Raw genomic sequence first — 230,686 nt, forward strand, 5'->3', positions numbered from 1 at the left:
GCACGCCATTCTGAGGTTTCAATACCCAGTGGTTTTCGTCCGGATAGATAAGCAGTTCGGCAGGAACGCCACGCATCACGGCTGCATCGAAGGCGGCCATTGCCTGGTTGGCAAGGATGCGGAAGTCCTTCTCTCCGTGGATGCAGAGGATAGGGGTGTCCCATTTGTCGACGAAGAGATGCGGGGAGTTGGCAAAAGTGCGTTGTGCCGTAGCGTTGTTCTTTTCCCAATAAGCGCCGCCCATATCCCAGTTGGCAAACCATTTCTCTTCCGTTTCCAGATATTGCATTTCCATGTTGAAGATACCGTCGTGTGCGATGAATGCCTTGAAGCGTTTGTCATGGTGTCCGGCAAGCCAATATACGGAGAAGCCTCCGAAGCTGGCGCCTACGCAACCCAGGCGGTCTTTGTCGACGAAAGGTTCCTTGGCCATTTCGTCAATGGCAGTGAAGTAGTCCTTCATGCACTGGCCGCCATAATCACCGCTGATGGCTTCGTTCCACTCTACACCGAAGCCCGGAAGACCACGACGGTTGGGAGCTACGATGATATAGTCGTTTGCCGCCATAATCTGGAAATTCCAACGGTAGCTCCAGAACTGGCTGACGGGACTCTGAGGACCGCCTTCACAGAAGAGGAGGGTGGGGTACTTCTTGTTGGGGTCGAATTGTGGAGGATAAATTACCCAGGTCAGCATCTGCTTGCCGTCGGTGGTCTTCATCCAGCGGGCTTCCACTTTACCCATTTCCAGCTGGTCGTAAATCTGCTTGTTTTCTGTGGTCAGTTGCACTGCTTCTGCAAAAGCGTCGCCGTTGCGTGCACTGTTTACGGCATAGATTTCGTCGCCCATGCTCATGGAGTGGCGTTTGGCGATAATCTTGTCTCCGCAAAGGGCGAGTGAAGCATAGTCGTGCATGCCGTCGGTGAGCTGGGTAAGCTTGTCGTTTCCGGCAAGGTCGATGTTGTAAATCTGTGTCTCGCCATGCCATACACCGATGAAGTAGATGCTCTGGGAATCTTTGTTCCACAAGAAGGCGTCCACGTTCGATTCGAAAGCTTTGCTTACAAAACGTTTCTCACCGGTCTCGAGGTTCATGATAAACAAGCGGTTCAAGTCGGCTTCGTAGCCGTCACGTTCCATGCTCTGCCAGGCGATGTATTTGCCGTCGGGAGAGTATTGGGGATTCGTATCATATCCCTTGTTTTCTTCCGTGATGTTTTTGGTTTCCTTGGAGGCAAGGTCGTAGATATAAATGTCGGAGTTGGTGGAAATGGCATACGCCAGTCCGGTTTTCTTACGGCATGTATAGGCCACTTTATCAGAAGACGGGCTCCATGCCAGCTGCTCGATACCGCCCCAGGGCTTCATCGGGCTTTCGTATGGCTCTCCCTCAAGAATATCGGTGACATTGCTGATGGCATTGCCGTCGAAATCAGCAACAAACGGATGGGGAGCAGTAGTCACCCATTCGTCCCAATGCTTGTACATCAGGTCGGTAACGATAATGCCGGTGGCTTTAGGAAGGTCCGGATGTTTGTCTGCCGTACTCTTTACGGTCTTTACCTGGGCAATGAAAAGGAGTTTCTTGCCGTCGGGCGAGAAAGAGAACCCTTCGATGTCTCCCTCGTATTGGGTCAGCTGCTTGCGTCCGCTGCCGTCGGGATTCATTTCCCATACCTGGCTGCTGCCGCTTTCGTTGCAAAGGAAGGCAAGCTTCTTGCCGTCCTTAAACCACGTGGGCTGTCCTTCTTGCCAGGCGTCATGCGTTATCTGGGTATTGTCACTACCGTCGGCATTCATGACGAAGACTTCGCTGTTACTCTTGTTCTGGGGCACGCTGTAATAAGATACCGTGTAGGCAATCTGCTTTTCGTCGGGGGATACGGCCACACTGCCGATGCGTCCCATCGCCCAGAGTGCCTCGGGTGTCATACGCTTTCCTTCAATCTTGATGTCCGACCGCTGGATGAGCGTTGCTGCGTCCTGCTGCTGTCCGGCATCTTTTGTGCCTCCGCAAGAGGCCAATGTCATGGCTGCTGACATAAGTAGTAGATTTACTTGTTTCATATATGTTTTTTGTTTCGGTTATTTCAATGCAAAGATACTAAATTTTCCTTCCTTGCCAATTTCCACGTTTGATATATAGCCAGCAGAAAATGAGAATAAAGCTGGAATAAACCATTTCCGAGGTCCAGCAGATGGCCACGTCGAGTTGCAGAATCAGAATAATGTAGGTGATATAGGCTGTGTAGATGACCAGCGTAGCCATCTCCAACCCCCATGCCGTACGCGTGTTGCCGGTTCCGGAAACTGCCTGGAAATAGACATTGGCAGGAACCAGGAACAGATAGGTGGAGCACATCACCCAGAGCGAATGTACGGCAGCGTCCTGCAGGTCGGGTATGTCGGTATAAATTCCCAGAATCAGCTTGGGGAACACCGCGAAAAGCAATGCCAGCGGAAGTACGAAGACGTAGGCTATGCGTACGTGCTGCCGGATGGTGCCTGCCACGCAATCGGAGTGGCCTGCACCGATGAGGTTGCTGACCAGTGACCCGCAGGTAGAGGCAAATGCCATGAGTACCATGAACAGTATGCCGGACACGTTGCGGACAATGTTGGTCACTGCCAGCGAGCGCTCTCCCAGATGCTCCACATAAAGGAAGAAAAGGAACCAGGTGGAGAGGGAGAAGAAATTCTGTATCATGGTCCAGAAAGAGACGTTCAGCATCCGTTTCAATACGTCCAGCCGGAACTTAGGAATACGATCCAGCCCGTACTTGCGGCAGTCGATGCGGCTGCGGGTATAGAGGATGAAGAATAACAGCGAAACCAGCTCGGCCAGTGAGGAGCCGATGGCGGCTCCGGCAATGCCGAGCGCCGGGAAACCGAATTTACCGAAAATCAGGATATAGTTGAATACGACATTGCTCAACACCATGACGATGGAGTTCAGTGTCAGTGTCTTGGTCTGGGTGGTTCCCAAGAAAAAGGCACGGAACATGACTGCGCTGAACGAGAAGAAGGCACCGAATACACGCCAATGCAGGTAGCTGGTGGCTGCTTCGTAGATATGTTCCGAAGCGACGATGCGTTTCAGGATAATCGGTGAGAAACAATAGGATAGCAGGAACATGACTGCCGCCATTCCGACTTGGAAATAGATGCCCTGATAGAACAAGTCACCGATTTCCTTATACTGCTGTTCGCCGTTACGCCGGGCAATGAGTATCTGTGCCCCGATGCTGAAACCGAAGGCAACCATGAAGATGACCATGTAGAAGACACCGGCGATGGCAGATGCTCCCAGCTCGACTTCGCCCACACGCCCGAGGAAGGCAGTGTCCGTCATACCTATCAGTTGCTCCATAAGGAGGCTGATTAGGATGGGGTAGGCTATAAGCCAGATCTGTTTGTAGGTGTATTTAGTCTGCATAATTTAGAGTCTGTGAGTTTTTTCATTGGCGTAAGGATAAGAAAGCCGGGCAAATGTCATTGTCCGGCTTTCTGCAAAAGAATATCTTGAACGGTAGTCTTACTACTTTTTGTTCTGTCTCTCTTTCATCATCTGTTCCTGCTGTTTCTGCATAGCTTCCAGACGGGCGGCGAAACCGGTTTTCTTCATCTTCTTCGGGTCTTTCTTGTTGGCTTCCAACTGGGCAAGAAGGGCTTCCTCATTGGTTGTCTTGCGCATGATGAGCGTTGTTACCACACTGATTAACGTAGAGATGAAGTAGTAATAGTTCAATCCCGAAGGATAATCGTTCAATATGAAGAGGAACATGATAGGCATCAGGTATGACATCCACTTCATGGCAGCCATCTGCGGATTGGCACCCGTATCCTGCTGCTGCATCATGTACTTCGTGTTCAATATGTTGGTAACCGTCATCAGCAGGCAGAACAAGCTGAGGTGGCTGCCCAGGAACGGGATATGGAACGGGAAGTTGATGAATGCATCATAAGTGGAAAGGTCATCTGCCCACAAGAAGCTCTGTTGGCGGAGTTCAATGGCACTCGGCACGAACATGAACAAGGCCATCAGGATAGGGAACTGTATCAGCATCGGCAGACATCCGCCCATCGGGCTGACTCCGTACTGGCTGTAGAGGCCCATCACTTCCTGCTGCTTCTTCATGGCATCTTCCTGCTTGGGGTACTTCTTGTTTATCTCGTCGATTTTCGGTTTCAGTACGCGCATCTTGGCAGAAGACATGTAGGTCTTCCATGTAGCCGGGAATACCACTGCCTTTACAATCAGCGTCATGAACAACAGTACGATACCCATGCTCAAACCCCAACTGGACAACCAGTCGAAGATGTTGATGGTGAACCATTTGTTTATCCAACGGATGAGCGGCCAGCCCAGATAGACCAGACGGTTCAGCTCCCACTTCTCGTCACGCCCCTTGTCGAGTGCGGTCAGAGTCTTGTAGTGATTGGGGCCGAAGTAGAAGAACAGCTGGGTAGGTTCCTTGCCGGTAGGATCGAACTTCGTGCTCATCTCTGCAGAATAGTCCTTGATGTAGCCGCTGCCTTGAGTCTCCATCTTGGAACTCAGCTTGGTCTTTTCAAAGTCGGCATCTGCCAAAAATACTGAAGAGAAGAACTGGTTCTTGAAAGCAATCCAGTCCAGGCGTTCTGGAACTTCCTTTTCATCGTTCTTGTTGGCAGACAGATAATCGGTACCCTCTCCGGTGATTTTGTAAGTCAGTTCAGCCAGACGGTTCTCGTAGGTGTAACCCTTCTCTATTTGACGGGCACGCTGAGACCACTCGATGTCCACATAATTGTTGGTAGCCGCCAACTTGCCTTCCATATTGACTGCCTGGATAGTAAAGTCTATCAGGTATGTGTCATTGTGCATGCGATATGTAAAGTCGATATAGCTGTTGCTGTCTGCCGACAAACGCATGGTGACGGTACTGTCCGTACGGTTTACTGCGGTGAAATAATAGTCTTCCGTCTGGATAGTCTCTTTCTTGTTGTAAAAGAGGAAATTCATGGAAGCGTCGTTGCCGCTGAACAGTGTGACGGGAGTCGTTTTGTCTTGTCCCATGTATTCCTTCAGCGTGGCCGAAGCTATGCGTCCGCCTTTTGTATCTACGGTTATTTCTGCCAGGTTGTTCTGGATGGTTACCTGCGAGTTGGTTCCTTGACGGGCGTCGAAGAAGAGGGCAGTGGAGTCAACGCTTGCTTCCGCTCCGCTTTCGTTGGCCAGGGCTGCTTCCGCCTTGGCTTTCAAGTCGGCTTCGCGCTGTTGCACCTGGGCTATGGAGTCGTAGTAACGTTGCTGTGCTTCCAACTGCTCCTGGCTGGGACGGCTCAGAAAGCTGAAACCTACTAACAATATCGCTATCAGAACAAGACCTGTGATGGTATTTTTATCCATTCTTTGTTGATTACAGATTACTAATTACAAATTATTTCTTTTCGTTTTCATTTTCGATGGCGGCCTTCACGAATGCTACGAACAGCGGGTGCGGATGCAATACCGTACTGCTGTATTCGGGATGGAACTGGGTACCGACAAACCACTTCAATGCGGGTATTTCGACAATTTCTACCAGATCCGATTCGGGGTTTATACCCACACACTTCATACCTGCTGCTTCGTAGGCCTCCTTGAAGCTGTTGTTGAATTCATAGCGGTGGCGGTGACGCTCCTGGATATGCTCGGTACCGTATGCCTCGTATGCCTTGCTGTCTTTCTGCAGAACACATTCATAGGCACCCAGACGCATGGTCCCACCCATATTGGTGATGGATTTCTGCTCTTCCATGATGTCGATAACATTGTGCGGTGTCTTTTCATCCATCTCACGTGAGTTGGCATCGGCGTAACCCAGTACATTACGGGCAAATTCAATGGCGATGCACTGCATACCCAGACAGATACCGAAGGTGGGGATGTTGTGTGTACGCGCATATTTGATGGCTACGAACTTGCCGGCAACGCCGCGTTCGCCGAAGCCCGGACCGATAAGTACGCCTGCCATGCCTTTCAGGGCTTCTGCCACATTCTCGTCTGTCAGCTTTTCACTGTTCACGAAGTCTACCGACACCTTGCGGTCATTGTAAGTTCCTGCTTGTGAAAGGGCCTCGCGGATGGACTTGTAGGCATCCTGCAAGTCATATTTGCCCACCAATGCGATGTGCAGCGGGGCAGTCTCTTCGGCTTTGTGACGGCGTTCGAGGAAAGCACGCCACGGTCCCAGCCCCGGAGTGTCGCCCACGGGAAGCCCCATCTTCTTCAGAATGGTGGCGTCCAGCCCTTGGGACTGCATCAGGATGGGCACCTCGTAGATGGTAGGCGCATCAATGCTCTGCACTACGGCATTCTCGTCTACGTTGCAGAAGAGGGCCACCTTCTTGCGCAGGTTGTTGCTGAGTTCGTGCTCGGTACGCAGCACTAGTACATCCGGTTGAATTCCCACACTTTGCAGTTCCTTTACGGAGTGCTGGGTGGGCTTGGTCTTCAGTTCACCGGCAGCTGCCAGGTAGGGGACATAAGTAAGGTGCACGCACAAGGCGTCTTTTCCCAATTCCCACTTCAGCTGACGGATGCTTTCCAGATAGGGCAGAGACTCGATGTCGCCCACTGTACCGCCAATCTCGGTAATAACAAAATCGAATTTGTATTTGTTTCCCAACAGTTTTACATTACGCTTGATTTCGTCTGTAATATGGGGAATAACCTGGATTGTTTTTCCCAGATAGTCACCCCGGCGCTCTTTGTCGATGACACTTTTGTAGATGCGTCCGGTCGTGATATTGTTGGCCTTGGTGGTCTGGATGCCCAGGAAGCGTTCGTAATGACCCAAATCGAGGTCGGCTTCATGGCCATCCACGGTTACGTAGCATTCGCCGTGTTCATAAGGGTTCAGTGTACCCGGGTCGATGTTGATATACGGGTCAAACTTCTGGATGGTTACCTTGTAACCTCTTGCTTGCAGCAATTTACCGATGGAGGATGAGATGATACCTTTACCTAGTGAAGAGGCAACACCACCGGTGACGAAAATATACTTTGTTTCTCCCACAACTATATTATTTTATTAATTGTTTAATCTAATTCCAAGAGCCTATACGGCTTGTCGTTCAGGGTGCATACTGCTCCCGTCAATACACGTGGAACTTAAAAAGCGCAAAATTATAAAAAAAAGAGGAAGTAGAGAAAGTTTCTGTGAAACAATTATTAAAAAATACGATTTCATCGAAGAAACTCTCTCTAGCCTTTTTCTTCATGGCTTTTCTATGTTTTCTAAACATTTTAAGCTAAATTTGCGCTCGAAACATAGACTTAAGGGCATTATGAAGAATAGACACATTGCATTTTGGTTAATTGCTACGATGATCTCTTCGTCGGTGATGGCACAGAATACGCTGGATACCGCCTCGAAGAACAGTGGACAGGAAACAACTGCCAAAGCCGACACCTTGCCGGATATAATGAAAGAATACATGATTCTGAAATTGAAACCGGAAGGTACGGGGTACAAGCTGGATACTGTTTCCATATTATATGAAAGGTATTTCGGAGTGCTGGATTATCTGAATGACCCCACGACCCCGGAACGTTATATACCTTCCGATCCGAACTACTATAGGTTGTTCCTCCCCCTTACCTATTATTATGCTCCCATGAGACGCCTTTCCAAGGTGGACTGGCATTTCCAGATGCCCGATACGGTGCCTGCCATGACGCGCGAGATGCTGCCGTTCGACACACTGACTTTCACCTCGAAGGACCGCGCCAACAAGCTGGTGGACCGTACGCTGCTGAACACGTATGTAGATTGTCCCAATCTGGTTGTAATGACCGAGAAGGAGGTGATGAAAGGGAAGATATTCAAGGATAATATAGAGAAGGAAGTTTCTTCCAAACCGTCCGTCGTGAAACTGTTTGCACAAGAGAATATGGTGGGAGTGAAGGAGGAAGCCGACGTAATTATCCACAAGCCCAACTGGTGGGTGACCGGTGGAAACGGTTCGTTGCAGATTACACAGAACTATATCTCCGACAACTGGTACAAGGGAGGCGAGAGCACTAACGCCGTGCTTGCCAACCTGCAATTGTTTGCCAACTATAATGACCGTGAGAAGGTGCAGTGGGAAAATCTGCTCGATGCCAAGCTAGGCTTCAGCTCGGCACCTTCCGACGAGTTTCATAATTATCTGGTAAGTACCGACCAACTCCGGCTGTACAGTAAACTGGGTATTCAGGCTGCATCCAAGTGGTATTATACCATCACGACTGAGTTTAAGACCCAGTTCTGCAATGGCTACAAGGCCAACAGTGAAGAGCTGGTTTCCGCTTTCTTTGCTCCGGCAGATTGGTCGAGCAGTATCGGTATGGACTACAAGTTGAAAAAGCAGAAATTCAGCTTGTCCGTTTTCATAGCTCCGCTGACGTACATGCTGCGTTATGTAGGGAATAAGGGGGTGAATGAAGTGAGTTTCGGTCTTGAGGAGGGCAAGTGCGTGAAGCATAACTTCGGTTCGCAGATACAGCCTACACTTTCGTGGACCATCATTCCTTCCATTACGCTGGATTCCCGCCTAGACTTCCAGACCAGTTATGAGTGGACACGTATCGAATGGGAAAACACGGTGAACTTTGTGCTGAACCGCTATCTTTCCACCAAGCTTTATGTGCACGCCCGCTATGACGACAGTGCCAAGCCGACGGAAGGGGACAGCTATTTCCAGGTAAAAGAATTACTCAGTTTCGGTATCAATTATAAATGGTAAATAAACAAATGGTCTGTTCGGAGTGAACAGATTATCTGTTTTGGTTAGTCAGACGGTCTGTTTTCCCTTGACAGACCGTCTGTTTTTTGTCTTTTTGTAGTTTGTGGCAGGTGAAAAAACATAAAAACATAGAAAAAGCACGTTTACGAACACAGAAAATGCATAGGAAAGGTTTGCAGTTCACAAATAATGCGTAAATTTGCCGCGATTTGTAATGCACACTTTGCAAAATGGCGAATACTATAAAACATCAAGGTATTGTGGAAAACATAAACGGTTCTCATCTCCAAGTGAGAATCATCCAGACTTCAGCGTGCGCTTCGTGTAGTGTCAAGGGACATTGTACCTCTGCGGATACGAAAGAGAAACTTGTCGATGTGGCCGATGCCAATGCCGCATCCTACCAGCCCGGTGACCGTGTATGGGTGACGGGCGAACTTTCAATGGGAGTGATGGCAGTTCTGTTTGCCTTTATATTTCCTTTCCTTATTCTGATAATCTCACTATTTGTCTTTATGGCTATCTGGAATGACGAGCTGCGTTCCGCGCTTTGTTCGCTAGCACTTCTTGTACCTTATTATTATATATTGTGGCTGAACAAGTCGCGGATGGGTAAGAAGTTCTCATTCTCCGTACGACCGATGAACTAACTAATAATAAAACAAATAATTAATAAACAACTAATTTATGAATGTAATTCTGATTGCAGTGATTTCATTGGGAGTTATAGCGCTGGTATCGGCCGCTATTCTTTACGTGGCTTCCAAGAAATTCGCCGTGTATGAAGATCCGCGGATTGCCCAGGTAGCAGAGGTGCTTCCCCAGGCAAATTGCGGTGGATGTGGTTACCCCGGTTGTAGCGGATTTGCAGATGCTTGCGTAAAGGCAGGTTCGCTGGATGGTAAACTTTGTCCGGTGGGTGGACAGCCCGTCATGACAAAGATTGCCGAGATTTTGGGCTTGGATGCCGCTGCTGCCGAACCTATGGTTGCGGTGGTGAGATGTAATGGAACTTGTGCCAACCGTTCTCGTGTGAACCAATACGATGGCGCCAAGAGTTGTGCCATTGCGGCTTCTCTCTATGGTGGTGAAACGGGTTGCAGTTATGGCTGTCTGGGATGCGGCGACTGTGTGGCTGCCTGCCAGTTCGATGCTATCCACATGAATCCGGAGACCGGACTTCCCGAAGTGGATGAGGAAAAGTGTACGGCTTGTGGAGCTTGTGCCAAGGCTTGTCCGAAATCTATTATTGAAATCCGTCCTCAAGGCAAGAAATCACGTCGTGTTTACGTACAGTGTGTAAACAAGGACAAGGGGGCCGTAGCACGCAAGGCTTGTACCGTGGCATGTATCGGTTGTGGCAAGTGTGTGAAGGTTTGTCCGTTCGAGGCTATCACGCTGGAAAACAATCTGGCTTACGTTGACCCCAATAAGTGTAAATCCTGTCGCAAGTGCGAGGAAGCTTGTCCGCAAAACACAATCATTGCCCTCAACTTCCCGCCGCGCAAACCGAAGGCTGACGATGCAGCTCCCCAAGTAAAGGTTGCAGCTCCTAAAGCTGAGGTTGAGACTCCCAAAGCAGAGGTTTAGACTTCCCAAGTTGAGGTATGAATTAATAAAGTAAATAAACGACTAAAAATACAGAATTGTATGTTGAAGACATTTTCAATTGGTGGAGTCCATCCACACGAAAATAAACTTTCAGCACATCAGCCTATCATCAAGGCAGAGATTCCGGCCAAGGCCGCTATCTTGCTGGGACAGCACATCGGTGCTCCTGCCAAGCCTATCGTTGCCAAAGGTGATGTTGTGAAAGTGGGTACAAAGATTGCCGAGCCCGGCGGTTTTGTATCAGCAGCCATTCATTCGTCTGTCAGCGGGAAAGTCGCTAAGATTGACACGATTGTCGATGCCAGCGGTTACGCCAAGCCTGCTATATTCATTGACGTAGAAGGGGATGAATGGGAAGAATCCATTGACCGTTCCGAAACGTTGGTGAAGGAATGCAGTCTGACTTCCGAGGAAATCGTGAAGAAAATCGCCGATGCCGGTATTGTAGGTCTGGGTGGTGCATGCTTTCCTACGCAGGTCAAGTTGTGCCCTCCTCCTGCATTCAAGGCAGAGTGTGTCATCATCAACGCCGTAGAGTGCGAACCGTATCTGACTGCCGACCATCAGCTGATGCTGGAACATGCGGAAGAAATTATGGTAGGTGTATCCATTTTGATGAAGGCGGTAAAGGTGAACAAGGCATTCATCGGCATTGAGAACAATAAGCCCGATGCCATCCAGCTGATGACGAAAGTCGCTTCCAGCTATGCAGGTATCGAGGTGGTACCCTTGAAGGTACAATATCCGCAGGGTGGTGAAAAGCAGTTGATTGATGCTGTCATCAGTCGCCAGGTTGCAGCCGGTGCGCTGCCTATCTCCACGGGAGCTGTGGTGCAGAATGTGGGTACCGCATTTGCCGTTTACCAGGCCGTACAGAAGAACAAACCTCTGTTTGAGCGTGTCATTACCGTGACGGGCAAGTCGCTGGCAAAGCCGTCCAATTTCCTGGCACGTATCGGTACGCCGATGAAGCAGCTGATTGAAGCTTGCGGCGGCCTGCCCGAAGATACGGGCAAGATTATCGGCGGTGGCCCGATGATGGGTAAAGCTCTGGTGAATACGGATGTACCGACTGCCAAAGGCAGCTCCGGTATTCTGATTATGAACGAGAAGGAAGCCAAGCGCGGCGAGGTACAGCCTTGTATCCGTTGTGCCAAGTGCGTGGGAGCCTGCCCGATGGGGTTGGAGCCGTATCTGCTGGCTACCGTTTCGGCCCACGGAGATTTTGAAAGAGTAGAGAAAGAAGACATTATGTCGTGTATAGAATGCGGTTCATGCCAGTTCACTTGTCCTTCCAACCGTCCGATGCTGGATTATATCCGCTTGGGTAAGGGTAAGGTAGGAGCGATGATCCGTGCACGTCAAGCTAAAAAATAACGAAGTATGAATAAATTAATCGTATCCCTTTCGCCCCACGTTCACGGCGGTGACAGCGTGAAGAAGAATATGTACGGTGTGCTTATCGCATTGATTCCGGCATTCCTCGTTTCGCTTTACTTTTTCGGACTGGGTGCGCTGATTGTTACGGCCACTTCCGTAGCAGCCTGCTTGTTCTTTGAATGGGCCATCGGCAAATTCCTCATGAAAAAAGAGACCACAACCATCACCGACGGCTCTGCCATCATTACCGGTGTGTTGCTGGCCTTTAACCTGCCTTCCAACCTGCCCATCTGGATAATCATCCTCGGCGCCTTGTTTGCCATCGGGGTAGGCAAGATGTCCTTCGGAGGTTTGGGTTGCAATCCCTTTAACCCTGCACTGGCAGGACGTGTGTTCCTGTTGCTTTCATTCCCCGTGCAGATGACGACATGGCCGGCTGTAGGCCAGTTGACAGCCTATACGGATGCCACGACGGCTGCTACGCCGCTGGCTATTATGAAAGGTGTCATCAATGGTGCTCCGGGCATGTCCCTGAGCGACCTTCCGGGAGCTTTCGACCTTCTGATAGGTAATAATGGAGGATGTCTCGGTGAGGTGAGTGCCTTGGCGCTGCTGCTTGGTTTGTTCTACATGTTGTGGAAGAAAATCATCACCTGGCACATTCCGGTATCTATTCTGGTGACGGTATTCGTGTTCTCTGGTATCATGTATCTGGTCAATCCGGAACTTTATGTATCCCCGGTCGTACAGTTGTTGTCCGGTGGTCTGATGCTGGGTGCTGTCTTTATGGCTACGGACTACGTGACTTCTCCGATGAGCCACAAAGGTATGCTAATTTATGGTGTTTGCATCGGCCTGCTGACTGTCATCATCCGTCTGTTCGGTGCATATCCGGAGGGTATGTCGTTTGCCATTCTGATTATGAATGCGTTCACTCCGCTCATCAACACCTATGTTAAACCTAAACGCTTTGGGGAGGTAGCGAAGAAGAAATGAAAAAGTTAGAATCATCCTTGAAGAATATGTTGCTGGTACTTACGGGCGTTACCGCAATCTCCGTAGCGTTGCTGGCTTATGTAAACGAATTGACGAAGGAGCCCATTGCGCAGGCCAATGCAAAGACCTTGAGCGATGCCGTAAGTGCGGTGGTTCCGGGCTTCGACAATGACCCCATCGCCGAGAAGAAGATGCAGGAAGTAAACGGAGTACAGTATTCTGTATATCCTGCCACCAAAGGCGGAGAATATATCGGAGCTGCTGTGGAAGCTGTTGCCATGGGTTTTGGCGGTGAGCTGAAAGTGTTGGTCGGTTTCGATGCCGAAGGCAAAATCATCGACTACTCCTTGTTGTCGCATGTGGAAACTCCGGGGTTGGGCTCCAAAGCTGCCGACTGGTTCAAGAAAGGCAATAAAGGTGACATCACCGGCATGAATCCGGGTGAAGCGGCATTGACAGTGAGCAAGGACGGTGGTAAAGTAGATGCCATTACAGCGTCTACCATCACTTCACGTGCTTTTTTGAATGCAGTGAATGCGGCTTATGCTGCCTATGCCGGTCAGGAAACTGCCGACGGCACTACCGGCGCTACTCAAAAGAATGTTGAACAACCTGCTGATTCCGCAGCTCCCGAAGCTGTGGATACACTCAGCGCTAAATAAGAAAGGAGTAGAAGATATGAATAATTTTAAAGTTATGATGAACGGGATTATCAAAGAGAATCCTACGTTTGTACTCCTGCTGGGTATGTGTCCTACACTGGGTACCACTTCCTCTGCTATCAACGGTATGGGTATGGGACTGGCTACAATGTTCGTGCTGATATGTTCCAATGTGGTGATTTCTGCCATCAAGAATCTGATTCCCGATATGGTGCGTATTCCTTCATTCATTGTGGTCATAGCATCATTTGTGACACTGTTGCAGATGATAATGCAAGCCTACGTTCCTGCATTGTACGCCACGCTGGGCTTGTTCATTCCGCTGATTGTTGTAAACTGTATCGTATTGGGACGTGCCGAGGCATTTGCTGCCAAAAACAATCCGGTGGCTTCCTTGTTCGACGGTCTGGGCATGGGCTTGGGCTTTACCATTGCACTGACATTGCTGGGTGCCGTGCGTGAGTTCCTGGGAACCGGCAAGATATTCAACTTGAGTATCCTTCCTGAAGAATACGGCATGTTGGTATTTGTCCTTGCTCCGGGTGCATTCATCGCATTGGGCTATCTCATTGCTTTAATCAACAGTATGAAGAAGGCTTGATAATGGATGATTGATAATGGTTCATTATCGATTGTCATTTTTCAATTAATAAATTAAAGAAATGGAATATATATTGATATTTATCTCGGCAATCTTTGTAAACAACATCGTATTGTCGCAATTCTTGGGAATTTGCCCGTTCTTGGGAGTTTCCAAGAAAGTGGAGACTGCATTGGGCATGTCGGCAGCGGTGGCATTCGTGCTCACCATCGCCACCATCGTGACATTCCTTATTCAGAAGTATGTGCTCGACGCTTTTGATTTGGGCTATTTGCAGACTATTACCTTTATCCTGGTGATTGCCGCATTGGTGCAGATGGTAGAGATTATCCTGAAGAAAGTTTCTCCTTCTCTGTATCAGGCCTTGGGCGTGTTCCTGCCGTTGATTACTACCAACTGCTGTATTCTCGGTGTGGCCATCCTTGTTATCCAAAAAGATTATGATTTGCTGACGGGAGTGGTTTATGCATTCTCCACGGCACTTGGTTTCGGCTTGGCACTGACACTGTTTGCAGGCCTGCGCGAGCAAATGAGCCTGGTTAGTGTGCCGAAAGGTATGCAGGGCACTCCGATAGCTTTGATTACGGCCGGACTGCTGGCAATGGCATTCATGGGCTTTTCGGGGGTTGTGAAGATTTAAAGAAGAAAAACCGGAAATAAAGTGAAGGGGGGATAAGCTAAAATTTATCCCCCCTTTTTCTGTTTTTATTAATTTATTTCCTTACATTTGTGGCGTATTGATAACCTAAAAGCTAAATTGTCTATATTTAATATGAAAGAGAAAATTTTAGTTACGGGTGGAACCGGTTACATTGGTTCTCACACGGTGGTGGAACTTCAAAACGCAGGTTATGAAGTTGTTATTATTGATAATTTGTCAAACTCCAGCGCAGATGTTGTAGATAACATAGAGAAGGTATCGGGTATCCGTCCTGCATTCGAGAAATTGGATTGCTTGGATTATGCCGGTCTTGACGCTGTGTTTACCAAATATAAAGGCATTAAAGCCATCATTCACTTTGCAGCCAGCAAGGCCGTAGGTGAGTCTGTCCAAAAACCGTTGCTTTACTATCGTAATAACCTGGTTTCACTGATTAACCTGCTGGAACTGATGCCGAAGCATGGAGTGGAGGGTATCGTATTCTCTTCTTCCTGCACAGTTTACGGCCAGCCGGACGAGCTTCCGGTAACGGAAAAGGCACCTATCAAGAAAGCTGAGTCTCCGTATGGAAACACGAAGCAAATCAATGAAGAGATTGTACGTGATACGGTTGCTTCCGGTGCTCCGATAAACGCCATCTTGTTGCGTTACTTCAACCCGATAGGTGCACACCCCACAGCATTGCTGGGAGAATTGCCTAACGGTGTACCGCAGAACTTGATTCCTTATCTTACCCAGACCGCTATCGGCATCCGTGAGAAACTGAGCGTGTTTGGTGACGATTATGATACTCCCGACGGTTCTTGTATCCGCGACTTCATCAATGTAGTCGATTTGGCCAAAGCACACGTAGTGGCTATCCGCCGTATCTTGGAGAACAAGCAGAAGGAGAAAGTGGAAGTATTCAATATCGGTACAGGTCGTGGACTTTCCGTATTGGAACTGATTAATGCTTTCGAAAAGGCTACCGGTGTAAAACTGAACTATCAGATAGTAGGTCGGCGTGCCGGTGATATTGAGAAGGTATGGGCAAACCCGGAATTGGCAAACAATGAACTGGGTTGGAAGGCAGAAACAAGTATTGAAGATACTTTACTTTCTGCATGGAAATGGCAGTTGAAGCTTCGTGAACGAGGTATTCAATGACAAACTTTGAATTTGTGTTTTTTAACAAATAAGCAATAAACAAATGCCTCCCCGCATTTGTTTATAATGTGCAAATCAGCCTGAAGCTGTTTATGTATATGTGAATATCCGTAACTAGTACGTATGCCTCCCCGGCATAGACAGGTAAGATTGCATAGTAGTTTTGTCGTGTTTTATTTTGTGTTTGTGTTGTGAATAAGCCTTGTCGAGAGACAAGGCTTATTTTTTTTGTATATTATATACGGAATCTTTATTGCCAATTCTGTGGTTTTTCATAAGATGGGTGGGCAATTCCTTTTCTTGCCAATTGTTAACTGACGTTATCATGTCTGTAGCAATTTGTTCCAATTGTAGTATTAATCGTTCAAAATAGTATTTTTTGTTCAAAAAATGCTATACACGGTAACAACTACATGCAAATTGTTTATACATTTGCGTTGTTGTTTATGTAACTATTGGGATGAACAAACCGTTGCTGACAAACGTTAATAGGTACGAGTACTTATATAGCTGACGAAAGACGCGACTTGGCTGATTTGTTTTAGAGGATACACGCGACTTACAACTTAGTATTGGGAAAAATAATTAAGGAAATATAGAATAAAAAAGATTGCTTATGTCACAGATTGTTGGACATATCTCACAGGTAATCGGACCTGTAGTAGACGTCTATTTCGAAGGAACGGAGGCAGAGATGATGTTGCCGAGTATTCACGACGCACTGGAAATAAAAAGGTCGAACGGAAAAAGACTGATTGTAGAGGTACAGCAACACATTGGTGAAAACACGGTGCGTACTGTTGCTATGGACAGTACGGACGGCCTGCAGAGAGGTATGAAAGTGCATCCGCTGGGAGGCCCCATCACCATGCCGATAGGTACACAAATCAAAGGCCGCCTGATGAACGTAGTGGGCGACTCTATCGACGGCATGAAGGAACTGGACCGTACCGGTGCTTATCCCATCCATCGCGAACCCCCTAAGTTTGAAGATTTGACTACCGTACAAGAGGTACTTTATACAGGCATCAAGGTTATCGACTTGCTGGAACCCTATAGCAAGGGCGGTAAAATCGGTCTGTTTGGTGGCGCCGGTGTAGGCAAGACAGTGCTTATCCAGGAACTCATCAATAATATTGCGAAGAAGCAGCACGGCTTCTCTGTGTTTGCCGGTGTAGGAGAACGTACACGTGAAGGCAACGACCTGCTGAGAGAAATGATTGAATCCGGTGTTATCCGTTACGGAGAAGAATTCAAGAAGAGCATGGAGGAGGGCCATTGGGATTTGTCCAAAGTAGATTATGACGAAGTGGCCAAATCACAAGTGTCTTTGATATTCGGTCAGATGAACGAACCTCCCGGTGCGCGTCAGTCCGTGGCATTGTCAGGGTTGACGGTAGCCGAGTCCTTCCGTGACATGGGAGCGGAGACGGACGGTCCGCGTGACATTCTGTTCTTCATTGATAATATCTTCCGTTTCACTCAAGCCGGTTCCGAGGTTTCGGCCTTGCTGGGCCGTATGCCTTCTGCCGTGGGTTATCAGCCGACACTGGCAACGGAAATGGGTGCCATGCAGGAGCGTATTACCTCTACGAGAAATGGTTCCATCACTTCCGTGCAGGCTGTATATGTGCCTGCCGATGACTTGACTGATCCGGCGCCTGCTACAACATTTACCCACCTCGATGCCACCACGGTGTTGAGCCGTAAGATTACCGAACTTGGTATTTATCCTGCTGTAGACCCGTTGGAATCCACTTCACGCATTCTTGACCCACACATCGTGGGGGTGGAACACTACGAAGTGGCACAACGTGTGAAACAAATATTGCAGCGCAACAAGGAATTGCAAGACATTATCTCCATCCTCGGTATGGAGGAGCTCTCTGATGCCGACCGTACGTTGGTGAACCGTGCGCGTCGTGTGCAGCGCTTCCTTTCACAGCCATTTGCCGTTGCCGAGCAGTTTACGGGTGTCCCCGGTACAATGGTTTCCATTGAGGATACTATCAAAGGCTTCAAGATGATTCTTGACGGAGAGGTGGACTACCTGCCCGAACCAGCTTTCTTGAATGTGGGAACCATTGAAGAAGCTATTGAGAAGGGTAAGAAACTACTGGAACAGGCAGGGGAAAAAACGATTAAAAATTAAAACTCTGGGAGCTTTGATAATGAAGAAGTTGCATTTGAATATTGTTTCACCGGAGAAGGAACTCTTCAACGGGGAAGTGGAAAGTGTTACATTGCCGGGCACTATGGGCTCTTTTTCTATCCTGCCGCAGCATGCACCGATTGTGTCATCGTTGGGAACGGGGACATTGGTTTACGCAACGGACGGTGAGGAACATGAGCTGGATATTCAAAGCGGATTCGTAGAGATGAGTAACGGAAGGGTTGCCGTCTGTATAGAACAGCAATAGGCAATTAAAAATAAGAAATTGAAGATTAAAGGTTGTTGGCGTGACTATTACTAAGAGAAACTACTTATTGCATACAGCGCTCTTGACGGTATTGATAGGAATTGTAGGCGGATGGACGTACTTTTCGATAAATCCGCATCACTATTTCGGCGGTTATCCGCTGATTCCGCTTTTCTTCTTTGTTTTCGGAATATTCATGATTAATATGACCGAAAGCTGCCGTCACCGGATGCCGGGACGAATGTTGCAGATTTATCTGCTGATGCGTGTGATGAGAATGCTGGTTTCCATGATTGTGATGCTGGTTTATTGCGTTGCAGTACGTGAGGAAGCCAGGGCGTTTCTGTTGACGTTTATAGCCAACTATCTGATATATTTGATTTATGATTCCTGGTTCTTCTTCACTTTCGAGGCGAACAAGAAACAGAAAAAGAAAAGTAACAATGAAAAGATTGCGTAACATACTGACTGTAGTTCTGTTGGCATTGGGCATGTTGCTACCCGCCACGGTGCGGGCTGAGAATACGGTGGACGTGAAGGAGATTGTCTTCGGGCATATCGGCGATTCTTACGAATGGCACATCACGACGTGGGGCGAAACTCACGTTACGATTCCCTTGCCGGTAATAGTGCATAGCTCTACCACCGGATGGCATGTCTTTCTATCCTCACGTCTGGAGGAGAACGGTGGAAGTTATGAAGGCTTTTCCATCGCTCCCGCAGGAAGCAAGTACGAAGGCAAGCTGGTGGAGCATGATGCCACCGGAAACGAAATACGCCCGTTGGATATCTCCATCACGAAGGTGACACTGGCTTTGCTCATCAACAGTGCATTGCTGCTTGTCATCATTTTAAGTGTGGCGCACTGGTATCGCAAGCACCCGCAGGGAAGTGCCGCTCCCGGTGGTTTCATCGGGTTTATGGAGATGTTTATCATGATGGTGAACGATGATATTATAAAGAGCTGTGTCGGTCCGAAGTACCGTAAATTCGCACCTTACTTGCTGACGGCCTTCTTCTTTATTTTCATCAATAACATTATGGGGCTGATTCCTTTCTTTCCCGGAGGGGCCAACGTGACGGGAAATATAGCCATTACGATGGTATTGGCCATCTGCACTTTCTTGGCTGTGAATATCTTTGGAACCAAGACCTATTGGAAAGATATCTTCTGGCCGGATGTGCCCTGGTGGCTGAAGGTGCCGGTCCCCATGATGCCGTTTATCGAGTTCTTCGGTATTTTTACCAAACCGTTTGCTTTGATGATACGTCTTTTTGCCAATATGCTGGCAGGACACATGGCAATGCTGGTGCTTACCTGCCTGATATTCATCTCGGCCAGTATGGGACCTGCTTTGAACGGAACGCTTACCGTGGCCTCGGTGCTGTTCAATATCTTTATGAATGCACTTGAATTGTTGGTTGCCTTTATCCAGGCATATGTGTTCACCATGCTGTCAGCCGTGTTCATCGGTCTGGCGCAGGAAGAGCATAAGGAGAAGGCGGTGAAATGATACGATTATTGGGAATATAAATATTAATAAAAATAACCATTTAAAAACTGAAAGTTATGTTACTATCTGTATTATTGCAAGCTGCTGCGGCAGGTGTGGGAGTTAGTAAACTGGGTGCAGCCATTGGTGCTGGTCTGGCTGTTATTGGTGCTGGTGTAGGTATCGGTAAAATCGGCGGTTCTGCCATGGAGGCCATTGCCCGTCAGCCGGAAGCATCCGGAGATATCCGTATGAACATGATTATTGCCGCTGCCTTGATTGAAGGTGTTGCTTTGTTGGCAGTAGTTGTGTGTTTATTGGTGTTCTTTTTATAATGTACAATCTACCATTTACCATTTACAATTTGTCCGTGCAGCATCACCGCGCAGCCAAATTGTAAATCGTAAATTGTCAAATCGTAAATAAAATTATGTCATTGTTATTACCCGATAGTGGTCTGCTGTTCTGGATGCTTCTTTCATTCGGTGTGGTGTTTGTGGTGCTTGCCAAGTACGGTTTTCCCGTTATCACCAAGATGGTGGAAGGTCGCAAGACCTACATCGACCAGTCTTTGGAAGTGGCACGCGAAGCAAATGCCCAGCTCTCCAAACTGAAAGAGGAGAGTGAAGCGTTGATTGCTGCTGCCAACAAAGAACAAGGACGCATTCTGCGGGAGGCGATGCATGAGCGTGACAAGATTATCGTCGAAGCACGCAAGCAGGCGGAAGCCGCCGCGCAGAAGGAGCTGGACGAAGTTAAAAAGCAGATACAGCAAGAGAAGGAAGAGGCCATCCGCGATATTCGCCGCCAGGTGGCAGTCTTGTCCGTAGATATAGCTGAGAAAATTATCCGCAAGAATCTGGACGAGAAACATGAGCAGATGGAGATGATAGACCGGATGCTGGATGAAGTGCTGGCCGCAAGTAGAAACAATTAATTCTCAAAGAAATGGATATAGGAATCGTTTCGATGCGTTATGCGAAAGCATTGATGGAATATGCCAAGAGTATGGGGGTAGAAGATACTCTGTACAAGGAGTTTTGTATGCTTGCCCGTAGCTTCAGGAAACATCCGGATTTGTGCATGGCATTGGAAAACCCCATCCTGACGATACGTGAGAAGTTCGCACTTATCTGTACCGCTGCTGTGGGGGATGCTCCTGCGGGCCGTGAGTTTGCGCGTTTCATGACCTTGGTGTTGAAGAACCGGCGGGAAAACTTTCTCCAGTACATCTGCCTGAGTTTTCTGGATTTGTACCGGAAAGACAAGCATATCGGTGTAGGAAAGCTGATAACAGCCGTTCCCGTCAGCCAGGAAGTGCGGGAGCGTATCCATAACAGTGCTTCCACCCTGCTGCATGCCAGCATGGAGCTGCAGACTGAAGTGGATCCCTCCATTGAAGGTGGTTTTATCTTCGACATCAACGACTTCCGTCTGGATGCCAGTATTGCTACGCAGCTTAAGAAAGTGAAACAGCAGTTTATTGATAAGAATAGAAGGATCGTATGATTTACGATTTGACAATTTACAATTTACTATTTAATAGTCTTGTGATGCGTAAGTTGTAGAGGTCAAAACGGTATATGATTCGGGTTCTTTCAAATAGTAAATAGTAAATCGTAAAATAGTAAATACTAAGATGTTGTCTGAAAATATAAAAGTAAGCGAAGTCTCCGATATTCTCCGCAAGCAACTGGAAGGGATTGACACCCGCGTACAGTTGGACGAGATTGGCACGGTACTGCAAGTCAGTGACGGTGTAGCCCGTATCTATGGGTTGCGCAATGCCGAAGCCAACGAGTTGTTGGAGTTCGACAACGGCATCAAGGCCATTGTGATGAACCTCGAAGAGGATAATGTGGGTGCTGTGTTGCTTGGCCCTACGGATAAAATCAAGGAAGGCTTCATTGTAAAGCGTACCAAGCGTATTGCTTCCATCATGGTGGGAGAGGGTATGCTGGGCCGTGTAATAGACCCTCTGGGTGCGCCGCTTGATGGCAAAGGACTGATAGGCGGAGAACTTTATGAAATGCCGTTGGAACGTAAGGCACCGGGAGTCATCTTCCGCCAGCCGGTGAATCAGCCGCTTCAGACCGGTCTGAAGGCTGTGGACGCCATGATACCTATTGGTCGCGGACAGCGTGAGCTGATTATCGGTGACCGCCAGACCGGTAAGACAGCCATTGCCATCGATACCATCATCAACCAGCGTGCCAATTTTGAAGCAGGTGATCCGGTATATTGCATTTATGTAGCCATTGGCCAGAAAGGTTCTACCGTAGCTTCTATTGTGAATACCCTGCACCAGTACGGTGCGATGGACTATACCATTGTGGTGGCTGCTACGGCGGGAGACCCGGCTGCATTGCAGTATTACGCTCCCTTTGCAGGGGCTGCCATCGGAGAGTATTTCCGTGATACCGGCCGTCATGCGCTGGTGGTCTATGACGACTTGTCCAAGCAGGCGGTGGCCTATCGTGAAGTGTCTCTGATTCTGCGCCGTCCGTCAGGACGTGAGGCCTATCCGGGTGATATTTTCTACCTGCACTCCCGTTTGCTGGAACGTGCGGCGAAGATTATCAGCCAGGAGGAAGTGGCACGCGAGATGAACGACCTGCCGGATAGTCTGAAAGGCAAGGTGAAAGGTGGTGGTTCGCTGACTGCATTGCCCATTATCGAAACTCAGGCAGGAGACGTGTCCGCCTATATCCCAACGAATGTGATTTCAATCACTGACGGGCAGATATTCCTTGATACGAATCTCTTCAACCAGGGTAACCGTCCGGCCATTGACGTGGGTATCTCCGTGAGCCGTGTGGGTGGCAATGCCCAAGTCAAGGCGATGAAGAAGGTGGCAGGTACATTGAAGATTGACCAGGCACAGTACCGTGAGCTGGAAGCATTTACCAAGTTCAGTGGTGATATGGACCCCGTGACGGCATTGACCATCGACAAGGGACAGAAGAATACGCGCCTGCTGGTACAGCCCCAATACAGTCCGATGCCGGTAGAAAAGCAGATTGCCATTCTTTATTGCGGCACACACGGCTTGTTGAGGGATATTCCTTTGGACAAGGTCAGCGAGTTTGAACGCAACTTCCTTGAGTCTCTTGAGATGAACTATCGCATGGAGGTACTCGACGTTTTAAAGACAGGTGTCATCAACGACGATGTCTGCAAAAAGATTGAGGAGACGGCAGAGGCGGTTGCAAGGCAATTCATGTAATGTACAATTAGACAATTTACAATTTACAATTTAGCTGCGCCATAACCCGCATGGCAAATTGTACATTGTACATTGTAAATCGTAAATAGATATATGGCTTCACTGAAAGAGGTAAAAAATAGAATAAGCTCCGTCAAGAGTACACGCCAGATAACATCGGCGATGAAGATGGTGGCATCTGCCAAACTGCACAAGGCGCAGGGGCGGATTGAGAATATGCTGCCTTATCAACGGAAGCTGAATGAGATTCTGACGAACTTTCTGCGTACGGATGCTTCCTTCGAGTCGCCCTATACCGAGAAAAGGCCCGTGACGAGGGTAGCGGTCGTGGCGTTTTCGTCCAATAGTTCCTTGTGCGGTGCATTCAACTCGAATGTGGCGAAGATGCTGGAACGGACTTTGGAAGGTTACCAGTCGCTGGGCAAGGAGAATATTCTGATATATCCCGTTGGGAGAAAGGTGGAGGAAGCTGTCAAGAAAATGGGATATGTGCCGCAAGGCAGCTATCAGTTGATGGCAGACAAGCCTTCGTACGTTGAAGCGTATGAGCTGGCGGAGAAGCTGATGCATGAGTTTGTGGAAAAGCAAATTGACCATGTGGAGCTGATTTACCACCACTTCAAATCGATGGGTTCGCAGGTGCTGCTTCGCGAGAATTATCTGCCCATTGACCTGACGCAAGTGGCGCAGGAGGCGGCAGAAGATGTACCGGAAGATGCCCGCAGTTTCAATAATGATTACATTGTGGAACCTTCCGTCGGCGAGTTGATAGCGGAACTTCTGCCAAAAGTGTTGAGTCAGAAGATATTTACCGTGCTTCTCGATTCCAATACTTCGGAACATGCTGCCCGTATGCTTGCCATGCAGACGGCGACAGACAATGCCAATGAGCTGATTCAGGATTTGACGAAACAGTATAACAAGAGCCGTCAGCAGGCCATTACGAATGAGCTGCTCGATATTATCGGCGGTAGCTTGAAATAGTCCGGATTGCCCCGTAAAGGGCTTTCTCAGGATGGGTACAAATAAATGGAATAATAGGACAAGGATAACGAAATAACCGCTATCTTTGTCCTATTATCATATATGGCTACTGATGAAATCCGTATCATTCTGAGAGAGAGCGGATTGGTTGAATAATAAACATATCCATGGAGAATAATCCCGAAATAGCGCTTGCATGGCAATTCATTGAAAACACAGGCACTCATCTTTTTTTGACCGGCAAGGCAGGTACCGGTAAGACAACTTTCCTGCGAAGACTGAAGGCAGAGAGTCCGAAACGGATGATTGTACTTGCGCCGACGGGAATTGCCGCTATCAATGCAGGCGGTGTCACCATCCACTCCTTTTTTCAAGTACCTTTCGCTCCTTATGTGCCCGAAAGCTCATTCAGCGCGGATGGCAAAGCATCTTACCGTTTCCGTTACGGGAAAGAGAAAATCAACATTATACGCAGTATAGATTTATTGGTCATCGATGAAATCAGTATGGTCCGTGCCGACTTGCTCGATTCGGTGGATGCCGTCTTGAGGCGGTTCCGCGACCGGAACAAACCTTTTGGCGGCGTGCAGTTGCTGATGATTGGCGACCTTCAGCAGCTTGCTCCCGTAGTGAAAGACGATGAGTGGCAGATGCTGCGCAAATACTATGACACGCCCTATTTCTTTTCCAGCCAGGCCTTGAAGCAGACGGAATATTGCACCATAGAGCTAAAGAAAGTCTATCGGCAGAACGATGGGACTTTTCTTGAATTACTGAACCGCATTCGCGAAAACCGTTGTGACGGACAAGTGCTGGAAGCCTTGAACCGCCGGTATATTCCCAATTTCGTACCTGATAAAGAAGAAGGATACATCCGCCTGGTGACCCACAATTATCAGGCCCAACGGATTAATGACCATGAGCTGGAACAACTTCCGGGACGCTCGTATGCCTTTCGCGCCAAGATTGACGGAAAGTTTCCCGAATATTCCTATCCTACGGATGAGGTGCTGGAACTGAAACGCGGTGCCCAGGTAATGTTTGTGAAGAACGACACCTCCGGCGAACACCATTACTACAATGGCATGATTGGAGAGGTGACAGCCGTGTCGGCAGATGGAATTGAAGTGCGCAGCAAGGGAAGCGACGCTACCTTCTTACTTCAGGAGGAAGAGTGGACGAATGCCAAGTATGTGCTTGATGAGGAAACCAAGGAGATTACAGAAGATATTGAAGGAACATTCCGGCAGTATCCGTTGAAACTGGCTTGGGCAATTACCATCCACAAAAGCCAGGGACTGACGTTTGAACGTGCCGTGATTGATGCCAGCGCCTCCTTTGCGCATGGGCAGACGTATGTGGCCCTGAGCCGCTGCAAGACATTGGAGGGAGTGGTGCTCAGTGCCCCGCTTTCTGCAAGAGCCATAATCAATGACAATGCAGTGGAAACCTTCACGATGGAGGCACGGAGAAACGAGCCGGACGAGAAACGCTTCCGTTCCTTGCAGCAGACCTATTTCCTGGAACTGCTGTCGGGCTTGTTCGATTTCCAGCCCATGGAGCAGGCTTTGCGGCGGTATGTGCGGCTGATAGACGAGCACTTGTACAAGCTCTTTCCCAAGCAACTCGCAGCCTGCAAGGAGGAAGTGGAACGTTTTCACGACAAAGTGACGAAAGTGGCCCAGAAGTTCGGTATCCAGTATACCCGTCTGATTGATACTGCGCAGGACTATGCAGCCGACCCGACTTTGCAGGGGCGCATACACTCTGCCGCCACTTATTTTCAAGAGCAGTTGCAACCGCTGGATGCGGTGATGGCGAGTACGGTAACTTCCGACAATAAAGAGTTGAAGAAGAAGCTCCGGGATGCCATGGAGGAACTGGAGGCAATGTTTGACTTGAAGACTGATTTGCTGGATTATGTACTGGAGAATGGTTTCCATGTGGCAGGATACTTGAAGCAGAAAGCACTGCTTTCCATTGACGATTCGGCTTCGCAGAAGGGTAAAGGCAAAGGGAGAAGTGCTGCTGCCAAAGAAGGGCAGGGAAGCAGTAAGCAGGCTGATAAAGAGAAACGTCCGCGTGAGCGGAAACGCGATGCTGCAGCTGTTGAAGTACCCACGGATGTGTTGCATCCGGAACTTTACAACCGCTTGGTGGCATGGCGCAATGCAGAAGCTTCCGCATTAGGGTTGCCCGTATATACCGTCATTCAGCAGAAGGCAATTCTGGGTATCAGCAATCTGCTTCCTTCGGATAAGGCCATGCTTGTACGCATTCCGTATTTCGGAAAGAAAGGGGTGGAGAAATATGGAGATGTGATTCTGGAGATGGTACGTGTGTATCGCAAAGAGAAAGGACTGGCAGAGCCGGAGTTGCTGTAGTCGAATCTGCTGCCATCCGAACTTGCATTATTTACTATCCGAACATCAGCTTTATTCCTTCCTTCAGCGTATGCGGTCGATATCCCAGTTCCCGGCGTGCCTTTTCTATACTCAGCCCGCTGAAACGGGGACGTGGCGTCTTTTCATTCATCTCCTTCGTAGTGACGGGACGGATGAGCGAGCGATTCAGTCCCAATACGTCCGCTACCCGATAAGCGATGTCTGCAATGGTCAGGCACTCGCTGCCACAGAGATGATAGATACCGTTTTGCGGATGACTTATCAGCTTCTCCACTCCTTGCGACACGTCTCCCACGAAGGTGGGCGTACGCCATTGGTCGGACACGACGAACACTTCCTCATTGCTCCTTAATCTGTTTGCCACCAGTTGAAGCACATTGCCATGCTGTCCGGGCAGGGAGGCACCGTACACCACCACTACACGCACGATGGCATAATCCTTGCAAACGGCAGCGATACGTTTCTCACCTTCCAGTTTGGTGTAGCCGTAATAATTAACGGGAGCGGGAATATCCTCCTCTGTATAGGGTCGGTCCGTATCACCACCGAAAACGAAGTCGGTGGAAAGATGGATAAAACGGCTGCCTCCCGTCTCACAGCATTCTGCCAGGTGCTCTACGGCAGTGATGTTGACGGCATCCGCTTCTGCATGGTGCGTTTCGCAATAATCGGGGACGGAGAGAGCGGAGGTATTGATTACAACATCCGGCTGTACTTCCTGGAAAAGCTTTTCCACCGCCTGGCGGTTGCATATATCCGTGCGGATAAAGCGATAGTTGCCCGAATGGGGACAGATGTCGTCGTGCAGGGAACAGCCCGTTGTCTGATAAGACAAGTTGCGGGACAAATCATCCAGGATGCGCCTGCCGGTAAAACCGTTGGCACCTATCACCAGTATTTTCTTTCTTGCCATTGACTTTGGTTGTTAAATGGTGTGGGCATCAATAGGGCACATGCCTGCCTTGCTGTACCTCGATGCGTATGCCAAAGGCTCCGTTGGCTGATTTCAGCTCGAACGCCCCTTTGAAATTGTTCTTTTCCCAAGGCAGTGCGGAAGGGTTGGGCACTTTCCAGCCGTCCTTGTCATATTCGCCGTACGTATGGATGCGCATGCCGTTCTTCAAAGTGAAACTTCCCATTTGCAGGTTGTCAGTAGAGCCCCAGAAGCCCGTCAGTCCGAAGGGATTCGAACTGAAATACCGGGAGTTGCTGAGTGAGAATATGTTCGAAAGGCCTTGTGAATAAGTCACGTTCGGGTTCAACCGGAAGATGCGGCTGTAGTCCTTGCTGGCATCCGGTATCTCCAAAGTGAATTTGGGAAGAGTGGGGGCAGACAGATTCATCAGCCCCATATCCAGCAGGAAGCCGTCGTAATTCTTCACGCCCGGCAGAAGCTCCTTTTCAGACGGAGACATGCCTTCGGGAGACGCTTCGCCATGTACTGCAGTACGTACCGTATCGGCAGGCATCTCGCTCTGTGCGCTGACGGATGACATGCCTGCAAGTAAAATGATGATGCAGAAGAAGATTCGTTTCATAGTTCTTTGTTCACAATTTCAGTTGCTGTCTGCCGCATAGGGGCGGACTGAACAAAGATACTCGTTTCCCTCTATTTCCGGAAATATCTTTGTATTATTTCTATTTCTTTATACGAATGGTAGGGGCGAAGACGGGCGAAGTCACCCATTTCATTTTGGTGGGGTCGTAGCTCCGTTCCAGGCCTCCGTTGAGGTCGAGCCAGTCCGTCACTTTCAGTTCCAGTACCATGCCATAACCGCTTTGCGGATACATCGGGTTCATATATCCATGAAAGGAGTTGCTTCTCCCGTAGCCCGAATACTGGCCGAAGGCATGCAGGCGCATGTAGGGATTGATGCGGTAGGATACGGAGGCATTGTAACCTACGTCCCATTGGGTACCCCGGGGGGCATCCCTTTTGGCATACCGGGCGCCGGCAATGGAGGAGGGGGTAGAGATGGAATAGTGGGCGGCATACACTCCGCCGCTCAGTTCCCAATGTCCGTCGGGACTGTAATAAGTAATTCCTGCGCCAGCCTGCATGATGGAGCCCATTGCAGGATAGGTGTTATGGCTGCCGTACATCGTCAGTACGACTTCCGGCGAGAGCAGGAAATCGGCGAAACGCTGGAAGTCCCATTCAAAGATGTTCTTCTGAAAGTGTATCTTCTTCATGTCCGTCCAGGGCAGGGGCTCCACATAGTCGGAGGGAGGGAGATGGAGATTTATCTCTTCCTGCTGTTCGCCCTGCAGACTTTGTTGGGGCTGGCTTTCATCAAGGCCCGTACGCTTGTTCTCTTTTGGAGAAAAGGGAATCTGCTCTTTCTTTACGGGAGGCCGGTTCTTTATTGTGTCTTCCGGAATCTCGCTCTGTGCATAGGCGCAGAGTGAGGAACAGATAAAAGTAATGAATAATAACTTTTTCATAAATAGTAGTTTAGTTTTAGTTTAGTTTACTATTAGTTTATATCCTATTCCCCGCACATTGACGATACGGATGCGCTCGTCTCCGGCCAGTTTATGCCGCAGTTTGGTGATGAACACATGCAGGCTGCGGGAGTTGAAGAAGCTGTCGTCTCCCCAGAGGTCGAGCAATACATTCTGGGTGTTGACCACCTGGTTGCGGTTCTCGCAAAGACGTTTCAGTATCTCGGACTCGCGGTGGGAGAGTTCCACTTCCGTATCCGCGTTAGGTGAAGTCGGGGTGCTGCCTGCAAAAGCAAGTCGTTGAGTGACGGAATTGAAACGGTAGTCACCGATTTCAAAAACGGTAGTTTCTTTGGGCTTTTCTTCTGTAAAGGAGAAAGCTTTGCCTACCAGGGCCTTTATGCGGATAATGAGTTCCTGCATTCCAAAAGGCTTTTTCAGGTAGTCGTTGGCACCCAGCTCAAACCCTTCCACCACATCGTTGATGGCGGAGCGGGCGGTAAGGAACAGTACCGGGGTCTGTTTGTCGGTCTGCCGGATGCGGCGCACCATTTCAAAGCCGTCCATGCGGGGCATCATCACGTCTGCCACCAGCACGTCGGGGCGGAGGTCGAAGAACTTGCGCAATCCCTCTTCACCGTCTGCTGCGGTGTGGATGATGAAGTTCTGCCCTTCCAATGTGTCCTTGATAATCATGGCGAGGGTCTGTTCGTCCTCAACCAGAAGTACGGTTATCTTTTCCATAATTGTCGCTTTTGTTACAAGTAATGTAAAGCTCCTTAACAAGTAATGTAAAGTACCCTAACAAATAATGTTATCATATCCTTATCGTAAAGGTACTTCCTTTTCCCAACTCACTCTTTACCGATACGCTGCCACCATGCTTCTCTATCATGGTCTTCACATAGAACAATCCCAGCCCATAGCCTTTCACATCGTGCAGATTACCCGTGGGTACGCGGTAGAATTTGTCGAAGATGTGCTTCTGCTTCTCGGGAGCAATACCGATTCCGTGGTCGCTGACAGAGATTTCGGTCTGTTCATTCTGCCCTTCGACGGTTACCTTGCGGCAATGGATGGCCACTTCGGCCTCTCCGTGCGAATATTTGATGGCGTTGTCTATCAGGTTGCTGATGATGTTGCTGAAATGCGTACGGTCGGCAAGTACGCTCAAATCTTCCGGTTCGATGTCCACCGATATGTGGACGGAGCTTTCCGCTTTCAGCTTGTGTTGTTCGATGAGCGTTTCCAGAATATCACGTATTGCAAACTCCTCCGGGTGCAGGCGGAAAGTCCTGCGGCGTTCCATACTCATGGAAAGTATCTGTTCAACCAGTCCACTGAGGCGCTGAAGTTGTTCCTGGCAGATACGCAGGTATTTGTCGCGCTGGGTCTTTTCCTCCGCTTGGTTGAAGTTGAGCAGAGCGTCGTTGGCGGCATATGCTACGGCGATGGGGGTTTTCAGTTCGTGGGTGATGTTGTTGGTGAAATCGCTCTTCATCTCTTCCAGTGTCTTCTGTTTCAGGATGGTGCGTATCAAGAACCAGAAGGAGAAAGCGAGTACGATCAGAATAACGAATGATGTGGTGAGAATGCCCGACATCTGTCGCAAGACCAACATGCCGGCCGGTTCCATGATGAGACGGTAGCTTTGATTTGTATTGATGTCGAAAGAATAATTATATTCCACGGCTTTTGAGGTAGGCACATAGCCGGGGGTACCGATGTTTACCAATGTATCTATATAGAGAATGGTAGAGTCCCATTTGCTGCCTTTGTGAAGATGTAGCAGCCTATGGGGAAGATTGATGTTACGGTCGTGCAGGAATGAAGTCAGCAGGCTGTCATAAAGCACTACGTCGGGGTCGGAAATGATGTCCAGTCCCGAATGCAGTCCGCGCTGGAAGTAGGTGGCGAGTTCCAGCATACTGTTTTGGTCGCGCAAAATCACATCCAGTCTCTCTTTGGCACTCAATGCGGATTGGGGAGAGCTGTCTGAGTCCCTGACTGCTTCTTCCAGAGGCTCTCGGGCAGAATCGGCAGACATCCAACGGACTTTATCCGTTTCCCTGTACTGGTCGATGAAAAGCACACTGTCCTCTTTGGTGAGCAAAGGAACGTTCTTCCTGACACTGACTTCCACGCGGGTTGAATCGTTCGGGTGGGTCACGTAAACACTGTCTCCTTTGGGCATGAAGGTTTCGTGCAGGGTAGCGTTGTCCAAAGAATCTTCACGGGAGATGGTGGTACTGCTACGGACAAATGATTTTCCGTCATCGCTGTATCCGGCTGATACGCTGACTTCACCGTGGTTGATGTCGTCCTGCTTCATTTTATCCACGCGTATCATCATTTCGTTATAGTCGCTCATGCGCATGGCTTCGGTGATGTCCCTTTCCATTTCACTGTGCATGGTATGGTAGAGCCCCGTCAGCCAGTAGGCTTGGTAGGCGAAGATACCGGCCAGGGAGACGATGACAAGTATGGCAATATATTTGAATGGCAGTTTCATGTTTGTTTCCGGTTACTTTTATACATACAAAGGTAAGATTAATATTGTGAAACCTATCATCCGATAAGACTAAATAACACTCCCGATAACACTGGATAACACTTGGTAAGCCGCTGATAACACAAGTTTCTGCTGATTCTGCCGTACTTTGCAGACGAAGATTTGCAGAAGAAGAATATAAACATAAATAAAAAGAAGAACATGAAACGATTCTATTTACTCCCTATTGTATGCTGTGCTTTGAGCATCAGCCTTTCGGCACAAGAGAACAACGGTACTGCAACCACCTCCGGTGCGGACGACAACCGCATCCTCAGCGCCGACAGCCTTATCACGACCGATGCCCGTCTGGACAGTCTTTATCAGACCTTGCCGGAAGTGATGATTACCGGTGAACGCCCCATCGTTAAGGCAGCGCAAGGCAAGCTGGTGTACGACCTGCCCCGCCTTATCCGGAACCTCCCTGTAGACAATGCCTACGATGCCGTGAAAGAGCTTCCCGGCGTCATCGAGATGAATGGCGGGCTGCAGTTGGCAGGCCAGGGAGTCACCGTTATCCTGGACGGCAAAGTAACCACCCTCAGCACAGAGCAGCTCTATTCCTTGCTGCGCAGCATCCCTGCCAGCCGCATAGAGAAGGCGGAAGTGATGTACAACGCCCCTGCACGCTACCAGGTGCGTGGCGCACTGATCAATATCACCCTGAAACAATCGGCAGGCGGCCCCGGCTCCTGGCAAGGCGAACTCTATGCCAAGTATCGCCAGAAGCATAACGAAGGCTTTGAGGAACGCGCCAGCCTGCTCTTCAGCAAAAATAAATTCTCAGCAGATTTTCTTTACTCGCACAGCCATGGCCGGGGCTACTCTACTACCGACAAAGAGGCTGTGCACACCCTGGCAGACGGCTCGGTTCACCCCATGACAACAGATGAGGTGGGCCGTGGCCGCAGCCATACCCATAATTTCAGGGTAGGGGCGGACTATAACATCGCCAAGGACCATCAGCTGAGTTTCGTCTATAACGGTGGCTATTCCACCTCCCACAACTGGAAGGGCGTGACGGGCACGCAGGTGTCCACAACTCATGGCAATAGCACCGACTGGCTGCACAACGGCCGTCTGGACTATCGTACCCCTTTCGGCCTCAAAGCCGGTGCCGAACTGACCTACTACCGTTCCCCGTCCGACCAGTTGCTGCATAGCCGCATGCAGGACGAGGAACTTGACTTCTACACCGAAGATTGCCAACGCATCAACCGATGGAAATTCTTTCTGGCCCAGGAGCATAGTCTGGGAAAAGGTTGGGATTTGAATTACGGAGCCATCTATACTACCAGCATCGACAACAGCTACCAATATTATTACGACCCCGAAACCGGCGAACAACTGACCTCCTCAGATGCCTTAAGCAATATGAAGTCCCGCCGCCGCGAACAGACCTGGAATATCTATGCAGGTTTCAGCAAGAGTTTCGGCGACAAACTCGCTTTGGACGCTTCCCTGGCTGTGGAGCATTACAAGACTCCCGTCTGGAACCAGTGGGACTGGTATCCCATCGTCAACTTGAACTATATGCCGGCACCGGGACATATCCTTCAGCTCTCTCTGAGCAGCGACAAGGACTATCCCGACTACTGGGCGGTGCAGGATGCCGTCTCTTACATCGGCGGTGGATACTCTGAGCTGCATGGTAATCCGTTGCTGAAACCGGCACAAGAGTATGAGCTGAAAATGACCTATATTTTGAAGAGCAAATACATCTTCAGCGCCTGGTTCAACCACACCAAGGACTACTCTGTACAGACACTCTACCAATCCTCCGAACGTCTGGTTGAAATCTACAAGACACTCAATTTTGATTATCAGCAACAAGCAGGAATACAAGCCTCTATCCCATTTAAGGTGAAGGATTGGTTGAATTCTCGCCTTACCCTCATAGGCTTGTGGTACCGCGAAAAGGATGGTGATTTCTGGGATATTCCTTTCGACAGAAAGCAATGCTATGGCATTGCCCAGATGAGCAATACTTTTACTCTCTCCACCAAACCCGACTTGAAGCTGACGGTGACCGGCTTTGTGCATAGTAAAGCCATTCAGGGCATTTACAACCTGCCTACGTCGGGCAATGTGAATATTGCCCTGCGCTACGGCTTTGCCAAGAACAAAGCCATCCTCAACCTCTACTGCAACGATATTTTTGAGACGGGACAGATTTCTCCCCGCATCCGTTTCAAGACGCAGAATGTGACGAATCATTACTCATGCTTCCGCGAATTCGGCGTATCGTTTACCTATAAATTCGGAGGATATAAGGAGAAGCAACGGGAGGCGGTGGATACGTCGCGGTTCAAATAAAAAGTAATTATTCGCTGAATAGTTACAATAAAAAAGGTCGATGTTAAATATGAATAAAAGGGATTACGATATTTTCGTAATTCCTTTTATTCTTAGTATCATTGTTCATTGTTAATCAAAATCGATAAAGGATATGAACTGCAGGAAGGTAGTAAGCGCTGTATTTCTGTTATTAGTAAGCGTTTGTATGCAGGCGCAAGGTACTTGTGTCATTGAAGGAAAAGTAAAGAATGTGAAGCAAGGAGTCTGCCTGAATCTATTTCGGATGGAAGGAGACGTGGGAAACAGTATTGCAACAGATACCCTTCAGGGAGACAGTTTTCGTTTTGAAATACCTATCTCTAAAACAGATACAGAACGTTTGAGTTTGATGATTCGTGACGGTAATCTGTATAGTATGGGATTGTCCCTTTGGGCTAAGGAAGGTTCCCATATCCGCTTGACGGGCGAGGATATGAACATCTACACCTGGCAGGTGGAAAGTGAAATGCCGCAACAGAAGATATGGCAGCTTTTTGTAAACGATTCACGGGATTTATGGAACCATAATCAGGAGAATAGAATGGAGCACATGCGATTGATGCGCAAATATCCCCGGAAACCGGATGATAAGGAGGTATTGGCAAAGGTCGTTGCTCTACGTGACAGCTTGGAGAAAGTAGAAAATGATTTGGATATCCGCATAGATTCCAATGTTATAGCCCGCATGAAGCAGTTGCCGATAGAGGAGGTATGGATGGATAAACTGAAAAGTCTGGCGATAGGGGTGAGGTACACCAAGGGATATCCCTATCGCAAAGAAGTAGAGGAGTTATATGCCAGACTTACCGATGAACAGCGCGAGACACCGGAAGCTCTGGATATCCGGGCATATCTATTTCCTGCCCAGACGGTTGCTACCCAAGAGCAAGCTGCGGATGGTGACTTGTTTGACTTGCAAGGAAACGTACACCGCTTGTCCGATTTCAAGGGGAAAGCGGTGCTGATAGATTTCTGGAGCCGTGGTTGCGGTCCTTGCCTCAAGGCTTTGCCGGAGATGAAGGAAATCAGCCAAAAGTATAAAGACCGTTTGGAGGTAGTAAGTATAAGCATTGATGACAAAACAAATTGGGAGATAGCTTCGCGCCATCATGCCATCAGTTGGTGGAACTTGAATGACTTGAAAGGCAATCACGGATTGTATGCCAAGTATAGCGCAGGCTCCATTCCCCGCTATGTGTTTTTATCTCCGGAGGGAGAGGTTGTAGAGATGTGGTCCGGTTACGGGAAAGGCAGTTTGTTGGAGAAACTGGGAAAACTGATGGAATGATAATCAAATTATTCCCGTTCTCTAATGAAACTTTCATACAATGCGACAGGACCGTAATGCCAATATTTGGTGTTTTCCTTTTCAAGCAATTGAACAGACTGACTTTGGAGGGTAGCAATAAATATAGGTTATTGTCTGTAATTTTTCTATTCATAGTATACCTCCTCTGCTTTAATATAATTGAGATAGGTTAGTGCCTCTATTGTAACACTCCGTATCTGTCAAACAACTCCATTACCTCCCTTCCCTGCATAGAGTTCTTCTTTTTATACTGCTCTATGCAGAACGAGATGAAATAAGTAACATCCAATTCAGATTTATTCATAAGATGAACCATGTTTTTGTCTCTTGCAAATGTAATAAAAGTATTTCTACCTTGATGTGGTTTGCTACAAAAAATGTACTTTTGCAACTTTCAAAACATTAAAGTTGTTATTTAAAGAAAAGACTCTGTATGAAATCGGACATTGAAATAGCCCGCAGCATAGAGCTGAAGAAGATAAAGCAGGTTGCCGAAAGTGTGGATATCCCGCGTGACGAGGTAGAGAACTATGGACGATACATAGCCAAGATTCCCACTCATCTGATTGATGAAGAGAAGGTGAAGAAAAGTAATCTGATACTGGTGACGGCAATTACTGCGACAAAGGCGGGTATCGGTAAAACAACCGTATCCATCGGTCTGGCACTGGGACTGAACAAGATAGGCAAAAAGGCAATTGTCGCTCTGCGCGAACCCTCTTTGGGTCCTTGTTTCGGCATGAAAGGCGGTGCTGCCGGCGGAGGATATGCCCAGGTGCTTCCCATGGAGAAGATAAACCTGCACTTTACGGGCGACTTTCACGCCATTACTTCGGCACACAACATGATTTCCGCATTACTCGACAATTATTTGTACCAACATCAGGCGGACGGCTTCGGACTGAAAGAAATCATCTGGCGGCGTGTACTCGATGTAAACGACCGTTCCTTGCGCAGTATTGTCACCGGATTGGGTCCGAGCACTAACGGCATTACCGAGGAGTCGGGCTTCGACATTACTCCGGCTTCTGAAATTATGGCCATTCTTTGCTTGGCAACAGACCTTGATGACCTCCGCCGTCGCATCGAGAACATTATCTTGGGATTTCGTTTTGATGGTACTCCATTCACTGTGAAAGAGTTAGGAGTAGCCGGTGCCATTACTGTTCTGCTGAAAGATGCCATCAATCCCAACTTGGTGCAGACTACCGAAGGTACTGCCGCTTTTGTTCATGGAGGACCGTTCGCAAATATTGCCCATGGTTGCAACTCCATTCTTGCCACAAAAATGGCCATGACATTCGGCGATTATGTAGTGACGGAAGCCGGCTTCGGGGCTGACCTGGGTGCGGAGAAGTTCTACAACATCAAGTGCCGCAAGAGCGGCCTACAACCCAAGTTGACGATAATCGTTGCTACCGCACAAGGATTGAAGATGCATGGCGGCGTCAGTCTGGACCGCATCAAGGAACCCAATATGGAAGGACTGAAAGAGGGCTTCGGCAATCTGGACAAGCATGTACGCAATTTGCGTTCATTCGGTCAGCAGGTCATCGTGGCATTCAACCGTTTTGCCAGTGATACGGACGAGGAGGTGGAAGCTATCCGCCGCCATTGCGAAGAAAAGCTCGAGGTAGGTTTTGCCGTGAACAACGCCTTTGCCAAAGGAGGAGAGGGAGCCGTTGACCTTGCCAATCTGGTAGTAGATACTATTGAGAACAAACCATCCGAGCCGCTGACCTTCACTTACGAGGAGAACGATTGCGTGGAACGCAAAATCGAAAAGGTAGCCTGCAACCTCTACGGAGCAAGTGTAGTGACTTACAGTCTCCATTCCCGCAAGGTTATCAAACTGATAGAGCAGATGGGTATCAGCCATTACCCCGTCTGTATCGCCAAGACGCAGTACTCCTTCTCTGCCGATCCGAAGATATATGGTGCGGTCAATAACTTTGAATTCCATATCAAGGATATTGTAGTCAACAACGGTGCGGAAATGATTGTAGCCATCGCCGGTGAAATTCTTCGTATGCCGGGATTACCAAAGAAACCACAAGCCGAACACATTGATATTGTGGATGGAAATATAGAAGGGCTGAGCTAAACGCGCGGAGCGCGTTTAGAATTAAAAAGCAAGAATAAAGGCTGCGCAGTTCAAAGCGAACATCGCGCAGCCTTTAATTTTAATTCTTAATTGCTGTTTGCTTATCAATAAGCAAACAGAGGATATTCTTTCATCTTTGCATTGACGCGTGCACGTACCTCTGCGATGACTTGTTCGTTGTCTACGTTGGACAGAACGGTTTCAATCATCTCGGCAATTTCGAGCATCAGGTCTTCCTTGGCACCACGGGTTGTGATGGCAGGAGTACCCAAACGGATGCCGGAAGTCTGGAAAGCCGAGCGGCTGTCAAACGGAACCATGTTTTTGTTTACGGTGATGTCGGCAGATACCAACGCTTTCTCGGCAACCTTACCGGTCAAATCGGGATATTTGCTGCGCAGGTCCACCAGCATGGAGTGGTTGTCCGTACCGCCGGAAACAATAGTGAAGCCACGGTCCATCAAGGCTTGTGCCAGGACAGCGGCATTTTTCTTCACCTGCTTGGCATATTCTTTCCATTCCGGTTGCAGGATTTCGCCGAAGGCAACGGCTTTGGCTGCGATGACATGTTCCAGCGGACCACCTTGGATACCGGGGAATACGGCTGAATCCAGCAACTGGGACATCATCTTGATTTCTCCCTTCGGAGTTTTCTTGCCCCAGGGATTGGGGAAGTCCTTACCCATCATGATAACGCCACCACGAGGACCACGCAGAGTCTTGTGAGTAGTAGAGGTCACTATGTGGGCGTATTTCACGGGGTTATCCAGTTCACCGGCTGCAATCAGTCCGGCAGGATGAGCCATGTCAATCATCAGGATGGCACCTATCTTGTCCGCGATTTCGCGCATGCGCTTGTAGTCCCATTCGCGGGAATAAGCAGAACCGCCGCCGATAATCATTTTGGGTTTCTCGCGCAGGGCAACTTCTTCCATCTGGTCATAGTCCACGCGTCCGGTTTCCCGGTTCAGATTGTATTCGCAGGGAGTATAGATAATACCGGAAGTGTTGACCAGGGAGCCATGGGAGAGGTGACCACCGTGTGCAAGGTTCAGTCCCATGAATTTGTCGCCCGGGTTGAGCACGGCGAGGAATACGGCTGCATTAGCTTGTGCACCGGAGTGCGGCTGTACGTTGGCCCATTCTGCGCCGAAGATTTGTTTCAGGCGGTCGATGGCAATCTGTTCACTCTGATCCACTACCTCACAGCCACCATAGTAACGCTTGCCGGGGTATCCTTCAGCATACTTGTTGGTAAGGCAGGAGCCCATTGCCTGCATAACTTGGTCACTTACAAAGTTCTCTGATGCAATCAGTTCAATGCCTTTGAGCTGACGTTGGTGTTCTTTTTCGATAAGTTCGAAAATTAAATCATCTCTTTTCATTCTGCTTATTAGATAAGTTTGGTAAATCTGTGTTCTCTTATTAAGCGCACAAATTTACGGGAAATAAATGAATAAATTGAAAGAAAAGGAAGAAATTTACTGTCAAAAGAACACTCCGAAAGAAAAACTCAGCACATTGTCCCTGCGGTGAAAACGGATTTCGTTTTTCGTATTTTCGTCTGCGGCGTTGTTGTCGGCCGGAATATCGTATGTCACACTTTTGGAGATGTTGTGCAGCCCCATGTCGTAACGGAAGTCGAAAAAGACGCGTGAGATGGTGACGGATACGCCGACCGTGAAGCTGAGATTGAGCGGACGCAGCCTTTCACGGATATTCACCTGGTCGAAATTCTCGAAGTCGATGTCGCTTTTCCGGTCCCATATATAGCGCACTTTGGGTCCGCCAAAGACGGCAAGGCTGTACGGTCCCTCCTTGACGAAGTTGTATCCGTAGATGACGGGGATGTCTATACTGTGGATGGACGATGTAATGGAGGCTTCCTCCGGCAGGGCTCCTGATGCGGCGTTTTCGGGCAGAGGTTTCTCGAAGGTGATGTTGCACCGGTTGATGTTGTAGGATATTTCCGGTTGCAGAAAGTGGCGGTCGAAGTTTATCCGCATGAAAAGGGAACCGAAATATCCTATCTTGTAATTGTTCTGCACTTCGTCGATGGGCACTCCGTTGACGCTGAACTGGGACACAAGGAACAGGGAAGAGGTGAAACCGCCTTTGAAACCGAAATTGACCGGAGTTTCCTTGCGGTGTCCGGAATGCTCTTCATCGGCAGTACCGGGCACAATCGGAGTCTGTCCCCACATCATGGTGGGGAAGGCCAACAGATATAAGCCCATCAGGATTCGTCGCAGCTCCATCTCTTAAAACCTTTATCGCATTATTACTTCTTTTTCTCCACCGTCCATCCGAACTTGCCTATCTTTTCCCCCAGCTCATAATATCCGCCGTGCACATAAACCAGCGGATTCGTTTCCGCCAGTTCCAGTTTGCCGGTTTCAGGGTTCAGATTACGGGTATCGGCACGGACATTTACCACATCTGCTATAAACATGTCGTGCGAACCGAGAGCCATAATCTCCTTTACCCGGCATTCTATGCAAAGCGGTGATTCCTCGATAAGAGGCGCGCTGACTACGGTGCTTTTCCCGGGTGTCAGATGCATTTCCTCGAATTTGTTGTAGTCCTTTCCGGAGCGTACGCCACACCAGTCCGTGGCACGGGCCATGTCTTTCGTGGTGAGGTTGATGACGAATTCCATATTCCGCTTGATGATGTCGTAGGAGTGGCGTTCGGGGCGTACGGAGATGTAGCACATGGGCGGGTTCGTACAAATCGTCCCCGTCCATGCGATAGTCAGAATGTTATATTCCTCCGGAGTGCTTCCGCAGCTCACCAGTACGGCGGGCAGCGGATAAATCATGGTTCCGGGTTTCCAGTCTTCTTTCATATAATCTCAATATCTTCTCTGGTCTGCTCCTTTTCGCAGTAGTGGCATTTGATGACGCAATTGTCCTTATCCACGACATGAAACAACGTAGGCATAGGCTCATTGTTCGTGATGCACTTCGGGTTGGCGCATTTCACGATTCCGCGCAGTTCGTCGGGCAGGCGGACTTCGCGTTTCTCCACCACTTCGTAGTCGCGGATAATGTTCAGTTTTACATTGGGAGCCACCACGGCGATACGGTTTATCTCTTCGTCGCAGAAGAACTTGTCGGCAATCTTGATAATGCCTTTCGTGCCCAGCTTCTTGCTCTTGAGGTTGAAGCCGATGGTGATATTGTTGCTCATGTGTTCCAGTCCGAGCAGGGAGACTACGGTAAACAGTCTCTCGGAGGGTATATGGTCTATTACAGTGCCGTTTTCCAGAGCAGCAACCTGCAATTCCTGTTTCTTTTCGCTTAACATCTTGAAATATTAGTTATTAGACGATTCTACTGAATTACTCCTTTACTCTTTTTTCACCTCATCCAGTGTGATGCCCAGTACATCGCACAGAATAGCTTCACGGGCATACAGTCCGTTTTGTGCCTGCTGGAAATAGTATGCCTTGGGATTGTCGTCCACATCATAGGCTATTTCGTTGACACGGGGCAGCGGATGCAGAATGCGCAGGTTGGGACGGGTATGTTCCAGCATCTTGTTGCGCAGGATGTAGACATTCTTCACCCGCTCGTACTCCATAAGGTCGGTGAAGCGCTCGCGCTGCACACGGGTCATGTAGAGGATGTCGGCGTCTGCGATGATTTCTTCCGTAAAGTCCGTATGTTCCACGTACTTGATGTTGTGCTCGCGGCAGTAGATTTTGTATTCTTCGGGCATCCGCAACTCGTCGGGAGCGATGAAGTGGAAAGTGGGGTTGAAGTGGCGCATGGCCATCAGCAGGGAGTGGACGGTACGGCCGTACTTCAAGTCGCCGACCAGAAAAATGTTCAGGTTCTCCAGTGTACCTTGTGTCTTGTAGATGGAATAGAGATCGAGCATGGTCTGTGAGGGGTGCTGGTTGGCACCGTCTCCTGCATTCACAATGGGCACGGTGGTGACTTCACTGGCATAGCGTGCGGCTCCTTCGAGGTGGTGGCGCATCACGATGATGTCGGCATAGTTGCTCACCATCTTGATGGTGTCTTTCAGCGTCTCGCCCTTGGATGAGCTGGTGGCCTTTGGGTCGCTGAACCCGATGACACGTGCTCCAAGCCGGTTGGCGGCAGTCTCGAAACTGAGGCGTGTACGGGTGGAAGGCTCGAAAAATAAGGTGGCAACTACTTTCCCGTCCAATATATGCCGATTGGGATGGGCTTCAAATTCTTTCGCCATCTCGAGCATATAGAGGATTTTTTCCCGGCTATGCTCGGCAATGGTGACTAAACTTCTGTTTTCCATATCGTTGAATTCATTTATACTTTTCGAGAGTGTAAAGTTACGGAAAATATGCGGGCTACGGAAATATGCGGGGAAGTTTTTTTGCGAAATATGGGCTGTTTTTCAAACCGTGCGGCATTTGTTTTGCAAAATCTACAAAGGGTATGAATCGGCAACAGCAGCACTTTTTTTTGTAGTTGCTGTTGTTAGATATATAATTATAGGTATAAATGGCATCTGCGTTTTATGTATCAGTATTGTATTGCAGCTGTTTAAGTGCAGAAAAACTAAAAAAAACATCAATGGAAATCCTGTTTCTTAAGCAAAAATCGCCCAAAAACGAGCAAAAACACGCATGAAAAACACGAGTTTTCTAATGTGAAATACTGATTATTTGTCGAAAAAGATACGGGAAAGCATAGGTGCGTTTAATATATTTCCGTACCTTTGCCCTATTATTGAACTTTGATTTTAGCAACTGAAACATGATAAGGAAAGTCGTCAAAATCCTATGGATTTTCATCGCACTGATTTCGCTGGTGTGTGTCTTTATATTCTTTTCCATAGCCAAGGGCTGGATAGGCTATATGCCTCCGGTGGAAGACCTGGAAAATCCAAATTACAAATTTGCCACAGAAGTCTTTTCCGAGGACGGAAAAGTATTGGGTACTTATTCCTATAGTAAGGAAAACCGCGTGTTTGTGGGATACAATGATTTGTCGCCCAATATCATTAACGCCTTGATAGCTACGGAAGATGTACGTTTTGCCGAACATTCGGGCATTGATGCCTACGCCCTGACGCGTGCCATAGTGAAGCGCGGTATCCTGATGCAGAAGAATGCCGGCGGTGGCAGTACCATCACCCAGCAGCTTTCCAAGCAGCTTTATTCCCCCAGTGCTGACAATGTGATGGAACGTCTGTTCCAGAAGCCTATCGAATGGGTGATTGCCGTAAAGCTGGAACGTTACTATACAAAAGAGGAAATCCTCACCATGTATCTCAACAAGTTCGATTTCCTGAACAATGCGGTAGGCATCAAGACTGCTGCCTTTACCTACTTCGGTTGCGAACCGAAAGATTTGAAGATTGAGGAAGCGGCTACGTTGGTGGGCATGTGCAAGAATCCGTCTCTCTATAATCCGGTGCGCTACAATGAACGTTCCCGCGGACGGCGCAATGTGGTGCTCGACCAGATGCGGAAAGCGGGATATATTACGGAAGCCGAGCGCGACTCCCTCCAGGCGTTGCCTCTGAAACTGAAATACAACCGTGTGGACCACAAGGAAGGGCTGGCCACTTATTTCCGCGAATACCTGCGCGGCGTGCTCACTGCCAAGAAGCCCGACAAGGCTGATTACCGCGGCTGGCAAATGCAGAAATACTACGAGGATTCACTCGACTGGGAGAACAACCCGCTCTTTGGATGGTGCGAAAAGAATACCAAGAAAGACGGTACCAAATACAACCTCTACACCGACGGGCTGAAAATCTATACCACGCTCGACTCGCGTATGCAGCAGTATGCCGAGGATGCCGTGACAGAGCATCTGAAGGAACTGCAAGGTTACTTCTTCAAGGAAAAGAAAGGAGCCAAGAAAGCTCCCTACACCTTCCGTCTGACCCAGGAGCAGGTGGACGAGATTCTGGGACGTGCCATGAGGTTGTCCGACCGCTACCGCCTCATGAAAAAAGCCGGAGCCACCGAAGCTGAAATAAAGAAAGCCTTCGACACCCCGGAGGAGATGTCCGTATTCAGTTGGGAAGGGGAGAAAGACACCATTATGACCCCGATGGATTCCATCCGTTACTACAAGTTCTTCCTGCGTGCCGGTTTCATGTCCATGGACCCGCGCAACGGACACGTCAAGGCATACGTAGGCGGACCGAACTACCATTACTTCCAGTACGATATGGCCATGGTGGGACGCCGCCAGGTAGGTTCTACCATCAAGCCTTTCCTTTATACACTGGCTATGGAGAACGGTTTTTCTCCCTGCGACGAAGTGCGCCACGTGGAATACACGCTGATTGATGAAAACGGAAAACCGTGGACGCCGCGTAATGCCAACAAAAAGCTGATTGGCGACATGGTGACCGTGAAGTGGGGGCTGGCAAACTCGGACAACTGGATTACGGCCTATCTCATGAGCAAGCTGAACCCCTATAACCTGAAACGCTTGATACATACTTTCGGTGTCCGCAACCGCGACATAGTACCTTCCGTTTCACTCTGTCTGGGCCCGTGCGAGATTTCCGTCGGCGAGATGGTAAGTGCCTATACCGCATTCCCCAACAAGGGTATCCGGGTAGCTCCGCTGTTCGTGACCCGCATCGAGGACAATGATGGAAACGTGCTGGCAACCTTTGCTCCCGAAATGCAGGAAGTCATCAGTGTATCCAGCGCTTACAAGATGCTGGTCATGCTGCGTGCCGTTGTCAACGAAGGTACCGGAGGCCGTGTGCGCCGTCTAGGTGTGAAAGCCGACATGGGCGGCAAGACCGGAACGACGAACTACAATGCCGACGGCTGGTTTATGGGCTTCACGCCTTCGCTTGTGTCCGGTTGCTGGGTGGGCGGTGAGGACCGCGACATCCACTTCGATACGATGCTTCACGGACAAGGTGCTTCCATGGCATTGCCTATCTGGACAAAATACATGGTGAAAGTGCTCGGTGACAAATCGCTGGGATATGATGAAAATGAAACATTCCAGTTGCCCGAAGGCTATGACCCGTGCAAGGATGATATAAATCTGGAAGGAGACACCCATATAGAAGAACCGATAGAGGGACTCGACGAACTGTTTAATTAGTTGAAAGGTGAAAATTGAAAGTGGATTATACGATTAGTATTGGGAGCAACGAGCAGCGGAGGGAGAACATGGAACTGGCTCGCAGACGCTTGACGGAACTTTTTCCCGGAATACGTTTCTCGGAAGAGGAGGAGACGGCACCTTTGTTCTTTCACCGTCCGAATCTGTTCTCCAATCAGGTGGCATGCTTCGCTTCCGATAATCCGGCAGAGGAAGTCACTGCCTGCCTGAAAGCCATCGAACGGGAAGCCGGAAGGAAGCCCGAGGAGAAGGAACAGGAAATTGTACGGCTGGATATAGACTTGTTGTCTTGTGACGGGACTGTCTATAAGCCAAAAGATTTGAAACGTGATTATATCCTGCGAGGATTGAAACAACTGTTATAATTAATAAAGAATATAAGGAGATGTGTCGATAGTATATGAACACTTTCGGACACCCCCTCATTTTAAAAGACGAAGATTGAAAATGAAATTTTTAGGAATCATACCTGCCCGTTACGCATCTACGCGTTTTCCGGCCAAACCATTGGCAGTGTTGGGCGGAAAAACCGTGATACAGCGAGTATACGAGCAAGTGGCAGGAATCTTGGACGATGCATACGTGGCTACGGACGATGAGCGTATTGAAGTCGCAGTAAAAGCATTCGGAGGAAAGGTGGTAATGACTTCCACCGAACATAAAAGCGGCACCGACCGCTGTCAGGAAGCTTGTACAAAAATAGGAGGACAGTTTGATGTCGTGGTGAATATCCAGGGGGATGAGCCTTTCATCCAGCCTTCGCAGTTACAAGCCGTCAAAGCATGTTTCGACGATCCGGCCACCCAGATAGCCACTCTGGTGAAACCCTTTACGGTAGATAATGGTTTCGAGGCACTGGAAAATGTGAACTCTCCGAAGGTTGTGCTCAACAAAAACAGGAATGCCCTCTATTTTAGCCGTTCCATCATTCCCTACCAGCGCAATGCGGCGAAGGAAGACTGGCTGAAGAACCATACGTATTATAAGCATATCGGCCTTTATGCCTATCGCGTAGAGGTACTGAAAGAGATAACCGCCCTTCCGCAGTCATCCCTCGAGATTGCCGAATCATTGGAACAGCTTCGTTGGCTGGAAAACGGATATACCATCAAGGTAGGTGTCACGGATGTGGAAACTATCGGCATAGATACTCCTCAAGATTTGGAACGGGCAGAAGAATTTCTTAAAAGCCATGGGCTGTAAACTAGAAAGCCCATGCTGAACCGAAGTGACCAACCCCGGATTCTTGAACCGGAACAACTGGTGGTGCAAAGGCCGGAACGTATCAAGTTGCCTAATGGCGTGCCATTGAGCGTGCTCAATGCCGGTGACAATGAAGTGACACGTATCGATCTCCTCATGGCAGGCGGCCGATGGCAACAGAAACAGCCCTTGCAGGCGTTGTTTACGAACCGCATGCTTCGCGAGGGCACCCGACGCTACGATGCCGCCCGGATAGCGGAAAAGCTGGACTATTATGGAGCCTGGCTGGAATTGTCCAGTGCATCCGAGTATGCCTATGTCACCCTTTATTCTCTGAATAAATACCTTCCCCAAACGCTTGATGTATTGGAATCTATCGTCAAAGAGCCGGTATTTCCCGAGAAAGAGCTGGGAGTGATTGTAGACAATAATATCCAGCAGTTTCTTGTCAACTCTTCCAAGGTGGACTTCCTGGCGCACCGCGGATTGGTGAAGGCTCTGTACGGCGGGCAGCATCCCGGCGGACGTCTGGTGCAGGAAGAGGATTATCAGCGCATCACTCCTGCTGTGCTACGCGAGTTTTATGACCGTTATTATCATTCTAATAATTGCAGCATCTACCTCTCGGGCAAGGTAACCGACGATTGCATCCGCCGGATAGAGTCCTTGTTTGGCTGCGAGGCTTTCGGTACGGATTTCCGCAAACCGGAGAAGACAGAATTCCATCCGGTTACCGCTTCCGGAAAACGTATCTTCATCGAACGTCCGGATGCCCTGCAAAGTGCCGTCCGTATGGGCATGCTTTCCCTGGACCGTAATCATCCGGACTACTTGAAGGCCCGCGTGCTGGTCACACTGTTCGGGGGCTACTTTGGCAGTCGCCTGATGTCCAATATCCGGGAAGATAAAGGATACACGTACGGTATCTCCGCAGCCATCATGCCCTATCCGGGGCAGGGAGTGCTGGCGGTCAGTGCCGAAGCCGCCAACGAATTTGTGGAGCCTCTTATCGGTGAGGTCTATCATGAAATAGACCGCCTTCAGAACGAGCTGGTTTCCGATGGAGAGCTTTCCATGGTAAAGAACTATATGTTGGGAGACATGTGCCGTAGTTATGAATCTGCATTCTCGCTGGCGGATGCCTGGATTTTTGTGCAGGTATCGGGTTTGCAGGATACTTACTTTGCCGAAGCATTGGATGCTGTCAAGGAAGTTACCCCGCAAGAAATCCGTGAACTTGCAGGGCGTTATTTATGCAAAGAGAAATTAAAAGAAATAGTGTGCGGCAAAAAAATGTCATAAAAAGCGGGAGTTATCGCATCATTTTACCGGATAAATCCTACCTTTGTCAATTATCAACTATCAATTATCAACTATCAATTATCAACTATCAATTAATGAAATATCTATATACTGCACTCATTCTGGCTTTCTTATGTCAAGGCGGAGCCATTGCCCAGGAAAAAAAAGGCGGCTTTTTCGATAAAGTGAAAAGTACATTCTCTTCGGAGATAAAGATAGGTACCTACACGTTCAAAGACAACGGGGCCGTCTATACCGGTGAAATAAAAGGCCGCAAGCCCAATGGAAAGGGAAAGACCGTTTTTAAGAACGGTGACGTCTACGAGGGTGAGTATGTGAAGGGCAAGCGTGAAGGCTACGGTACATATATGTTTCCCGACGGTGAAAAGTATGAGGGACAATGGTTTCAAGACCAGCAGCATGGCAGGGGTATCTACTATTTTATGAATAACAACCGTTATGACGGCATGTGGTTTCAGGATTACCAGCATGGGAAAGGAACCATGTATTATTACAATGGTGATATTTATGAGGGCGACTGGGTGAATGACAAACGCGAAGGCCAGGGAACGTATACCTGGAAGAACGGTTCCAAGTATGTAGGCTCGTGGAAGAATGACAAGAAAGACGGCAAAGGAACATTGACCTGGAATGACGGTTCCAAATATGATGGGGAATGGAAAAATGATGTCCGGGACGGTAAAGGAACTTTTGAATATGCCAACGGTGACAAATACGTAGGTGACTGGAAGGACGACATGCAGCATGGCAAAGGTATTTACTTTTTCCATACCGGCGACCGTTACGAAGGTTCTTATGTTCAAGGTGAGCGTACCGGAGAGGGCATTTACTACCATGCCAGCGGCAACAAGTATGTGGGCAGTTTCAAGGACGGAAAGCAGGAAGGCCACGGCACATTTACGTGGGCAAGCGGCGCCGTTTACGAGGGTAATTGGAAAGACAACCAACGTGACGGATACGGTACTTACAAATGGAATGTAGGTGACTCTTACGAAGGTGAATGGAAAGACAATAAGTTCAACGGCCAGGGTACCCTGATTCAGACCGATGGAACCAAATATAAAGGCGGTTTTGTGAACGGTATGGAAGAAGGGAGCGGCATCCAGGAAGACAAGAACGGAAATCGTTATGAAGGCTTTTTCAAACAAGGAAAGAAACACGGCCCGTTTGTGGAAACGGACAAGAACGGGAAAGTGATACGGAAGGGAACGTACAAAATGGGAAGGTTGGAAAATTAAAGAAATAGAATTAAAAATTAAAGGCTGCGCAATATTCGTCTGAACTGCGCAGCCTTTAATTTTTTATTATTTAATTATCTAAACTCGTGTTTAGATAATGTATTGTGAACTGATTGATTCATTGTTCATCACCCGCTTGATGGTTTCGGCGAACATATCGGCAATGCTCAACTGTTTAACCTTGTCACATTTTTTAGAGTAGGGGATACTATCGGTAAATACCATCTCCGTCAGTGCAGATTCTTGTACACGGAAAGAAGCCGGGTCGGACATTACGCAGTGGCTGGCAATGGCACGGACAGATTTGGCTCCGGCTTCCAACATGATGTTGGCAGCCTTGGTAATGGTTCCTGCTGTATCTACAATATCATCTACCAATACTACATTCTTGTCTTTTACATCACCGATGATTTGCATGGTGGCAACCACGTTTGCTTTTTCACGTGTCTTGTTGCACAGCACCAGGGGTACACCGAGATATTTGGAGAATGTACTGGCACGCTTTGAACCGCCGACATCCGGGGTAGCGATTACCAAGTCTTCCAGCTTCAAGGATTCAATATAGGGGAGGAACACTGCTGATGCATACAAATGATCCACCGGAATGTTGAAGAAACCCTGAATCTGGTCTGCATGAAGGTCCATCGTAATCAAACGGTCGATGCCTGCAACAGAAAGCAGGTCGGCCACCAGCTTGGCGCCGATGGAAACACGGGGTTTGTCTTTTCTGTCCTGACGTGCCCAACCGAAATAGGGGATAACGGCTACAACGCTTTTTGCCGATGCTCTTTTAGCGGCATCGATCATCAGCAGAAGTTCCATCAGATTGTCAGAATTAGGGAAGGTTGATTGAACCAGGAATACATGCGAGCCACGGATAGATTCCTCATAAGAGACTGCAAACTCACCATCCGCAAAATGGGTGATGTTCATCTTTCCCAGAGGGCAATCAAGGCTAGCGCAGATTTTCTCTGCAAGGTATCTCGAATTTGTTCCAGAGAATACCATAAAGGGTGCTTTTTCGCTCATTTGTGTAATAGATGTTACCTATTTGTTAATTTGCATGCAAAGGTATGAATTTCCCGTTACATAAAACAAGAGTTATTGTATAAAAATTATTTTTCTTTCTCGGATTTATTCGTAGCTTTGCTTTATGAAACGACTTTCTTCCATATGCTTTGCGGGATTGCTGTGCCTTTGTACAGCAATGGTTTCGTGTGTAGGAACGGCACCCATGAAGGAAGTGCGCCTTATCGACTCTCTAAACCAGGTGGCTTATGCTTATCGTTATAAAAACCTGGATTCATCCTGCTATGCGGCATCAAGGGCCTACCGTGAAGTCAGCCTCTATAAACAAGGAAAAGCGGAAGCATCCAATAATCTGGGCTTTTGTGCTTTTATGCGTATGGATTTTGAGCAGGCCGAAAAATTTCATATGGATGTCTATAATCTGACCAAGAATGAGCTGGAACTCCTTATTGCCGACATCGGCTTGATGAAAATTTATCAGCGGACGGCGTTGAACAAGGAGTTCTACGATTATCGCAACAGTGCCTTGCGCCGTATGAAAAGGATAGCGGAGGATGACAATCTGTTTGTGGACCGACACGAGCAAATACGTTTGAATTATGCCCGTTCCGAATTTTATATCGTATCTGCTGTTTATTATTATTATCTGCAACAACGTCCCGAGGCAGTGGCTTCTATCAATGAAGTAACTGATAATCAAAAATTGTTGGCAGATACCAACCAGTTATTGTACTATCATTACATTAAGGGATCCGCTGCCTTGTGTGAAGGCGAGACGCCGGACGAACAAAGGCTGCGAGAGTTTGACGAACTATATACCACGTGGCGGTTGGCATCCCGTAAAGGGTATCTCTACTTTGAAGGGAACGGAGTGCAGGGGCTTGCCAACCTGATGGCCTCACCGGAGAATTACGAGTTTTTCCAGGACCGCCGTTCCCATGCCCTGACACGGTTTGGAGTATCGGTAGACTCTCTATTGCCAATGCGTCTAGGGCAGTTGGCTCTGCAGAAGTTCAGTCAATATAAAGATTTGTATCAGATAGCAGGCGCATATGTGTCCATTGGCAAATACCTGAATGCCCACAGTCACTATACAGAAGCTCTTGACACGTTAAAACTTGCTCTGGAATGTGTAAATGACCATCACCGCCTTTTCTATGACTGCCACGATAGTTTGGACTGGCTGAAAGCATTTGACCGTCGAGATACGATTTGCGCTGAGAAGGCATGGATGGAGCAGAAACTGAAAACCGTACCTGAGTGGATTTCACGTATTCGTGAACAGTTGAGCGTTTCGTATGCAGGACTCGGGATGAAAGAAAAATCAGACTATAACCGCAATATTTACCTGGATATCCTTGAAGATACACGTCAGGATAAAGAGCTGGAAAGCCGCTATCAGGCATTGGAAAAAGAGGCCGGACAGCTCAACGTTGTGTTGTCACTGGTCATTGTGGGCTTCGTGCTTGTATCGCTCTTCTTCTGGTTTTTCAACAAGCGTTCCAAAGACCGGAACAGAGTACATCTCCACCGTTTGCAACTGATGCTGGACATCTGTCAGAAGATAACGGCATCCATTCCGGCAGATGCACAGACTGAGGAGGAAATCATCGACTCTATCCGGACGGCTGTCTGCCCGGAATTGGAAAAGCTGTTTGGAGTGAAGGACATCCGCATAGACAACGGGCAATTAGTGTTCCCGCGTCGGATGAGCAAGGATGAGCAGGCGATGGTACGGGTGATAACTCCCTATATCCAATGGGCGATAGACAACGGCATGACGTCCATCTCCCTTGGCGACGAACGCCGCAGACTGGAAAAGCAACGCTACATTTACGAGCAGCACATCGCAGGGAACAAACGGCAAAATCTGATAAAGAAAGCATGTATGGCTATTGTCAACGGAATTCACCCGTACATAGACCGTATCATCAACGAAGTACAGAAACTGACTCAAAAAGGATTCATCAAAGAGGAGCGGATAAAGGAGGAGAAATACCAGTATATCGACGAGTTGGTTACTACCATCAACGAATACAATGATATTCTTGCCCTTTGGATAAAGATGAAGCAAGGAAGCCTTAGCCTGAACATAGAGACGTTCGAATTGAATGAACTTTTCGAGCTGCTCAGGAAAGGAAGCCGTACATTCGAGATGAAGAGACAGTCGTTGGAGGTGCAGCCTACGGATATCAGGGTAAAGGCAGACAAGGCCCTTACATTGTTTATGATAAATACACTGGCGGAGAATGCCCGTAAATATACCCCTCAGGGCGGTATGGTGAAAGTATATGCACGGCAGGAGGAGGATTATGTGGAAATCTCGGTAGAGGATAATGGTTGTGGATTGTCACCGGAAGATGTAGCCCGCATCGTGGGAGAAAAAGTATATGACTCAAAAGCCATCGGTATGAGTGACGCTCCCGACAAGGAGGAATTGAGGAAGAACAAAGGAAGTGGCTTTGGACTGATGAATTGTAAGGGCATCATTGAAAAATATCGCAAGACGAATGATTTGTTCAAGGTCTGTCTGTTTAATGTGGAGAGCGGGCTGGGAAAAGGCAGCCGTTTTTATTTCCGTCTGCCTGCCGGTATCCGTAAGTCCGTGTCGGTGTTGCTCGTCGTGTTGTCTTTGTGCATGTCATCCTGCCGGCATGCTGTGGAACAGCCTGCTTCCGGAGAGGTGTTGCCGGATTCTTTGGCACTGCTTGCACAGAATGAATACGAAGCTTTGCTGGACGAAGCCTCCGATTATGCCAATGAAGCTTATTACTGCAATGTAGACGGAGAATACGAACTGGCTTTACAATACATAGATTCGGCAATGTATTGCCTGAACGAACATTACAAGCAATACGCCCATCCTATACGTCGCTATATGACGCTGACGGGAGACGGGGCGCCTGCGGAACTGGATTGGTGGAACCAGATGTTCAATTCGGATTTCCATGTAATTCTGGATATCAGGAATGAAGCGGCAGTCTCATTTCTTGCATTGAAGCAATGGGATGACTATAGTTATAATAATGCTGCCTACACTACCTTATACAAACTGTTGGGAGAAGACCAATCCTTGGAAGAATATTGCCGGCAGCTGGAGCGTTCCACCAACAACAAGATGGTGGGCATTTTGCTGGCGGTGATTTTGCTGTTCGTATTGCTGTTGGGATATTACATACTCTACTTCCGTAAACGTCTGGTGAACCGCTGGAATCTGGAGCAAGTACTGGAAATTAATGGAAAGGTGTTCAATGCCTCCTTGTTGCCGGTTTCGGATACGGAGGAAATGTTGCAGCGTGAGGAGGATACATTGAAGGAAATCCCGCGGCAGATTGTAGGTTCCGCTTTTGATGCAGTGAACGAACTTTTGAGTATCGACCGGTTAAGCATAGCTGTATACAACGAGACTACACATAAGCTGGAATACACTTCCAATCCAGTGGAAGATACCGCCGTGGACGAGTTGCCTATCTGGAGGAAATATATGGAGAATTGCTTTGAGCAGCAAGTGTACATATCGGAAAAGGGTATACAAGCATTGCCGCTTGTTGTGGATGCGGGAAATATGTGTCGTTGCATAGGTGTGCTGTGTCTGGAACGCAGGGAAGGTACGGAGCAGGAGACCGACCATTTGCTTTTGGAACTGATAGCCCGTTATGTCTCCATTGTAATCTTCAATGCAGTGGTTAAGTTGGCTACGAAATACCGGGACATCGAAGTGGCTCAAGATGAAGCCCGGCGAGCTTCCTGGGAAGACAGTTTGCTGCATGTACAGAACATGGTGCTGGATAATTGTCTCTCGACCATCAAGCATGAAACGATTTATTATCCGAACAAGATAAAGCAGCTGATAGGGAAACTGCGGTCCGGCAAACAGACAGAAGCGGAGGAGCGGGAAACGGTGGTTGCCATCAGCGAATTGATAGAGTATTACAAAGGTATCTTTACGACACTCAGTTCATGCGCTTCCCGCCAGTTGGAAGAGGTGACTTTCAGGCGTGCGACAATATCTGTGCCGGAACTTATGGCTACTGCCGGGAAATATTTCCGCAAAGTGTATAAGGGAAACAAGGCGCATATTGATTTTAAGATACAACCGTTGGAAGGACGGATTACCGGCGACTGGAACCAGTTGCGTTTCCTGCTTGAAAACCTGATAGACGAGGCTTGCTCCGTAACTCTGGATGGAGCTGTCTGTCTGTCGGCCCGGGAAGATGGGGAATTTATACGTTTTCTGTTTACAGATATGCGTAGGGAAAAGACCCGTGAAGAATTGAACCAATTGTTCTATCCCGACTTGTCTCGCATGACGGCCGGTGAGAAAGGAGAACTGTATGGTACGGAATATCTGGTGTGCAAGCAGATTATCCGCGACCATGACGAGTTTGCCGGACACCGGGGATGCCGTATCAATGCCGAACCGGGAAAGGAAGGAGGTTTTACAATATATTTTACGCTACCGAAAAAATGAAATATGGAAGACAAAAAATTTAAAGTAATCATCGTTGAGGATGTCAAGTTGGAGCTGAAAGGGACGGAAGAGATTTTCCGCCATGAAATTCCCAATGCGGAGGTAATAGGTACTGCTATGACTGAGCAGGAGTTCTGGACATTGATTGAAGCCGGCGTGCCGGATCTTGTTCTGCTAGACTTAGGATTAGGAGGTTCGACCACAATCGGGGTGGACATCTGCCGGAATATCTTCAAGCGTTATCCGGGAGTACATGTGCTGATATTCACGGGAGAAATATTGAATGAGAAGTTATGGGTGGACGTACTTGAAGCCGGTGCCGACGGCATTATCCTGAAAACCGGAGAGTTACTGACCAAAACCGATGTGCAGGCAGTGATGGACGGCAAGAAGCTGGTCTTTAACTATCCGATACTGGAGAAAATAGTGGAACGCTTCAAGAAATCTGTCCTGAATGATACAAAACGTCAGGAAGCAATCATAAGCTATGATATTGATGAGTATGACGAGCGTTTCCTCCGTCATTTGGCACTGGGCTATACCAAAGAAATGATTGCCAATCTTAGGGGAATGCCTTTTGGAGTCAAGTCGCTGGAGAAACGACAGAATGACTTGATTGGCCGTCTTTTCCCGCCTAGTGAACGGGTGGGGGTGAATGCCACTCGTCTGGTGGTGCGTGCATTGGAACTCCGAATTCTGAATATAGACAATCTGGAAGCCGACGATGAGTAAACTCCGGATGCCACATCCCGCTACGATGTTCTTCCTGCTGACGCTGGCAGTCATCCTCCTTTCATGGATATTCGATGTCTATGGCCTGAGCGTGCTGCAACCGCAGACTGGAGAAGAAATACGGGTGCAGAGCCTGCTGAGTCCGGAGGGCATACGCTGGCTGCTGCGCCATGTCATAACCAATTTTACGGGATTCGCTCCGTTAGGGCTGGTGATTGTGGCTATGTTCGGAATAGGGGTGGCACAGCATTCGGGTTTCATCGATGCATGTATTCGCAGGGGGGTACGACGTCCACGTGATCCTTGGCGCATTATCCTGCTGGTCATTGTCTTAGGACTGTTGTCCAATATAGTGGGAGATGCAGGATATATCATTCTGTTGCCGATAGCTGCGACTTTGTTCCAGTCCGTCGGTCTGCACCCCATTGGAGGTATAATTACAGCTTATGTTTCAGTCTCTTGTGGCTATAGCGCTAATGTGTTTTTGAGTACATTAGACCCCATGATTGCCTCTGTAACGCAAGAAGCGGCTGATAGGATGAATATTGCTCCGGGGCAGACTGGACCGCTGTGCAATTATTATTTTCTCTTTGTTTCCACGTTCCTGCTTGCATTTATCATTTATCATATTACCCGCAGGAGCTTGTTGCCGCACTTGGGAATGTATGCAGGGGATATTCATTTTAATGGCTACAAACAACTGTCCCGCAAGGAACGGAGAGCTATGTTGGGAGCTGTATTTGCAGGCTTGCTGTATATTGCCATTATTCTGTGGGCTACATTCTCTTCATGGGGGATATTGCGGAGTGTCAATGGTGGGTTGATTCGTTCTCCGTTTATAGTCGGTATTCTGTTTTTGCTTTCGTTTGGAATAGGTTTGATGGGGATGGTCTATGGTTTTGCCTCCGGCCGATACCGTACGGACGGTGATGTGATAGAAGGGCTTACGCAGCCGATGAAACTGCTGGGCGTTTATTTTGTGATAGCTTTCTTTGCCTCACAGATGTTTGCTTGTTTTGAATATTCCCACTTAGACAAGTGCATTGCCATTTTAGGCGCCAATCTGTTATCTTCCGCTTCTTTGAGCAGCTTATGGATATTGATTCTCTTCATTCTTTTTACGGCGCTGGTCAATCTCTTTATGGTATCTGCCACAGCTAAATGGGCTTTTATGTCTTTCATTTTTGTTCCGGTACTGGCAAGTATGGGCATTTCGCCGGATATGACCCAATGTGCGTTCCGTATAGGTGACAGTGCAACAAATGCCATAACACCTTTTATATTCTACATGCCACTTGTTTTGACCTATATGCAGCAATATGATAGGCAATCCACTTATGGTTCACTGCTGAAGTATACTTGGAGATATTCTTTAGTCATTCTGTTGGCATGGACCGCCTTATTTGTACTTTGGTACATCAGCGGTTTGCCATTAGGACTGTAATGTCATAACCAATGAACAACCCGCTTTCGATAACCCCGGTAATGGCTTTCAGTTTCTGTTCCAAATCAGGAACAATGTTGCTGAGATGAATGTCAAGAATGAAATTACCGTTTTCGGTAAATACCGGGCCGTCTTTTCCTTCTGCAAGGCGTAGGCTGATTTTTGAAGCTCCCAATAAGCGTATCTCGTTTTCCACATGGGAGAGAGCATGTGGAAACACTTCCACCGGTATGGGGTATTTGCTCCCCAGTTTGCTGACAAGCTTACTCTCATCGATAATGATGTAAGTCTTGCCACTGCTTTTAATGAGGAGTTTCTCCTTAAACATGGCTCCGCCACGTCCTTTGATGAGGTTGTTCTGCGGATCCACTTCGTCTGCACCGTCGAATGTCCAATCCGGACGCTTATTCCACAGAGTAGTTTGCGGCAGGCCAAGCTGTATACATGCCATCGAAATTTCGGCAGATGCCGGAATGATTTCTATATGCAAAGATTCTTGTTTAACTCGCTAAGCTAATGCAAACAAAGTGAGATAAACGGTAGAGCCGGAGCCTGCTCCTATGGCATCACTGTCTTTGGCCAGTCCGGCAATTTCCTGGGCTGCCAATTCCTTATTCGCTTTATTGCTGATTTTATTTGACCATTGCAATTCTTGTATCAACTGATTTTCCCATTCCATCACTTTAAAGTTTAGTTGTTATTACTCTTTCATTCATTTTCGGGTCAATGCTACTTTCCCTGCTTGAATATTCATCCATATTTTTACTTTTTATAATTAGTAACATTGATAATTTGCAAAATGTTTTAATACATCTGTATATAAATACCGTGTATCTTGTTTGTAAAGGTAACTAATCATTACTTTTTATATAGCAAATGAGCCTTTTGTACATAGGTAACGAAAAAAGGTGGTACAAAAATTTGCAATATTCGCAAAAAAGCGTACCTTTGCACCGCAATTAAGGCTGGTTCCGTAGCTCAGCTGGATAGAGCAACGCCCTTCTAAGGCGTGGGTCTTGCGTTCGAATCGCAACGGAATCACAACGAAAAACCGCAAATAGCTAATAAAAAGCTTTTGCGGTTTTCTTGTTTTAGAATTAGAAAATGTCCGCATAGGTTGTAATGGGAAACAAATTGGAGTATTTGGTTTACATTGCAGGCAAGATTTATTTGCGATACCTGGAGAAAAAATTATCAATCCAACGGACTAGATATACTATAATAACTCCGGCTATGACCATACTGATAATACGTACCAACATAATTTATAGAATTAAAGATTTGTTTTTATAGAATAATAATGTGCAAAGATAATTGATTGGTGGAGAAACAAAAACTCTGGAAAGGATATAAAGATAGGAGTTAACGCATATTTTCACGGATATAATCCTCTATTGTAAAATCACTCTTATATCTAGATATTTCCGGATTCTTCTCTACAGTCGTAATGCAACGTTTTTCTTTACCAAGTACCAACCGGTTTAGGAAGCTCAGGATGTCACGACGATTATCCTTCATAGGAGAATAGGATAGGGAATGTCCTATACCTTCCGCTATATAGAAATAGTATGCTGTCTCTTTTTCTTTCAGTTGCATACAGATAAAGTTTGAGCCCCATAGCCCCATTTCCTCTTCTATTACTGCCTTAGTAAAAGGAACCGTGCTGTCGGCATCACCATAGAACAACATAAGAGGACAAGGGGACATTATCCATTTTGGAATACCATTGGCACAGATTGCTCCAGAAAAGGAAATGACCCCTGCATAATTGAAATTGGCAGGTAATCTGTCCGCAAAGGCCGTTTGATTGCAAATCTCATACTCTGCTTGAAGGGCAGTTATCGCACCTGCACTTGAACCGCAAGCTATAATTTGTGCAGGATTTATTTGCCATTCTACACTATGCTCAATTATATGATTTGTAGCATCACCAAAATCTTCTACAGCACAAGTGATTGCTTGTTGCAGGGCAGAAGAGAATCCTTGCAAGTCCGAATACTCCGATTTATCTATATCCTTTAATTGGGTGCGGTAATCTGTTGATACTACCACATAACCGGCTCGTGCAAAAAAATGAACCCAATTATATACTTTAATGTACTAATTTTAATTCTATCTATTTATATCTTATTTCAATAAGGGAAATCTTTTGGGTTTCCCTATTTTTTATGCCCATTTTCAAGTGAATCAAAGAATTTTGTTAAAGAATCCTAAGTAGATAACACTTGAGATTGGATTTGGGTATAATTCGCCAAAGTAGTTTTCATGGTAGTAAAAACCAAGTGTTCCAAGTATCGTACTGGAAGCACTTGGTTAATGTTTAAATGAGCAATATTAATTTGTCTTAAATAAAGGTCAAATGCCCAAGTTGAATTGAGGTATTTGACCATAAAGATAAATGTTTCATAATAATTGTTATATCAACCTTGATTTGTAAGGGCACTCTGATATATAATTTTGATAGTTCATAAAAGGACTATCAAAAAGTATATGAGAAATAAAACTATACTAATTATTAAACTATTAGAGATAGTCCTATTAGAGATAGTCCTAATAGTTTTAGGAATGTTCCATGAAATACTTGAAATATTGGAACATCTTAATGCCCTGTAATATACAGGAGATATGTAACAAGAACCCGACTCTGCAAAATCGGGTTTATTTTTTATGTAACATTTTATCTTTAAATATGTATATGATAATTATACTCAATTGTTTTATTTAAGTGCCTAATTTTTAGATACTTATTTTTATATGTTATGATTTTTTATTATATTTATATAATAAAAATAACATGTCAATTGGAAACAGAAATAATCAATATTGTAGAAATAATAAAGAAGAATAAACAAATGCGAGAAGTAAAGTCATTTATTGATTTGATGAAATCCTTTTATGGTGAAAAATCATGTAGAGAATTTCTTGAAGATATTAAATGGCATGGAGAACCGATTTGCCCACACTGTAATTGTCAAACGAAAGAGCATTATAAGTTAAAGTCTAATGGAGAATTTAAAGGACTATATAAATGTAAACGATGTAAGAAAAGATTTACGGTTACTATTGGTACTATGTTTGAAGGTAGTCATGTATCATTAAAGAAATGGTTCTATGCATTGTATATATTCTTAGTCCATAAGAAAGGAATAAGTAGCATACAATTATCTAAAGATATAGATGTAACACAGAAAACAGCTTGGTTTATGTTGGAACGGATAAGACATTATTTGAAAGACAAGCTTGTAGTTCAATTTAATGATATGACACAAGTTGATTAAACCTATGTAGGTGGTAAGAATAAAGGTAGAGTAAAGAATGCACAAGGAAGAAGCCTTAAAGTTAAGACTCCCGTAGTAGGTCTATTATCTAATGGAATGGCATATACAGCCGTTGTTCCAAATACTGGTGGAAAGGTTTTGAAAACGATAATCAATACTTTAGTCAAGGAAGGTTCTACCGTTATAACAGATGGATGGAAAGGTTATACTGGAATATCGAAAAATTATATTCATAAAGTAGTTGAACATAGTACTGGCGAATATGTAAAAGACGGATTCCATACCAATAGTATTGAGGGATTTTGGTCACACTTGAAACGTGGAATATTAGGAATATATCATAAGGTAAGTCCAAAGCATTTGGATAAATACTGTGATGAATTTGCATTTAGATATAATACGAGAGGACTAACAGATGTTCAAAGATTTATTTATTTTACGATGTCAGCCTATAAAAGATTAAAGTATCAAAGTTTGATTTACCCATAAGAATGGGTAAATTTGAATTGAAAATAGAAAAAGAGCAGTTCACGAAGTAGCATTTTTGCTAAATAGTTCCTATATTTGCATTGTCCCAAGTGGACAGACATAGTTTAGGAAGCGTTTAGCTTATTCCTTGTTAATGAATCTGGACAATTCACCTGCACTGAGGAATATGAAAGAATGCTCCCTTTGGTTTGCATATATAGCATTGATGTGTTGATATACAGCCAAAGGCGTGAGCTGTTTTCATTTTTCGGTGCAGAGGTAGTCCAGAACCCATTGACGGAATTTGATAACAGTCTTGCGCCTTCCCTATTTTAGAAAATGCTTTCTTTGAGACTGGGGGAGCGCAAAGTGATTGTGTATGAGAACAGTCTTCTGCAATGATTGTCATTTGTCGGATGATATTCCAAAATTAGTTGCTGATGAATTGTTGGGTATTCAGCAATTAGATATGTTAAAGGCTCGTTATAAGCAAATGAGAAAGTGCTATGACTTCTCGTATGCAGAATGGCAAAAAGAGTTTTCCGATGATTTGAAGCCTTTTAATGGATATACAGATACTACCTCTGTTTGTATTCCCATTTTGAATCCATTGTTTAGAAAAGATTTTGCGGATAAAGGTGCAATAGGTTTGGATTTGCCGACTTGGTTTAATGTTCAAGTCGATAATGTCCGAATTATGCTTATTGCGCAAGACCCGTTACGTGATGCAAAATGGTATGAAGAATGCCATGATGCAATAGTGTCAAGTCCATTTGGGTTACATGATGCAACCCATAGGAAAAGTGGAAGTGGAGGTAAAATGGCCGACTTGTTGATTAATGGTCTGATTAAGAAAAGGTTTGCAATATACTTGACTGATGCGAATAAGTATTTTGTACATGATAGAGAAATGTCTAAGACTTTTGCTGAAAATAGATTAAAGACATATACTGATATATTGCAAAAAGAATTAGACTTAGTGAGACCAAATCTTTGTGTTTGTTTAGGTAAGAAAGCGAAAGAAGTTTTGGATAAATGTATGGTAAATGTCAAATCAATAATGTTGCCGCATTTGTCGGGAACTGCACGAGGTGCAATAGTCAAAAGGTTTCCAATATTAGAAGACATTAAAGCAACAGCCGAAAATGTTGCAAATGTATATGTAGATGAAATTGTTGAATCATTAAAATAGTAGAATTATGGGTTGTATAACATTCGTATTGTTAGTATTGAATATCATTGCATTAGTTGCAATAGATATTATGTTTTGGGCTGAAAGTGCAGCTTCGGGACTTGCTGGAGTATTTGGTATTATAGCATTCTTTATAGGATATGCTTTGAGTGTGGAAGTAACGATTGCTCCAAGAGATTTTTGGGTAAATTCTGCATTTGGCATCTTTATAAAGAAACTTGGTGTAGCCAATATGACAGCTTTTGCAGTGTGGTTTATCGGAAATTTGATAATTGGGTAGAAACATTAAAATGAGAAGATATGAACAATAATGAAAATTCAGTTTTAGAGTATTTGAAAGCAAACAATGAAGTACTGTTTGATAAAATCGTGAATGCTTTGCGTAAAGGAAAGCAAGTTAATTTTACGGATATTAATCAAAGTGATATTATCATTTTGAGTCCGCAGAAAGCATTTGAATATGCGGGAGAAGAAGGCGATAAGTATTTTAAAGTTTGGATGGTAGGGAGTACTATTGCTTGGTGTACTTGGGCTAATTCAATGGTTGATAGCGATTTCCGTTGGAATGCTAAGGCGAGAAATGAAAACAAAAGAGATAATAAGGACATTTTGGGTAATGAGCCTTATATTTCTGCCTATTTGAAGTCTAATTCTGCCATTGAACAATGTTCAGTAGTTTATATGTTCCCGTTTGAAGCCTTTTCCAAAAAGAAAGTAGAAGTTGTGAAGAAGGTGGAAGAAAAAGAAAGTAAAACAGAAAAGTCTGTAAAAAAGACGACAAGTGAACCAAATAGTAAAAAGGTTGAAGATATTATTGATAGCCTTTCATGGCTAACTGAATGTATTTCTAAGAAATTTGCACCAAGTCCCACAATGCCCGGATTTGGTATGATTACAAGAGCTTGGGATAAGCAGCAACTTATTGGGGAACGTGCTGAATTTGATACTAAATTGATGAGGTTGAAATGTTTGGATGAGCATAATAAGATGATACCGTATTTTGAGAAGAAAGCACAAGAGTGGGATGAGAAAAAAGCTGGAGTGTTTGAAAAGATAGCGAAAGTGTTAAAAAAATAATAAGTAGTATAACAGTAAAAGCCAACCGACTTATAATTAAGTGGTTGGCTTTTGATTTTAGAAAACATCCATAAAGATGGATTGTTTTCTGGTGGTCTTTTATTGCGATTTTTGGTCGTTTAATTTAGTTTCTCTATATTTGTATTGAAAATTAATGCTTTAGATTTTTTAGACGAATGATAGAGCATTAAGAGTATTAACAAATCTAAAAGAATACCATTATGGACGATTTAAATCGTTTAAAGACCTTATTGGAAAAAGTATTTAGTAAGTGTTTAAAGCAGGTGTATTATTACATTTATATGCCTGATTTTAGAGGAGACATGCAAGTCTTGATGAAAGAAAGACCATGTACTTCTAATATGATACGTAATTCTTTAAAGGAAATGGATATACCTGTTAAAGAATTAGGTAATAATGGAATATGTATTTTTATAGCTTAATTGAAAATTTGCAATTAAGAATAGCCGCACCTAAGTTTGAATTTGGGTGCGGCTTTTATTTTTGTGTGATTGGTGCATTAAAGTATATAATTGGGAAAATGAAAATAAGAAATGTAATCGGGATTATCTCTTCTCCCGCCTTTGAAACCTCCCCCAAATGCAAAAAGAATGACGGGCTTTGATTGTGTCCCTTGTATTTGATCAATCATTACATACTTGTCCAGTTTCAGAGTATCAGCCTTTTTGATGGCAAAAGTATAGGTTTGCTTGTCAATATGTTGTGCATGCACAACAGTAGCTATACTCAATAATGAGCATGCCATCAAGATAAAAATAAAGCGTTTTCCCATATTCAGTTTATTCTATTAATGTTGCGTGGATTATCTGACCTACAAAGATAGAATAAAACTATAACTAAAAAGGGGAAAGATGACATTTAGACATAAAAAAAGGCTATCTATCCCAGACAGCCAATCTTTTTTATTAACCTTAAATCTAATACTATGAAAAACACAGTACAAAGATACGTACTTGCAGGAGATATCCAAATTTTAGTGGGTAATCAGTGGATATTATAACATGGTTTAGTAGAATATTATTTCTGTTAACCATTAACATAAATAATGTTCGATTTAACAAAAGCAAGAATTAATATTCCTCACCAATGATTGCAAACTTTAATCATATCGACGGTAAATCCACCATTGGCGGATATAAATTTTCCTTTTCTTTTAAGAAATTCTATAAGGGTATCTACATCCATATTGTCGGCAGAGCAAGTGAAGAAACGCTGCCGCTCTCCGAATTTTTGGATAATGGCTTCTCTCAATGATAACTCAGTATAACTATTACCTTCCATCATGTGGAAGATTTCATGTGCATGTAATTGTTCCATAATCTTTTTTGTTGCAAAGATAATATGATATTCAAAGTATAAGTGTAACATATGTGACAAAGCCCCAAAAACACATCCAGATATTTGCTTTTACGTAAAATAACACTTGTTACGACTATACTAAAAACCTCAAAAAAAGTAAAAAGGTTTTGCTTCTATACCATTGTAAACTAACTTTGGGAATCAACTTTTAAATGAATTAAAGCATATGAAAAAATTAATCTTATCTATTGCACTATGTTGTGCAGCTACGAATTTCTTTGCGCAGAATGCTGACCCTGCCCAGTTGGTCAACGATGGTAAGGCTGCTCTTGAAGCTAAGAATTACCAGGAAGCTTACACAAAATTTAGTACTTATCTAACACAAACAAACAACCAAGACTCCGTAATTGCATATAACTGTGGCGTTTGTGCCGATAAGATAAAGAAACCTGCCGAAGCTTTGAAGTATTTTGATATTGCTGTACAGAAAAAGTACAACTTGGCAAATGCTTATATAGGTAAAGCCGGTGCTTTGAAAGATTTGAAGAAAAATGATGAGTATGTTGCCACTTTAAAGGAAGGGCTGGAAGCAAATCCCGGTAACAAAACATTGACTAAATTGTATGCTACTTATTACGTAAATCAAGGTATCATGGCGCAGAAAGCCAAAAAGATGGATGCAGCCGAAGAAGCTTTTAAACAAGCCATAGCTATCCAAGCAGATAATGTAAATGCACTTAACAGTCTGGGTTCTTTGTATTATAGTAAGGGTGCCAATACCATGAAAACAGATGTAGAAAAAGCAAAAGTTGAATTCAAGGAAGCCAAAGAATATTTGGATAAACTTATTCCATTGCTCTCTGCAAACAAACCAGCTCAAAAGAAGATGATGGATAATGCAAAAACGATGTTGAACTTCATCGACAGTCAATTGAAATAAAAGACTCTCCTATATAAAAAAGAGGCAGATATCAATTCAGATATCTGCCTCTTTTTTAATGTTATAAAATGATTATTTAGTTCTTCTCAGTACAACAGCTGTACGTGCCGGTATGTAAAGCTTCAGCCACTCCTTCTTGTCTTTTTTATAAAGCGGATCGTGGATGGTAAAATGTTTGATGGTATCATCCGTTAAACCATTACCGCCATAATCTGGATTATCAGTATTCAAAATAACTTCATAAGTTCCGGCAGGAACCAAGAAACCATAATCAGTAAAAGACTGCTTGGGGTTGAAGTTGAATACAAAAATCAAGTCCTTGCGCATATAGGCCAATACCTGGTCACCGTCATTATGCCATATTTCTTGGACCGGAGTAGCTTGGAAGTTCTTTATGCTTTTTACAACTCCCAACATGGCAGCATCAAAGTCACCCATATAATGATATGCCAGATTCTTGTTGTCCACCAAATCCCATTGACGGCGGGCATATTTACATGACCAACCGTTACCTTCACGGGGGAAGTCAATCCATTCCGGATGTCCGAATTCATTGCCCATAAAGTTAAGATAACCGCCGTTGATAGTAGTCGCAGTCAGTAAACGTATCATTTTATGGAGAGAAATGCCGCGATTTACGGTATAGTTTTCGTCTCCTTTCTGCATGTGCCAGTACATATCCGCATCAATCAAGCGGAAAATGATGGTTTTGTCACCCACCAAAGCTTGGTCATGGCTTTCCGCATAGGAGATGGTCTTTTCATCTTTGCGGCGGTTGGTCACTTCCCAGAACATGCTGGATGGCTTCCAGTCCTCATCTATTTTCTCCTTGATTGTCTTAATCCAATAATCGGGAATATTCATGGCCATACGGTAATCAAATCCGTAGCCGCCATCTTCATATTTTGCCGCCAGTCCGGGCATTCCCGATACTTCTTCGGCAATAGTAATGGCTTTGGCATTGACTTGATGGATAAGCCTGTTGGCAAGTGTCAGATAACAAATGGCATTGTCGTCTTGATGTCCGTTGAAGTAATCTCCGTAATTACAGAATGCTTCTCCCAAACCATGGCTATAATATAGCATGGAAGTCACTCCGTCAAAGCGGAAGCCGTCGAAATGATATTCTTCCAACCAAAATTTACAGTTAGAAAGCAGGAAATGAATAACTTCGTTCTTGCCGTAATCAAAGCAAAGTGAATCCCAAGCCGGGTGTTCCCGACGTCCACCGGGATAGAAATATTGATTAGGATCACCGGCAAAGTTACCCAAGCCTTCCACTTCATTCTTCACAGCGTGTGAATGGACAATATCCATGATAACCGCAATCCCCATGCTATGGGCTGTATCAATCAGTTCTTTCAGTTCTTCCGGAGTACCAAAGCGGGAAGAAGCGGCAAAGAAACTGGAAACATGGTATCCGAAGCTACCATAATAGGGATGTTCCTGGATAGCCATAATCTGTATGCAGTTGTAGCCTTCTTGGGCGATACGTGGAAGAATCTTTTCTTGAAATTCCTTATAGCTACCGACCTTTTCCTCCTGCTGAGACATACCGATATGGCATTCATATATCAACAAAGGATCTGTAGACGGCTTGAAAACCCGCTTCTTCATTTTATAGGGTTTCTCCGGAACCCAAACTTGGGCACTGAATATTTTAGTCTGTTCGTCTTGTACGACACGTGTAGCCCATGCAGGAATGCGCTCACCGCAACCGCCGTCCCAATGTACCATCAGCTTGTACAAGTCACCGTGTTTCACAGCATCAGCAGGAAGCTTGATTTCCCAATTGCCGTTTGCCTTGCGTTTCAGGCTGTATTTCTTTTCTTCCTTCCAACCGTTAAAAGTTCCGACTATAAAGATTTGGGTTGCGTTAGGCGCCCATTCGCGGAAAACCCAGCCGTCGTCAGTACGATGCAGACCGAAATAGAGGTATCCGGATGCGAAATCAGATAAGGTTAACTTTCCTTTATTGGTCAGTTCTAGTTCTTTGTCTATGGCATGTTGATGACGTCCGTTGATGGCATCGGCAAAAGGTTCCAGCCATGGGTCATTCTTGATTAAATTCAATGTTTCCATATAGAGGATGAGTTTTGGATATTTGATAAATTTACGCTTTAACTTTCACAATTACTTTTTTTACACCGTCAGGAGTAATACCCGGAGCATGCCCGTCCCGAGGGAAAAAGATAGCAAACATTCCGGGCTTCACTGCAATATAGCTCTCTGCCAGTCCTTCAAAAAAAGTGATGTCTTTTTCCGCATTGTAAGGAGCATCAACCGGAAGGCAGTCTTGGGCGGCGGTATAACCTATTATCTCCGTACCGGACAAAGGTATTTGAATGTCAATATAGTCTTTATGAGTTTCCAGTTTGGCATTCTCTTTTTCTTTTGGATTTGTCTGAGCCACATTGACCAACAAGTCCTTTCCTTTCAGTTCGGTCTTGCCGATTTCCAAAGAGTGCAAATCATGTGATTTTAAAAAATCAATGGCCTGCTCAAACAGAGGATGCAGCAAAGTATATTTTTCTATGTTTTCAAGTCTGTCTACAACCATAATTCAAATGTTTTAAGTTAGTTATATAGGTAAATTATTCAAAGTCGTCTATGGTGTAATTCACAAAATCAGAAAAACGCTTCATCTGCTTGAAGATGTCGTCTGTACGATCCAAAAAGTCTGGAGCAAGAAAGAAGCTGTCCGGCTGGCAGCAGGCAACCGTATACTCTTTACACTGAAGGTATTTCAGATAGGGATAGTCCTTTGGAAATCCTTTTGGAGCTGTTTTTAGAAAATTCTCTCCGATGATGGGGAAGTATTGCTTGAAAGCGGGATCTTCCACTATGCTACGAAATTCATCCATATTATCGTATACTGCTTGTCGCAGAGCTCTTAACAAGGGCGAGGGAGGACAATAACTTCCACCGGCCAACAGGCAGTTTCCCGGTTCCAGATGCACGTAATAGCCACAATGGTCGGATTTCTTTCCTTTCGCATTGATATATCCTCCCAGATGTGTCTTGTAGGGAGTTTTATCTTCGGAAAAGCGTGTATCACGATAAATACGGTATGTACAGTCCTTTGCTTCTATGCCACGGATGCTTTCATCAAACAAAGAGATACGGGAGATAATTACTGTAAGCAAGTTTTCAAACTCGCTGCGGGCTACTTCATACTGTTCCCGGTGAGAATTGAACCATTCACGATTGTTGTTTGCAGACAGTTCTTTCAAAAATTGAAATATAACAGGGATATTCATATCATATTCTTTCCTTATTATCTGCCAAATTTACGGATAATATTTCTAACATGCTACAAAGAAGGGTAAAAAAAGCATCGGCTCTGGTAAACCGATGCTCCTTACACATTTATCAATCAAACAGACGCTTCTGTTTTTGATGTACTTACTTATCACAAGCGGGTACGTCTCTTTTAATTAATCTTATATCTAATACTATGAAAAACACATTTATATAACACAACAAATCGAGATTTTGTTCATGCAGATGAGGATAACTTTAGCATAAAAAATGGGTGGGTCATTTTATTCTGCATCCAGTTTGCACTATCTTTGCAAGAAAAAATGTAGAATATGGCCGAATATAAATTTGATGAAGATAGCGTTAAAGCGCTGATAGATTGGGCAAAGAGCACATCTTTCCCTCAAAGTGTAACATTGTCTGATGCTGAGAACATAGTGGATGTGAAACGTTTTGTGCAAGCTAACCTCAGTGATATAGATGCACATTATCCTGATGATTTTTATAATCCTGCCATCACGCGGCTATATCGACTGAAGGAATATATGGAAGAGAACCAATAAAGACTTGGCACTGATTATGCGGAAAGCCGCGAAGCGATTAAGAAATCCGTGTTGTTCTGCATAATTAGTGCCAAACCTAATAAATCACCTGAGTTGTGCCCCCATTATAGCTTTATCTTAAGTATCTTTCCTCCATATCCTTCGACGGCCACATTAGTAGCCTTATAGGGAAGCAGACTTATGTTTTCTTCTTTTCCGCTGAGCAGCTCCGTAGCTTTGTACTGATCCATCTGCGGTATTTGCAGGAAGTCAAAAGCATGAGAAGGAATATTTATGGCAAGGTCTGCCGAGATATGGTCGAAGTTCACGACAAACAGCAGCAGGTCCCTCTCAAATTTGCGCAGGAATGTATATTGCTTATGTTCATTAAAGCGCCATCCGTTGACATTGGCATACATCAAATCGAAGAAAGCTCCTTGAGAGATGGCCTTTTCTTCATTGCAAAGAGTCAGCAACCGTTTATAAATGCTGTATAGGTGTTTCTGGTCCTCCGTCAGCATCTTGCCGTCGAACTTGCCGTCATTGCGCCAACGGCGGATGGTATCTACACTCCAATAGTCAAAGATGGTTGTACGTCCGTCCCGGCCGCTGAAACCTTCGCTATCCATGCCCAGCTCACCAAACTCCTGACCGAAATAAATCATCATCGGATTGGTGTTCATGCAGGCTGACACAATGAGTGCCGGAATCGCCTTGCGCGGGTTACTGGTAAAAAAGTCGGAAGCGATACGTTGCTCGTCATGGTTTTCCAGAAAGTTCAACATGCGTTTTTCTATGCCTCCCAGACTTTGCCAAGAGCGGGTGATGGCAGTTGCCGATTCATACCCGCAAGTAACAGCTCGCAAGGTATCATAAAGTCCTACTTTGTCGTATAAATAATCAAACTTGCCACGGAACAAGTAATTCTTGTATTCTCCCGGGTTGTAGACTTCGGCTATAAACAGCAGGGAGGGATATTGCTCCTTGACCTGCGGAATTGCCCATTCCCAGAACTCTACGGGAACCATCTCGGCCATATCGCAACGGAAACCGTCTATGTTCTTTCCCGCCCAGAACAGCATGATATCCAGCATCTTGGTCCATGTATCGGGAATGGGGTCGAAATGGCAAGTCCCGCCGTTCTGATAATCCACTCCATAATTCAACTTTATAGTTTCGTACCAATCGGTAATGTTTGGATATGCGTCAAAACGGTTGTTTCCGGTAGCTTTTGCCGGAAATTCCCTATAAGGTTCGGTGGCTGCACCTTTCATGTCAAATTGGCCATGCAGTTCCGATTTCGGGATATAATAGAAGTTATTATATGGGCTGAACGCATAGTTGGTATCATCGTTTGAACCCAGTTGTGAAGTGCCATCCGGCTGGGCATCCGAGTGATATTGACGAGCTACGTGGTTGGGAACAAAATCTATGATGACCTTCAGACCGCTACGGTGAGTGCGCTGCACCAGATTCTCAAACTCTTTCATACGCTCCGGTACGTCCTTGGCGAGATCCGGGTCGACATCATAGTAGTCCTTGATGGCATAGGGAGATCCGGCTTTACCTTTCACAATGGCCGGATGGTCGGGTTGGATATTGTGACGGCGGTAGTCAGTTTGCGTAGCATGCTCAATGATGCCCGTGTACCATATATGTGTAGCGCCAAGCTTCTTGATTTCTCCCAACGCCTTGGCTGTAAAGTCAGCCATCTTGCCGCATCCATTTTCGGTGATGCTGCCATTATTGATGCAGTGGTTATTGTTGTTTCCGAATAGTCGGGTGAACACTTGATAAATAATCAATTTGTTTTCGTCGTTCATTTCTTTGTTTTCTATGTTATAGAATGGTTATTTTATTCTTTCCAAATGCTGCCTTTGTCTATGAACAGGCGTTCCAATATATCATTGGTCGTATTATATCCCTGCATGAATATCTCCTCCGCCTTTTCCAGCTCTGTATTGCTGTATCCCTCCAAGTTATAAGGTTCTATCAGTAAATCAGCCTTCTCGCGTTCAGGAAAAGAGTTGGAGCGAAACATAAAGTTATAGGAACGTAAGGCAATACTCACAATGTTCATTTTATACTTGGTTGCCATCAAAGGGCTGACATTCACGGCAATCACTTTTTCGCATATACGGCGGAGGGTAGAGACAGGCAGGTTCATCAGCAGGCCTCCGTCCACGTAATGGGTGCCGTCTATATTGACCGGGGCAAACAATACCGGCATGCAACACGAAGCTGCTACGCGTTCGGCGATGTCCCCTTTATGGAAATGTACCAGACGTCCGTGGTCCAGGTCAGTAGCTGTAATAATCAGAGGGATTTGCAGTTCTTCCAGTTTCTTGGATTTCAGATTGCTTTTCAGGAAATCGATGAACTCTCCCAATTCAAATAATCCGACTTTGGGAATCACCAGTTTGGTCAGGTCCTGAAACTTGTGCCCGGCAAAGTAGTCAAGAACTTTATGCGGTTCATTGCCGTCGGCGTAGAATACCCCGGCCAAGGCTCCGGCACTGACTCCGGAAAGTATATTGGGCTTGATGTCATGTTCCAATAAAGATTGCATGGCACCCAAATGGGCAAAGCCTTTGATGAAACCGCCGCTCAAGGCAAAACCTATCGGATATTTTTTAGTGAACCAGTTGTTCGTTGCTACCTCCATGTTGAAAATATAATATATTGTTCGGCACGAAATTAATGATTTTATCGTAGGGAGAAAGGAAAATAGCGGAAAAAAGTTCAAAGTATTAAGAGAAAAGTCTTCTCTATTAAGGAGAAAGTTTTTCTTGGTTAGGGAAAAAGTTTTTATCAGTTAAGAAAAAACTTAGTTTATGGTTTGCGGATGTCTATCCCAAGTCTTGGGATAGACATCCGCAAACTGGGGATATGTATCCGCAGTTTGCGAACAAAGTTTTAGGATTAAGGGATACTGTTTGAGAATATACGCTTAATTTTTTGCGATTGCTTTCAGCAGTACATATCCTCCGAACCACTGAATCAGCATACCCGGAATGCCCATACGGAAATCTTGCACAGCCAGAAAGAAATTACCGCACAGAGCCCATTCAAAGGCCGTACCGATAATTTGATAGGAGAGAACCACGCCCAGCAATGCCAATAAAGAGATATTCTTGGCATAGCGTGCAGCAAGAGCGGCGGCTCCGGCCAGCAGACCGGACTTTATAAGTATGGCCGGCAACACGGCTGCTGCAGGCATGGCAAAAAGCAGATGATTGATGACCGGCGACAGGATAGCCGTCAGCAGACCTACCTTGAAACCATATTTATAAGCAGCTATCAGTGTGAAGAAATAGATGGGAAGCAACGTCGGACCGCCTGCCGGGACCAGATGGCAGAGTTGCGGCAAGGCGATGTTTCCTGCCACGAACAGCAGGGCGAATAGATAGGTCTTTACGTTGCCGAAAGGCAGGGAATAAAGTTTTGCAGATGTTTCCATTTGTATAATATTATGCATTAATTGATAAATCTATTTTTAATATGACTGTTTAAGACAGAAAAGGTTTAGTCAAATCTTCACCAATTCATATTTCATGGTTCCCAATCCGATTTTCTCGGCATGGCGCAACCCGGCAAGCCAGTCCGTGTCGGGGTGCATCAAGTGGAATTTGTCGCACCCGCACAAGTCATCGTGCTCGTGTGCCGTGGCGAGGCAATTGTTGCCGTGCAGTATCGGGGCTTGGATGACCATATCTGCACATGCCTTGTCCAGTGCAACCGGGTCTGCCGAAGCCAGGATGCCGAGGTCGGGCACGATGGCGGCATCGTTGTGGTTCCAGCAGTCGCATTCGGGAGATACGTTCATGATGAAGCTGATGTGGAAATGGGGCTTGCCCATAACGACAGCCAAGGCATATTCGGCAATCTTGTAGTTCAGGCGTTCGGAAGTATCTTCGGCACCCATCACGGCACCGTCGTGCTGGCAGAGAGCTACGCACTGTCCGCAACCTACGCATTTGGTGTAGTCTATTTCTGCCTTGCGGCTTGCATTGAGGTGCACGGCGTCGTGTGCGCAGTGTTTCACGCAGATGTTGCAGCCTATGCAGTTTTCTACGTCAATCTTGGGTTGCGAGGCGCAGTGCAGTTCCAGCTTTCCGCCTACGCTGGCACATCCCATACCCAGATTCTTCAAGGCGCCGCCGAAACCGGCTTGTTCGTGTCCCTTGAAGTGGTTCATACTGATTACAATATCGGCGTCGGCTATCGCTGTACCGATTTTGGGTGCCGGACAATATTCCCCGTTCAGAGGGATTTCGCGGTAGTCCGTTCCTTTCAGCCCGTCGCCGATAATGACCTGGCACTGGGCCGAGATAGGGTTAAAGCCATTCTCCATCGCACTTTGCAAGTGGTCTACGGCATTGGCACGACGACCGGAATACAGCGTGTTGCAGTCCGTCAAGAAAGGTTTGGCTCCCAGGCTGCGAAGCAGGGTTGCCATTCGAGCTGCATAATTGGGACGTAAGTATGCCAGGTTACCGGGTTCGCCGAAATGGATTTTAATGGCAGCAAAGCTATCTTTCAAAGGAAGTTGCTCGATGCCTGCCCTTCTCAGCAAGCGTTCCATTTTATCCAAAAGATTGGATGTAGGGGAGGTACGCAAGTCAGAGTAGTATACTTTTGCTTTTTCCATGTGTTTTTACCTATTTATTGTGATAGTATCTGCAAAAATAACAGATTATTTCATATTAATAGGTATATGGCTAAAAAAAGTAGGGATTTTAGACGTCATTGATTCACTGTTCAAGAAAGACGATGCCAGGAACATTTTGGGCATACGCTACTAAGGAGCAGGCTTGTCAGAACGCATTGTCCGTTGGTGCCAAACACATGATGTATCGGAGGCTGACAGATAATGCGTTTAGGGTAAACAGATAATGCGTTTCGACGAGCTCTTATTCCGATAAAGGAAAGTGCCATAACGGACCGTTTCCGTGTCCTATATCCATGTTTTTCCCCTGATTTATCGCAATACTGATATACTCTTTAGCCTTGCGGACCGCTTCATCGGGTTTGCTGCCACCGGCAAGAAATGTAGCTATGGCAGAGGAAAGGGTACACCCCGTGCCGTGCAGGTTACGGCTCTCTATTTTGGGGTTGGAATAGAGGATGCATCCGGATGGCAGGACGTCAGCCCCGGCAGAAGGTTGCCGGCAATAAAGCACGTCGCACATGTCATTGCCCTCCAGATGTCCGCCTTTGACGAGGACAGCGGTGTTGTATCTGCAGGATAATTCCCGTGCCGCTTGCTGCATCTCTACAGTGCCGGCAATGGTTTGCCCCCACAGCAGGCTTGCTTCATTCAGGTTGGGAGTAATGAGGGTGCATAGCGGAAACAGTTCCGCCTTAATGACTTGTATAGTTTCTTCGGTCATCAGTCGCCGTCCACTGGTCGATATCATGACGGGGTCATAGACTATACACTCCGGAGTATAAGTCTGAAGACAATCGACAATGGCGGTCACAATACTGGCATCATGTACCATACCTATCTTGACGGCATCCGGCCTTAAATCATCCATAACAGAGGTGATTTGTGCTTTAACCATATCCGCAGGTATCGGATAAACCGATTGTACTCCCAGTGTGTTTTGTGCAGTAACAGCCGTGATGACGGAAGCGGCATAACCTTCCAAAGCGGAAATGGTCTTTATGTCTGCTTGTATGCCTGCACCGCCCGAACAGTCGGAACCGGCAATGGAAAGGATAATAGGGGGAAGCATGAGATAATTAAAAATTAAAAATTAAAGAAGGGGGGAGGAGAGCTGTTTCAGGTGGAGGAAGTGGGGGATGAAATCTTCCTTCGCTTGCTGCCAGATGTCTCCTAGCAGGACGGCACCTCCGAAACCTAAAGCGGCTATTTCCGGAAGATGCTCCAGGCTGATGCCACCCAATGCCATGACGTTGGAGTCGATAATACCAGCTTTCTGTGCCTTCTTCAAGGTATCGCAGGAGTAAGCGGAAGAGTAGCCTTCTTTGGATATACTGTCATAAATGGGACTGAGGAACACATAGTTACAATCTGATTTATGTTTCAACACTTCTTCAAGAGAGTGGCAGGAACAACTGATGTGTCCCTTATATCCGGACGGTATCTGCGGATTGCGCCCGTTCAGATGAATTCCTTTCAGACCGAAAACGGATGCCAGCTGGAATTGCTCATGCGTGACAATGCGCGGCATATATTCCATCGGTAGTTGTTGAAGAAAATTCCCCATCTCCTCTGCCGAAGCTCCCGGCTTGCGCAGGTGGAGTATTTCCAAACCGTTTTGGAATAAGGAGGTAACTGCCGCTGCTTCTCCTTCAAAGAATTGCGGCGTGGTAATGACTATCAGCTTCATATCTTTATGGATGTTTGTCTATAATGAGAAAATATACGACTGCATGGTCCTTAAATCAATCGTCCATAGCTTTCCAACCAAGGGTTCACCGTAGCCGCAAATCAGTTTCAATACTTCATTGGCTTCTACGCTACCCACAATGGCAGGGGTTACGCCGATAACCGATTTGTCCGGAGACGGCATGAGCAGTGTCCCTTCTTCATCCGGATAGAGGTCACGGTAGTTTTTCGCACCTTCACCGTAGCAGAAAACGGATACTTGGCCTTCAAAGCCTTGAATGGCACCATAAACGTAGGGCTTGCCCCAAGCGTTGCATACGTCATTCAGCAAGTAGCGGGTAGCGAAGTTGTCGCACCCGTCTACCACTATATCGTAGTTCCTTACCAGTTCCCCGGCATTCTTCTTGTCCAGACGGAAGGGGTATACTTCCACGTTTACATCGCTGTTCAAACCCTGCACTCTACGGGCGCCACATAGAGGTTTAGGCTGCCCAAGGTCAGCTTCAGCATACAGAACCTGACGTTGAAGATTACTGATGCTGACTTGGTCATCGTCCACCAATCCCAGCGTTCCGACTCCTGCTCCCGCCAGATAGAGGGCAATGGGAGAACCTAATCCTCCCACACCGACTATCAACACCTTGGCATTACGCAGTTTCTCTTGTCCGGCTTCGCCTATTTCGGGAAGGGACGTTTGTCTGGCATATCGGTTCATTTGTTCATTGTTATTAAGGTTCTGTATTCGGTCACTCATCTCTTGAAAGCCTTCAAATCAAAACTCGCATCCCAATCTTTCCACACCGGTTCGCGCCCCAGGCGTTTCAACGCTTTGTCCACTTCCACAGCCTTGCGCTCGTCGCTGACATGAAACTGTTCCAGCGTTTGCGGATAGCTGTAATATCCTCCCGGCTCGGTCTTGCTTTCGGCGCTCATGGTTGTCACACCGAGTGTTGCCATATGGTCGCGTATATCGGCAGGCTCGCGGGTGGAGTAGGAGATGTCCACATCATGATCAAAGATACGCATGGCAAAAGTGACTTGTGCCAGTTCGCGGTCGCTCATGATGACATTGGGCTGGAAGCCGCCATTCTCCGAAGGACGCATACGGGGGAAGTTGACGCTGTATTTCGTCTGCCAATAATGTTTTTGGAGATAGCGCAGGTGATAAGCCATCATGGTGATGTCTGTTCGCCATTCTTTCTCCAGACCGATGAGCACTCCCATGCCGATGGAGTGGACGCCTGCCTGCCCCATGCGGTCGAAACCGTTGACACGCCATTCAAATTTGGACTTCATGCCGCGGGGGTGGTAGATGTTGTAATTCGCTTTGTGATAGGTTTCCTGAAAACAAATCACACCGTTCATGCCGTGCTCTTTCAGCTCTGCATACTCTTCCGCCTTTAAGGGCATCACTTCTATTTTCAGATTGCTGAAGTAGGGTTTTGCCAGGTCCAGTGCGCGGGCTATGTAGGGCACGCCTGCTTTGGCCGGATTTTCTCCCGTCACCAACAGCAAATTCTCGAAAGGTGCCAGCTTCTTGATGGCCTTGTACTCGTTCACGATTTCTTCTTCCGTCAGTATGGTACGCGGCATGGGGTTGCTGATGTGGAAACCGCAATACACGCAAGAGTTGGTGCAGGAATTCGTGATGTAAAGAGGCACGAACATGGAGATGGTCTTCCCGAATCGTGCCTCGGTGTATTTCTTGCTCAATCGTGCCATCGTCTCCAGATAGGGGGCAGCGGCGGGTGAGATGAGGGCCATGAAGTCCTCTACATTACAATGTTCTTTGGAGAGGGCACGGCGTACATCCGCATCTGTCTTGGCATGGATGCGTGCCGTGGTTTCCTCCCAGGATATATGTTCTAATTCGTCTGAAAACATAGTGCTCTATCAATTCCCATTTATTTCTTTTTTAATTCTCTCGACAACCGCATCGCACAGAAGTTCGGTCCGCACATCGTGCAATACTCCCCATCCACATGCTTCCCTGCATGAAAATAGCTGAACGCACGTTCCGGGTCGAGCGACAAGTCAAACTGGTCTTTCCAGCGGAATTCATAACGTGCTTTGCTCAGTGCATTGTCACGCACTTGTGCTCCGGGATGCCCTTTTGCCAGGTCGGCAGCATGGGCGGCTATCTTATAGGTGATGACACCTACACGCACATCCTCCTTATCGGGCAGCGCCAGATGCTCTTTTGGGGTGACATAACAGAGCATGGCCGTACCCAGCCAACCTATCTGTGCCGCGCCGATGGCAGACGTAATATGGTCGTAACCCGGTGCGATGTCCGTCACGATGGGGCCGAGCGTATAGAAAGGCGCATCGTGGCATTTTTCTATCTGGCGCTCCATATTCTCCTTAATCTTGTGCATGGGCACGTGGCCGGGACCTTCGATGAAAGCCTGCACATTCTTGTCCCAAGCACGCAGCACAAGCTCGCCCATCGTGTCGAGTTCTGCAAACTGCGCTTCATCGTTGGCATCGTGCGTAGACCCCGGACGCAGTCCGTCTCCCAAAGAGATGGCCACATCATACTGTGCCAGAATATCGCAAATGTCATCAAAGTGTTCGTAAAGGAAACTCTCGCGGTCGTGCACCAGGCACCATTTGCTCATGATGCTGCCACCACGGCTCACGATACCGCACAGCCTTTTCTCGGCCAGATGCACATTATGGCGGCGTATACCGGCATGGATGGTGAAGTAGTCCACTCCCTGCTCGCATTGTTCAATCAAGGTGTCGCGGTAGATTTCCCAGGTGAGGTCCTCCACCTTGCCGTTCACTTTCTCCAATGCCTGGTAGATGGGGACAGTACCTACCGGAACGGGACAGTTACGGATAATCCATTCGCGCGTTTCGTGGATATTCTCCCCGGTGGAGAGGTCCATCAGCGTGTCGCCTCCCCATTTACAACTCCACAAAGCCTTTTCCACCTCTTCTTCAATGCCGGAGGTGGTGGCGGAGTTTCCGATATTGGTATTTATCTTCACCAGGAAGTTACGTCCTATAATCATCGGCTCTGCTTCGGGATGGTTGATGTTGGCAGGAAGCAGGGCACGTCCGGCGGCAATCTCCCGGCGTACAAATTCCGGTGTGATGTGTGTCTCTATTCCCAGCTTCGCGCAGTTCATGTTCTCGCGAATCGCCACATACTCCATTTCAGGCGTGATGATGCCTTGCTTAGCATAGTACATCTGTGTGCAGCATTTTCCTTGAAGGGCACGGTAGGGCAGGGTGATGTGCTCAAAGCGCAGAGAATCGAGTGACCTGTCGTCGCGGCGCATGCGTCCGTACTCCGACGTTATTTCGGGAAGCTGCTCCACATCGCCGCGTTTCAGTATCCACGGTTCGCGCAGGCGGGGCAGCCCTTTCTTTAAATCCACTTCGACGGCAGGGTCGCTGAACGGTCCGCTGGTATCATACACATACACTTCTGGGTTCGGAGTAATCACCTTTTCTCCATCTATGAAGTTCGTACTGGGCACTTGTTCCACTTTGCGCATAGCTACGCGCAATTCGGGAAACAAGGTACCCGGCAAATATACTTTCTCAGAACGGGGGAATTTTATCTTCTGCTTCATTGCATTGTCAGTTTTATAGGTTCAAAAAAGCCGTCAGCGGTGAGCTGGCTTCCGCAACAAAATTATCGGTTTGTGCGCCCAGACCTGCTTCGTATGCCATGCGTCCTGCCTCTACAGCCTGCTTGAACGCTACCGCCATGGCCACGGGGTCGCCCGCCACTGCAATGGCAGTATTCACCAGGCAAGCCGACGCGCCCATTTCCATAGCCTCTGCCGCATGGCTCGGGGCGCCGATACCGGCATCCACCACTACGGGGATATTGGCTTGCTCAATGATTATCCTCAAGAAATCCCTTGTCTGCAGTCCTTTGTTTGTGCCGATAGGAGCACCCAGCGGCATGACGGTGGCGGCACCTGCCTCTTCCAGTCTCTTGCACAGTGTGGGGTCTGCCTGACAATAGGGCAGTACTACGAAGCCCAATTTGACCAGTTCCTCCGTGGCTTTCAACGTCTCCACAGAATCCGGCAACAGATAGCGGGGATCGGGGTGTATCTCCAGTTTCAGCCAGTTCGTGCCAAAAGCCTCACGCGCCATCTGTGCGGCAAAAACAGCTTCTTCGGCATTGCGCACGCCGGAGGTATTGGGCAGAAGCTGAATGCCGGGATGTTGTATATGCACCAGCATATCATCTTCCTTATTGTCCAGTTCAATTCGTTTCATTGCCACCGTCACCATTTCCGTGCCGGATGCCAAGATGGATTGTTCCATCACTTCGTCGGAATGGAACTTTCCGGTTCCTAAAAACAGGCGGGAGTTGAACTCACGTCCCGCAATCACTAATTTTTCCATGTCAGTAGTGTTATATTAATTTTTCGTTCTTTACTTTTTCCCCTGCTTCTTCATTCTTTATTAAAGAAATGATTCTCCGCATCTCGTCTGCCGGACTATCGGCATGCAGCACCGTGCCGGATAGGGCAATTCCGCTGACTCCCGTCTGCATAATGGCGGGAATGTCTGCAATGGTAATTCCTCCGATGGCAACCATGGGCAGGCATACGTTCTCCTCCCGCATCCGGTTGACGATGGCGGCATAGCCTTCCAATCCTAATATCGGGCTTAGGTTCTTCTTGGTGGTGGTGTAGCGGAAAGGGCCGCAGCCTATGTAGTCGGCACCAGCTTTGTAGTGTTGCTGTACATCCTCAAAAGTATTGGCGGTACCGCCTATAATGTACTCCGCGCCCAGAATCCGGCGTGCGTCGGCTATGGGCATGTCTTTCTTTCCAAGATGTACGCCGTCGGCACGCAGCTTCTTTACCAGTTCCACATGGTCGTCAATGATGAAGGTCGCACCGTATTGTCGGCAAAGGGCCTGCACCTCTAAGGCTACGGGTTCTATCGTTTCCACCGGGGTGTCTTTCATGCGCAGTTGCACCCAGCGGCAACCGCCCTCAAGAGCCATGCGTGCAGCATCCAGGTACGAATATCGCTCCGTATAGTGCGTGATGAACTGCATTCCTCCGTTTTTCAGCCTCTCGTCCTTCATCTTCCTCACCCTCCGCAAGCCGCTTTGATAATGATGATGGACATGTATTCCCTCAGGGCGCATTTTGTCCATTCCGTGCGAAATACAATATGGTTGTCTACGGCCACGGCAATGCCTTGCACCGGTAGGGCAAGTTCCTCGATAAGTTGTGAAAGGGTAGTGGCGCCGGTTTTCACTTCCTTGTTGTTGACCAATACTTTCATTTTTCTGTTCATTAAGAAATAAAACAATGGAAGTAAATACAAAGAAGCGTCTTTACGGCAAGTTTAGTGAAGAAAAAAATATCCAATTCCTACGGCAGTACTAACTGCATCAGGTTCGAGGGTATAATCTCAGCCCGTCAGGGCACCCCTTTGTCTTTACGGCAACAAAGGTAAGGGAAAATCGGAAATAAAAAACAAAAGGAAGCTTTTTTTCTGCCTGTCTCTGACTTTTCTTTTCCTTACCATCTCCGTACCTATACAGACGTAGCAGATAGAGAAGAGATTACAAGAGGAAAGTAAAGCTCTTTAAAAAGAAAGGCTGCCTCTCCGAAGAAAGACAGCCTTGAAGATATACTATACACAAAGAATTATGCAATCCCGTGAGCCGTTGCTTCCGGTGCAATTTTCTTGATAAGACCTTGCAGTACTGCACCAGGACCGCACTCTGTGAAGTCCGTAGCACCATCGGCAACCATGTTCTTCACTGTTTGCGTCCAACGTACCGATGCTGTCAGCTGAGCCACCAGATTCTTCTTGATTTCTGCCGGGTCAGTATGAGGCATAGCGTCTACATTCTGATATACGGGGCACTTCGGAGCATGGATTTCTGTTGCATTGATGGCTGCTTCCAGTTCCACTTTGGCAGGGTCCATCAATGGAGAGTGGAATGCACCGCCTACCTTCAACGGTAAGGCGCGCTTGGCACCTGCAGCCTTCATCAGTTCGCAAGCCTTGTTGATACCTTCTATGGAACCGGAAATTACAATCTGTCCCGGGCAATTATAGTTGGCTGCCACGCAAACTTCACCTTCGGCACTTACCTGGGCGCAGATTTCCTCAACCTTTTCATCCGGCAGGGCAATTATGGCTGCCATAGTGGAGGGCTGTGCTTCGCAAGCCTTTTGCATAGCCATGGCACGGGCATACACCAGTTTCAGACCATCTTCAAAGCTCAGTGCACCGGCAGCAACCAAAGCGGAGAACTCGCCCAGTGAGTGACCGGCGGTCATCTCCGGCTTAAAGTCATCGCCCATGCAGAGGGCGGAAATAACGGAATGAAGGAATACGGCAGGTTGGGTAACTTTAGTCTGGCGCAGGTCTTCATCTGTACCGTTGAACATAATATCAGTAATACGATACCCGAGGATATCATTTGCTTTCTCAAAAAGTTCCTTGGCTAATGCCGAATTTTCGTACAGGTCCTTTCCCATGCCAACGAATTGGGCACCTTGACCCGGAAATACAAATGCTTTCATATTTACTCGTTTTTTAGTGTTTAAATAAAAAGTGCTGCAAAGGTAGAGGTTTTTCTGATATTCACCGCACAAACGGATGTTTTTTGTGCAATACCCTTACTTTAAGGAGGAAGCTAAAATACAATATGTATGCTTGGGTCTTCTGTGATATCCGGATACTGAAATACTTATAAATGAAACACTTCCTCCTTATTGTACTTCCTACAATTAGACCTCTTGTGTATTCTTGTAAATTACATATTGTATTCCATACGATAACAACTGAAAATGATATTGTATAAAGTAAGATATGTATTCAGTTGAAAAATAATGCTTTATAACATTGTAAAAATATTCTTTTCCTTTGTCGCAAATTAGAAAAACCTATTTATATTTGCAGCGCTTAACGAGATATATTATGCAAAACATAGAACAAAAAACGCCGTTGGCAAACAATCATATCTCTGTGGACTGTGTAGTGATTGGTTTTGACGGAGAACAGCTAAAGGTTCTGCTGATTAAGCGTGCAGGAGAGGAAGAAGGAGAAATCTTTCATGATATGAAGCTTCCCGGAAGTCTGATTTATATGGATGAGGACTTAGATGAAGCTGCCAAACGGGTGTTGAATGAATTAACGGGCCTGAAGAACGTCAATCTGATGCAATTTAAGGCATTCGGTTCAAAAAACCGTACGAAGGACCCCAAAGATGTGCATTGGCTGGAACGTGCCATGCAGTCCAGGGTGGAACGTATTGTCACCATAGCCTATCTTTCCCTGGTGAAGATAGACCGCGCATTGAACCGTGATTTGGACGATTATCAAGCCAGTTGGGTAGCCATGCCGGATATAAAGGCTCTGGCATTCGACCACAACCTGATTATCAAGGAAGCCATTACCTATGTCCGCCAGTACGTCGAGTTCAATCCGTCTTCACTGTTCGACTTATTGCCGCGTAAGTTCACCGCATCCCAGCTTCGCACTTTGTACGAGCTGGTGTATGACAAGCAGTACGACGTACGCAATTTCCATAAAAAGATAGCCCTGATGGAATATGTCGTTCCTCTGGAAGAAAAACAGCAAGGCGTGGCCCACCGGGCGGCACGTTACTACCGTTTTGACAAAAAGATATACAATAAAATCCGACGGTAGCCGGATTTTGAATTCTTCATATCACTTTCATTCTTTAATATTGATAGAAATGTATTTATTAGGTTATGACATCGGCAGCTCGTCTGTAAAAGCGAGTCTGGTAAATGCGGAAAGCGGCAAATGTGTATCGTCTGCCTTCTTCCCCAAGACTGAAGCGGAAATTATCGCAGTGAAGCCCGGCTGGGCAGAGCAAGACCCCGGAAATTGGTGGGAAAATTTGAAACTGGCCACACAAGCTGTATTGGCAGAATCCGGAGTAAACGCAGAAGACATCAAGGCGATTGGTATCTCTTATCAGATGCATGGCTTGGTATGTGTAGATAAAAACCAGCAGGTGTTGCGTCCTGCCATTATCTGGTGCGACTCCAGAGCCGTGCCCTACGGACAAAAGGCTTTCGAAACATTGGGAGAGGAGACTTGCCTTTCACATCTGCTGAATTCTCCGGGCAACTTCACGGCCTCCAAACTGGCTTGGATTAAGGAGAATGAGCCTTCCGTTTACGAAAAGATTCATAAGATAATGCTGCCGGGCGACTATATCGCCATGAAGTTGAGCGGTACCATCTGTACCACGGTGTCCGGTTTGTCCGAAGGGATGTTCTGGGATTTCAAGAACAACCGGGTTGCTGATTTTCTGATGGAGTATTATGGATTCGACTCCTCTCTGATTGCCGACATCAAACCGACTTTCTCCGAGCAGGGACGCGTCAATGCTGCTGCAGCCGCAGAGCTGGGTCTGAAAGAAGGTACGCCTATCACTTACCGTGCTGGCGACCAGCCCAACAATGCCCTTTCCCTGAATGTATTCAATCCGGGTGAAATAGCTTCCACCGCCGGAACATCCGGCGTGGTATACGGCGTGAACGGTGAGGTGAACTACGACCCCAAGTCACGTGTCAACACCTTTGCACACGTCAACCATACTGCCGGGCAAACCCGTCTGGGTGTTCTGCTGTGCATCAATGGTACGGGCATCCTCAATTCATGGGTAAAACGTACCGTTGCTCCCGAAGGCATCTCCTACAGCGATATGAATCTGCTGGCAGCACAAGCTCCCATCGGCAGTGCCGGCATCAGCATCCTGCCCTTCGGGAACGGTGCGGAGCGTATGCTGGAGAACAAGGAAATAGGCTGCTCCATTCATGGCATCAACTTCAACCAGCACGGCAAGCAGCATATCGTCCGTGCAGCGCAGGAAGGCATCGTTTTCTCCTTCAAATATGGAATCGACATCATGGAACAAATGGGCATTCCCGTGCAGAAAATTCATGCCGGCAAGGCTAATATGTTCCTCAGCCCGCTGTTCCGCGAGACATTGGCCGGTGTGACGGGAGCTGTCATCGAACTGTATGATACCGACGGCTCTGTAGGTGCCGCCAAAGGCGCCGGAATCGGTGCGGGCATATACAAGGACAGCAACGAAGCATTTGCCACGCTTGAGAAGCTCGAGGTGATAGAGCCGAAAGTGGCAGACCGCCAGGCTTATGCCGACGCATATGCGCGCTGGAAACACTGTCTGGAAGAAGCAATGAGATAATGTATGATTGATTCATGGCATCTTGATATGAACAAATTTTTGCAACTTATTTAAATCAAATAATTAATCCTTTAAAACAAAATTAAGATTATGGCAACAAAAGAGTATTTTCCCGGAATAGGAAAGATTAAATTCGAAGGTAAAGAGAGCAAGAACCCGATGGCATTCCGTTACTACGATGCCGATAAAGTAATCATGGGCAAGAAAATGAGTGAATGGCTGAAGTTCGCCATGGCATGGTGGCACACTCTTTGCGCAGAAGGCGGCGACCAGTTCGGTGGCGGAACAAAGAAATTCCCCTGGAACGGTGAGGCTGACAAGGTTCAGGCTGCCAAGAACAAAATGGACGCCGGCTTTGAATTTATGCAGAAAATGGGTATCGAATACTACTGCTTCCACGATGTAGACCTTTGCGAAGAAGCCGAGACCATTGAAGAATACGAAGCCAACCTGAAGGAAATCGTAGCGTATGCCAAGCAGAAACAAGCTGAAACCGGCATCAAGCTGTTGTGGGGTACCGCCAACGTATTCGGCCATGCTCGCTATATGAATGGCGCAGCCACTAACCCCGATTTTGATGTAGTGGCACGTGCCGCCGTTCAAATCAAGAACGCCATCGACGCTACTATCGAGCTGGGAGGTTCAAACTATGTATTCTGGGGCGGTCGCGAAGGCTACATGTCTTTGCTGAATACAGACCAGAAACGTGAGAAAGAGCACCTCGCACAGATGTTGACCATCGCCCGCGACTATGCCCGTGCCCGCGGATTCAAAGGTACCTTCCTGATTGAACCGAAACCGATGGAACCTACCAAACACCAGTATGATGTAGACACCGAAACCGTTATCGGCTTCTTGAAGGCTCACAATCTGGACAAGGATTTCAAGGTGAACATCGAAGTGAACCACGCTACTTTGGCGGGTCACACCTTCGAGCACGAACTCGCAGTAGCCGTAGACAACGGTATGCTCGGCTCCATCGACGCCAACCGTGGTGACTACCAGAACGGCTGGGATACAGACCAGTTCCCCATCGACAACTTCGAACTGACCCAGGCCATGATGCAAATCATCCGTAACGGAGGTTTTGGCAATGGCGGTACAAACTTCGATGCCAAGACCCGTCGTAACTCCACCGACCTGGAAGACATTTTCATTGCCCACATCGCCGGTATGGACGTGATGGCACGTGCACTGGAAAGTGCAGCCAAACTGCTTGAAGAGTCTCCTTACAAAAAGATGCTGGCCGACCGCTATGCTTCCTTCGACAGTGGTAAAGGCAAGGAATTTGAAGATGGCAAACTGACGCTGGAGGATTTGGTAGCTTACGCAAAAGCCAACGGTGAGCCGAAACAGACCAGCGGCAAGCAGGAATTGTATGAGGCAATCGTGAATATGTACTGCTAATAATGATCAATGTTTAGTGATTAGTGGTTAATAGGTTGCGCATGAAGTGTTTCAATATTAATCATTAATCGCTAATCATTAATCGCTAATCATTAACCATTAATCATTAATATCATGAATTATACAGAAAAAGGCAGTAAACTCTACCTCTTCTCTATTGTGTTGGTAGCCGTCATTGGAGGATTGCTTTTCGGTTACGATACAGCAGTCATATCCGGTGCCGATAAAGGGCTTCAGGCATTCTTTATGGGTGCCCCCGATTTTGTCTACACAGATACGATTCACGGCATTACCTCTTCCAGTGCACTTATCGGATGTATCATCGGTAGTGCTCTTTCGGGATTCTTCGCATCCAATCTGGGACGTAAGAATTCTCTTTTCATAGCCGGCGTCTTGTTCTTTCTGTCGGCATTAGGCTCCTACTACCCGGAATTCCTTTTCTTCGACTATGGTGTTCCTTCCTATTCCTTGCTCGTGGCATTCAACTTCTACCGTGTATTGGGAGGAATCGGCGTTGGTTTGGCATCCGCCATCTGCCCGATGTATATTGCGGAAATTGCGCCGAGCAACATTCGCGGGACTCTGGTATCATGGAACCAGTTTGCCATTATCTTCGGCCAGTTAGTGGTTTACTTCGTGAATTTCCTTATTTTGGGCGAGAATTCAAATCCGGTGATAAAGGCCATTGAAGGAGTCAACCAGATTCTGAATCCCGAAGCGGCAGCATGGACCACAGAGATAGGATGGCGTCTGATGTTTGTCAGTGAGGCTGTTCCTGCAGGAGTCTTTGCGTTGCTCGTACTGTTTGTTCCCGAAACGCCACGCTATCTTGCCATGAGTGGCAAGGATGATAAGGCACTCCAGGTGTTAAGCCGTATCAACGGCTTGGCTCAGGCAAAGGTTATTCTGTCTCAAATCAAAGCCACGGCAGAGGAAAAGACGGAAAAGCTTTTCACTTATGGCTGGATGGTTATCTTTATCGGTATCATGCTGAGTGTATTCCAGCAAGCGGTAGGTATCAACGCCGTACTCTATTTCGCACCGCGTATCTTCGAAACGATGGGAATGGGCAACCCGATGGTTCAAACCGTCATCATGGGTATCATCAATATTCTGTTCACGTTGCTGGCTGTCTTTACAGTCGAGAAATGGGGACGTAAACCGCTGCTCATCTCGGGGTCTATCGGCATGGCGATAGGTGCTTTCGGAGTAGCTCTTTGCAACGTTGTGGCAGGGCTTCCTCCCATGTTGGCTGTTGTCAGCATCATGGTCTACAGTGCTTCGTTCATGTTCAGCTGGGGCCCCATCTGCTGGGTACTGATTGCTGAAATCTTCCCGAATACCATTCGTGGCGCTGCAGTAGCCATTGCCGTAGCCTTCCAATGGATATTCAATTTCATTGTATCTTCCACCTTCGTACCTATGTACAATATGAGTTTGGGAGATATGGGAGACAAGTTCGGGCACATGTTTGCTTATGGCTTATACGGAATCATCTGTGTGGTGGCCGCTCTGTTTGTCTGGAAGCTTGTTCCCGAAACGAAAGGCAAGACACTGGAAGACATGACCAGACTGTGGAAGAATAGAAAAAATAATAGATAAGAACGTTATTGAAACTGTTCATATAAAATGAGAAAGAGGAGGCTTGATGAACGCCTCCTCTTCTTGTTATCATCCCATATATTCTCTCTTATCTGTCCAAGATGAGAAAGAAAAATCTTCAAAAGGAAAGATAACATGTAAAGATAAACTGTACCTTTGCACTGTTTTTAATCAGGAATAGCAAGAAAGTTATGGATTCAATGAAAATCAATAAGGTACAGATACGCAATCTGCAGATTGAAGATTATGACCAGTTGGCACAATCGTTTACGCGTGTTTATTCAGACGGAAGCGATGTGTTCTGGACACACAAACAAATAGAAAAGCTGATACGAATCTTTCCCGAGGGGCAGATTGTGACGGTGGTTGACGAGAAAATCGTGGGCTGTGCACTTTCCATCATAGTGAACTACGATGATGTGAAGAACGACCACACCTACGCTCAGGTTACGGGCAAGGAGACTTTCAATACCCACAATCCGAAGGGTAACATCCTTTATGGCATCGAAGTCTTTATTCATCCCCAATACCGCGGCCTGCGTCTGGCACGCCGCATGTATGAATACCGCAAGGAACTTTGCGAAACATTGAACTTGAAGGCAATCATGTTTGGCGGACGTATCCCCAACTACTATAAATATGCTGACCAACTCCGTCCTAAGGAGTACATAGACAAGGTGAAGCAAAAGGAAATCTTCGACCCGGTGCTGACCTTTCAGCTCTCCAACGACTTCCACGTGCGCAAGGTGATGCGCAACTATCTTCCCAATGATGAGGAGTCCAAGCACTATGCCTGCCTGCTGCAATGGGACAATATCTACTATCAGGCTCCCACACAAGACTATGTAAGCCCCAAAACTACCGTCCGTGTCGGCTTGGTGCAATGGCAGATGCGTACCTACAAGACACTGGATGACCTCTTTGAACAAGTGGAGTTCTTTGTGGATGCCGTGAGCGACTATAAGAGTGACTTTGTCCTTTTCCCCGAATACTTCAATGCACCGCTGATGGCAAAATTCAACAATGAGGGCGAATCGCAGGCCATCCGTGGACTGGCGGCCTATACCGAGGAAATCAGGGAGCGTTTCGTCAAGCTCGCTATCAGTTATAACATCAATATCATTACGGGCAGTATGCCGCTTATCAAGGAGGACGGATTGCTATACAACGTAGGATTCCTCTGCCGGCGTGACGGAAGCTATGAAATGTATGAGAAGATACACGTCACTCCCGACGAAATAAAGTCTTGGGGATTGAGTGGAGGCAAGTCCATCCAGACGTTCGACACGGACTGTGCGAAGATAGGCGTGCTGATATGCTACGATGTCGAGTTCCCCGAACTGAGCCGCATCATGGCGGACCAAGGCATGCAGATACTCTTTGTGCCTTTCCTTACCGATACACAGAATGCTTACAGCCGCGTAAAGGTATGCGCCCATGCCCGTGCCATCGAAAACGAGTGCTTCGTCGTGATAGCCGGCAGTGTAGGTAATCTTCCCCGTGTGCACAACATGGACATTCAGTATGCCCAGTCCGGTGTATTCACTCCCTGCGATTTTGCTTTCCCCACAGACGGCAAGCGTGCGGAAGCCACTCCGAATACCGAAATGATTCTTGTATCGGATGTGGATCTGGATTTGCTGAACGAGCTGCATACCTACGGCAGTGTACGTAACTTGAAAGACCGGAGAGGCGATTTGTACGAGGTGAAGATGAAAAAATAACCTTTCCACGCCGGGTTTTTCATCGTACCCGATGCCACACTTCAGTAACTTAAATGCCACACTTTACCGCCTCAAGTGCCACATTTCGTAGTCCGAAACCTATGGCATTCCGGATGATAAAATGTGGCATTTAAGTTACTGAAGTGTGGCATTTCGGATAGTAATTCCATAGTTTATTCGTGTCTTTACACAACTTTTACTCTAAAAACTGAAACAATGGTCAAAAAAGCTTTCTCCGCTTCCGAAATACCTCTTTGCATCAATGTGCTGCGATTACTTAACTACCGTCTGGCCTCCGGTGAACTGATTCTGTCCGACTGGCTTACGGTGAAACAGATTGCTTTTAATATAAGCCTTTCCATTACTCCTAGGCGCGTGTAGAGGAGGAAACCCGTATTCTCCGCACCCGGCAGGAAGTCATCATCAGGCAATTCTCCATCCTGGGCTTCCTGAAAACTGACATAAAGGTCAATTCTGTCACTTATGAACGTGTCCGCTATTACTTCGTAGACTTCATCCTCTATTTTGCCTTCCACGCCACTATGCAGCAGAAGAAGAGCAAGGAAGAATAGCTGAAGCCTGCCTACACCATAAATCAATGAGGCAGCCGCCCAAGTCTATGAAGAGCGCCGCCAATATTATAGTGATGGGGGACTGACCGGAGATGTGAAGCCTGAATGCTCAAAATCCGCCATGCAATTACAGCATCAAAAAACGCCTTTCTTGCCTATGTGGACGAAATCCTGCCCCAAAAGAAAGAAAGAACCCGAAAACCTGATGTATTACTTTCTCTCTTTCGATGAGACATTGGATTGTTTCGGAGTGGTGAATCATTTCCTTAATTATTCTATCTTGAATTATAGTTACATCAGCGGCAGTTGAAGTCTATTCGCAGATGATGCTGCTATTATTTTTTTCAATGTGATATTTTATTATTCTTTCCCATGCTGTTTTGCACGCTTATTGCTGATTGCAGCAATGACATTCGCAGAATTCTACATACCGTTTGTTGAACTCAGCAAAATAGCCCTCTTATTTGTAGTTTTCAGGTCGCTTGTTTGAACTAAATTTACGTTTTGCCGTTTTTTGCTTAGAACCCCGTGGGTTTTAGTGCTTTTCTTAGAAAGGTCACATCAAGCGGATATTACTTCCACACATCCATTGAACTGACGCCAAATAAAACATTTTATCGCACTAAGCCAGCTTTTTCTACCTAAAAAGTCTCTTGTATCTAAGTTTTTTGTAAATTTGCACTCTTAAAATAAAGAAGATGGCTTTTGATGTACCAAAAAACATGCTGGTCAAGAGTATTCTTCAATCGTAAATTGTCAAATAGTAAATATCAAGATGGGTAAGAAGTTTGCCGAATATTCGAAGCTTGACCTTTCCGAAGTGAACGGAAAAGTGTTGGAGAAATGGGACGAAAACCAGGTTTTCGCCAAGAGTATGACAGAACGTGAAGGTTGTCCTTCTTTCGTGTTTTTCGAAGGACCTCCTTCGGCCAATGGTATGCCGGGTATTCACCACGTAATGGCTCGCTCCATTAAGGACATTTTCTGCCGTTACAAAACGATGAAGGGATTTCAGGTAAAGCGTAAGGCCGGATGGGATACTCATGGATTACCCGTGGAACTGGGTGTGGAAAAGGCGCTTGGCATTACGAAAGAGGATATTGGCAGGACTATTTCTGTGGCAGAATACAATGCTGCCTGCCGCAAGGACGTCATGAAGTTCACCAAAGAGTGGGAAGACCTGACGCACAAGATGGGCTACTGGGTGGATATGAAGAACCCCTATATAACTTACGACAACCGCTACATCGAAACGTTGTGGTGGCTGTTGAAGCAACTCTACAAGAAAGGACTGCTTTATAAAGGATATACCATACAACCGTATTCTCCCGCTGCCGGTACAGGACTCAGTTCGCACGAGCTGAACCAGCCCGGATGCTATCGTGACGTAAAAGATACGACCGTAGTGGGGCAGTTCAAGATAAAGAACCCGAAGCCGGAAATGGCAGAGTGGGGGACTCCTTACTTCCTGGCATGGACTACCACTCCGTGGACATTGCCCAGCAATACCGCACTCTGTGTAGGGCCTAAGATTGACTATGTAGCCGTGCAGACCTACAACAGCTATAGTGGCGAGAAGATGACCGTCGTTCTGGCAAAAGCATTGCTCTATGCACACTTCAATAAAAAAGCGGAAGGCATTGCATTAGAGGATTATAAACCGGGAGACAAGCTGATACCTTTCAAGATTGTAGGTGAATACAAGGGACCGGACTTGGTAGGTATGGAGTACGAGCAACTCATCCCGTGGGTAAAGCCGATAGATGTGGCCGAAGACGGCAGTTGGACTGCCAGCGATAAAGGTTTCCGTGTAATCGCGGGTGATTATGTAACGACCGAAGACGGTACGGGTATCGTACACATCGCCCCGACCTTTGGTGCGGACGATGCCTTTGTGGCCCGTGCTGCAGGCATACCTTCCCTGTTCATGATAAACAAGAAAGGTGAAACTCGCCCGATGGTGGATCTCACCGGTAAGTTCTATTTGATAGATGAACTGGATGAGGATTTCGTAAAGGCATGTGTCAACGTGGACTTGTATAAGGAGTATCAGGGCAAGTGGGTAAAGAATGCTTATGACCCTCAATTCACCGTAGACGGCAAGTATAATGAGCAGGCTGCGCAAGCTGCCGAATCATTGGATATCGAAATCTGCATGATGATGAAAGCCGCTCATCAGGCATTCAAGATAGAAAAGCATGTACACAACTATCCGCACTGCTGGCGTACGGACAAACCCGTATTGTACTATCCGCTGGATAGCTGGTTTATCCGCAGCACCGCTTGTAAGGAACGTATGATAGAGTTGAACAAGACCATCAACTGGAAGCCGGAAAGCACCGGTACGGGACGTTTCGGTAAGTGGCTGGAAAACCTGAATGACTGGAATCTCAGCCGTTCACGCTACTGGGGCACTCCGCTGCCTATCTGGCGTACAGAGGACAATAGCGAGGAAAAATGTATCGAGTCTGTAGAAGAACTTTACAACGAAATAGAGAAATCCGTAGCTGCCGGTCTGATGCAGTCCAACCCCTACAAGGACAAAGGCTTCCAGCCGGGTATATATACCGAAGAGAATTACGACAAGATAGACTTGCACCGTCCTTACGTAGACGATGTTATCCTTGTTTCCAAAGACGGCAAGCCGATGAAGCGTGAAACGGACTTGATTGACGTATGGTTTGACTCCGGTGCCATGCCTTATGCACAGATACACTATCCGTTCGAAAACAAGGAACTGCTGGACAGCCATCAGGTATATCCTGCCGATTTCATTGCCGAAGGAGTGGACCAGACACGCGGCTGGTTCTTCACGCTGCACGCCATCGCCACGATGGTGTTCGACAGCACCGCTTATAAGGCTGTTATCTCCAACGGTCTGGTGCTCGACAAGAACGGAAACAAGATGTCCAAGCGTCTGGGCAATGCCGTAGACCCCTTCTCGACCATCGAGAAATACGGTTCCGACCCGTTGCGCTGGTACATGATCACCAACTCTTCTCCGTGGGACAATCTTAAGTTCGACGTGGATGGAGTGGAAGAGGTGCGCCGCAAGTTCTTCGGAACACTCTATAACACCTATTCATTCTTCGCCCTCTATGCCAATGTAGACGAATTTGAATACAAGGAAGCCGACGTGCCCATGGCAGAACGCCCTGAGATAGACCGTTGGATTCTCTCCGTACTGAATACGCTGGTGAAGAACGTGGATACCTGCTACAATGAATACGAGCCCACGAAAGCAGGACGTCTCATTTCTGAGTTTGTGAACGACAATCTCTCCAATTGGTACGTTCGTCTGAACCGTAAACGCTTCTGGGGTGGCGGTATGACGCAGGACAAGCTCTCTGCATTCCAGACACTCTATACCTGCTTGGAAACTGTAGCCAAGCTGATGGCGCCCATTGCTCCGTTCTATGCCGACATGCTGTACACAGACCTGATTGCAGCTACGGGACGCGACAACGTGGTTTCCGTACACCTTGCCAAGTTCCCCGAATATAAGGAGGAAATGATAGACAAGGAATTGGAAACCCGCATGCAGATGGCACAAGACGTCACTTCTATGGTATTGGCACTGCGCCGCAAGGTGAACATCAAAGTCCGCCAACCGCTTCAGTGCATCATGATACCGGTAGTGGATGAAGAACAGCGTGCACACATCGAGGCTGTGAAAGCACTTATCATGAACGAGGTGAATGTGAAAGAAATCAAGTTTGTGGACGGTGCTGCCGGTGTACTGGTAAAAAAAGTGAAATGCGACTTCAAGAAGTTGGGACCGAAATTCGGAAAACAGATGAAAGCTGTGGCTGCTGCCGTGGCCGGAATGTCTCAGGAGGCTATCGCTGAACTGGAGAAGAACGGTTCCTATACGTTCGTCCTGAACGGTACGGAAGCTGTGATTGAAACTGCCGATGTGGAAATCTTCAGCGAGGACATCCCGGGCTGGCTGGTTGCCAACGAAGGTAAACTAACCGTAGCTTTGGAAGTTACCGTAACCGAAGAGTTGCGTCGTGAAGGTGTTGCGCGCGAGTTGGTGAACCGTATTCAGAATATCCGCAAGTCAAGCGGTTTTGAGATAACCGATAAAATAAAGATTACATTATCAAAAAATCCTCAAACAGATGATGCAGTAAACGAATATAAAGACTATATTTGTAACCAAGTTTTAGGAACTTCACTGACGCTGACAGACAACGTAGAAAATGGTGCAGAACTAAACTTCGACGATTTCTCGCTGTACGTGAGCGTAGTGAAAGAATAATTAAATACTAACCTGATTAACACGTAAAAGTTATGGCAGAAAAGACAAGATACTCAGATGCTGAATTGGAAGAATTCCGCGCTATCATTCTGGAGAAGTTAGAGTTAGCACAACGTGACTATGAATTGTTAAAGGCTAGCCTGACGGGTGCAGACGGCAATGACACCGACGATACATCTCCTACGTACAAAGTGCTGGAAGAAGGTGCCAACACCTTATCCAAGGAAGAAACCACACGTCTGGCCCAACGCCAGTTAAAGTTCATCCAAGGATTGCAGGCTGCTTTGGTGCGCATTGAGAACAAAACATATGGCATTTGCCGCGAAACCGGCAAACTGATACCGGCAGAGCGCCTTCGTGCAGTGCCCCATGCCACTTTGAGCATCGAAGCTAAAAACAACGGCAAGAAATAAAAATGGGTAAATTCTTTACGAAAGGACGGATAGCCTTACTCATTATATTCTCGGTATTAATTATAGACCAGATTATCAAGATTTGGATTAAGACTCACATGTACTGGCACGAGAGCATCCGAATCACAGATTGGTTCTACATCTACTTTACTGAGAATAGTGGCATGGCTTTCGGTATGGAAATATTCGCCAAACTGTTTCTCACCTTGTTCCGTATTGTTGCGGTAACGGTGATAGGTTGGTTTCTGCATAAATTCGTGAAGCTGGGAATGAAGACGGGATTCATCGTCTGTGTGTCTTTAGTCCTGACGGGAGCTTTGGGTAACATTATTGACAGCGTCTTTTACGGTGTACTGTTTAATGAAAGCACTCATTCGCAGATAGCTTCTTTCCTGCCTGAAGGGGGAGGATATGCTTCCTGGTTTCACGGCAAAGTGGTAGATATGTTCTATTTTCCTATCATAGATACAAACTGGCCCACATGGATGCCGTTCGTCGGTGGTGAACACTTTATTTTTTTCAGCCCGATATTCAATTTTGCAGATGCAGCAATCAGCTGTGGTATGATTGCATTGCTGTTGTTCTATAATAAGGATTTCAATGATGCCTATCACGCAGCCATAAAGAAATCATGAAAGGAATAAATCGAATTCAATGGTGTAGTGTAGTCCTTCTGGCATTCAGTCTGACGGCTTGTAAGGTGAAAAGACCTGAGACCGTCCTTCCGGATGCCAAGATGGAAAACGTGCTTTACGATTATCACATAGCCAAAGCTATGGGTGAAGAAGTACCGTATAACGAAAGCTATAAGCGGGTTCTTTACATTGAATCGGTTTTCAAGAAATATGGCATCACTCAGGCCGATTTCGACTCTTCTATGGTCTGGTTTGCCCGTAATCCGGAGGTACTTACCAAAATCTACGAGAAAGTGAATGTACGCTTAAAAGCCGAAAGAGACGGTATCAACCACTTGATTGCCCTGCGTGACAACAAGCCGAAAGAATCACTTCCCGGAGACAGTATCGACGTGTGGATATGGCAGCATATCTATCAGTTGACGGGCATGCCCCTGGACAACAAGATAACGTTTACGTTGCCTTCAGACACCAATTTCCACGACCGTGACACGTTGCGCTGGAGCGCACGCTTCCGTTTTCACAACGGTGCACCGGACAGCATACATGCTCCGTTGATGGCGATGCAGGTTCTTTATGAGAAGAATGACAGTGTCATCAGTGCCATTCGGAAAGTACAAGGCACAGGTGTGGAAACGCTCACCTTGTTTGCCGATACCTTAGGAGAAATCAAGGAAATACGCGGGTTCATCTATTACCCGCAGCAGGAGACTCCACAGCCTTTGCTGGCAGACCGTATCTCACTGATGCGCTATCACGCCACAGACAGTCTGGTCATTGCCCCAAAGGACAGCCTTCAGCAGGCCACAGACTCCCTTCGCAAGGACAGTATCGGGAAACCAGAGAAATTGAAGCCTCTGAAAATTCAGGAGCAGGAAAATGCCACAACTCCTAGAACCATACGTCCCCGTCCGAAAGCATGAAACGCTACGCTTCCCATTTTCTGTTTCTTCCCAGACATGGCTATCTGAAACAATATGTGGTGGAGATAGGTGAAGGACAGTGTGTATCACGTATCTTCCCATTGACAGAAGAGGTGGAGAATACGGAATGGCTACCGGGCGTCATAGCTTTGCTTACGGAGGCGGAAACAGACTATCCTCATTTTGATACGTGCTGCAATATACTGACGGCAATCCCTCCGGTTATCGAGGAAGAATTGTCTTGTTTGATTCCCTGGTTGTTTTTCCCTTTTGATTTTACTACAATGCTGCCTGGCGCCGGAACTCAGCGCAAACTACTGCTGTAGCAATAGCCACGTTCAACGACTCCGAGGTCTCACGGCCGGCGGGATAATTCGGTATGTATAGTTTGCGGTTGATGAGTGCCTCCACTTCTTTTCCGATGCCATTTCCTTCATTTCCCATCACAATCAGCCCATTTTTCGAGAGTGATTGTCCGTACATATTCTCTCCGTCCAGGAAAGTGCCGTAAACGGGAATATCCTTCAGTGAGCGAATGAGCTCGGGTAGGGGAGTATAATGCAGTCTGACGCGTGCGATACCTCCCATCGTGGCCTGCACTGTTTTGGGATTATAGATATCCACCGTATTGGGCGAACAGAATATATGCTCTATCCCAAACCAATCGGCAAGGCGGACAATCGTTCCCAGGTTACCGGGGTCTTGCACATCATCCAAAGCCAGACAGAGGGAGCGGCTGATGACGGAAACATCCGTCTCCTCATCCGGCTGCCGGAACACAGCCAGCACTTGTTGGGGAGTTTTTAGCAGGCTGGCACGCGAAAGTTCTTCCTCCGATACTTCCGTGACATCCGTTACAGTGGAGATAGGGCGGTTCCGGGAAAGCCATTCTGAAGTTGCCAGCAAGAACTGACAAGGAAAATGTCCCAACAAATCCCCTACGAGTTTAGGTCCTTCTGCCAGAAATACCTTGTCAGCCTTCCGGTTCTTTTTCTGCTCCAACGAGTGGATATATTTAATGCGGTTTTTACTTAATGCCATAGGATACACATGTTATCATTTGACAAAAATACGTGATTATTTCAATATAATCAAAAACTCTGCACTCTTCCGGCGTTTTTTATTTCGGGAACAAAAAAATACAAGTATATTTGTAGCTGTTTATGCGCAATTAATGACTCGGTATGGATAAAGGTTTCCGCTACGCGATACTTACTACTATCGTACTTTTGTTGGCTTCCTGTTCTTCTACCAAATATGTGCCGGACGGCTCGTATTTGCTGGATGAAGTGCGTATACATACTGACAATAAGGAAGTAAAACCATCTAATCTCTCCATGTATATCCGCCAGAATCCCAATGCGAAGTGGTTCAGTCTGATAAAGACCCAGTTGTATGTCTACAACTGGTCCGGACGGGACTCTACACGCTGGATAAACCGTACATTGAGGAAATTAGGGGATGCTCCTGTCATATACAGTGAGGAGGAAACCAATCGGACCAGGGAAGAGATCACTAAAGCTGTGCAGAATATGGGCTATATGGGTGCTCTGGTGGAACCGATACGCCAAGTCAAAAAGAAAAAGATGAGGTTAGTCTATAAGGTGACAACCGGCAAACCCTATAAAGTGCGTACCTTGAAATATGATATCCGGGACAGTAAAATAAAGGAATACATGCGGCAGGATTCTGCAGTAACCCTCTTATCCGAAGGCATGTATTTTGATGTCAATGTATTGGATGCAGAACGTCAGCGTATCACGAACAAACTGCTTCAGAACGGATATTATAAGTTCAATAAAGAGTACATCTCTTATACCGCAGATACTGTCCGCAATTCTTACCTGGTAGATTTGACGTTGCATTTGGCTCCATACAAGCAGCACAACGAGGATACACCGCAGAATCACCAACAGTACACTATCAATAAAGTGAGTTTCATTACAGACTATAATGTGTTGCAGGCATCTGCCTTGAACAGCATCGAGGTAAATGATTCATTGCACTACAAAGGATTCCCCATCTACTACAAAGACAAGCTTTATCTGCGTCCCAAAGTGCTGACCAACAATCTGCGCATCATTCCGGGAACTCTCTATAATGAGCAAAACGTGCAGCGCACCTACTCCAACTACGGACGCCTGCAAGCCCTGAAATACACCAACATCCGTTTTTTCGAAGTACAGCAGAGTGACAGTGCAAAGCTCAACGCCTATGTGATGCTGACCAGAGGCAAGCATCAGTCCGTATCCTTTGAAGTGGAAGGCACAAACTCTGCCGGCGACTTGGGAGCTGCCGCTTCAGTGGCTTTTCAGCACCGCAACATGTTCAAAGGTTCCGAAACATTCATGTTCAAGCTACGTGGGGCATACGAGGCTGTGTCTGGTTTGCAGAGCTCCTTAAATCAAGACTATATAGAATTAGGTGCGGAAGCAACTATCAACTTTCCACAGTTCATGTTTCCCTTTGTATCCAGCGATTTCAAACGGAGGATAAGGGCTACTACAGAATTCGGCTTGCAATATAACTACCAGATGCGGCCTGAATTCACACGTATTGTGGCGTCTGCCGGATGGAGCTACAAATGGGGAGTACAACAACAGCGTTCGCAGCATCGCATTGATTTACTGGACATCAATTATCTGTACATGCCCAGCATAGACCAGAGATTTAAAGAGGATTATCTGGAGAAAGACGAGAACTACATCCTCAAATATAATTATGAAGACCGTTTTATTGTCCGCACCGGCTATAGCTATATTTATAACAGTGCCGGAAAGGCTTTGATGAATAATTCCGGCATCGGAAATTCCTATACCATCCGCTTCAATTTTGAATCAGCGGGCAATTTGTTGTATGCTGTGGCAAAGCTCGGAGGAATGAAGAAGAATGCATCGGGAGAATACACTTTATTAAACATTCCTTTTGCCCAATACCTGAAAGGCGATTTTGACTTTGCCAAGAACCTGGTCATTGACAACCGCAATTCATTGGCATTTCATTTTGGTGTCGGTATCGCCATTCCATACGGCAATGCAACAATGCTTCCATTTGAAAAACGCTACTTTTCCGGTGGCGCTAATAGTGTGCGCGGATGGTCTGTACGTGATTTGGGGCCCGGTTCTTTCCCCGGCGATAATAACTTCATGAACCAGTCGGGAGACATCAAGCTGGATGCCAGCATTGAATACCGCACACGGTTATTCTGGAAATTCAGAGGGGCTCTCTTTGTAGATGCCGGGAATATCTGGACAATACGGGATTATAAAGACCAGCCGGGAGGTCAGTTTAAATTTGACAAGTTCTATAAGCAGATTGCTTTGGCATATGGTTTAGGACTGCGTCTTGACTTAGATTTCTTTGTATTGCGTTTCGACGGAGGTATGAAAGCAATCAATCCAGCTTACGAGAAGAAAAAAGACCGTTATCCCATTATTCATCCTAATTTTAGCCGCGATTTTGCTTTCCACTTTGCTGTGGGATATCCGTTCTAAAAATATAAATGACTATGGATAAATGATACTGGATAATTAGCATATACATTTACCCATTATCATTTATCCATTATCCCATTACTTAAAGGCGTAATAGCTGTCAATCATTGTCGCTTGACGTGCTGCAGCCACACCTTGGGCATCCAGTGTCACTGTCATTTCCTCACCGTTCGGAAGGGTCATTTGTGCAGTGCCGTCATTGTTCATTTGCAGCAATTCTGTGCTGACACCATCGGCAACAACATTCCAAGTATTCAACTCTTTGTTGTAAATGAGTTCCATAGAAGCGGTCTCACCTTCTTTGGTGATAGAATAGCCGTTTTCAAGTGTCTCTACCAGGTAGTCACCGTTTTCACCTTTCACTTTCTTTACATCACCAATGCTGGCCATAGGGTTTGAACCACTCCAGAATTCGATGGAGTTGATGACCAATGCATCGGCCAGATAGCAAACGCCATATACCGGGACAATATTGAATGCCAGATAAACCAGTTCGTTTACAAACTTGGTACCAATACCTTGATTCCAGCTGACCAGTTTACTATGCAGTCCAAAAGAACCGATACAAGAACTGAAAAGAAACGAGCCGCAAATCATTACGGTCGCAGCCATCTTCAAATTGAACTTTTTCATAATCACTCTTTTTTATTTTACTGTGTTTAATAGCTTTATAGCTCATTGAGTTATTTTAAGCATCCGCAAATATAGGATTTTTTACGAAAATACATCCTATTTGAGCTTAAAATCTGTTTTCAGTAAAACAGAAGTGTCTATCTATGAGCTTTTTGAGAAAGAGCCTTTCCGATCCAACGGTCAACGGCAAACTTGCCCGGGCCTATGATATACATCAATATGAACACTACCAGGTACACAAAAGCCAGCTCTTTCGTGGCAAACGGGTCATTGCCATGAATTACAAAAAAGGCAACAGCCATTGTAAACACCATTGGTATCATAGCCAAACGATAGAGAAAACCTATAATGAATGCCATGGAGCATGCCAATTCACCGAAGATAGCCAATCCTAAAGACAGCGGGCTGCCTACACCCAATGGGTCTGGGAAAACAGCCGACAGCTCTTGAAAGTTAGTCCACTTCTGGATACCGTGGTTCATTAATAATATACCGAATACAATTCTTGCAATTAATAGCATAGCAGATGTTGCCGTTCCGTCCGGTTTGACGGGAAATAAAAGTCGTTTTAACATATTCATTCATTTTTAAGTTCGTATATGAACTATAACAAATATTACTCAATAAAAGTTTACTGCCGCTTCAAGGGTTTGATGATAATCCGTAAAGACAGGTCATAGGTAAAGTAACTCCACATCCAGTCTACGAAGATGGAAAGACGTTTTTTTACACCCACAATACTCATCAAATGGATGAACAGCCACACAGCCCATACCGGAAAACTTCCAAAACGCAGCTTCTTAAGCTCGACTACGGCATGATTGCGGCCAATGGTCTCCATGGAGCCTTTGTTTTGATATATAAACGGTTGCAGCGGCAGGCCTGCTTCTGCACGCTGCAAGTTCCTTATCAAGTTGCGGGCCTGCTGGATGGCTGGTTGCACCACTTGCGGGTGTCCTTTGGGATACTCCTCAGAAATCATAAGGGCCGTATTCCCGATAGCGAAAATATTGGGATATTGAGAAAGACGGTTATAAGTGTCCACCTTCAAGCGGTTTCCCGGTCCATAGGTAGGCAATCCTTGAAGGCTGTTTGCTTTGACACCGGCCACCCAGAATACATTTTTTTTGGTATTGCTTGCGGTCCCATCATTCAATGCTAACTGATAATTCTCGTATCCCATCACCCGTTGATTCAATTTAATTTCCACATCATGCTTCTTCAGATAATCAGTCACTTCTTTGGAAGACTTTTCAGAAAAGGCAGACAAAAGCCTGGAAGAGCCATCCAACAAGATGATACGCTTCTCATTGATATTCAAGCCTGGATAGTTTTGAGAAAGGACAAACTTTCTCATCTCGGCCAGAGTAGCGGACAACTTTATTTCCGTAGCTCCACCACCTACAATGGCAAAGGTCATCAGACGCCTGTGCTCTTCTTTATTACCGGTACTCTGGGCCTGTTCAAAGCTGTCCAATATCTGGTTCGGTTGAACAAGGCTTCCGAAGTATTCAATTTTCGTACTAGCTTTAATCCATCGAAGCCACCGCCTACGATTACCCATCGTTTCTGCCCCTCTTTATCGAGAATGTTCATTGCTGTTTTCATTAATTCAATATCATGTTGTTCTTTGTAATATTAAAATAAACACCTAACGGAATAGCAAATTTGAGTAAAGCGTAGCGAACAGACTGAAAAAGCGTTCGTTACGCTATATTTTTCTCTTGTTCAAAAGCCAAGAAGAGACAGAATATGGACAAACGCAGCAAAAGTTCAGTTACTTTATCATTACCCGTGCGATGATGCAAATTTCTTGCGAAACCTAAATTTTGCATCGTTTGGCGTTATGTGTCGTATCTGTCGGTAACTCACTATGAATTAATTTTGTAACCAAAAAAAAGTGAGTTATGAGAAGTACATTTAAGGTATTGTTCTACGTGAAGAAAGGCAGTGAGAAACCCAACGGCAACCTGCCTTTGATGTGTCGCATTACGGTGGACGGAGAGATTAAGCAGTTCAGTTGCAAGATGGATGTTCCCTTGCGCCTGTGGGACGTGAAGAACAACCGTGCTTCGGGTAAGAGTGCCGAAGCGCAAAGAATCAACCGTGCCGTTGACAAAATCAGAGTGGAGATAAACCGCCGTTATCAAGAGTTGATGCAGACGGACGGTTATGTCACTGCTGCCAAGTTGAAAGATGCCTATCTCGGCATCGGTATCAAACAGGAAACCTTGCTAAAACTGTTTGAACAACACAACAGCGAATTTGCCAAGAAAGTGGGACACAGCAGGGCAAAAGGAACATTCCGACGTTATGTTACCGTCTGCAAGCACATCCGTGAGTTCCTACCCCATACCTACAAGCGTGAAGATATTCCGTTAAAAGAGTTGAACCTCTCGTTCATCAACGACTTCGAGTATTTCCTGCGTACTGAGAAAAAATGCCGCACCAATACCATTTGGGGCTACATGATTGTGCTGAAACACATTATTTCCATAGCGAGGAATGACGGTCGTCTGCCGTTCAATCCCTTTGCAGGGTACATCAACTCTCCCGAAAGCGTGGACAGAGGGTATATTACGAGAGAGGAGATACACACAATGATGAACACCGATATGCCCGACAAGACACACGAGCTTGTCAGGGATTTATTTCTGTTCTCCACCTTTACAGGTTTGGCATATTCCGATGTCAAGAACCTTACGGAAGACAACCTGCAAACATTCTTTGACGGAAATCTGTGGATTATCACCCGAAGAAAGAAAACTAACACGGAATCCAATATCCGATTGTTGGATGTTCCCCGAAAGATAATAGAGAAGTACAGGGGTATGACAAGAGATAATAAAGTATTCCCCATGCCGAGTAACACGACTTGCAACAAGAAGCTGAAAGCCATTGCCAAGTTGTGCGGTATAAAAGTCCACTTGACCTATCATGTAGCAAGACATTCGGCAGCGACCACTGTGCTGTTATCCAACGGAGTACCCATTGAAACCGTCAGCCGACTTTTGGGACATACCAACATAAAAACGACCCAAATTTACGCAAGTGCGCCCAGAATGGTCGCTTAATAAATACTTCTTTAGCAAGAAGTTAGGATTGGGTTCGATATAATCCTATCGTCAATCAGTTTATCCAAAGGGGAAACCCGATGGGGAGTGTAGCATACTGATTAAAGCTCCAAGTCCACTAATAGTCAGGTGGCGACTGAGGGGCAAGACGAAAAGACATACATAAGGATGAAGCCTTGATTGGTTGAATGATAGTTCAGTGGTACCAAATCTTGCAACAACGGAAGACTATTATACATACGTTGTTTCATAGTACTCTGCCTATTTTGTGCGTTAGTGCAGAGCATAAAGAACCGACTATGACACAGCCGCAATAAGCGGACAAGAACGAAAGTCGCATCCGACAGTATGTCGTGCTAATAGTTATTAAGAGAACTAACTGGGGATTACCTAAGTCGGAACGCTGGAACAAACAGCTATAAAGAAAGCTTTTGAATATCCGATATGGTAACGGAACTTCCGTAGTAGTCTGAGCAGGGGAAAGCCTTGTACATGGCGAAGGGAAGTAGTCTGTAACTTTAATACAAACAACGGAAAACGTGAGAGACGTATGAGAAATCCAGAGCAAGTATTAAACATTTTAGCTGGACACAGCAATGAGCCCGAGTATAAATACGAAAGGCTTTACCGTATTCTATTCAATGAACAGATGTTCTTTGTCGCCTACCAACGTATGTGTGCAAAGCCGGGCAACATGACACCCGGCACAGATGGCAAAACTGAGGATGAAATGAGCATTGACAGGATAAACAAACTCATAGAGAGTATAAAGGATGAGACTTATAGTCCCAATCCTGCAAAGAGAACTTACATTCCGAAAAAGAATGGGAAGATGCGTCCGCTAGGAATACCGTCTTTTGAAGACAAATTGGTTCAAGAGGTAGTAAGAATGGTGCTTGAAGCCATATATGAGGGACACTTTGAGTGGACATCGCACGGTTTCAGACCAAACCGAAGCTGCCACACAGCACTGAAAAGTCTACAAAACAATTTCAACGGTGCAAAATGGTTCATCGAGGGAGATATAAAAGGCTTCTTTGACAACATAGACCATAATGTGCTGATAGAAATAATGAAAGGCAGAATAGCAGACGACAGATTTCTTCGTCTGATACGGAAATTCCTCAATGCAGGGTACATGGAAGAGTGGCAATTCAACAAGACTTATTCAGGGACACCGCAAGGTGGTATCATAAGCCCTATTTTGGCAAACATATACCTTGACAAGTTCGATAAGTACATGGATGAATATGCCAAGAAATTCAATAAAGGGACAGTAAGAAGCCGAAACAAGGGCATTTGCAAACTCAACAGCAGAGTACACTACCTAAAACGTAGGATAAATGAAGTAGAGGATGTAAACGTAAGAACAAGGATGGTAGAAGAACTGCACGAAAAGCAGAAGCTGATACTTACAATGCCAAGTGGCAATGATATGGATGTAAACTTTCGCAGGTTGAAATACGTGCGCTATGCCGATGATTTCCTTATCGGAGTTATCGGAACGAAAAACGAATGTGAGAGAATCAAAGCTGACATCACTAAGTTTATGCAGGAAAAGTTAAGGCTGGAGATGTCACAGGAAAAGACTTTGATTACAAATGCACAAGACAGCGCAAAATTTTTGGGTTACGAAATATATGTCCGTAAAGACTATGCCACAAAGAGAAACAGTAACGGAACAGTGCGCAGATACTTCAATGGGAACGTGATATTGCACGTTTCAAGAGAAGTAATCAAGAACAAGCTGCTCAGCCTCGAAGCCATGAAAGTTGTCACCAAACACGGCAAGGAGACATGGGTGTCAAAAGGCAGGACTTATATGATTGACAATGAAGCGCACGAGATTGTATCTCAGTTTAATACCGAAATACGAGGGTTCTACAACTATTACTCAATAGCAAACAATGCATCGGCTTTGGGACGCTCTTTCGGCTGTATTATGAAGTTCTCCATGTACAAAACTCTTGCTCAAAAGCTGAATATGTCAGTGAGAAAAGTCATTGAAAGATACCGCAAGGACAATCTCTTTGCAGTGCCTTTTGTAAACAAGGGAGGAGAAACCAAGTACAGGGTATTCTATAATGAGGGATATGCCCGCAAAACGGATTGTGAAACAGCCCCAAGTGACAATCTGCCGTACATGTTCAAAACGCCATCGTTGAGTCTGATAGAAAGGCTTACAACAAAAACGTGCGAACTATGTGGCAAGCACGGAGAAGTGGTAATGCACCATGTCCGCACACTCAAAGAGTTAAAAGGTAAAAATGACTGGGAACGCAAAATGCTCTACATGCACAGAAAGACTTTGGTTGTATGTGCGGAGTGTAACGCAAAAATCCAGAGATGTGTCAAGTAAGATGATGTTACAGATGGAGAGCCGTATACATGGAGACGTGTAAGTACGGTTCGGGGGCAGGCAAACGAAAACCTACCGCTGTAAAGCGGAAAGGCGTTGTTTGCCGAGCCTACAAATCACAGCCCAAAAGATTAGTCAGGATATGGAAACATTGTCGCACAAACTGGAGGATATGGAAAAGAACATTTGCAATGCCATTCAGTAACCCTTAAATCAAACGATAATGAAAGAGGAAAGAAACATCATAACAATGAACGAGTTCGGCAATGTAGTTATGCCGAAAGATATACAGGCAACCGCCATGAGTGAGTGGGAGCTTTGCGAGTTGTTCAATGTAACCGCCCCGACTATCAGGGCAGGGATAAAGACACTCTGCAAGAACGGCATTCTGAATGAGTGTGAGATAAGGCATACCATCCGACTGTCCGACAAGTGCAGCATGGAGGTTTACAGCCTTGAAACGATAATCGCCCTTGCGTTCCGTATCGGCACATACAGTGCGAAGCAGGTGCGCAATGCCGTTCTTGAAAGACTGTACTTGCGAAAAGAGAAAACAAGCATCTTCTTTTCGCTGAACACCAACGGCATAGCCAAAGCCGAATACTTCTCGTAGCTGAATTGGTTGCACGACTGACGGAATCCATTCATTCAGTCACGAATAGAGTAATCAAGCCAGCGTGTCAGCATATAATCTGACCGACATATCAACAGGAACTCCAATTTTTTCTCCCGAAAAGCGTAATCCCCACATTCGTTTTTTGGGAGTTTTTTCGTCTGTCCTGCCCGACTTCCGTTCCAAACCATTGAAAGTTTTTTCTTCGGGGGCTATTTGTCACCGTTCTGCCGCGTTTTGCGTAACAACTTATCCGATAAATGCTTATACTTTTGTAGCTGGTATTTTTCAAACTTAAAACCATTTGATTATGTCAGCTAACAAACAACAAGACAGCCACAGACCGCCATCGGATGGTGGCATGGCAAAGGAGGAATTCATCCGAGTGGGGACTACGCTTTACAAGATTGTGGAGCAGCCCAAACTGAACGGAGGGTATGTAAGGAAACGCATAGCATGGAACAACGAAACCCTGCGCCAAGACTACGGCAAGGACTACATCGGCAGCGTTCCCAAGTATGACGGCTTCTGCACCGTACCCGAACACATCGGCTACCATCCCGTGGTCGGCAAGTTCCTTAACCTCTATGAACCGATAGACCACCAACCTAAAGAGGGCGATTTCTCGCATATCCAATCTTTGGTAGGTCACATCTTCGGGGAGCAATACGAGTTGGGCATGGACTACCTACAACTGCTCTACTTGTACCCCATTCAAAAGCTGCCTATCCTGCTGTTGGTATCAGAGGAACGCAACACAGGCAAAAGCACATTTCTGAATTTTCTAAAACTCCTATTTCAGAACAATGTAACCTTTAACACCAACGAGGATTTCCGTAGCCAATTCAATTCCGACTGGGCCGGCAAACTGCTTATCGTGGTGGACGAGGTGCTGCTCAACCGTAGGGAGGACAGCGAGCGGTTGAAGAACCTAAGCACCACACTTTCCTACAAGGTGGAAGCCAAAGGCAAAGACCGTGACGAGATAGCGTTTTTCGCCAAGTTCGTGCTATGCTCCAACAACGAGTACTTGCCTGTAATCATTGATGCAGGGGAAACACGCTATTGGGTACGCAAGATAGACCGCTTGCAGTCTGATGATACCGACTTCCTGCAAAAGCTGAAAGCGGAGATACCCGCCTTTCTTCATTTCCTGCAACACAGAACACTATCCACCGAAAAGGAAAGCCGTATGTGGTTTGCTCCATCGCTGTTGCATACCGAAGCCTTGCAGAAGATAATCCGCAGCAACCGTAACCGACTGGAGATAGAGATGCACGAGCTGATACTTGACATCATGGATAGTGTCGGCACGGACACATTCTCGTTCTGCTACAACGACATTCTTCTGTTGCTGGTACACTCGCAGGTAAAAGTGGAGAAGCACCAAGTCCGAAAGGTGTTGCAGGAGTGTTGGAAACTTACGCCTGCACCCAACGGACTGACCTATACCACCTACCAATTCAACTACAATCGGGAGTGTCGGTATGAGCCTGTAAAACGGGTCGGTCGTTTCTATTCTGTCACGAGGGAACAACTTGAATCCCTGTAATATCATTCTTTTTTTTGTTGAATTGATGAATAAGGATATAACTATGCTGACAATAAACAATATACACTCTCAACAAAATCTCAACAATCGAAAAGAGAAGTTGAGAGAGGAACAGCACCCGATTGTTGATTTCTCTTTTGGCGAGTGGTTTGTTGAGAAGATGTTGAGCAAATATCTTTCTGTAAATAAATGTGTTATATAAGCCATTCAACAAATCAACGTTTTTACAATCATCATCAAATCTATAGAATATCATGAACATACAAGAAGTTAAACAAATCAGAATCGCAGACTATCTGCAAAGTTTGGGTTACACGCCCGTCAAGCAACAGGGCAGCAGCTTTTGGTACAAATCACCGCTGAGAGAGGAAACGGACGCATCTTTCAAGGTAAACACAGAACTCAACAAATGGTACGATTTTGGACTTGGCAAGGGCGGTAACATCATCGCATTGGCAGCGGAACTCTACCATACGGAAGATGTAACCTGCCTGTTGAAGCGCATAGAGGAACGGACACCATACATCCGCCCTGCATCGTTTTCTTTTGGCAAGCAGCAATCCGACAACCGCACTTATCGGGTATTAAGAGTTGGCGAGCTGTCATCACCTGCGCTCATTGCCTATCTGCAAGAAAGGGGGATAGACATTGAACTCGCCAAAAGGGAGTGTAAGGAACTGCGGTTTGAGAATGCCGACAAACCCTATTTCGCCATCGGCTTCCCGAATATGGCAAGAGGGTATGAAGTGCGTAATAGATACTTCAAGGGATGTGTCGCCCCGAAGGACATCACCCATATCCGACAGCAAAAAGAGCCACGAACCGTCTGTTATCTTTTCGAGGGCTTCATGGATTATCTCTCGTTCCTGACCATCCGAGTAAAGAACAATCCGCAACACCCACGATTGAATGCACAGGATTACGTCATTCTCAACTCCGTTTCCAACCTCTCGAAAGCGGAAAGCATATTGGCAACCTATACCCGAATCGGCTGTTTCCTTGACAATGACACAGCAGGACGGAACGCATACGCCAACCTGCAACGGATGTTGGGTGACCGCTTGCAGGATATGTCGGTTCACTATGCAGGGTATAATGACTTGAACGAGTACCTGTGCAAAAAACTCTTGTCCCAATCGACAGAGCCGATAAAGGAGGAGAAGCAAGTACAATCCGCAAGGCGGATGATGCAGCCACCGAAAAAGAAAGGGCTGAAAATATAGAGGGGAACAGGTTCGCTTTCCCAAGGGTATTTAGACAGAAATACCATAGCTCAATAGGGCGTTTTCTTCACGCATTACACGGTAATGCTAAAAACTCCCTATCGAGCCAAAGGGAAATCCCTTTGGAAACCCTGAGAGCCAATGCCACAGGCAGAGAATACACTCATAACAATAACCGTAAAAATCAAACTACATGGGATATTTTTCATTGGACATAAAGAAAGCAAAAGGTTCATCGGACACCGTACAATCCGACCATATAGAGAGAAGAATCATACCTAAAAACGCAGACCCGACAAGAACGCATCTGAACAGGGTACTTATAGAATACCCCGATGGCGTTCATGGCAGGGATGAAGCGATTGCCCACAGGCTGAACACGGCAGGCATCAAGCGGAAGATTACACATGACCAAGTCCGTGTAGTCCGAGTGGTTCTGTCGGGAACACATGAGGACATGATGGACATACAGGAAAACGGAAGACTTGACGAATGGTGCAGCGACAGCATCCAATGGCTGCAAGCCACATTCGGCAGGGAGAACGTGGTTGCCGCCCATCTTCACATGGACGAGAAGACACCGCATATCCATGCAGCCATTGTTCCCATCGTGACAGGTGAAAGGCGCAAAGCCAAGAAAGAGCAGGAAGACGGCAAACGGAAGTATCACAAGAAAGCAAATACCGTCCGTTTGTGTGCCGATGACCTGTTCAACCGTCAGACCTTGATTGCGTACCACGACAATTATGCAAGGGTTATGGCTAAATACGGATTACAGCGAGGTGTGCGAGGTTCCGAAGCACGGCACACCACCACGACACAGTATTATCGGGACATACAGAAAAAGAACGCTGCCCTTGATGCAGAAAACAAGCGGTTACAGGAGCAGAAAACCGAAACCGAACAGGAACTCAGACAAGCCAAGAAAGAGGTACAGACCGAGAAACTGAAAGGTGCAGCCACCACCGCAGCGACCAACATAGCTGAAAGTGTCGGTTCTCTTTTCGGGAGCAACAAGGTCAAGACTTTGGAAAGGGAGAACACCGCCCTGTATCGGGAAGTTGCCACCCATGAGGAAACCATTGAGATACTGCAAAACCGCATACACACGATGCAAACCGAGCACAACCGCCAGTTGTTGGAAATACAGCAGAATCACCGTAAGGAGATGGCGGAAAAAAGTGTCAGACACAAAGATGAAGTATCAGGTTTGAAACGCATTATCGAAAAGCTGTGTGCATGGTTTCCTATGGCAAAGGAAATTATGAGAATAGAGAGCCTGTGCCGCCTTGTCGGGTTCAATGAAAGGCAGACCACGACATTGACTTATGGTAAGCCTTTGATATACGAGGGCAAACTTTATTCGGAGGAACATAATCGGAGTTTTACGACAGAAAGAGCAGGCTTTCAAGTGGTGAAAGACCCTGCGGACAAGTCTAAACTGACACTCGTAATCAACCGCCAGCCCATAGGCGAATGGTTCAGGGAACAGTTCGACAGGCTACGGCAGAGCATACGACAGCCAATTCAACCACAAAGGAAAAGTAGAGGAATTACATAAGTAGTTAAAACAGATTGCAATAAGCCTCCGATAATCGTATTTCCCTATCAGAGGCTTATTGCTGTTTAGATTTAGTTACGTTTCATAAATCATGATTTTTGTTTTTGATTGTCGACCTTTCTAAGTTGTGGAAGACATAAGGCTATTATAGCGAGAAGCAGAATAGCCATACCTGAGAACAAAAACCAACGGTTTACCCCGATTTGGTCTGCAAATGCACCCGACACTACCAACCCAAGCGGCATGGCAAACGACATGATGCTGCCAAGAAGTCCGAAAACACGCCCTAAATACTCGGGTTGTATCTGTTCTTGAAATAGCGCGGTCTGTACTCCATTATAGAATGGGGCAGAAAAGCCCATCAACGTACAACATATCGCAAATATCATAAAACCATTGGTTGGTAGCAAGCCGGAAACAGTCAATGACACTCCCATAAGAAAGATAGAGCCGATGATATTTGCCATGCGCTTTTTGAAACCTCCCCATGCGCCCAATAGAAGTCCGCCCAACAACATACCAACTGCAAAAACAATTTCCACCACGGAAGCATGCAAGGTACTTCCCTCGAAATAATTCATACTCATCAGCGGAAATAGCGCATTGATTGGCATATAAATGAACATATTGATTGCTCCTATCCAAAGCAATGTGAAAAGAGCTTTATTTTGTCGTATTGCGTTATAGCCAATGCGCAGTTCGGTGAAAAAGTTTTCTTGCTGCAGCGCTTCAATCGGTTGTTTTGGGATGTGAACCATTGCAACAGTGATACAGGCAATTATTGCTCCGAATACGTCAAGGGCAACCGCAGAATTCAACCCCCATTTTGCATAGAGAAAAGCGGCAATTGCCGGACTTAGGATGAAACTTGCCGATTGGATGGACTGGGTGTAGCCGGCACATTTGACTAACTGTTCTTCAGGCACTAAAAGAGGTGTTACCGCACTTAACGCAGGGGAATGGAATGCAGTGCCAACGCTTCTAATGAAGAGGATGAGCATTACTATCCATACAGGTAGTTCCGCTGACAGGGAAATTACGGTAAGTACCAGTCCAGCACAAGCTATGATGACATCTGCACCAATCATGACCATTTTCCGGTTCCAGCGGTCAACAAGTACTCCGATTGCAGAACCTAAAACCGCTTGAGGTAGAAACCCAACCAAGGTCGCCATTGACAACACCATCGCAGACCCTGTTGTATTTGTCAGATGCCAGATGATGGCCATTTGAAGAACCCCACTTGTTATCAGGGACACAGCTTGCCCCGCCCATATTGTATAGAAATCTTGTTTCCAATTTCTGATTTTTTCCATTTGAATTTTTCCTTTTATCTTTTGAATGTTTCTTGATTTTATAGCACAAAAAATCTCTCGACAAGCCTGAAATAGCATGCCGGATTACAAAGACAATGACATTCAAATCGAATTAATTAGATTTGAATGTGGAAAAATTACCAAGGTTTATGATATGCAATATTAACGGTGTTTTTACCTGTTAATATTGTACAATTGTTCATAATCATATTGAAAACCACTATATATGTTGCGACTTATCTTAATTGGGATGGTATTATATGCACACCGAATCCGCTGCAAAGTTACAATAAATTATTCGATTTTTGCACTAACTAAAGTAAAGAATTTCAATGCTTCCTGAATTTTGCCTTTCCTTTTTTATCCAAATCTGCAAAAAATAACGGCATAAGCAAATAGGTATATATCGAAAGGCAAAAAATGGCGAATACTGTTTGTATTGGATACTATATCAAAGATTTGTCGTATCTTTGCACCTGAAAGAGTTATTTGATAGTAAAACACCGCAAAACGCTGAAAATCGCACGGTTTCCTAGTCGTTACCATTACTTTTCAGATACTCCGTTAAATGTTTATTCATCAAACGGTTAGACGAAACCGTTCAGAATTTAAAATAACAGTATAACTGAGGAAAGCTCTATAAATGATGTGGTTAAAAAGAGTGAACCCCACATGCAATGTAGAAATGAACATAAAAGAGAAAAATAGGAAACAAAAAGAAGGGTAACATTGTTGTAAGAACATAAAACAAACTTTGCCACGGAAGTTTTCTACAAGCAAATGGACACTAAATTGACAAAATGGATATTACCAATATTGATGCTGATTACAGAAACGGCTGTTCATGCACAAACACACCCTGCAGAAGCAAAAAACTCTGTGGACTCAATTTCTACGTATCCGATAGACTCGCTTCTCTAGAAACGCAGTTTTTTCGAAAAAATTTTGAATTACTTCAACGATGCCAACAAAGAAAAGAAAAACAAAAAATTTGATTTCAGCATTATAGGCGGGCCTCATTATTCCAGTGACACCAAATTTGGAATCGGACTGGTGGCGGCAGGACTCTACCGTACCGACCGGAACGATAGTATTCTCCCTCCGTCCAATGTCTCTCTGTATGGGGATGTCTCCACGGTGGGATTCTATTTGCTGGGAGTACGTGGAAACCATCTGTTTCCCCAAGACAAATACCGGTTGAACTACAATCTGTATTTCTATTCTTTCCCAAGCCTTTACTGGGGACAAGGATATGACAATGGAGCCAATGATGACAATGAGAGTGAATACGATCGCTTTCAAGCGCAGGTTAAGGTGGACTTCATGTTCCGGATGGCACGTAACTTTTATATCGGTTCAATGACAGCATTTGATTACGTGTATGGGCATGACTTTGAAAAACCGGAATTATGGAAAGGAATGAAAGCGCGCAGCACCAACGTGAGCTTGGGTTTTTCCTTGTTGTATGATTCACGCGATTTTCTGACAAATGCCTATAAAGGATATTACCTACGGATAGACCAGCGCTTCAGTCCGGCCTTTTGGGGAAATAAATACGCATTCAGCAATACGGAACTGACGACCAGCTATTACCAGTCCGTGTGGAAGGGTGGGGTGTTGGCAGGCCAGTTCCATACTCTGCTGAACTACGGAAATCCGCCCTGGGGACTGATGGCAACATTGGGAAGTTCCTATTCTATGCGTGGCTATTATGAGGGACGCTACCGTGACAAGTGTGCAATGGATGCCCAGCTGGAACTACGCCAACATGTATGGAAGCGAAATGGAGTTGCCGTATGGGTAGGGGCGGGAACCATATTCCCGAATTTCTCGGAATTGGAGGCCAGGCATATTCTTCCTAATTATGGTTTCGGCTACCGCTGGGAGTTCAAAAAGAGAGTAAACGTACGTTTGGATTTAGGTTTTGGCAAACACCAGACCGGATTTATATTCAATATCAATGAAGCTTTTTAGAGACATAAAAAAATGGTTCGACAATCAGGAACATTTGTTCTATCTGTTTCTGGTCATTCTGATAGTGCCCAATGTAGTGCTATGCTTTACAGAACCCATATCATGGACGGCAAAGATATGTAATATCCTGCTACCCCTTTCTATATATTATGCTGTAATGGCTTGGTCGAGAAACTGTGGCAGGACATTCTGGCTGCTATTTCCATTCATCTTCTTCGGAGCCTTCCAGCTTGTATTACTATATCTTTTCGGTCAGTCCATTATCGCAGTGGATATGTTTCTGAATCTGGTGACAACCAATTCAAGCGAGGCGCTGGAACTGCTGGACAATCTGATACCTGCCATCGTTATTGTGGTAGTGCTCTATATACCTGCATTAATTCTGGCAACCATATCCATTGTACACAAACGCAGACTGTCCGAAGCATTCATCCGGCAAGCTCGCCGTCGCACTCTGTATGTGCTGTCTGCCGGAATATTATCCTTAGGCAGTGCTTATTTGACAGATGACCGGTATGAGCTGAAATCCGAACTGTATCCTGCCAACGTATGCTACAACATAGCACTTGCCTTTCAACGGACGGCCCAAACGCGGAATTATCACAAGACCTCTAAAGATTTTACCTTTCATGCTAGAAGTACTCATCAGGCTGATGAAAGGGAAGTATATGTAATGGTGGTGGGAGAAACCTCACGGGCATGCAACTGGGCTTTGTACGGCTATGAACGGGAAACTAACCCGGGACTGTCGGGCATTGGCGGACTGACAGCTTTCAGCCATGTGCTGACAGAATCAAACACCACCCACAAGAGTGTTCCGATGTTGCTGTCACCGGTCAGTGCTTCCAGTTTTGATTCCATCTATTATCAAAAAGGGATTATCACAGCATTCAAGGAAGCCGGTTATCAGACCGCCTTTTTCTCGAACCAGCGCTATAACCACTCATTTATAGATTTCTTCGGCAAAGAAGCCGACACGTATGATTTCATTAAAGAAGATGTGGGGGATTCCAATTACAACCCCTCTGATGACAAACTGTTGAAACTGGTAGCAAAAGAACTGGGCAAAGGAGTTTCCAGGCAATTTATAGTTCTCCACACTTACGGTTCTCATTTCAATTATAAAGAGCGCTATCCGGCAGAGCAGGCTTTCTTCCTGCCGGACATGCCCGTTGACGCGGAAGTGAAATACAAAGACAACCTGATCAATGCCTATGATAATTCTATCCGCTACACGGATAATTTTCTGGTTCGTCTGATAGATATGCTTCAAAAACAACATGTCAATTCTGCCTTGATATACACTTCAGACCATGGAGAAGATATTTTCGATGACAACCGGCATCTCTTTCTGCATGCCTCACCGGTACCTTCCTATTATCAGATACATGTGCCATTCTTTATTTGGATGTCCGACAACTACCGGCAGAGATACCCATCGTTATTGGAGGCCGCACAAGCCAATAGGCAGAAGAATGTATCTTCCAGTGCCTCATTCTTCCAGACAATGCTGGAAATAGGTGGAGTGGAGACCCCATACCGGAATGACTCTTTATCTGTCACCAGCGCTCTGTTTATCGAAAGACCCAGAGTCTATCTGAACGACCACAATGAAGCCCGCACACTGGATGATGTCGGTATGCTCAAGGAAGACTTCAAGATGCTGGAAGAGAAAGGCATCAGGTAATCAGGGAAAGAGAGCAGGCTGTTGCTATTTTGCCCTGATTCTTGATATAAAATTCTGAATCACTGGATACATCTCCTCTACCGTATTCAGCTCCATGCAAGCCGTCTCCAACGGGCACCAGCCGGTCTTGTCACGGTTAATGATATGGGGAACCTCTTGGGCAAAAGTCGTTTCAATTCCTGCTTCGCACAGCAATGCCAGCGCAGGAGTGCTGATTATATCGGCATAGACCGTTTTAAAGCCTCCCAGTACCATCAAAGCAGCGGCACCTTTCCCTATAACCTTATCGGCAATGGCAGCCCCCTTCATAAATGCAGAATCTGCCTGGTACAAATCATACAAATCCGCTACTCCCCGTTGGGTGAAAGTACGGACTTCCTCCCGGTTCTTCATAACACAAGAGTATCCTCTCTTGTGCAGTATGTCAATGATACTCTCCATTTTATAAAGTCTCTTGTTTCAACTGTTCTACAAATTTGTCAATACGATGCAGTTCTTTGGGAATATCAATCGTTTGCGGGCAATGCGGAGAACACTGGTTGCACCCGGTACAATGGTCGGCCTGTCTCAGTTTGGGTACACTTCGGTCATATCCTACGAGAAAAGCACGGCGTGCTTTCCGATAATTCTCATCCTGGCTGCTTTCCGGCACATTTCCTTCATTGACACATTTATTGTAATGTATCAAGATGGCAGGAATGTCAATTCCATACGGGCAAGGCATGCAGTACTTGCAGTCGTTGCAAGGTATGGTGGGGTACTCCATCATCAAATCTGCCGTATCATACAGATACTGAGTTTCTTCTTCTGTGAGTGGTACCAATGGAGAGTAAGTACGGATGTTATCCTGCAAATGTTCCATATAAGTCATGCCGCTCAGCACTGTCAGTACATCCTGGGGAGAACCGGCATAACGGAATGCCCAAGACGCCACACTGCGTTCGGGTTCGCGCTGCTTCAGCCGTGCCACAATATGGTCGGGGACATTGGAGAGCCGCCCACCCAGCAGAGGCTCCATAATGACAGCAGGGATCTTACGCTTGGCCAGCTCGTCATACAGATACTCTGCCTTGAAGTTGCTGCCCGAAGCATGTTTCCAGTCCACATAATTCAACTGTATTTGTACAAAATCCCAATGAACTTCACCACGGTCATGCATCTGCAAGGCATAGTCATAGACTTCGATATCGCCGTGGAACGACCATCCCAAACGGCGGATGCGTCCTGCTTCACGCTCCTTGACAAGAAAATCAATCATACCGTTGTCTATGTAGCGTTTGCGGAATTGCTCCATGCCACCGCCACCAATCATGTGTAGCAGATAGTAGTCTATATAGTCCACCTGCATATCCTCGAATGACTTACGGTACATGGCAATGGAACCCTCGCGAGTCCAGGTATCAGGATGAAAATTGGATAGTTTGGTGGCAAGATAGAACGATTCGCGCGGGTGGCGTTTCAGAGCTATTCCCGTAGACTTCTCACTCCATCCTTGTACATACATCGGAGACGTATCGAAATAATTCACACCATGGGCAATGGCATAATCCACCAGTTCGTTCACAGCATCCTGGTCTATCATTTCCCCTTTTCCATCCGGAGCAGGAACGGTAGGCCAGCGCATACAACCATATCCTAAAATAGAAACTTTGTCACTCCCCAAACCGGGAAAACTACGATAGGTCATTTTATCCGTCGGAATGGGACCCAACGCTTTACTACCTTCACTGCTCCCTTCCTTAGAACCACATCCATAGAGGGCAGCAGTAGATGTGGCGGCTGTAATCCCCACTATCTTCAAGAAATCACGACGGTTCATATTGTTTTTATGATGTTCTTCCATACTTATAGAAATTCTACTTTGTTATATAATCCGATGTCTTTCATGCCCTTCCACATAGATGGCACTGAACGGACGGGCCGGACAAAGATTCTCGCATGCCCCGCAGCCGATACAGCGCTCCACATTGATTACCGGAATCTTTGGAGAATCCTTGTCTTCAGGTATACTCGGCACCATTTGTATGGCTCCCGTCGGGCAATGGCGTGCACAGTTGCCACACTGCACACCATCCGTCAGTGGTATGCAATTTTTCTTTACCCACACGGCATGCCCTATCTGAACGGATGATTTATCAACTTTGATTATCGGGCGGATAGCTCCTGTAGGACATACCTCCGAACATTTTGTACATTCCGGTCTGCAATAGCCGCGTTCGTATGACATTTCCGGCTGCATCAATTTCCTTAAGTCCGCAGAAGGACGAAGAACCTGATTGGGACATGCCGACACACAGAGCTGGCAGGCCGTGCAGTGTTGCGCCATATTGCGGGCACTCAATGAGCCGGGAGGAGTGAGGGGAGTGCTTCGCTCGGGAATCTTCTTATCCTCAATGGCTGCCAGTCCTCCGTCTACTTTCTTTTCCTGCGCTTTTAAAACAGAAGTGGCTGCAACCAGAGCCGTTGCTGTGAAAAAACTGCGGCGGGTTTCGTTTATCTGTTCCGAATTAGCCTTGCCCGCAGCAGGTTTGCCGAAAGGATGATACTTGTAGGAAATGGCTCCATGCTTGCACTTCTCAATGCAGTTCATGCAAACCACACACCGGCTTGCATCAATCTGATGCTCCTTAAAGTTGATGCAGGCTGCCTTGCAGTTGCGTGAACAAAGACTGCATTGGTTGCACTTTTCCGAATCTATTGTGATGCGGAAAAGCGAATAACGTGAAAGGAAGCCCAAGACCGTTCCTACCGGGCAAATCGTATTACAATAGGTTCGTCCGTTGCGTCCGGCCAGAACAACAAGCACAGCCAAAGTAGCGGCAGCAATAATAAAAGTCGGCAGGCTCTTCAACCATACATCCGTTTCATAAAAGGCATAACTGTCTGCCCGTTCAGCCAGATAAGCAAGCAGATTGTTGCCCCATTGCCATATAGGTTGAAAAAGATTATTGGCAATACGTCCGTATGCACTATAGGGTGCAAGTAGAGCAGCCAATGAACCAATTCCGGCAATCAAAGCAATGATAAACACACCCAATACGCCATAGCGCAGCCAAGATAAGGCCGGAGAATAAGAGTAAGGAAGCTTCCTGCGTTTTTTAGGTTGCCGGCCCAGCCATGCCAGTATATCCTGAAATACCCCTAAGGGGCAAATCACAGAACAATAGATACGCCCGCATACCAAAGTGAGAATTACAAGAAACAATATCACTCCCACATTTAGCGCCAATACAGCCGGCAAAAACTGGATTTTGGCCAACCAGCCGAACCACCCATGCAACGTTCCCGTAAAATCAAGGAACAACAAGGTGATGAGTACAAAGCAAATCATTGCAAAAGTCAGTCTAATCTTCCGTAACATGATAATCCTTTATTTTGAGTTCCTAAACTATATCAGCGATATGAGTACAAAACAACTGCCGAAATAGTGAAATTTTATTTATGCAAAAATACATAAAAAAAGAAAGGTATCATCATTCAATGGAATTAAAAACGAAAGAAAGAAGGACAAATACAAAATGCTCCCATTTGCAGTATTAATTAAGTTCCCCTCCTCGTTACGGCCGGATAAAAGCCAATCTCTTATTTTCTTCTGCAAACAGAATAGCCGTATTGACTAATGCCAAATGCGAATAAGCTTGTGGAAAATTCCCCAGTTGTTCCTTCGTATTAAAATCAATATCCTCACTGAATAACCCCAAATGATTGGAACATGTCAGAACATCATCAAACAAACAACGGGCTTCTTCCTTTTCTCCGATAACAAAAAGTGCACGTATCAGCCAAAAAGTGCAAATGGTAAAAGCCGAAGAAGGAAGCCCGAAATCATCTTCGCTGTTATACCGGTACATCAATCCCTTATGCAAAAGAGCTTTTTTCACAGCCTTCACTGTCTTATGGTATCGGATATCGTCTGCTGCAATAAAACCGTAAGGTTCCATCAACAGCAAAGAGGAATCCATTGCCATATTATCATAAGTCTGCGAGAAACTTTGAAGTTCTTCCTTCCATCCATATGTCATTACATCCTGCCATACCTTGTCAGCTTCCTTTTGCCAACGTTCACTATAACCGTATTTATTGAGCATGGAAGCTATCTTTGCACCACGGTCCAAAGCCACCCAACACATCACTTTGGATGAAACAAAATGGCGGCTTTCTCCTCTGATTTCCCATATCCCCTTATCTGGTTTCTTCCAATCTTCCATTACCGTGGAAAGAATGCTCTTTACCATTTCCCACATATCCTCTATTTCGTCTAATGTACCGGGCATCAGCCGATAGTACTGGTAAATCAAATCCATCAGATAACCGAACGAGTCATTCTGCTTTTGATGGTAAGCATCATTACCTATCCGTACTGGTTTGGAATTCTTATATCCGGACAAATGCTCCAGAATAATCTCGGTCAGCTGCCTTTCTCCCCGAATGCCGTACATTATCTGATAGGATTCGTGCTTGGATACGAAAGTGGACTGTATGAACTTCATAAAACGTCTTGCTGCTCCTATATGGCCTATCTGGAACAAAGTTTCGATAGACATGGAGGCATCCCTTAACCAACAGAACCGATAATCCCAATTACGTACTTCGCCGACGGATTCAGGCAAATTGGTAGTAAGGGCGGCCAGTACGGCTCCGTTATAGTAAGACATCAGTTTCAAAACCAGCATGCTTCTTTCTATCACATCATTATAGAGAGAATATTTCTTAGTACGGTTGGTCCAATTAAGCCAATAAACCAAAGTACGGCAATATTCAATTTTTTCCCGTTCAATATCCACCGGAATGACCTTTTCATTGTATGACAAAAGAAAGAACTCATCTTTTTCCAATATAATTTCTTTTTTCTGTTCGATGTCCTGCAAAGGAAGGGAAGAATACAAATATTGTCTATCTTTATTATCAGAAGAACAATAGCTTTCTATAAATTCAGAAGTGACATTATGAATCACTTTACCTTGCGCATAATTGGGAGCAGGGACATAGTTTACTTTGAAACGGGGCTTACCTTTTATCCACCTCACATATCGATACAATTCTGCCGGAAGATAATGGGTATTTTCGCAGGAACGGTAATAAGGCATGTAATCAAGTACGACAAATTCTCCCTCTTTCGAAGAAAAAGAAGTAGACAATATGTTAGTGTGAGGAACGTAAGATTGTGAGATATGATAGTCTTCTGTAACGTCAAATCCAAAACTTCCTCCTCTTTCCCGATCAAGTAGTGATGCAAAGATAGACGAAGAATCAAAATCGGGAAAACACAACCAGTCTATGCTGCCTTTTTCGGATATAAGTGCGGCAGTCCGACAATTGCCTACTACCCCATAATTTAAATTACTCATTTTTACTATTTTGTTTTTAACAAGTCTCTGAAAAAATCGAATACCCCTTTCAAGCTCGTTTTGACATTCTCGCCAATGGGTTGTTTCATGTCTTTCTTGTTCGCCAGAATTTGAAGAAAAGGCAGGACTTCCGTTTGTGATGGCATATTATAGCTTGCTGCCTCCGACACATATCCCACCTTGATTGTCACTGCATTCACCGGCAAAGCTTTGAACATATCTTCATCCGTAGTATCATCTCCCATAGCTATGATAAAGTCATAATGTTTCTTTTCCAACTGGCGTCTCACTTCGGAACCTTTATTATAATCGGGAGACTTAATCTCCACCACTTAATCTCCTTGTATGATTTGCAGCTTTTGCTGTATACAGATGTTAACCAGCACATTGATAAGTTGCTGTGCCCGCAAAGCTCCTAACCATGCATCACTTTCCCGGTAATGCCATGCCAAAGTCGTTTCCTTGACTTCAAGGTGGGAACGAGGTGTCTTTTCGACAAAAAGCTTCAAGATGGACACCAATCCGGAACTCCATTCCGCTTTGTTTATGTTTTTGTGCCAGATGCCATTTTCCTTATAGAAAGCACCATGTTCCGCAGCCATTGCAATAGGTAAATTTCCCAACCATTTTTCTAAAGTAAACTGGTCGCGACCACTATTAACAACAACATGGTTGGCCGGGTCGGAAACCAGCTTCTGCAATGTGGCAATGAGTTCAGGGGCGGGCTTAGCATTTTCCGGTCGTGTCTTGAGCGACGCCAACGTTCCGTCATAATCCAGCAAGATAAGCCGTTGCTTAGCCTGGTTATATTTCATTTTGATGGCACCAATAATACCAACAGATATCCTTTTCTTACGAAGCAGTTCATTCTTACGGCACGTATCGCTCCATTCACTTACAAAGTCTGCCGCCCACTTATTAACCGTTTGTACGGAAATAATTTTCTGCATGTGTTGCAAGCGTTTCAGTTGTTCCTGTTCGGGCATCTCCAAAGCCCGACAAATGGCCTGCTTTATCTCCTCAGTGTCATTGGGGTTAATCAACAATGCATCCGTCATCTCAATAGCTGCACCTGCCATTTCACTCAAAATCAAAACACCCGGATTATTATTTTTCGAGGCTACATATTCCTTGGCAACCAAATTCATGCCATCACGAAGTGGAGTTACCAAAGCTACATCAGCTATATAGTACATTGCCACCAGTTCTTCAAATGAAAAACCGTGGTAGAAATAGCAAACCGGAGTCCAGTCCATCGTAGAATACTGTCCGTTTATAGAACCTATTTCTTCGTCAATCTTGTTTTTTAGCTCAGCATAACTATCTACATGGTCACGTGATGGAACAATGACCATTGCCAATGTAACTTTTCCACAATATTCAGGATGACATTCTAAAAAGGCAGCAAATCCCCATAAACGGTGCAGAATGCCTTTGCTATAATCCAAGCGGTCTACAGAAAGAATCAACTTATGATTTCCGAAAAATTTCCGTGTACGGTCTATCGCCCGCCATACTTCCGGTCTGGAAGAAGCATTGTGATACAGTCCGTAGTTGATTCCCATAGGAAGAGCATCGGTCCTAACTACTCTATTCCCGAGTTGTGCTTCGTCCAGTTTAAAGTCAATACGCAATACCCGTTCGACAGCACTGATAAAATGCCGCATATAGTCATGAGTATGGAAAGCTATAAAGTCAGCACCCAATAATCCTTTCAGGATTTCTGCACGTTCCGGTAATATCCGGAAAAGTTCATAGGAAGGAAAAGGGATATGATGGAAATATCCGATATTCAAATCCGGGTAAACCTTCCGAAGCATTCCGGGAAGCAGCATTAACTGATAGTCTTGAATCCACACCTTATCACCTGGACGTATCACGCGGCAAATGGCATCGCAGAACAACTGGTTCACTTCCTGATACGATTGCCAGAAAGAGTTCCGATACAGCGTATAAACAAAAAAGTAGTGACATAATGGCCAGATAGTACTATTACTATAGCCTTCATAATAATTCTTTATCTGTGTTTCGGACAAGAATACTGGGTGGAAATTTATTCCTTCCAATCTAGAAGTGATTTCCTCTTTACTATCTTCGTTGTCAACGCATATTCCAGGCCATCCAATCCAATGTTTTTCGTAGGAAATCTGAAGTGAGTCCAAACCGGTAGCCAGTCCGCCTTCACTTCGTGAAAACACGAACGTTTCATCCTCTTTGGTAACCTTAACGGGTAATCTGTTTGATATAATATAAAGTTTCATGTATGAGTTAACACAAGAAATATGCCAACTCATACAATATTTTATTTATTGCTTAAAATCAGGATTTTAGAAAAATATGAAGAGAAAAACAAACATTCAAAAATGAAAAAGATGTTCCATTTCGATATGGTCCTACTATTACCAATTATCACTGGAAATGTCTTTCTTCACCAATGCTTCAATTCTTTGCTTATAGCAATTTATCCCTTCTGCTATATTTTTACTAGCTTCCGAGGTCCCCATTCCATAGACTACAAGAGGAGTTTGCCATACCATTCCGGCATGTACAGCACTTACTTGATAAGGTCTTAACAACTCATCCACCGTAAAACGATTTCTTCCTCCGCTTCTATAAGCATCATGTTCAGAGCCGGCAGTAGTGACCACCATCAATGTCTTACCAGCCACAGCAGGAGTTTTTGCCAGATATGTAAATACTTCATCCAACCATTTCTTCAATAAAGAAGGAGCCGACATCCAATAGAACGGAAACTGAAATACAAGCGCAGATGCATGCGATATGATAGTGCTCCATATCTCTGCATTAAAAGCATCTTCCACATGCATCTCATATAAATTGTATATGGCCACCTCTTCCATGTCACTAATAGCATCCATCAATGCCTTGTTAGCTCGCGACTCTTTTATATTGGGATGTGTCAGAAGAACCACTACTTGCTTTGAATCTTTATCCATATTGTTTGTCTTTTAGTTTAAAATCATTGATGTGTGTACAAATATATTACATATCTCTGGAAAAATCAATCAGAAACGAATAAATGATGATGGCAAAACTGATGTTCAATGACTTATGAGGAAAACCGATGAAGACCTCTCCAATGCTAAAGTGCAGGGAAACGAAAGGTAACGAGAGCGAATGGTTGCTAAATCGTATATCCAAAACGCAAACTCTTGAGAATTTGCATAACTATCTGACAAGCAGTGAAATCTGCTATATTCTTCCCTTTCAAAACAAGTGGCTGAAATGCGAAAAATGGCATAAATGTGAAAGTGTTCCGTTACGAATGCATTACCTGTTTGAGTATCCGGAAACACCTGCTTTTAAGGCTGGAACTACCTGAAAGCAATGGGTTTCCAATGATACGTGAGTGATTTTTCGTAGAACGGCATTAAATTTTCTCTTTATGAGATTCTATTTCACCGATTGTCAGTCTTTTGCATATCAATGATTAGCTCTAAAGCATGTAAATTTGCAATTAAAAATAGAGCTGATTATGAATGAATTAAAAGTAACTTTCTATCTAAAGAAAAATGAGACGAGAGCCGATGGAACCGTCCCTGTTTTGGGACGGATACGAATCGGAACATCAATGGTACAGTTCAGTGCCAAAGTGTATATTCAGGAAAAGTTGTGGGATGTAAAGTCCGGCAGGGTCAAAGGGAAAAGCAAGGCGGCATTAAACGCCAATGCAGAACTGGACAAATTATGTGTGGCCATACATTCCGCATACAAAGATCTGCAACTGAAAAGCGACAATGTCCTTGCCGTTGATGTGAAAAACACTTTTCAAGGAATCGCATCCGAGCAAGATACGCTGGTTAAACATTACGAGCATCTCAATGAGAAATTCTACAAGAAAGTGGGTGTCAACCGTTCCATCGACACCTATAAACGGTATTGTGTGGCACTGAACCACCTAAAGAATTTTCTTCAAAAGAAATACAAGGTAAGGGATATGGCGTTCCAATCCTTGAACCCGACATTTGTGAAAGCATTCGACTTGTACCTCCGTGCCGACTTGAAGATGACCAGTAATACCATTGTCAATATTATGGCACGGCTGCATCTGGTAATCAAGTCCGCAATGGATAACGGACTCATCAAACAAGACCCGTTCATGGATTACAAGTATCTGACAGAACCTCTTGTCGCCAAATGCCTGTCCGAAAAGGAATTCAATCTGATTCTCAAGACTCCCTTGCCAAAAGACAATATGAATCTGGTACGTGATATCTTCATATTTTCCTGCATGACCGGATTGGCGTTCAGCGACCTCCGCAACTTGACACCCGAAAATATGAAACAGGCCGAAGACGGTGTATGGTGGATACATACAGCGAGAAAGAAGACAGGAACGCCTTGCCATATTCCTTTGATGGAGCTTCCATTACAATTGATAAAGAAGTATTGCGGCATATCCGACCAAGGCAGGCTGTTCCCGATGTTGAGTTGCAGCAAGACAAACATTAATCTTAAAAAGATTGCAAAATACTGTGGGATAGAGCGTTGCCTGACATTCCATCAAGCCCGGCACACGTATGCCTCGTTAATCACTCTGTCCCAAGGTGTTCCAATGGATACGGTCCGTGAACTGCTGGGACACCGAAGTTGGAAAAGCACCCGTATATACGCCCACCTTACCCAAGAAAAGATCGGCGCAGATATGGATGATTTGCAAGTCAGGATAAGAGAAAAATTCATTTTGGCCGATAATTGTCCACAAAGACCGGATAGAGTATGAACAATAGGAAAACAACATACAGCACGTTTGCCGTTCTGTTTTATATCAACAAGCAGAAGGTGAAAAAGAACGGTCTGTGCCCCCTTATGGGCAGGATATCCATAAATACGGAAGTGGCGCAATTCTCCGCAAAGATGGATATAGACCCTGCATTATGGGATACCAAAAGATACAGACTTAAAGGGAAAAACCGTGAAGTTCAGAAAATCAACTGTGCCATAGAGAAACTGACGGCAGACATACACCGCTATTATGATGAGATACTTTCGGAACAAGGGTATATAACAGCGGAACTTGTAAAGAACGCCATTAGCGGTATCGGTACAAGAAAACGTAATTTATTGGAACTGTATCAGGAATATATCGAGGAACTCTCCAAACAGGTTGGGCTGACACGTTCTTACGGCACACTGCACAACCATCATTCTTCATATAACAGATTGAAGAAGTTTATCCGGAAGTATTACAATGCCGATGATATCGCACTCAGACAATTGGATTACAGCTTCATTGAAAAGTACGATTCCTATATGAGAGTAGACCTCAAACGCTCTCTTTCCACTATTGAAGGGTTTACCGTCATGTTGAAAACCATCGTCAAGAGAGCCATTGCGCAAGGAACGATACACAAGAATCCCTTTTCGGGTTATTTCCCGGAAAAGGCGATCAAGAAACACCGTCATTTGGAAGCGGATGAACTGAAACGCCTGATGAGCACACCGATACAAGAGAAATTCTTGTGTTATGTGAGAGACCTGTTTGTGTTCAGCAGCTTCACAGGAATCTCGTATATAGACCTCCGCAATTTACGGGAAGATCATTTTTACCGCACAGAAGACGGCAAACTATGGGTACGGTTCAACAGGCAAAAGACGAAAAGCGAATGTGTCATTCAGGTTCTTGACTTACCACAACAGATTATGGACAAATACAAGGAACAACGTGTGGATGACAGGATTTTCAAAGTTCCGGCACGTTCGGCATTGACGGCCAACTTCAAGAAACTGGCGGAGCGATGCGAAATAGACAAACGGATAACATTTCATATGGCCAGGCATAATTTCGGTTCGTTGATTACTCTTTCCCAAGGTGTTCCATTGGAATCAGTCTGTAAGATGATGGGGCACAAAGATATCAGTACAACACAATTGTATGCAAAACTGACCCGCCAAAAAGTTAATGAGGATATAAAACGAATCACTACGAGCATTAAGGCCAAGTATGAAATTCCGGAATGGAACAGGGATAGCGATAATGTTAAAAACATACACTACGGACAAAGGGGGCAGGACAACCAATATTCTGATTGACCATATACATATTCCGTCAGTCGCATATTTCCTCGCCCGTCCATTAAAGTTAGTACAGACTTCTTTGAAAGTGAAAAGGTCTGGCGGCTGTACCGTTTCGGGCGGAATCTTCCTTTGCAAGCAAAGAGTATTCCCCCGAAAACCTTTTCCCTTTCACGTCTGTACAATGGACGCTGACGGCAGCGGAAACAAGCGACTGACGGAAAAGTCGATATAAACAATCGAAAAAAGCATATAGACAGGTCTGAAATATACGACCGACTCTATATGCTTTTCAATTTTTATAATGGAAGGCTATTTTTTTGAAAACCGGATGAAACGGGCAGACGGCAAACTGCGCTCCCTCCAGAAAAATCATCCGCTTTCGCTGTATCTGTACGCTTCCTTGTATCCGTTTATCAGAATACGTTCTATATCGGAAGTTCGGTACAGGACTTTGCCGCCCACCTGCGTGTACGGCAGAATTCCGTTGTTACGGTAATCGAGCAGCGTCCTTCTGCTCACTTTCAGCAGGTATGCCACCTCCTTGTCGGTCAACAGTTCATCGCCATATGCGGACGGCTGACGCTGGTTCAACAACTTTTCGAGTGAAGCCAGAAGCCTGTCGAAATTAGAGTGGAAATTCTTTACCCACTCATGGCCTTTTTCTCTGATTTCATTGCTCATACGCTTTAATTATTGGTTATACACTGATTACTCTATATTCTCTGTCAAATATTCCTGTTTTTCCATTTGGCTTCTTTTCGCTTGTCTTCCACATCTGAGATTACCCGTTCCACGTCTTCGGGACGATAATAGGTACGGTTTCCGATTTTAGTAAAGGCAAGCGTCCCATTGTTACGAAAGGTCTGTAATGTCCTCGGACTGATTCGCAGTTTACGGCATACGGCTTGACTGTCCATCCATTTGCCCGTTTCCTTTTGGTCATACCTATTGCAGAGGGTTTCCATCCTCTGTACGAAGTAATCCAGCTTGGCTGAAATTTCCTCAAATGTCTTTTTCTCAAAACTGATGATTTCCATTGTTTCCGATATTTAGATTATACATTATCTTCTATTCTCGCCGCTAAGGTAAAGCCGGATCACTCATTACACCCAACACTTCCGACAAGTGGAATCCTGTGGCACAGTTGGCGTAAGACAGCGGCTTGTCCCCTTGTTTTCAATACAAAGAAAAGCAGGAATAATCACACCACAATGATTTTGCAAACAACTGACGGTCTGTTACATCGGTTATCATCGTGTTGCATAATCAGCGGACATGATTATGTAAATCGGGAAAGAGCCATGCTCCATTATTCCCGATTGAGCAGGTTCAGTAATCGAACAAGAATGGCAATACAGTAATATTATCCAATGTAAGAAACCACATCTGCCGGATTCAACAAGAACTCTGTTCTAACGGATCATTATCCAACATCTATAATCGTGAGAGTATGGCAAATCATAGCAGTTTGCACCGTTGATTCAGTGGCTAAAACGCAAAAGCCATCATAATTGCCACGCTATCTCCATTTGCTTGATTCCGTGCAGTATACCTACTTTCTTTGTTGCCGATAACAGGTCAATGTGCGCACTGATACCACTGTATAAACCGATTAAAATTCAAAGATTATGGCAACAAAGAAAAGTTTTAGCAAAGAGCAATGGGAAGCTATGACAGGTACGGAAATGTCACAGCTTCTTCCTGATGGTGAAAACGTTGAAAGTACAGAAGAATCGTTTACTGGCAATGTCGCTATCGAAACTCCATTAACCGTTACGGAACAATCCGAAATCCAATCCGGCAATCTGCAAATGCCGATGGGGAAAGACGGGACATTTCCTACATCCCATTGTCGGGTTAGCAGCCGACAACGAAGGTTGTCATTAGACGAATACCGTACCGCTTTCCTGCAAGTCCCGAAAATCGAAGACCGCAAACCAGTATTTGTCAGTTGCGAGGTGCGCGACAGACTTGACGAGTTTGTCCGCAAACTCGGAAGCCGCAGAATGAGTGTTTCGGGACTTCTTGAAAACATCGCCCGACAACATCTTGAAATCTACTCGGAAGAGTTTGAGCAGTGGCGTAAATTATAACATATGCCCGATGAAAAAATGTATCTGCACGCTGCATTACTGCCGTCAGGCATCCTTGAATTCCTCCAATCGGAGTGAGGAGTGAAACGTCTGTTTCGGGGAGGGAGCGAGGTTATCTTTCGGGATGCCGAAAAAATGTCGGACAAGCCGCCATTGCACCCGAAAAACCTCGCCCCACTTTCACAAGTGGAGGTAATCCGCTCCCAACGGTCGCAGATTGTAAGAGATACCTAGACAGTAAAATGACTTATTACAATAAACCAAGTAACATGAGCGACAAAGACAAAATCAAACCGAGAGGGAGACCGAAAGCAAGCGGTTTCCGTAAACTCTCCAAATCAGTGACGGTGAAATTCTCCAAACCGGACTACGACAGACTATGTCTTCGCAGCAGACAGGCGAACAGGACGCTTGCGGAATACATCAGGGATTCCACGTTCCATGCACAGATTGTGGCCAAGCACTCTCCGGAGGAAGCGGCCACCATGCGCAATCTTGTGGGAATGGCGAACAACCTGAACCAGCTTACAAAGTTGTCGCATCAGGCGGGAATCAATCGTACTAAGAATATACTGATGGAATTGCTTGAAAAACTGAAAACGATAATGAACGAGTATAAATCATCGGAAAGGAGGCTCTTATGATTGGCAAGATAAAGAAAGGAAAATCCTTTGGCGGATGCATCCGCTACGTGATGGGCAAAGACAATGCTGAAATCATCGCTTCCGATGGTGTGTTGTTGGGCAATATCCGTGAAATAACGGACAGTTTCAACTACCAGCGTATTCTTAATCCGAAGATAAAACAGCCAGTCGGACACATCGCTTTGAGTTTCAAACCCGAAGACAAGCCAAGACTGACCAATGAACTCATGGCTAAAATAGCAATGGAATACATGGATTTGATGGGCATAAAAGACACTCAATTCATATTGGTAAGGCATAACAACACGGACAATCCGCATTGTCATTTGGTCTATAACCGTATCGGATATGACAGCAAAGTGATTTCCTCACAAGGTGATTACAAGCGTAATGAGATTGCCACGAAGAAACTGAAAGACATATACGGACTGACATACGCCGAGGATAAAGGTAAGACCAATGTGAAGAAACTTCGTCCGGCAGATTGTGTGAAATACGAGATTCACAATGCGGTGAATAAAGCATTAAAGTCCTCCAAGACATGGAAAGAGTTCAATGACAATTTAGCCGGACAGGATGTCAAACTGGAGTTTGTAAAAAGAAGTCGTGAGATAAATACACTGAATGATATTCAGGGAATCCGTTTTACCAAAGACGGTCTGACATTCAAGGCTTCGCAAATCAGCAGGGATTTCAGTTTTGCCAAGTTAAATGCCCGTCTAAGTTGGAATAAGCCGGAAACAGAACAGGAATTTGAGCCTAAAAAGTCAAAACAAGAGTCTATCCGTCCAATGGAACAACGGCAAAGTCTGCAAGCCAACGGTTTGCTTGAAGGCGGATTGGGACTTTTCTTGCCATCGGATAATAATCCGCAGGACGAGCAAATTCCGTATGACGAGTTGCTTCGCAGGCGGAAGAAAAAGAAACGCAAGAAAGGGTTGGGTTTGTAGCTCAATCAATAGTAGATAAAAACATAACAATTAAAAATCAGAGACATGAAAAGTGAAGAATATATTGAAAGCATCTACGGGTGCTTGGAAAGAATCGAGAACAAGATAAACGGGTTATCCATACCCCAATCGGCAAATAGAAAATCCGAAGTAAACAATGGAGTAAGTGAATCTTCATTACTGGAGGTCAAACAGGATTTAGATGCCGTTAAAACGGCATTCAAACGAGTCATGGAAGCCCTTGTCATGATCAAAACAGATACCGCGGACATGCTGAAACGTGATTCAACCTCGGACAAGTTTTCGGGGGTATTATCAGAATTTAGGAATGCACAACTGCAAAACTTTGAATCGCAGAAGAATCTATTGGAACGGTTTACAGCAACGGAAACACGCAATTTGCAACAGGTGGTAGAAAAAGTGGAAATGCTTTCAGTATCCGTCAAAGGGAGAATGAGCAAGCCCGATAAGGTCAGGCACTTGTTTGTCTTCGACCTTGCCTCCAAGCCGACCTGGGCGTTGCTTATGGCCAATATGTTTCTTTTTGCCGCATTTGGTTCAGCCCTTTATTTCGCCCGACAACCAGATTATGACCGTATCGACAATGACTTGAAGTATCGCTACATCAAGATGAAAGGCGAGGCTTCGCCTGAACAGCTAATGGATCTTGAAGATGTTTTCGGTATCAATCGAGACAATACCAAAATCTACCAGATACGTAATGATGTGGAAGCCTATGAGGATGCGGTTAGAAAGCAAGCAGCTCTTTCTGAGCAAGCACGATTAAAGGAACAAGCAGCCAAAGAATTGAACAGCAAGGCAAAGTCCATTAAAGATAAGTCAATTACAGATAAACTAGAAAAGTGAATCTGTAAAAGTCAAACCATTAGTAATATTTTTATCTTGAATTAACACCCGTCTTTCAATAATTATCACTACTTTTGCAAATAACATCAATTTATTGCCGTTCTTTAAATCGTACGGATATGGAGTCAGAAAGAATAAATAGAATAAAAGTAGTATTGGTTGAACAAAATAAAACCGGGAAATGGTTGGCTGAACAACTCCAAAAAAATGAAGCAACCATTTCCCGTTGGTGCTCTAATACTTCACAACCATCATTGGAAATGTTAGTCCGGATTGCAACAGTCTTAAATGTTGAACCCAAAGATTTGATTAATACCCTGAAATAAACTTGACATGGGAACTAATTTTTTCACAAACGAAAAAGAAAATACTCTCCTTGAAAAGATTGAAGGAGTTTTCAAATATAAGAAAGTGCATTTCTTTGATGCACTTGTCGGATATTTCCGAGCATCAGGATATTTTCACATTAGGAAGTTTATACAACAAACCCCACAGATACGTATATTGGTGGGTATAAATGTCGATAAGCTTACCTATCAAGCAAATCAGCAGGGATTATTATTTAATCCTAACGCAGAACAGTCCCAGGAAGAGTTCTTCAGCGATATTAAGCGTAATATACAAGAGGCAAAATACGATAAAGAGGTAGAGGATGGAATGTATCAGTTTATAGAGGATATAGTAACTGGTAGAATAACAATGCGCATTCATCCTAAACAAAACATTCATGCTAAGATATATATCTTCCGCGAAGAGGTGTATCATCCTCATGGCTATGGCTCGGTTATAACAGGTTCTAGTAATTTGACTGAGGCAGGACTTGAGAAGAATTTCGAGTTCAATGTGGAGTTGCGTTACGACGATGACATACAATTTGCTACTGAAACATTTGAAAGACTATGGGAAGAATCTGTAGAGATAGACATAACACACATAGAAAAGATAAAGAGTGATTCATATCTTAACCCCAACTTCACCCCTTACGAAATATATCTAAAATTCTTATTAGAATACTTCGGTAAAAGTATTGACTTTGACCCTAACTCTGTATCCGATTTGCCTATGGGATATAAGAAATTGTCATATCAAATAGATGCAGTCAATGACGGATATGCCAAGATGATGAAGCACAATGGATTTTTCCTTTCCGATGTTGTCGGATTAGGCAAGACCGTCGTGTCTGCTCTTATAGCAAAGAAATTCTTTTTCTCTAATGGATTTCCAACACATCGTTCCCACATATTGGTAATAGTTCCCCCTGCAATGAAGGATAACTGGGAGGAGGCTCTTACAGAGTTTAAGTTGGATAATTTCAGAATCATAACAAACGGAAGTCTTCATAAGATTAAGAATCCAGAATTATACGATTTGATTATTGTTGATGAAGCGCATAAATTCAGAAGCGACACGGCATCAATGTATAACGAATTACAGAAGTTGTGTAAAACCAAAACAAAACGCTATGATGGTAGTTTGCACGACAAAAAGGTAATACTCGTATCTGCTACACCACTTAACAATAAGCCTGAAGATATAGCTAATCTTGTATATTTGTTCCAAGACTCAAAGGACAGCACCTTGGAGGAAGGCAATTTACAACGATTCTTCCGTGAGCATATTGACAGATACAACAAGCTGAAAAAGCAAAAGGATTTACCCCTTATCGCTGACGAGGTTAAGGCAATCTATGAAAGAATCCGCATCAAGGTTGTGGAACCATTAACAGTACGCCGCACTCGTACAGACCTGATGGAAAATGATGCATATAGCAAAGATTTGGAGGAACAGAATATACACTTCCCAGAGGTCAAGTCTCCTCGAAAGATATATTATCAACTGGATACAGAGTTAGAAATTTTGTACGACAAAACTATAATGTATCTAAGCGATAAAATAAACGGCCTTAAATATTACAGATACCAGGCGATAAAATACTTGAAATCACTCAAAAAGAGTAAGTACAAGAAAGCAGACATGATTTCTATCCAATTGGCAGGCATTATGAAGACTTTGCTTGTCAAACGAATAGACAGCAGTTTCTATGCATTTAAGCAATCATTGCGTCGATATTATGAGGCTAACAAGGTAATGCTTAATATGTTTGGCAATGGTACTATATACATCGCTCCCAATCTAAAAGTCAATGAATTACTTAGTGAAGACAAGGAAGAAGAGTTGATAAAACTGATTGAGGAAGCAAAATACACCGATCCGACAATAGAAGTCTGTACACCTGATGATTTTGAAGAGGGTTTTGAGAAGGGAATCAAGTCCGATAATGCCATTCTTAAGGAATTGGTTTCTATGTGGGATGCTGTAGATATTGATCCTAAATTAGATATCTTCATTCAATACCTCAAAGATACTTTATTGGATAAATCCATTAATCACGAGGGTAAGCTAGTCATATTCTCAGAATCAAAAGAGACCACAAAATATCTCTATGACTCTCTCAGAAATCATGGTTTTGGCAAAATTATGACGGTACAGAGTGATAATAGAGACATCCAAATGCCGCTTTTGAAAGAGAACTTCGATGCCAACTACAGAGGTGAAAAGAAAAACGATTATAACATAGTTATTTCTACCGAGGTTCTTGCTGAGGGAGTAAACCTCCATCGTGCCAATGTTATCGTAAACTATGATACACCTTGGAACTCAACAAGGCTTATGCAGCGAATAGGTCGTGTAAACCGTATCGGTAGCATAGCCAAAGAGGTGTATATCTTCAACTTCTTCCCAACATCTAAAGTTAATAATGACATCGAACTGGAGAAGAAGGCAAAAATGAAACTCTTTGCTTTCCATGCTGCATTAGGCGAAGATAGTCAGATATACTCTACCGATGAGAATCCTGAGAGTTTCGGATTATTCGACAAAAATGTTGATGAAGAATGTGATGAGAAGTTGCGTTACTTGATGTGGCTCCGACAACTCAAACAGGATGATCCTGATTTGATTAAACGAATCAGTAAACTGCCATTGAGAGCACGCACGGGTCGCAAGAGCAAGTTCATACCCGGCAGCACCATCGTGTTTATCCGAAACAAGCGTCGTGATGCGTTTACATTTGTCCGAGAAGATGGAAGTATAGAGGAACTTACTTTTTTAGAGGCAGTAAAAGAATTTGAAGCCCGTATTGACGAAAAGCCAATACCTCTCCATGATATGCATCATGAGCAGGTAAAAGTAGCACTTGATGCTTTTGCTATACAAGAGGAAGAGACTAAAGCAACAAAGCAGAAGGTGAATCCTGCACAAGGACCTAACGAGAAGAAGGCAATAGCCTATCTTGATGGTTTTGTAAGTATTCCTAATATTACGGAGCAAGAACTTGAGTTGATTAACAAAGCAAAACGTGCGATAACAACGGGTAAGTTCCAACAGTTGCAGCGAGATATAAATAAGTTGAAAACAGCAACAAAGAAAACGCCTGTCAAACCTGTTGTTTTACTTGAACAATTAATAAAGATTATATCAGCATATCCATTGGAGCATGTTCAGGGTGGAAATGCGGACAAACAAGTAGATACACTTAAGGTATCAAAAGATTTTATGCCTGAAATTATTATTTCAGAGAGTTTTAATATGTAACAAAGTGTTATTATGAATCAAGCATATTTGAAAAATATACTTTCCGCAAAATTTGATTTTAATGTCTGGCAAGATTTGTTGGAAAAGATTTTCCCAAAAGTTGAAATCTTCACAAGTGTTGCCAAGATTACGGATTCGCATGTGAAAGATGGTGGGCATGTTGGAAATATCCGATTGGACGATGGTCGCTCATTAGCCATATTCCATTTTGAGGTCGCAGACAATGTGCAAATATCACGCAACCGTAAAAGTTTACGTGATATCGCAGCCAAGTATGTAGATCAAGGCTTGATTCATGGCGCATTAGTCTTCTATTATTCGCAAAACCAAGACGACTATCGCTTGACCTTTATTGCCAAGCAAACCTATTTCAATGAAAGCGGAGAATTGGTTAAGAAGGAAACAACACCTAAGCGATATACATTTTTATTGGGCATGAATGAGCCTTGTACGACAGCTGCAAGCCGACTTATGGAATTGGTCAATAAGAAAACATATGGTTCTATCTATTTGGCAGACGTCACTGATGCATTCTCTGTTGAGCGACTCAACAAAGAGTTTTTTGCTGGATACAAAGCTCAATATAAGAAATTTGCTGATACCCTTTCTGATACTAAACAACATCGTGACTATGTCAAGAAGCTATTAGGTCGTTTGGTATTCTTACAGTTCTTGCAAAAGAAAGGTTGGATGGGTGTGCCTGTATCAAATTCTAAATGTGAAGGTGGAGATAAAAAATTCCTTAGCAATCTTGTTGAGAGGCATATTAATAATGAGAGATTGTTGAGCGATGTATTTGAGCCATTATTCTTTGGCATTTTGAATACAAAACTAGAAGATAGAAAGTTGTTATTCCTCAATAACAAATGGGATATACAACTCATAGAAGAGTTAAGTGGCATTCCATATCTTAATGGAGGTCTATTTGAGCCTGATAGTATAGATAATCAGGCTATAGATTTCCCGTATTCCTACTTCAAGGAATTGATGGAGTTTTTCTCTCAATACAACTTTACCATTGACGAGAATGATCCTGATGACAGCGAGGTAGGTATTGATCCTGAAATGTTGGGACATATTTTTGAGAATCTTTTGGAGGACAACAAAGATAAAGGAGCCTTTTATACCCCCAAGGAGATTGTGCAATATATGTGCCGCCAAAGTATTATACAATACCTCAAAACACACGAGTCATCAGAACAATATGCAGAAGCTATTGAACAGCTTATAAATGATGGCATAGTGAATCCTATACTCCAAAGCAAGAGTGTTGCAACTCGATTTATCCAGCTACTCAAAGAGGTTAAAGTATGCGATCCTGCCATTGGTTCAGGAGCATTCCCTATGGGTATCCTTTATGTGTTGTACTACGCAATACATCATCTGCATTCACACGCAGAGCCCCACGGTAATTTCGATTCTACTCAAACGAAACGTGATATTATCCAGGATAATATCTTCGGTGTTGATATTGAGCAGGGTGCGGTTGATATTGCTCGTTTGCGTTTTTGGTTGGCATTGGTAGTTGATGCCGATGAGCCACAACCACTCCCAAACTTGGATTATAAAATCACTTGTGGCAACTCATTGTTAAGCCGTTATTCTATTGATTCTCCTATTGAAAATGTTTTTGTGGAGTACAACAAGGGTAAAAAGGAGAATGATAAAATGACACTTGCCAAATATAAAGAATTGGTAAGTGAGTATACTAATACCTCTAATCATCAGACAAAAGTGCTTTTCCGCAAAACTATTGAAGATATAAAGAATGCGTTTAAGACAGAACTTAGCAATCAGTTTAAGGAGAGGCTTACAAAGCTGAGAGGCAAGGTTATTATGCTTGAAAGCCCGACCTTATTTGGAGAGCGTATAAAAGCTGAAAAGGCTGAGTTGAAGAAGTTGAAAGAGAAACTGAATATTCTTGAAAAAGAGCAAGAAGATATTCAGACCAATAAGTTATATGCTAATGCTTTCGAATGGCGTTTTGAATTCCCTCAATTGCTTGATGAGAATGGAATATTCACCGGATTTGATATTGTGATAGGCAATCCACCATACAATGAACTCAGAGATCTTGACTTGAGTATGCAAACCGTATTAAAGTCATCAAGGTATTATGATTATGCGAAAGGTGGTAGACTAAATATGTTTCAATTTTTTTATCCTCTAGCTATAAATATAGCCATAGACAATGGAATAGTTTCTATGATTACCCAAAACTCTATTTTAGCTGAAGATAGTGCATTGGGAAATAGAAAATTATTCTTTACTCAAACAGATATACTGTCTATAGATTCATTCCCAGAAAGAGATAATAAAAATCTTAGAGTTTTTGAATCGGCAAAGATGAGTGTATGTATTTGTACATTAAGGAGAAACAATCAACCAGACACTTGTAATTTTTTTCCGATTAATGTGTGGCATTCCCGATTAATGCAAGATAAGCATGAATTGAATATTACTGTTGAAGAAATAATGGAGATATATCCCGAAGATTTTATTATTCCAATAAGTAGTAATGAGAAGTTTGCGGTTCTTAAAGATATGAAAAAGAAAGGTCAATATCACATCAGAGCATCTGCAGGTGAAATCGATATGACAAAATATAAAAGTAAGTTTAATAATATAGGCGTAGGTACAAGAGTGATTACAGGTGCTCAAATACAGAGATACCATATTACTGATTGTCCGTCTCAAGGAGAGGTGATATATATAGCAAATCAAGACAAACCTGTATTATCCACCAAAAGAGAATCAGAGGTATCTTGTCCTAGAATCGTTTTACAGCGTATAACTGGTGTGGATTCAAAAGTGAGGATTATTGCAACACTCATAGATAAATATGTGTATTGTGCTAACTCTACAAACTACATCTCATTAGATGATACAATAAACATAAAATATTTGTTAGGGTTATTAAATTCTACTTTGGTCAATTTTTTCATAAAACAAACAAGTACAAATACTAATATAACAGCAAAAGTTCTAAATTCCATTCCTATAATTGTATCTTCTAGTGAAGAACAAATTTTAATCTCTAATTTGGTAGAGTATATCTCTATCTTGAAGAAGAATAAACAATTAACAGCTATAGTTTCGAATGAAACCATAGCGTCGTTTTTCGATAAAATCCTAGATGGTTGCGTATATGAATTATACTTTGAAGAACATATGAAAAAGCAAGAGATCAATATAATTGACTCTGCATTGAAACTCATAAAACCGATTACACACCTATCTTCAAACAATGAAAAAGCTGATGTGATCATTAATGTGTTTATGAATATCAAAAAAACGGATAATTCTATACGAAACCGCTTGGATTTATTTACATTAAGAAGCCCAGAAATACTCAAACTTATAATTGAAGAATAGTATGCCAGCAATAAACAAAATACACATATTAGGTTTTAAAGCTTTTCCTAATGATTTTGAATTAGTTTTGGAAGGTAAGCACCTTTTGATGTATGGAGAAAATGGTAGCGGGAAATCATCCATCTACTATGCCCTACATTGTATGTTCCAAGCTCCGTTAAAAAGTGATATTGGAAAAAAGTATTTTAATGCTGATAGTGAACAGCATTTGAAAAATATAAATAATTTAGCAGCAGATTCAAAAATAGTTATCGATTTTACAAACAATCATCCATGGATATACAGCATTAATAAAGATGGCTATAATACAGAATTATTAGGAGGAGTACACCCGCTTCCTGCTGATATTAACGGCTGTTTTATTAACCATAAATTCATATTCTACTTTTTTAATTTCAGAAATTCCCAAAGAATAAACCTGTTTCCTGTCTTTATCAAAGATATATTACCATTCTGTAAAGATGAACATACTGGGCTCCATATCGGAGAAATGTACGATACGATAACAGCTTCTATCATAAAACGGGGACGACATATACATCCTGATTATATTTCGACCATTGAGTATTTTAACAAAACTGTCAAAAGTGTAGTTGAAGACATTAATTTATATGCTTCAGATATATATAATGCATCTTTCAAAGATGCAGATGGAAATGAATTGGTTATCAGATTACGCTACGACTCAAATTATGACAAGCCTGAGGAAGATTCTAATGAATATTGGTTAAGGTATGACAACATTATAGAACTTGTTAAAGAGAATGGAGAAATAAAAGAACGTAAATCATCATACAAGAAACTAAATGAACCATTCATCGGTTTAGAAATTTCCGAGAAATTACCTGATGGGCGTCTGCGTAAGATAATAAAGCCTCATACCTATTTCAATGAAGCAAAATTAACAGCAATAGCATTGTCTGTTCGTTTTGCATTGTTGAATCTAGATAAGCCTGCAGATGGTCGTTTCCTTGCACTAGATGATATGCTCATTAGTCTTGATATGAGTAATCGAGCAAAAGTCGTAGACTTCTTGCTGAAAATCTCTGACAAGTATAAGATATATCTGTTTACTCACGACAGGGCATTCTTTGAACATTTTAAAGAAAGAATTTATTTTGCGAACAAATCAAAAGGTGTAGCAAAGGAGGATGGTTGGTTATTTAAGGAATTGTACAAAGATGATACTCCTACAAATAATCCTAAGGATTTCAACTCTGAATCAGATATTGCAAAAGCTCGTAAACATTATAAGGAATTTGATTATCCTGCTGCCGCAAACTACTTACGTAAAGCAGTAGAGGCTATGGTAAATGAAATCTTCCCCCCTAAACTATCAAAACAAAATGATGGTGCTAAACATGAAAGGCTTCGAAATGTATTGGAAATGTCATTTGATTTCTTTTCGAAGATACAAGGGTTTGGTCTTGCAGACTTGAGTAGATTAATTGCTAATTTGAATCTACTAATGAACCCTCTTTCGCATAAATCAACTGAAACTAATGTGTATAAAATTGAGTTAAAAGAAATTTTTGCTATTATAGAAAGATTGAGCCATCAAGTCCAAGAATTAAGTATTGAAGAGGTGCTTCCAAGAAAAGAAAAAGTATATTTATATTTAGAGGAAGATGAACATCTAACCCAGAAGTATGAAATCGAACTACAACAGGAATTATATAAATATATTGTTGCAGGGACTACCAAGGTATGGCAACCAGAAGCCAAATCAACAAGAAGTTGCACTATTACAGATGGAGTTGAGGGAGAATACAATAAGAATGAACATTTCAAAGGAAATTTAGAGAAAATCTGTCAAGATATACATAGTCATAAGAGGAAAGAATATGCTGATAATTATTTAGAAATGTATCAAGACAGAAGTGGAAATCAATTGTCAAATATAATATAAAGGCTATGCAAAAACTAAAGTTTGATTCAACATCATCTATAAAAGGTATTCTATTCCAATTTCTTATTGCGTTAGAGCGGTGCTTTGAAATGCAAGAAAAACAAACGGTATATATAGAAACTTATGGTGATGTTTCTGTATTAGGAAATCTGTTTGATAGCAAACAGATAGAATCAAAACTTTATAAAAGGCCATTAAATGATTCCGACAAGAATGTATGGAAGAGTATTTATAATTGGACGAGAGAAGACTTTCCTGTCGATACATTTAGTTCACTTATATTGTTAACTACTCAAAAAGTACCTATAGGCTCTGCCTGGCTACATTGGAATGAGAAAAATCCATCTGAAAGGATGGATGTCCTTAGAAATATCAAACAGAGTTTTGACTCACGAAAAAGAAAAGATAAGGTTTTAGCAACATATATGAATGATATTTTTGATGCTAAAAATGCAACGAAATTATCACAGATAACAAAGATGTTATATATTGATAGTATTAACATGGATGGAAATCAATACCATAAATATCTTCAAGAAAAATACGGAAAGAATATCCCTGATATACAAAAAGGAAAATATATAAATCACATGTTTGGTTATATACTTAATCCTGATATTGTTAGCCATGACTGGAGGATTACGTACGATGATTTCACAAGAGAAACAGAAGAGATAACAAAAACATTGGTGGAAAATACCACAGTGTTCCCTATAAAACTAAAGCTAATAGATGTAAAGAAAAATGACTATAACAGTTATGCTTTTGTTGAGAAAATCAAGGATATAAAATATGGTGATGATGTTATTTCTGGAGCTATTGATGATTATGTACATACGGCAAGTCTGATTCAACAGGAGTTAGAAAAGTCCGAGATCAAGAAGAACTCGCTATTACAATATGAAGAGAACTTGAAAGGAAGTTATGCTACAAAATATAGGAAAGCATCAAGGAACTGCAATGATAGTGAGCGAATTGCCAAATCACAAGACTTTTATGATGATATGACAGGAAGTAGCGATATAACTTTTCATACCTATAACAATGTAGATTTATATTTCCATAATGGTATGCTGCATATGATAGCTGATGAAAATGACGAATTAGTATGGTTGTTAAAAAATAAAGCAAATGAGTAAGTTTGTAGAAAACATATCAACACTGCAAAATAATATATTTATTCTAACTCCGTTGTTAGTTTCTTTTTATAAAAACCTGAAACCAATGGATAAGAATATCCTATTGGCTTATTTTGTATTCCCTTTAGTTCTTAATAATGAGTTCATAGAAAAGATTCAGAAAATTACTACCGCATCAAATTTGAGTAGAATAACGAAAGATAAAGATATAATGGCTGGATTTGAAGAACGCTTTTATTTCTATAAAGAACAAACAAATAAATGTTTGCAATATGCTATTGATTGTAAATATATTAGGGTCGATGAAAATCTTGCGGTAACAGTGATAAATGATAGTAATGTATTGACAGACTCCCGCTTGAATAAAAGCATAAATCTCTCTTCGCAACTATATAAGATTTTTACAAAGAATGTTATTAACACTTACTATACATTTGGAATAAAAGCGCTATGAAAAGTTATATAAAATATATGGGTATTATAGATCAATATGATAATTGCCATCATATTGATATGCATGAAGGTCTGAATATCATAACAGGTAGATCATCTACAGGAAAGAGTGCTATAATAGAGTTGTTTGATTACTGTACTGGAAGTACTGATAATACTATTCCATCTGGTGTCATTACAGAAAATGCACGCCTATACTTTGTCGTATTATACAAAAACGATACACAGTTGGTAATCGCCCGTAAACAAGCTGAAAGAACAAGAAAATTATTTTTCAAAATTGAACCTCAAAATTTGGAAATAGATGATTTGACCAGTTCTTACTTTGGCGATGAGTATTATATTGATATAAATACTTTCAAAGAGGAGTTGGGGCACTTTTTCGGAATTGAAATATCAAACATGGATGATGTTGATTGCGGCATAAATCGAAAAGTAATAAAAAAAGGACATCCTTCTTTTCGAAATATGATTTCATTTATGCTTCAGCACCAAAATTTGGTTGCCAATAAACATTCTTTATTCTATAGATTTGATGAAAAAGAAAAACGAGAAAGGGTTATAGACGAGTTCAAAATATTTGCTGGACTTGTCGATCAACAGTATTACATTTTATCCCAAGAATTAGATGAGTATAAAATAAAACTTGAAAAATGTCAGAATGAACAAAGTCGTTTCGAAATAAATAAGAAAGACAAAAGTTCGTATTTAGATGTGTTACGAGAAGAGTATTACGCTATTAGTGGGAATGAATTATTTCCAGATGTAGATAGTATACATATGCTTAATGCTCCACAAAACTATCTTGATAAGTTAAAAGCCTCTCTAATAATAGTTAATGAAGATTCAGAACAATATAAATATCAATATACTGAATTAGTTAAAAAGAAAAATATCTTACTTGCTAGGAGAAGAGAGGTTACTCTCAAATTAGAAAAAGTAATAGCTTCTATAAAATATGCAAAGTCTTATTCTGAAACTATTGATAGATATGAACCTGTCAAAGAAGCTATAAGTAGTAACTCAATATGCCCTTTCTGTCACAATAAAAACGATGGAACAATAATAGAAGCGAATAGATTGACAGAGGCTATAAATTGGTTGAATTCTGAGTTGCAGAAATCACCGATGAGAATAGACTCGTTCTTACCTAAAAAACGTGAGTTTGAAAGCGAGTTGCAAGATATTAATCAACAAATCAGAATTATAAATAATGAGATTTCAAGAATTAATGATATTAATAAATCTCTAGAAAACGATAGGTCATTAGAAGAGCAATCGCTAAAAGTAAGACTTCAGATTGAAAATGAATTAGAATGGGCTAGAAACAAGTCCATTGGTTTTGACAGTGATAACATTGAGGATATAAAAAAAAGAATCGAAGAGATTGAGAATGTATTGCTAAAGAAATATAATGTTGAGCATAAGTTGAAAGAGGCGGAGGATTTTATAAATAAGACTATGTATGAGATTGGTGGTAATTTGGATTTCGAGGCATCATACAAGCCTATTAACCTATGTTTTGACATACATACTTTTGAATTATATCATTTAAAAGAGAATGGCACAAAAGTTTATCTTAGGTCTATGGGAAGTGGAGCCAACTGGCTATACTCTCATATTTGCCTATTTTTTGCAATACTCAAATATTTTGCGTCCTTAGGAGATAAAGCTCTAGTTCCATCTATTTTGTTTTTAGACCAACCTAGTCAAGTATATTTCCCTGCGACAGTAGATGTCAATGAAAAAGAATTTGATGCTGAGGGTCTTAAGAAACTGGAAAATAAATCCGCAGATGAGGATCTCAAAGCGGTAACAAACTTGTTTGTACAAATAATAAATGTTATCAATTCCATAAAAGAAGATTATGGCTTTATGCCTCAAATTATAATATCTGATCATGCGGATCATCTGAATTTAGAAGAGTATGACTTCAATGATTATGTTGTAAGTAGATGGCGTGGGAAAGACCAAGGATTTGTAGATATGCTTAAAATAAAGCATTCAGAAGAAATTGAAAGTAATAAGACAAAAGAAAATAATTAATGGGTATGAACAACGAAAACAACATAATACTCTATCAAGACGATAACGAAATAACTCGTGTGTCGGTGCGCTTTGCAGATGAGGATCTGTGGCTTACACAGAGTCAGTTGGCAGAGATATATTGTACGACCCAACAAAATATCAGCCAGCATGTAGACAATATATATAAAGATGGCGAACTTTCCTTAGAGGCAACTAACAAGAAATTCTTGTTAGTTCGTCAAGAGGGCAATCGACAGGTAAAACGCAATATTGATCACTACAATCTTGATATGATTATCGCCCTGGGCTACCGTGTCCAGTCACAGGTGGCTACACGATTCCGTCGGTGGGTGACTCAACGGCTTCACGAATATATCCAAAAAGGGTTTGCCATGGATGATGAGAGGTTGAAGCAGGGAGGGAATCGCTATTTTCGAGAGTTGTTGCAGCGTATCAGGGATATTCGCAGTAGTGAACGCAATTTTTATCAACAGGTTACGGATATTTATGCTACTGCAACGGACTATGATCCTCGCGATGAAATGACCAAAATATTCTTTGCTACCGTACAAAACAAATTGCATTATGCCGTTCATGAAAATACTGCTGCCGAAATCATATACAATCGTGTAGATAATGAAAAACCTTTTGTAGGAATGACAAACTTCAAAGGCAACTATGTGACGAAAGATGATGTGAAAATCGCAAAGAACTATTTGTCTGAAATTGAACTTCAACGCTTGAATCTGCTTGTTTCCGGGTTCCTGGATTTTGCAGAGTTTCAAGCATTGGAGATGAATCCTATGACGATGAAAGACTGGATAGAGGCTTTGGATAATCAGATTATTGCTCATAAACGGAAAGTTTTGATTGGCAAGGGAAACATTTCGCACAAACAAGCGATTGAAAAAGCAGAAAAAGAGTTTGCTATCTATCGCAAACGTGAAATGGATTTATTGGAAAGTGATTTTGATAAGGAAATCAAGAAGTTTAGAGACAATAAATAAAGTATGTCGAGCGTTTGGATGGACATAATTGTTTTATCAAGGCAACATTGGGCAATCCGAATTTTTGCTTACCTTTGCCTCAAGCTAATCACTCCACTTCTATTTGAAGTAAAATAAAGAAGATAGCACGTTACAAATCCATTACCTACCTCAGAGAAATGGATTTGTAAATCTTTGAAAGATAGAAATATACTGCTAAGCAAAAGAATTGTTTTCAAATCATTACCCGGTAACCGGTACATTCAAAGTGCTGTTCTACGTGAACGGCAACAAGGAGAAAAACGGTATTGTCCCAGTTATGGGACGGGTGACAATCAACGGTTCCGTAGCCCAGTTCAGTTGCAAGCAGACTATCGCCAAAGGGCTATGGGACGCCAAGGGCAACCGGGCGAAAGGGAAGAGCAGGGAAGCGCGGGAGATCAATCTCGCCCTTGACAACATCAAGGCCCAAATCATCAGACATTATCAACGCCTCTCTGATAGAGAAGCGTTCATTACGGCCGAAATGGTACGCAACGCCTTTCAGGGACTCGGTACGGAATACAAGACACTGCTCGGCGCGTTCGACAAGGACAACGAGAGTTTCAAGAAGCGTATCGGCATAGACTGGGCGTTGAGTTCATACAAAGTGCGGGTAAGGCCAAGAAACCATCTGGTGACGTTCATAAAGAAATGCCATAGGCGGAATGACATTTCCATGCTTGAGCTTACCCCCGACTTCATTAAGGAGTATGAAATCTATCTCTCCACTGATGCCGGACTTCATAACGCCAGCGTGTGGTCAAACTGCATGTGGTTGAAAACAATCGTGGCGAAGGTCCATTACAACGGGCTGATACAGAAAACCCCGTTTGCCCAGTACCGCGTCAGCCAGAACGTCAAGGAACGGGAATATTTGACCGAAGATGAGATCAAGACGGTAATGACGCACGAGTTTGCAAACAGGAAGCTGGCTTATATCCGGGATCTGTTTGTCTTCGCCAGTTTCACCGCCCTCTCTTTTTGGATATGAAGGAACTTACCACCGATGACATTGCGGAAGTGAACGGTGAGAAATGAATATTGTCGAAGCGGCACAAGACGAAGGTGAATTTCCAGGTGAAACTGCTGGATATTCCCATGCAGATCATCAGACGTTACGAGAGGTTCCAAGAGAACGGGCTCGTGTTTCCCAATTTGGACTACTGGTCAATCTGCAAGCCGTTGAAGCAGATGATAAGGGAGTGCGGGATTACTAAAAACATTCCATTCAAGCCGTCATGGATTCGCAACTCTGGCTTTGAGCAAGGGTGTCCCCATTGAGAGTGTGAGCCGGGTATTGGGGCACACGAACATAACCACCACCCAAAAGTACACAAAGATAACCACCGAAAAAATCGACAAGGGCCTGACGGTGTTCGGTAACCGTCTTAACCGATCGTTCCATGAAATTTCAATAGTTATGTGATGGAGAAAACGGTTATAGCCGTCGGCCAAAGCGGGTATGTGAACATTTCAAGTGGTAATGTAACATCAGGCAGTGTGGCAAGCACTCCCTTGTCATAAGAAAAAGAAATAAGTGCGGGCTGCAAACGGTTTCGATTCCTGCTTGCAGCCCTGATGTATACATCTGTCAGGTCACCCTGCCAGACAGCGCAGGATTCTCAAGAGCGGATTCCTGAATATCCCCATCCTGCTCCACAGCATGCCCGGCAATCGCCAGCGCCAGCTGCTTACGGACAGTACCTTGCCGGACGGCCGGATGACGAAACGTACCTTCCCGACCACATCGGCAACCGTACACTGCTCCCGGGCTACAAAAGAGCCGTCCCCCCGGATGTACAGCCGGGTACCTTCCCTCCTGATGATGCGGTGCAGCACGTGTCTTCCGTTATATCTGAAAAGTACCACGTCCATAGGCTGAAGTTCATCCTCCGTACAGGGGTACAGCACCACCTCGTCCCGCCCGTCACGCAATAACGGGAACATCGACCAGCCTTTCAGGCGGAACCGGACGGGGCGTCCTCCGGCGATTTCCGCCTCCACCCGGGAAAAGAACAGCTCGTTGGGAATCTTTCTCATATCGTATCCTTGAAAATCGTCCGACAGGCAAGTCGTGCGGCTTCCCGGTCTGGAAGGCACGCCAGGTGATAGAACGGAACAGCCTGGAGCAGCTTGTCGACACATCTGCTCACATGGTCATACAAACCGTTGTCATAAGCAAATTCCGGCGGGCAGGAAGGGTGTACTGCCCCGTAAGCCTGCAATACGGACAGCCTTGTTATCCGGTTATACGGAGCCTGCGAAAGACGCACACAGGCTTCCAGCTTATAACACTCCTGCCTGTAGCAGGGAGTTTTCCCGCTCCAAGGGCTTCCATAGACCCGCACGACGTCGTCTTCCACCCGCAGCACCGGGCTGTCATCGTTCAGCAGGAAAGCACCTTCCACATGCTCCCTCCATAGGCGTGTATGGGTGCTTTTTCCCGTTCCGCTCTCACCGAGAAACAATACCGCCCTGTCCCGGTAAACGATGCAACTGCTGTGGACGGCTATGGTGCCGTACGGAAGCGTCATCAGTCCATAGCCCACCCACAAGGCGAAGCGGTACAGACGTGCTGAAAGGTTGCCGCATATCCGCACCTCATTCCCCCCGTCGGTACACCACAGATACAGCGCATCCCCTCCGGAAGGCTCCAGCTTCAACATGAAGCCCTTGACCGTCCGTCCGAAAAAGCCCCTGACATCCTCGTATCCGAAGGTATATTCCACGTTTCCCATCACCGGTACGGCGGTATCCTCCATGAAGGCGAACAGCACCTCGCCATCCTGGGATTCAAAAGGCCTGAATCCGGCAATTCCTTCTACAGCCTTGCAGAGTTTGTCTCCCCATAACATGAAGCGGTGTCCGGCAACCTGATAAGTTCTATTCATTTTCATTTCCAATGATAATAATCCGTTTACAATAAGCCAGCGAACTTTCCCGGTGGGCGATGGAAAGTATCGTCAGTCCTTTATATCTTTCTTTCAGTTGGCAGAGGGTTTCGTTCACCTCCCTTTCCGTCACATTGTCGAGTGCCGATGTCGCCTCGTCCAGCAGCAGGACCTCCGCCTGCTTGTAAAGTGCGCGGGCAATGCCGATACGCTGTCTCTGCCCGCCCGAGAGCCTTCCACCCGCTTCACCGAGCAGGGTGTCCATGCCATCCGGCAACGCTTCCGCCCACCTGCCCAGACAGACTTGTCCCAACAGTTCCTTTACCCTGCCGTAATCAATCGTCCCATAGCCCAAGGCGATATTCTCGGCCAGTGTACCGTTAAAGATGAACACCTCCTGGGGGACGTAGCCGAGCCGCCTCATCCAGGAAGCGCGTGTCATCCCGTTCAGGAGTACCCCGTCAATCCGTATCTCTCCCGAATCGGGTTCGAGCAGACCTGCAAGCAAGTTGAACAGTGTGGACTTTCCCGCACCGCTGGCCCCCCGGAAGCCGACATGCTCCCCCTTACGGATACGGCAGTTGAAATTATCCAGCACCGGCCCGCTATCGGGATAGGTGTATGCAAGCCTCCTAATGGTTATCTCCTTTTCGAACGGTATTTCTTCGGAATATGTGCTGACCGCCTCTGCCGGTCCTGCCAGCCCTTCCTCTATCGTGTTCAGGCTGTATGCCGCGTTCTGTATCTGCGTCCATCCCGTCAACAAGGTGCGGAGGGCAGGAAGCAGGCGGAATGCCGTAATGGCAAAAACACCCACCACCATCTTCACGTCTCCGTCCCCGGAAGCCACCAGCAGGCCAAGTGCGATGACAACCGACAGTTCGGAAAGGAAGAGCGGCAGTCCGAGCACGGTGTCAAGCTTCATGCGGTTGCGGCTTATCCTGTCCAGACCTTTAAGAAAGGCGGTCTGAGAGACGGGGAAAGCACCGTTCACCTCCAATTCCATGTATCCCCCGAATGTATCCATGACGGTTCTCGACTGCTCCCGCTTGGCAAGCATATCGTCCTCGCCGTATTTCCTGACCCGTTTCCTCACCACGAGGAGATAGGTACACATGAACGGGAGGAACGAGACATACAGTAGCAATACTGACATGCCGTCGAACACGAGTAAAGCTACCGTCACCAGCATGACGAGCAGCACGTCGCCCGCCATGCGGCAGATGGAGGAGAGCAGGCCGTGGCTGAAGGAGTAACATACAACGTTGGTCTCGTATGCCAGCCTGCTGCTGCCGCGCTCCCGGATAAAAAGCAGTCCGCGGCGGTAATACGCGGAGAACAGCGAGAAGCTCAGTCTCCGGTAGAAAGAGAGTAGACACCTGTCCTGGTAACGGGTGAAAACGGTTGCCAGCACGCTCTTGACAACGATGACCAGTATGGCCAGAAGACAGAACAACAAGGCAGCCCGCCGTTTTTCGCCCCCTTCCAGCAGGATATAGAGTACGGGCAGCAGTGCCGCCAGGGAGACGAAATCGAGCAGTGCGGAGAAGAACACCGTCCCTGCCATCTTCCATACCTTCCTGCGCTCTTCGGGTTGCAGCAGATGCCAGATTCTCTTCAGTGTCATTGCTCCGTACCTTGCTGGAATATGGTTTTCGGCTCTCGGATATGCGCGATGACCGAGTGCAGTATCGTCTTATATACAGAAGCACCCAATACCTCACGCTTGAGTGCAGTGAGGTGTGCCATCCTCCTTGCCTTGTAGAGGATAATGCCGGCTCTGCCTTTGACCGGTACCTTTGTCCCGTAACGCGGATGGAGCATCTCCTCCAATATGTTCCGTGCCAGATTCTCCTGTACGTCCACCACTTGTACGTCCGTCTCCAGCAGCTTGTCGGCCAACAGGGTCAGTGCCGACACGAAACGCAGGAAACGGCGGTCAGTGACGCCTGCCGGTATGTGTAGGCCATGTTTTTTCAACAGGCACGCCCAGTCGCAGAGATGGTGCAGCACCAGACCGCTCCCGTAATGCTGGGCGGCATGGAAAGCAACGAACAGCATATTAAAGAGCGGCGAGGGGGTAAGGATCCGGCCTCCGTCCAATTCCGTCGGTTGCGGGTTCATGTGTTCTTTCAGCATCTTTTCTACCTCTCTGGCCGCCTTATAGCTCTCCACGTTCAGGAAGGTCTTGTGGTTCTCCACCGGAACACCTTTGTAATAGAATACGCTGTGCTTGGGGGAATGTTCCGTATCCACGTCTATGTTCTCCTGTCGTATCAGGCTGTCCGCTAACCTGTTCGCCTCCCCGTCGCTCATCCGGCTCTTGTCCGCCGAATAGGTGTAAATGTCTATGTCGCCTCCCTCGCGGTGGCATGGAACGGGATAAATTGCGGAGAGTCCCACGCCTTTCATCTGTATAGCGGATATGCCATGCTGCGCATAAAAGCGGGAAAGTTCATCTGCCGTCCTGCAATAGTGAAGATATTTTTTCTCGTACCTTTCTACAGCGGCTGCCCATGCCAGCTTTACGGAAAGGGGCGGTTGCAGTTCCGCCGGTAGTCTCATCACACCGTCCCATGCCAGCGCCATCACTCCCTGACTTACGGCCAGGCGGTGGCATTGTTTCCACTCCTCGTCAGTGCTGTCCAGGAAAAGTGTGATTTCTGTTTTCCGCTCGTGCAGCGAGGCCCGGAGCAGGGCGAAGAGCATCCGCTCGTGTCTGTACAGTGTGATCTCTTTCATTCGATTACCTTGCATTTTTTCAGTGCCTCCATCCAGGCTGTGGCATCCTTCAATGCCTGTTGTCCGTCTATTCCGTAAGTGTCCATCAGGATTTTCGCAGCATCTTCCGTTGTGAAATCCTTGTCTGCCAGCCGTTCATATAGCAGACGCGCGGATTTGTTCAGAGAGATGATGCGGGTAAGGTCGGCACCCGTATGTCCCTGATTCACGATGATGGTTTCTCCGGCCATTTCGCGGAGCTTGAAGTTTGGATTGATTTTCATGATAGAATATCATTTGTTATGAAAAAAAGAAAACCGTTCCGAAGCCTTGACGAACGAAACGGTTTCCTATATCTGACATTTATTATTACTCAACAGCTATTGTGCAATTTTGCTAACTACATAAGTCTTGTCTCCACTTAATAAATCATGTGCATCCGTGGCAACCTTTCCGTCACATGTCACTTGATAGCCTTCAGCCACAAAGTTGGCATTGGGGTTTTCGCAAAGGTGGTTACACGGATTAAAGTTTTTAAATGAACCACCATACACATTGATTTCAGCAGCAGAATTGTCTTTTAGGTTCAGCACCCAATAACCTCTGTCATTATAACCGCCGGATTCGTAAGTACCACCGTAGATATTGACTACTGCATTATCCCTTGCATAAATCAAATCATACTGACCATTTTTCTGTTGGTAGTTCTTATAGTTACCTCCACGCAAATTAACGACACTCGTACCATAGGCCGAAATCACCTCACGAAAACCATCATTTTCTGTATTGGCTATACATTCCACATTACCTTCTCCTTCGATATTAAGAGTACCGGCAGTCACAACAAATCCTTCTGTTTCCCAATCGCCTGCATTATTAAAATCCGTCTTATTGGCAATAGTATAACCATTCAGATTGACGGTTGTCATTGCTCCTGCCTTCATCAAGGTTACAGCCTTTTGGATTTCAATATCTTTGTTGAGTTCAATGTTTACATCCGCATTTTCAGCGATAAAGCCAATTGCGCTCAAATCGGAGAACGTGCCACCAGTAACCGACACTGTGATATTGTGCTTTGCTCCATCTTCACGCTTTGCAATTCCTACCGATTTGCCTTCGGCAATGAATGTGCCACCAGTAATGTTGACTGTACAATCGCCATAAGTATTTTGATTGCCAGTACCAATGTTAATCACAGCATATCCCATAGTTCCAGTACCGTCACCCCATTGACCGGAATCTCCTGTACCTTCTCCAATAAGCTTAGCCTGGTCATTAATATTCAATGTGCCGCTACGCATACCTATTGCACCACAAGCACCCTTGATGGTTCCACCGGAAATTGTGGTAGTACCGGCTTGCGGCAAATAGACAGCATAGTCTGCCGCAGAAATCAATTCTCCACCCGTGATGTTGATCACAGAATTCTGTGTCGTATTTTGACCGTTACCAGAAACTGCATACCAACCGGCTTCAATCTTACCACCTTCGATCGTAAGGTCAGCACCACGCCAGAGTCCGATACCAAACTGTCCGTTATTTGGCGGATTGTCACGTACTGCATAGATGTTACCACTCTTCATCGTCATTTTGGCATCCTCACCATCCACATAAATAATACCGGTAGAATAAACTTGATAAACATAATCTTTCGTAGCCTTAATGACACCATTGCCAGCATTGTCTTGCAAAATAAAAGAGCCTTCTACTCTAATAAGACCATCGTTCGCGGCTTCTAGTGTCTTGCCATTCAAATCAAGTGTCACCTCTTTGCCCTTAGGAACCATCATTTCAACTCCTACAATATTCATGTCTTGTGGCAAAGTGTAAGTACCGCCTTCTGCAAACACTTTCTGCATATCGGCGACAGCGGCATCCATAACGACAAATTCTTCACCCAACGAAGACGGAATTTCAGCACCATCCTCTTTATAAACTGTTACAGTCGTTGCTTGATTATCTGACGATTTCTCAATAGCTACCAGTTTCGCTCCCTTATTTACGCGGATATTACCTTTTTTCACGACCACCTTTTTAACTTCCACACCGTTGCCAATGACAAGTGTATTATCTGCTGTTTCGGATGTGACTGTACCATAAATAGCTGCACCCGCGTTACCGGTCAGGGCAACGGTTGTGTTCGGCATGGTTATAGTTACATCCAACGGTTCAAACTCAGCAATTTCATTGTTGGGAATTGATAAGGTGAAGTTGTCTACGGAATTATCTGTAGAACCTGAACTATTCGCGTCTAAAACCGTAAGGGATGCTCCGCTCGCTACTTTCTCCAATGAAAGGCTCTTACCGGTACCCGAAGTTGCGGCAGGAACGCTGATTGTATTACTGGTACCTGAAATTTCTCCGTTGACCCTTACTGCATCGTTACTTGCCAACTTCGTAGCGGCATCATCCAAGGAGCTAGATTCTGTAGGAACCGTAGCATCTATATTTCCGTTGGTCAATTCGATTTTTTTCAAGTCACAACGGACAATAGTATAAGTACCTGCCGCAACATTCACTTTTTCAGTAGAGCCTTGGCTTTCTGTAACTTTTATACGTACATCGTATGTCCCGGTAGGAACAGGCACATAGAAAACACCGGGCTGATCCTGGGTAGCACCACTGAATTCAATAGTTACTGTATTATTTTCACTGGTACTTGTCTCTGTTGATGCAATGACAGGAATATTGTCATTTAAGTTCACCGCAAAAGTGCCGGTAATTTTCTTGTCTACAATAAGAGACAAGGTTCCTGCCTTTATAGGCATCTTAGGCACTTTGATGCAGAACACACCGCCCAAGTGTTTCATTTGCACAGCACCGTTTACAATTTTTCCCCACATGGCCGGATTGAAGCTGTTGCCTTCACCTTGAACCGTAGTAAAGTAATCCGCATCCACTTTATTATATGTATAGGATGTAGGGAAATTATAAGTCAAGGTAGCACCATTTATGCTATGGTTGTCATAACATGGATATACCGCATAATCGCCGATGGTTCCGCTTATTGTACCGCCAAAAGTACCGCTTGCAGTTCCACTGCCATTTGTCAAGTTTAGGGCTGTAAATTTGCTGGCGTTTCCGGAAGTAGTGACACCTAATTGGTCTTTTTTTGACCAGTAGAATTTGCCATCACTTGCAAACCCCGCACGTGTACTGGAATGGTTTCCTTCCACGGTAGCGCTCAGTATGCCTGTTGTGGAAGTGGAAATCAATTCTTCATCATTTTCATTGCTACAAGCCGTTATCAGGAATGTGGCCATAGCCAGACTAATTAAAGATCTGATTTTCATTTTTACTAATTTAAATTCATTTTTTATAGACGTGTAAATTTACATACAGACCGAATTTCCGGAAAAGTTATCAATTCCAGTTTCCGTCTTCACCTCCAGAACTTACCGCAAATCCTTTTTCTACTTCTACTTCTACCACTTCCACCTGGGGAGCTTCGTAACTTTCAATAAAAATTTCCTTGTCCATGACAAAAATCTTTTAAGGGTTAAAACAATAATGAATATTAAATATTTATATTATTCAAATCAACTTCTCTTTGTAAGAGAGGTGGGTATATCCGTTGTCAATTGATAGTCAGCGATATAGAATACAGTGAATTGTAGCGTTCACTCCACAAATGTTACTATATATCAAACAGAACAGACTGTCAGTTGCATTTTTTAAGCAAATAAATGTGCTAATTGCTATAAAATTCTTATTTTTGCATCAACAATCACCTCTCTTACAAAGAGATATAATTTCTCTTACAAAGAGACTTTGTATTCGCTCAACAACCCTGCATGTTACAGGGATTTCAGGATCAGGCTGTTCGCCTTGTCAACCGCCGCTGTATCCAATGAAGCGAGATAGATGCGCGTGGTAGCTTCCGAGTCATGTCCCATGCCCTCGCTGATTACTGACAGTGGAACGTTCTTGCTTCGGGCTATACTCGCCCAGGCATGCCGCGCGACGTACATTGTAAGCGGTACGGGTATCTCCAGCCGTTTACCGATGACTTTCAGGGCGCGGTTGACGTTGTGTGCCGTATTGATGTACTGTTTCCTTTCTTCCACACCGCTTTCAGGGCTGATGACGGGTAGCAGATAGGTGGAGTATTCCGTATTGTACTTGTCCGCTATCTCCTGCATGCATTTCTCCCATTTGATGAAAAGCTGCTGTCCGGTCTTGCGGCGTCGATAGGACAAAATACCGTTATTCAAGTCCTTCTTGCGCAGGTAGGCCATGTCCACGAATGACATGCCACGAGTATAGAATGAAAAAAGGAACATGTTACGGGCAAAATCCAATGCCGGGCTTGATGAGAGGTCCAGCTCCTTGATTTTCCTGACTGCCATAAGGGGTATGGCCCGTTTGGCGGTCTTCTCCACTCCCGTATAAACGTGCTTAAAGGGAAAATTCTGCTCGACCAGTCCTTTTTCCACTGCACGGTTATAGACAGCACGCAGGTTACGCATATAGAATGAGGAAGTGTTGGGGCTGACACCGTTCCTTTTCAGATAGGCTTCGTATGCCACCATCATGTCTGAATCCATGTCGTCCAAAAGCAGGTCACCACCTTTCCTGAAACGTTTGAAGCTGCTCAGCGTTGTAGTGTATGTTTCCCGGGTTCGTGCCTTGCCCAATGCTTTCAGACGGGCGATGACACTCTCCATGAATCCGAATAGAAGGTTTCCCGGCTCGTCCGCCGTAAAACCGGCCATTACGTCATCCGCAGAGTAGGCATGTCCGCTGACTTCCAGCGTGTCAATGACCTTGTGGAACCTTCGTATATCTGCCGCCACGCTGTTCCTGATTTCCGACAGGTAAGTTTTCCGGTTCCCGTCGGCCGATGGCAGCACTACTTCGGACAAGTTGCTGTCCCATTCGTCGGCGTGAAGACGGTAGCCTGTCTTTTGCTGACGGGCTATGCGGTTGTGTATCACCCGGTAGAATAATGTTCCTTGTCCACCATCGGTTGTCGATGGTCTGAACTTGATCTTTACGCTTGCCATAACCTTATCGGGATTTTGAAGGTTTGTTTCCGATCGAGTCAGCCCTATTCTCCTGTTCCCTTGCAGTCTGCTCTTTCAGACGTACCTCCTCGTAGGTTTCCACGTCCTTGCGTATCTGTTTAATCTTCCCGTTGTCCTGGTTGAGCTCGAAGAGATTTTCCAGTCCGGCGATGCTTTCGGGCGATGCTTCGCCCTTCATCCTGATGTAACGGTACTTCAAGTCGTTGTCGATGCGGTCATAATCCTGTCTCCTCTCGGAATAGAGCGTCGAGGCTAACAGGGCTATCAAAAGGACGATACCGATGACAATCGCCCAGTCCCATCTGTTCTCAAGCGCAAACGAGTGCCGGGTCTCGTTAATATTGTGCCGAATGCTTGCCTCGTCCGTCTTTTGGGTGGCCTGCTCTAACAGTTCTCTGATTTTCCCGAAATCCGGCTGTTCCCTTCGGGCAATCCCGTCTATCCGGTTGTTGATTGCATTCAGGCAATCCGTAATGTTCCCGGCGAACTTCGCCAGTCCGGCCTCCGTACGCTGGCCAGCTTCCTCGATCAGTGTCTTGAAGGGAGCAATATCCATGTTGGCGGCATTGGTACTGCCGCTTTGCGATGCCTGCCGGCTCTTGCTGATGGTCAGCAGTTCTTCCAGCATGGCGATGATGGTTCCTGTGTTTTCTTTCATCTTGATTGTTTTTTAGGTTGTTGTTAAATTTTAAATCCCTTGTTCTTCTTCTTCTTCTTTTTCTTCTTCCGTTGCATCAGCCGGCGGAATGCGGCTTTCTCCGGATTCTCGGTGCAGGATGAAGGGGGGGGGGGAGGTCCAGCAGTCCCAATAAACTGCTGATGAGCTCCCCGCTACCGTCTGAAGCCGGGCTGATACCTTGCCGGCAGGATTGTGCCTGCCGTTCCTGAAGACTGTTCCGGTTCAAGGCTGCAGCTATCTTGGAGTAACTGAACTGCCGGTCAATCTTCGAGCCGTTGAAGGAATAGCCGTTCTTACCGAACACCACGCCCTGGATCCCGTCCGTCCACCCCTTGTACTTGAAGCGTACTTCCATCCCTTGTTTCCGCAGATTGGCGATAAGCGTGTCCAGTCACCGCACCTTCCCACTTTCGTTTTAAGAAGAAAAAACAGTTCGTATTTCGTCCTGTCTGGTTCTTTCAGTCGGTTCGTGTTCACCTGCTCCTTGCCCTCCTCGAAGTACAGCCCGTACTTGCGGGTAAGCTCCTTGCAGACGCGTTCGCTGCGGTAGCGGTCGTTCCTGTCACTGATAGTCCTGCCGTTATTGTCGATACGGTTGAAGGCTATATGCACGTGCGGATGCTCCTTGTTGTGATGCCTTCCGATGATATACTGCGTATCGCAGATGCCCATTTTCATCATGTATTCCCGGCTTATCCGCACCATCAGCTCATCGGTTAAGTGTGGCAGGTCCTGCTCGGAAAAGCTGAGCGAGATATGCCCGATGAACTTACCCACCTTCGGATTAAACCGGGACTGGGCGATGAAACTGCGTGCTATCGAGCCGTTGTCGGAGACCAGAACTCCGTCGTGGTCGATAAGCGAGGCCCCTTTTTTCCTGTCAAGGATGTAATCCACAATCCCTTTGGCTCCCGCGCCTTTTACAATCTTCGCGATCATAGGCTGATACGGTCTATGAGGGTTTCCAGCGAAAGCAGCAGGTGTCGGCATTGTCCGGAATGCAGCCTTACGTCCTCCCTGTGTGCCCCCCGGGCCAGCTGGTTCAGGTTGTTCGCCATGCCGCAGAGCTTGCGGATGAAGTCCGCCTGCTCGGTGGTGAGCCTCTCCCTTACCACGCACCCGTCCACCGCCTGCCTCACCATCTCGCTTGCCGAGACACCGGCCTTTCTGGCTTTCGACTTCAGGGCATAGTATTCCCCGGTTGCCATCTTTACCGTGATGCGGTATTTGCGTTTTTCGGACAGCCCTTTTGCCGGGCGTCCTCCCCTGTTTCTGTCGGTATCATTCTTCTGTATCATCCGGTTACATTTTTTGCATACGATTCATACTCTGTTTACTTTACAGACCGGCGGGATGTACCTCTTCGGCGGCCTTCGGGAGTAGCTAGTTTCTATATTTTGCCCCCCGAAAAAGAAATCCCGTCAAAATGCCTTTTAATTGAATGGAAATAAAGGCTTACAGCCGCTTCCAAAACTCGAAATCTTCGGTATAAAGTTCGACGTGGTGCCGGACAATATTCTCCAATAAGCCCGAAAGGCTTATGCGGTTCTCGCCGATCTTGCAGGCGAAACGGTCAAGCGTGTCACGCAATTTCCGGCTGATGAAAACCGGCTTGCGGTCTTCAATCCTGTAAGGCCGCATGAAGGTGTTCCGGTACTCCTCCAGCGAAAGTTTGCGTTGTTTGCCGCTTGTCCTGCGCCGGGCGGTTGGCTCCGGTGTCTGCCCCGTAATGGAAGAAGGCTCTTCCGGCTGTCCGCGTTCCGTTTCCGGAACGGGGGCAGGTTGTTCCATGCTTTCAGGCTCATCAAAAATGGGAGCCATTGTTTCTGAAACTGTTTCCCCATGTGTTTCTGTACCAGACTTTGATGAAGGCAGATCCAGTCCCATCACCTGCATCAGTTCCTCGTCACTGAAATTTTGCTTTTTTTTCATCCTTACTAATGTTTGAACAATTAATACTGTGGTCATCGTATGTTTACATGACCTTTTGTCACTTGCAAAGAAAGTATGCATTGTATTAAATCACAACAGATTGGATGCAGGTTGGCAATTATGCGTCGTATTGCTTCTTGGAATGCTTTGTATATGGCGACGCTTTCCATGTTCTGCCGGTGTTGAACGGGCAGACATGAGAATGGGCGGAAGGAATAGTGGTTTCAAGTATGGGAATGGAACGGTTGTTACCGGCTTTCCGATAGTGGAACGGTGGTCATGTTACCGGTCGCTTCCGACCGTTACCGAATGTATGGAATCCTGGTCTGTCGGATAAATCAGGTGATGGAAGGTACCACTGCCGGAAGGTCGGAAAGATGCGCTCATGGATGCTGTAATCCCTCTGGCGGGGGGACATATTTTATTATGTTATTCCAGAATTGGGGTATGCTATTCGTACAGGCTGCCTTTGTGACGGACAGTTCCTCCATAAAAAGGTCTGTCCGGTCAGTATGCCACTGCCACCGCCGGATAGCCCTTGTACGGTTGTCTGCATGGTTAGTTATAAGGCAGTTTGGCTTGTTGTAATGTTGGTTGGTTAGTTTGTTATAAGGGGCTGAGCTCGTTGCTCAATATCCTGCTGAGGTACATGCTGCCGTCGCGGCATACCGTGATCACCCGCTTGCCCTTGTAGGTCAGTGCCGGGTGGGAGTTGCTCTTGTTGTAAACTGTCAGTTTCATACGATCCAATTTTAGTTTATTATTAATTATAGAGTTATCATCATGCCGCGTCTCTGGCGGCTATCAATCTCCTTCGGGCTGTGAACGTCCGGTTGGCGCGGACGGATTCCAGCATGACCTGTGCCCAGCGGGTTATCACCGATGTTTTCTCGCCCATGTGCCTGGCGATAGTACGGAACGAGCTGCTCGTCTCGTAGAAGCGCAGCATGAACATCCTGTAATCCTCGTAGGAGAAATGCCGCCTGAGGAACTTCTGGATGTCCCTCACCAGCATGTCGCATCCGGTAAGCATCTCTTCCCATTCCTCCGTCTCTTCCCTGTCATCCGTTTCTCCCGGCGTGATGAAATACCCGTCACCGGGGCAGGAGTAGCGGCTGTTATCCCTCATTCCGGCCTGCACCATTTTCCGGTAACAGCCGAAAAAATAGGATTCCCAGTTTTCTATCCCTTCCCTTGAGAACATCACCTGCTTCCTGACTGCCAGGTAAGCGTCGTGGAACACGTCCTCGTCTGTTTTCCCGTGGTAGATGGAGATTCTCTCCTTCAGTCTCGCGTATGAACGGTTGAACCATTCGTTGAAGTCTTTCACGTCTTTAGCTGCCATATTTCTTTCATTTTATTGGTTATACATCCGGCCTGTTGTGCAGGCACTCCTGTTTCTTTGTATGCCTTACAGCCGTTCTCCCGCCGGAACGGCATCAAGGCTCGGCAGGAAAAAATACCGAAGCGCGAAGCGTGAGGATGATTTTTTCCCCGCCGACCCGAAGGGCCCGGCCTTGCGCTCCGGTGGGGGACGACTACCTTTGCCTCAAAGAAACGGGGGGTCGTGTCCTTCTGAAAAATCATCTGCCCCCGTTACATCCTCCGGAATGAAGATTTTGACATGTAGTCATATCATCCGACATGAAACATTATGTCAGGAGATGACATGTGCGGACAGGTCCATTGTAATACGATTTTTCCTGCCTTTATTTGCAACGGGGCAACAATTGGGAACGGTGCGGAACTGCCTGATATGGTGATACCGGCACCACAAGCGACCGTTTCTCCGGATGGTATGAATTTGGAGTATCAATATAAAATCGGAATGTGATGGAAATCGTATGTTTTGAAAGGAAGGCGTTCGAGGAATTTGCCATGAAGATCGAACAGTTCATACAGAGGGTGGAGGAAATTCCCCATCTGAATCTGAAAGGCGTGAAGGGGACGGGCGGCTGGCTCGACCACCAGGATGTCTGCATGAAGCTGAAAATCAGCAAGCGCACCTTGCGGAATAACGGCACGCTCGCCTATACCAAGATAGGCAACCGTACCTATTACCTGCCGGAAGACGTGGAGCGTATCGACCGGCTGTCGGTGATGATTGACGGCATCTCCAGAGATGGCGGGATTCCGCTAAAAGAAGACGTGTACCTGTGCGACAAGGAGGTGGCGTGTATGTTAAAAGTCATCCGCAGGACACTGGGCGAGTACCGGAGCAACGGCACGCTGCCTTACTACATTCTCGGCGGCAAGGTCTTGTACAAGAGGAGCGAGATCAAGCAGGGGTTGAACCGGGAATACAAGGGTGTAGGCAAGACGCGGGGAAGCGGATGAAGATTATATTTCCCTTTCTATTACGCACATGTGCAGGCTGCGGGTGTTAAGTCCGCATAAGGCTGGACGTTTCGTGCGCCAGCCATAGACTGTTTCTTTGAGGTGAGGGAGTTTGCCGTCTGGAAAAAAGAACCTCTTTTGGGACTTTGTCACAAAGTCGTCCCCTGCCTGGTACCAGGCTGTAATTCCTGTATGTGATCCTTTTCTGACTGTTCCCATCGGATCGGTCGTTTCTGCTGTACACGTTATCTTGCCCCCTGACCTTGCCTCCTGTCGGAAAGTACGGGCTATCTTGAATCGCAGCAGACACGACCGTAACAGTATGTTTCAATCCTGCCTGATTTTTTTAACTTAATAGTAAAGAGGCTGTACCACCTTTGTGACCGGATATGAAACCGGGAATTTGTTTTTGACGGTTGCTGAAAAGAAAGATCAAAGGTGTTTTGCATGTTCCGTAAAAATCGTACCTTTACATAAAGTGAGTTGTATATCAACGCAATTGATGCAAGCATGTAGAAACCATATTCTTAGCGGATTATGTGATTCTTCCCCAAATAATAAATATAGATATATGAGTGGGAGGAAATAAAAGTTTTCTTCCTACTTTCATTTCTGACATATATTTTCAAATGTGACGAAAGAGGCGGCAAGCGGGTGAGGGCAAAGGTATAAAAAAACAAACTTCTGAAAAATTTATTATGCGGACTAACGAAAAATAATGTATCATCCCCATATAGATTTACTAGCGATCCCGTATAAGGAGCTTACACCCATCAAAGCTTGTTCTTGTTAAGACAAATAAAAAAAGGAACAATATTGTTCCTTTTTAAGTACACCCTCAGGGATTCGAACCCTGGACCCACTGATTAAGAGTCAGTTGCTCTACCAACTGAGCTAAGAGTGCATTCCTTATTTCTTGTTTGCGGGTGCAAAAGTAGTCCTTTTATTTTATTCGTGCAAACAAAACGGGGTATTTTTTGCGATGAAATGGGATTTTTTATTCAAACTCGTATAAATCAGAAGGAGTAGTACGCTTCAAAGCACACAACTGTACATCCTTTCCTACGATAATTCCTTTTTCCCTTAATTTCCATTCCACTGTTTTATATGCCAATTCAGGATGATTGTTGTCCTTGCTCAAATGGCAAAGCCAAATATACTGTAAATGTTCCGTCATATTTTCCGAAAGAAATTCAGCAGTAGCAATATTACTCATGTGTCCGGTGCGGCTGGTAATCCGTTCTTTCAGGTATTGGGGGTAGGTACCCATGCGTAACATTTCCTCATCGTAGTTGGCTTCCAATATCAGATAATTGGCCTTTCTGATATATTCTGCGGCCGTAGGAGTAATTTCACCAAGGTCTGTAAGAAAAGCAAACACTTTTCCGTCTATCTCAATGCAATAGCCCACATTGTCCGTGCCATCATGAGGTACCTCGAAAGATTCGATATGAAAATCTTCCAACTGCATGGGTTGCTGCTTTTCCAGGTAACGGACAGACGAATATAACTTTTCTGTCATGCAATAGCTCCGGTTGATGCCCTCATGAATCCGGGCGGTTGTATAAATAGGAATATTCAGTTTTTCACCCAATCCGCCTACTGCTTTGATATGGTCCGCATGATCATGCGTAACAAATACCGCACGTATCATTTCCATGCTGATACCTGCTTCTTTCAGTCCTTTTTTTATCGTCCGTACTGCAATGCCGGCGTCGATGAGTATTCCATATTTTTCTGTGCCTATATAATAACAGTTGCCGCTGCTTCCACTGGCAAGGCTTATAAATTTTACTTTCATCCTAATCTCCTTAATTACAAAAAAGCCGTCGCTTTAAAAAAAAGTGACGGCAAATATACAAAAAGTATGCAATATATAAACCTTATGCCTTCTTCTTTTTGTCGATGAATTCGGTAGTTTTGGCAAAAACGAATAATGCTATTGCTGCAACCAATCCTATAGCAGCGAAATAATACCAGATATAATGTGCATTGACACTGGCTGCTTCCCACGCTTCGCGGGTTTCAAACAAGACTGGATCAGGACAATATTTTGTCAGAAGCACCCCCGCAATACCAAACCCGAAAATAGAAGAGAGGAATGAATGAAGATGACTGAAACCGAGGTACATACCTTCTTCACCTTTGGGGGCCTGCAAAGAAAAGTACTCCAGATAACGCGGTGAGATAAAACATTCTGCCAAAGCTTGCACAACAATACCAAGCACCATCATTAAAGTAATATTGCTCATGCCGGAAATAATATCGTTGCCCAGCAAATTACCGCATGCCATCAGCAATGCCGATACCGGAATAAGAAACATGCCTATATTCATAGAAGTAATAGCTGTGCGCTTTGCCATCCACCGGGTGATAAAACTTACGCAGCAAACCACTACAAACGGGTTTACATTGGCTATCCACCCCGGTTTGGCTGTTTCACCCGCCATACGGATGACATATTTGGGCATAGTTGCATAGAGCTGTTGCTGCACCATCCAAAAGCCGGTTACGATGAGGATAAGAATCAACAAACGCCAATTAGTGATAATACGCAGAAAACCTTGCCCAATTTCACGCATGCTTTTCCCCTCACCTGCTGTATGTGCCGATTTATACAATAAGACGACAGCCAATAATGCAAGCACCGTCATGGCAGCCGAGAAGTAATTAATATAAATATAAGCCTGCTCACCGATAACATTCCGTAGAGGATCGACCACCGTTTTTCCGGTAAAAGCTCCTATATTCACCATCATATAGAAGATGGAATAGCCGCGAGCACGGGTAGCCTCTGTTGTTTCCTTAGCCACCGATCCCGATATGATAGACTTGATGAACGAGCCTCCTACCATGATAACAAACAATACGGGGATAATCATCCAACGGTCATTACTATCCGGCAATCCGGAAAAACGGGTTGTCTCACCATACTCCACCAGACCGGCTGCTTCCAGTAGGGTGGGAAGCAATCCCAAGCCCAAATACCCGATGGAAAGCAGTGAAAAAGCAATAATCATCGACTTTCGGAAACCTATCTTATCGGCATATGCGCCCGTAAAGATGGGCAACAAATAGAGCCCTCCCGAAAACAGACCGGAAATCATGCTTGACTCAAAATCATTGAAACCTAAAATATTGGAAAGATAAATGGTAAGAACTATAAATACAGCATAATATGCCATGCGTTCGAACAGTTCTACTGTACTGCTTACCCAAAAAGCTCTGCTGAAGCCTTTGGAAGCGGGTTGGGGTGATGTCATCATCCTTTTGTACGATTAAAATTTATGTATTAAATGAAAAAATAAGTGCAAAAATACGGAATTAATATCGTGTTTGCAAGATATTAATTTTCTGCAAACACAATATTAATAAGTTGCAGACAAGATATTAACTTCCCATTTATCACTATTTATATTTTCATTTATATAGAATACTCCGTATCTTTGGGCGCTTTTATAAAAACGACCATTCATGAAAGATAAAATCGAATTCATAGCTTTTGATGCTGATGACACACTGTGGGAAAGCGAACTTTATATTCAGGAGTTCGAGCACAAATTCTGTAACCTTTTAAGACAATATCTACCTGCTTCATCCATATCACAAAGGTTTTTTGAAACAGAAATGAAGAATCTCCATATGTATGGCTATGGGCTGAAGAGCATAATGCTCAGTATGACTGAAACCATCTGCAAAGTGACAGACGGAAACGGGAGTATACGTCTTATAGAAGAAGTAATAGGATGGGGACAAGAGCTTCTGCAGAAACCGGTCACACTGCTGGAAGGCGTAAAGGAGACTATATCGTCACTTCATGGGAAATATAAATTGGTGTTGGCCACTAAGGGGGACTTGTTCGACCAGAAAAGAAAAATAGAAGCTTCCGGACTGCGAGAATATTTCCATCATATCGAAATTATGAGTGACAAGAAAATCGATGATTACCAGAGGCTGATTGATACATTGGGCTGTCCGCCTGAAAAACTCCTGATGGTAGGTAATTCTGTAAAATCAGACATACTTCCGGTATTGGAACTTGGGGGATACGCTGCCCATATACCATACCACGTGACTTGGGCATACGAGCAACATGAAGGGGAAATACGACATCCCAATTTTATACGATTGGATAGTATCAAAGGAATATTAGATAAGCTATAAGTTATGGGTGAAACTGCATAACTTATAGCTTACTATTGCTTTTTAGAATTGGAAGAAATTCTTAGCGTTATAATAGCTGATATCTTCAATCATCTGGTTTACGCGTTCCATCTCGGAAATAGGAATTTCACCATTTTCTACATCACGGCCTACAAGATTACACAATGTACGGCGGAAATATTCATGACGCGGATAGGAGAGGAAAGAACGGGAATCGGTCAGCATACCAACAAATCGACTCAATAAGCCCAGTACAGAAAGGGCATTCATCTGTTTTTCCATACCATCCTTCTGGTCAAGGAACCACCAACCGGAACCGAATTGAATCTTACCGGCAACCGTACCATCCTGGAAGTTGCCCAGCATAGTAGCAATGACTTCGTTGGCGCATGGATTCAAATTATAAAGAATAGTCTTGGTCAGCTTACCATTGGAGTTTAAGCGATCGAGAAATTTAGCCATAGCTTTTGCTGTAGTAAATTCGCCAATGGAATCAAAACCGGTATCAGGACCTAACAGTTTGAACATCTTACTATTGTTGTTGCGAATAGCACCATAATGGAACTGTTGTGTCCAACCTTTCTCCCAATCCATTTCGCCAAATATAACCAGCATGGCTGACTTGAACTTCAGGATTTCCTCCTTCGTCAGTTCTGCACCGCCATATACCTTATTAAAGATGGCCTTGATTTCAGCTTCCGTGTAATCCTCGGCATAGAATTCTTCAATTCCGTGGTCAGACAGTTTACATCCTTGTTCCGCGAAAAAATCGTGACGCTTACGCAAGGCAGCAACCATATCGTCAAAGCTGGAAATAGCCACATCGCTCACTTCGGCTAACTTTTCTATATATGCGCGAAAATCGGCAGGAATTTCCACCGCCATTGCCTTATCCGGACGCCAAGTAGGCAACATCTTGATTTCAAAGCCGCTCTCACGTGTCTTGATATGGTATTCCAAGGAATCAATAGGATCATCTGTAGTACAAACCACTTCCACATGATAACGGCGCATCATGCCACGGGCGGAATATCCAGGCTGTTTCAGCTTCTCATTACATTCATCATAAATTTCACGGGCCGTATGAGGATTCAGAATTTTATCGATTCCAAAAGCGGTCTTCAATTCAAGGTGGGTCCAGTGGTACAACGGATTACGGAAAGTATAAGGTACCGTTTCGGCCCACTTCTCAAACTTTTCCCAATCTGTAGTATCCTTACCGGTACAGAAACGTTCGTCCACACCATTGGTACGCATCGCACGCCACTTGTAGTGGTCACCTCCCAACCAAATCTCAGTCAACGACTTAAACTGGTAATCTTCTGCCACCATTTGGGGAATCAGGTGACAGTGATAGTCGATAATCGGCATCTTCGCCGCATGCTCGTGGTACAACCTCTGTGCTGTTTCCGTTTGCAGCAGGAAGTTCCCGTCCATAAAGTTCTTCATCTTCTTGTGTTTTAAGTGTATAAAAATATTACTTTTCGTCTATTATACCTATATAGTATTGATTGTAAAGCTAATAGGTGATATATCTATTTTTAGTTTTATTAACCGTTATCGAACACAAAAGTAGAAATTTTACTTGGAGGAACAAAATAATTCGTATCTTTGCGGCGAATATTTATAATATTTAAGCTTCAGATGTCTCACCTTTACCGCCTTAGGCAGCATACCTCAAGATGGAAAACAAGAACTATACCATTAAAGACATCGCACGCATGGCCGGCGTCTCTGCCGGCACTGTAGACCGCGTACTGCACAACCGCGGAGACGTATCCGTTTCCAGTAGAGAAAAAGTCCAGAAAGTACTCGACGAGATAGATTATCATCCCAATATGTTTGCCATCGGGCTGGCGGCTAAAAAGCGCTATCATATTGTCTGCATTATACCTTATTATATAGAACATGATTATTGGCATGCTGTAGCAGCGGGAATTGACCGTGCCGCACAAGAATTACGGCCGTTCAATGTTGGAGTTAGCTATCTCTACTATCGGCATGCGGACAAATCCTCCTATAAAGAAGCATGTGCTGTGCTCCGGGAGGAAAATGCCGACGCCGTACTTGTTGCCCCGAATTTCCGAGAGGAGACTATAGAACTCACTACTTATTTGGAGGAAGCGGATATTCCCTATGCATTCATAGACTTCAATATTGAACAGACGCATGCCTTGTGTTATATCGGACAAGATTCCAAAACCAGCGGATACATTGCTGCCAAGATTCTGATGCGTAGCTATGAAAAAGGGCAGGAGCTTGTGTTATTCCTGAACAATCAGAAAAACAATCCGGCAGAAATCCAGATGCAACGCCGCCTCGAGGGGTTCATGCAATACCTTTCCGAGGAACATAAGGATTTGACTATCCATGACATTGTGTTGCGCAAGGAAGATACTGACGGCAACAGACGAATGTTGGATGCTTTTTTTAAAGAACATCCCCAAGCCGTACTGGGAGCTGTTTTTAACTCCCGTATTTATCAGGTGGCAAGTTATCTACACGAAAAGGGGCAGAAGTTGGCAGGACTTGTGGGATATGACCTTTTACACAAAAATACAGAGTTCCTGAAAACCGGTGAAGTAACCTTTCTCATCGGTCAACGCCCAGGCCTGCAAGGCTATTGTGGCGTGAAGACTTTATGCGACCACGTGATATTTAAAAGACCGGTCACTGCAGTGAAATACATGCCCATCGACATATTGATGAAGGAAAACATAGACTTTTACTTTGAGTTTGAATAATCAAAAAATTACATATCAACCATTTAAATCATTTTTTAAATGAAAGCATTAAACAAAGAAACTGCTCCCAAAGCACAACGCCCGGAACGCATTATCCAGTTTGGCGAAGGTAATTTCCTTCGTGCATTTGTGGATTGGATTATTTATAACATGAATCAAAAGACCAATTTCAACAGCAATGTGGTAGTGGTCCAACCCATTGATAAAGGTATGGTTGACATGCTGAATGCCCAGGATGACCTTTATCATGTAAATCTGCAAGGTCTGGATAAAGGAGAAACCATCAACAGTCTGACTATGATAGATGTAATCAGCCGTGCCTTAAACCCCTATACTCAAAACGACGAGTTCATGAAATTGGCCGAACAACCGGAGATGCGTTTTGTCATTTCCAACACGACGGAAGCTGGTATAGCCTTTGACCCTGCTTGTAAGCTGACAGATGCACCGGCGTCTTCTTATCCGGGCAAACTGACACAGCTGTTGTATCACCGCTTCAAGACATTCAACGGCGACAAGAGCAAAGGACTGATTATCTTCCCCTGCGAACTCATCTTCCTGAATGGCCACAAGTTGAAGGAGACAATCTATCAATACATTGAATTATGGCAATTGGGTGATGAGTTCAGAGCTTGGTTTGAGGAAGCCTGCGGTGTGTATGCAACACTGGTGGACCGTATCGTTCCAGGATTCCCCCGCAAAGACATTGCCGCTATAAAAGAAAAGATACAGTACGATGACAATCTGGTAGTGCAGGCTGAAATTTTCCATTTATGGGTCATCGAGGCTCCGCAAGAAGTCGCCAAAGAATTCCCTGCCGACAAAGCCGGACTGAATGTATTGTTTGTTCCTTCTGAAGAACCTTACCACGAAAGAAAAGTAACTTTGCTGAATGGACCTCATACCGTATTGTCTCCAGTAGCCTATCTGTCGGAGGTAAATATTGTACGCGATGCCTGCCAGCATCCTATAATCGGACAATACATCCATAAAGTGATGTTTGACGAGCTGATGGAAACGTTGAACCTGCCAAAAAACGAATTGAAAAAGTTTGCAGAAGATGTATTGGAGCGCTTCAACAATCCGTTTGTTGACCATGCCGTAACCAGTATTATGCTGAACTCTTTCCCTAAATACCAAACCCGTGACCTTCCTGGCCTAAAAACCTACTTGAAACGTAAAGGAGAACTGCCGAAAGGTCTGGTATTGGGACTGGCTGCCATCATCACGTACTACAAAGGAGGTACCCGCGCAGACGGCACAGAAATCATCCCGAATGATGCTCCCGAAATCATGCAGTTATTGAAAGACCTTTGGGCAACGGGGGATACCCGCAAAGTGTCAGAAGGCGTATTGGCAGCCAAAGACCTTATCTGGGGGGAACACGGAGACTTGAATACCGTTCCAGGATTGACAGACATGATTACCTGCTTCTTAAAATCCATCCAAGAAAAAGGCATGCAGGAAACAGTAAAAGGTATTCTTTAATTCCTATGATTTTAAACAAGCAGACCGTACAAAAGGAGTTTTTATACGGTCTGCTTTATTTATACCACATTTGATGGGAAATAATTAAGCCACAGTTTTCTTTTTTGTCTAAAGGCTTTCCTGCTCTGCTGCCCGCAATATAAAAGTAGTGGCACCAATAGTTACAATGGCTCCATCCTCAATGCGAATACGGTCTTTGTCACCCAAAATTTCATTATTAAGGAAAGTTCCCGTCAGGCTGGGAGCATCGCGTAAGGTATAAATCAACACTCCCTGCTTATTACGCTTTACATTAATGATACAGTGACGCCGGTCCATACTCATATCCGAAGTCTCAATCGGCACATCGATAACATTCCCCACGCAACGCCGGCCTATGATATTGTCACCTTCTTGCAATGGAAGTACCTGCTTAAAACCAAACACGTTCTCAATGACCGTGATGCTGCCAAAAGCCTCTTTAAACTCCGCTTCATCCGGACATTCTTCCTTTTGAGGGGCTTTCATCTTTGATTTGCCTAAACGGATACTGAACTGCTTCTTACACTGGTCACATACAAAGACCAGTGATTGGCCTTCGGTATACTTGGTTTCATCGAATGTTAAGTAATTCTCACATTTGGGGCAACGGATACGCTTCATGATAGTTAAAAATTAAAGAATTAAAAAATAAAGCAAGGGTAGATTACTTTCTACTTCTTTAATACCCAAGCGTTCTTATACGTTTCATTTTGGCGAACTCTGTTCAATGCCTGATATGCTTCTGTTTCTGTGCCACAAGACTCAATGCTGACACGCATTTTACCATCTCCAACGATTGCTTTTGCATGAGGATAACCTTTTTCAATCAGTTGCTTTGCCATTGCTTCGGCATCCTTCTCAGTACCTACACTGGCAATGATGATGTGGTATTTCTTTGCAGAGACAAGTGACGGAGCAACAGTCCCTGCCGTTGTCTTTTGAACTTCGCTCTTTATTGTTGCAGATGCTGAAGAGGACACTTCTGCCGCCTGCTGCTTAGGCTGAGAAACAACCGGAGCATTCTGCGCGTTAGCTTGGCCCACCTTAACCTCTCTTACGGCAACCGGAACCACCTTTTTCTTTGCCTTCTGCCCCGTGTTTTTTTGAGCCGACGTTTTCGGAGTGTCGGCCTTCCGGCTAACAACAATCGGATTAATGGCAAGGGATTCCTTTTCTATCATCTCAAAAAGTTCATTCGGAAGTAATTGCGCATAATTTCCTTCAACCACTTCCGTATTCTCTATCGGTGTAGACAAAAAGAAAAACAAGGCAACCACTGCAATCATGGCAACCGCATTCGACAAATAGGAACGGTTGAATTTAATCTCAACCCTTCGCTTTTTGTCTTCCAGCACAACTGGAACAGAATAACGGATGGTCTTTTCCATGTACGGTTTCTTCAGTTCCGCCAGTTCCTGCATTTCAAAACTATCCAGCCCATATAAGTAAGGAGTGGTTATCTTGTGGTCATAGGGAGCAAAGTCATAAATACCATGAATGGAGTAACGCAATTCGCCAATGTTGGGCAAATCCACCTTACCGTCTTCATGGAGAGCAGTGAATATATATGCCACTTCTTTTTCTACAATCCGCGTAGCATCAGAAAAATCAGTATCATAGACAGCCATATAAGATTGTACAAGTAAGCCGTCATTCATCTTCAGTTGAGGATTGAAACCGATAATACGAGTAGGGGGCAGAAAAACATTCTCTTCTGCTACTCTCATTGCCGGAGTATAATGGGCTACAAATCCTCCCAAACCGGGAACAATGACACAATCGTTCTCCAATAACAATACTTCTATGTGCTGTGCTAATTCAATCATGCCACAAAAGTAGCGGAAATATCGGATATACGCTAGTTTCAGAGCTTTTTTCTTATCAACAAATTATGAACACTGCACATTGAAAATGCATTAAAAAAGGTTTTTGGGCAAGAGAAAGGATTTTTACCGGAAAATTTTCTACTTTTGTATCGTTTAGCTATGCTTATCAATAATAGAAGGACAATTGACCTCGCAAGAGTATACAAACCTAAACACTTAACAAAAGACTATTATGCGCATTATCTTCTGTCTGATGGTTTTCTTGTTCATAGGAAAAAACACGATGCTGGCACAACAACTGTCCTCATTCGTAGAATATGGAACAACCCTGCATACCGGTGACAACACCCCTCTTTGGCAGGTCAGCAACCAGCAAGGACTCACTTCGCTTGACAACAATACTTACATACGTGGAGGAATATCCTACAGACACCAACTCGGAAAATGGAAGTTTGAAGAAGTTGTGGATTTGGTTGCAGCAGCCGGATTCAGTACTACCTCTTTCATTGTACAGCAGGCTTACGTAGACATCCGCTACAAGTGGTTCGGATTCTTCGCTGGAAGCCGGGAACAGAATTCTCCATTGCTGAATCAAGAGCTAAGCAGTGGCGGCATGACTTGGTCGGGCAATGCGCGTCCCATCCCACAAGTACAGATAGGCATACCCGAATATGTACAGTTGCTGCCCCGTTTAGGTCTGAAAGGAGAAATCTCGTACGGATGGTTTACAGACAACAAATACCAACGGGAACAAGTCGGAGAAAAATACTGGTATACCAAGAGCATCAAATACCATCATAAAGAAGGGTTTCTGCGTATCGGTATACCCAAAGGAAAATGGCAACTAGAACTCGGGGTGACCCTCGACACCCAATTTGGTGGATATAAAATTGGAGGTTCCGAATCGGGGGACTTGGGAAACGGATGGAAGGATTATATACGCGTATTCTTCCCCGGCCACGGGAGTGAGGACGGACCGGTAGGTGAACATCTGGCTTTCCAAGGCAATTTTCTGGGCAGCGAATATATCAAAATGACTTATCGTCCTAAGGAAGATTTCTCTATCAGCGCCTATCTGGACAATCATTTTGATGACTTCTCCGCCATGGCCAAACTCAACGGTTGGGATGGCTTATGGGGTGTGGAATATAAATCCAACCATAAACAAGCCATCAACGGAATCGTTATCGAATATCTCCAGACTACCAATATGAGCGGTCCTCTGCACGGTTTGCAAAATTCTGTAGTAGGTAAGACCGGAGGAGCCGACAACTACTACAACAACGGTTACTACCCAGGATGGGCACATTGGGGCATGGCGATAGCCAATCCGTTGATAGCATCGCCTATCTATAATAAGGATGGCGATATGAGTTTCAAGTACAATCGTGTTAAGGCCCTGCATCTGGGATGGAGCGGTGACATCAGCAGTGAGTGGAGATATGTAGCAAAATTGTCTCACAACAGAACTTGGGGAACTCCTCATCGTCCAATACCCGATATATTAGAAAATTTTTCTACTTTTGCATCGTTTTACTATACTCCCCGTAAATGGAAGGGCTGGTGCTTCAACGCGTCCCTTGCATTGGATATGGGAGAGATATATGGAGACAATTTTGGAGTCCAACTAAAAGTACATAAAATATTTTAAGAAAATGAACTACATACAAACAGAGATTGACGGCGTATGGCTGATTGAGCCGAAAGTATTCCATGATGCCCGCGGATACTTTATGGAAGCATTTAAGGAAGAAGAGTTCCGTGCACATGTCGGAGACGTTCACTTCATCCAGGACAATGAGTCCAAATCCTCTTTCGGTGTATTACGTGGTCTTCACTACCAGAAGGGCGATTGCAGCCAGGCTAAACTGGTACGTGTCATTAAAGGAAAAGTGCTGGACGTGGCTGTCGACTTAAGAAAATCTTCTCCCACTTTCGGAAAGTATGTCAGTGTGGAGCTAAGCGAGGAGAACAAGAGACAATTCTTCATTCCGCGCGGTTTTGCTCACGGTTTTCTGGTGCTGAGCGATGAAGCTGTCTTTACATACAAGGTAGACAACGCATACGCACCACAGTCCGAGGCATCCATCCGTTTTGACGACGAAACCATCGGTATTGAATGGCCTGTTGCTACGGAACAGCTTCTATTATCAGATAAAGACGGACATGCCGTATCGTTCAAGGATGCGGTCTATTATGAATAAAATATGAAAATAGCCATTGTCGGTACAGGATACGTCGGTTTGGTAACCGGAACCTGCTTTGCGGAAATCGGTGTCAACGTTATTTGCGTAGACACGAACAGTGAAAAGATAGAGTCACTGAAAAAGGGCGTTATTCCTATCTATGAAAACGGACTGGAAGAAATGGTTAGCCGGAATGTGAAAGCAGGACGCCTGCAATTCACCACATCCCTGGAGAGTTGTCTGAATGAGGTGGAAGTGGTATTCAGTGCCGTAGGTACACCACCCGATGAGGATGGAAGTGCCGACTTGAGCTATGTGCTGGAAGTTGCCCGCACCATTGGACGCAATATGCAGAAATACGTGTTGGTGGTAACCAAAAGTACCGTTCCCGTAGGTACTGCCCAAAAAGTGCGGACTGCCATTCAAGAAGAACTTGATAAGAGAGGGGTGAACATTGACTTTGATGTCGCTTCGAATCCCGAGTTTCTGAAAGAAGGTAATGCCATCAACGATTTTATGAGTCCCGACCGTGTAGTGGTGGGAGTAGAGTCCGAACGAGCCAAGAAGATAATGAGCAAGCTCTACAAACCATTCCTGCTGAACAACTTCCGTGTCATCTTTATGGACATCCCTTCTGCAGAAATGACAAAGTATGCGGCTAACTCCATGCTTGCCACCCGCATCAGCTTCATGAACGACATTGCCAATTTATGCGAATTGGTGGGAGCGGATGTAAACATGGTGCGCAGCGGTATCGGTTCGGATACCCGTATCGGACGTAAGTTCCTCTATCCGGGGATAGGCTACGGCGGCTCATGCTTCCCTAAGGATGTAAAGGCACTGATTAAGACAGCTGAACTGAACGGCTACAAGATGCGTGTACTCCATGCAGTAGAGGAGGTGAACGAGAAACAGAAGAGTATCTTATTCGAAAAGTTGCAGAAGCATTTCAATAATGATTTGGAGGGAAAGGTCATCGCCATTTGGGGACTGGCCTTTAAACCCGAAACAGACGACATGCGTGAAGCTCCGGCCCTGATATTGATTGACAAGCTGCTGAAAGCCGGCTGTAAAGTACGTGCCTACGACCCGGCTGCCATGAACGAATGCCGACGCCGCATAGGAGAAAGTATTTATTATGCGACAGATATGTATGATGCCGCACTGGACGCAGATGCACTGATGCTGGTGACCGAATGGAAAGAATTCCGCCTGCCTTCATGGGCAGTCATCAAGAAGACCATGGAGCAGCCGTTGGTATTGGACGGACGTAATATTTACGACAAGAAAGATATAGAAGAACAAGGTTTCACATATCATTGCATCGGAAAATAAAGTCGCAGAAAGAAGAAAAGAAATAAACAGGGACGTTATGACAATAAAAGGAAGTGCGATTCTCATTGTACTTGTTGTCTCATTAGCCTCATGCAGCAACAGACAAACAGGAGAGGTTTCCGTAAAGGAAGATCTCATTGCAAAGCAACTGTTACAAGGCATCTGGGTGAACGATGAAACAGAAATGCCGTTGATGCGCATCGAAGGGGATACGGTATATTATGCCAACCCGCAAAGCGCTCCCGTATCTTTCAAGGTCGTTCACGATACAATCTACATATACAGCAATGAACCGGTGGCCTATAAGATAGACCGTCAAACGGAATACAGCTTCTGGTTCCACTCGCTGGCCGACGAAGTAATTAAACTGCATAAATCAGAGAATGCAGAAGATTCTTTGGTTTTCACCAGCCGGGAAGTAGAGGTCATTTCCACTACTCCAGAAGTGATAAAGAAAGACAGTATCGTAATATACAAGAATACAAGGTATAGGGGATATGTATATATCAACCCCTCAAAGATGAAGGTTTTCAAGACTTCCTATTCTGAAAATGGAATCAGTGTGGACAATGTGTATTATGATAATGTAATCCATATCTGTGTATACGAAGGGAAGAAGATGCTTTACGGCCAGGACATCACCAAAAAGATGTTTGCGGATATATTCTCTGCCGAAATACTGAATCAGGCCATTCTTGCCGATATGAACTTCATGGGTGTGGACAGTAAGGGGTACCATTACCAGGCAACCCTTGGCATACCCGAAAGCTCCGTATACAGTCTGGTAAATATGATTATTGGTTTTGACTGTACAATGAGCATAGAAAAAGCGGAATAAATCCGCTTTTTCTATGTCTTTTCTTCACCACACCACAGTGTTTATTTCTTCTCACCGCCATTCTGTGGCCGTTTGGCACTGGGCTTTCCGCCTTTATTGTTGTTACGGCCATTCTTATTTCCTCCTGGCCTACGTCCGTTTCCATGGCCGCCCCGTCTTCCTCCGTCAAATGCTCTCGGCTTGTATTCTGGTGCTTCACCCAGCTCTTCGGGAACCGGTATCTTATAGATATCCCTATCTAGGAATTTTTCGATATTCTTAAAGTTACCCTGCTCCTTTTCGGAAACGAAGGTGATGGCTACGCCGTCATTATTAGCACGCGCCGTACGTCCGATACGGTGCACATAATCTTCACTGTCGTGGGGAACGTCGTAGTTTATCACCAGACGGATGTCATCGATATCAATACCTCTCGCAACGATATCTGTGGCTACCAGGATATTGATACGTCCTGCCTTGAACTCATACATCACTTCTTCGCGCTGTGCCTGCTCCAAGTCGGAATGCATTTCACCGACGTTCAGTTTCATCTGCTTCAAAGCTTTGGTCACTTCCTTCACTTTCAGTTTGGAAGAAGCAAAGATGATAACGCGTTCCGGTGTCTCCTCTGCAAAGAGGCTACGGATGATGCCCAGCTTCTGATTCTCGTAGCAAATGTAGGCTGCCTGCACAATCTTTTCTGCCGGTTTGGAAACAGCCAGCTTCACCTCGGCAGGATTGTTCAGAATGTTACCAGCCAACTGTTGTATCTTAGCAGGCATGGTGGCAGAGAACATGATTGTCTGCCGCTCTTTAGGAAGGAATTTGACAATTTGCATAATATCGTCATAAAATCCCATATCCAGCATCCGGTCTGCTTCATCCAAAATAAAATAAGAGACACGGGAAAGATCTACATAACCAAGGCTAAGATGGGCTATCAAACGCCCCGGGGTAGCAATAACGACATCAGCACCCAGTGTCAACCCTCTTTTCTGCTGCTCGAACAGTATTCCGTCATTACCACCATACACGGCCACGCTGGAAACCGGCATGAAATAAGAGAAACCTTCCATCTGTTGGTCTATCTGTTGCGCCAACTCGCGGGTAGGAGCCATGACAATGCAATTGATGGCATCGGCAGGGTGTCCGCCTTCTGAGAGCTTGTTCAATATAGGCAACAAATATGCGGCAGTTTTTCCCGTTCCGGTTTGTGCCACTGCTATTAAATCTCGACCTTCGAGTATGACGGGAATTGATTTTTCTTGTATGGGGGTGCACTCTTCAAAGCGCATGGCATCCAGTGCCTCCAGCACATTGCCATTTAAATGTAGTTCTGAAAACTTCATGTATCTCTTTTAAATTTGCGTACAAAGATAGGAAAAAGACTTATAAAATAGACTCTTACAGTAAAAAAATAAGCCCTTGGGACAATAATTATCTCAAGGACTTGCAAATTTGTTTCAAGCATCTGCCTTCAACGGGGAATATCAATGTATGAATCCTTAAATCCCAGAAAGTAAAGTACGCCATCTAAGCCGATGGTGTTGATGGATTGCTTAGCATTGGCAACAACTTTGGGCTTTGCATGAAAAGCGATTCCAAGGCCGGCAATTCCCAGCATGGGCAGGTCGTTGGCACCGTCGCCCACAGCAATAGTCTGCGCAATATCCACTTTTTCCACCTGAGCTATCAAACGCAGCAACTCCGCCTTACGCTTACCGTCAACTACATCACCGAGATAGCGACCGGTCAGTTTGCCATCCTCTATTTCCAGCTCATTGGCATACACATAGTCTATACCGTACTTCTTCTGGAGGTACTGCCCGAAGTAGGTAAACCCTCCCGAAAGAATAGCTATCTTGTAACCGTATTTCTTCAAAACATACATCAGGCGATCCACACCTTCCGTAATGGGAAGATTCTCTGCAATTTCCTGCATCACGGACTCATCCAATCCTTTCAACAAAGCCACTCGTTCGCGAAAGCTCTCAATGAAATCTATCTCACCACGCATGGCACGCTCAGTAATAGCCTTTACCTGGTCGCCCACACCTGCACGTATGGCCAATTCATCAATCACTTCCGTTTCAATCAGAGTAGAGTCCATATCGAAGCAAATGAGGCGACGCATCCGACGGTACATATTGTCCAACTGGAAAGAGAAATCCATTTCCAGTTCGGTTGCCAGTTTCATCAACTGTTCTTGCATGGCAATGCGGTCTTTCGGAGTGCCCCGAACGGAAAATTCGATGCAGGCACGTGTACGCGATTCACATTCGTCCAGCGGAATACGTCCTGTAAGGCGCTTGATGGCATCGATATTCATGCCTTGCTCTGCAAGAATACGGGTCACAGCAGATATTTGACGGGCAGACAACTTGCGCCCCAATAAAGTAAGAATATAGCGGTTCTTTCCCTGCATATTCACCCAATCCTCGTACTCTTTGGCAGTAATAGGGTAAAAACGGACAGTCACTCCCAGGGAGGAAGCCTTGAAAAGCAGTTCCTTCATAATGAACCCCGAATGTTGTTCTTCCGTCTTGCATAAAATGCCCAATGAAAGAGTATTATGAATGTCTGCTTGACCAATATCAAGAATAGTAGCATCATATTTGGCCAGAATTTCCGTCACGGAAGCTGTCAGTCCCGGACGGTCTTCACCCGTAATACGTATCAGGATGAGTTCAGTGTTCAATGGTTGCATAAATCATCTTTTTGATAGAATAATAGGCTACAAAAGTAAGGAAAATTCCCGCTATTTATGCTAAATAACATAAAAATATGACTCTAAAAAGTGAGAAAAATGCTTGTTTATTTGGAAGTTTGTTTAAGAATTACTTACCTTTGCAGCCGATTTCAGAATTAAAAGCTTTGAATATCAATGGGTTTCTACTCATTTCAAGCTCTGAGAAGACGATGTTCCGGGAAGAAATCACTGTTGAAGGACAGTCCCGGATAGTATTAACCAAAACCGTGCCGCATGAAATATGCAAAATGGATTTTTGTTGTATTACTAATAAGTTCCTTGACTTCTTTTGTAGAAAAAGACAAACCTACCGGAGGTTTGAATGTGGGTGACATGGCCCCGGATTTCAAAATCCAATCCATGTCAGCAGAGCAATCCCAAACCGACCTTTCCGATTTGAAAGGAAAGTATGTGTTGCTCAGCTTTTGGGCAAGTTACGACGCGCAGTCCCGGATGCAGAACGCAAGTTTGAGCAATGCGCTTCGCTCTACTGCCCACAACAATGTGAAGATGGTTTCAGTTTCATTCGATGAGTATCAGTCAATCTTTGAAGAAACCATCCGTAAGGACCAAATAGTTACGCCCACTTGTTTCGTGGAAACTAAAGGCGAATATTCCGGCCTCTTTAAAAAGTATCGCTTGGGCCGCGGATTCACTAACTATTTACTGGATGATAATGGTGTAATTATTGCCAAAAACATCTCTGCTGCAGAACTTTCCGCTTACTTGAATTAAGCTTGCTGATGCCCGGTGCATACAACAGCAACTTAAAGAACCAGTAAAACGAAAGTGAGGGTGTTCCCCAGAAACCGGCGTCTCTTTCCGGCAAAAAAGGGAACAAAACAAAAGAGGAAAATGAATACAACAAAAAGCCCCTCCCACACTTGTAGAACGCAAGAGTGGGAGGGGTTTCTTATTTTAATGGACTTCCGGAGACAAGCATCCTAAACCTCTACTTTAGTACGCCAAACCTCAACTTGAGCAGACTGAAGTAGAGGTTTAGAATGCTTATTTCGGCGCTTTCCTATATAAATAGAATGCAATGAAGGCATACATTATATTCGGTATCCATACAGCTATGACTGGAGGCATGTTGCCGTTTACGGCAAATGTGGAAGCAATGGTCTGAAACAGAATATAAGAGAAACTCAATGCCAAGCCGATACCCAAATGCAATCCCATTCCGCCTTTCGTTTTCTTGGAAGACAAAGACACTCCTATCAACGTCAGGATAAAGGAGGCGAACGACATGGCAATGCGTTTGTGATACTCTATCTCAAATTCCTTAATATTGGCAAAGCCGCGTTGCCGCTGCCTGCTGATGTACTCGCTCAATTGAGGGCTGGTCAGCATCTCCTGCTGATTCTTCATAATCAGAAAGTCGGCAGGCTCCATGAACAGAGTGGTATCTATGCGACCTCCTTTTATGATACTCTCCTTCATGCCATCCATCTGACGAATCATATAATCCTTGATTTTCCACTTATGCACGGCCGTCGTGTCGTAGGTAATGGAACGGGCTGTAAGGTGGGAAACCAGTTGCTTGTCATTGAACTTGTCCAAAGAAAAGCGATAACCGGTCTTGCTGTAGTCTTCAAAACGTTCGATATAGGCAATTACCCCCGAATCCACTTCCAGCTGGATGTTCCGTGCCGTATTCGCCTTACGAGGTTTGTAGTACCTGTCCTCAAAATTAATACGTGTCACACTACCTTTGGGGATGACATAAGATCCGAGGCAGAACGTCACTACCGCAATGATTGCCGCAGACACCATGTAAGGACGCAGCATACGCTTGAAACTCATTCCCGTAGAGAACATGGCGATGATTTCCGAGTTCTCTGCCAGTTTGGAAGTAAAGAAGATTACAGCGATAAACACAAACAGCGGACTGAACAGATTGGCAAAGTAGGGGATGAAGTTCAGATAATAATCAAAGACAATCGCATTCCACGGTGCTTCATGAGACATGAAGCGGTCCATCTTCTCGTTGAAGTCGAACACCACTGCAATGGAGATAATCAATGCAATGGCAAAGACATACGTACCTAAGAACTTCTTAATGATGTACCAGTCCAGCCGCTTCAAGAATTTACCTCTCGGCAGCTTTATATTCTTCCATATCCTCCAGTCCATTTTTCTCATAATCTTGTCGATACGCGTTTCACCATCATCGGTTTCCAAGTTGCAAAGTCGCCTGCAATGATATGCTTACGTGCTTCGCCCGCCAGCCACAAGTAGAAAGCCAAGTTGTGGATAGATGCTATCTGCATGGCAAGCAGCTCCTGTGCGTGGAACAGATGGCGCAAGTATGCCTTGCTGTACATGGTATCCACGTAAGAGGCGCCATCCGCTTCAATGGGAGAGAAATCCATTTCCCATTTTTTGTTGCGCATGTTCATGATGCCGTCCTTGGTAAACAGCATGCCATTGCGTCCGTTTCGGGTAGGCATCACGCAATCGAACATATCGACACCGCGTTCAATGCCTTCCAGGATATTTACCGGAGTCCCGACTCCCATCAGATAGCGAGGCTTGTCTTTGGGAAGAATCCCGTTCACCAACTCAATCATCTCGTACATCTTGTCTACAGGCTCGCCCACAGCCAGACCACCAATGGCATTACCGTCAGCACCTTTAGAGGCAACAAACTCTGCCGACTGCTCACGGAGGTCGCGATAGACGCAACCCTGCACAATGGGAAATAAGGATTGCTGATAACCATACTTAGGTTCTGTTTCGTTGAAACGCTTGATACAGCGGTCCAGCCAGCGATGTGTCAATCCCAGTGATTTTTTGGCATATTCGTAGTCCGAATCCCCCGGAGGACATTCATCAAAGGCCATCATGATGTCCGCACCGATAGTACGTTCTATATCCATCACTTTCTCCGGCGTAAAGATGTGCTTGCTACCGTCGATGTGCGAACGGAATTCCGCACCTTCTTCACGCAACTTGCGGATGCCGGACAACGAAAATACCTGGAAGCCGCCACTGTCTGTCAACATAGGACGGTCAAAGCCGTTGAACTTATGCAGTCCACCGGCTTTCTCTATCACTTCCAGTCCCGGACGCAGATAAAGATGATAGGTATTACCCAATATTATCTGCGCCTTTATGTCCTCTTTCAATTCAGGCAGATGCACGCCTTTCACTGTTCCCACTGTACCTACCGGCATAAAGATAGGTGTCTCAATCTGCCCGTGGTCAGTAGTAATCAGTCCGGCACGTGCATTGGTCTTGCTATCTGTATATTGTAACTCGAATGTCATTCCTCTTTCTTTTCAGTCTTTTCTTTCTTTACGGACAAGTCGATGGCATCGGCAACTTTTTCATCAGTCAGCGCAATGGCAAACACCTCCTTAATATCTTTCACATAGTGGAAAGTCAGTCCTTTCAGATATATATCCTGTATCTCTTCTATATTCTTGCGGTTCTCGTCGCTCAAGATAATCTCCTTGATACCAGCACGCTTGGCAGCCAGTATCTTCTCCTTGATGCCTCCTACCGGAAGTACCTTACCGCGAAGTGTTATCTCTCCCGTCATGGCAAGATTAGCCTTCACCTTTTTCTGGGTGAGGGCAGAAGCGAGGGAGGTAGCCATCGTGATACCGGCAGACGGACCGTCTTTCGGAATGGCGCCTTCGGGCACATGGACATGGATGTTCCAGTTATCAAAAATCTCTTCGTCAAGATTCAGCAAGGAGGCATGCGCCTTGATGTATTCCAATGCCAGCATGGCCGACTCTTTCATTACATCACCCAAATTGCCGGTCAATGTCAAACGTCCGCCCTTGCCACGGCTCAGGCTGGTTTCCACGAAAAGTATTTCACCACCTACGGCAGTCCACGCCAGACCGGTCACTACTCCTGCGTACTCATTACCCTGATACTTGTCCCGGGTATATTCGGGTGCCCCCAGAAATTCATACAAGTCTCCCGGTTTGATTTCGGTCTTCGCAAAATAACCGTCCGTAGCATATTGGCGTGCAGATTTACGGAGTATCTTTCCGATTTTCTTTTCCAGTTCGCGCACACCGCTCTCACGAGTATAATTCTCTATAATGGCTTCCAGCGTGTTCTTCGGAATCTTGATATCATTCTTTCTCATACCGTTTGCCTCCAATTCCTTCGGAACCAGATGGCGGCGAGCAATTTCAATCTTTTCTTCCGTGATATAGCCGCTTACCTCAATCAGCTCCATACGGTCCAACAACGGTCCGGGGATGGTATTCAGATTATTGGCAGTAGCGATGAACATCACTTTAGACAAATCATAGTCCACATCCAGAAAGTTATCATGGAATGTAGTATTCTGTTCCGGGTCGAGCACTTCGAGGAGGGCAGAGGAGGGGTCTCCTTGGCGGTCGGCACTCACCTTATCTATTTCATCCAGAATAAATACCGGATTGGAGGAACCTGCCTTTATCAGATTCTTGATAATCCGTCCCGGCATGGCACCGATATATGTCTTGCGGTGACCGCGAATCTCGGCTTCATCATGCACGCCACCCAGCGACATACGGATATACTTACGCTTCAAGGCAGCCGCAATGGAACGTCCCAAAGAGGTTTTTCCCACACCCGGAGGGCCATACAGACAGATGATGGGGGATTTCATATCGCCCTTCAGCTTCAATACGGCAAGATGTTCCAAAATACGTTCTTTCACCTTCTCCAAACCATAATGGTCTTTGTTCAATGTCTTTTCTGCATTGACAAGGCTCAGATTATCCGTCGTATAAATGCCCCACGGCAAACTAAGCATCGTCTGCAGATAGTTCAGCTGCACGCTATAGTCGGGAGACTGGGGATGGGTGCGTTCCAACTTATCCACCTCTTTTAGGAACGTAGCCTTCACCTCATCATTCCATTTGATGGTCTCCGCCTTCTTACGCATTTCCTCTATTTCCTGCTCTTGACCGCCGCCACCCAGCTCATCCTGAATGGTTTTAATCTGCTGCTGCAGGAAATACTCACGCTGCTGCTGGTCTATATCCTCGCGTGCACGCATCTGGATAGATTCTTTGATTTCGGCAAGCTGCACTTCACGATTCAGAATTTCGAGCAGGCGGTAAGTACGCGCCCGCAAAGAGTCGATACGGAGCAGTTCTATCTTTTCGTCTTTCTTGAGTGGCAGGTTCGTACAGATAAAGTCTACCAAAAACATTGGATTGGTAATGTTCTTGATGGCAAATGCCGAATCCTGCGGAAACATATCGGATGACTTGATGTAGCGTACTGTCAAGTCTTTACACGCCTCTACCAATGCATGGAATTCCTTGTCATTCTTCTCCGGAAGTTCTTCATTCAGCGTAACTATCCGTCCCTTCAGATAAGGAGTCGTATCCGTAATCTCCTTCAGTTCCATACGTTTGGAGCCTTGCAGAATGACGGTAGTTGTCTGGTCTGGCATTTCAAGCACACGTACTATCTTGGCAACTGTACCGATGGTATGTAAATCCTCAAGCAGAGGTGTCTCTGTTTCAGCCACCTTTTGGCATACAACAGCTATATAAGAATTTTTCTTTTCTGCTTCACGCACCAATTTGAGGGAAGATTTCCTTCCTACAGATACCGGCATAAACACCCCAGGGAACAATACCATATTTCGAAGAGGCAATATCGGTAAAACCTCTTCTACCTCAATGTCCATCAATTGTTCCTCATTCCCCTCAAAATCAGCAATTACAGAGAAAGCGTTTCCGCTTCTATCTTCGACATCACTCAGGTAATTTCTTTTCTTCATTTCTTTCTTTTTAGTTTATGTCATATTGGCAGGCCAATAAAGCGCTTGCAAAGTTAAGCTATTTCTTCATAAATAGACATTCTCATCCTTTAAAAAGACAAAAACAGTGCCAATTTTATGACAAATATGCAGGTTTTGATTATTTTTGAACCCAATTAAAGAAGATAAACATGCCGAAATCATCTTTTAAGTTTAAACAATTTACCATATTTCATGATAAATGCGCCATGAAGGTCGGCACAGATGGTGTACTACTTGGGGCATGGGCCCCGGCAGACAAAGCGAAGCGTATACTGGACGTTGGAACCGGTACCGGATTAATAGCCTTACAGTTAGCGCAAAGGAATCCGCATGCCCGGATTACTGCAATCGAAATAGATGCAGCTGCAGCCGGACAAGCCACAGAAAATGTATCTCACTCTCCATGGGCCGGTAGAGTAGAGGTCATATGTCATGATTTCCGAGATTATCAGCCGGAAAACAGATTTGACCTTATCATTTCCAATCCTCCCTATTTTATAGATGCGTTGAAATGTCCTGACGAACAAAGGTGCACAGCACGGCATGCGGGCAATTTGAATTACGATTTACTATTTCGTCGTTCGGCATCTTTGCTTGAAGAGCAAGGAGTCGTAAGCATCATTATTCCAGCGGAAGCTGAAAAAACGGTTGTGGATACAGCTTGGAACCATAAGTTGTTTCCATTGCATCGTGTGCAAGTCTTCACCAAACCCGGAAAACCGTGCAGACGGGTATTGCTGAACTTTGGTTTTGAAGCAAAAGAGTGTAGAGAAGAGAAACTTTGTATTGAGATGAATCACAATGAGTTTACCCCTGAATATGTAGCTTTAACGAAAGATTTCTATCTGAAAATGTAATTTTAATTGCATAAAACTTGCCTAAATATTTGGTTGGTATCAGAATTGTTTTTACCTTTGCACTCGCTTTTCAGAAGTAAAGCATTCGGGGTGTAGCGCAGTCCGGTTAGCGCACCTGCTTTGGGAGCAGGGGGTCGTGGGTTCGAATCCCGCTACCCCGACGGATGAGAATCAAGGAGTTACGTAAAAAGTAGCTCCTTTTTTTGTTGCTTGAATGGGGCGGTTTACCTTTGGTTTAACCGAGTGAGTTAAACCGAGAGTTAAACCAAAAATGAACATGGATGCTACAATTTCAGTGGTTTGTTACAAATCCAAGACCCTATCTAATGGCGAACACCCTCTAATGCTTCGTATCAGTAAAGACGGAAAGAAGAAATATCAGAGTTTGGGAATATCTGTAAATCCCAAGTTTTGGGACTTTCAGAAAAATAAACCGAAGCCTAAATGTCCTAATTTAGAGTATCTTCAAAAGATTATTCTTGATAAGAAGCTGGAACTTCAAAAGAAAATGCTTGAAATAAAGTCTGACCAAAAAGAATACTCGGCTGCAACTCTGATTGAAGCAAATGAAAAGCTACTGGTTGCCAAAACCGTAGATTGCTTTTATAAAGAAATAATTGCCCAGTGTGAGATTAACAACAAATGTGGTAATAGACTGGTTTACCTTAATTCCTATAACTCTTTGAAAAGATTTACTAATGGAAAATTGGAAATACCCTTTAATACCATAAATGTGGCATGGCTCGAAAAATATGAAAAGTGGCTCCGGAGTAATGGCAACAAAGAAACAACAATCAGTTTAATGTTCCGTACCTTACGAAGCACATATAATAAAGCAATAAAAGAAAGATGTGCCCATTTGTCTGATTATCCTTTTCAAGAATATAAAATCAGTAAATTCAACACTTCTACTCAAAAGAGAGCCATAGCTAAAACAGATATGTTGAAGTTTACAGAAACTTCCCAACCGATAGGACAAAAGAAATATGTGGAGTTAAGTAAAGACATTTTTATATTCAGCTATCTGTGTGGCGGTATAAACTTTACTGATATTGCCAATTTAACACAGGAGAATATCGTCAATGGTAGGTTACATTATATCCGTCAGAAAACTGGTAAGCTAATCAAGATTGGAATACCCCAAGAAGCTATGCAAATTATAAAAAAATACACCGATGAGAGTAATGGTTATCTATTCCCGATATTGAATGTAAAAGTCCATAAAACAGCTTTACAGAAGCAGAATAGGATTCATAAAATACGTGGCAAGGTGAATGACATTCTAAGGACACTCGGTAAGCGATTGGGAATTGAAGCTAATATAACGACCTATGTCGCCGCCATTCATTCGCAAGTGTTCTTAAGAAATCGGGAGTAAACATTGCATTGATAAGTGAAGCATTGGGGCATTCAGACTTGGCGACTACTCAAATATATTTGGATAGCTTCGACAACGAGCAAGTAGGTGAAGCGATGAAGAATTTGCTATAATGAATAAATCTCCATTTGCAGTAATGCAGGTGGGGATTATTTTTTTAATTTTGCCTTAAACTAAAAATTATGGAGAAATTAAAAGAAGATTGTATCATTACGGACGAGCGTTTGGAAAACATGAAAGCTATCGCAGAACTATATGTGCCAAATCTGGAAGCAGAAATATATAAAAACATCTGTACCACTACCGCCTTACCTATATTTATAAAAAGATACAACCAAAACAAACTCAAAGAATATGGGAAGTTTACATACGAAAAATATGTGGCAAACAAAGAAATACAAGACACCCTAAAAGGTTTGAGAATTGATATTGATAAATTCTGGTTTCTACTTCTATTCATTTTTGATTATACTTGTGGCACTTGCATAGATGGCATGAAAGGATATGGAGCAGGAATAGAACAATTAAAAGAAGCTGTAAAAGCCATAGTTGAAAACCATGAAAGAACAACCCCGTATGGAATAACTTTTAAAAGCCCCATCAAAATTACTGTTGAAATAGGCGACAAAGATAAAAGAACAATAGTAATTGACAGCCCAGATGCTATTGCTCACACAGCCGCGTCCATTATCAACAGTATAAACGAAATCGAAGACCATCCTTGGATGCAAAATCAAAGAATGACATTTATCCCTACAGAAGAAAAACAAACCATTCATATATGGATGTTCTATAAGATGTTTCAAGACTTCTTCAATCTGCCACCCTATAAAAAGCAGTTTAATCGTAGACGCAAGAAAGGAGAACAGGGGTTATCCCTCAGCAAGATATTTCTCGTATCAAAACTGATATATTTTACAAGGCTATCCACGAATACAAAATTCGACGAAAGTGATGAAAATTTGAGAGGATACATCAGTCTGCATAAAGGAAGAATAATCAATTCTGTAAACAGCATATATTAACGGCAACAAACAAAAGCGCAATTCAGATTGCTAATGAGTTGTGCTTTTATTATTTTTGTCTTTGGTATCTTAGTGTTGAACGAATAACTATATATGTGCTATGAAACAGATATTATTTTTATTGCTAATAGCCCTCTGTTCTTGCCATTCCGGTTTTTCCAGGAAAGGACAGGGAGATAAAACAGACAGTGTTCGTTTGCAAAAAGAACTATGTGCTTTACATCGGTATGTGGACAGCGTTATTAAATCTGATACCATCCTGCAACAACGCTTTCATTGTTTAGGAGCAGGTCTGACCAAAGACAAAGTAACCATTGACTTTCTGGATATACCGGAAGATTCTTTTGAGGTCTTTAAATCGGCATTCAAGAAGAACGTTTTTGCTTCTCCGCTGTTGGAATTCAATATAATGTCGGATATCATATTCGGTCCTGAAATCATTTCGATAAAAGAGGATTCTCTCGGACGGACTACAAATATAGTGTTAAGTCCTATACCACGAGATATTCCTCGAGGAGAAGCCATAAACCCTGTTTCCCTTTCAATGCGTGCTGAATATGACTATTACCCGTTATCGACAACAGAAGTGAAAGTAATCATCACCAATCACTCTCACTTTGCATATGAATGTGGAGAAAGCTATAGCCTTGCCTATTACAACAGTAAACAGAAATCTTGGGAAACATTACCAACCAATCCCATAGTCAATAGCATTTTATGGATATTCCCATCCGAAAATCCTACCCATGAACAGAACATTAAACTCTATACTTCCGAAGTTCCTAATCGTGCAGGCAAGTACCGCATCTATAAAGCGTTCAACAGAAACACTAAAGTTGCTTATGCTGAATTTGAATTAGTAGATGAAGCAGGAGCCAAGCGGTTGAGAAGACAGATGGATGCCGCTTGGAATGGCAAGACTATTTCATCACAGAACATTTATGGCTCTTATATGCGGGGTGATTCAATCTTTGTGGATTTGATTAATAATTCTATTCATTTTCAAGAATTATTCAGAAAGGAGATGCTTAACTATTCCGCTATTAACTATGGAGCAGTACGCGAACCTGCCCCCTTTACGCAAAGAGCATATACCGACACACTGCAAATAAGCATGAAAACCGAGAAGCCTGTTTACCCGATTGGAACAGAAAGTGTAAATGTAATACTAACCAACAAGAACTTGAGCCAACAGAACTTATCCTTTGGCGAATATTATTTTGTAGCACGCAAGCAGGGAAACCAATGGATACCATTATATGACAACAGCTTGGTGCAGGACATTGGCATTTTATTAAAACCTTACAGCGACTATCAGTTCAAAGCCAAGCTCTATCCATTATTCAATGACAATACTTCTGGTCAATATCGGGTTTATAAAGAAGTGGAATTTGACGGCACAGATAGGAAGTGGTATATGATAGCAGAATTTAAAATTGAATGAAAATAAAGGGCTTATACTATAACAATCGGATATAAAGTTGACCGCATAATCCATTTGTTTATGCTTTCAAAAATATAATAATGGTAGAGCTTTCGATTAAGAGGGGGAGTTTCAAATTTCTTTTTTAGTCCGTTTAAGAGCTACTAACTTTGCGCCATAATCAAAAAAGATAAGAGGCCTCTACTTTTGATTAGCATTTAATTATTAACTAATATTTTTTATTATGGCTAAAAAGAAAAGTAAGACACCCCCTATTAAAGGGAGCAATGGAACGCAGTTTTTAAACGGTGAAGGAAAAATTCAACTTTCCATGCCAAAGAATCCTTTGGAAGACTTGAAGTGGCTTCCCGAACTTGTAAAAAGTGAAGACGAAAGGCTTGATATTATAGAGCGATTAGGCTTCCCCATAATAAAACAAGATGCGGAAGGCTTTGTGCACGTGCCTTTATTCCCTTCACAATCCAAACGGGATGAAGCCTTATTACAAGAGTTCATAAACGGGAAATGGCGTTTTATGATAGCAGCATGCACCATGAGGAAAAGATACCCGGATAAAAGGTAAGAAACTACCACAAGAGGTTTTGATGTGGAGCGTGTAGATGCTGCACTTCCCGAAATCAGAGAGAGGCTTAAATGCAGGGTATGGAAATCTTGGGATTTGAATGAGAATCAATTTTTCTCATGTGAAGATGATGACTTTCCTGCTTGGCAATTCAAAAGAATTGGTTGGAGCATCTATCCCGATATTCCATATCCAGAGGAAGGAGGTGACAAATGATTACCTTCAATTTTGAAAGTGTCGTTTCAAGTAACCGCGAACCATATAATAATGTGGCAGCACATGAAGAATTGAAGTCCATGATGTCGCGTTTTGACAGATTGAACATCTTCTTCGACATTGACGAGGACGGTTACGAAGTGATAAAGGTCGAAAGCACATGCGTGAAACGCTTCGCGTATCAGTTGAATGATAAATCTGCAAACTGGCTTATGACATACCTTTCTACTGGCAAAAGTGAGGACTTTGGAGTAGAACCGTCCGAAGTTCAGAAGTCAGACCAAACCAACGGTAACGAGTATCGAAAGAATATGCTCAAACTGTTTGTGGAAAGCAAGGCTGTAAACATTCAGTTTACACCCGAGTTCAGAGACCGTAGAGGGCAGCTAACAGCAGTAGCCAACTTCAAATTCGGCAACATCTTCTTCTTTGTAAACCGAGACGAGGACATTGCTTCGTACTTGCAAGAGAAAGAGTTAATTCGCTAAATCCAAACGGAGTAGAGGAAGTGTAAATTTCCTCTCTCCTTTTAAAAACTGACAAAAATGGAAACGGAATATAAACCAATATATAAAATAGCTGGTAAAATCCAGTACTTGACAGAAGTCCTGCCACAGATAGAAACAAACACTATCCTTTGCAAGACATTAACCGGATTGGGTGCAACCTATTCCGAAATAAAGGCCAAGCGACATTCCATTATTTCTGTTCCCAATGTACCGCCTATCATTGGCAAGTGCAAAGACCCGAAACATAAGAATGACAATCTGTTCGGTGTCAAGCAAGGGGTAACAACAGAAGGAATCATTGATTATATTGAAAAGACATTAGCCGCAGGAAAGTTTATCAAGTTGATAAGTACTCCCGAAGGATTTACTAAAATCAAACGGGCTTTCGAGGAACTGGAACTTGACATATATAATATGTGCTTCTTCCTATCCGATGAATGCGACAAGCTGATAAAAGATGTCGATTACAGAGCTGATATAATTCTTCCTATGGATGATTTCTTCAAATTCAGAGAAAAAGCATTTGTCTCAGCCACTCCCATACTACCGAGTGACCCACGTTTTGAAAGTCAAGGTTTCAAAATAGTAGACATCCGACCCACTTTTAAATATAGACGCCCTATCAGCATTGTGCAGACCAACAATGTCTTGGAAGCATTGAAAGAAATTCTACCGCAGATAAAAGCACAACAAAAGCAACCACGCAGTATTTGTTTCTTTGCCAACAGCGTTGATATGATACACCAGTTGATGAGTAAATTGGGAGTTGAAAATGAGTCCGCAGTATTCTGTGCAGAGAAAAGTGTTGAGAAGTTGAAAAAGAAAGGATTTAAACGAGCTTATGAATACTGGAACATTAAGCATAAAATGCCTTATATGTGGTTTACCAGCAGAAACTATACTGCTGTAGATATTGAATTGGATGAACAACCCGATATAATATTTGTCACTGAACCGTATTTTGCAGAATACACAATCATTGACCCATGTACTGATGCGGTACAAGCAATAGGACGATTCAGAAATGGTACTTCTTTGGCTATTCATGTTGTCAATACCAATGAGAACTATCCGATACGCACCCAAGCAGGTATCAAGGAATATCTTAAAGGTTGCAGGGATGCTTACAAGACGATTAAAAATCTCTATGAATGTGCAACATCTTCGGAAAGCCGAAATGCTTATAAGGCTGCATTGGATATACTGCCATATAACCGGATGCTAAAAGACGGTAAGACCAACTATTTCGCAATTGACAATTTTGTTGATGAAGCATTGGTTAAGTCTGCCTACAACAATATTGATTCAGTAGTGAACCGATACAAGAAAAGTAGCCTGTTCTTACCGAAGCTGACCCAACCTCTGTTTTACAAATTGGGCGATAAGGAAAGGTTGAGCCTAATGGATAAGAGCAGTTCTATCAAAGAAAGCCGAAAGCGTATCGTTGAATTACTGGAATCGTTGAAGGATGACAGAGACTCTCCATTGGCACAATCGTTTATCAGTGACATCAGACAAGTTGATGCTTTTATTATTGATGCTTACGATACGGTGGGCAAAGAAGTTATTGAAGTAAACAATTATTCATTCAAAAAAATCAAAGAAGCCATGATTATGAAAAACTATAGAGAAAAAACAAGCGGAGTAGAGTTTGTTCAACTCCTTAAAAACTCCTTTAAGATTGGCGAGAAATACACTCGTGAATATATCAAAAAAGAATTAAAGCGTTTATACGCATTGGTTAAGACCGCGCCCAAAAATGCGATTACAGCCATGACTATAAAAGATTTCTTCAAAATTCAAGAATGTAAAATCGGAAATCAAAAAGCTATCAGAATATTAGAACCATTGATATAGGATAGTACTTTTTTTGATGAAAGTTAGTTTTATAGGGTATGTTTCAAAAAGGTACTCTGTTGTCAATATTTAGCTTTATCAAATCATTCATAAATGAAGAGTCTCCGCTGATGAAAAGTTGAGACTCTTTTTTATTTAAGCATATCTCCATGTCGTAATTCACTCCCCCATGCTGTGTCGGATGATAAAAACGGAGGTACACCACCTTTTTATGCCCCCTCATGGCTATGGAAGAAAAAAGCATTCTTTACTTCACGATGATACTATTACCTCACATCATCCATGAAAAAGAATGTCTTTTGTCAACAGCGTATATGTTCACAATCCTATTCCCATAGCCAAGCAATAATTTACTAATGCTCCGAATTTCTTTTAAAAGAATATTTAGGGAAAGACATAGAACGAGCCTTAGATGCAAGCGAAGAAATTCACTTGTGTTTAGGGTTTGTTCTTGTTAAATACATTCAATCAATAATCATTTAATTCAAATTCATTATGGAAGCATTACAAATTATGCCTATCATGGCACAGAACCAATCGAAATTTAACTTGGGCGAGTATGCAGAAGAAGCTGCCATTATCCAAGACGAACCAACTGTACAGCCGAGCGTAAACTTTTTGGAAGCCAACACCGATGCAATCACTATGGACGAACTTGCAAACAAATGTGTCGTTCCAACTTGGGCTAACCAAGAATTGACTATCGCACATCAAGACTTTATTTCATGTGTGCATGATGCGGCTTGCTCATTCTATGCAGGTGAAAGAGTGAACGAGCCGGATATTAGAGTTTCACACATTGTACGCGGTAGAACACCTCAAAGTTTGGGTAAGAAAGCAAGTGAACTGTTGGAATGTGAAAAGACACAATTCTACCAACGCCTTGCATTTGCCTTTACCATTCCAACCATTATCGAAACGGTAAGAGGGCAAAGGCTTGAACTGTGCATCGGTGGGGTAAGGAACTATTCAGACCTCAACCTTTATCGTACATCCAAAGGCTTGGAGAAATTTTCTGTTTTTGTGGGCTGGAGAGTTAGAATTTGTAGCAATCAAATTTTAACGGGAGAAGGTGTCAAGTTCAATATGGAAGTAACCAATATCAGTGAACTTTACAGAAGCGTACTTGAATTGTTCCACAGCTTCAACCCTGCAAAAGAAATCCACTTGATGCAGTCACTTACCAACACTTCATTGTCCGAGACACAATTTGCACAAATCGTAGGGCGGATGAGAATGTTTCAAGCATTGTCACCTGCAAGACAGAAAGCCATTCCAAGACTTCTGATTACGGACAGCCAGATTAATTCTGTTTGTCGCGACTACTATCACAACGAAGTGTTCGGAGTAAAGGACAACACCATATCAATGTTCGATTTCCACAATCTTTTGACGCAGGCTAACAAGGGAAGCTACATTGATACTTATCTGCAACGAGCAGTAAACGCTACGGAAGTCAGTGTAGGAATAAACAACGTCCTGCAAGGACTTGATAACAAATACGCTTGGTTCTTGGGCTGAGTGGATTGTTGATTGACAGAGGAAAGGGCAGCTATTCAGTTAGTTGTCCTTTCTTTATTTTATGAACTATTTAAAACTACATAAACTATGGAATTACAAAATTCTCGTGAATACAAAGCTGCACAAGAATTAGAACGTGCGCTTAATGATATGAGTTGGAATCCAAAAAGATTTGCTGAAGGTGTAAGTCACTATCACCGCACCCTACAACAAGAGTTGATGAGAACCATTGTTGCAATCATTAAAATGGTAGGCGATGATAATTATGGCACAGACCTCAGAAATCAAGCATCACATGAATTATGCAAAAATATTATTGACAGTGGTGCATTGGATGATATATATCTGCCTTTTATCTAAGAACAGTAATATTCAAAAGGACAGCTATTTTGTTAGGTGTCCTTTTCTATTTATACACTTTACAAATTCTATGACATTATGGATAAATCTAAAATTGAAAATGCTATCAATCATATCACCTCTTTACAAGAAAGACTATGCTACTGTGAAAACAATCTGCAATATATCAAACGCTTGCAAGCACTTAAATATTGGCTGCATAAGTTTGATTCATTTTTGGATAGGAACAACAGGCTGCATGGTGAATATGCAGCAGTTTATGAAAGCTACTTCCATACTTGTTGCGGATTCTCATTCTACGATAGAGTATGCAATTCAATTCTTGTTTATGAATATGGCGATAGACCATTTTAATACTTGAAATTATGGATATGGATTATACTGTTGGAGAAGTGGAACTCACTTACAAATCCACATCAAAAAGCCGGAATAAAATATATAGTTCGGAGGATGCTTATGAAGTCTTACTTTCAACATATAGAGAGGGAACTATCTGTTACAAAGAATACTTCAAAGTCTTGTTCTTAAACCAAGCCAGCCAAATTTTAGGTTACACGCTCATATCAGAGGGTGGAATAACAGACACAACCGTTGATGTAAGAGTAATTCTACAAGCTGCATTGCTCACCAATTCAGTAGCCATTATCCTTGCACATAATCATCCAAGCGGTAATCTGAAACCAAGCAGGCAGGATATGGAGATTACTAAGCAGGTCAAGAATGCAGCCCAACTTATGAGGATTACAGTTTTAGACCACCTCATATTAACAGATGAAGGATATTACAGTTTCGCAGACGAGGGAGAATTATAATAAGGTAGAGGGCACTCAATTTTTAAGTTGGGTGTCCTTATCATATTCACTTCTGCTATTAGTGAATGTTCCTTTAGTAATCAGCGAGTTAGTAATCCAACTCAGAATTAATATTCACTTCTATTCATTAACTTATAAAACAGAACATTATGTCACTCAAATATTCAAGCACAACCGCAGACTATCTTGTTTGGTCTGATGCAATGAACCTCATAAGGAAGTTAGCCAAAGACGAGAATTATAAAATCTCACTTCTTATTGCTTTGGGATGCTTCACAGGATTAAGAATATCTGATATTCTATCTCTAAGGTGGAAGCAGATATTAGGTACTGACGAGTTTACAGTAATTGAGCAAAAGACAGGTAAGGTAAGAACTATCAGACTAAACCCACAATTACAACATCATATTAAAGAGTGCTACAAGCATATAAATCCAGTTGGAATAAATGCGCCAATTCTTATAAGTCAGAAAGGCACTATCTTCACAGTTCAACGAATCAATATCATTCTTAAAGAGGTGAAGAAGAAGTACAGGCTAAAGATTAAGAACTTTAGCTGCCATTCTCTTAGAAAGACATTTGGCAGACAGGTCTATAACATGAACAGCGATAATGCTGAACTTGCTTTAGTAAAGCTGATGGAACTGTTCAACCATAGTTCTGTTGCCATTACTAAAAGATACTTGGGGTTAAGGCAGGAAGAAATCTTACAGACTTATGACTGTTTGAGCTTCTAAAGGACAGGTAGGACAAATCAAGAGTAAGGTTAGCTTTTATATACCCCAATCTGAATTTGTCCTACCTAAAAAAACATAATCATTTTGTTGTTCATTCTTCTGTTGATTTTATAGACTATCAGTTTTTAAATCATCATTATTAGGCAATTTAAATATTACAGGAAATGTGCATTTGACTTTTACGGGTACTCCATCTTGTGTGCCAGGTTTCCATTTAGGCATAATTGATACAATGCGTAGTGCTTCTTTATCTAAAGAGGATGATATGCTTTTTAGTATTTTAGGTTGTGTTACTGAACCGTTTTCATCTATAACAACTCCGACTGTTACTCTTCCTTGTATTCCTTTTTCTATGGCATCACTTGGATATTTCAAATTATCATAGATAAAATCAAATAAGGCTTTAAGTCCATTAGGAAATTCTGGCATAACTTCTACCACCAGATAAATATCTGTTTCTTTATTTTCTTCTGGCAAATATTTAATAGGAACTCTTGCCGTATCATAATACGCATGAGTAGTTTCTTCATTCGGTACATCAATAGATTTTACAACCAGCCTTGCAGTTTGAACACTATCTAAATTTGCAACTTCATTTTTCGAAGATTTATTAGTACAGCAAAGAACAAGGCAACTTAATAATATAAAATATAACGTCCTATATGCCATGATGAATTGAAATTATATTGAACATTACTCCACATAAAAGACTTATCCTAAAGACAAAGATAAGAAACTTATGTTTATAAATCTTTGAATACTCTAAATTTAAATTATTTCATGTTTGAGGGCAGGATATTCACTATTAATCCTCACTCCATGATGATTGATTTAAAACCTTTTGTTACCTTTGCAACAATTCCAAAGAACTAATGCGTTAGGGAGTTGGAAGGACATATTTAACGAAAGGTGTTATTGAAATTATCTTCCGCTAACAAATTCTCGCAAAATTTGAAACGGTACGAAGATGATAGCAGTAGCACCCCACCATTTGATATATACCTACCTTATATTTATAAGGCTTTTAGATATTGTCAAAATTGGTGTGGGTTGCTATTGTTTTATCCGTACCAAAGGCAATGCGAGAAGCCAGTTAGCGAGATAAAGCAAATAGTGTTCCCACATCTTTTTTATTTATGGCTTACCGCAGGGAACAAGTGAGCATATAAATTATCACTATGAAATGTCCTCAATGTGGAAGTGAATGGTATTCTTCCAAAGAAGTAGATAAATGCCCATTTTGTAGCTATGTCTTTCTTGAAAAGGAAAGTGTTGATTTTGATTTTCTTTATGAACAAATAAGAGTAGATACAGAGGGATTTAAAAAGAATCTATTCAAGAGTGGTGGTTTAACTGTAAAGTTGGTTACATACCATTCACAAACAGTATGTTGGGATGAATTAAGTAGTAATACACGAATTGATTGGTGTGAAGACTTCATAGAAAAATTTCAATTTAAATTGAATTGGAATAATTTATCGCGGAATCCCTCTCTACCATGGTCTATCGAATTTATAAAAAAATTCAAAGATAAATGGGATTGGAAAGCTCTATCGTTAAGTGAATCGTTGCCATGGTCTATCCAATTTATCCGTAGTTTTAGTGATAAATGGGATTGGGAAGCTTTATCATCAAACAAATCGTTATCCCTATCTTCTGGAACAATTATATCTTTTTATAACTACTGGGATTGGAAAGTCTTGTCAAAAAACAAATCGCTACAATTATCTATTGATATGATTACAACATTTAAAGATAAATGGAATTGGGAAGCTTTATCTTCAAATGAGTCGTTACCTTTATCTGTTGAATTAATCAATTCATTCATTGACAACTGGGATTGGCATTATTTAAGCATAAATATTGCGCACAATGCCACCAATCAGTTAATTGATTTTTTCAAAGATAGGATACATTGGCAATGGGGATTTTGTAGTGGAGATTATTACGGTAGTTCTTTGCATCAAACCATACCTTGGTCTATAAATTTCTTACATAAGTACTCCTCATATATAGATAGGTGTGACATGGGATGGGAACTTTTGAGTAGCAATCCCAATATTCCCATTTCCTATGCTTTATTTAAGGAATTTGTTCACAAATGGAACTTTGAAAGTTTAGCAAAAAATGAATCTCTACAATGGAATGAAGCCATGTTTACCATTTATAAAGATTATTGGATTGATAAATACAGTTATTATAATGCTGGGAAATTTTACGAATCATTTTGTCGTAATGCTCCTTTGAGCGATGATTATATATATCAAAATGAAAATCTTATCATATTCGAAGTTCTAAGCTTAAATAAGAAAATCAAATGGAATGAAAAACTTATTGATAGATATAAAGAACGTTTAGATTGGGATGCACTCAGCAGAAACCCTGCATTGCCATGGAATGAAGAATTATATTATAGGTTTAAAAACAAATGGAATACGGCAAGCTTATTGAATAGCACATTTACTCCTATTAATATAAAGAAGATTATTATCCCCGATTATATTGATAGAAGTTATAAAACTTTAGCTAAACGTGATAAATACATCAGTTTATTACGTGAAGGAGAAATTGATTACTTCTTATTTTTTATCTAATGAAACGAATTTTACTTAATACAATATTTATAATATGTCCTTTAGCTTCTTATGCTGGAGATAGATTATCGCGTGAAGAACCATTTTCTTTTACTGATATAATATTCGCTTTGCTATGTGCTATAATAATACCACTACTCATGGCATTAAAAGACAAGAATAAAGAGTAATTTGTTTGATAGAACTTACAAATATGGGAAAGACTAAAATAACATTTACACTATTGACAATAATGTGTACATTTTTATATTCATGTAAATATAAAGAATACAAAAATAAACAACTAAGTAGCTATATAGACAGCACTTTACAAGTCAAAGCTACTTCTATCTTAGAGAATAAGCTATCTGAACTTAATGCTTTATCCGGGCAAATTATCATTATGGAAGTTCAGACAGGGTATATAAAGACTATGGTTGGACTTGAAAGGAAAGACAGTACAGACTACCAACCTTGTGAGAACTTTTCCCAAGCACACGAATCAGCACTGATGCACCCTATATCCATATTGGCAGCATTGGAAACAGGAAAGGTGAAACTATCTGATATGGTAGATGTGGGCATTGGAAGCTATTCTATACAGGATAGAGAATTAAAAGACCATAATTGGCATAGAGGTGGATATGGTAAAATCTCTATCAAGCAAAGTTTAGCTTCAAGTTCAAACATTGCTGTTTATAAAACAATGGAGAAAGCATTTGGAGATGATGCACAAGCATACTTCAATCTGTTGAATAAGGTGAATTATGGTAAACCAGACAGTATCGCAGGAATAGCTAATCTGAAACCTGCATACTTTGTTACTCCTAAAGATAGTGGTTGGAGTGATACAGCCTTTGCATGGTTCTGCATTGGATATAATCAAACTATTACCCCTATACAAATGCTAACCTTTTATAATGCTATTGCTAATAGTGGAAAGATGGTACAACCTCAACTTTACAAAGACAGTACAACAGTAATCAATCCACAGATAGCAAGTCAAACCAACATTGACAGTCTGAAACAGGCATTGGAATATGCGGTAACTGATGGCTTAGGACAACCTGCCAAGTCTGATAAGGTACAAATTGCAGGTGAAACAGGAACAGTACAGCTTGAAGATGGAAGCTATATTGTAGAGTTCTGTGGTTACTTCCCTACAAATGTTCCCCAATATTCTATCATTGTTTCCATCCATAAAGAGAGACTACCTGCAAGTGGTGGATTGATGGCAGGTGATGTGTTTAGGCAAATTACAGAATATATTTCTACTTACAATAAATATTTTAATTCAAAATGAGAACATTTAGATTAATTGGAATGACCTTGTTAATGGTCATGTTGACTGTAAACTTTACAGCGTGTAGCGATGATGATGAAGAACAGCAAGACGATAAAACGTTAGCTTTATTAGTTGGTAGTTGGGAAAATGAACTTGACTCTTTTACTGATGTAAATGGAAATGTTGTTAGTTCAACGACTGAGGTTCTTACTTTCAAGGCAGATATGACATGGACTGGAATAGATTATTACACCGGAACAAATTACCCTAATGAAAAAACAGAAAAATGGGGTGAAGGGACATACAGCTATGACAGTAGCAAAAAAAGGTTAACCTTAAATAATAACATTTTTGAATCAGACATTGTGGAAATCTTAGAGATTACAGAAAGTAAATTATCATATCTCAGTGAGGACGGAATAATGAATTACACACGTAAAAAGTAAGAAAGTAAATAAAAATCAGACATTAGGCGGCATTGATTATCTTTGTCGCCTTTGTTTACGCACTTTTATGAATGAAGCAGTATATTACAGCTATAATGTGTTTCAATCAATAGTAGTACCTTTTTTAGTGAAAGTTAGTTTTATAGACCCCAATTCAAAAAAGTACTATGTTTACTTTGAATAACTATATAGATATTTGAAACTTCATTTTATAATTGCTATTTTTGCAATGCAGGTTTATTCTGCAAAAGAGATTATTAAATTATTGTCAAACACTTCTTGTTTTGCCTCTAAGTTAAACCAAGAGTTAAACCGCTTCATTTAAGCGAAAAGTAGATATAAGCTAATCAATTTAATGCCAGTTATTTAATAATGATATTAATAAGGTTAGCGCACCTGCTTTGGGAGCAGGGGGTCGTGGGTTCGAATCCCGCTACCCCGACAGAAATTAAATAAGCTACTGATTTTTTCAGTAGCTTATTTTTGTATATACCCTCTTTTCCATTTATCCAAATAGCAACGTAAAGCAACTCCCTTTTCCCACAGCAGACTGCACCGTAATATTGCCGCCATGCCGATTCATCACTTGTTTACATAAACTGAGCCCGATGCCTGAGCCGGAAGGCTTGGTGGTGAAGAACGGTACAAAAATCTTATCCTGCACTTCCGGTAAGATACCTTCGCCATTGTCGCTGACAGTAATAAGGCATTGCCACGAGAGGGCGGGTAGCATCTTCACTTCTATCAGGGGATGTTCCTTCCTGCTACATGCTTCTTTGGCGTTTTTAATCAGATTAATCAGTACTTGTTCTATCTGTGTCCGGTCTATTTGGAGTATGCGGTCGGTCTCCGGAAGCTCTATCCGGATATACTCTTCCGAAAACAGCTTCTGCAAATCCTGCAGCAATTCGTGGACAGCAACCGGACGACGAACGGGGGCGGGAAGTCTTGTCAGCTTCCGGTAATTCTCCACAAACTCCAGCAAACCCTTGCTACGACGGTGGATAGTCTGCATTCCCTGCCGCATGACGGGGTAGTTCTTTTCCGACACTTCCCGTTCGCTCAAGGTCTCGGAGAGGGAGATGATAGGAGTAATCGAATTCATTATTTCGTGCGTCAGCACACGTATCAGCTTTTGCCACGCTTCCATCTCATTGCGTTCCAGCACGCGGGTACGGAAATTCCTCATCGCTTCTGAAAGCTCATCCACCATATCCTCCATAGACCGGTTCTTGTAGGGAGAACGGAACGACAGCATCATGTCGTCATAGCGCAGGCTCTCTGCCAGATGGCGCATCATACGCACTTGCATCATCTGCAGGCGGTACAGATGAACGGCAATCGCCAGCAATATCAAAAAAGCCATCAGCGTACTGAACCACAGTCCGGCATCCACCAGCAGATAAACGCCGACCGAAAGGAAGGCTATGCCGATGATGTGCAGTGCCACAATCAATGAATATCGTTTCATAAGCCCAGTTTTTCAAGTTTCCGGTACAAGGCGAAGCGGGTAATGCCCAAGTATTCGGCGGCACGGGTCACATTTCCTTCACTGAGCCGCATGGCACGTTCCACAGCCTGCCGTTCCAATTGCTCCAAGTTGAGGACTTCTTCTTCCTTCTTCTGACGGGAAACAGAAGCTTGGAACATGAAGTTTTCCGGACGAAGCAAAGAGCCGCCTCCCAGTATCACGGCACGTTCCATGGTATGCTGCAACTCACGTACATTACCCGGCCAGGCATATTTCAGCAACTTGTTTTTCGCCTCGCGGGTCAGCCCGCGCATCTCTTTCTGATATTTGCGGGCATACCGTTGCAGGAAATACTCTGCCAGCAAGAGGATGTCGTTTCCGCGTTCCCGCAGAGGGGGGATATGGAGTTCGATGGTGTTGATGCGATACAGCAGGTCTTGGCGGAAGTCTCCTTCGTCCACCAGTCGACGGATGTCTGCATTGGTGGCGCAGATGAGCCGCACATCAATGGGCGTAGCCTGCGTACTTCCCAAACGACTGATACAACGCTTTTCGATGGCAGTCAGCAGTTTGGCCTGCATGGGCAGGGAAAGGTTACCTATTTCATCCAGAAAAAGCGTACCGCCGGTTGCCACTTCCATACGTCCGGCTTTCGCCTTCCGTGCATCGGTGAATGCGCCTTTCTCGTAGCCGAACAACTCGCTTTCGAACAACTGTTCGGGAATACTGCCGAGGTCTATCGTAACAAACGGCTTTCCATAGCGGGGAGAATTGCGGTAAAGCAGGCGGGCAATCACATCCTTTCCGGTTCCATTCTCACCCAATATAAGTATGTTGGCATCCGTATCGCGCAACTTCTCCACAGTAGAGAAGACTTGCTGCATGACAGGAGAATCACCGATAATAATCTCTTCGGAGCCTCCTGCTGTGACATTGCTCAGAACTTCCACCTGCTCTTTCAGCAGATTTATCTCGGTCCGCGAACGACGCAGCTTCATGCCCGAAGAAAGGGTGGCCAGCAACTTCTCCTTCTCCCACGGCTTGGGAATGAAATCCGTAGCCCCCGCTTTGATGGCACGCACCGCCTTGTCCGTATCCGCGTAGGCAGTCATGAAGATGACCACTGCTTGCGGGTCGATACTCAGAATCTGCTTCAAGCTGTCGAAACCTTCCTGACCACTGATGGCATCACGGCTGAAATTCATATCCAGCAGAATAATGTCCGGACGGAAAGTGGTCATAAAATGCTCGATGCGGTCGGGAGTCACTGCCACTTTTATCTTCTCGGCGTAGGGTTCGAGAAGAAGGTTCAGTGCAAAAAGGACATCCTCGTTATCATCTACAATCAATATTTTACCAAACTGCTCCATATCTGTTTTCTTTTCGTGCAGGCAAGGCCTACACAATCCCACATCTCTTGTATGGGCAAAGATAAGTATAATATCCATGTGTTGTGCGTGCATTATCGCACTATTTTTGTGCGCAACTGCACACGTTTGGAAAGCTTCGAACCACAACAAACACTTATAATACAATAACTTATACTTATGGCATAGAATTTGAACTTTATAGAGTAAAGAAAACAACTATGCACCGGAATATATTTTTATTGCTTATTACATTCAGTCTGATGTCGAGTGCCGTTGCCCAAGAGCACACGCTGGAGCTGACTTTGGAAGAAACCATCGAGCAGGCCCGCCAGCAGTCGCCCGACGCCCAAAATGCCCGCCATAGCTTCCGTTCCGCTTATTGGAACTACAAATACTACTGTGCCAACTACCTGCCGACGCTCAAGCTTACTTCCAATCCCTATCTGGACCGTGCCATCAACAAAGTGACCCAAAGCGATGGCAACGTCAAGTTCATAGAGCAGAACCTGCTGAGCACTGACCTGACACTGAGTCTGACACAAAACGTGCCGTGGACCGGAGGAACCTTTTTCATTGAAACGGCTGCGCAGCGTCTCGACCTTTTCAGCAGTGACACCTATTCCTGGCAGACTTCACCCGTCAACATCGGATACAGCCAGTCCTTGTTTGGCTACAACAGCCTGAAGTGGGATCGGCGCATCGAACCTATCCGTTATCGCGAAGCCAAGAAAACCTACGTAGAAACCCTTGAACTTGTTGCCGCCAATGCCACAGAGAAGTTCTTCAACCTGGCCAAAGCACAAAGCAACTACGAAATAGCCAACGCCAACTACGCCAATGCAGACACCTTATATATATATGCGCAAGGACGATATAACATCGGCACCATCAGCGAAAACGAAATGTTGCAACTCGAACTCAACAAACTGACCGAAGAAACCAACTGCATGAATGCCCGCATCGAAGTGGAAAACTGCATGCAGGAACTCCGTTCCTACCTCGGCATCCAAGAAGACCTCCTTATAAAGGTGAGAATAGACAACCGCGTGCCCGACCTGCACATCGACCTGGATGCCGCACTGATGCTTGCCAACGAAAACAGTCCGGAGATACAGAACATGCTGCGCCGCAAGGTGGAAAGCGAGAGTGCCGTGTCTCGCGCCAAGGCCAATGCCGGACTGAAAGCAGACATCTACCTGCGCTTCGGCTTGACGCAAACTGCCGACAAGCTGAAAGATGCCTACCGGAATCCACTGGACCAGCAGTACGTCAGCCTGGGCATTACCCTCCCAATCCTGGACTGGGGGCGCGGAAGGGGACAAGTACGCGTGGCCCGTTCCAACCGAGACCTTGTCTACACGCAGGTAGAGCAAGACAAGACGGATTTCGACTTGAACGTACGGAAACTCGTGAAGCAATTCAACCTGCAGGCACAACGGGTAAACATAGCCGCCCGCACGGACCATACAGCCCAACGACGCGCCGAAGTAGCCCGAAAACTCTATCTGCTCGGAAAGTCCTCGGTACTCGACCTCAATGCATCCATCACGGAAAAAGATACGGCCCGGAGAAGCTATATAACGGCTTTGTACAACTATTGGAGTCTGTACTATACACTGAGAAGCATCACGCTATATGACTTTGAAAAAGAGAGGCCACTGGCAGAAGACTTGGAAAGGGTTACTAATGAAGAATCTATACAATAATAGAATCGTGGAATAGTTTTAGTAAAAGCTGGCCGGAGATTTACTAAAACTCCGGTGACGATTTACTAAATCTCCGGTGAAGTTTTAGTAAAACTCGGAACCCTTATTCAGAAGTACTTCTGAAGGGAGTATCTGAAAAGTAAAAAAAGAGTATATAAAATATTGCATTATGGATATAAAACTTGAAAAGAAACCCTGGTACATCCGTTACCGCTACTATCTGGCGGGAGGCGTTGCCTTCCTTACCTTCCTGATTTATGTAGTCACCCTTTCGCTGGGTCCCAGCAAACTGCGCATCGAGCAAGACAACATACAGATAGCCGAAGTCAAGAACGGCAAATTTATGGAATATGTAGATGTGGAGGGAGTGATTCAGCCCATCCTTACCATCAAGGTCAATGCACGTGAAGCCGGAAGCGTGGAACGCATCATAGGAGAGGAGGGGAGCCTGCTCCGGCAAGGAGACACCATCCTCGTCATGGAAAACCCCGACCTGCTGCGCAGTATCGAAGACCAGCGCGACGACTGGGAAAAGCAGCTTATCACCTACCGCGAAAAAGAGATTGAAATGGAGCAGAAAAGCCTGAACCTGCAACAACAAGCCCTGCAGACCGATTATGACCTCAACCGCCTGCGCAAGAGTTTTGCCCTTGACAAGGAGGAGTACCGCATGGGCATCAAGAGCAAGGCGCAGCTCGAAGTTTCCGAGGACGAATACAACTATAAAGTGAAAAATGCCCATCTTCAAAGGGAAAGCCTCCGTCATGACTCTGCCGTCACCGTCATCCGCAAAGACCTCATCAGGAACGACCGTGAACGGGAACGGAAGAAGTATGAACGCGCCTGCGAACGGCTCGGCAACCTGGTGGTGAAAGCTCCCGTCGCCGGCCAGCTCAGTTTTGTCAAGGTGACTCCGGGACAGCAGGTCGCTTCCGGTGAAAGCATTGCGGAAATCAAGGTGCTGGACCAATATAAAGTGCATACTTCCCTGAGCGAATACTACATCGACCGCATTATCACCGGATTGCCTGCCACCATCAATTATCAGGGAAGAAAATACCCGTTGCGCATCACGAAAGTGGTTCCCGAAGTCAAAGACCGCACGTTCGACGTAGACCTCGTCTTCACCGGTGACATGCCCGACAACGTACGTGTAGGCAAAAGCTTCCGGGTACAGATAGAACTCGGCCAGCCGGAGGAGGCGCTCGTCATTCCGCGCGGCAACTTCTACCAGAGTACCGGAGGACAATGGATTTACAAACTGAACGCCGCAAAGACAAAAGCCGTGCGCGTGCCGCTTGGCATCGGTCGCCAAAATCCGCAACAATACGAGATTACGGAAGGTTTGCAGCCCGGAGATTGGGTAATTACAACGGGATATGATACCTTTGGCGAGGCGGAAGAATTGATAATGAAATAAAACGACGCACTATGAGACAAATAATCTTAGCCGTCATTTCTTTGTTCGGCATCTTCTCCATATCTTCTTCCACCATCCGGCAAAGAAGGAAGGAGATAGCAGTACGCAAGATTATGGGAGCTAATGTCAATAAAATAATCGGCATGTTCTTCCGCGAATATTTATGGATGGCCTACATCGCAGCGATTGTGGCCTTTCCTTGCACATACGCGGTGATGCATCATTGGCTGGAACAATATGCCTACCACATATCTATTGGCATGGATTTATTCATTGTTTGGTTGGGAATTGTTATAATCATGGTGCTCTTCACGATATTGCAGCAAGTCGTTCAGGCAGCACGGCAGAATCCGGCGGAAGTAATCAAAAGCGAATAATACAATAATAAATACTATTATGATAAGACATTATATTAAAACAGCATTCAGAAACCTATTAAAGTACAAGGCACAGAATATCATCTCTATCATCGGACTGTCGGTAGGCATACTTTGTTTTAGTATCTGCCTATATTGCAGCCGCTATATAAATTCTACCAACAAGTGCTTTACCCACTGGGAACGCATTGCAGACATAAACCTATACACTCCAGCAGAAGAACCTTATTTCGGAACTCCCGCTACGTTGTTTGAGAGTCTGCGCCAATTGCAATTCCAAGAAGTAGAAGCATTTACTTTTGTTGCCTATCCCCACCCACGTAGCTACAATGTGGAAACTATCGACAAGGAAGAACTGCCTTACGAAGATTTATATGCTATGGAAGTAGATACAACCTACCATAGCGTGTTCACCCCGGAAGTATTACAAGGTTCATGGACTGTAGCATCGCAAACTCCCAATGCCGTGATACTGACCCGCTCTCTGGCACACAAAATATTTGGTCTCGGAGAGAATCCGATAGGAAAGCGAATGACCTTAGCACAACGGCTTTTCTCTTCACCTGATACCACACCACGAACAGGAGGTACCATCTATACCATACAAGCGATAATAGAAGATATTCCATTGAATACCAGCCTTAGCTTTCTCCAAAAGATTGATATGTTAATCTTGAACGACAGCGAAGGACTTATACAATTCGACGGACGAGACAGTATGACCGGTGGACTTACTTTTGCTCTTCTTCGTCCGGGCAAAACATCCGCGCAACTTGAAGCAAGTTTCCGTGCAATGGACTTGAAGCACACAATATTCAATGAGAAAAATACCGTATCAGCCTCGAATTTCGGAAAACTTTTTCGGGAGAAATCCGTTGCCCCTTACTTTGCCGGAATCACATTCATTGTCGGCCTTTTGATTCTACTGACTGGTCTACTCAACTTTTTTCATTTTTTGACGGGGAGTTATCTGAACCGTTCGCACGAGTTCGGCATTCGTAAAGTGAATGGAAGTAATGGCAACCAACTATTTTGGTTACTTTTTACCCAAGCCATTATCATTTCGTTCATAACCTTCTTATTGACTTTCTGTCTGATAGAAATATTTAACCCCTACCTTTCATTCTCTTTATTTGATTTCACATTAGTCATTGAACGGGACCTATTATTGATACAGACAACAGAATATATGGCAGGCATTATTTTACTATGCTTATTACTCTGCTTGTTTACCGTATGGAGGATGAAGCATGCCTCCATCCAGTCAAGTATTTACAAAAACAAATCCAAACGCCACAAACAGAAGATACGAAATTGTCTTTTGGGTATCCAGTTTTTCATCTGTTGGTTATTCATAGTCTTTACAGTCGCTTTATATTTGCAGGCTGACAAGACCGGTTCCACACTGTTCAACACACTGACAGAAAAAGAAAAGTCCGAAATCATCAGTATTCCTATGGATTACCGTTTTCTAAAAAATGACGAAAAGCTTGCTCTCATAGAGCGCATCAGTCAACATCCGGATATAAAAGATAAAATACTGACAGAAATTAATTATCTGAAAGGTATTTCGGGAACAAGCATGCAGACAGAAAAAGATAACCGGGAAAGTAGCCTTGAAGTCAATATAATGAATGTTCCTAATAACTTTTTCGAATTTATGAATATCCCTATTCTCTCCGGGCATGCCCTGAAGACAAATAGTGACATGGTAGCAGACCGTAAATTGGCAAAACGTATGAAGAAGGATTTACTGGGAACCACCTTGTACAATTATCAAGACAGCTACACGGTATGCGGCATTTGCTCCGATTTTGTAGCCGACACTTACAATCAGAGCCAGGGCTTCGTCTTTCTGCCTTGTGATTTCAAATATTATGTAGGTCATTGCTATTTGAAGTGTGTACCCGGAAAAGCAGAAGAAGTAAAGACTTACGTTAAGAAAATGCTGGAAGAGAATCTTCCACCGAGTATACAATTACACATTTCGACCTTACTGGAAGACATTCACCAAGCACAAGCCATCGAGAACAACATGAAAGGGATAATCTTATTCTTCTCATTTGTCAGCCTTATAATCACTTTATTAGGTGTTTATTCGGCAATCACACTGGATACGGAACGCAGACAAAAGGAAGTGGCAATCCGTAAAGTAAATGGTGCGGGATTGAAACAGATTATCATATTGTTTGCCCGTACGTATATTTATCAGCTTGTACTCTCAGCAGCGCTAGCATTTCCTTTATGTTATGCCATACTGCAGTTATGGAAAAACATGTATATCGTATTCTTTAATGACGGCCCGCTATTTTGGATTTCAATCTTCATAATCGTAGCTGTCATTACTACTCTGACTATTATTTTCCGCATTCTGAAAATAGCAAGGACAAATCCGGCAGAAGTCATTAAAAACGAATAAGAAATGAAATATTTATAAACCATAAAAACCAAGCATTATGATTAAGACAGTAAATCTACAAAAGATTTTCAAGACCGAGGAAGTACAGACTCTGGCTTTGAACGACGTAAACATGGAAGTGAAAGAAGGGGAGTTTGTCGCTATCATGGGACCTTCGGGCTGCGGAAAATCCACCTTACTAAATATCCTCGGTCTGTTGGACAATCCTACATCCGGAGAATATTATTTGAATGGGACGGAAGTATCCAAATATACAGAAGCCCAACGTACCAACTTGCGCAAAGGAGTCATCGGCTTTGTATTCCAAAGCTTCAACCTGATTGATGAGCTGAATGTATACGAGAACATCGAACTGCCGCTACTCTACATGGGCATTCCTGCCGCCGAACGCAAGCGCCGGGTAGAAACCGCCATGGAACGTATGGCAATCATGCACCGCAGTAAGCATTTTCCGCAACAGTTGTCCGGCGGACAACAACAGCGTGTCGCTATCGCACGTGCAGTTGTATCAAATCCTAAGCTGATACTTGCCGATGAGCCTACCGGTAACCTCGATTCAAAGAATGGAAAAGAAGTGATGGAACTGCTGAGTGAGCTGAATAAAGAAGGTACCACAATTGTTATGGTGACACACTCACAGCATGATGCCGGTTTTGCCGGACGCATCATCAATCTGTTTGACGGACAAGTGGTGACAGAAGCCAATTTGTGATAACCCCTGTTTCATTTATGAGTTGACAATGTACGATTGATGCCACTTTTGAATTTACTAAGTGCCTGTCAGCAAGCGGGCGTTTGGCAATACAAATTTCAGTCGTACATCGTCAACCTATAGATTTCCCGAACCTTTTATATACATGATATGAATTCTTACCTTTCCTTAAAATTAGTCATGAGAAGCTGGAAACGCAATAAACTGTTTGTTGCCATTTCCCTTGTCAGTCTGGTCGTCGGTATTGCCTGCACCACTTTGTTGATGGCATTTGTAATACACGAATATAACGTTGAGAACAATAATCCCAACAAAAATCGTATTCTGCGTTTAGTCCAGACTCTACCTTTTGCCCAACAGGCAGTGGAAGGTACATTCATATACGGTGGAACTGTTCCTCAAATAGTATCTCAGTTTCCGGAAATAGAGTCTTACTTACGTACGCAAACATTCAAGAATGTAAGGGTAAAGATTAAAGGACAAGAATTTCAAAGCTGGAGCTTGGTAGCAGCAGATTCAACATTAACGGCTTTTTTCCCTTTCCATAATATAGTAGGGGATGTTCAAGACGCATTACTGAAACCAGGAGACATAGCTGTAAGTGAACTGTTTGCCAAGAAATGTTTCGGTACAACAGATTGTATAGGAAAAAATGTAGATATACTATTGAGCGAAATAGGTATCAGACGCATCGTTGCCGTATTCAGCCAACCGGAGCAAAGCATGATGCAGACAGACATACTCCTACCATTGGAAGCTACCGAAAGCTCTGATTGTATGCTATTGCTGAAAGAAGGTACGGATATAAAGAAATTCCGCCAACGTTTCGGAGAAACAGAACTGCCCACTTTGTTGGGAAACGGACATCTTCGTACCCAAACATTGCAAGAATCTTATTTCGACGCTACGGTAAAAGACAGTAATCAAGTTATCAAACATCAGCAGAGCACCTTATTGGGTGTAGGGCTGTTGTCCGCATTACTGATTCTATTCATCGGTTGTTTCAACTTTATAAATCTGAGTTTCTCCCGTTTGTTGCGTCAAGTGCACATGCTTCACATTGAATCCATAATGGGAGCCACAAGATCACAAATGCGCCAACAACTGTTCTTGGATACTTTTCTGATGGTTCTTGTCGCTTTCCTTTTATCTTTATTGTTGATGAATGACTTATTGCCTGCATTTAATCATATGGTTTCTGCCAAACTGACAATGGAATATTTGTTCTCATGGCAAGTGTTCCCTCTTATCTTGTTGTTTATCATAATATTGTCTGTCATACCGGCAAGTTATATGGGTCATAGGTTGCATTCCATATCCGAAACTAATTACCGTCATTTCTTTACCGGACGCAAAAAACGTTTCATTGTGGCCTTATTGGTAACCATACAATTCATCATCTCCATTGGCTTGATGAGTACATTCATGATTATCCGTTCACAGATGTATCTGATTAAGCAGGAAGAAAAGCACTATGAGAATATTATTAATGTATATACAGATGCCAATGCACAACCGACGCTAAAGACCCGGATAGATGAGGTGAAGAATATAGAAGGGGTAGAAGCGGTAATAACCTCCAATACCGGAATATATCCGATGAGTTTAGGAATCCCGGGCAAGGATGATTCCGGTGACAATCTGCTCATGTTGGAATTATACGAGGATTGTCCGGAATTCCTAACAATGCATCATATTGAACTGCAAGACTCCCTGCAAATATTCCATCTAATGTCCCGTACTCCACAACCTGCACTAATCAATGAAACATTCGTGGATTTATTGGTGCCCGAAGGAGAAAATCCTATCGGACAGCCCATTTCCAAGTATGTACACGAAAGAGAAGAACTTACAAAAGGTACAATTATCGGTATAGTAAAGGATTTCAAAAAGTACTCCATGACAGACCAAGTGGCTCCCTTACGAATACTCCTTTATGATACTCCACAAGATAATTTCTCAACTCTAGTTATAAAGGTAAAAGCCGGATATAAAGATAAAGTCATTAATTGCCTAAGAGAATCATACGAAAAGAAAAATCCAGGCATTCCTTTGAAATATGATGATATGTATCAGAAATTTATGTCCTACAATCAGGACATAACACACTTCTCGCATATCTTATTCATGTACGCCTGTGTCAGTATATTCCTTACTCTTTTCGGATTATTTGGCATCACACATTATGCCGTCTCACAGCGTAAACGTGAAATAAGCATCCGTAAAATTCACGGTGCATCCGCCCGTCAGATTCTATGGCTTATCAATTATCCGTTCCTTAGCTATGTAGGCATCGCATTCGTCGTAGCCGTCCCTGTCATTTATCTCTTTATGACATATTGGCTACAGCAATTTGCATACCATGCCACTCCAAACGCCTTTCACTTTCTGCTACCCTTGCTTTTTACTATAGGCATCACCTGCTTTACGATATGCCTGAATGGATATCGGGTAGCTGTCACCTCATTTCATCCGCGCCGCAATAGCCAGTAATACCCCAAGCACCACACCCAATATCGCAGCAAACAGCACCCGCATTTCTCCTGGCAGGAGGAATGTAATGGTGTGTGCCGGATACCAGAAAAAGGGAATTGTTTTCTTGAAGACAAAATTCCATTGTGCATCCCAATTCAGATGCGTAATGATGCGGGTCATCGGGATAGGGGTGAGGAGGCTGCGAAGAGAGCCGCCCCAATCCAGAATATGTGTATCCGTAATCTTATGGAATGTCATGAATACCGGAGCAAATATAGTGTTCATGGCAACTGAAATAGCAAAAGCTATCCATAATTTATCAAAGCAAAACTCCCCGTTTATGATAGCAGCGGCATTTGCCATTCCCATATATTCCATAAATTGCGGTACACCTTTGGAGAAGATAATCATGGCCGCGTTGATTCCCATTCCCAACAGTCCCCACACTACGGCACGCGGCAGTACACCAAATCCTTTTCGGTTATAGACTCCGGCACTGATACGAAGCCCCAGCATCTCACCCAGTGTAGCAAGAATTCCGAATTTAATGAAACTCATTACCATTCCATGTGCAGCGTTGAAAGACTTATACCAATCGTAAACGGGTTCACTCACAAAGAATGGCAGGAATATTATCACCAGAACAAAAATAAAGAGGAAGTCTTGCTTTTTCATACAAAAGTCATGTTTCTCATAAATAATGTGGCAAACATACTAAAATTATTCTGATTTAAAAGCAAATAAGCAAATAAAAGGTGTTTTGCCAAACAGAACAAAGTGTTTCCCTTAACCGAACAGTCTGTTTCATTAAAGAAAACTAAATATTTCAAACAGATGCGCAAAGATAATGTAACCTTGCTAAAAATCAAATGGTTATAAAACATATTTTCTTAGCAAGGGTAGAAAAGGAAGCAAGAAAAAGCATATTTGGGTGAGAGTTAAGTTACCAAATCGTAACTCAGCCCAAAATGCTTCAAACACACTATTAATATATTATATTACAGTGACTTGCACAACTTTGCATAATCTTTAATAACTCAATAGTAATTAAATTTGTAACTAAAAAAAGTTGAGTTATGAAAAGTACATTCAAAGTATTATTTTACGTGAAGAAACAGTCTGTAAAAAGCGGAAAGGCACCGATAATGGGCCGTATCACCATCAATGGAACCCAAGCCGGTTTCAGTTGTAAGAAAGAAGTATCCCTCGCATTGTGGGATGTCAAAGCCAACCGGGCCAGAGGCAAGTCCGAAGAAGCCCGTACACTCAATCAGGAACTTGACAATATCAAGGCACAAATCACCCGGCACTACCAGTATATCTGCGACCACGACAGTTTTGTCACAGCCAAAAAAGTCTATAACCGCTATGTCGGCTTCTCAGAGGAATACCATACCCTTATGAGTCTTTTCAGGGAACAGCTGGAATCGTATAAAGAGAAAGTCGGCAAAGAAAAGGCCGAAAGCACCTATCGCGGTCTGGTTGCCGATTACAAGAACCTTCTGCTTTTCATGAAAAGCAAAAAGAATACAGAGGATATTATCATTGAAGAACTTGATAAATCCTTCATCGAGGATTACTACAACTGGATGCTCGGTACCTGTGCTCTGGCGAACTCCACTGCCTTCGGGCGTGTCAATACCCTGAAATGGCTGATGTATATCGCACAGGAAAAAGGCTGGATACGGGTTCATCCGTTCGCATCATTCGAGTGTATGCCCGAATACAAGAGGCGCTCTTTCCTTTCCGAAGAGGAACTGCAAAGGATAATCCGTATAGAACTGAGATACAAGCGCCAGCGTGCCATGCGCGATATGTTTTTATTTATGTGTTTCACCGGTCTTTCCTACGCCGACCTGAAAGCCATAACCTACGATAATATTCATACCGACTCCGACGGCGGTACATGGCTGATGGGCAACCGTATAAAAACAGGAGTGGCGTATGTCGTAAAATTATTACCCATTGCCATCGAGCTGATTGAAAAATACAGGGGTGCGGATGAAAAGAAAGACTCTCCCGAATGTGTCTTTCCGGTAGGCGAATACAATGCCATGCGGCTCAGTCTTGGAATCATAGGCAGGAAATGCAACTGCCGGGCCGAGGTCACTCCGCATATCGGGCGCCACACATTTGCCGTTCTGGCCATACTTAAGGGAATGCCGTTGGAAACCCTTCAGAAAGTGTTGGGGCATAAGTCCATTCTCTCCACACAGGTTTATGCCGAACTGATTAACCCGAAGGTAGGCGAGGATACCGACAAAATTAGCGAGAAAATCGGTCACGTTTACAAACTTGCCATGTAACACGGCAATAAAAAAACGTCCGGAAGCCGATAAGCTGTAATAGTCAAGACTTGTTCTGACATTTGTTTTACTATCGGACAAAAAAACTGTCAGATGTTTGTTGCGAAGTTACACAAGTTTCATCATCCTCACAACCGAATGAGATTTTATCCTGCTCATTCGGTTTTATCATTTCCTGATTTTGCAGTTGATACTTTCTTGCCACAGCGATTCCTTCGATAAAAGTTTGCATGGGCGTTTTCCCGAAACAGTACTTTCCAGAGTGTGTTCTTTGGGTATTGTAGGAGTTCATCCACATATCAAGGTCTGCTTGCAGCTGTTCGATAGAGGTATAGATTTTCTTTCTGAATGCAATAGCATAGAACTCATTCTGCACGGTTCTGTTAAATCGCTCACATATACCGTTTGTCTGAGGGCTTTTCGCCTTAATCTTAGAATGATCAATGTCTTCCACAGCCAAATACAATTCATACTCATGATTTTCTCTGTTTCCGCAGTATTCTGTTCCTCTATCTGTTAGCATACGCATCAGTTTCAAGTCATGCTGCTCGAAAAAAGGAATAACCCTATCGTTAAGCATATCGGCAGCAACAAGCGCATTCTTTCTGTCATACAACTTGGCAAATCCGATTTTGGAGTAAGTATCAATGACGGTCTGCTGATAAATGTGTCCCACACCTTTGATATATCCTACATAATAAGTGTCTTGGGCAAGTAGAAAACCGGGATAATAAGTTTCTATCTCTCCATGAGCCTGCTTTTCTTCTTTTGCTTTTTCCAATGCCGCCACTTGGTTCTCATCAAGGATAATGCCCTCTTGTTCCACTTTGGCTGACAATGCTTTCAGGCGTTTCTGGAAGGTCTCCATATCGTGCCGTAGCCAAATGGAACGCACTCCGCCCGGCGAAATAAGAATACCTTTCTTACGTAGCTCATTGGATACACGGACTTGCCCCAATGCAGGATTGTCTATCGCCATCTGTACGACTGCCTGCTCGATGTGTTCTTCCACACGGTTCTTTATGACAGGCTTACGGCGAGAAATCTCCTGCAAGGCGACTTCACCGCCTTGTTCATACAACTCTTTGAAACGATAAAAACTGTCACGACTGTAGCCCATAACCTTACAAGCACGTGATACGTTTCCTAACTGTTGGGAGAGTTCAAGCAATCCCAGTTTGTTCTTGATGACCTTTTCTGATGTTGTCATAACTTAATCTGTTTTCTGTTACAAATTTATTCTTTTTATACGTAACTGTCAGATTAAGTCTTGACTAATTCAGATAAGCCGAAGGACGTTTTTTATTTTACTTGTTTATTTTCTGAACCGTCTGAAATCCCTGTAATTTTTTTTCAACACTTCGTATAGGGCACTCTCCGGGTAGAGCAGTTTCCCCCCGATAGTGGTATAAGGCACCAGCCTTTCATCTCTCAACGTCTGCAACGTCCGTCGTGAGATATGCAATAGGGTGCATATCTCATCCCCCGTCATGTAATGCTCGTCCGCAACTGTCGGGCGTATCCGTGCCGTAGCCTCTTCCACCGCTTTCCCCGCTTTTTTTATCCATCCAGCCAGTTCCTTGAACTCTTCCGAATCCCTTGTGATAATCTCCGCCATACTTTACTTCCTTTTGATCAGTCCGTTTTCCAGTATCTCCTGAATATCCGTTTCCCGGTAGAAAAATTTTCCCCCTACGTTCGAGTGGGGGATTAGCCCGTTGTCACGGTAATTTTGCAGGCATCGTTTCGATATGCCCAAAGCCAGACATACGTCCTGCGCATCCATTCACTTGTCCGACGCAGGCGGTGCAATCTTTTTCTGGAAGTCACTCATTTGTACGGCCAGCGTGCTGACCAGTTTTCTCAACTCCTGATACGCGCTTGTTTCAATAATCGTCAGTTCCATACTAAAATTCTTTTTAAGTTTCTGAATATGTAGCAAAGTAAAGCACATTTTATATCCTTTTCAAACGGACAGTATCAGAGTCTTCCGCTGGCGTGCATTGGCGTATCTAACGATAAAAGAGAAGAGCTCGTCACTTGCATCCATACGACAACGGAACTTCCTTCTCCTTACTTGTTTTCCATGCCTTCTCCAGCATCACATCATACACATCCCATCTGTTCCGACCCGACAGCTTGTCTTCTATCTTTTCAATTTTCCCGTGATAACTGAACTAATCGGAGGATTCATCAACCACTCCGTCTATCGATAGCTTTTGTCCATGATATACAGCAGTGTCATCCGATCATAATTGTATGGGCTCCGCGTCAGGTTCAGCCCCTTTCCAGCGTCAATCAGCCTATAATAGTTCTCCCATGTGGAGGTAAGATCATAACTTTCATTGTCCGTTACATTTTTTAATACTGACCTGCCTTGAAATGCCTACCTTATCGTTTCTCCGTTTTCCTACCAACCGAAATGGTCATGACAACGATTCACTTTTCCTTCTATCAGCGAGAGCTATCCCCTCTGTTTATGGACAGCCGGGAATTTTATCACCAATTCAGAAGAAATCGTATCATGTTTTTAGGCTTTACAATTCAGCGCTCCATTCATCTTACCGAAATAAGAAGAAGTGTCGTGCTTGAAAGGATAAATATATAAACCACCGATAATAAATTAATTAAAAACATTTGAAAATGATATGTGCATAAAAACACTGTGTACCGGACATATTCTAATCCAAACGGTACTTTTTCAATTTCAGATAAAGCGTGCTCCGACTGATGCCCAGTAGCCGTGCGGCAGCCTTCCTGTCATTGCCCGTTGCCTCCAATGCTTTCAGAATGATTGCCCGTTCCGTCCGCTCGTCATTAAGTGAATACTCTCCCGGTTGCCTGCCTTTATCGGGAATGTCTATCTCCCTGGTGGTTATCCAGTCATCTTTCGCCAATAAGGTGGCCCGTCTGACAACCATCCTCAATTCCCGTATGTTTCCCGGCCACGAATAAGATTTCAACCGTTTCTGTACTTCGCGGTCAAAGCCTTTCACTTTCCTTGAGAACTCTTGATTGGCGGCATCCAGCATGAATTCCGCCAACGGGATAATATCCTCAATGCACTCTGCCAGCAATGGTACATGCAACGGAAATTCATTCAGACGATAGAACAGGTCCTCCCTGAAACGTCCTTCGGCTATCGCCTTCTCCAGGTCCTCATTGGTAGCGGCTACCAGACGGATGTCCGTCTGAATCTCCTCTTTACCGCCTACGGGGCGGTAGCGTTTTTCCTGCAAGGCACGCAACAGTGCCCTTTGTACCTCGGCATTCAGATTGCCCACCTCGTCCAGAAACAGTGTCCCATGGTTGGCGGCGGCAAACATGCCCGTCTTGTTTTCCGTCGCTCCGGTAAAGGCGCCCTTCACATGACCGAACAGTTCCGATGCCGCCAGTTCCTTCGGAAGTACCCCGCAATCCACTGCGATGAAAGATGCATCCGACCGACCGCTCAACACATGTATCTGCCGGGCCACATACTCCTTGCCTGTCCCTGATGCGCCACGTATCAGCACGGCTAACGTATCCACCGGAGCCACCAGCCGGATATGCTCCTGCAATCTCAATGCCAAAGGGCTTTTGCTTGTATAGAATCTTTGTTTTGTATTGCCGTCCCTTCTCTTACGTTCCAATGCTTTCCGGATAATACCGAGTACCTTTTCTGTCTGCACAGGTTTGGGCAGATAGTCCACGACACCTTTTTTAACAGCTTCCACTGCACCGGGTATGTCCCCGTAGCCTGTCATGATAAGGAAAGGAATACGATAGCCATGTGTATTCATCCATTCCAGCAGTTCCATGCCATTGCCGTTGTCGAAACGAAAATCCGACAATACCAGATCCACATCATGATTGCCCAAAAACTCCTTTGCATTGTCCACGGATAATACATAACGGGCATTGATACCGTTTTTCACCAGCCAGTTTGTGGTAGCACGTGCATACACACGGTCATCCTCTACTATCAATACAGTTTCCATATAGCCTTTTCTTTATTCTTTTTGCTTTCTTTAGAGCATATTCCACAGCTTTAATCAGTTCCTCTATTCTTTCGTCCGATAAGCCACCCCATTTTTCGGAAGGCATGGAAGCCATTTCCCTCAGTTCACTTTGGGGAATGTTTATACGGATCATTTCCCAAAGCGGTGCGGCTTTGTGTATGATACTCCCCAACTTCTTATAATCTCCCGTGGAAAAAGCGTCCCTTATTCCGGCAAGTTCATCCATGGTATCCTCTATAAATAGGTCCAGCATCTCTTCCACGTTTTCCTCTCCTTCCATGATGGCAGCAAAATCAGATCGATCCATTTGTGAAACTGCCGCCAGCAACTCTTCCTCAGAGAAAGGCTTATACAGACAGTCGGCAAAACCTGCGGTAAGATACTTTCCCTTTTTATCGGAACGTGCCGTGATGGCTATGACGGGAATCTCCCATGCCCGAGGAATGTTCGATGTCCTCAACAGCTCAAGGACCGAGAAGCCATTTGCACCGGGCATCTGTATGTCGGTCAGTAGAAGGTCGTATTTCTGTTTGTTCAGACAATCCATCAACTCCCGGACATCGGTGCAGCAGTCACAGTGAATCTGACTGCGGGAAAACATTTTACTGATGACTTCCAGCTGGATACGGTTGTCATCAATGACCAGCACACGGATATCAACGGGCAATTCACAAACAGGAAAAAACTTCTCTTCCGGACAGACGAGTTGTTCGGCCGGTAGTATAGGCAGGAAAACAGAAAAACGGCTGCCTTTACCGGGTACACTCTCCACTTCCACATGCCCCTGCATTGAGGATACGAGTCGGGCCGTAATTGCCAACCCCAACCCGAAGCCGGGGATATTACGCGCATTGTCGAGCCTTTCGAAAGCTCCGAATATCCGTTTTTTCTCCTCAAGCCCTATTCCCATACCCGTATCCAGGACAGAAATGTGGAGATTTCCCGCCCGGTATTCCACCTCAAGAAGCACCTTCCCGTGAAATGTGAACTTCAAGGCATTGGACAGCAGGTTGCCGACTATCTGCCGGATATGCGAGCTGTCACAGTTGACCATAACATCCAGACCGGAGAAGGATGCGGTGAACGCAAGTTTTTTCTGCCGGGCGGCAAGACGGTGGCTGTCCGCTATTTCTTCAAACAGAGTTTTCAAGCTGAAGAGTGTGTTTTTGGAGTGCGTCCCACCTTCATCCATCCGGTGATATTCCATCAGCGTGTCTACCAGAGCGAGCATATAATCGGACGAATGCAGGATATTGCCCAGATAACCGGCTCTGCGACTACCATCGCTTTCCAAAGGTAACTGTTCCGCACAGCCTCTGATAGCTGCCAGCGGAGCACGCAGGTCATGGGTCACCGAGGCCATCAGCTCCTTACGTGAACGGAGCAATTCTCTATTCCGATTGTCGGACTGTTCAAGTTCCCTCTCGTACCGGAGACGGCGGTTCAAATCCCGGTGGATGAGGATATACAATACAATTGCCAGTAAAGAGACAGACAAAGCCAAGCCGGCTATCACATAGTAGGAGTTATTCCGTTCAAGGACAAAGGTTCTGTAGCCTGCAGCAAAACGTTCGTTATTCTCCCGTTCAAATTCAGAGACCATGCTGTTCATCCTTTCGTTCAGCTCCATGCTGCCAACGTATAAGCTGTCCATCTGTGCCTGTATTTGCACTAATCTTTCAGCCTGTTCCAAGGAAAACCTTTTATTTAAAGAGTGGAGCATACGTGTTGTCATTTCGATTGAAGGGGCAAATGATAAGGGATATTGTTTACATTCAGCCTCTTCCCGCTGTTGCAAATAAACAGATTGGTTCTCTTTTTCCCTAAAAACGTTCCAAACATTTTTTTTCTTTTTAGGAATGTCTTTTGTATTGAATTCTAAAAAGGACATATTTTCCTTTGGCTGTACAGCTTGTTTCTGAACGGTCTGTATAATGGAAGGGATACTTTCCTGTACAATGTTACCTATATCCAGCAATTCATTGAAAGCATGTATTGTCTTAAAAAGAAGGATTTCTTTATTCCAAAGAAGAAGGCACAATGAGTCAATGTGGCTTTTCTGTAATGGAGTATGGATATGCTTCTTTAAAAGTTGCAGACCGTCGCAAATCTCATGTCGTTTGCGACGGTATTTCTTCAAGTCGTCATTATCCCATGTTATGGCAATTTCCGCATAGGTAGAGAGCTCCAACAAGCTAATGTAGTTTTTTATTGCCAAACGATGTATCACCGCCAGTTCCTTTTCTTCTTTACGCAGCATGTGTCTCACCCCCTGTTCCTGACGGAACTGATAGACAATGAAGGCTAATAGTAAAATTAAAATAACATAGCCGAAAAATATTTTTAACTTTAACCACATAATAAAACCAACTGTAAAATTTTATACAATATCCATACCTAATAGAGTATAAAATTTGAAAAGTCACAATACAACCTGATTAGTGTGTAATGGAACTTTCATATTAAATCATCTTTTATATTAATGATGTATTAGCCGAAAAAATGGATTCTACGTTTTGAAGAATAAAATGGAAAAGCTACTGAATGTAGTATTGTCTTCTGTCAATTAGAAAACAATGTTGGTAAAGCATTGTACAAATATTCTGCAATAGCTCGAAACTCATGCCGAGCCCCTTCTTGTTCATGAAAAGTCAGATGATTTACATCAAACACATCCGTAAATTTGGCCATGGCTTGTACTTGCGTCCATATCCTGTCGTAAGCTACATCATCTGTCCCGCTGCATGCCCAAATGTAGAAATCATTTTCCAGTGATGATGAAGAACGGACGATATTGGCCAGATGAGCCGCTGTTTCATCGGGATAATTCATTCCGGCAAAACGTCCCAATGACCATCCGTCGGAACTGATCGGCAGGAAATACTTGAAATAGTCCAGTGTATATTCCAGTGCATACCAGGTGGTTACCGCTCCCATGGAAAAACCTCCGATGGCCCGATGATTCCTGGAAGCCTGCAGCCCCTCTAAGTCCGTTTGCTGAGTGTATGTACAGTAACGGCTCTCTACCAATGGAATCAGGTCGTTGACCAGTTCTTGAGGAAGAGCCTTGCAATAGGGGTCAGCATCAGGATAGTAATCGACAGGAGTGCCATATACATAACTTGTGGATACCACGATAACCGGAGACATGTCTCCCTTTTCGATCAGGTGGTCAAGCAAGTTCCGCATCATGCCGTTCTCGTTCTGAAAGAAGGAGGCAGCTGTTTCTCCATGCCCATGTACGAAATAGAACACATCATAGCATTCATCGGATGATTCCTTATACCCATACGGCAGGTAGAGATAGGCCGTATTTGAGCGCATTTCACCGTTCCCATCCACATAGTTGCGGGTGTCATAGTCAATTTGCACCACGCTTCCTTGGGAAGCGGTTTCCTCCAGATATTCGGCTGGAACAGGTACGGTCTTGTTCAAGAGTGAGGGATAGCCGGAGGAAGTCTCAGCTTCGGTTACCTCCTCGTTGCCATTGCAAGCTGTCAGACACAGACAAAGCAAGAAGGTTTTAATAGTCATAGAAAATGTACACATAGTAAATTGTTTATAAGTTGCTTAAATATTATTCTTTGATTGTATATTATACCACGTTTGCTGAATCATTATACTAACGTATCGTGTAGGTAAGACTAAGCATCATATATGGCTCCAACACATTGCTTGATATATAATCACAGTAGTTGCTTTCTAACCGATGTGTAAAATTCCGGTTCTGTTTGAGTACATCAAAAGCTTCCAATTTGATTTCAGCAGCATTGTTTTTCAGGAATTTCTTACCTAAAGACAGATTCCATAGACAGTAATCTTTCGTACCCGTATCCAGACCTGTGTAACCTATATAGCTAAACGTACTGCGCAAAGTAAGCCCCCAAAAGAACATACAACCCAGTTTGACAGAAGCGGTATGAGTGATGTAATCGTTGCTTGTAGCTTCATCAGATGAACTGAATATATTGTTGATGACAGCAGAGTAAGAGGTTGTAAAATCTATATTCTTATTGATATTGCTTCCGATAATTATTTTAGGTATTAAGTTCAGTTCACGTGTGTCGCTTGTCACCCCATTAAAGACAGTGGGGGTATTGGTGTAATTGGCAGCTACGCTGACATTGATATTGCTGCGGATCAAATCAAGAGGAAATCCGTAAGTCAACATGGATTGCAGTGAATAGTAGCCATTCAAGTTTATCGGTCGGGTAAACTGTGCCCCCTTGTTGAGTGTAACAGAAGGCATCAACTCTATATTCTCATTGGCTACAAACGTGCTGTCTCCAATGTACTTCTGCTTATAGGTGGCTCCCAGCATGGCGATAAAAGTATGTCCGGACTTTGTCGTATGTACATAGCGAAGATTGGCTATATGCGATAATTCCTGATCCAGATAAGGATTCCCGGCAAACAGAAACAGGGGATTTGAATTGTTGACCACAGATTGCAAATCCGTTATGGACGGCGAAGATGTGATGCTACGGTAACGGAACTGCAACGAATTGGTTTGGTCTAAGACATAGTGGAACATCAGTGAGGGAAGGACTGAAAAGTAACTGCGGGAATGATGTTCGGATTGAGGATAGGTTAAATCTCCCTTCAAGTTTGCCCATTGGGTTTCCAGTCTCAACATGGCATTCCATCTGTCGCTCTGATAACGAATACCTACATTCCCGGATTGGGTCAGATAATCCGACCGATACATGCTGGAAAGATTTTCATCCAGTTGCTCGTAGGATTCCTCGTCCGGTCGTGACACAAAAGTCTTTTGTCCGTTCTCCGAATCAGAATAATTGAGCTTATATCCCAACTGCAACTGAAGCTCATCGGATATTTTTTCCGTAAAAGTCAGGTTGGAACGGAAACTGTATTGTTTTTTGATGTTATTCTTCAATTGGCTATGTTCTTCAGGAATGTTCTGTTCCAAAGAACTGTACAATAAGTCTGTAAAATCTGAACGGTTACTGCCATCCGTATTGCTCATGCGTCCGCTCAGCATCCATGATAATGTTCGTCCCGGTTTTGTGAAACGATGACGGAACAGCAGATCCGCACCAATATTATAGGCTTTGTTTTCTCCAACTGCTGTGGTGCTTGTTTCATTGCTCAAGGCCCCGTCAGTTTTGTTTGTCCCTTGCAATGAATTGTTGCTGTCCATATTTTGAAAGCTCAAAGATGGACGAAAAAGCAACGAACTCCGTTCGTTTATCTGGTAATCCAGCTTGAAATTGAACCGATGATTCCAGTTGGTCAGGTAATTCTCTTTATATTCTTCATAAGACATTCCAGCCAATGCTGCATCCAAATAATTACGGTTTGTTTGTTGAAGGGTCTGATTATCTGATTTATTGAAAAAATAGCTCGAAGTTATCTTTAACTTTTTCCCCCATTGGTTTACATAATTCAGTCCCAGCCCATTGGTGGATGTAAGTCCGTCCATGCTGCCAATCATGAAGTCTGCTACGGAACTTCCACTTTGGTAACCTTTTTTTCCGCCTCCATTCCGGAATCCTTTTCTTTTGTTTCCAGAATTTGAAGATAGGATTCCTGTCAAATCTTCTTGTGAAAAATTCTGCTGATTTACATTGTTGGACATGCCTAATACTGATATACGTTGATTTTCATTAAAGAAATTCAGATTCCCATTTACCTTATAACGTTCATCAGTACCATATCCCGCAGTCATCTCTCCAAAAGTTCCTTGTCGGAATCCCGTTTTCGTGACGATATTTATAGTTTTAACTTCTTCGCCATCGTCAAATCCGGTGAACTCAGACTGGTCACTTTTCTTGTCAAAAATTTCGATACTGGCAATAATGTCCGAAGGCAGGTTCTTGACAGCCAGACTGACATCCCCTTCAAAGAATTCCTTGCCATCCACTAAAATCTTTTCCACTTGCTCTCCCTGAGCCTGAACAGTACCGCCCTCGACAACAACACCGGGCATCTTTGCCAGCAAATCCTCAGCCGAGCTTCCCTGCATTACCTTGAACGCCTCCGCATTGTACATGAGACTGTCACCACGTTGTTCGGCTCGGGTAGCACGTCCCGTAACTGCAACTTCTCCCAGCAACTGTGAGTTTTCCTGCATATATACATTGATTTTGTTGGAAGTATTTGCTATTTTAACAGTTTCCATAAAAGCTTTATAGCCTACATAAGAAATATTCAGGACATAAGTACCTGATTTAAGCTTATTGAAATAGAATTGCCCGCTCAAATCGGTAGTTGTAAATAAGGCACTCCCATTTTCCGGAACCAATTTGACTGTTGCAGAAATTAAGACCTCATCCGAAGCCTTATCTTTTACGACACCACTTAGGCTTTGAGCCGAAACGGACAGTGACAGGCATAGACATGCCACAAGCAAAAGTATTCTTACCATAAAAACAGCTTTGATTAAAAGAAGAAATTGATCATTCACCTCCAAAGGAAGCCGGAATCTTGTTTTTTCAATAAAAGCGGCTACCGATGACTCTTTTATCGCAAAGAACATTGTGGGATTATATATACCGGCTATTCGCTTGAGCGTATATGATTGAAAATCCAATTGAGACGTTTGTCCGTATAGCTCTCTGTGCAAGTCTTAATATGTGACCAGCCATTTTCCACGTCAAGTATAGTTTCCCCATTCAGCTCCTTTAACCGTTCCATAAAAGAAGTGACTGGAGCAATGTCCATTAGGTTATCGCCAGTCCCCATCACCGTGCAGACCGGAGTATTGGCGAGCAGAGCAGCATCTACCGTGTCCGGATTTCCGGCTACCGGCATAACGGCGGCAAACAAGTAAGGATAGGCAGATGCCATTCTCCAAACCCCTGTTCCTCCCATAGAACCGCCCATTAGATAGATACGGTCTGGATCCACTTTTCCCTTGTTCATGTATTCATCAACAAGATTTTTTATAATCTCATTTGTCTGGACTCCCCACGTAAGGGGGTCCGGACATTGAGGTACAATCATAAAGGCATTAATACGGTTTCTGCAAAGGTAATCGGCAATCGTATAGATTGCATCTTCATTCATTTGTCTGACATTATCACTTCCACGCTTTAGTCCGCCATGCAAATAGATTACCAATATCGGTTTCTGTTGTGTGCCACCGGCTGTTATCACCGTTTCCCTGTAAGGAAGTGTGATGCTATTATATGACCATACATTGAAACTGAAGTCTGAATCTGTATATCTGCATGGTGTAGCTGATGCCCAAATGCTCATATACAAAAGAATAGTTATGATTATCATGCGCTGCCGCTGTATTCGCAGTAAATCATTCTTTCGACTGACCACGCTTTCCTTTCTTCATGTCAGCGATTGACTGTTCTATCATCTGCTTGTAGACCGTTTGCTGTTCGGCTGTCAGCAGAAGGCAGATGTCCGCCGTCAGTTTTTCGAGGGCTTCCCTGCGCTTTTCACGGGGATATTTCTGCTTGTTGAAATCCGCATACAATTCACGGATTTTCGTTTTCTGCTCATCGCTCAGGGTCAGCTTTTCATCCATTTCCTTGATGCGCTGTTCAGTCCGCTGTTGCGCAGTGAGCTTGGTTTTACTTTCTTGTGCTGGTACCTGCAAGGTGGTAGCGATGGCAATGGCCATCATTAAAAACATTCTTTTCATACTAAATTTCTATTATGAGTTGATAAAAAGTAGATAATAATCTCTGTCTATTTGGATTGGGGAGTATCTGTTCTGACAACCCGGAACCCCACATTGGCATAGCCTTTGTCTCCGGATCGCACATCGTCCGATTTCTCGCTGCGGCAGTCGTCACGTTTGGCATCCCAACTGCCCCCTTTCACAAGATACTGTCCGTCGGCATCCGTTGTAGTGGTCCACTCCCAGCAGTTACCCCAAAAGTCAATCCCTCCGCAGGCGCCGGTAGATTGCTTGTAGGCATCTACGGCAGTCAGTCCCGACTCCACATGATTGGCATTCATGGCTACGTCTTTGGGCATGTGTCCGGCACCCAAGATCCATTCTTCTTCACTGGGCAACCGATAGATATGCTTGCTGTCCTGAGCCGTCAGCCATTGGCAGTAGGCTTGGGCATCCTGGAGGGAAATGTTCACTACCGGATAATTGTCCTGCCCTGATTTGTAAGTGAAACCGGGCTTAAAGGCAGCATACTCGGCATTGGTGACGGGAGCATACCCGATATAAGCCGTCGCATCGGAAGCCCCACGCAACACCATCCACGCATCCTTCGGATTATCGTCCCTTCGGGGGTCGATGAAACGGAGGAACTGTTGCCGGATTCGTGTTTCACGGTTCTCCACCATCTCATCAACGATACCCTGCATGTGTTCCACAATGCTGTAAGTACGGGCTTCGCGTTCCAGTTCGCGCAGCTTGTTCTTCTTTCTGGCCACTACTTTGTCGTAGCGTACCCCCATCTGGTCGAGTAACGCCTGTCTGTTGGCTTCCGTCGGATTCTTCCGGTATAGGACAAAGAGCTTATGTGTCTTGGAGTCCATTTTAGGCCGCCCCTTTTCCACCAGCGGTGCACCGGGCTTGTCAAACTCCAGTTCACTTTCCACCAAATCATCAGGACTGATGAACTCACCCAACTCTACTTTCTGATGTACTCCGAAATAGTGTGCCACCAGACCGTCCTTGTAAATGGAGAACCTGTATCCTCCATACAGATTGCAGGGGAGGGTGGAAATGTAGTAGTCCTTTCCGGGGGTGAACCCGGACTTCTCACTGGAGATGTAGGTAATGATGGTGCTGGTATGCGCCATATCACCGACTACGGTTTTCCCAAAAGCATCCTGGCGGGTGATTGCCGTACCAGCCAGCGGAAGACAGTCCACACTTTCCACTTCTATCTTCACCACACCTGCCATCGGAAGGTTAAATCGGATGCCACAACGCTGTTCGGCACTCCCTTCATACCCGTCTTCCTGGTCGGTCTGATGAATCGATACTGTTATTTTTGAGTCACTGTCATCCTTCTGTGCGGACACAGCAGTGACCGTCACAATGGCAACAGCCATTGCTAAAAATATTTTTTTCATCATGTAATGTGATTAGATAATTAGATGAGATCTGTTCTTACGACTCTGAAACCGACGTTGGCATAGCCTTGACCTCCGGAACGAACGACGTCTGATTTTTCGCTGCGGCAATCATCGCGTTCCGAATCCCAGCTGCCGCCTTTGATGATATACTGCCCCTCAGCATCCGTTGAAATAGTCCATTCCCAGCAATTGCCCCAGAAGTCAATACCTCCGCAAGCACCGGTTGTCTGGCTATAAGCATCTACCGCTGTCAGACCCGTCTCCACATGACCCGCATTCATGGATACATCCTTGGGCATGTGTCCGGCACCTAAAATCCATTCTTCATCGGTCGGCAGACGATAGCTATGCGTCGGGTCATTCTGTGCCAACCAATCGCAATAGGCCGTGGCTTCCTCTACGGTGATATTCACCACCGGATAATTATCCTGTCCGGCTTCATAGGTAAAATCCGACTTGAAGACTGCATATTCCGCATTGGTAACGGGAGCATAACCGATGTAGGCATTGGGAGCGGAAGCCCCTCTCAGCACCATCCACGCATCATCCGGATTGTCGTCATTTCGGGGATCGATGAGACGCAGGAATTGCTGTTCAAGCCGGATGTCACGGTTTTCTACCATCTCGTCCACAATCTTCTGCATTTCTTCCACCACATCCAAGGTGAGGGCTTCTCTTTCCAATTCGCGGAGCTTCGCTTTTTTACGGGCTACCACTTTATCATAACGAACACCCATTTGATCCAGCAAAGCCTGCTTGTTTTCCTCTGTAGGGTTCTGCTGATATTGACGGAGAAGTGCCGTAGTCGTAGCATCCAGTTCCGGTCGTTCTTCTTCTACAAGCGGCGCATCCGGGTCGTCAAACTCCAATTCACTTTCAATCAGGTCAGCGGGTGTGATGAATGAGCCCATTGCCACCGTTTGATGCACACCGAAATAATGTGCCACGAGGCCTTCCCGATAGATAGACAGGCGATAACCTCCATAAAGGTCGCAAGGCAAGGTAAAAATGGAGTAGTCTTTTCCGGGAGTCAATCCGTTTTCATCCGGGGCATTGAACACCAGGATGGAGTTGGCGTTTTCCACTTCCCCGGTCAACGCTTCCCCTGAATCTCCCCATTGAATGCCTGTTGTTCCGGCCAAGGCATAGCCGTCTACACTTTCCAACTCTATTTTAGTGATTCCAGACAGCGAGAAATTCAGTTTCAAGCCACTGTAAATATTACTTACATCCTGCGAACTTGGTAGATTCAACGCAGTAACCCCATTTTCATCATATCCGTCGCTTCCAGCCACTTGTTCGGCAAGAACTGTCAAGGTTGGATTTCCGCTGCCGGATACTTCTCCCGGTTGGTCTGTAATCTCATCACTGTCACAAGAAGACATAGCTGTCGTCATGAAGAACGACAAACAAAATATGCCAAAAGCTTTTAATTTCATAATTTTCATTGTTTATTTACGTTTATCTTTATTTTGAGAACGTTGAAACAGCCGGTTCATCATTCTTCTTTCCAATACATATACTTTCTCTATTTGCGTGGGAGTCAGAAATTTGCTGTACTTCAAATAATACTTCTTACGTAGGTCAAGTATCTTCTGACTATGGGCAAACCTTTCGTTCATGGCTTGTTCAGCCTCTTTATCCGAAAGATGGGCTTTCTCTCTTTTCGGTCGGGGACCTAATGCCCAGATTTCTTTTTGGAACTGGCAGAAAGTTTCCACAAACTGCCGGGACGTTTTGTTATCCATCGCCATTTCATTAGCTATAAACTGAGCCTGTGTCTCGGCCAGTTGTTCACGGGTCATACGCTGCTGCTCGCTCTTTTGGGCATACGTATTTACATGGAACACAATCATGACCAAGGCAAGTACAACTACTTTAGTGATATTCTTCATTTCCTTTGTTATTATTCGTTCATAAACAGATCATACTGATAAGTCGCAAACAGGTAATCCTGATCGCTGCTGCTCAGATTGGCAAAAGCCTTTTCCACATCTTCAAAACTATTACTTGAATCATGGGGTAATAAGTTGAAGACAACCAATAATGCAATACTTGCCGCCACAAGTCCTCCCGTCACAGAATACCAAAGGCGAAAGTTGCGTTTGGGCTTGGAAGGAAGCATCTCCAATTTTACAGTTTCCCATACATTGTTTTCCATATCATCCAAGAAACCGTCCGGCGCGGTATAAGGCAGCCGTTTACCTACGCGGTCGAAATCAAAATCTTCTTTCATACATCTAATTGTTAGCATTCATGTATTTGACAATCTTATCTTTGGCAATATGATAGCTGGACTTTACACCATCAGTTGTTGAACCGATAATTCCGGCAATCTCATCATATCCCAAATCATTATAGTATCGTAAGTTAAAAGCCAGCTGTTGCTTGGTAGGCAAGGATAAAATGGCTTTTTGCAACTTTACAGCTTCCAAATCATTGTAATCGACAAATTCATCAGCCATCAGATTGCTTAGCTCACTCGAAGAATCATCCAATGACACCCGTTCCTCTTTTTTATACCGATCCAACAGGCGCAAAGCTTCGTTGGTGGCAATACGGTATACCCAGGAACGTAAAGTGCATTCGCCTTTAAAATCGGATAATGACCTGAATACCCTTATAAAAGTTTCTTGCGTTGCATCCTGTGCATCTTCATGGGTTACAACTAACCTTCGGATATGCCAGTAAACCGCTTCCCTATATTTTGTCATCAGATAGCGGAAACCTTTCTCCGGTTCCTTAGCCGTTAGCTCCACCAGTTCCTTGTCATCCTTTATGCTCATAAACAGTCGGGGATTCACTTGCCATATAGATGGAAGGTGTATTTAACTTAGTCATATCCGTAATCTGTGAGTTAATGACCATACAATGCCTGTGGTGATGGGGATGACGAGACTTGCGTACAGTCACACAGGATTGCAGCAAAAACAAGACTGTCACTCCCAGCATCAGTAGTTTCCAAATCTTTTTCATATCCTATTATCTTTTGGTATATATTTTCTTTTTCCCTCTAATTACGAGTTGTATTGGATTTTTCTTATCCATGGCAAAAGCATCCAGTTCAGCTTCTGCCGCAGCTCTACTGAGTTGCGTCATCTTGGCATATTGTTTAATCGTCAGATATTTGTTCGTTTTCAAGTAAGCCATAGCCATTGCCAATCTTTCCTTTCGATTGAATCGGTTACTGATATAATGGAGCATGTCCGGTTTAACCACAACGGTAACAACCCGATTAGAAGGATAGTAACAATAGTGACGCCAATGTTGGGCATTTACAGCTCCGCAAATCAACAACATCACCAAAATTAGCATTCCTACCTTTTCTTTTATAGTTGCATACATAGTTACTATTTTTTATTAGACAATTTTATCTTACATACCTTTTCATGAGCTCATTTAAATGGATGTTCTGTATAAAAGACCCGATAAAGGAATGAAAGTAAAATCAAACAAGTAATATTTTTGTTTTTTAATTTAATATTTTACTTGCTAAGAAATATAAGAAACACAATTTCTATTGATTAAATTCGGCTTTTTTCTGTATTACATTACTTGTAATATTCTATTATACCATTCAAGCAACAGCCCTTGAATCCCGCCGTATTTCAATTCTCTTTTTCCCATATAACGATTTTCCCATTTTTATTTATCCCGTCAGTAGCTCCACCTTGCCGGGTTCAGGGTGCGAAGCTACGGACGGGACCCCTAAAAATCTGCAAGGCCGCTTCGCGCCCTGCGGGTTTTGGCGAAAATTTTTCAATCCGTCCAGCCGGGCGGTTGAAAATTTTTCACCAAAAGCCTTGCATATTTTCTCCCCGTCCGTATCTGCCCCCTGAAACGAGCAAGGTGAAGCCACCGACAAGGCATAAAAAAAAGTCAATGTTATGAAAAAGAGAATTGAAATACAGCAGGATTGGAAACGAGGCTTCGGCTCAGCTCCAACCGGCATTAAAAATTGGGTGAAGTGGTCGCTGGTCGGTTTCGTGGTCTATGTGGCGGTGCGTTTCGTGTGTGCCTTTTTGGGTGGTATTCTGCCCATGTCGGCAGTTTTGGCGGTGGTGGTTTTCCTCATCCGTGCCGTGTGGCGTATCCTTTGCGTGCCCGCTCTTTTCATCCTTATTCTTTGCGTGATACTCTGACAGAATATGAATCATTTTAAAATCAAATCATTATGACTAAAGTACATTTATTAGGAGCTAACAGAAGTTACGACAGAAGCGTTCAGACCGTTTCAGTCAATCAAGTAGTAGTATTGGAAGGCTACAGCTATGACAGCTATGTTGTGTATGAAGTAAGCCGCAACGGGTGGGGAATAACCTATCATCTTATCAATTTGCGGACATACGAGTTTCATACATCCGACCTTATCCGGCCGTTATCGGAAAAATTCGGAATAGGAATCTATTACGATGATGCGAACCCCAGGTTTTTAGATCCGTTGGAAACAGCCGCTTTACTCACCAAGGCAAAAGAGAAGAAAGCCGAAGAAGAAAAGAAAGCGAAGGAAACAAGAGAGGAATACGGACGTATCGCCAAAATCGGTGCGGAGCGTTTGCGCCCCCTTGTCCCAACGGATGCAAAGGCGGTCATTATCGGCACGTTACGGGTAAACGAGTGCGACAGCTATACGGACTATTATGACTACAGTATAGCAAGAACCGTCATTTTAGGCTTTTCCAAACATACACGCAACCTCTTTTCAGAAATGCGCAAGCATGCCGCCAATTTTGAGGGAACAGCCTATTTGGCGGAATATAACGCAGATTACGAACACCGTGAAAATTACAGCATGGGAGACGGTATGTATCTGGGCAGGAACAAGTACAGCGGTTGGACGGTTGAGAAAGAGCCTATCCACGACCTTGAAAAATTCATAGAACGGTATGCGCACACCGCAGGGGATGAAGCCAACCTTTGCATGAAAGCACCGCAGAGAAACAGCGATACGGCAGAACAATCCACAGCAACCGCAGACCTTTCAACCCTCAGTCTTGAAATCGTGGAATACAGCGAGAAGGCGATTGCCGTATTCGGTGACACCAGGCCGATAAAGGACATTCTGAAAGACTTGAACGGTCTGTTCCGTGCGAACCTCACCTATAAGGGCGAAAGGCGTGCAGGGTGGATATATTCCAAGAAGCAGGAAACGAAAGTAAGGGAAGCACTCGCTACGTGCATCCGTGTATGACAGCATGAACGGCAGGGCGGAACAATCCGCCCGCCTATCAACGAACCCATAAAAAAGTAACGACATGAGAACGGAAACAAGAACATACACCCTCTATCGGATAACCGAGTTATCCGAGGAAGCCAAAGAGAAAGCACACAACGAATGGTTGTGCAACCGATATTTTTACGGTTGGACACACGAGAACCGTCAGA

The 230,686-nt window shown here is 44.5% G+C and carries 191 protein-coding genes, 3 tRNA genes, 11 pseudogenes and 1 riboswitch (2 of these 206 running past the window's edge); of the genes and pseudogenes, 110 read left to right on the forward strand and 95 right to left on the reverse strand.

Features of this window, described 5'->3' with window-relative positions:
* From H1A11_RS06245 to H1A11_RS06260, 4 genes are all read right to left on the reverse strand, one after another.
* Positions 1-2,068 carry the 5' portion of a S9 family peptidase gene (locus H1A11_RS06245; protein WP_117966910.1) on the reverse strand. It extends 56 nt beyond the left edge of the window, so 2,068 of the gene's 2,124 nt are visible here — the first part of the coding sequence; it begins with the start codon at positions 2,066-2,068; its stop codon lies beyond the left edge, outside the window.
* A gap of 37 nt (positions 2,069-2,105) precedes the next feature.
* A complete protein-coding gene (locus H1A11_RS06250) occupies positions 2,106-3,437 on the reverse strand; it encodes an MATE family efflux transporter (protein WP_119962205.1) in 1,332 nt (443 codons plus the stop codon).
* A 102-nt stretch (positions 3,438-3,539) separates the two neighbouring features.
* A complete protein-coding gene (yidC, locus tag H1A11_RS06255; protein ID WP_181757905.1) occupies positions 3,540-5,393 on the reverse strand; it encodes a membrane protein insertase YidC in 1,854 nt (617 codons plus the stop codon).
* Positions 5,394-5,424: 31 nt separating this feature from the next.
* Positions 5,425-7,044 carry a CTP synthase gene (locus tag H1A11_RS06260; protein ID WP_117966405.1) on the reverse strand — a complete coding sequence of 540 codons (1,620 nt, stop codon included), beginning with the start codon at positions 7,042-7,044 and terminating at the stop codon, positions 5,425-5,427.
* Positions 7,045-7,315: 271 nt separating this feature from the next.
* Here H1A11_RS06260 and H1A11_RS06265 point away from each other — a divergent pair, with 271 nt between their 5' ends.
* The 19 genes from H1A11_RS06265 to H1A11_RS06355 all read left to right on the forward strand — a co-directional run bounded on the left by H1A11_RS06265 (position 7,316) and on the right by H1A11_RS06355 (position 26,319).
* Positions 7,316-8,755, forward strand: a complete 1,440-nt coding sequence (locus H1A11_RS06265; protein ID WP_138345901.1) for a DUF3078 domain-containing protein — start codon at positions 7,316-7,318, stop codon at positions 8,753-8,755.
* A 230-nt stretch (positions 8,756-8,985) separates the two neighbouring features.
* The gene (locus H1A11_RS06270) at positions 8,986-9,405 is read left to right on the forward strand and encodes a SoxR reducing system RseC family protein (protein ID WP_008663545.1); all 420 of its coding nucleotides are present in this window, start codon (positions 8,986-8,988) and stop codon (positions 9,403-9,405) included.
* Between the two features lie 37 nt (positions 9,406-9,442).
* A complete protein-coding gene (locus H1A11_RS06275) occupies positions 9,443-10,345 on the forward strand; it encodes a Fe-S cluster domain-containing protein (protein WP_174646765.1) in 903 nt (300 codons plus the stop codon).
* 60 nt (positions 10,346-10,405) lie between these two features.
* Positions 10,406-11,743, forward strand: a complete 1,338-nt coding sequence (gene rsxC / locus H1A11_RS06280; protein WP_005829145.1) for an electron transport complex subunit RsxC — start codon at positions 10,406-10,408, stop codon at positions 11,741-11,743.
* Between the two features lie 6 nt (positions 11,744-11,749).
* Positions 11,750-12,742 (forward strand): RnfABCDGE type electron transport complex subunit D, encoded by a 993-nt coding sequence (locus H1A11_RS06285; RefSeq protein WP_005829143.1) that lies wholly within the window; start codon positions 11,750-11,752, stop codon positions 12,740-12,742.
* A complete protein-coding gene (locus H1A11_RS06290; RefSeq protein ID WP_005829140.1) occupies positions 12,739-13,404 on the forward strand; it encodes an RnfABCDGE type electron transport complex subunit G in 666 nt (221 codons plus the stop codon). Before H1A11_RS06285 ends, H1A11_RS06290 begins: the two co-directional genes overlap by 4 nt.
* 16 nt (positions 13,405-13,420) lie before the next feature.
* On the forward strand, positions 13,421-14,005 hold the full coding sequence (rsxE, locus tag H1A11_RS06295; protein WP_117599732.1) for an electron transport complex subunit RsxE: 585 nt from the start codon (positions 13,421-13,423) through the stop codon (positions 14,003-14,005).
* A 61-nt stretch (positions 14,006-14,066) separates the two neighbouring features.
* A complete protein-coding gene (gene rsxA, locus H1A11_RS06300) occupies positions 14,067-14,645 on the forward strand; it encodes an electron transport complex subunit RsxA (protein WP_008663551.1) in 579 nt (192 codons plus the stop codon).
* 132 nt (positions 14,646-14,777) lie between these two features.
* Positions 14,778-15,812 carry a UDP-glucose 4-epimerase GalE gene (gene galE, locus H1A11_RS06305; protein WP_025833837.1) on the forward strand — a complete coding sequence of 345 codons (1,035 nt, stop codon included), beginning with the start codon at positions 14,778-14,780 and terminating at the stop codon, positions 15,810-15,812.
* Positions 15,813-16,428: 616 nt separating this feature from the next.
* Positions 16,429-17,964, forward strand: a complete 1,536-nt coding sequence (gene atpD / locus H1A11_RS06310; RefSeq protein ID WP_117599578.1) for a F0F1 ATP synthase subunit beta — start codon at positions 16,429-16,431, stop codon at positions 17,962-17,964.
* 19 nt (positions 17,965-17,983) lie between these two features.
* On the forward strand, positions 17,984-18,232 hold the full coding sequence (gene atpC / locus H1A11_RS06315) for an ATP synthase F1 subunit epsilon (protein WP_117599579.1): 249 nt from the start codon (positions 17,984-17,986) through the stop codon (positions 18,230-18,232).
* 40 nt (positions 18,233-18,272) lie between these two features.
* A complete protein-coding gene (locus tag H1A11_RS06320) occupies positions 18,273-18,692 on the forward strand; it encodes a hypothetical protein (RefSeq protein WP_119962210.1) in 420 nt (139 codons plus the stop codon).
* Positions 18,676-19,746 carry a F0F1 ATP synthase subunit A gene (atpB, locus tag H1A11_RS06325; protein WP_119962211.1) on the forward strand — a complete coding sequence of 357 codons (1,071 nt, stop codon included), beginning with the start codon at positions 18,676-18,678 and terminating at the stop codon, positions 19,744-19,746. Before H1A11_RS06320 ends, atpB begins: the two co-directional genes overlap by 17 nt.
* Before the next feature lie 56 nt (positions 19,747-19,802).
* Positions 19,803-20,060, forward strand: a complete 258-nt coding sequence (gene atpE / locus H1A11_RS06330; RefSeq protein ID WP_005829122.1) for an ATP synthase F0 subunit C — start codon at positions 19,803-19,805, stop codon at positions 20,058-20,060.
* Positions 20,061-20,155: 95 nt separating this feature from the next.
* Positions 20,156-20,662: a F0F1 ATP synthase subunit B gene (gene atpF / locus H1A11_RS06335; protein WP_005829120.1), complete on the forward strand. Its 507-nt coding sequence runs from the start codon at positions 20,156-20,158 to the stop codon at positions 20,660-20,662.
* Between the two features lie 11 nt (positions 20,663-20,673).
* Complete coding sequence (locus H1A11_RS06340) at positions 20,674-21,234, forward strand: F0F1 ATP synthase subunit delta (protein WP_119962212.1); 561 nt, start codon at positions 20,674-20,676, stop codon at positions 21,232-21,234.
* A gap of 133 nt (positions 21,235-21,367) precedes the next feature.
* The gene (gene atpA, locus H1A11_RS06345) at positions 21,368-22,951 is read left to right on the forward strand and encodes a F0F1 ATP synthase subunit alpha (protein WP_117599733.1); all 1,584 of its coding nucleotides are present in this window, start codon (positions 21,368-21,370) and stop codon (positions 22,949-22,951) included.
* Between the two features lie 93 nt (positions 22,952-23,044).
* Entirely contained in the window at positions 23,045-23,935 is an 891-nt protein-coding gene (locus H1A11_RS06350) for a F0F1 ATP synthase subunit gamma (RefSeq protein ID WP_117599583.1), read from the forward strand.
* A gap of 167 nt (positions 23,936-24,102) precedes the next feature.
* A complete protein-coding gene (locus H1A11_RS06355; protein WP_181757906.1) occupies positions 24,103-26,319 on the forward strand; it encodes an AAA family ATPase in 2,217 nt (738 codons plus the stop codon).
* Positions 26,320-26,353: 34 nt separating this feature from the next.
* Here H1A11_RS06355 and H1A11_RS06360 read toward each other — a convergent pair whose 3' ends face one another.
* The 5 genes from H1A11_RS06360 to H1A11_RS06380 all read right to left on the reverse strand — a co-directional run bounded on the left by H1A11_RS06360 (position 26,354) and on the right by H1A11_RS06380 (position 31,297).
* Positions 26,354-27,253 carry an SDR family oxidoreductase gene (locus tag H1A11_RS06360; protein WP_131226266.1) on the reverse strand — a complete coding sequence of 300 codons (900 nt, stop codon included), beginning with the start codon at positions 27,251-27,253 and terminating at the stop codon, positions 26,354-26,356.
* A 28-nt stretch (positions 27,254-27,281) separates the two neighbouring features.
* Entirely contained in the window at positions 27,282-27,878 is a 597-nt protein-coding gene (locus H1A11_RS06365) for an occludin (RefSeq protein WP_119962214.1), read from the reverse strand.
* A gap of 100 nt (positions 27,879-27,978) precedes the next feature.
* A complete protein-coding gene (locus H1A11_RS06370; RefSeq protein WP_181757907.1) occupies positions 27,979-28,785 on the reverse strand; it encodes a hypothetical protein in 807 nt (268 codons plus the stop codon).
* A 21-nt stretch (positions 28,786-28,806) separates the two neighbouring features.
* Positions 28,807-29,529, reverse strand: coding sequence for a response regulator transcription factor (locus H1A11_RS06375; protein ID WP_005829101.1), 723 nt, complete (start codon positions 29,527-29,529; stop codon positions 28,807-28,809).
* A gap of 73 nt (positions 29,530-29,602) precedes the next feature.
* Entirely contained in the window at positions 29,603-31,297 is a 1,695-nt protein-coding gene (locus H1A11_RS06380) for a sensor histidine kinase KdpD (RefSeq protein ID WP_181757908.1), read from the reverse strand.
* Between the two features lie 201 nt (positions 31,298-31,498).
* On the opposite strand from H1A11_RS06380, the gene H1A11_RS06385 reads away from it, so the two are divergent.
* Entirely contained in the window at positions 31,499-33,652 is a 2,154-nt protein-coding gene (locus H1A11_RS06385; RefSeq protein WP_181757909.1) for an outer membrane beta-barrel family protein, read from the forward strand.
* A 133-nt stretch (positions 33,653-33,785) separates the two neighbouring features.
* Positions 33,786-34,961 carry a TlpA disulfide reductase family protein gene (locus tag H1A11_RS06390; protein ID WP_226791163.1) on the forward strand — a complete coding sequence of 392 codons (1,176 nt, stop codon included), beginning with the start codon at positions 33,786-33,788 and terminating at the stop codon, positions 34,959-34,961.
* Between the two features lie 199 nt (positions 34,962-35,160).
* Here the strand turns inward: H1A11_RS06390 and H1A11_RS06395 are convergent, their stop codons facing one another.
* Positions 35,161-35,286, reverse strand: a complete 126-nt coding sequence (locus H1A11_RS06395; protein ID WP_117966480.1) for a DUF3791 domain-containing protein — start codon at positions 35,284-35,286, stop codon at positions 35,161-35,163.
* 129 nt (positions 35,287-35,415) lie between these two features.
* Between H1A11_RS06395 and H1A11_RS06400 the strand changes: the two genes are divergently transcribed.
* On the forward strand, positions 35,416-37,086 hold the full coding sequence (locus H1A11_RS06400) for a formate--tetrahydrofolate ligase (protein WP_119962218.1): 1,671 nt from the start codon (positions 35,416-35,418) through the stop codon (positions 37,084-37,086).
* A gap of 104 nt (positions 37,087-37,190) precedes the next feature.
* Here the strand turns inward: H1A11_RS06400 and glyA are convergent, their stop codons facing one another.
* The 5 genes from glyA to pyrB form a co-directional block, all read right to left on the reverse strand.
* Positions 37,191-38,471: a serine hydroxymethyltransferase gene (gene glyA, locus H1A11_RS06405; protein WP_117599591.1), complete on the reverse strand. Its 1,281-nt coding sequence runs from the start codon at positions 38,469-38,471 to the stop codon at positions 37,191-37,193.
* A gap of 102 nt (positions 38,472-38,573) precedes the next feature.
* The gene (locus tag H1A11_RS06410; protein ID WP_117966416.1) at positions 38,574-39,344 is read right to left on the reverse strand and encodes a porin family protein; all 771 of its coding nucleotides are present in this window, start codon (positions 39,342-39,344) and stop codon (positions 38,574-38,576) included.
* Positions 39,345-39,367: 23 nt separating this feature from the next.
* The gene (locus H1A11_RS06415; protein ID WP_117599593.1) at positions 39,368-39,934 is read right to left on the reverse strand and encodes a flavin reductase family protein; all 567 of its coding nucleotides are present in this window, start codon (positions 39,932-39,934) and stop codon (positions 39,368-39,370) included.
* The gene (gene pyrI, locus H1A11_RS06420) at positions 39,931-40,395 is read right to left on the reverse strand and encodes an aspartate carbamoyltransferase regulatory subunit (RefSeq protein WP_117966419.1); all 465 of its coding nucleotides are present in this window, start codon (positions 40,393-40,395) and stop codon (positions 39,931-39,933) included. The genes H1A11_RS06415 and pyrI overlap by 4 nt, the downstream gene beginning before the upstream one ends.
* 42 nt (positions 40,396-40,437) lie before the next feature.
* On the reverse strand, positions 40,438-41,370 hold the full coding sequence (gene pyrB, locus H1A11_RS06425; protein ID WP_136009961.1) for an aspartate carbamoyltransferase: 933 nt from the start codon (positions 41,368-41,370) through the stop codon (positions 40,438-40,440).
* Between the two features lie 464 nt (positions 41,371-41,834).
* On the opposite strand from pyrB, the gene H1A11_RS06430 reads away from it, so the two are divergent.
* The 5 genes from H1A11_RS06430 (at position 41,835) to H1A11_RS06450 (ending at position 47,950) form a co-directional block, all read left to right on the forward strand.
* Entirely contained in the window at positions 41,835-44,165 is a 2,331-nt protein-coding gene (locus H1A11_RS06430) for a transglycosylase domain-containing protein (protein WP_117966422.1), read from the forward strand.
* Between the two features lie 20 nt (positions 44,166-44,185).
* Positions 44,186-44,551, forward strand: a complete 366-nt coding sequence (locus H1A11_RS06435) for a 2-amino-4-hydroxy-6-hydroxymethyldihydropteridine diphosphokinase (RefSeq protein WP_117966482.1) — start codon at positions 44,186-44,188, stop codon at positions 44,549-44,551.
* An 82-nt stretch (positions 44,552-44,633) separates the two neighbouring features.
* On the forward strand, positions 44,634-45,389 hold the full coding sequence (kdsB, locus tag H1A11_RS06440) for a 3-deoxy-manno-octulosonate cytidylyltransferase (protein ID WP_117966425.1): 756 nt from the start codon (positions 44,634-44,636) through the stop codon (positions 45,387-45,389).
* Positions 45,390-45,401: 12 nt separating this feature from the next.
* Positions 45,402-46,691, forward strand: a complete 1,290-nt coding sequence (locus H1A11_RS06445) for a pitrilysin family protein (protein WP_117966427.1) — start codon at positions 45,402-45,404, stop codon at positions 46,689-46,691.
* A 95-nt stretch (positions 46,692-46,786) separates the two neighbouring features.
* Complete coding sequence (locus H1A11_RS06450; RefSeq protein ID WP_117966430.1) at positions 46,787-47,950, forward strand: phosphatidylinositol-4-phosphate 5-kinase; 1,164 nt, start codon at positions 46,787-46,789, stop codon at positions 47,948-47,950.
* Positions 47,951-48,040: 90 nt separating this feature from the next.
* Here H1A11_RS06450 and H1A11_RS06455 read toward each other — a convergent pair whose 3' ends face one another.
* A complete protein-coding gene (locus H1A11_RS06455; protein WP_165491402.1) occupies positions 48,041-48,979 on the reverse strand; it encodes a ribose-phosphate pyrophosphokinase in 939 nt (312 codons plus the stop codon).
* Positions 48,980-49,103: 124 nt separating this feature from the next.
* Between H1A11_RS06455 and H1A11_RS06460 the strand changes: the two genes are divergently transcribed.
* From H1A11_RS06460 to H1A11_RS06470, 3 genes are read left to right on the forward strand one after another with little or no spacing between them, the layout of a single operon-like run.
* Positions 49,104-53,450 (forward strand): DUF5113 domain-containing protein, encoded by a 4,347-nt coding sequence (locus H1A11_RS06460; RefSeq protein ID WP_138345911.1) that lies wholly within the window; start codon positions 49,104-49,106, stop codon positions 53,448-53,450.
* A gap of 3 nt (positions 53,451-53,453) precedes the next feature.
* Entirely contained in the window at positions 53,454-54,182 is a 729-nt protein-coding gene (locus tag H1A11_RS06465; RefSeq protein ID WP_117966437.1) for a DUF5932 domain-containing protein, read from the forward strand.
* Positions 54,175-55,626, forward strand: coding sequence for an AbgT family transporter (locus tag H1A11_RS06470; protein WP_131226274.1), 1,452 nt, complete (start codon positions 54,175-54,177; stop codon positions 55,624-55,626). Before H1A11_RS06465 ends, H1A11_RS06470 begins: the two co-directional genes overlap by 8 nt.
* On the opposite strand, the pseudogene rpiA reads toward H1A11_RS06470, so the two are convergent.
* A pseudogene (rpiA, locus tag H1A11_RS06475) lies at positions 55,601-56,305 on the reverse strand (ribose 5-phosphate isomerase A). The gene H1A11_RS06470 and the pseudogene rpiA sit on opposite strands and share 26 nt — an antisense overlap.
* 288 nt (positions 56,306-56,593) lie before the next feature.
* Between rpiA and H1A11_RS06480 the strand changes: the two are divergent.
* Positions 56,594-56,667, forward strand: a tRNA-Arg gene (locus H1A11_RS06480).
* Positions 56,668-56,988: 321 nt separating this feature from the next.
* Here H1A11_RS06480 and H1A11_RS06485 read toward each other — a convergent pair.
* Positions 56,989-57,678, reverse strand: a complete 690-nt coding sequence (locus H1A11_RS06485; protein WP_226791165.1) for an alpha/beta hydrolase — start codon at positions 57,676-57,678, stop codon at positions 56,989-56,991.
* Between the two features lie 749 nt (positions 57,679-58,427).
* Here H1A11_RS06485 and H1A11_RS06490 point away from each other — a divergent pair.
* From H1A11_RS06490 to H1A11_RS06510, 5 genes and pseudogenes are all read left to right on the forward strand, one after another.
* Positions 58,428-59,393, forward strand: a pseudogene (locus H1A11_RS06490) (IS1595 family transposase).
* A gap of 358 nt (positions 59,394-59,751) precedes the next feature.
* Positions 59,752-60,564, forward strand: a complete 813-nt coding sequence (locus H1A11_RS06495) for a uracil-DNA glycosylase family protein (RefSeq protein ID WP_131226353.1) — start codon at positions 59,752-59,754, stop codon at positions 60,562-60,564.
* A 7-nt stretch (positions 60,565-60,571) separates the two neighbouring features.
* Positions 60,572-60,844: a hypothetical protein gene (locus H1A11_RS06500; RefSeq protein WP_005825562.1), complete on the forward strand. Its 273-nt coding sequence runs from the start codon at positions 60,572-60,574 to the stop codon at positions 60,842-60,844.
* Positions 60,845-60,864: 20 nt separating this feature from the next.
* A complete protein-coding gene (locus H1A11_RS06505; RefSeq protein WP_131226357.1) occupies positions 60,865-61,641 on the forward strand; it encodes a hypothetical protein in 777 nt (258 codons plus the stop codon).
* Positions 61,642-61,862: 221 nt separating this feature from the next.
* The gene (locus tag H1A11_RS06510; RefSeq protein WP_131226359.1) at positions 61,863-62,084 is read left to right on the forward strand and encodes a hypothetical protein; all 222 of its coding nucleotides are present in this window, start codon (positions 61,863-61,865) and stop codon (positions 62,082-62,084) included.
* A 77-nt stretch (positions 62,085-62,161) separates the two neighbouring features.
* Here the strand turns inward: H1A11_RS06510 and H1A11_RS06515 are convergent, their stop codons facing one another.
* Both H1A11_RS06515 and H1A11_RS06520 read right to left on the reverse strand, forming a co-directional pair.
* The gene (locus tag H1A11_RS06515) at positions 62,162-62,434 is read right to left on the reverse strand and encodes a hypothetical protein (RefSeq protein WP_226791167.1); all 273 of its coding nucleotides are present in this window, start codon (positions 62,432-62,434) and stop codon (positions 62,162-62,164) included.
* 308 nt (positions 62,435-62,742) lie between these two features.
* Positions 62,743-62,979, reverse strand: coding sequence for a YecH family metal-binding protein (locus H1A11_RS06520; protein WP_131226362.1), 237 nt, complete (start codon positions 62,977-62,979; stop codon positions 62,743-62,745).
* Positions 62,980-63,187: 208 nt separating this feature from the next.
* Between H1A11_RS06520 and H1A11_RS06525 the strand changes: the two genes are divergently transcribed.
* Positions 63,188-63,901: a hypothetical protein gene (locus H1A11_RS06525; RefSeq protein WP_131226364.1), complete on the forward strand. Its 714-nt coding sequence runs from the start codon at positions 63,188-63,190 to the stop codon at positions 63,899-63,901.
* A 72-nt stretch (positions 63,902-63,973) separates the two neighbouring features.
* Here the strand turns inward: H1A11_RS06525 and H1A11_RS06530 are convergent, their stop codons facing one another.
* Genes H1A11_RS06530 through H1A11_RS06540 form a run of 3 tightly spaced genes read right to left on the reverse strand, consistent with a single transcriptional unit; the run spans position 63,974 to position 67,161 of the window.
* Entirely contained in the window at positions 63,974-65,983 is a 2,010-nt protein-coding gene (locus H1A11_RS06530) for an alpha amylase C-terminal domain-containing protein (protein ID WP_131226368.1), read from the reverse strand.
* A 31-nt stretch (positions 65,984-66,014) separates the two neighbouring features.
* Entirely contained in the window at positions 66,015-66,461 is a 447-nt protein-coding gene (locus H1A11_RS06535) for a YhcH/YjgK/YiaL family protein (RefSeq protein ID WP_119962273.1), read from the reverse strand.
* A gap of 34 nt (positions 66,462-66,495) precedes the next feature.
* The gene (locus H1A11_RS06540; protein WP_117966448.1) at positions 66,496-67,161 is read right to left on the reverse strand and encodes a DUF2461 domain-containing protein; all 666 of its coding nucleotides are present in this window, start codon (positions 67,159-67,161) and stop codon (positions 66,496-66,498) included.
* 333 nt (positions 67,162-67,494) lie between these two features.
* Here H1A11_RS06540 and H1A11_RS06545 point away from each other — a divergent pair, with 333 nt between their 5' ends.
* Positions 67,495-67,725: a hypothetical protein gene (locus H1A11_RS06545; protein ID WP_117599602.1), complete on the forward strand. Its 231-nt coding sequence runs from the start codon at positions 67,495-67,497 to the stop codon at positions 67,723-67,725.
* 104 nt (positions 67,726-67,829) lie between these two features.
* Here H1A11_RS06545 and H1A11_RS06550 read toward each other — a convergent pair whose 3' ends face one another.
* From H1A11_RS06550 to fabD, 13 genes are all read right to left on the reverse strand, one after another.
* The gene (locus tag H1A11_RS06550; protein ID WP_181757910.1) at positions 67,830-69,527 is read right to left on the reverse strand and encodes an alpha-amylase family protein; all 1,698 of its coding nucleotides are present in this window, start codon (positions 69,525-69,527) and stop codon (positions 67,830-67,832) included.
* Between the two features lie 32 nt (positions 69,528-69,559).
* Entirely contained in the window at positions 69,560-70,369 is an 810-nt protein-coding gene (locus H1A11_RS06555) for a patatin-like phospholipase family protein (RefSeq protein WP_138345917.1), read from the reverse strand.
* A 285-nt stretch (positions 70,370-70,654) separates the two neighbouring features.
* Complete coding sequence (locus H1A11_RS06560; RefSeq protein WP_171030451.1) at positions 70,655-71,164, reverse strand: ECF transporter S component; 510 nt, start codon at positions 71,162-71,164, stop codon at positions 70,655-70,657.
* A 69-nt stretch (positions 71,165-71,233) separates the two neighbouring features.
* A complete protein-coding gene (locus H1A11_RS06565; protein WP_117599605.1) occupies positions 71,234-72,355 on the reverse strand; it encodes a DUF362 domain-containing protein in 1,122 nt (373 codons plus the stop codon).
* A 262-nt stretch (positions 72,356-72,617) separates the two neighbouring features.
* Positions 72,618-73,445, reverse strand: coding sequence for a bifunctional hydroxymethylpyrimidine kinase/phosphomethylpyrimidine kinase (gene thiD / locus H1A11_RS06570; protein WP_119962269.1), 828 nt, complete (start codon positions 73,443-73,445; stop codon positions 72,618-72,620).
* A 21-nt stretch (positions 73,446-73,466) separates the two neighbouring features.
* Positions 73,467-74,063: a thiamine phosphate synthase gene (locus H1A11_RS06575; RefSeq protein ID WP_117599607.1), complete on the reverse strand. Its 597-nt coding sequence runs from the start codon at positions 74,061-74,063 to the stop codon at positions 73,467-73,469.
* Between the two features lie 18 nt (positions 74,064-74,081).
* Positions 74,082-74,777, reverse strand: a complete 696-nt coding sequence (locus H1A11_RS06580; RefSeq protein WP_181758080.1) for a HesA/MoeB/ThiF family protein — start codon at positions 74,775-74,777, stop codon at positions 74,082-74,084.
* A 35-nt stretch (positions 74,778-74,812) separates the two neighbouring features.
* Positions 74,813-75,946, reverse strand: a complete 1,134-nt coding sequence (gene thiH / locus H1A11_RS06585) for a 2-iminoacetate synthase ThiH (RefSeq protein WP_117599608.1) — start codon at positions 75,944-75,946, stop codon at positions 74,813-74,815.
* A 20-nt stretch (positions 75,947-75,966) separates the two neighbouring features.
* Entirely contained in the window at positions 75,967-77,649 is a 1,683-nt protein-coding gene (gene thiC / locus H1A11_RS06590; protein WP_119962268.1) for a phosphomethylpyrimidine synthase ThiC, read from the reverse strand.
* Between the two features lie 13 nt (positions 77,650-77,662).
* A complete protein-coding gene (locus H1A11_RS06595; protein WP_117599610.1) occupies positions 77,663-78,439 on the reverse strand; it encodes a thiazole synthase in 777 nt (258 codons plus the stop codon).
* Positions 78,440-78,449: 10 nt separating this feature from the next.
* A complete protein-coding gene (locus tag H1A11_RS06600) occupies positions 78,450-79,133 on the reverse strand; it encodes a thiamine phosphate synthase (RefSeq protein ID WP_117599611.1) in 684 nt (227 codons plus the stop codon).
* 5 nt (positions 79,134-79,138) lie between these two features.
* Positions 79,139-79,336, reverse strand: a complete 198-nt coding sequence (thiS, locus tag H1A11_RS06605) for a sulfur carrier protein ThiS (protein ID WP_117599738.1) — start codon at positions 79,334-79,336, stop codon at positions 79,139-79,141.
* A 69-nt stretch (positions 79,337-79,405) separates the two neighbouring features.
* Positions 79,406-79,496, reverse strand: a riboswitch (TPP riboswitch).
* Between the two features lie 208 nt (positions 79,497-79,704).
* Entirely contained in the window at positions 79,705-80,592 is an 888-nt protein-coding gene (fabD, locus tag H1A11_RS06610) for an ACP S-malonyltransferase (RefSeq protein WP_117599612.1), read from the reverse strand.
* Positions 80,593-80,989: 397 nt separating this feature from the next.
* Between fabD and H1A11_RS06615 the strand changes: the two genes are divergently transcribed.
* From H1A11_RS06615 to H1A11_RS06635, 5 genes are all read left to right on the forward strand, one after another.
* Entirely contained in the window at positions 80,990-81,721 is a 732-nt protein-coding gene (locus H1A11_RS06615; RefSeq protein WP_117599613.1) for an NUDIX domain-containing protein, read from the forward strand.
* Positions 81,722-81,770: 49 nt separating this feature from the next.
* Entirely contained in the window at positions 81,771-83,258 is a 1,488-nt protein-coding gene (locus H1A11_RS06620; RefSeq protein ID WP_119962267.1) for a xylulokinase, read from the forward strand.
* A 90-nt stretch (positions 83,259-83,348) separates the two neighbouring features.
* Positions 83,349-84,665, forward strand: coding sequence for a xylose isomerase (gene xylA / locus H1A11_RS06625; protein WP_117599615.1), 1,317 nt, complete (start codon positions 83,349-83,351; stop codon positions 84,663-84,665).
* Between the two features lie 114 nt (positions 84,666-84,779).
* A complete protein-coding gene (gene xylE / locus H1A11_RS06630; protein ID WP_117599616.1) occupies positions 84,780-86,267 on the forward strand; it encodes a D-xylose transporter XylE in 1,488 nt (495 codons plus the stop codon).
* A 191-nt stretch (positions 86,268-86,458) separates the two neighbouring features.
* Positions 86,459-87,991, forward strand: coding sequence for a carbon-nitrogen hydrolase family protein (locus H1A11_RS06635; protein WP_117599617.1), 1,533 nt, complete (start codon positions 86,459-86,461; stop codon positions 87,989-87,991).
* Between the two features lie 281 nt (positions 87,992-88,272).
* Here H1A11_RS06635 and H1A11_RS19055 read toward each other — a convergent pair whose 3' ends face one another.
* On the reverse strand, positions 88,273-88,590 hold the full coding sequence (locus H1A11_RS19055; protein ID WP_255461545.1) for a hypothetical protein: 318 nt from the start codon (positions 88,588-88,590) through the stop codon (positions 88,273-88,275).
* Positions 88,591-88,720: 130 nt separating this feature from the next.
* Here H1A11_RS19055 and H1A11_RS19060 point away from each other — a divergent pair, with 130 nt between their 5' ends.
* The 6 genes from H1A11_RS19060 to H1A11_RS06665 all read left to right on the forward strand — a co-directional run bounded on the left by H1A11_RS19060 (position 88,721) and on the right by H1A11_RS06665 (position 95,124).
* Entirely contained in the window at positions 88,721-88,873 is a 153-nt protein-coding gene (locus H1A11_RS19060) for a hypothetical protein (protein ID WP_242672401.1), read from the forward strand.
* A gap of 465 nt (positions 88,874-89,338) precedes the next feature.
* On the forward strand, positions 89,339-92,827 hold the full coding sequence (gene ileS / locus H1A11_RS06645) for an isoleucine--tRNA ligase (RefSeq protein ID WP_117599618.1): 3,489 nt from the start codon (positions 89,339-89,341) through the stop codon (positions 92,825-92,827).
* Between the two features lie 32 nt (positions 92,828-92,859).
* The gene (locus tag H1A11_RS06650; RefSeq protein WP_005654117.1) at positions 92,860-93,240 is read left to right on the forward strand and encodes a TraR/DksA C4-type zinc finger protein; all 381 of its coding nucleotides are present in this window, start codon (positions 92,860-92,862) and stop codon (positions 93,238-93,240) included.
* 2 nt (positions 93,241-93,242) lie between these two features.
* Positions 93,243-93,875 (forward strand): lipoprotein signal peptidase, encoded by a 633-nt coding sequence (locus tag H1A11_RS06655; RefSeq protein ID WP_117964610.1) that lies wholly within the window; start codon positions 93,243-93,245, stop codon positions 93,873-93,875.
* Positions 93,872-94,798: a DUF4296 domain-containing protein gene (locus H1A11_RS06660; protein ID WP_117964609.1), complete on the forward strand. Its 927-nt coding sequence runs from the start codon at positions 93,872-93,874 to the stop codon at positions 94,796-94,798. The genes H1A11_RS06655 and H1A11_RS06660 overlap by 4 nt, the downstream gene beginning before the upstream one ends.
* Positions 94,795-95,124 (forward strand): hypothetical protein, encoded by a 330-nt coding sequence (locus tag H1A11_RS06665; RefSeq protein WP_117599621.1) that lies wholly within the window; start codon positions 94,795-94,797, stop codon positions 95,122-95,124. Before H1A11_RS06660 ends, H1A11_RS06665 begins: the two co-directional genes overlap by 4 nt.
* Here H1A11_RS06665 and H1A11_RS06670 read toward each other — a convergent pair.
* Positions 95,078-95,839 (reverse strand): RNA methyltransferase, encoded by a 762-nt coding sequence (locus H1A11_RS06670; RefSeq protein WP_117964608.1) that lies wholly within the window; start codon positions 95,837-95,839, stop codon positions 95,078-95,080. The two genes, H1A11_RS06665 and H1A11_RS06670, sit on opposite strands and share 47 nt — an antisense overlap.
* 143 nt (positions 95,840-95,982) lie before the next feature.
* Here H1A11_RS06670 and H1A11_RS06675 point away from each other — a divergent pair, with 143 nt between their 5' ends.
* On the forward strand, positions 95,983-98,292 hold the full coding sequence (locus H1A11_RS06675; protein WP_181757911.1) for a BamA/TamA family outer membrane protein: 2,310 nt from the start codon (positions 95,983-95,985) through the stop codon (positions 98,290-98,292).
* A 78-nt stretch (positions 98,293-98,370) separates the two neighbouring features.
* Here H1A11_RS06675 and H1A11_RS06680 read toward each other — a convergent pair whose 3' ends face one another.
* The 3 genes and pseudogenes from H1A11_RS06680 to H1A11_RS06690 all read right to left on the reverse strand — a co-directional run.
* Positions 98,371-98,925 carry a DUF3332 domain-containing protein gene (locus tag H1A11_RS06680; RefSeq protein WP_117599624.1) on the reverse strand — a complete coding sequence of 185 codons (555 nt, stop codon included), beginning with the start codon at positions 98,923-98,925 and terminating at the stop codon, positions 98,371-98,373.
* A gap of 137 nt (positions 98,926-99,062) precedes the next feature.
* Positions 99,063-99,500, reverse strand: coding sequence for a DoxX family protein (locus H1A11_RS06685; RefSeq protein WP_117599739.1), 438 nt, complete (start codon positions 99,498-99,500; stop codon positions 99,063-99,065).
* Positions 99,501-99,556: 56 nt separating this feature from the next.
* Positions 99,557-100,434 (reverse strand): annotated as a pseudogene (locus H1A11_RS06690) (NAD(P)/FAD-dependent oxidoreductase); the annotation flags it as partial.
* Positions 100,435-100,832: 398 nt separating this feature from the next.
* Here H1A11_RS06690 and H1A11_RS06695 point away from each other — a divergent pair.
* The 6 genes and pseudogenes from H1A11_RS06695 to mobV form a co-directional block, all read left to right on the forward strand.
* Positions 100,833-101,975 (forward strand): annotated as a pseudogene (locus H1A11_RS06695) (site-specific integrase); the annotation flags it as partial.
* Between the two features lie 574 nt (positions 101,976-102,549).
* Complete coding sequence (gene ltrA / locus H1A11_RS06700) at positions 102,550-104,358, forward strand: group II intron reverse transcriptase/maturase (protein ID WP_181757913.1); 1,809 nt, start codon at positions 102,550-102,552, stop codon at positions 104,356-104,358.
* Between the two features lie 223 nt (positions 104,359-104,581).
* The gene (locus tag H1A11_RS06705; protein WP_016564204.1) at positions 104,582-104,971 is read left to right on the forward strand and encodes a hypothetical protein; all 390 of its coding nucleotides are present in this window, start codon (positions 104,582-104,584) and stop codon (positions 104,969-104,971) included.
* Between the two features lie 310 nt (positions 104,972-105,281).
* A complete protein-coding gene (locus H1A11_RS06710) occupies positions 105,282-106,523 on the forward strand; it encodes a primase-helicase family protein (protein WP_016564203.1) in 1,242 nt (413 codons plus the stop codon).
* 254 nt (positions 106,524-106,777) lie between these two features.
* On the forward strand, positions 106,778-107,746 hold the full coding sequence (locus H1A11_RS06715) for a toprim domain-containing protein (protein WP_016564201.1): 969 nt from the start codon (positions 106,778-106,780) through the stop codon (positions 107,744-107,746).
* 193 nt (positions 107,747-107,939) lie between these two features.
* Positions 107,940-109,307 carry a MobV family relaxase gene (gene mobV / locus H1A11_RS06720; protein ID WP_022508104.1) on the forward strand — a complete coding sequence of 456 codons (1,368 nt, stop codon included), beginning with the start codon at positions 107,940-107,942 and terminating at the stop codon, positions 109,305-109,307.
* A gap of 89 nt (positions 109,308-109,396) precedes the next feature.
* Here mobV and H1A11_RS06725 read toward each other — a convergent pair whose 3' ends face one another.
* Positions 109,397-110,623 carry an MFS transporter gene (locus H1A11_RS06725; RefSeq protein ID WP_016564142.1) on the reverse strand — a complete coding sequence of 409 codons (1,227 nt, stop codon included), beginning with the start codon at positions 110,621-110,623 and terminating at the stop codon, positions 109,397-109,399.
* Positions 110,624-111,403: 780 nt separating this feature from the next.
* Between H1A11_RS06725 and H1A11_RS06730 the strand changes: the two are divergent.
* Both H1A11_RS06730 and H1A11_RS06735 read left to right on the forward strand, forming a co-directional pair.
* Positions 111,404-112,597 (forward strand): annotated as a pseudogene (locus H1A11_RS06730) (BamA/TamA family outer membrane protein).
* On the forward strand, positions 112,584-114,284 hold the full coding sequence (locus tag H1A11_RS06735) for a lipid A phosphoethanolamine transferase (RefSeq protein WP_117599626.1): 1,701 nt from the start codon (positions 112,584-112,586) through the stop codon (positions 114,282-114,284). The pseudogene H1A11_RS06730 and the gene H1A11_RS06735 overlap by 14 nt, the downstream one beginning before the upstream one ends.
* A 24-nt stretch (positions 114,285-114,308) precedes the next feature.
* Here the strand turns inward: H1A11_RS06735 and H1A11_RS06740 are convergent, their stop codons facing one another.
* From H1A11_RS06740 to H1A11_RS06765, 6 genes and pseudogenes are all read right to left on the reverse strand, one after another.
* The gene (locus H1A11_RS06740) at positions 114,309-114,725 is read right to left on the reverse strand and encodes a DUF1893 domain-containing protein (protein WP_181757914.1); all 417 of its coding nucleotides are present in this window, start codon (positions 114,723-114,725) and stop codon (positions 114,309-114,311) included.
* 1 nt (position 114,726) lies between these two features.
* On the reverse strand, positions 114,727-116,127 hold the full coding sequence (locus H1A11_RS06745; RefSeq protein WP_117599627.1) for an aldo/keto reductase: 1,401 nt from the start codon (positions 116,125-116,127) through the stop codon (positions 114,727-114,729).
* Positions 116,128-116,148: 21 nt separating this feature from the next.
* Positions 116,149-117,645 (reverse strand): 4Fe-4S binding protein, encoded by a 1,497-nt coding sequence (locus tag H1A11_RS06750; RefSeq protein WP_117599628.1) that lies wholly within the window; start codon positions 117,643-117,645, stop codon positions 116,149-116,151.
* A 196-nt stretch (positions 117,646-117,841) separates the two neighbouring features.
* On the reverse strand, positions 117,842-119,632 hold the full coding sequence (locus H1A11_RS06755; RefSeq protein ID WP_181757915.1) for a glycoside hydrolase family 15 protein: 1,791 nt from the start codon (positions 119,630-119,632) through the stop codon (positions 117,842-117,844).
* 5 nt (positions 119,633-119,637) lie between these two features.
* A pseudogene (locus H1A11_RS06760) lies at positions 119,638-121,893 on the reverse strand (bifunctional alpha,alpha-trehalose-phosphate synthase (UDP-forming)/trehalose-phosphatase).
* Positions 121,894-122,031: 138 nt separating this feature from the next.
* Positions 122,032-122,589: an NAD(P)H-dependent oxidoreductase gene (locus H1A11_RS06765; protein ID WP_181757916.1), complete on the reverse strand. Its 558-nt coding sequence runs from the start codon at positions 122,587-122,589 to the stop codon at positions 122,032-122,034.
* Between the two features lie 539 nt (positions 122,590-123,128).
* Between H1A11_RS06765 and H1A11_RS06770 the strand changes: the two genes are divergently transcribed.
* Complete coding sequence (locus H1A11_RS06770) at positions 123,129-124,376, forward strand: site-specific integrase (protein ID WP_181757917.1); 1,248 nt, start codon at positions 123,129-123,131, stop codon at positions 124,374-124,376.
* Positions 124,373-125,686: a site-specific integrase gene (locus tag H1A11_RS06775; RefSeq protein ID WP_181757918.1), complete on the forward strand. Its 1,314-nt coding sequence runs from the start codon at positions 124,373-124,375 to the stop codon at positions 125,684-125,686. Before H1A11_RS06770 ends, H1A11_RS06775 begins: the two co-directional genes overlap by 4 nt.
* A gap of 354 nt (positions 125,687-126,040) precedes the next feature.
* Here the strand turns inward: H1A11_RS06775 and H1A11_RS06780 are convergent, their stop codons facing one another.
* Together H1A11_RS06780 and H1A11_RS06785 are read right to left on the reverse strand one after the other, a co-directional pair.
* Positions 126,041-126,352, reverse strand: coding sequence for a helix-turn-helix domain-containing protein (locus H1A11_RS06780; RefSeq protein ID WP_181757919.1), 312 nt, complete (start codon positions 126,350-126,352; stop codon positions 126,041-126,043).
* A 44-nt stretch (positions 126,353-126,396) separates the two neighbouring features.
* Entirely contained in the window at positions 126,397-126,708 is a 312-nt protein-coding gene (locus H1A11_RS06785) for a helix-turn-helix domain-containing protein (protein WP_181757920.1), read from the reverse strand.
* 591 nt (positions 126,709-127,299) lie between these two features.
* Between H1A11_RS06785 and H1A11_RS06790 the strand changes: the two genes are divergently transcribed.
* From H1A11_RS06790 to H1A11_RS06855, 14 genes and pseudogenes are all read left to right on the forward strand, one after another.
* Entirely contained in the window at positions 127,300-127,764 is a 465-nt protein-coding gene (locus H1A11_RS06790; protein ID WP_181757921.1) for a DUF3408 domain-containing protein, read from the forward strand.
* Positions 127,765-127,845: 81 nt separating this feature from the next.
* On the forward strand, positions 127,846-127,998 hold the full coding sequence (locus H1A11_RS06795; RefSeq protein ID WP_181757922.1) for a hypothetical protein: 153 nt from the start codon (positions 127,846-127,848) through the stop codon (positions 127,996-127,998).
* 35 nt (positions 127,999-128,033) lie between these two features.
* The gene (gene mobC, locus H1A11_RS06800; protein WP_181757923.1) at positions 128,034-128,408 is read left to right on the forward strand and encodes a plasmid mobilization relaxosome protein MobC; all 375 of its coding nucleotides are present in this window, start codon (positions 128,034-128,036) and stop codon (positions 128,406-128,408) included.
* Positions 128,405-129,358 (forward strand): relaxase/mobilization nuclease domain-containing protein, encoded by a 954-nt coding sequence (locus H1A11_RS06805; RefSeq protein WP_181757924.1) that lies wholly within the window; start codon positions 128,405-128,407, stop codon positions 129,356-129,358. Before mobC (H1A11_RS06800) ends, H1A11_RS06805 begins: the two co-directional genes overlap by 4 nt.
* A 45-nt stretch (positions 129,359-129,403) precedes the next feature.
* Entirely contained in the window at positions 129,404-130,225 is an 822-nt protein-coding gene (locus tag H1A11_RS06810) for a hypothetical protein (RefSeq protein WP_181757925.1), read from the forward strand.
* Positions 130,226-130,344: 119 nt separating this feature from the next.
* Positions 130,345-130,551, forward strand: a complete 207-nt coding sequence (locus H1A11_RS06815) for a helix-turn-helix transcriptional regulator (protein WP_181757926.1) — start codon at positions 130,345-130,347, stop codon at positions 130,549-130,551.
* A gap of 7 nt (positions 130,552-130,558) precedes the next feature.
* Entirely contained in the window at positions 130,559-133,819 is a 3,261-nt protein-coding gene (locus H1A11_RS06820; protein ID WP_181757927.1) for a helicase-related protein, read from the forward strand.
* 12 nt (positions 133,820-133,831) lie between these two features.
* On the forward strand, positions 133,832-137,194 hold the full coding sequence (locus H1A11_RS06825) for a TaqI-like C-terminal specificity domain-containing protein (protein WP_181757928.1): 3,363 nt from the start codon (positions 133,832-133,834) through the stop codon (positions 137,192-137,194).
* Position 137,195: 1 nt separating this feature from the next.
* Positions 137,196-139,103, forward strand: coding sequence for an ABC transporter ATP-binding protein (locus H1A11_RS06830; RefSeq protein ID WP_181757929.1), 1,908 nt, complete (start codon positions 137,196-137,198; stop codon positions 139,101-139,103).
* A 5-nt stretch (positions 139,104-139,108) separates the two neighbouring features.
* Positions 139,109-140,242: an ABC-three component system protein gene (locus H1A11_RS06835; RefSeq protein ID WP_181757930.1), complete on the forward strand. Its 1,134-nt coding sequence runs from the start codon at positions 139,109-139,111 to the stop codon at positions 140,240-140,242.
* Complete coding sequence (locus H1A11_RS06840; protein ID WP_181757931.1) at positions 140,235-140,696, forward strand: three component ABC system middle component; 462 nt, start codon at positions 140,235-140,237, stop codon at positions 140,694-140,696. Before H1A11_RS06835 ends, H1A11_RS06840 begins: the two co-directional genes overlap by 8 nt.
* 17 nt (positions 140,697-140,713) lie before the next feature.
* A complete protein-coding gene (locus H1A11_RS06845) occupies positions 140,714-142,741 on the forward strand; it encodes a DUF3732 domain-containing protein (protein ID WP_255461547.1) in 2,028 nt (675 codons plus the stop codon).
* Positions 142,742-142,746: 5 nt separating this feature from the next.
* Positions 142,747-143,730: a virulence RhuM family protein gene (locus tag H1A11_RS06850; protein WP_181757933.1), complete on the forward strand. Its 984-nt coding sequence runs from the start codon at positions 142,747-142,749 to the stop codon at positions 143,728-143,730.
* A 298-nt stretch (positions 143,731-144,028) separates the two neighbouring features.
* A pseudogene (locus H1A11_RS06855) lies at positions 144,029-145,177 on the forward strand (tyrosine-type recombinase/integrase).
* A gap of 170 nt (positions 145,178-145,347) precedes the next feature.
* On the opposite strand, the gene H1A11_RS06860 reads toward H1A11_RS06855, so the two are convergent.
* The 13 genes and pseudogenes from H1A11_RS06860 to H1A11_RS06915 all read right to left on the reverse strand — a co-directional run bounded on the left by H1A11_RS06860 (position 145,348) and on the right by H1A11_RS06915 (position 158,346).
* Positions 145,348-145,791: a S24/S26 family peptidase gene (locus tag H1A11_RS06860; RefSeq protein ID WP_181757934.1), complete on the reverse strand. Its 444-nt coding sequence runs from the start codon at positions 145,789-145,791 to the stop codon at positions 145,348-145,350.
* Positions 145,788-146,648, reverse strand: a complete 861-nt coding sequence (locus tag H1A11_RS06865) for a hypothetical protein (RefSeq protein ID WP_310591552.1) — start codon at positions 146,646-146,648, stop codon at positions 145,788-145,790. Before H1A11_RS06865 ends, H1A11_RS06860 begins: the two co-directional genes overlap by 4 nt.
* Positions 146,635-148,269, reverse strand: a complete 1,635-nt coding sequence (locus H1A11_RS06870) for an ABC transporter ATP-binding protein (protein ID WP_117964601.1) — start codon at positions 148,267-148,269, stop codon at positions 146,635-146,637. Before H1A11_RS06870 ends, H1A11_RS06865 begins: the two co-directional genes overlap by 14 nt.
* Positions 148,266-149,384: a nucleotidyltransferase family protein gene (locus H1A11_RS06875; RefSeq protein ID WP_227203694.1), complete on the reverse strand. Its 1,119-nt coding sequence runs from the start codon at positions 149,382-149,384 to the stop codon at positions 148,266-148,268. The genes H1A11_RS06870 and H1A11_RS06875 overlap by 4 nt, the downstream gene beginning before the upstream one ends.
* On the reverse strand, positions 149,381-149,647 hold the full coding sequence (locus H1A11_RS06880) for a PqqD family peptide modification chaperone (RefSeq protein WP_119962262.1): 267 nt from the start codon (positions 149,645-149,647) through the stop codon (positions 149,381-149,383). The genes H1A11_RS06875 and H1A11_RS06880 overlap by 4 nt, the downstream gene beginning before the upstream one ends.
* A gap of 96 nt (positions 149,648-149,743) precedes the next feature.
* Positions 149,744-152,656: a hypothetical protein gene (locus tag H1A11_RS06885; protein ID WP_181757935.1), complete on the reverse strand. Its 2,913-nt coding sequence runs from the start codon at positions 152,654-152,656 to the stop codon at positions 149,744-149,746.
* A 504-nt stretch (positions 152,657-153,160) separates the two neighbouring features.
* The gene (locus H1A11_RS06890) at positions 153,161-154,369 is read right to left on the reverse strand and encodes a site-specific integrase (RefSeq protein ID WP_181757936.1); all 1,209 of its coding nucleotides are present in this window, start codon (positions 154,367-154,369) and stop codon (positions 153,161-153,163) included.
* A 4-nt stretch (positions 154,370-154,373) separates the two neighbouring features.
* A complete protein-coding gene (locus H1A11_RS06895) occupies positions 154,374-155,048 on the reverse strand; it encodes a hypothetical protein (protein ID WP_119962324.1) in 675 nt (224 codons plus the stop codon).
* Positions 155,049-155,071: 23 nt separating this feature from the next.
* Positions 155,072-156,008 (reverse strand): annotated as a pseudogene (locus H1A11_RS06900) (relaxase/mobilization nuclease domain-containing protein).
* Positions 156,005-156,367, reverse strand: a complete 363-nt coding sequence (gene mobC / locus H1A11_RS06905) for a plasmid mobilization relaxosome protein MobC (RefSeq protein WP_181757937.1) — start codon at positions 156,365-156,367, stop codon at positions 156,005-156,007. Before mobC (H1A11_RS06905) ends, H1A11_RS06900 begins: the two are co-directional and overlap by 4 nt.
* Before the next feature lie 157 nt (positions 156,368-156,524).
* Positions 156,525-157,001 carry a DUF3408 domain-containing protein gene (locus H1A11_RS06910; protein WP_117599638.1) on the reverse strand — a complete coding sequence of 159 codons (477 nt, stop codon included), beginning with the start codon at positions 156,999-157,001 and terminating at the stop codon, positions 156,525-156,527.
* 606 nt (positions 157,002-157,607) lie between these two features.
* Entirely contained in the window at positions 157,608-157,742 is a 135-nt protein-coding gene (locus H1A11_RS19065; RefSeq protein WP_255461548.1) for a hypothetical protein, read from the reverse strand.
* A 40-nt stretch (positions 157,743-157,782) separates the two neighbouring features.
* Entirely contained in the window at positions 157,783-158,346 is a 564-nt protein-coding gene (locus H1A11_RS06915) for a sigma-70 family RNA polymerase sigma factor (RefSeq protein ID WP_117599639.1), read from the reverse strand.
* Positions 158,347-158,834: 488 nt separating this feature from the next.
* Here H1A11_RS06915 and H1A11_RS19070 point away from each other — a divergent pair.
* A pseudogene (locus tag H1A11_RS19070) lies at positions 158,835-159,086 on the forward strand (helix-turn-helix domain-containing protein); the annotation flags it as partial.
* Positions 159,063-159,338, forward strand: a complete 276-nt coding sequence (locus tag H1A11_RS19725; protein WP_370528736.1) for a helix-turn-helix domain-containing protein — start codon at positions 159,063-159,065, stop codon at positions 159,336-159,338. The pseudogene H1A11_RS19070 and the gene H1A11_RS19725, both read left to right, overlap by 24 nt.
* Before the next feature lie 831 nt (positions 159,339-160,169).
* Here H1A11_RS19725 and H1A11_RS06925 read toward each other — a convergent pair.
* From H1A11_RS06925 to H1A11_RS06935, 3 genes are all read right to left on the reverse strand, one after another.
* Positions 160,170-160,242, reverse strand: a tRNA-Lys gene (locus H1A11_RS06925).
* Positions 160,243-160,335: 93 nt separating this feature from the next.
* Complete coding sequence (locus H1A11_RS06930) at positions 160,336-161,139, reverse strand: MBL fold metallo-hydrolase (RefSeq protein WP_022402436.1); 804 nt, start codon at positions 161,137-161,139, stop codon at positions 160,336-160,338.
* An 82-nt stretch (positions 161,140-161,221) separates the two neighbouring features.
* Positions 161,222-162,604, reverse strand: coding sequence for an MFS transporter (locus H1A11_RS06935; RefSeq protein WP_005825496.1), 1,383 nt, complete (start codon positions 162,602-162,604; stop codon positions 161,222-161,224).
* A 208-nt stretch (positions 162,605-162,812) separates the two neighbouring features.
* Between H1A11_RS06935 and H1A11_RS06940 the strand changes: the two genes are divergently transcribed.
* Positions 162,813-163,502, forward strand: a complete 690-nt coding sequence (locus tag H1A11_RS06940; protein WP_117599641.1) for an HAD family hydrolase — start codon at positions 162,813-162,815, stop codon at positions 163,500-163,502.
* A 42-nt stretch (positions 163,503-163,544) separates the two neighbouring features.
* Here H1A11_RS06940 and uxaC read toward each other — a convergent pair whose 3' ends face one another.
* Entirely contained in the window at positions 163,545-164,951 is a 1,407-nt protein-coding gene (gene uxaC / locus H1A11_RS06945) for a glucuronate isomerase (RefSeq protein ID WP_117599642.1), read from the reverse strand.
* A 233-nt stretch (positions 164,952-165,184) separates the two neighbouring features.
* On the opposite strand from uxaC, the gene H1A11_RS06950 reads away from it, so the two are divergent.
* Both H1A11_RS06950 and H1A11_RS06955 read left to right on the forward strand, forming a co-directional pair.
* Entirely contained in the window at positions 165,185-166,246 is a 1,062-nt protein-coding gene (locus tag H1A11_RS06950; RefSeq protein WP_181757938.1) for a substrate-binding domain-containing protein, read from the forward strand.
* Positions 166,247-166,285: 39 nt separating this feature from the next.
* On the forward strand, positions 166,286-167,734 hold the full coding sequence (locus H1A11_RS06955; RefSeq protein WP_181757939.1) for a tagaturonate reductase: 1,449 nt from the start codon (positions 166,286-166,288) through the stop codon (positions 167,732-167,734).
* A 108-nt stretch (positions 167,735-167,842) separates the two neighbouring features.
* Here the strand turns inward: H1A11_RS06955 and H1A11_RS06960 are convergent, their stop codons facing one another.
* Both H1A11_RS06960 and H1A11_RS06965 read right to left on the reverse strand, forming a co-directional pair.
* Positions 167,843-168,376 carry an FHA domain-containing protein gene (locus H1A11_RS06960; RefSeq protein ID WP_119962316.1) on the reverse strand — a complete coding sequence of 178 codons (534 nt, stop codon included), beginning with the start codon at positions 168,374-168,376 and terminating at the stop codon, positions 167,843-167,845.
* 50 nt (positions 168,377-168,426) lie between these two features.
* Entirely contained in the window at positions 168,427-169,581 is a 1,155-nt protein-coding gene (locus tag H1A11_RS06965) for an SPOR domain-containing protein (protein WP_181757940.1), read from the reverse strand.
* A 232-nt stretch (positions 169,582-169,813) separates the two neighbouring features.
* Between H1A11_RS06965 and H1A11_RS06970 the strand changes: the two genes are divergently transcribed.
* Genes H1A11_RS06970 through H1A11_RS06985 form a run of 4 tightly spaced genes read left to right on the forward strand, consistent with a single transcriptional unit; the run spans position 169,814 to position 173,940 of the window.
* On the forward strand, positions 169,814-171,232 hold the full coding sequence (locus H1A11_RS06970; RefSeq protein ID WP_117964590.1) for a capsule assembly Wzi family protein: 1,419 nt from the start codon (positions 169,814-169,816) through the stop codon (positions 171,230-171,232).
* A 4-nt stretch (positions 171,233-171,236) separates the two neighbouring features.
* Positions 171,237-171,785, forward strand: coding sequence for a dTDP-4-dehydrorhamnose 3,5-epimerase (gene rfbC / locus H1A11_RS06975; RefSeq protein WP_117964589.1), 549 nt, complete (start codon positions 171,237-171,239; stop codon positions 171,783-171,785).
* A gap of 3 nt (positions 171,786-171,788) precedes the next feature.
* Positions 171,789-173,102 carry a UDP-glucose/GDP-mannose dehydrogenase family protein gene (locus H1A11_RS06980; protein ID WP_181757941.1) on the forward strand — a complete coding sequence of 438 codons (1,314 nt, stop codon included), beginning with the start codon at positions 171,789-171,791 and terminating at the stop codon, positions 173,100-173,102.
* 37 nt (positions 173,103-173,139) lie between these two features.
* Positions 173,140-173,940, forward strand: coding sequence for a DUF4738 domain-containing protein (locus H1A11_RS06985; RefSeq protein ID WP_181757942.1), 801 nt, complete (start codon positions 173,140-173,142; stop codon positions 173,938-173,940).
* Positions 173,941-173,981: 41 nt separating this feature from the next.
* Here the strand turns inward: H1A11_RS06985 and H1A11_RS06990 are convergent, their stop codons facing one another.
* Positions 173,982-175,268, reverse strand: a complete 1,287-nt coding sequence (locus H1A11_RS06990) for a DEAD/DEAH box helicase (RefSeq protein WP_181757943.1) — start codon at positions 175,266-175,268, stop codon at positions 173,982-173,984.
* 128 nt (positions 175,269-175,396) lie between these two features.
* The gene (serB, locus tag H1A11_RS06995; RefSeq protein ID WP_117599649.1) at positions 175,397-176,626 is read right to left on the reverse strand and encodes a phosphoserine phosphatase SerB; all 1,230 of its coding nucleotides are present in this window, start codon (positions 176,624-176,626) and stop codon (positions 175,397-175,399) included.
* 276 nt (positions 176,627-176,902) lie between these two features.
* Here serB and H1A11_RS07000 point away from each other — a divergent pair, with 276 nt between their 5' ends.
* Positions 176,903-177,403, forward strand: coding sequence for a thioredoxin-like domain-containing protein (locus H1A11_RS07000; protein WP_117599651.1), 501 nt, complete (start codon positions 176,903-176,905; stop codon positions 177,401-177,403).
* Positions 177,404-177,676: 273 nt separating this feature from the next.
* Here H1A11_RS07000 and H1A11_RS07005 read toward each other — a convergent pair whose 3' ends face one another.
* The 3 genes from H1A11_RS07005 to lon are packed head-to-tail and all read right to left on the reverse strand — an operon-like array spanning position 177,677 to position 182,417.
* Positions 177,677-178,813: an LptF/LptG family permease gene (locus H1A11_RS07005; RefSeq protein ID WP_181758082.1), complete on the reverse strand. Its 1,137-nt coding sequence runs from the start codon at positions 178,811-178,813 to the stop codon at positions 177,677-177,679.
* On the reverse strand, positions 178,810-179,940 hold the full coding sequence (gene tgt / locus H1A11_RS07010) for a tRNA guanosine(34) transglycosylase Tgt (protein ID WP_005825470.1): 1,131 nt from the start codon (positions 179,938-179,940) through the stop codon (positions 178,810-178,812). The genes H1A11_RS07005 and tgt overlap by 4 nt, the downstream gene beginning before the upstream one ends.
* Positions 179,937-182,417, reverse strand: coding sequence for an endopeptidase La (gene lon, locus H1A11_RS07015; protein ID WP_181757944.1), 2,481 nt, complete (start codon positions 182,415-182,417; stop codon positions 179,937-179,939). Before lon ends, tgt begins: the two co-directional genes overlap by 4 nt.
* 170 nt (positions 182,418-182,587) lie before the next feature.
* Here lon and H1A11_RS07020 point away from each other — a divergent pair, with 170 nt between their 5' ends.
* From H1A11_RS07020 to H1A11_RS07080, 13 genes and pseudogenes are all read left to right on the forward strand, one after another.
* Entirely contained in the window at positions 182,588-183,295 is a 708-nt protein-coding gene (locus H1A11_RS07020) for a tRNA1(Val) (adenine(37)-N6)-methyltransferase (RefSeq protein ID WP_117964583.1), read from the forward strand.
* A gap of 86 nt (positions 183,296-183,381) precedes the next feature.
* Positions 183,382-183,456 (forward strand) — tRNA-Pro (locus H1A11_RS07025).
* Positions 183,457-183,572: 116 nt separating this feature from the next.
* Positions 183,573-184,786, forward strand: a pseudogene (locus tag H1A11_RS07030) (site-specific integrase).
* Between the two features lie 69 nt (positions 184,787-184,855).
* Positions 184,856-185,698 (forward strand): hypothetical protein, encoded by an 843-nt coding sequence (locus tag H1A11_RS07035; protein WP_181757945.1) that lies wholly within the window; start codon positions 184,856-184,858, stop codon positions 185,696-185,698.
* Between the two features lie 100 nt (positions 185,699-185,798).
* Entirely contained in the window at positions 185,799-187,142 is a 1,344-nt protein-coding gene (locus tag H1A11_RS07040) for an immunoglobulin-like domain-containing protein (protein ID WP_181757946.1), read from the forward strand.
* A 223-nt stretch (positions 187,143-187,365) separates the two neighbouring features.
* Positions 187,366-187,704 (forward strand): hypothetical protein, encoded by a 339-nt coding sequence (locus tag H1A11_RS07045; RefSeq protein ID WP_181757947.1) that lies wholly within the window; start codon positions 187,366-187,368, stop codon positions 187,702-187,704.
* Positions 187,705-187,916: 212 nt separating this feature from the next.
* Positions 187,917-188,408, forward strand: coding sequence for a hypothetical protein (locus H1A11_RS07050; RefSeq protein WP_181757948.1), 492 nt, complete (start codon positions 187,917-187,919; stop codon positions 188,406-188,408).
* 57 nt (positions 188,409-188,465) lie between these two features.
* Positions 188,466-190,286, forward strand: coding sequence for a hypothetical protein (locus H1A11_RS07055; RefSeq protein ID WP_181757949.1), 1,821 nt, complete (start codon positions 188,466-188,468; stop codon positions 190,284-190,286).
* A gap of 495 nt (positions 190,287-190,781) precedes the next feature.
* Positions 190,782-191,807: a DUF3871 family protein gene (locus tag H1A11_RS07060; protein WP_181757950.1), complete on the forward strand. Its 1,026-nt coding sequence runs from the start codon at positions 190,782-190,784 to the stop codon at positions 191,805-191,807.
* Between the two features lie 87 nt (positions 191,808-191,894).
* Positions 191,895-192,167, forward strand: coding sequence for a hypothetical protein (locus tag H1A11_RS07065; protein ID WP_055279766.1), 273 nt, complete (start codon positions 191,895-191,897; stop codon positions 192,165-192,167).
* Between the two features lie 78 nt (positions 192,168-192,245).
* Positions 192,246-192,521, forward strand: a complete 276-nt coding sequence (locus H1A11_RS07070; RefSeq protein ID WP_082436512.1) for a hypothetical protein — start codon at positions 192,246-192,248, stop codon at positions 192,519-192,521.
* 11 nt (positions 192,522-192,532) lie between these two features.
* Positions 192,533-192,979, forward strand: a complete 447-nt coding sequence (locus tag H1A11_RS07075) for a JAB domain-containing protein (protein WP_055279767.1) — start codon at positions 192,533-192,535, stop codon at positions 192,977-192,979.
* Positions 192,980-193,128: 149 nt separating this feature from the next.
* On the forward strand, positions 193,129-193,716 hold the full coding sequence (locus H1A11_RS07080) for a tyrosine-type recombinase/integrase (RefSeq protein WP_055279768.1): 588 nt from the start codon (positions 193,129-193,131) through the stop codon (positions 193,714-193,716).
* A 108-nt stretch (positions 193,717-193,824) separates the two neighbouring features.
* Here H1A11_RS07080 and H1A11_RS07085 read toward each other — a convergent pair whose 3' ends face one another.
* Entirely contained in the window at positions 193,825-194,385 is a 561-nt protein-coding gene (locus tag H1A11_RS07085) for an energy transducer TonB (RefSeq protein WP_055279769.1), read from the reverse strand.
* A gap of 509 nt (positions 194,386-194,894) precedes the next feature.
* Here H1A11_RS07085 and H1A11_RS07090 point away from each other — a divergent pair.
* The 3 genes from H1A11_RS07090 (at position 194,895) to H1A11_RS07100 (ending at position 198,020) form a co-directional block, all read left to right on the forward strand.
* Positions 194,895-196,310, forward strand: coding sequence for a hypothetical protein (locus H1A11_RS07090; protein ID WP_181757951.1), 1,416 nt, complete (start codon positions 194,895-194,897; stop codon positions 196,308-196,310).
* A 232-nt stretch (positions 196,311-196,542) separates the two neighbouring features.
* Positions 196,543-197,592, forward strand: coding sequence for a penicillin-binding transpeptidase domain-containing protein (locus tag H1A11_RS07095; protein ID WP_370528737.1), 1,050 nt, complete (start codon positions 196,543-196,545; stop codon positions 197,590-197,592).
* Positions 197,589-198,020, forward strand: a complete 432-nt coding sequence (locus H1A11_RS07100) for a hypothetical protein (RefSeq protein WP_117681719.1) — start codon at positions 197,589-197,591, stop codon at positions 198,018-198,020. The genes H1A11_RS07095 and H1A11_RS07100 overlap by 4 nt, the downstream gene beginning before the upstream one ends.
* 505 nt (positions 198,021-198,525) lie before the next feature.
* Here the strand turns inward: H1A11_RS07100 and H1A11_RS07105 are convergent.
* Both H1A11_RS07105 and H1A11_RS07110 read right to left on the reverse strand, forming a co-directional pair.
* Positions 198,526-199,491: a PAS domain-containing sensor histidine kinase gene (locus tag H1A11_RS07105; protein WP_117964577.1), complete on the reverse strand. Its 966-nt coding sequence runs from the start codon at positions 199,489-199,491 to the stop codon at positions 198,526-198,528.
* The gene (locus H1A11_RS07110) at positions 199,488-200,861 is read right to left on the reverse strand and encodes a sigma-54 dependent transcriptional regulator (protein WP_117964576.1); all 1,374 of its coding nucleotides are present in this window, start codon (positions 200,859-200,861) and stop codon (positions 199,488-199,490) included. The genes H1A11_RS07105 and H1A11_RS07110 overlap by 4 nt, the downstream gene beginning before the upstream one ends.
* 218 nt (positions 200,862-201,079) lie before the next feature.
* Here H1A11_RS07110 and H1A11_RS07115 point away from each other — a divergent pair, with 218 nt between their 5' ends.
* From H1A11_RS07115 to H1A11_RS07140, 6 genes are all read left to right on the forward strand, one after another.
* Complete coding sequence (locus H1A11_RS07115; RefSeq protein WP_009038402.1) at positions 201,080-202,567, forward strand: TolC family protein; 1,488 nt, start codon at positions 201,080-201,082, stop codon at positions 202,565-202,567.
* 169 nt (positions 202,568-202,736) lie between these two features.
* The gene (locus tag H1A11_RS07120) at positions 202,737-203,987 is read left to right on the forward strand and encodes an efflux RND transporter periplasmic adaptor subunit (RefSeq protein ID WP_117964575.1); all 1,251 of its coding nucleotides are present in this window, start codon (positions 202,737-202,739) and stop codon (positions 203,985-203,987) included.
* Between the two features lie 11 nt (positions 203,988-203,998).
* A complete protein-coding gene (locus H1A11_RS07125) occupies positions 203,999-204,364 on the forward strand; it encodes an ABC transporter permease (protein ID WP_117599707.1) in 366 nt (121 codons plus the stop codon).
* A gap of 19 nt (positions 204,365-204,383) precedes the next feature.
* Positions 204,384-206,783, forward strand: a complete 2,400-nt coding sequence (locus tag H1A11_RS07130; RefSeq protein WP_117964574.1) for an ABC transporter permease — start codon at positions 204,384-204,386, stop codon at positions 206,781-206,783.
* Between the two features lie 37 nt (positions 206,784-206,820).
* Complete coding sequence (locus H1A11_RS07135) at positions 206,821-207,495, forward strand: ABC transporter ATP-binding protein (RefSeq protein WP_117974604.1); 675 nt, start codon at positions 206,821-206,823, stop codon at positions 207,493-207,495.
* Between the two features lie 180 nt (positions 207,496-207,675).
* Entirely contained in the window at positions 207,676-209,988 is a 2,313-nt protein-coding gene (locus H1A11_RS07140) for an ABC transporter permease (protein ID WP_255461549.1), read from the forward strand.
* On the opposite strand, the gene H1A11_RS07145 is transcribed toward H1A11_RS07140, so the two are convergent.
* The gene (locus H1A11_RS07145; protein WP_117599711.1) at positions 209,959-210,645 is read right to left on the reverse strand and encodes a hypothetical protein; all 687 of its coding nucleotides are present in this window, start codon (positions 210,643-210,645) and stop codon (positions 209,959-209,961) included. The two genes, H1A11_RS07140 and H1A11_RS07145, sit on opposite strands and share 30 nt — an antisense overlap.
* A gap of 401 nt (positions 210,646-211,046) precedes the next feature.
* On the opposite strand from H1A11_RS07145, the gene H1A11_RS07150 reads away from it, so the two are divergent.
* Entirely contained in the window at positions 211,047-212,276 is a 1,230-nt protein-coding gene (locus tag H1A11_RS07150) for a site-specific integrase (RefSeq protein ID WP_118939701.1), read from the forward strand.
* A 70-nt stretch (positions 212,277-212,346) separates the two neighbouring features.
* On the opposite strand, the gene H1A11_RS07155 is transcribed toward H1A11_RS07150, so the two are convergent.
* The 17 genes and pseudogenes from H1A11_RS07155 to H1A11_RS07230 form a co-directional block, all read right to left on the reverse strand.
* The gene (locus H1A11_RS07155; protein ID WP_094582489.1) at positions 212,347-213,486 is read right to left on the reverse strand and encodes an IS481 family transposase; all 1,140 of its coding nucleotides are present in this window, start codon (positions 213,484-213,486) and stop codon (positions 212,347-212,349) included.
* A gap of 105 nt (positions 213,487-213,591) precedes the next feature.
* Complete coding sequence (locus tag H1A11_RS07160) at positions 213,592-213,894, reverse strand: helix-turn-helix domain-containing protein (protein ID WP_002562202.1); 303 nt, start codon at positions 213,892-213,894, stop codon at positions 213,592-213,594.
* 3 nt (positions 213,895-213,897) lie between these two features.
* Complete coding sequence (locus H1A11_RS07165; protein WP_005655033.1) at positions 213,898-214,062, reverse strand: helix-turn-helix domain-containing protein; 165 nt, start codon at positions 214,060-214,062, stop codon at positions 213,898-213,900.
* A gap of 420 nt (positions 214,063-214,482) precedes the next feature.
* A pseudogene (locus H1A11_RS19075) lies at positions 214,483-214,599 on the reverse strand (DUF6047 family protein); the annotation flags it as partial.
* A gap of 358 nt (positions 214,600-214,957) precedes the next feature.
* The gene (locus H1A11_RS07170; RefSeq protein ID WP_118939700.1) at positions 214,958-216,256 is read right to left on the reverse strand and encodes a sigma-54 dependent transcriptional regulator; all 1,299 of its coding nucleotides are present in this window, start codon (positions 216,254-216,256) and stop codon (positions 214,958-214,960) included.
* Positions 216,228-218,636 carry an ATP-binding protein gene (locus tag H1A11_RS07175; RefSeq protein ID WP_181757954.1) on the reverse strand — a complete coding sequence of 803 codons (2,409 nt, stop codon included), beginning with the start codon at positions 218,634-218,636 and terminating at the stop codon, positions 216,228-216,230. Before H1A11_RS07175 ends, H1A11_RS07170 begins: the two co-directional genes overlap by 29 nt.
* A 203-nt stretch (positions 218,637-218,839) precedes the next feature.
* Complete coding sequence (locus tag H1A11_RS07180; RefSeq protein WP_118939699.1) at positions 218,840-219,826, reverse strand: esterase family protein; 987 nt, start codon at positions 219,824-219,826, stop codon at positions 218,840-218,842.
* Positions 219,827-219,899: 73 nt separating this feature from the next.
* Positions 219,900-222,665, reverse strand: a complete 2,766-nt coding sequence (locus H1A11_RS07185; RefSeq protein WP_181757955.1) for an outer membrane beta-barrel protein — start codon at positions 222,663-222,665, stop codon at positions 219,900-219,902.
* 131 nt (positions 222,666-222,796) lie between these two features.
* Complete coding sequence (locus H1A11_RS07190) at positions 222,797-223,498, reverse strand: prolyl oligopeptidase family serine peptidase (RefSeq protein WP_181757956.1); 702 nt, start codon at positions 223,496-223,498, stop codon at positions 222,797-222,799.
* 52 nt (positions 223,499-223,550) lie between these two features.
* The gene (locus H1A11_RS07195) at positions 223,551-223,898 is read right to left on the reverse strand and encodes a Spy/CpxP family protein refolding chaperone (RefSeq protein WP_117574217.1); all 348 of its coding nucleotides are present in this window, start codon (positions 223,896-223,898) and stop codon (positions 223,551-223,553) included.
* Positions 223,899-223,945: 47 nt separating this feature from the next.
* Positions 223,946-225,301, reverse strand: a complete 1,356-nt coding sequence (locus H1A11_RS07200) for an SUMF1/EgtB/PvdO family nonheme iron enzyme (RefSeq protein ID WP_255461550.1) — start codon at positions 225,299-225,301, stop codon at positions 223,946-223,948.
* A 17-nt stretch (positions 225,302-225,318) separates the two neighbouring features.
* On the reverse strand, positions 225,319-226,740 hold the full coding sequence (locus tag H1A11_RS07205) for an SUMF1/EgtB/PvdO family nonheme iron enzyme (RefSeq protein WP_255461552.1): 1,422 nt from the start codon (positions 226,738-226,740) through the stop codon (positions 225,319-225,321).
* A gap of 12 nt (positions 226,741-226,752) precedes the next feature.
* Positions 226,753-227,196 carry a hypothetical protein gene (locus H1A11_RS07210; RefSeq protein ID WP_103983180.1) on the reverse strand — a complete coding sequence of 148 codons (444 nt, stop codon included), beginning with the start codon at positions 227,194-227,196 and terminating at the stop codon, positions 226,753-226,755.
* An 11-nt stretch (positions 227,197-227,207) separates the two neighbouring features.
* Positions 227,208-227,537 (reverse strand): hypothetical protein, encoded by a 330-nt coding sequence (locus H1A11_RS07215; protein WP_117574213.1) that lies wholly within the window; start codon positions 227,535-227,537, stop codon positions 227,208-227,210.
* Between the two features lie 4 nt (positions 227,538-227,541).
* Positions 227,542-228,087, reverse strand: a complete 546-nt coding sequence (locus tag H1A11_RS07220) for an RNA polymerase sigma factor (protein ID WP_118939697.1) — start codon at positions 228,085-228,087, stop codon at positions 227,542-227,544.
* Positions 228,071-228,277, reverse strand: coding sequence for a hypothetical protein (locus tag H1A11_RS07225; RefSeq protein ID WP_129942979.1), 207 nt, complete (start codon positions 228,275-228,277; stop codon positions 228,071-228,073). Before H1A11_RS07225 ends, H1A11_RS07220 begins: the two co-directional genes overlap by 17 nt.
* 6 nt (positions 228,278-228,283) lie before the next feature.
* Complete coding sequence (locus H1A11_RS07230) at positions 228,284-228,646, reverse strand: hypothetical protein (RefSeq protein WP_118939696.1); 363 nt, start codon at positions 228,644-228,646, stop codon at positions 228,284-228,286.
* Between the two features lie 542 nt (positions 228,647-229,188).
* Here H1A11_RS07230 and H1A11_RS07235 point away from each other — a divergent pair.
* From H1A11_RS07235 to H1A11_RS07245, 3 genes are all read left to right on the forward strand, one after another.
* A complete protein-coding gene (locus H1A11_RS07235) occupies positions 229,189-229,443 on the forward strand; it encodes a hypothetical protein (RefSeq protein ID WP_118939695.1) in 255 nt (84 codons plus the stop codon).
* 32 nt (positions 229,444-229,475) lie between these two features.
* Positions 229,476-230,492, forward strand: a complete 1,017-nt coding sequence (locus H1A11_RS07240) for a fusion protein (protein ID WP_118939694.1) — start codon at positions 229,476-229,478, stop codon at positions 230,490-230,492.
* Positions 230,493-230,556: 64 nt separating this feature from the next.
* Positions 230,557-230,686 carry the beginning of a hypothetical protein gene (locus tag H1A11_RS07245; protein ID WP_181757957.1) on the forward strand. It continues 461 nt past the right edge of the window, so the window shows 130 of its 591 coding nt (coding positions 1-130); its start codon is at positions 230,557-230,559; the stop codon falls past the right edge of the window.

Source organism: Bacteroides sp. CACC 737, assembly GCF_013874375.1.
Classification (GTDB): domain Bacteria; phylum Bacteroidota; class Bacteroidia; order Bacteroidales; family Bacteroidaceae; genus Bacteroides; species Bacteroides uniformis.

Coding starts and splice junctions, on each gene's coding strand:
- H1A11_RS07185 (WP_181757955.1), bottom strand. CDS start 222,665: ATGGTAAGAATACTTTTGCTTGTGGCATGTCTATGCCTGTCACTGTCC.
- H1A11_RS06710 (WP_016564203.1), top strand. CDS start 105,282: ATGTCAGCTAACAAACAACAAGACAGCCACAGACCGCCATCGGATGGT.
- H1A11_RS06815 (WP_181757926.1), top strand. CDS start 130,345: ATGGAGTCAGAAAGAATAAATAGAATAAAAGTAGTATTGGTTGAACAA.
- H1A11_RS07075 (WP_055279767.1), top strand. CDS start 192,533: ATGGATATGGATTATACTGTTGGAGAAGTGGAACTCACTTACAAATCC.
- atpD (WP_117599578.1), top strand. CDS start 16,429: ATGTCACAGATTGTTGGACATATCTCACAGGTAATCGGACCTGTAGTA.
- H1A11_RS06525 (WP_131226364.1), top strand. CDS start 63,188: ATGAAAAAATTAATCTTATCTATTGCACTATGTTGTGCAGCTACGAAT.
- H1A11_RS06680 (WP_117599624.1), bottom strand. CDS start 98,925: ATGAAAAAGTTCAATTTGAAGATGGCTGCGACCGTAATGATTTGCGGC.
- H1A11_RS06470 (WP_131226274.1), top strand. CDS start 54,175: ATGAGTAAACTCCGGATGCCACATCCCGCTACGATGTTCTTCCTGCTG.
- H1A11_RS06360 (WP_131226266.1), bottom strand. CDS start 27,253: ATGGCAAGAAAGAAAATACTGGTGATAGGTGCCAACGGTTTTACCGGC.
- H1A11_RS07175 (WP_181757954.1), bottom strand. CDS start 218,636: ATGTGGTTAAAGTTAAAAATATTTTTCGGCTATGTTATTTTAATTTTA.
- atpF (WP_005829120.1), top strand. CDS start 20,156: ATGTCATTGTTATTACCCGATAGTGGTCTGCTGTTCTGGATGCTTCTT.
- H1A11_RS07195 (WP_117574217.1), bottom strand. CDS start 223,898: ATGAAAAGAATGTTTTTAATGATGGCCATTGCCATCGCTACCACCTTG.
- xylA (WP_117599615.1), top strand. CDS start 83,349: ATGGCAACAAAAGAGTATTTTCCCGGAATAGGAAAGATTAAATTCGAA.
- H1A11_RS06755 (WP_181757915.1), bottom strand. CDS start 119,632: ATGAGTAATTTAAATTATGGGGTAGTAGGCAATTGTCGGACTGCCGCA.
- rsxA (WP_008663551.1), top strand. CDS start 14,067: ATGGAATATATATTGATATTTATCTCGGCAATCTTTGTAAACAACATC.
- yidC (WP_181757905.1), bottom strand. CDS start 5,393: ATGGATAAAAATACCATCACAGGTCTTGTTCTGATAGCGATATTGTTA.
- H1A11_RS07050 (WP_181757948.1), top strand. CDS start 187,917: ATGATTACCTTCAATTTTGAAAGTGTCGTTTCAAGTAACCGCGAACCA.
- H1A11_RS06670 (WP_117964608.1), bottom strand. CDS start 95,839: ATGGCATTAAGTAAAAACCGCATTAAATATATCCACTCGTTGGAGCAG.
- H1A11_RS07210 (WP_103983180.1), bottom strand. CDS start 227,196: ATGAAGAATATCACTAAAGTAGTTGTACTTGCCTTGGTCATGATTGTG.
- H1A11_RS06275 (WP_174646765.1), top strand. CDS start 9,443: ATGAATGTAATTCTGATTGCAGTGATTTCATTGGGAGTTATAGCGCTG.
- H1A11_RS07235 (WP_118939695.1), top strand. CDS start 229,189: ATGAAAAAGAGAATTGAAATACAGCAGGATTGGAAACGAGGCTTCGGC.
- H1A11_RS07100 (WP_117681719.1), top strand. CDS start 197,589: ATGAGAACATTTAGATTAATTGGAATGACCTTGTTAATGGTCATGTTG.
- H1A11_RS06890 (WP_181757936.1), bottom strand. CDS start 154,369: ATGGCAAGCGTAAAGATCAAGTTCAGACCATCGACAACCGATGGTGGA.
- H1A11_RS07000 (WP_117599651.1), top strand. CDS start 176,903: ATGAAATATGCAAAATGGATTTTTGTTGTATTACTAATAAGTTCCTTG.
- H1A11_RS06990 (WP_181757943.1), bottom strand. CDS start 175,268: ATGAAGTTTTCAGAACTACATTTAAATGGCAATGTGCTGGAGGCACTG.
- thiC (WP_119962268.1), bottom strand. CDS start 77,649: ATGAAGCAGAAGATAAAATTCCCCCGTTCTGAGAAAGTATATTTGCCG.
- H1A11_RS06540 (WP_117966448.1), bottom strand. CDS start 67,161: ATGAATATCCCTGTTATATTTCAATTTTTGAAAGAACTGTCTGCAAAC.
- H1A11_RS06415 (WP_117599593.1), bottom strand. CDS start 39,934: ATGAAAGAAGACTGGAAACCCGGAACCATGATTTATCCGCTGCCCGCC.
- H1A11_RS06745 (WP_117599627.1), bottom strand. CDS start 116,127: ATGGAAGAACATCATAAAAACAATATGAACCGTCGTGATTTCTTGAAG.
- H1A11_RS07220 (WP_118939697.1), bottom strand. CDS start 228,087: ATGAGCATAAAGGATGACAAGGAACTGGTGGAGCTAACGGCTAAGGAA.
- H1A11_RS06790 (WP_181757921.1), top strand. CDS start 127,300: ATGGCAACAAAGAAAAGTTTTAGCAAAGAGCAATGGGAAGCTATGACA.
- H1A11_RS06650 (WP_005654117.1), top strand. CDS start 92,860: ATGGCAGAAAAGACAAGATACTCAGATGCTGAATTGGAAGAATTCCGC.
- ileS (WP_117599618.1), top strand. CDS start 89,339: ATGGGTAAGAAGTTTGCCGAATATTCGAAGCTTGACCTTTCCGAAGTG.
- H1A11_RS06250 (WP_119962205.1), bottom strand. CDS start 3,437: ATGCAGACTAAATACACCTACAAACAGATCTGGCTTATAGCCTACCCC.
- H1A11_RS07060 (WP_181757950.1), top strand. CDS start 190,782: ATGGAAGCATTACAAATTATGCCTATCATGGCACAGAACCAATCGAAA.
- H1A11_RS07110 (WP_117964576.1), bottom strand. CDS start 200,861: ATGGAGCAGTTTGGTAAAATATTGATTGTAGATGATAACGAGGATGTC.
- H1A11_RS06430 (WP_117966422.1), top strand. CDS start 41,835: ATGATAAGGAAAGTCGTCAAAATCCTATGGATTTTCATCGCACTGATT.
- H1A11_RS06810 (WP_181757925.1), top strand. CDS start 129,404: ATGAAAAGTGAAGAATATATTGAAAGCATCTACGGGTGCTTGGAAAGA.
- H1A11_RS07225 (WP_129942979.1), bottom strand. CDS start 228,277: ATGAAAAAGATTTGGAAACTACTGATGCTGGGAGTGACAGTCTTGTTT.
- H1A11_RS06530 (WP_131226368.1), bottom strand. CDS start 65,983: ATGGAAACATTGAATTTAATCAAGAATGACCCATGGCTGGAACCTTTT.
- H1A11_RS06860 (WP_181757934.1), bottom strand. CDS start 145,791: ATGAGAAAGATTCCCAACGAGCTGTTCTTTTCCCGGGTGGAGGCGGAA.
- H1A11_RS06955 (WP_181757939.1), top strand. CDS start 166,286: ATGAAAGCATTAAACAAAGAAACTGCTCCCAAAGCACAACGCCCGGAA.
- H1A11_RS06380 (WP_181757908.1), bottom strand. CDS start 31,297: ATGAAACTGCCATTCAAATATATTGCCATACTTGTCATCGTCTCCCTG.
- H1A11_RS06655 (WP_117964610.1), top strand. CDS start 93,243: ATGGGTAAATTCTTTACGAAAGGACGGATAGCCTTACTCATTATATTC.
- H1A11_RS07150 (WP_118939701.1), top strand. CDS start 211,047: ATGAAAAGTACATTCAAAGTATTATTTTACGTGAAGAAACAGTCTGTA.
- mobC (WP_181757937.1), bottom strand. CDS start 156,367: ATGATACAGAAGAATGATACCGACAGAAACAGGGGAGGACGCCCGGCA.
- H1A11_RS07125 (WP_117599707.1), top strand. CDS start 203,999: ATGAGACAAATAATCTTAGCCGTCATTTCTTTGTTCGGCATCTTCTCC.
- H1A11_RS07120 (WP_117964575.1), top strand. CDS start 202,737: ATGGATATAAAACTTGAAAAGAAACCCTGGTACATCCGTTACCGCTAC.
- H1A11_RS06820 (WP_181757927.1), top strand. CDS start 130,559: ATGGGAACTAATTTTTTCACAAACGAAAAAGAAAATACTCTCCTTGAA.
- H1A11_RS07215 (WP_117574213.1), bottom strand. CDS start 227,537: ATGAAAGAAGATTTTGATTTCGACCGCGTAGGTAAACGGCTGCCTTAT.
- H1A11_RS06740 (WP_181757914.1), bottom strand. CDS start 114,725: ATGGAGAGTATCATTGACATACTGCACAAGAGAGGATACTCTTGTGTT.
- H1A11_RS06285 (WP_005829143.1), top strand. CDS start 11,750: ATGAATAAATTAATCGTATCCCTTTCGCCCCACGTTCACGGCGGTGAC.
- H1A11_RS06465 (WP_117966437.1), top strand. CDS start 53,454: ATGGAAGACAAAAAATTTAAAGTAATCATCGTTGAGGATGTCAAGTTG.
- H1A11_RS06825 (WP_181757928.1), top strand. CDS start 133,832: ATGAATCAAGCATATTTGAAAAATATACTTTCCGCAAAATTTGATTTT.
- H1A11_RS07080 (WP_055279768.1), top strand. CDS start 193,129: ATGTCACTCAAATATTCAAGCACAACCGCAGACTATCTTGTTTGGTCT.
- H1A11_RS07170 (WP_118939700.1), bottom strand. CDS start 216,256: ATGGAAACTGTATTGATAGTAGAGGATGACCGTGTGTATGCACGTGCT.
- glyA (WP_117599591.1), bottom strand. CDS start 38,471: ATGAAAAGAGATGATTTAATTTTCGAACTTATCGAAAAAGAACACCAA.
- H1A11_RS06725 (WP_016564142.1), bottom strand. CDS start 110,623: ATGGAAAAAATCAGAAATTGGAAACAAGATTTCTATACAATATGGGCG.
- tgt (WP_005825470.1), bottom strand. CDS start 179,940: ATGACATTCGAGTTACAATATACAGATAGCAAGACCAATGCACGTGCC.
- H1A11_RS06375 (WP_005829101.1), bottom strand. CDS start 29,529: ATGGAAAAGATAACCGTACTTCTGGTTGAGGACGAACAGACCCTCGCC.
- H1A11_RS06775 (WP_181757918.1), top strand. CDS start 124,373: ATGAACAATAGGAAAACAACATACAGCACGTTTGCCGTTCTGTTTTAT.
- H1A11_RS06935 (WP_005825496.1), bottom strand. CDS start 162,604: ATGATGACATCACCCCAACCCGCTTCCAAAGGCTTCAGCAGAGCTTTT.
- H1A11_RS07085 (WP_055279769.1), bottom strand. CDS start 194,385: ATGGCATATAGGACGTTATATTTTATATTATTAAGTTGCCTTGTTCTT.
- H1A11_RS06950 (WP_181757938.1), top strand. CDS start 165,185: ATGGAAAACAAGAACTATACCATTAAAGACATCGCACGCATGGCCGGC.
- H1A11_RS06565 (WP_117599605.1), bottom strand. CDS start 72,355: ATGGAAAAAGCAAAAGTATACTACTCTGACTTGCGTACCTCCCCTACA.
- H1A11_RS07040 (WP_181757946.1), top strand. CDS start 185,799: ATGAAACAGATATTATTTTTATTGCTAATAGCCCTCTGTTCTTGCCAT.
- mobV (WP_022508104.1), top strand. CDS start 107,940: ATGGGATATTTTTCATTGGACATAAAGAAAGCAAAAGGTTCATCGGAC.
- H1A11_RS06390 (WP_226791163.1), top strand. CDS start 33,786: ATGAACTGCAGGAAGGTAGTAAGCGCTGTATTTCTGTTATTAGTAAGC.
- H1A11_RS06660 (WP_117964609.1), top strand. CDS start 93,872: ATGAAAGGAATAAATCGAATTCAATGGTGTAGTGTAGTCCTTCTGGCA.
- H1A11_RS06675 (WP_181757911.1), top strand. CDS start 95,983: ATGGATAAAGGTTTCCGCTACGCGATACTTACTACTATCGTACTTTTG.
- H1A11_RS06450 (WP_117966430.1), top strand. CDS start 46,787: ATGAAATATCTATATACTGCACTCATTCTGGCTTTCTTATGTCAAGGC.
- H1A11_RS06575 (WP_117599607.1), bottom strand. CDS start 74,063: ATGAAGCTGATAGTCATTACCACGCCGCAATTCTTTGAAGGAGAAGCA.
- lon (WP_181757944.1), bottom strand. CDS start 182,417: ATGAAGAAAAGAAATTACCTGAGTGATGTCGAAGATAGAAGCGGAAAC.
- pyrI (WP_117966419.1), bottom strand. CDS start 40,395: ATGTTAAGCGAAAAGAAACAGGAATTGCAGGTTGCTGCTCTGGAAAAC.
- H1A11_RS07140 (WP_255461549.1), top strand. CDS start 207,676: ATGAGAAGCTGGAAACGCAATAAACTGTTTGTTGCCATTTCCCTTGTC.
- H1A11_RS06635 (WP_117599617.1), top strand. CDS start 86,459: ATGGATTCAATGAAAATCAATAAGGTACAGATACGCAATCTGCAGATT.
- thiS (WP_117599738.1), bottom strand. CDS start 79,336: ATGAAAGTATTGGTCAACAACAAGGAAGTGAAAACCGGCGCCACTACC.
- H1A11_RS07005 (WP_181758082.1), bottom strand. CDS start 178,813: ATGAGAAAAATGGACTGGAGGATATGGAAGAATATAAAGCTGCCGAGA.
- H1A11_RS06845 (WP_255461547.1), top strand. CDS start 140,714: ATGGGTATTATAGATCAATATGATAATTGCCATCATATTGATATGCAT.
- atpE (WP_005829122.1), top strand. CDS start 19,803: ATGTTACTATCTGTATTATTGCAAGCTGCTGCGGCAGGTGTGGGAGTT.
- kdsB (WP_117966425.1), top strand. CDS start 44,634: ATGAAATTTTTAGGAATCATACCTGCCCGTTACGCATCTACGCGTTTT.
- H1A11_RS07155 (WP_094582489.1), bottom strand. CDS start 213,486: ATGACAACATCAGAAAAGGTCATCAAGAACAAACTGGGATTGCTTGAA.
- H1A11_RS19060 (WP_242672401.1), top strand. CDS start 88,721: ATGTGGACGAAATCCTGCCCCAAAAGAAAGAAAGAACCCGAAAACCTG.
- H1A11_RS07090 (WP_181757951.1), top strand. CDS start 194,895: ATGAAATGTCCTCAATGTGGAAGTGAATGGTATTCTTCCAAAGAAGTA.
- H1A11_RS06930 (WP_022402436.1), bottom strand. CDS start 161,139: ATGAAAGTAAAATTTATAAGCCTTGCCAGTGGAAGCAGCGGCAACTGT.
- H1A11_RS06870 (WP_117964601.1), bottom strand. CDS start 148,269: ATGACACTGAAGAGAATCTGGCATCTGCTGCAACCCGAAGAGCGCAGG.
- rsxE (WP_117599732.1), top strand. CDS start 13,421: ATGAATAATTTTAAAGTTATGATGAACGGGATTATCAAAGAGAATCCT.
- H1A11_RS06735 (WP_117599626.1), top strand. CDS start 112,584: ATGAAGCTTTTTAGAGACATAAAAAAATGGTTCGACAATCAGGAACAT.
- H1A11_RS06960 (WP_119962316.1), bottom strand. CDS start 168,376: ATGAAGCGTATCCGTTGCCCCAAATGTGAGAATTACTTAACATTCGAT.
- H1A11_RS06805 (WP_181757924.1), top strand. CDS start 128,405: ATGATTGGCAAGATAAAGAAAGGAAAATCCTTTGGCGGATGCATCCGC.
- H1A11_RS19065 (WP_255461548.1), bottom strand. CDS start 157,742: ATGAAACTGACAGTTTACAACAAGAGCAACTCCCACCCGGCACTGACC.
- H1A11_RS06515 (WP_226791167.1), bottom strand. CDS start 62,434: ATGGGAAAACGCTTTATTTTTATCTTGATGGCATGCTCATTATTGAGT.
- H1A11_RS07130 (WP_117964574.1), top strand. CDS start 204,384: ATGATAAGACATTATATTAAAACAGCATTCAGAAACCTATTAAAGTAC.
- H1A11_RS06830 (WP_181757929.1), top strand. CDS start 137,196: ATGCCAGCAATAAACAAAATACACATATTAGGTTTTAAAGCTTTTCCT.
- H1A11_RS07070 (WP_082436512.1), top strand. CDS start 192,246: ATGGATAAATCTAAAATTGAAAATGCTATCAATCATATCACCTCTTTA.
- H1A11_RS06980 (WP_181757941.1), top strand. CDS start 171,789: ATGAAAATAGCCATTGTCGGTACAGGATACGTCGGTTTGGTAACCGGA.
- H1A11_RS06400 (WP_119962218.1), top strand. CDS start 35,416: ATGAAATCGGACATTGAAATAGCCCGCAGCATAGAGCTGAAGAAGATA.
- H1A11_RS06505 (WP_131226357.1), top strand. CDS start 60,865: ATGAACAATAATGAAAATTCAGTTTTAGAGTATTTGAAAGCAAACAAT.
- H1A11_RS06580 (WP_181758080.1), bottom strand. CDS start 74,777: ATGAACCGATATGCCAGACAAACGTCCCTTCCCGAAATAGGCGAAGCC.
- H1A11_RS06620 (WP_119962267.1), top strand. CDS start 81,771: ATGTATTTATTAGGTTATGACATCGGCAGCTCGTCTGTAAAAGCGAGT.
- H1A11_RS06385 (WP_181757909.1), top strand. CDS start 31,499: ATGAAACGATTCTATTTACTCCCTATTGTATGCTGTGCTTTGAGCATC.
- H1A11_RS06510 (WP_131226359.1), top strand. CDS start 61,863: ATGGACGATTTAAATCGTTTAAAGACCTTATTGGAAAAAGTATTTAGT.
- H1A11_RS06600 (WP_117599611.1), bottom strand. CDS start 79,133: ATGAAGGACGAGAGGCTGAAAAACGGAGGAATGCAGTTCATCACGCAC.
- H1A11_RS06915 (WP_117599639.1), bottom strand. CDS start 158,346: ATGGCAGCTAAAGACGTGAAAGACTTCAACGAATGGTTCAACCGTTCA.
- H1A11_RS06355 (WP_181757906.1), top strand. CDS start 24,103: ATGGAGAATAATCCCGAAATAGCGCTTGCATGGCAATTCATTGAAAAC.
- H1A11_RS06560 (WP_171030451.1), bottom strand. CDS start 71,164: ATGGAAACATCTGCAAAACTTTATTCCCTGCCTTTCGGCAACGTAAAG.
- atpC (WP_117599579.1), top strand. CDS start 17,984: ATGAAGAAGTTGCATTTGAATATTGTTTCACCGGAGAAGGAACTCTTC.
- H1A11_RS07190 (WP_181757956.1), bottom strand. CDS start 223,498: ATGAGCATTTGGGCATCAGCTACACCATGCAGATATACAGATTCAGAC.
- H1A11_RS06880 (WP_119962262.1), bottom strand. CDS start 149,647: ATGAAAATCAATCCAAACTTCAAGCTCCGCGAAATGGCCGGAGAAACC.
- H1A11_RS06545 (WP_117599602.1), top strand. CDS start 67,495: ATGGCCGAATATAAATTTGATGAAGATAGCGTTAAAGCGCTGATAGAT.
- H1A11_RS06875 (WP_227203694.1), bottom strand. CDS start 149,384: ATGAAAGAGATCACACTGTACAGACACGAGCGGATGCTCTTCGCCCTG.
- H1A11_RS07115 (WP_009038402.1), top strand. CDS start 201,080: ATGCACCGGAATATATTTTTATTGCTTATTACATTCAGTCTGATGTCG.
- H1A11_RS06910 (WP_117599638.1), bottom strand. CDS start 157,001: ATGAAAAAAAAGCAAAATTTCAGTGACGAGGAACTGATGCAGGTGATG.
- H1A11_RS06685 (WP_117599739.1), bottom strand. CDS start 99,500: ATGTTAAAACGACTTTTATTTCCCGTCAAACCGGACGGAACGGCAACA.
- H1A11_RS06705 (WP_016564204.1), top strand. CDS start 104,582: ATGAAAGAGGAAAGAAACATCATAACAATGAACGAGTTCGGCAATGTA.
- H1A11_RS07105 (WP_117964577.1), bottom strand. CDS start 199,491: ATGAAACGATATTCATTGATTGTGGCACTGCACATCATCGGCATAGCC.
- rfbC (WP_117964589.1), top strand. CDS start 171,237: ATGAACTACATACAAACAGAGATTGACGGCGTATGGCTGATTGAGCCG.
- H1A11_RS06840 (WP_181757931.1), top strand. CDS start 140,235: ATGAGTAAGTTTGTAGAAAACATATCAACACTGCAAAATAATATATTT.
- H1A11_RS06965 (WP_181757940.1), bottom strand. CDS start 169,581: ATGATTGAATTAGCACAGCACATAGAAGTATTGTTATTGGAGAACGAT.
- H1A11_RS07230 (WP_118939696.1), bottom strand. CDS start 228,646: ATGTATGCAACTATAAAAGAAAAGGTAGGAATGCTAATTTTGGTGATG.
- xylE (WP_117599616.1), top strand. CDS start 84,780: ATGAATTATACAGAAAAAGGCAGTAAACTCTACCTCTTCTCTATTGTG.
- fabD (WP_117599612.1), bottom strand. CDS start 80,592: ATGAAAGCATTTGTATTTCCGGGTCAAGGTGCCCAATTCGTTGGCATG.
- H1A11_RS07035 (WP_181757945.1), top strand. CDS start 184,856: ATGGAGAAATTAAAAGAAGATTGTATCATTACGGACGAGCGTTTGGAA.
- H1A11_RS07205 (WP_255461552.1), bottom strand. CDS start 226,740: ATGAAATTAAAAGCTTTTGGCATATTTTGTTTGTCGTTCTTCATGACG.
- thiH (WP_117599608.1), bottom strand. CDS start 75,946: ATGTTTTCAGACGAATTAGAACATATATCCTGGGAGGAAACCACGGCA.
- H1A11_RS07180 (WP_118939699.1), bottom strand. CDS start 219,826: ATGTGTACATTTTCTATGACTATTAAAACCTTCTTGCTTTGTCTGTGT.
- H1A11_RS06395 (WP_117966480.1), bottom strand. CDS start 35,286: ATGAATAAATCTGAATTGGATGTTACTTATTTCATCTCGTTCTGCATA.
- H1A11_RS07020 (WP_117964583.1), top strand. CDS start 182,588: ATGCCGAAATCATCTTTTAAGTTTAAACAATTTACCATATTTCATGAT.
- H1A11_RS06350 (WP_117599583.1), top strand. CDS start 23,045: ATGGCTTCACTGAAAGAGGTAAAAAATAGAATAAGCTCCGTCAAGAGT.
- H1A11_RS06765 (WP_181757916.1), bottom strand. CDS start 122,589: ATGGATAAAGATTCAAAGCAAGTAGTGGTTCTTCTGACACATCCCAAT.
- H1A11_RS06365 (WP_119962214.1), bottom strand. CDS start 27,878: ATGAAACGAATCTTCTTCTGCATCATCATTTTACTTGCAGGCATGTCA.
- H1A11_RS06665 (WP_117599621.1), top strand. CDS start 94,795: ATGAAACGCTACGCTTCCCATTTTCTGTTTCTTCCCAGACATGGCTAT.
- ltrA (WP_181757913.1), top strand. CDS start 102,550: ATGAGAAATCCAGAGCAAGTATTAAACATTTTAGCTGGACACAGCAAT.
- H1A11_RS06290 (WP_005829140.1), top strand. CDS start 12,739: ATGAAAAAGTTAGAATCATCCTTGAAGAATATGTTGCTGGTACTTACG.
- H1A11_RS06615 (WP_117599613.1), top strand. CDS start 80,990: ATGCAAAACATAGAACAAAAAACGCCGTTGGCAAACAATCATATCTCT.
- H1A11_RS06785 (WP_181757920.1), bottom strand. CDS start 126,708: ATGGAAATCATCAGTTTTGAGAAAAAGACATTTGAGGAAATTTCAGCC.
- H1A11_RS06865 (WP_310591552.1), bottom strand. CDS start 146,648: ATGAAAATGAATAGAACTTATCAGGTTGCCGGACACCGCTTCATGTTA.
- pyrB (WP_136009961.1), bottom strand. CDS start 41,370: ATGGAAAACAGAAGTTTAGTCACCATTGCCGAGCATAGCCGGGAAAAA.
- H1A11_RS07095 (WP_370528737.1), top strand. CDS start 196,543: ATGTGTACATTTTTATATTCATGTAAATATAAAGAATACAAAAATAAA.
- H1A11_RS06895 (WP_119962324.1), bottom strand. CDS start 155,048: ATGAAAGAAAACACAGGAACCATCATCGCCATGCTGGAAGAACTGCTG.
- H1A11_RS06770 (WP_181757917.1), top strand. CDS start 123,129: ATGAATGAATTAAAAGTAACTTTCTATCTAAAGAAAAATGAGACGAGA.
- H1A11_RS06370 (WP_181757907.1), bottom strand. CDS start 28,785: ATGAAAAAGTTATTATTCATTACTTTTATCTGTTCCTCACTCTGCGCC.
- H1A11_RS06780 (WP_181757919.1), bottom strand. CDS start 126,352: ATGAGCAATGAAATCAGAGAAAAAGGCCATGAGTGGGTAAAGAATTTC.
- rsxC (WP_005829145.1), top strand. CDS start 10,406: ATGTTGAAGACATTTTCAATTGGTGGAGTCCATCCACACGAAAATAAA.
- H1A11_RS07200 (WP_255461550.1), bottom strand. CDS start 225,301: ATGATGAAAAAAATATTTTTAGCAATGGCTGTTGCCATTGTGACGGTC.
- H1A11_RS06550 (WP_181757910.1), bottom strand. CDS start 69,527: ATGAACGACGAAAACAAATTGATTATTTATCAAGTGTTCACCCGACTA.
- H1A11_RS06595 (WP_117599610.1), bottom strand. CDS start 78,439: ATGGAAAAATTAGTGATTGCGGGACGTGAGTTCAACTCCCGCCTGTTT.
- H1A11_RS06340 (WP_119962212.1), top strand. CDS start 20,674: ATGGATATAGGAATCGTTTCGATGCGTTATGCGAAAGCATTGATGGAA.
- H1A11_RS07065 (WP_055279766.1), top strand. CDS start 191,895: ATGGAATTACAAAATTCTCGTGAATACAAAGCTGCACAAGAATTAGAA.
- atpB (WP_119962211.1), top strand. CDS start 18,676: ATGAAAAGATTGCGTAACATACTGACTGTAGTTCTGTTGGCATTGGGC.
- H1A11_RS06970 (WP_117964590.1), top strand. CDS start 169,814: ATGCGCATTATCTTCTGTCTGATGGTTTTCTTGTTCATAGGAAAAAAC.
- H1A11_RS06835 (WP_181757930.1), top strand. CDS start 139,109: ATGCAAAAACTAAAGTTTGATTCAACATCATCTATAAAAGGTATTCTA.
- H1A11_RS06265 (WP_138345901.1), top strand. CDS start 7,316: ATGAAGAATAGACACATTGCATTTTGGTTAATTGCTACGATGATCTCT.
- H1A11_RS06460 (WP_138345911.1), top strand. CDS start 49,104: ATGAAACGACTTTCTTCCATATGCTTTGCGGGATTGCTGTGCCTTTGT.
- mobC (WP_181757923.1), top strand. CDS start 128,034: ATGAGCGACAAAGACAAAATCAAACCGAGAGGGAGACCGAAAGCAAGC.
- H1A11_RS07145 (WP_117599711.1), bottom strand. CDS start 210,645: ATGAAAAAGCAAGACTTCCTCTTTATTTTTGTTCTGGTGATAATATTC.
- H1A11_RS07165 (WP_005655033.1), bottom strand. CDS start 214,062: ATGGATGCGCAGGACGTATGTCTGGCTTTGGGCATATCGAAACGATGC.
- H1A11_RS06715 (WP_016564201.1), top strand. CDS start 106,778: ATGAACATACAAGAAGTTAAACAAATCAGAATCGCAGACTATCTGCAA.
- H1A11_RS07240 (WP_118939694.1), top strand. CDS start 229,476: ATGACTAAAGTACATTTATTAGGAGCTAACAGAAGTTACGACAGAAGC.
- H1A11_RS06850 (WP_181757933.1), top strand. CDS start 142,747: ATGAACAACGAAAACAACATAATACTCTATCAAGACGATAACGAAATA.
- H1A11_RS06535 (WP_119962273.1), bottom strand. CDS start 66,461: ATGGTTGTAGACAGACTTGAAAACATAGAAAAATATACTTTGCTGCAT.
- serB (WP_117599649.1), bottom strand. CDS start 176,626: ATGCAACCATTGAACACTGAACTCATCCTGATACGTATTACGGGTGAA.
- H1A11_RS06940 (WP_117599641.1), top strand. CDS start 162,813: ATGAAAGATAAAATCGAATTCATAGCTTTTGATGCTGATGACACACTG.
- H1A11_RS06520 (WP_131226362.1), bottom strand. CDS start 62,979: ATGGAACAATTACATGCACATGAAATCTTCCACATGATGGAAGGTAAT.
- galE (WP_025833837.1), top strand. CDS start 14,778: ATGAAAGAGAAAATTTTAGTTACGGGTGGAACCGGTTACATTGGTTCT.
- H1A11_RS06495 (WP_131226353.1), top strand. CDS start 59,752: ATGAGAACAGTCTTCTGCAATGATTGTCATTTGTCGGATGATATTCCA.
- H1A11_RS07135 (WP_117974604.1), top strand. CDS start 206,821: ATGATTAAGACAGTAAATCTACAAAAGATTTTCAAGACCGAGGAAGTA.
- H1A11_RS06270 (WP_008663545.1), top strand. CDS start 8,986: ATGGCGAATACTATAAAACATCAAGGTATTGTGGAAAACATAAACGGT.
- H1A11_RS06555 (WP_138345917.1), bottom strand. CDS start 70,369: ATGGAGGTAGCAACGAACAACTGGTTCACTAAAAAATATCCGATAGGT.
- H1A11_RS06445 (WP_117966427.1), top strand. CDS start 45,402: ATGCTGAACCGAAGTGACCAACCCCGGATTCTTGAACCGGAACAACTG.
- thiD (WP_119962269.1), bottom strand. CDS start 73,445: ATGCTTCCCCCTATTATCCTTTCCATTGCCGGTTCCGACTGTTCGGGC.
- H1A11_RS07160 (WP_002562202.1), bottom strand. CDS start 213,894: ATGGCGGAGATTATCACAAGGGATTCGGAAGAGTTCAAGGAACTGGCT.
- H1A11_RS06985 (WP_181757942.1), top strand. CDS start 173,140: ATGACAATAAAAGGAAGTGCGATTCTCATTGTACTTGTTGTCTCATTA.
- H1A11_RS07045 (WP_181757947.1), top strand. CDS start 187,366: ATGGCTAAAAAGAAAAGTAAGACACCCCCTATTAAAGGGAGCAATGGA.
- H1A11_RS06410 (WP_117966416.1), bottom strand. CDS start 39,344: ATGGAGCTGCGACGAATCCTGATGGGCTTATATCTGTTGGCCTTCCCC.
- H1A11_RS06885 (WP_181757935.1), bottom strand. CDS start 152,656: ATGAAAATCAGATCTTTAATTAGTCTGGCTATGGCCACATTCCTGATA.
- H1A11_RS06500 (WP_005825562.1), top strand. CDS start 60,572: ATGGGTTGTATAACATTCGTATTGTTAGTATTGAATATCATTGCATTA.
- H1A11_RS06750 (WP_117599628.1), bottom strand. CDS start 117,645: ATGTTACGGAAGATTAGACTGACTTTTGCAATGATTTGCTTTGTACTC.
- H1A11_RS07055 (WP_181757949.1), top strand. CDS start 188,466: ATGGAAACGGAATATAAACCAATATATAAAATAGCTGGTAAAATCCAG.
- uxaC (WP_117599642.1), bottom strand. CDS start 164,951: ATGAAGAACTTTATGGACGGGAACTTCCTGCTGCAAACGGAAACAGCA.
- H1A11_RS06455 (WP_165491402.1), bottom strand. CDS start 48,979: ATGAGCGAAAAAGCACCCTTTATGGTATTCTCTGGAACAAATTCGAGA.